The organism is Pseudomonas sp. SGAir0191 (genome assembly GCF_002812565.2).
In the GTDB taxonomy this organism is placed as follows: Bacteria; Pseudomonadota; Gammaproteobacteria; order Pseudomonadales; family Pseudomonadaceae; genus Aquipseudomonas; species Aquipseudomonas parafulva_B.
Map to the genome: position 1 here is coordinate 4,770,276 of NZ_CP025035.2, position 227,532 is coordinate 4,997,807.

Consider the following 227,532-nt stretch of genomic DNA (forward strand, 5'->3'; position numbering starts at 1 on the left):
TCAACCGCCCAGGCAGCGGCCGTCCCAGCGAGTCCCAGGTCTTGCGGCCCATGATGATGGGCTTGCCCAAGGTGGTGGCCTTGAAATACTTGAAGTCCCCTGGCAAATGCCAGGGCATGGAATTATCGATGCCTATCACGTGGTTTTCGGCGCAGGCTACGATCAGGCTTAAGGGCAGTAATGTCTTCATGCCGGCGAGAATAGCACCGCGCGGGTGAGTTATGCTGCTGCCACGACCTGTGCAATGGAACACCCTGTGACTGCACCTTCTTTGCTGGACAAGCGCTGGCTCACCGAGGCGATACGCCTGCGCGAAGAACATGCCGGCCCTCTCGAGGACCAGGAAGCCAACCGCCGCGCCCGCCAGCAAGGCGGCAGCCTGGCCCTGCGCATCGAGACCCGCGCGCTGCTGCTGGCCGAACGCGACGGCTTGACCGCCGCGTTGCGGCGTTGGAAGCAAGGGGCACGCCTGGCGCTGGTGGCGATGGTGTTGATGGCCGTGCTCAGTGGCGGCGGCCTGGCGTTGGCCGCACTGGGTGACGGGCAGCGGCCGGTGAATGTGTTCTGGGCGCTGGGCAGCCTGCTGGGGCTGAACCTGGTCATGTTGCTGGGCTGGTTGATCGGCTTGTTCCTGAGCGGTGAGCACGGCGCGCTGCTGGGGCGGCTTTGGCTGTGGTTGAGCGAACGCTTTGCCCGCGACGCCCGTGCCGCCCACCTGGCGCCGGCCCTGCTGGTGCTGCTGCAACGCCAACGCCTGGGCCGTTGGTTGCTGGGTTTGCTGGTCCACAGCCTGTGGCTGGTGGCCATGCTGAGCGCGGTGGGTGTGCTGCTGACATTGCTGGCCACCCGGCGCTATGGCTTTGTCTGGGAAACCACGTTGCTGGCGGCCGAGCCCTTCATCGCCATGACCCAGGCCCTGGGCGCCCTGCCCGCGCTGCTGGGCTTTGCGGTACCTGACCCGGCCATGATCCGGGCCAGCGGTGACACCGCGCCGGCCCTGGCCATGACGCGCCAGGCATGGGCCAGCTGGCTGCTGGGTGTGGTGGTGGTCTATGGCGTGCTGCCGCGTCTGCTCCTGGCTGGCGTGTGCCTGTGGCGCTGGCGGCAAGGGCGCCAACGCCTAGCGCTGGACACGAACCTGCCAGGCTACATGCCGCTGCGCGACAGGCTGATGCCCAACAGCGAGCGCCTGGGCGTGCAGGACTATGCGCCCGACACACTGCCGCAATTCAAGGCCCAGCCGTCACTCATTGAAAATGCCGGCGCACTGCTGGTCGGCGTCGAGCTGGATGATCAGCGCCCCTGGCCGCCGTCATTGCCCGACAATGTCGCCGATGCCGGTGTGCTGGACAGCCGGGAGTCGCGGCATCGTCTGCTTGAGCAACTGGGGCGTTTTCCACCCGCGCGCCTGGCCATTGCCCTCGACCCTGAGCGCTCGCCGGACCGCGGTAGCCTGGCCTTGCTTGCCGAGCTGGCGCGCAATGCAGGCAGTACGCGTATCTGGCTGTTGCCTGCTGTCGCTGATCAGCTTCGCGACGAACGGCGCCTGAATGACTGGCGTGAAGCCCTGGATCGCCTGGGGCTCCCTCATGCCGATACTTTACCGTTGGCCTGGTTGGAGCACGGTCATGACTGAGCCCTTGAAGCTGGCCGTGGTAGGCCACACCAACGTGGGCAAGACCTCGCTGCTACGCACCCTCACGCGTGACGTCGGTTTCGGGGAGGTCTCGCATCGCCCCAGCACCACACGCCATGTGGAAGGGGCTCGCTTGTCCGTGGACGGGGAGCCTCTGCTGGAGCTCTACGACACACCGGGCCTGGAAGACGCCATCGCCCTGCTCGACTACCTCGAACGCCTCGAACGCCCTGGCGAGCGCCTGGATGGCCCGGCGCGGCTGGAGCGCTTTCTGCAGGGCAGCGAGGCGCGCCAGCGCTTCGAGCAGGAGGCCAAGGTGCTGCGCCAGCTGCTGGCAAGCGATGCCGGGCTCTATGTCATCGACGCCCGCGAGCCGGTGCTGGCCAAGTACCGTGACGAACTCGACGTGCTGGCCAGCTGTGGCAAGCCACTTCTGCCGGTGCTCAACTTTGTCTCCAGCCCCCAGCATCGCGAACCGCAGTGGCGTGAAGCCCTCGCCCGGCTTGGGCTTCATGCATTGGTGAGATTCGACACCGTAGCCCCACCAGAAGATGGCGAGCGCCGCCTGTACGAGAGCCTCGCCCTGCTGCTGGAAGATGCACGCCCTAGTTTGCAGCGCCTGATCGACGATCAGCAGGCCCAACGGGTGGCCCGCCAGCAAGGTGGCAGACGCCTGATCGCCGAATTGCTGCTGGACTGCGCCGCCTGTCGTCGCAGCGTGGAAGGTGAACCTTCTGCCCAGGCACAGGCCATCGAGGCGCTCCACCAGGCTGTGCGCCAGCGTGAACAGCGCTGCGTGGAGGCTCTGCTCAAGCTCTATGCGTTCCGGCGCGACGACGCGCATGCCAGCGACCTGCCGTTGCTGGACGGGCGCTGGGGGGACGATCTGTTCAATCCTGAAACCCTGAAGCAGCTTGGAGTGCGTGTGGGCGGCGGTGTAGCGGCAGGCGCGGCGGCCGGGGCCGGCGTGGACCTGCTGGCAGGTGGGCTTACCCTGGGCGTCGCCGCCTTGGCCGGGGCCATCGCCGGCGGCGCCCTGCAGACGGCACGCGGCTATGGCGCGCGCCTGATGGGCAAGCTCAAGGGCAAACGCGAGCTGACCGTCGACGATACCGTCCTGCGCTTGCTGGCCTTGCGTCAGCAACAGCTGATGGTGGCACTGGACCACCGTGGGCACGCCGCTCAGGACAGTATTCGCCTGGGCCCCTTGGATGAAAAGACCTGGCGTCAGGGCAAGCTGCCCGAACCGCTGGTGCGGGCTCGCGCGCACCCGCAATGGTCCACGCTTAACCCAGGTGCCAAACCGAACCAGGCCCAGCGCCAGGAGCAGCTCGAAGCGCTGGTGCAGCAGCTCTAGGCCTGGCCTTTCAGGCGGTGGTCACTTGCGCAACAAGCGCAGGCCGTTGAACACCACCAGCAGGCTCACGCCCATATCGGCGAATACGGCCATCCACATGGTGGCCAGCCCGGCGAAGGTAATGCCCAGGAAAATCGCCTTGATCGCCAAGGCCAGCACGATATTTTGCTTGAGGATCGCTGCGGTGTGCCGCGACAGCCTGATGAACGCAGGGATCTTGCGCAGGTCATCGTCCATCAGCGCCACATCGGCCGTTTCGATGGCAGTGTCGGTCCCAGCCGCCGCCATGGCGAAGCCGATTTCGGCCCGGGCCAGCGCCGGCGCGTCGTTTATGCCGTCCCCGACCATGCCGACGCGATGACCTTGGTCGTACAGCGCCTGGATGCTACTGAGCTTGTCGGCTGGCAGAAGGTTACCTTCGGCCCGATCGATACCTACCGTACGCGCGATGGCCGCGGCGGTGTGCGGGTTGTCACCGGTCAGCATGGCTGTCTGGATGCCCAGTGCATGAAGCTCGGCAATGGCTTGCCGGCTGCTTTGCTTGACGGTATCGGCCACCGCAAACAATGCCAGGGGGCCTGATGCGTTGAGCAGCAACACCACCGTCTTGCCCTGCTGTTCCAAGGCATCGAGCTGGACTTCCAGTTCGGGTGAACACAGCCCCAGCTCCTCGACCAGGCGATGGTTGCCCAGGTGCAACACCTCACCCTCGATGGTGCCACGCACGCCACGGCCCGCGAGCGCGGTGAAATCCCGGACCTCACTGTGGGGCAGGTCGTTGTCCTGGCCGAACTGGGCTATCGCTCGCGACACGGGGTGATCGGAGCGTGCAGCCAAGCTCGATGCCAGGGCCTGCGCACGCTGCTCGAACGCCCGTTGCAGGGCCTTGAAGTCTGTCTGGACGGGCTTGCCGTGGGTGATCGTTCCGGTCTTGTCCAGGGCCAGGAAGTCCAGGTGGCGCCCGCCTTCGAGGTACACCCCGCCCTTGATCAGGATGCCTTTGCGCGCCGCAGCCGCCAGGCCACTGACGATGGTGACGGGGGTCGAGATCACCAGTGCACAGGGACATGCCACTACCAGCAGCACAAGCGCACGATACACCCAGTCGAACCAGGTGCCGTCCAGCAGAAGCGGCGGGACGATCGCCACGGCCAGCGCAAGGGCCAGCACCGCCGGCGTATAGATCCGCGAAAACCGGTCGACGAAGCGCTGGGTTGGCGCCCGCGCCCCTTGCGCCTGCTCGACGGCCTTGATGATGCGAGCCAGTGTGGACTGACCGGCCACGGCGGTGGCTTTGATTTCCAAGGCACCTGCCTGGTTGATGGTGCCGGCGAAGACCTTGTCGCCCAGGCCCTTCTCCACCGGCAGGCTTTCACCGGTGATCGGGGACTGATCGACGCTGGACTGCCCGCTGATCACCTGGCCATCGAGCCCGATACGCTCGCCTGGCCGTACGCGCATCGTCGCGCCGACAACGACTTCACGTACGTCCATTTCGCGCCATTGGCCGTCGGCCTGTTGCACGGTCGCCATGTCCGGTGCCAACTGCATGAGCCCGCCAATGGCATTGCGTGCACGGTCCAGCGAGCGGGCTTCGATCAGTTCGGCCACGGTAAAGAGCACCATCACCATGGCTGCTTCCGGCCATTGGCCGATCAGCAACGCACCGGTGACCGCGATGCTCATGAGGGCGTTGATGTTGAGGTTGCGGTTTTTTAGCGCAATCCAGCCCTTCTTGTAGGTACCCAGACCACAACCCAGGATCGCCGCCAGTGCCAGCGCGGCCACCAGCCATTGCGGCGCGAGCTGGGCGAAGTGCACGATTTCGGCGCCCAGGGCTGCCAGGCCGGACAGCGCCAGCGGCCACCAACCCTGCTGGCGCGGCGGCGCTGGCACGGTAGCGCTATCCGCATCACCCACGAGCGGCTCGGCTTTCATCCCCAGACTGTCGATGGCCCGTTCGATGTCGGACGTGCCATCGAGCGTGTGCCTGACCCCCAGGATGCGACTGATGAGGTTGAATTCCAGCGCCTCGATGCCAGCCATCTTGCCCAGTTTGTCCTGGATCAGCGTCTGCTCGGTCGGACAATCCATGGCATCGATACGGAAACGGCTGAGCTGGGCCTGCTCGCTGGGAATGGACGTCAACTGCACGTGGGCAGGCGCGGCCTGCGTGCTGCAACAGGTATGACCCTGATCGCCATGGCGCACGTCGTCATGGGCATGGTCATGATTGTGCTCATGATGATGCGTGTATTCAGGGCTGACAGACTTGTTCATGGGTCATCCTTAATTGAGTCTGTTGCCAAGTGAACACCCTGTAGCCACTATAGGGTCAAGCGAATGCCAGGAGTTTTCAACATGAAGATCGGCGACCTTGCCAAGGCGACGGACTGCGCTGTGGAGACCATTCGTTATTACGAACGCGAAAAGCTCCTGCCTGAACCTGCGCGCAGCGAGGGCAATTACCGGGTGTATACGCAAGCGCATGTCGAGCGCCTGACATTCATCCGCAACTGCCGCACGCTGGACATGACGCTCGATGAAATCCGCAGCCTGCTGCAGCTGCGTGACAGCCCCCAGGCCTCGTGCGGCAGCGTGAATGCCTTGATCGACGAGCATATCGAGCACGTCCAGGCCCGGCTCGATGGGTTGGTGGCATTACAGGCGCAACTGATGGATTTGCGAAGACGCTGTAACGAGGAAGGCGCGCAATGCGCCATTCTGCAGCAGCTGGAAACCAACGGCGCTGTGACGGTGCCGGATATCGAGCATTCACATGTTGGGCGTAGCCATGGGCATTAGTGGGCGTGACTAGCCTGCCGGAACAATTGTCTTGCACCGCACCTGAGGGCTAGCGGATTTCGGGTAGGAGCGCCCCGGCTAGGCCGCTCCGAGGTCGTGCACCGGGGGTATGAAGGGGATCCCTCAGACCGCCATCGGCGCCGTCATCGGGGCATGATGCTCATACCCTTCGAGCCAGAAATCACTTGGCTCGATCTGCTCAAGCCACTGCGGCTCGTACTTGCCTGTGTCGGCGAACGCCGGGACCCGATCGCTTATCACCAGTTTGGGCGCTTCCAGCGGCTCGCGCTTGAGCTGCTCGTTGAGCATGTCCAGGTGGTTCTCGTACACATGGGCGTCGCCGATGAAATAGGTGAACCAGCGCGGCGTGTAGCCGGTCAGCCGGCCGAACAGCGCCAGCAATGCCGCTCCTTCGGTGAGGTTGAATGGTGTACCCAGGCCAAGGTCGTTGGAGCGGATGTAAAGCGTCAGTGAAAGCTCGCGCGTTTCCACGTTGGGGTGGAACTGGTAGAGCAAGTGACAAGGCGGCAGGGCCATTTCATCCAGCTGGGCGCAGTTCCAGCCGTGGAACAGGATGCGTCGGCTGCCAGGATCGTTGGCGATGGTGTCCAGGCACTGGCGGACCTGATCGATGGCCTTGTACAGGATGACAAACGCCACGCCATCCTCTTCATCCTGGGCAATCTGCCGGAAGCCGGCCTTTTCCGCCATCTCGATCGCGGCCTGATTGCTCAGGGCGATGCGCTTGTAGCCCGGCCATTGCCGCCACTGTACCCCGTAGATCTCGCCCAGGTCGTCATGGCCCTGGCGGAACGGGTTGGCCAACCACTGGGCATTTTCGTTGGCGTTCTGGTCCCAGACCTTGCAACCCAACTCACGGAATTGGCCGGCGTTGCGAACCCCGCGCAGGAAGCCCACCATTTCGCCGATGGCCGACTTGAACGCCAGCTTGCGCGTGGTGATAGCGGGGAAGCCCTTCTGCAGGTCGAAGCGCAGCATCGCCCCTGGCAGGCTGATGGTGCGGATGCCGGTACGGTTTTCCTGCAACGTGCCGTTTTCGATAACGTCGCGGACCAGGTCCAGATACTGTTTCATGGCTTACCTGTAGCTAGACGGCAGGGGATCGCCCCTGCCGGGAGAGTGATCAGGCGGGTGTCGCCGTAGGCTTGCGATTATAAGCCCACCAGATGAGCCCAAGGCCAGCCACGATCATGGGGATGCACAGAATCTGACCCATGGTCAGCCATCCCCACGCCAGGTAACCGAGCTGGGCATCCGGCACCCGCACGAACTCGACGATGAAACGGAAAATACCGTAGAACAACGCGAACATTCCGGAAACTGCCATGGTTGGCCGAGGTTTGCGCGAGTACAGCCAGAGAATCACGAACAGTGCCACGCCTTCGAGGGCGAACTGATACAGCTGCGAAGGGTGGCGCGGCAACTGCGCCGGGTCGCTGAACGGCGGGAAGATCATCGCCCATGGCACATCGGTCGGTTTGCCCCACAGCTCGGCATTGATGAAATTGCCGATACGCCCGGCACCCAGGCCGATCGGCACCAGCGGGGCGACGAAGTCCATGAGTTCGAAGAACGACTTGTTGTTGCGCTTGCCGAACCACAGTGCAGCCAGCATCACGCCAATGAAACCGCCGTGGAACGACATGCCGCCTTTCCAGACCTCGAAGATCAACGTCGGGTTGGCCAGGTACGCGTGCAGGTCGTAGAACAGCACATAGCCCAAACGTCCCCCTACGATCACGCCCATCGACAGCCAGAAGACCAGGTCGGAAAGCTTTTCGCGGCTCCAGGTAGGGTCGAACCGGTTGAGGCGGCGGGTGGCCAGCAACCAGGCCCCGCCAATGCCGATCAGGTACATCAGGCCGTACCAATGGATTTTCAGCGGTCCGATGGCCAGTGCCACGGGGTCTATCTGCGGGTAAGGCAGCATTTAACATCCTCTCGATTCAAATCAGAAAGCTCAGGCCTACACAGAACAACAGGGCCGCAAACAGGCGCTTCAACAGGCGCGGTGACAGTCTGTGAGCCAGCCGCGCCCCGTAACGTGCGAAAAACATGCTGGTCACGGCGATGCCGACCATCGCCGGCAGGTAGACGTAACCGACGCTGTGCGGCGGCAGCTGGGGTTCATGCCAGCCCAGCACCATGAAACCCGCTGCACTGGCGATCGCAATGGGCAGGCCACACGCTGACGACGTCGCGACGGCCTGCTGCATGGGCAGGCTGCGCCAGGTCAGGAAGGGTACGGTCAGCGAGCCGCCACCGATGCCGAAAATGGCCGAGGCCCAGCCGATCACGCCACCCGCTGCCACCCGTGCAGCCTTGCCGGGCACACCGCGGCTGGCCTTGGGCTTGAGGTCCAGTGCCATCTGCGCGGCAATCACCAAGGCGAAGACGCCAATGATCTTCTGCAGCATGGGCCCCTGGATCAACGACGCCGTCTTGGCCCCGACACCAGCACCCAGCAGGATCCCCAAGGTCATCCAGGCAAAGATCGGCCATTGCACCGCGCCTTTGCGGTGATGCTCGAGTACGGCGTTGATGGAGGTGAAGACGATGGAGGCCAGGGATGTGCCTACCGCAAGGTGCGTCAACACAGAAGCGTCAAAGCCCTGCAACGTGAAGCTGAACACGAGCACAGGCACGATGATGATGCCCCCGCCCACGCCGAACAGGCCGGCCAGCACCCCCGCACATGCACCTAAAATCAGATAGAGCACGAATTCCATTCGGCTTCCCCGAGAAATCAATCCGGCATGGTAACGGAAGCTGGGTTCGCGGCTCTAGTGAAGTCTGTGTCAGGTTGGATCTGTCCCGCTGCCTGGGTACAGTGGAAGAAAACACAGGACCCGAAGAATGTGCCTGATCGTATTCGCGTGGCGGCCAGGGCATGCCCTGCCCCTGATCGTGGCGGCCAACCGTGATGAGTTCTACGCCCGCCCTACCCTGGCGTTGGCACCGTGGGAAGAGGCGCCGCAGGTGTACGCCGGTAGGGACCTGGAGGCTGGCGGGACTTGGCTGGGGATCGGCCCGCAGGGACGTTTCGCCGCGTTGACCAATATCCGCGACCCCAGGCAGGCACTGGGATCGCGTTCGCGTGGCGAGTTGGTGGCCGCTTTTCTGAAGGGAGAGCAAACCGTGGAGGCGTATCTGGCTCAGGTGGCCAGCCGAGCCGACCAGTATTCAGGGTTCAACCTGCTCATCGGCGATGACCATGCCCTGGGGTACGTCAACGCCAGGGAAGCAGCGCCACGCCTGCTTGAGGCAGGGGTGTACGGGCTTTCCAATGCGCAGCTTGATACCCCATGGCCAAAACTGGTCAAGGCGCGCAGCCGCCTGGAGGGGTTATTGGAAAAGCCCGATCCAGAGCAACTGCTGGCACTGTTGGCCGATGACGAGCCTGTAGCCGACGCCCAGTTGCCGGAAACGGGTGTTGGCCTGGCAACCGAAAAACTATTGTCGAGCGCGTTCATCGCCAGTCAGAACTACGGCACACGCGCCAGTACCGTGCTGATCGTCGATGATCGAGGACAAAGGCAGTTCATCGAACGCAGCTTCGGCCCGTTCGGGTCCCTTATCGGGGAGGTGAAACGCTCGGTTTGATCACGTAGGCCGGCCTTGTGCACAGGTTAACGCACAAGGCGCCAGCACACGCGGCGCTCAGAGCGGCTTGTTGGCTCCAGGCCCGATCATCCGTGCAAGCCCGAGGTTCTTCAGTGCCAGCTGCAGCGAGCTGTGGATGACCTGCGGGTTGTCATGGCTCAGCGCCTCTTGCAGCAGCTCCTTGGCCTTGCTCATGTTCACCTGGCGCAGCATCCACTTCACCTTCGGCAGGTTGGTAGCGTTCATCGACAGGCTGTCGAAGCCCATGGCCATGAGCAAGATGGCAGCGGCCGGGTCGCCCGCCATTTCGCCGCAGATACTCACCGGCTTGCCTTCGGCATGGGCATCACGGACCACAGTGTTGACCGCCTGCAGTACGGCTGGATGCAGGTAATCGTAGAGGTCGGCCACCCGGGGGTTGTTACGGTCCACAGCCAGCAGGTACTGGGTAAGGTCGTTAGAACCCACCGACAGGAAGTCCACTTGCCGCGCAAGTTCCCGGGTCTGGTACACCGCGGCCGGGATTTCCACCATCACGCCCACCGGCGGCATCGGTACATCGGTGCCTTCGTCACGCACCTCGCCCCAGGCGCGGTGAATCAGGTGCAGCGCTTCCTCGAGTTCGTGAATGCCGGAAATCATCGGCAGCAAAATCCGCAGGTTGTTCAAGCCCTCGCTGGCCTTGAGCATGGCGCGCGTCTGCACCAGGAAGATCTCGGGGTGGTCGAGTGTGACGCGAATGCCACGCCAACCCAGGAAGGGGTTCTCTTCCTTGATCGGAAAGTAGGACAGCGCCTTGTCGCCCCCGATGTCCAGCGTGCGCATGGTCACGGGCAGTGGATGGAAAGCCGCCAGTTGTTCGCGGTAAATCGCCAACTGCTCTTTTTCGCTGGGGAAGCGCTGGTTGATCATGAACGGCACTTCAGTGCGGTACAGGCCTACCCCTTCGGCGCCACGCTGCTGGGCGCGGGCCACGTCGGCCAACAGGCCGGTATTGACCCACAGCGGCATGCGATGCCCGTCAGGGGTAACGCAGGGCAGCTCGCGCAAGGCGTCCAGGCCCTGGGCCAGCTGGCGCTCTTCCTCGACCACGTCGCTGTACTGCTTGCGCAGCACCTCGCTGGGGTTGGTGAAGACCTCCCCTTTGTAGCCATCGACGATCAGCTCGATGCCATCGACCTTCGAATAGGGCAGGTCGACCAAGCCCATGACGGTCGGAATGCCCATGGCGCGGGCCAGAATGGCCACGTGAGAGTTGCCCGAGCCTAATACCGAGACCAGGCCCACCAGCTTGCCTTCGGGCACTTCGCCCAACATGGCCGGGGTCAGCTCTTCGCTGACCAGAATGGTGTTGTCGGCATAGACCAAAGACTGCGAGCGTGCCTGTTGCAGGTAGGCGAGCAAGCGTCGGCCCAGGTCCTTGACGTCGGAGGCCCGCTCGCGCAGGTAATCGTCATCCATCAGTTCGAAGCGGTTGACGTGCTCGCCTACCACCTGGCGCAGTGCGCCCTGCGCCCATTGACCCGTCTTGATGACCTCGCGCACCTCGCCGCCCAGGGCAGCGTCCTCGAGCATCATCAGGTAGACATCGAATAACGCCCGCTCTTCGGGACGCAGTTGGGTGGCCAGCTTGGCCGACAACTTGCGCATGTCGGCACGCACCCCTTCGAGGGCCGCATGGAACAGGTGCAGTTCGGCGTCGATGTCCTCGACCGTCTTGTCCGGGACCACTTCCAGGTCGGCCGGTGGCAGCATCACCACGGCCCGCCCTACGGCAGCGCCAGGGGAGCCAGGCACACCGACGAATCGCGCTTCCTGGATGCCTTTGCCCTGGCGACCCAAACCGCGAATCGAGCCAGTGGCCTCGGCGTGGGCGATCACCCCAGCCAGTTGCGCACTCATGGTCACCAGGAACGCTTCTTCGCCCTCATCGAACTGGCGACGCTCGCGCTGCTGAATGACCAGGACACCCACTACGCGGCGGTGGTGAATGATCGGGGCGCCCAAGAAGGAGGCGAAGCGCTCCTCGCCGGTCTCGGCGAAGTACCTGTAGCGCGGGTGCGCGGCGGCATCTTCGAGGTTAAGGGGTTCTTCGCGGGTGCCTACCAGCCCGACCAGGCCTTCGTTGGGGGCCATGCTGACCTTGCCGATCGAGCGCTTGTTCAACCCTTCGGTGGCCATCAACACGAACCGGTTGGTTTCCGGGTCCAGCAGGTAGACCGAGCAGACCTGGCTGGCCATGGCCTCTTTGACACGCAAGACAATGATCCCCAACGCCGACTTGAGATCTTTGGCGGAGTTTACTTCCTGGACGATCTTGCGCAGCGTATTGAGCATGGCTCGGGGTCGAACTCCGTCGTCAGTCGCGCGTCAGAAGACGCGGTGCTAGCTCTTTCAGGGCGCGCCGATAGACCTCGCGCTTGAATGTCACAACCTGGCCCAGCGGGTACCAGTAGCTCACCCAGCGCCAGCCATCGAACTCCGGCTTGCCGGTCAGGTCCATGCGCACCCGTTGCTCATTACTGATCAGCCGTAACAGGAACCACTTCTGTTTCTGGCCGATGCACAACGGTTGGCTGTGGGTGCGCACCAGTCGCTGGGGTAAACGATAACGCAACCAACCACGGGTGCAGGCAAGAATTTCCACATCGTCGCGTTCAAGGCCAACTTCTTCGTTCAGCTCGCGGTACAGGGCATCTTCTGGCGTCTCGTCAGGGTTGATACCGCCCTGTGGAAATTGCCAGGCATCCTGGTTGATCCGTCGAGCCCATAGCACCTGCCCGGCATCATTCGTGAGAATGATCCCGACATTGGGGCGAAAACCATCCGGGTCGATCACGGCAGCAACCTCGCAAACGCATGTCACCGCATTGTTCCACAAAGCCTGCGAGCGCAGCAACGCGCCTGCGGTGCTTATATACCGTCAGCGCTATGCAAGTGTGTGAACCAGGCTTTGCCGGCAGGCAATCAGTGGATGCCTTGGCGAAGATCAGACGGGCTTGGCGCCCATCAGCCCGGCGATGGACAGCAGGCACACGGCACTGAATACGGCCAATGCCAGCGTTAGCCGCATACTCTGTGCAGGTGTCCTGCGCAGCCGCTTCAGGCGCACTACTAGCCATACCCAGGCCAACGCGCTCACGGTATACAGCGCAGTCGACGCCAGTAGCCAGGTCTGACCCAGCGGCCAACCTACCAGGTGCACCAGCCACCAACCGGTAAACGGCAGGCTGAACAGGCTGATACCCATCACCAGCCAGACGAAGACCAAGGGCCGTTGCATCAGCCTGCCATACACCGCCCCGTTGCCCTGCCGGCGGGCACGCATCGTCCAGATCGCCATGCCCAGCGCACTAAGCAACAACAGTGCGGTGCCGATCACGTGCAAGGCTTTGAGGGTGTTGAGGTGTTCCATGTCACTCGTCCTGGGCCGGTGGCGTTACAAGGGCTGCGAGCGGAAAAGCCCGCCAGGCTGCGCCGCCTGTTCACTGCGAAGCGGCGCGCCCCTGAGCAAGAGCTTAGCCGTTCAGCCAAGGAACAGCGTGTAGGCCGGGTTTTGGGTTTCATCCCAGTAGGGATAGCCAATCTGGGCCAGCGCGGCCGGCACCAGGTGGCGCTCGTCCTCAGGCACCTGCAACCCCGCCACCACACGGCCATCTGCCGCGCCGTGGTTACGGTAGTGGAACATCGAAATGTTCCAGCGCCCGCCCAGTTTGTCGAGGAAGTTGAACAGGGCCCCTGGCCGCTCGGGGAATTCGAAGCGCAGCACCATTTCATCGCTCGCCCCGGCCGAGTGCCCACCCACCATGTGGCGAATGTGCAATTTGGCCAGCTCATTGTCGGTCAGGTCCGTGACCGGGAAGCCCTGGTCGATCAACTGTTGCACCAGTGCCGCGCGGGGGTCGTTTTCCGGGTGGGTCTGCACGCCCACGAAGATGTGCGCCTCATCGGAGGTATGCTTGCGGTAGTTGAATTCGGTGATCTGGCGCTTGCCCACCGCCTCGCAGAAGGCCTTGAAGCTACCGGGACGCTCCGGGATGGTGACCGCGATGATGGCTTCGCGCTTTTCACCCAGTTCTGCCCGCTCCGCGACATGGCGCAGGCGGTCGAAATTGACATTCGCCCCGGAATCGATGGCGACCAGTGTCTGGCCGCTGACCCCGTACATCTCCACGTATCGCTTGATGCCCGCCACGCCCAGTGCCCCCGCAGGCTCGGTAATCGAACGGGTATCGTCGTAGATGTCCTTGATCGCCGCGCAGATTTCGTCGGTGCTGACGGTGATGACTTCGTCCACGTGATGGCGGCAGATGTCGAAGGTGTGCTGGCCAATCTGAGCCACCGCCACGCCATCGGCAAACAACCCGACCTGCGGCAGCACCACCCGCTCGCCAGCGGCCATGGCGGCCTGCAGGCAGTTGGAGTCGTCCGGTTCAACGCCAATGACCTTGATTTCCGGGCGCAGGTACTTCACGTAGGCGGCGATGCCGGCGATCAGGCCGCCGCCGCCGACCGGCACGAAAATCGCGTCCAGCCGACCGGGGTGCTGGCGCAGGATTTCCATGGCCACGGTGCCCTGGCCAGCAATGGTATGAGGATCATCGTAGGGGTGGATGTAGACGAAGCCTTTTTCATCGACCAGTTTCAGCGAATAGGCCAATGCCTCGGGGAACGAATCACCGTGAAGGACCACTTTGCCGCCGCGCGAGCGCACGCCTTCGATCTTGATTTCAGGCGTGGTCTTGGGCATCACGATGGTGGCCTTGATGCCCATTTCCCGTGCGGCGAGGGCCAGCCCCTGGGCATGGTTGCCAGCCGAGGCGGTGACCACGCCGCGAGCCAGCTCTTCTGCGGTCAACTGCGCCAGCTTGTTGTAGGCCCCGCGGATCTTGAACGAGAACACCGGCTGCAGGTCTTCGCGCTTGAGCAGGATCTGGTTGCCCAGGCGTTTGCTCAACTGCCCGGCGCTGTGCAAGGGGGTTTCGACGGCAACGTCATAGACGCGCGAGGTGAGGATCTTCTTGACGTACTGTTCGAGCATCGGGAAAGCATCACTGGCCGCGGGACAAGGGCTCGGAGTCTACCCCAGCGTTACGTCGGACGACCACAGCCAAGCCGCGCTTGCCGCTATACTGGTCGCCTTTACATCCGCCCTGCCCCATCTCGGAGCCCGCATGACCCAGGACCAACTCAAACAGGCCGTTGCCCAGGCTGCCGTCGACTTCATTCTGCCCAAGCTCGATGACAAAAGCGTCGTTGGCGTGGGCACCGGTTCGACCGCCAATTTCTTCATCGACGCCCTGGCGCAGCACAAGACGGCCTTCGACGGCGCGGTCGCCAGCTCCGAAGCCACGGCCCAGCGCCTCAAGGGCCATGGCATCCCGGTCTACGAGCTCAACAGCGTCAGCGAGCTGGAGTTCTATGTGGACGGCGCCGATGAAAGCGACGAACACCTGAACCTGATCAAAGGCGGTGGCGCGGCCCTGACTCGGGAAAAGATCGTTGCTGCCGTGGCCAAGACGTTCATCTGCATCGCCGATGGCAGCAAGCTGGTACCGGTTCTGGGCAACTTCCCGTTGCCGGTGGAGGTCATCCCGATGGCCCGCAGCCATGTTGCTCGTCAGCTGGTAAAGCTTGGCGGCGACCCGGTTTACCGTGAAGGCGTGATCACGGACAACGGCAACGTTATCCTCGACGTGTACAACCTGCAGATCACCGACCCGGTAGCGCTGGAAGCCCAGATCAATGCCATCGTGGGCGTGGTTACCAATGGCCTTTTCGCCGCACGGCCTGCCGACCTGCTGCTGCTGGGCACTGCCGAGGGCGTGAAAAGCCTGAAGGCCGAGTAACCATGCAAGCCGGCATGCCCGGGTACGGTTGCGCCGACCGGGGCTTGCCGAACGCCGACAAGGTCACGGCGCCGGCTGCTTGAATACGTAGAACAGGTTCGGCTCACTGACCATATAGATGGTCCCGGCCTCGTCCATCGCAATGCCCTCCGCCTGCGGGACTGTCGCTTTGAGCCCCTGGAACCCTTTGCGCAATGACAAGGTGCTCAGTGGCCGCCCCTGCACATCCAGCTCCAGCACCAGGCGCGATTCATCCGACAGCGCCAGCAGGTGCCCACTACGCTCGTCGAACTGCAGGCTCGACAGATCGCGCACGAACAGGCGCGAATCACGCTTGCGGTCCTGGACCACGTTTACGGCATAGGGTTGTTGCGGATCGTTATGAGGAAACCCGTGCACTTCGTAGATGAGCATCGGGTCGCGCTCCTTGGCCACGAACAGCCGCTTGCCCACCGAATCGAAGGCCAGCCCTTCGAAACCCTTGTTACCGTTAAGGCCGATGCCTAAGGTCAATTGCTCTGCCTGGGCAGCGTCCAGGGATGAGGTGTCGTCGGTGAGCCGCACACGGATCAGCCGCTGTTGGCGCTCGTCGGTAATCACGTAGTTATTCGGACCGATGTACTCCACCGCCTCGGGGTCACCGAAACCGTGCAGCGCGATGCGTCGCAGGATTCGCCCATCCAGCGACAGCTCGATCAGCTCAGAGCGGGCGTTGGTCACGGTGAACAGGCTTTTGCGGTCAGGGTCGTAGGTCAGCGCCGAGACATCGTCATCCAGCCCTTCGATTGGCCGCCCCTCTACCACCACCTGGTAGCGATTCAGGCCAATGCTTTGCTCGGCCGGTTGCCACCACGTGGTGAGGTTGAACCAGGCACGTTCGAACAGACGAAATTCCTGCCCGATCCAGCCCAGCAACAGCAGGCATAGGACGACAGGGACCAGTGACAGACGCAAATAACGGTGCATGAAGGCAGACTCGACGGAGGATGGCGAATCTAACCACAAACAACTGAAATAAAGCTTAATGCCATCATGCAAATAGCAGGAAAAACCTACCCTTTGGTGAAGCGATAGAACAATGCCGGTTCGCTGACCATGTACAGGGTGCCCTGGTCATCCATTGCCACGCCTTCGGCCCTAGGAATGGTGTGCTGCAGACCATTGAAGCCCCCCAGCAAGGTCATGAAGCTGACCTGTTCACCCTGCTCGTCCAGTTCCAGCAGCATGTTGGAATCGGCAGACAGCGCCAGCAGGTGCCCCGTTCGCGGATCAATGCCCAATGCCGACAGGTTTCGCAGGTCGAGCGAATCACTGGGCAGCGGCGTTTTTTTGCCCGTCAGTTGGCCTTGCCCATTGGAATTCCATTCATACAGGCGCGGCGGCCGCTCCTCGCCGATGACCAGCCGCTGTTTCGACGCGTCCCAGACCACGGCTTCGTAGCCCTTGTTGCCATTTTGCGACGCCCCCAGGTCGTGGCTGGGGAAATCCGCGTGGTTGAGCGCGGTGGTGGTGGCATCGACTTTCACCACGGTCAGGTCATGCAGCCGCTCGTCCGTGATTGCCAGGTAGCCGCCGTCCATGACAGTGACGCCTTCCGGGTTTGCCCAGCCATTGAGGGGAATATTGCGCAGCACGTCGCCGTCCAGGTTCAGCTCGGTGAGGAAGGGTTGCTTGCCCATGACGGCGAATAGCGTGCGGGTGCTGGGGTTGTACGTGAGGTCCGATGCTTCGTAGTCGGCCATTTCCGGCAAGGGCTTGGCGTCGATATCCACCGTGTAGTCCGGCAGCCACACGCTTTCACTGCGCTCGGCCGTGCTTTCGAAGCCTTCCTTGACCCACAACGCTGCCCGATCGTCCCAATGCATGGCGAAGGCCACGCCATAGGCAATCACCACTGCCACGGCCAGGCCGAACGGCCAGCGCAGGTAGAACGGGCGCTTGAAGGAGGCAGGGGCGTTTGATTGCATCGAGACGTCCTGGGGAGAAAGGCGAAGGTCTGCGCATTATCCAGAAGACGTGTGAAAAAACAGTCAACCCGCTAGGGCGATTCGCAGATGACGCGGGGATGGGCCGCCTGATCGGTGACTCGGCCAAGGCGGATCATCCGCAAAAAGTCAGGTGGGTGCTGGCTTAGAGCACCCGGCTCTCGAACCGGCTAACCCCTGGCAGCTCCAGGACCACGTCATCGCCCACGTTGAAGGGGCCTACGCCTGCTGGTGTGCCGGTCAGGATGACGTCGCCGGCCTGCAGCGAAAACTGCGCAGCCATGTGCTGGATCATGGGCACGATCGGGTTGAGCATCATTGCACTGGAGCCGTCCTGGCGGACTTCGCCGTTGACCGTCAGGCGCACCGGGATGGCCGTGATGTCTTCGAAGCTGGCGGCAGACACAAAGGGCGGCAACACGCAGGCGCCGTCGAAACACTTGGCCAACTCCCAAGGCAAGCCCTTTTCCTTGAGCTTGGCCTGCACGTCCCGCAGGGTCAGGTCCAAGGCCGGCGCAAATCCGGAAATGGCATCGAGTACCTCCTCCTGGCTTGGCCGCGTGGACAACGACTTGCCCAGCAACACCGCGATTTCCACCTCGTAGTGCACCGACCCGCGTTCGGCAGGAATCTTGAACCCGCCTTCGGCCGGCACCACGCAACTGCCCGGTTTGATGAACAGGAGGGGTTCGGTCGGTATGGGATTATCCAGCTCCTTGGCATGTTCGGCGTAGTTACGCCCGATGCATACCACCTTGCCCAGTGGAAAATGAATGCGCGTGCCGTCTGCATACTGGTGCTGGTAGTTCATGGCCACTCCTCTGGATACTGCTTTTTATTCAGGTGCGAAGATCTTACCCGGATTCATGATGCCCGCAGGGTCGAACACGGCCTTGATTGCTTTCATGCAGGCGATTTCTTCACGGGACCTGCTGTAGCCCAGGTAATCGCGCTTGGTCATGCCCACACCGTGCTCGGCGGAGATCGAACCCTCGTAGCGCTGGACGATCTCGAACACCCACTGGTTGACCTCGGTGCAGGACGCGAAGAAGTCATCCTTGCTCATGTGCTCGGGCTTGAGGATGTTCAGGTGCAGGTTGCCGTCGCCGATGTGCCCGTACCAGATCACCTCATAGTGGGGGTAATGCGCCTGGACGACGGCATCGATGTCGCGCAGGAATGCCGGCACTTTCGAGACGGTCACGGAGATGTCGTTCTTGTACGGTGTCCAGTGCGAAATGGTTTCGGACAGGTATTCGCGCAGCTTCCACAAATTCTTCAGCTGCGTCTGGCTCTGGCTCATCACGCCATCGAGCACCCAACCTTGCTCGACACAGTGTTCGAAGGTAGCCAAGGCTTCGTTGGCCACCGCATCGGTGCCGGCCTCGAACTCCAGCAAGGCATAGAACGGGCATGGTGTTTCGAAGGGCGCAGGCACATCACCACGTGCCAGGATCTTGGCCAGGCCCTTGTCGGAGAAAAACTCGAACGCCGTCAGGTCCAACCTGCCCTGAAAAGCGTGCAGTACAGGCATGATCGAGTCGAAATCAGGCGTGCCCAACACCATGGCGGTGAGGTTGCGCGGTGCGCGGTCCAGGCGCAGGGTGGCCTCGACCACGAAACCCAGCGTACCTTCGGCGCCAATGAACAGCTGGCGTAGGTCGTAGCCGGTGGCGTTCTTGATCAGGCCCTTGTTCAATTCAAGCAACTCGCCGCTGCCGGTGACCACCTTGAGGCCCGCGACCCAGTTGCGGGTCATGCCGTAGCGGATCACCTTGATACCACCGGCATTGGTGCCGATGTTGCCGCCTATCTGACTGGAGCCACTGGAGGCGAAGTCCACCGGGTAATACAGGCCCTGCTCCTCGGCGAACGCCTGCACCTGCTGGGTAATGACCCCTGGCTGGCAGACCACGGTACGGTCGAAGGCGTTGAAATCCAGGATGCGATTCATGTAATCGAAGGCGACCACCACCTCCCCGTTGGCGGCCACGGCGCCCGCGGACAACCCGGTACGCCCGCCGGAAGGCACGAGCGCCACACGATGGGCATTGGCCCAGCGCACGATGGCCTGCACCTGCTCGATTGTCCGGGGCAGGACGATGGCGCTGGGCGCAGGCGGGTAATGGCGTGTCCAGTCCTTGCCATAGGCTTGCAGGGATTCGGGGTCGGTCAACACCTTGCCGGGGTCGACCAGGGTCTTCAACTCATCCAATACAGCGGGCTGGGTCATCGCCTGAACTCTCGCTTTATTCATGGTCACCCTGAGCACGCTTCACCTGTCGGGATAAGCTCAGATTGTGTCGCGTATGCTAGCATAGCGCCCCCGCTGTTCATGCTAGAGCTGCCCACGGGCACCTGGCATCACCCTCGCCACTTTTCTCCGGGATACAGGTTTACGCAGATGAGCAAGACTTCTCTCGACAAGAGCAAGATCCGGTTCCTTCTTCTTGAAGGTGTACACCAGAACGCAGTCGATACCCTGACGGCTGCCGGCTACACCAACATCGAATACCTCACTGGTTCGTTGCCCGAAGCAGAGTTGAAGGAAAAGATCGCCGACGCGCACTTCATCGGCATCCGCTCACGTACCCAATTGACCGAAGAAATCTTCGACTGCGCCAAGAAACTGGTCGCCGTCGGTTGCTTCTGCATCGGTACCAACCAGGTCGACCTGGAAGCTGCCCGTCAGCGCGGTATCGCAGTGTTCAACGCACCGTACTCCAACACCCGTTCGGTAGCCGAACTGGTGCTGGCCGAAGCCATCCTGCTGCTGCGCGGCATTCCGGAAAAGAACGCCTCGTGCCATCGTGGCGGCTGGATCAAGAGCGCAGCCAACTCCTTCGAGATTCGCGGCAAGAAGCTGGGCATCGTCGGTTACGGCTCCATTGGTACCCAACTGTCTGTACTGGCCGAAAGCCTGGGCATGCAGGTGTACTTCTTCGATCCGCTGACCAAGCTGCCGCTGGGCAATGCTGTCCAGGTGACCAGCCTGCACGAATTGCTCGGCCTGGCCGATATCGTCTCGCTGCACGTGCCTGAGCTGCCCTCCACCCAGTGGATGATCGGCGAGAAGGAAATCCGCGCGATGAAAAAAGGCGCCATCCTGATCAACGCTGCCCGCGGCACCGTGGTCGAACTCGATCACCTGGCCGCGGCCATCAAGGACAAGCACCTGATCGGCGCTGCCATCGACGTGTTCCCGGTCGAGCCACGCTCCAACGATGAAGAGTTCGAAAGCCCGCTGCGTGGCCTGGATAACGTGATCCTCACGCCGCACATCGGCGGCTCCACTGCCGAGGCCCAGGCCAACATCGGCCTGGAAGTGGCCGAGAAGCTGGTCAAGTACAGCGACAACGGCACCTCGGTGTCGTCGGTCAACTTCCCGGAAGTGGCCCTGCCTGCTCACCCTGGCAAGCACCGCCTGCTGCACATCCACGAAAACATCCCGGGTGTGCTCAGCGAAATCAACAAGGTGTTTGCCGAAAACGGCATCAACATCTCGGGTCAGTTCCTGCAGACCAACGAGAAAGTGGGCTATGTGGTGATCGACGTCGACGCCGAATACTCGGACCTGGCGCAGGAGAAGCTGCAACAGGTCAAGGGCACCATCCGCTCGCGCGTACTGTTCTAATACGCAGCAAGCGTGGATCGAGGGAGGCCCAGGTGGCCTCCCTTTTCGTTATGGCCCACCACGGCGGCGGGCGGCGAGCACGAAAAAATCCAGGCTGCACATCAAACAATGCCGCGACTTCAGGGTCATAGGCTGCGCTCGACCATGGCGAGGAAGAAAGCCATGGCGACGGTTATTCATGGGTAAACGAAAAGGGGCATTCATGCGTTCGACCATAGGGGTACTGCTGGCGGTACTGATCAGCCCATTGGCTCAGGCAGAGCTGCTGGACGAAATCGCCGATCGCGGTGAACTGCGTATCGCCGTCCAGGGCGACAACGCGCCATACGCTTTCAAGCAGGATGATCACCTGACAGGGTTCGATGTGGAGTTCGGTCAGGCCCTGGCCTCAGAACTCGACCTGCGCGTGGAATTCGTCGAAACACCCGAAGCGCAAACCCTGCCCGGCGTCGAAAGTGGCAAATACGACATCGCGTTGCTGCCTGTCACGGCAATAGCGCAAGGTGATAGCCCGCTCGACACCAGCCTGCCCTTTGGCAAGCACCAGCTTGTGGTGCCGTTCCAGAAGGACAACCCCGCCTTCGAAAGCGCCGTGAACAATGCGCTGCAACGCCTGAAGGACAGCGGTCGTACGGCCGAACTGGAACACAAGTGGCTTGCCGACGAGCAGCAGGCCGCAGCGACTCAATAGCGTGCCGCAATCAAACGAGGCAGGCGCTGATCAGCATGCCCGGCCGTTCAGAACGGGTCATTGCCGCGGCGTCTGAACCAGCCAGTCAAGGACAGGCGTTCACGACCGGCCGGCAGCACCTCGTGAGGGACTTCGCCGGACAGGAAGACCACCAGGCACCCTGCGACGGGCTGAACATCGTGCTCCACCCCATCGGCCAGGAACATGCGCAACTGCCCACCGTCTGCGGGCGTCCAGTCTTCGTTCAGGTAGAACACGGCCGACACCATGCGCCGGTCGTCATCGCGAAAACGGTCCAGATGCCGTTTGTAGAAAGCGCCGGGTGGATAAAGGGCGAAGTGGCATTCGAAGTCTTCCAGGCCCAGGAAAAGCCCCTGGTTGATTGCCAGGCGCAGTTGATCCATGGCTGCCAGGTACTGGTCGCAGGCGTGCGCCTGGCCTGGATCGATCCACTGAATCTGATCCCCACGGATGGCCTCGCGCACCTCTTGGGACGGCCCCCGTCCAATCCCTGCGGGGTTGAGCTCCCCTTGGGCGTAACGGCGTCGGCATTCGTTCGCCAGCGCGCCGACCAGGTCCGCCGGCAGGAACAGTACCTGTTGGGACCAGCCATGGGTGGCCAGATCGTCGACGACGGCGGCAAGCATTGGGTAGGGGGGGGAAATGTGCATGGCGCATGATATCCATTCGCCCCTTCGGCGCACAGCGCCACTTGGCTGAGAAGCGCGTGGATATCTCGACAAACCAACGCCGCCCCACAGACAATAGCCATCTGCCGACAGGAGTCCTGAATGCGCCGTCTGTTTTCCCTGATTCTGCTGATGAGCTGCACGTTGCCTGTCTGGGCAGATAACCTGGATCAGCTGTACAAGACCGCTGGCTGGCCCGAGCAACGCGCCCATTTCACCGACGCCTTGAGCGCCGCCCAGCAGCGCTACCGCAACAGCTTGCCGCCTGCCGTCTACCAGGCACTGGTGAGTAACAGCAACCAGCGTTTTCAGGCTCAGGCCGTGGACCGTCGTGCGCTGGCGCAACTGCGCGCCGCATTACCCAACCCATCGCCGGCGCTGGCCTTTTTTCAGTCGCCATTAGGCCGCAAGATCGTCGCGGCCGAACTGCGGGCGACCCGCAAGGATGAATTGGCCAAAAATGCCGATGGCCTGCCCAAGATTCAGGCCAGCGACGATCGCGTGTTGATCATTGGCCATCTGGCCCAGGCCCTGCCTGCCCGGGAAGCGGGGGCAGAGGTAAGCCTGGCCATCGCCGGTGTGGCCGCCGATAGCCTGAGCGCCATGATTCCGGGGCTGTTGGGCGGTGGCCAGGCGCAAGGCCTGCTCGACGGCCAGCGCCAACGCCTGATGAACCAGATAGGCCAGGACCTGAACAACACCTTGCTGTACGTATACCGTGACCTCACGGACGCAGAACTCGAAGAATTTGCGACCTTTGCCGAATCCGACGACGGCAAAGCCTACTACCGCGCAGCGCTGGCGGCCATTCGCGCCGGCCTGGCAGTCGGCCAGAGCACGGGCGAGCTGAAGTGATCAGCCCAGGTGCTGGTCGATGAAGTCGAAATAGCGCTGTCGAATGGCAGGCAGTTCGTTGGCCAGGTGATGACGGGCCCCTGGTAGCATGAGCACCTGCGGCTCGGCGAACTTGGCCTTCAACACGCGAAGGTTGTAAGACCAGTCAACCGTGCCATCCGCCTCACCCTGCACGATCACCGGACGCCGAGTGCTGACAGGCGCCGCCTCGATGCGTCTGATCCAGTCGATCAGCGCCCCGACCCATGCCGTGGGGAGCCGCCGCGGCTGAAGCGGGTCAGCTTCAAGAAACGGCAGAAATGCAGGGTCCGTGCTGTTTTCAGTGAACCGCCGCTCGATGCCGTTCACGAAATGGCGCAACACGTGATAGCTGAGCTTCGACCAGTGCCAGGCACAAGGCCGCACCAGCGGGGCGAGCAGCAGTACCTGCCCATCGACGGGGCTGGCCCCTGCACTGTGCAGCAAGTGGTCCACGGCAATCGCCCCGCCCGTACTCTGCCCGCACAGGTGCCAAGGGTGCGGCAGTTGCAGGCTGTGCGCCTGTTCGAACAAGCCTTGGAGCACCTGCTGGTACACGGCGAAGTCATCAATGCTGGCACGCTCACCGCTGGACAGGCCGTGACCCGGCAAATCGCAGCTGACAACGGCGTAACCGCGCTTCAAAGCCCAGGCCACCAGGTGCCTGTACAGCCCCATGTGATCGTAGTAGCCGTGCAGCAGCAGCAAAGTCGCCCTAGGCTGTAGCGGAGCCCACACCTGCGCGACCACCTCGAAGCCGGCAACTGCAAACCGTCCAAGCCAGCTGTGAACCGGCAGGTCGAGGCCGTAGAAGCGTTGATAAGCCTGGGCGTGGGTGGATAGGCGTTCGCGCGCGCTCAGCGGGGCCAGGCTGGTGCGCAGGAGGTCTGGATGAAAGCTTGCGGGCATTGGCTGGATCCGGCGTGAAGCAAGTATTGACTTGGGATATTCAGCTGATCGACGCGCCGTGGCAAGCTGGCTGCATCAGCCACCACCTTCGAACTGCCTACGGGAGCTGCCATCGGCCCTTCATGAACCTGCCAACCCTCAAACTATTGGGCACCCTGCTCGGCCTGGTGGCCGGAGCGGTCTTCATCTGGCAGGCCTACACAACCTTCCAGGCTCGCTATGTGCGACCGTTCGACAACCAGGCGACATTCTTCGACGGTGCCCGGTTACAGCTACCCCGCGAACTGGCCGGCCCTGGGCCGGTTCGGGTCGTGCACTTCTGGGACCCGGCCTGCCCGTGCAACGTCGGCAACCAGCAGCACCTGGCTGACCTGATGCAGCGCTTCAAAGACCGGGGTGTCACCTTCCACGTCCTGCAAAAACGCGGAACGCGCGGCTACCTGCCCGATGACCTCGCCGGGCTCAAGCCACTGGGCAACCTACCGGGCAGCGAGCACCTGCCCGCCTCGCCTGCGGTAGCCATCTGGGATCGCCAGGGGCAGCTGGCGTATTTCGGCCCCTACAGCGAAGGTGCGGTGTGCAACGCCGCCAACAGTTTCATCGAGCCGATACTCAACGCGCTACTCGAAGGCCGCCCAGTCAGCGCCTCCAACACCCTGGCAGTCGGCTGTTATTGCCCCTGGGCAGGTTGACGTATGCGGGCCGGGTTGCCCACCACCGTCGCGCCAGGTGGCACATCGCGGGTCACGACACTGCCAGCGCCAACCACGGCGTCATCACCGATACGCACCCCCGGCAGGATGATGGCCCCGCCCCCGATCCACACGTTATTGCCGATGCTGACCGGTCGCCCGCTTTCCAGGCCCGTACGCCGCACCTGTGGATCGAGCGGGTGATCGGCCGTGTAGATCTGCACGTTCGGGCCGATCTGGCAGTCCTCGCCGATCTGCACAGGCAGCACATCCAGGATCACGCAATTGAAGTTCATGAAGGTATTGCGGCCCACATGGATGTTGTAGCCGTAGTCGCAATAGAAAGGCGCACGCAACGTGACACCTTCGCCTGCATGGCCAAAGTGCTCGGCCAGCAACGCATGCCGCGCCTCGGCCGTCAGCTCGACGCTGTTGTTATAGCGGTGCATCCACCGTTTGTTGGCGGCCTGTTCGGCTTGTAATTCAGGGCAGGTGGCAAGGTAGAGCTCGCCTGCGAGCATCTTCTGTTTTTCGCTCAGGGACATGGCAACTCCTCATCAGAACTATGCGCGTAGCGGGGATAGGCTGATCATCGGACCACACACAGGGCTCAATCTCTCAGCCGCAGGCAGCATTGTCTTGGGGTATACCTGAAACGAAAACGCCGACACACAAGGCGTCGGCGTTTGGGCAGCGGTGCGCTGGTCAGAATGCAGGCAGCACGGCACCCTGATACTTCTTGGCGATGAATGCCTTCACTTCCGGGCTGGTCAGCGCCTTGGCCAGCTTCTGGATGGCATCGCTGTCCTTGTTGTCAGGACGTGCGACGAGGAAGTTGACGTAAGGCGAGTCGCTGCCTTCGATGACCAGAGCGTCCTTGGCAGGGTTCAGGCCCGCTTCCAGCGCATAGTTGGTGTTGATCATGTCCAGGTCGACCTGATCCAGCACGCGGGGCAACATGGCCGATTCCAGCTCGCGGAACTTCAGCTTCTTAGGGTTCTCGGCGATGTCCTTCGGCGTGGCCAGGGCATTTTTCGGATCCTTCAGGGTAATCAGCCCTGCCTTCTGCAACAGCAGCAGAGCACGCCCGCTGTTGCTGCCCTCGTTAGGGATGGCGACGGTCGCGCCTTCCTTGAGCTCATCCAGGCTCTTGACCTTCTTCGAGTAGCCACCGAAGGGCTCGACGTGGACGCCGACCACGGTCTCAAGGTGGGTGCCCTTGCCCTCGTTGAAGCTCTGCAGGTATGGGAGGGTCTGGAAGTAGTTGGCATCCAGACGCTTCTGGTCAACCTGCACGTTGGGTTGCACGTAGTCGGTGAACACTTTGATCTGCAGATCGACACCTTCCTTGGCCAGGGTCGGCTTGATCAGCTCGAGGATCTCGGCGTGCGGGATGGGCGTTGCGGCAACCACCAGTTTCTCGGCGGCGCCGGCCAGGCCAGCGAAGGACAGGGCAGCAGCCAGGGCGGTGGTCAGCAGGGTCTTCTTCATGGTGATCCTTGTTCTGCATCTGAGCCATCGACGATGGCGAACGGGGTGGCCGAGGCACTGCGGTCCTGGGCGTGGAGCGGACAATACCGATAATTTTTATGCCGGAACAATATCTTTTATTTCGCTGCTTATTCCAAAAGCAAAATGCCACCAGCGCGTTTGCTTATGAGCGCCTCTACCGTGGAGTATTGGGCAGGTCCAGGTCTTCGGGCAGGAGTTCGGGCCCGTCATTGACCAGCAAGGCGAAGTGGATGACGTTTTCCAGCTCGCGGGTATTGCCGGTCCAAGGGTGGTGCTCGAGCAGGCGCTGTGCAGCCTCGCTTATCAACGGCACGGGCCGCTGCAAACGCCCGCTGTAGATGCCAACAAAGTATTCCGCCAATGCCAGGATGTCCCCCGGGCGCTCGCGCAGCGGCGGCAGTTCAAGGGCGCCCTCGCGCAAGTATTGATACAACCGCTCGCTGAAGCGCCCTGCCTTCACCACCCGCCCCAGGTCAATGCTCGTGGCTGCCACCAGTCGCACATCCACCGGCTGCGCCTGGTGTGCGCCTACGCGGGTGACTTCGCGGTTTTCCAGTGCCGCCAGCAGCTTGGCCTGAATGGCCGATGGCAAGTCGGCGATTTCGTCCAGATAAAGCGTGCCGCCGTTGGCCGATCCGAACCAGCCAGCGCGGCTGCTGGCGGTGCCGCCATGGCTACCGGCGCTATAGCCGAACAGCTCTGCATCGGCATAGGTTGGGCTGATGGCGGCGCAATTGACCGACACGAACAGGCCGGGGCGGTCGCTGGCGCGGTGAATCTGGCGGGCCAGCAACTCCTTGCCGGTGCCGGTTTCACCGCGGATCAGCACTGGCAGCGGCAGCGGCGCCAAGTGCTCCAGCTCCGTGCGCAATCGCTGGGAGCGCGGATCGATGAAGACCAGCGCCTTGGCGCGAATGCTCAGCGGGCTCTTGTCGAGTTCGGGGAATGTCAGCAATGGCTGGCCGAAGGGATTCTGATACGTCATGACGAGCTCCCGCCCCTGGCCTGCGGCGGCTGGGCGTGTGACGGATGGAAACGGACGCCGTTCAGGCGCGGCGCAGCGCGCGTTGTTCGATGCGGCTTTGCAGGCGATACAGGTAGGCGAATCCCTGCTCCCAGCACTCATGGCCGGATTTCACGTTGATGTGGCCGGCGCCGGTCAAAAGCCCTGCTTCTGCCCCCCACTGCTGGGCCATGTGCAAAGCGCGCGGGACGCTGACAGCGGGATCGTTGTCCGAGCTGACCACCTGGCTTGGAAAGGGAAGCGCCGACTGCGGGATGGGTGAAAAATTGCGCAGCGCCGGCGCGCACCCTGGTCGCTCGACATCCGCTGGCGCTACCAACAAGGCGCCGCGCACGCGGCCGAGCAGACCGGCTGTAGCCTGTTCGGCCCAATGCGCCACCGTGATGCAGCCCAGGCTATGGGCAATCAGGATCACCGGGTCGGGCTCGGCAGCAATGGCGGTATCCAGCGCCTTTACCCAGTCCTGGCAGAGCGGTGTCAGCCAATCGCGCTGCTCCACGCGTGCGCTGTTGGGCAGGGTGCGCTGCCAGTGGCTTTGCCAATGATTGTCCGGCGATCCCTGCCAGCCTGGGATGATCAGGTAGCGAACTGATTCGTTACGCATGAAGTGGGTCTCCAGTAGCTTGCGTGCTTGGAAACCCAGTATAAAGCGGCCTATATATACTTAAAGGAATAAAAAGAAATTTGTTTATAACCTTTAAGCAAATAACCGGCGGACGTTTCCTGGCGACACCGCTTTATCCGCCCCAAACCCATCGCCTTAAATGGCTGGCAGTTTCTGCCAGACCTTCGGCCGGAAGAACAACGTCTCGCCCCGTGCCAGCCCTGTCAGGCTGTCGTGGTCCTTGACCACCTCAGCTTCGATCAGCTCACTTTGGCCCTCGACTTTCAAAGTCACCCGCGTGGTGGCCCCCAGCGGGCGAATGTCCCGGACTTCGGCGGCATGGTGGCCCTCGGTTTCGTGACGTGACAACGACACTTCGTGGGGACGGAACAGCACATGCTGACCCTCGCTCAAGGCCAGGCGGTTGGAATCACCCAGGAAGTGGTAGACGAAATCGTTGGCGGGTTGTTCGTACACTTCGCCCGGCGAGCCAATCTGCTCGATCACACCCTTGTTCATGACCACGATACGGTCAGCCACTTCCATGGCCTCTTCCTGGTCATGGGTCACGAATACCGAGGTCAGGTTGATATCTTCGTGCAAGCGGGCCAGCCAGCGGCGCAGCTCTTTGCGCACCTTGGCATCCAGCGCACCGAAGGGCTCGTCCAGCAGCAACACCTTGGGCTCTACTGCCAGGGCGCGGGCCAGGGCGATACGCTGGCGCTGACCGCCGGACAACTGCTCCGGATAACGATCGGACAGCCAATCGAGCTGCACCATGTTCAGCAGCTCGTGCACTTTCTGGGCAATGCTGCTTTCGCTCGGGCGTTCACCCTTGGGCTTCATGCGCAAGCCGAAGGCGACGTTGTCGAACACGGTCATGTGCCTGAACAGCGCATAGTGCTGAAACACGAACCCGACGTTGCGATCGCGTACATCGTGCCCGGAGACGTCCTCGCCATGAAAAACGATGTTGCCCTGATCCGGCGTCTCCAGGCCGGCGATGATCCGCAGCAGTGTGGTCTTGCCGCAGCCCGACGGGCCCAGCAGCGCCACCAGCTCACCACTGTTGATGTCCAGGTTGATACCATCGAGCGCCTGGAAACTGTTGAAACGCTTGCTGACGTTACGAACTTCGATCGACATGAATCATTCCTCCGCAGCGCTATGGCGCAGACGGTTAATACGGTTCTCGCTCCACTGCTTGAGCAGCAGGATGAAGAGCGCCAGGATCAGCAACAGGCTGGCCACGCTGAAGGCCGCCACGTGGTTGTACTCGTTGTAGAGAATTTCCACATGCAGCGGCAAGGTATTGGTCACACCGCGAATATGCCCGGAAACGACCGACACTGCGCCAAACTCCCCCATCGCCCGTGCCGTGCACAACACCACGCCATAGATCAGGCCCCACTTGATGTTGGGCAGCGTCACATGCCAGAACATCTGCCAGCCATTGGCACCAAGCAGCCGGGCGGCTTCTTCTTCCTGGGTGCCTTGCTCCTGCATCAGCGGAATCAGCTCGCGGGCCACGAACGGCACCGTCACGAAGATGGTGGCCAGGACGATGCCCGGCAGGGCGAAGACAATCTGGATGTCGTGATCCTGCAGCCACGGCCCAAACAGGCCCTGGGCGCCGAACATGAGCACGTAGACCAGGCCGGCGATCACGGGCGACACTGAAAACGGCAGGTCGATCAGGGTGACCAGAATACTTTTGCCGCGGAAGTTGTACTTGCTCACGCACCATGCCGCGCTGACGCCGAACACCAGGTTCAGCGGCACCGAAATGGCAACGGCAAGCAGGGTGAGCTTCAGGGCCGACAACGCGTCGGGTTCGAAGATGGCTTCGAAGAAGGTGCCGAACCCATTCTTCAGGGCCTGGGAAACCACGATGACCAGCGGCAACAGCAGAAACAGTGCAAACACCAGCCAGCCAAGGCCGATAAGCAGCCGCCGCGATGTGGCGCTGCCGCGACGGGCGGCGTTGGCGGCGGCGGTTGCATTCAGGGAAGAACTGGACATGCCGACCTCCTTCAAGGGGTTTCGATGCGGCGCTGCAACAAGTTGATCAGCAGCAGCAGGATGAAGGAAACCACCAGCATCAACACGCCGATGGCGGTAGCGCCGGTGTAGTCGTACTGGTCAAGCTTGACCATGATCAGCAAGGGCAGGATCTCGGTTTTCATCGGCATGTTGCCGGCGATGAAAATGACCGATCCGTATTCACCCACCCCACGGGCGAACGCCAGGGCAAAGCCGGTGAGCCAGGCCGGCAGCAGGGCCGGGGCCAGCACATGGCGAAACACCTGCAGCGGTCTGGCGCCCAGGCAGGCAGCGGCTTCTTCGACCTCGCGTGGGATGTCTGCCAGCACTGGCTGCACCGTGCGCACCACGAACGGCAGGGTGACGAACGTCAATGCCAGGGTAATGCCCAGAGGGGTATAGGCGATCTTGAAGCCCAGGTCGGTCGCGAACTGGCCGACCCAGCCCGCCGGCGCGTACAGCGCAGTGAGCGCAATGCCGGCCACTGCCGTTGGAAGGGCGAAGGGCAAATCGATCATCGCGTCGATGATCTTGCGTCCGGGGAAGGTGTAGCGCACCAGTACCCAGGCCAGCAGCGTCCCGATCACACCATTGATGATCGCGGCAAACAGGGCGGTGCCAAAGCTCAGCTTCAACGCGGCGATGACCCGCGGAGCGCTGATGATGGTCCAGAACTGTTCGAAGGTCAGCTGTGAGGCATGGATGAACATGGCCGCCAGCGGTATCAGCACAATCAGGCTGAGGTACACCAAGGTGTATCCCAGCGTCAGCCCGAAGCCGGGTATGACGGGGGAAATGCGACGTGACATAGAGATCCCTGGTTGAATGCACGTGGCCCGGGAACCATCCCGGGCCGTGATAGGCGTCCGAATTTCGGGTTATTCCTTGGTCCTTACTGTGCCTGATAGATCTGGTCGAACACACCGCCATCATTGAAGAATTTTGGCTGTGCGGTCTTCCAGCCACCGAAGTCCTTGTCGATGGTCACCAGGTCTAGCTTGGGGAACTGCTTGCCAAATTCAGCCGCCACCTTTTCATCTCGCGGGCGGTAGAAGTTCTCGGCAGCGATCTTCTGTCCGGCCGGGCTGTAGAGGTGTTTCAGGTACTCGGTAGCGATTTCGGTGTTGCCCTTTTTCTCGGCATTCTTGTCGACCACCGCCACAGGTGGCTCGGCCAGAATCGACAGCGATGGCACGACGATGTCGAACTTGTCAGCCCCACCGTCTTCCTTCAATGCCAGGAAGGCTTCGTTTTCCCAGGCCAGCAGCACATCGCCCTGACCGTTGTTGACGAAGGTGATGGTCGAGCCGCGGGCGCCGGTGTCCAGTACTGGCACGTGCTTGAACAGCTCCTGCACGTAGGCTTTTGCCTTGTCCTCGCTACCGCCGGTTTTCAGGCCATAGGCCCAGGCGGCGAGGAAGTTCCAGCGCGCGCCCCCGGAAGTCTTGGGGTTTGGGGTAATGACCGAGACGTCCTTCTTGATCAGGTCGCCCCAGTCCTTGATGCCCTTGGGGTTGCCTTTGCGTACCAGGAATACGATGGTCGAGGTGTAGGGGGTGCTGGCGTCCGGCAGGCGAGTCTGCCAGTTTTCCGGCAGGGTCTTGCCGAGCTTGGCGATTTCGTCGATGTCCCCGGCCAAGGCCAGGGTCACCACGTCGGCGCGCAGACCGTCAATCACCGCACGGCCCTGTTTGCCCGAGCCGCCATGGGACTGCTGGATCTTCACCTTGTCGCCCGGATGGGCCTGCTGCCAGTGCTTGATGAACTCGGCGTTGTATTGCTGATACAGCTCGCGGGTCGGGTCGTAGGACACGTTCAGCAGTTCGTAATCCTTGGCGATGGCGGAACCGGCAAAAACAGCACTGGCCAGAGCGGCAAGCGCATAACGGCGGATGGACATGGTGAAGCTCCCGATGGCATTTTTTTAGTTCTGGAAGGTGGGGCGTGTTCAGCTGGGCTTGTTGCCAGGCTGCTGCAGGCGGAACTTCTCCTTGCGCTCGATCTGAACCACCTGGGCGTTGTGCACGGTGATTTCCACGGCGCCAAAGCGCAGATCGCGCAGCGCGCTCTGGATCTCACGCAAGATGGTGGCTTCGTCCTGACCGTCGATACTGCGCAGCGATGCACTCATGCTCGTTCTCCTTGGAGTGAGATTGCCGGGCAGAGGTTTGAATGAGGGTTTGCGCCTGGCGTGAGGGCAATAGTAGTGGGGGCGAATTATTCTTAAAAATACTATTTAAGAATTTTTATATAACCTTTTTAAGATTATTTGATGTCCTTTCTGCATGGATTCATTAGCGCTGCGCACGCGCTCAATGGCGTACTCGCGTCTAGCAACCCCTCGCCTGAAAGCGGGCTATGACACGGAGAGTCGCTGGCCTCGGGATCGTGGCTCACGGCAGCGACCTGCCAAAGCCTACAGCTGCGGGTGCAGGTCCCCATTGTAGATACAAGGAGCGACCTCTCCGGGTCGCCAGACCGGCGAGGCCGCACACATGGGGAATCGGCTAGCCTTCCAGGGGCGGTGCAAGGCAGTTGCTTCGGCATGGCCCCCAGGCACGGTAATTCAGTCATCACACGGTCAAGGTAGGAGCAACTATCTTTCACCGCATCTAAGGGCCAGCATCTCTGGGGCTGCTGCGCAGCCCATCGCGGCACTAGGCCGCTCCTACCGTGAGCGTGGGATGGCTGAAGTAGTGCGATTGCGGGAGCAACTGCCTTTCACCGCATCTAGGGTCCAGCGCCCCCCCGTGTGGGAGCGGCCTTGCGCCGCGATGGGCTGCGCAGCAGCCCCAGGGTTTCAGCTTCGTAGCGCGCAATATCGGGGCCGCTTTGCGGCCCAGCTGGCAAGCGACGCGTATCGCGCCTCAACCTTCCTGACGAGGCTCCCGAATCTTGTAGGAAGCTACATACAGCGCCGGCAAGAACAGCAGCGTGAGCAAGGTCGCCACGATGATGCCGCCGATCATGGCGTAGGCCATCGGGCCCCAGAACACCTCGCGGGCAATCGGGATCATGCCCAGGCTGGCGGCGGCAGCAGTCAGCAGAATCGGCCGGCGACGATGGTTGGTCGCCTCGACCACGGCGTCCCAAGGCGAGTATCCCTGGGCTTCGAACTCATCGATTTGGGTCACCAGAATCACCGAGTTGCGAATGATGATGCCGGCCAGCGCCAAAATACCCAGAATCGCCACGAAGCCCATTGGCGTGCCGGTCGGCACCAGCGCCAACACCACGCCGATGAGCCCCAGTGGCGCCACGCTGATCACCAGGAACAGCTTCTTCACACTGTGCAATTGGATCATCAGGAACGTGGCCATGAGGAACAGCATCAGCGGGATCACCTTGGCGATGGGCCCCTGGGCCTTGCCGCTCTCCTCCACCGTACCGCCGGTTGCAATCTCATAGCCGGTGGGCAACTGGCTAGCGAATTTGTCGATATCCGGCTTGAGCTGGGCCACCAGGTCCGTGGGTTGGATATCGCCGTTGACCGAGGCCTTGAGCGTGATCGTCGGCTTGCGATCGCGGCGCCAGACCAGGGGCTGCTCCTGTTCGTAGCGCACGGTGGCAAACGCCAGCAGCGGGATCGAGGTGCCATTGGGCGTTAGGATCTGCAGGTTTTGCAGCGTGTCGGGGGAGCCCCGCTCGCTGTCCACGGCGCGGGCCACCACATCGATCAGATAGATATCGTCGTTGACTTGGGTGACGGGTACGCCGGTGACGATGCTGTTCATCACATTGGCTACGTCTTCCGACGACAACCCCAGCTGACGGGCCTTGTCCTGGGCGATATCGATGCGCAGCACTTTGCCCGGCTCGTTCCAGTCGTAGATCATTTCGCCGATGTTGGGGTTCTTGTCCAGCAGCGTCGCCAGCTCGATGGCATGCTTGCGCACCTGGTCGATGTCCTTGCCGCTGACCCGGTACTGGATCGGCCGCCCCACCGGAGGCCCCATTTCCAGCGACTGGACGTTCGAGCCGATACCCACAAAATCCTCGCGCAGGCGCTTCTGCAGGCGGGCGATGAGTTCACCGCGCTCCTCCAGGCCTTTGCTCACGATGACCAACTGCGCGTAGTAGGGGTTCTGCAACTGCTGGTCCAGTGGCAGGTAGAAGCGCACCGCACCCTGGCCGATGTAAGTGCTCCAGTGGTCGATGCTCTCGTCGTCCTTGAGCGTTGCCTCCAGCTGGTCGACCACCTTGCGGGTTTCCTGGATCGACGCATTCTGTGGCAGGTTCAGATCGACCAGGATTTCCGGACGGTCCGATGCAGGGAAGAACTGGTTCTGCACGAAGCGCATGCAGAACACGGCCAGGGCGAACAGCACCACGGTGCCGATGATGGTCAGCCAGCGGTGACGCATGCTCCACAACAAACCCTGTTCGAACGCCCGGGCCACCCTGCCCGGCTTGTCATCATGGGACTTCACCTTCCGGGCGTTGAGAATGTGCACACCCAGCACGGGGGCGAAGAACACGGCGACCACCCACGACACCAACAGCGCCACGGCAATGACTGCGAACAGCGTAAAGGTGTATTCGCCGGCCGAACTGGCGTTCAGGCCGATCGGCACGAAACCGGCCACGGTCACCAGCGTACCGGTGAGCATGGGAAAGGCCGTGGAGGTATAGGCGAACGTCGCGGCGTCCTGCTTGCTCTCGCCCATCTCAAGGCGTGTGACCATGACCTCCACCGTGATCATGGCGTCATCGACCAGCAGCCCCAGTGCAATGATCAACGCACCCAGCGAGATGCGTTGCATGGTGATGCCGCTGTACTCCATGAACACGAACACCATGGCCAGCACCAGCGGGATCGAGCACGCCACCACCAGGCCTGCACGTACGCCAAGGCTGACGAAGCTGACGGCCAGTACGATGATCACCGCCTCGAACAGCGCGCTGGTGAAGCCACCGACGGCCTTCTCCACCACTGTGGCCTGGTTGGACACCGTGTGCACATCGACGCCTACCGGAAGCTCATTGGTAATGCGCTGCATGGTCTGCTTCAGGGCCTTGCCAAACTCCTGAATGTTGCCGCCCTTCTGCATGCCGATGGCAAGGCCCAGGGCCGTCTTGCCGTTGTAGCGGAACATTGGCGCAGGCGGATCGGCATAGCCGCGCTCGACCTGAGCAACATCTGCCAGGCGGTAGAAGCGGTTGTTGATGCGCAGGTTGACGTTCTCAAGGTCCTTTTCCGAGGCGAACTGCCCGCTGGTCCGTACGGAGATACGCTCCGGCCCGGCCTCGATCACGCCCGCTGGCGTCACGCTGTTCTGCGTCTGCAAAGCCTGCATCACCTGACGCTGGTCGATACCCAACGCGGCGAGCTTGCGGGTGGAGAAGTTCAGGTAGAGCACTTCGTCCTGGATACCGACCATTTCGATCTTGCCGATATTGGGCACTTCACGGACCTCGGCCCGCGCCCGCTCCACATAATCACGCAACTGACGCAGGCTCAGCCCGTCGGCGGTGAACGCGTAGATGGAACCGAATACGTCGCCGAATTCATCGTTGAAGCCAGGGCCCTGCAAGCCCTCGGGAAAATCGCCGCGAATGTCCTGGATCTTCTTGCGTACCTGGTACCAGATCTGCGGTATGTCGTCTGCCTTGGTGGTGTCGCGCAGGTAGACGAACACCGTTGATTCACCCGGCCGGGTATAGCTCTTGGTGTAGTCGAGCGAATCGAGCTCCTCGAGCTTCTTCTCGATCCGGTCGGTGACCTGCAGCAGCGTCTCCTCCTGGGTAGCGCCAGGCCAGCGGGTCTGGATCACCATGGTCTTGATGGTGAAGGACGGGTCTTCTTCGCGACCGAGGTTGAAGTACGAAAAGATGCCCATGAGCAGGCCGACGAACATCAGGTACCACACGAACGACTGATGCTTGAGCGCCCATTCGGACAGGTTGAAGCTTCCTTTCATTGCGCATCCTCGTCGAAGGTGACCTGCTGGCCAGGCTTGAGGCTATTGACGCCGGCGATCACCACCCGCTCCCCAGGCTGTACGCCTGATGAGACGACGATGCGGTCTTCGTTTCGGTCGATCAGGGTCACGTCGCGCAAAGCGACGGTTTTCTGTTGAGGGTCGACGACCCACACCTGGGTCTTGCCATCGCGCTCGAGCAGGGCGCTGGCCGGCAGCTCGCTGCGCGGAGAAACCTGCGAGCTGAGGGTGACGCTGACGGCAGTCCCCAGATGGAACGTTTCAGGAGTGCTGGCCAAGGTCAGCCGCGCACGGCGGGTGCGGGTGGTGGCATCGGCCTTGGGCTCGAGCTCGCGCAAGGTGGCGGTGGTGTTGACGGCAGGGTTGAGCTGCGAGGCAACGGTGAAGGTCAGGTCCGGGGCCAACTGCTCGGCAATGCCAATGGGCAGGTCGATCACGGCTTCCTTCACGTCTGGCCTGGCCAGCTTGACCACCGCCTGCCCAGCGGTGACGGTTTGCCCCGCCTCGGCCTGCCAAGCGGTAACCACCGCCGCATGATCGCTGCGAAGTGTGGTGTAGCCGAGCTGATCACGGGCCTGACTGACTGAGGACCTGGCCTGCTCCAACGTGGCGCCGGCTGTTTTCAGGTTGGTCTGGGCGATGTCCAGCTGCGCCTGAGCACCAACGCCGCGGTCGTACAACTGTTGTTGCCGGCGGGCGTCGGACTGCGCGTTGATCCACTGCGCCTGCACCCTGGCCAAGTCGCCTTCAGCTGCACGCAGCTGGTTTTGCTGGTCGGTCGGATCCAGCGTGGCCAGCGTATCGCCCGCTTTGACCTGGGCACCGACGTCCAGCCAACGGCGTGCTATGCGACCGCCTACGCGAAAGCCCAGGGTACTTTCGTAACGCGCTTCGATTACGCCTGCAAAGCGGCCCAGGCGGGCCTGCAACTGAGGTTGCACCACTACCGACAGCACGGGGCGAACCGGCTCTGGCGGCTGCTCTTGCTTGCCGCACCCGACAAGCAACACACCGGCACATATCAGTGTCAGCCAAGGCTTCATAGCGGGCTCTCCGGCGCTTTGGCGGGGACTTTTTCAACTTTCATGCCGGGGTGCAGCAGCTGCCCGCCGGTTACCACGACGACTTCGCCACCGTCGAGGCCCTTGCCGATGACCACGGTGCCGGTCAGGTAGCGGCTCACTTCGACTTCCCGCAACTGCACCTTGTCGCCCTCACCCACGATCCATACGGCGGGTTTCTTCAGGCCTTTGGTCAGTGCCGACCAAGGCAGCTCGACACTCGGCTTGCCCCGCCCCTGCGTGGTCACGGTGACGGGCGCACCCAACTGCATGGCAGGCGGAACGTCCTGCAGACCGACCTTGACCTGTACCGTACCGCTCTGGGCCGAGACGGTGGGCGTGATTTCCCTCACCGCCCCACGGGCTTGTACCTTGGGATCGTCCAGCAGGCTGACCACCACGCTGGCATCGCTCGGGGTGCCTGCCAACAGGGACTCATAGACGTTGAACACCGCATCACGCTCGCCATCCCGGGCCAGGCTGAAGATCGGCATGGTCGCTTGCACCACTTGGCCTACCTCGGCCTGGCGCTCGGTGATCACACCATCGGCCTCTGATACCAGCGCGGTATAGCTCAACTGCTCGTTGGCGTTCGCCAGCTGAGCCTGTGCGGCCTTCAACGCGCTCTGGTTACTGCGCAACGAGGCCTGGGCAGCATCGTATTCGCTTTGGCTGGTATAGCCCTTGGGCAGCAGTTTCTGCTGGCGGACGAAGGCGGCTTGGGTCTGGGTGACTCGCGCCTGGGCGGCGAACACCTCGGCCTTGGCCGAGGCGACGTTGTTCTGCAGGTCCTTGGGGTCAAGCCGCGCCAGCACTTGCTTGGCCTTGACGTGATCGCCCACATCCACCGCGCGCGCGATGATCTTGCCGCCTACACGGAAAGAAAGGTCGGTTTGCACACGCGCCTGGATATCACCGGTCAGGGTCACCCTGGCAGAGAAATCAGCAGATTGGACAGTCTGCACCCCCACGCGAGGCAGGGTTTCTGCGGGCTCACTCTTGCTGCAGCCGGTGAGCAAGCCCAGCACCCCCAAGCCGGTGACCAGCAGCACACGCGACAACGTCATGGAGGCTCCTTTCTTGCGCGCAAAAGATTCATGCATGCGATTCGCCAAGTAGGCGGGGGTTCCATAATTCTTACTGTAGACGGCGGAGGTCCTGACAACTCCAAGCTCCTGGGGGGCTTCGTCAGGGCAGGTATGAGCGAGCCTTCAACTCCGCAAGTACCCCAGACACTGAAGGTCACGATACTGCCGTCTGACGCATTAGCCTTTGTCAGAGCGGTCGCACTGCCTCGGGCGTAGCTGCTCGTTTTCAAGCGAGCAGCTACGCCTCGCTCAGATAGGCGCTACCGGCGCCGGGCGTCGTACCTGCGGCTGCGAGGCGTTGGCCGCCGCACCCTCTTCGATGGCCTGTTGGATGGCCTTGCGCCGGCGTTCTTCGGCACGGCGGCTGAAGTACCAGACGAAGAACGTGACCAGCGAAACGGACAGCAGAATCAGGCTGGCCACGGCGTTGATCTCGGGCTTCACGCCCAGGCGCACCGCCGAGAACACTTCCATGGGCAGCGTGGTCGACCCTGGCCCGGACACGAAGCTTGCAAGCACCAGGTCATCGAGCGACAGCGCGAACGACATCATGCCGCCGGCCGCCAGCGATGGCGCAATCATGGGGATGGTGATCAGGAAGAACACCTTCCACGGCTTGGCTCCCAGGTCCATGGCCGCTTCCTCGATCGACAGGTCCAGTTCACGCAACCGCGCCGACACGACAACCGCCACATAGGCGGCACAGAAGGTGGTGTGGGCGATCCAGATGGTGACCACGCCACGCTCCTGCGGCCAACCGATCAATTGCGCCATGGCCACGAACAGCAGCAACAGCGACAGACCGGTGATGACTTCAGGCATCACCAGCGGCGCAGTGACCAGGCCGCCGAACAAGGTGCGCCCGCGGAAGCGGGTGACACGGGTCAGCACGAAAGCGGCCATGGTGCCCAACGCAACCGCTGCTACCGCCGTGTAGCAGGCAATTTCCAGCGAGCGCATCACCGAGCCGATCAGCTGGGTGTTGTCCAGCAGGCCGACGTACCACTTCACCGACCACCCGCCCCACACCGTCACCAACTTGGAGGCGTTGAACGAGTAGATGACCAGAATCACCATCGGCAGGTAAATGAACAGCAAGCCGAACACCAGCATCAGCTTGGAAAAACCGAAGCGCTTCATGCCCTGCCCTCCATTTCCTTGGCCTGGCTGCGGTTGAACAGCAGAATCGGCACGATCAGGATCGCCAGCATCACCACCGCCAGCGCGGAGGCGACCGGCCAGTCACGGTTGTTGAAGAACTCCTGCCACAACACCTTGCCGATCATCAGGGTTTCCGGACCGCCGAGCAGCTCGGGGATCACGAACTCGCCCACCACGGGGATGAATACCAGCATACAACCGGCGATGATGCCGTTTTTCGACAGCGGCACGGTGATTTTCCAGAAACTGTTGAAGGTGCTCGAGCCCAGGTCGGATGCCGCTTCGAGCAGGCTTGGGTCATGCTTCACCAGGTTGGCGAACAAGGGCAGGATCATGAACGGCAGGTAGGAATAGACCACGCCGATATACACCGCCAGGTTGGTGTTCAGGATCTGCAGCGGCTGGTCGATCAGCCCGGTCCACATCAGAAAGCCGTTGAGCAACCCGTTGTTGCTGAGAATGCCCATCCAGGCATACACGCGAATCAGGATCGCGGTCCAGGTCGGCATCATGATCAGCAGCAGCAGGACGGTCTGGGTTTCCTTCTTGGCGTTGGCGATGGCATAGGCCATCGGGTAGCCGATCAGCAGGCAGAGCAGCGTGCTGATGAACGCCATCTTAAGCGAACCCAGGTAGGCCGAGATGTACAGTTCGTCCTCGGTCAGCAAACCGTAGTTGGCCAGGTTGAGCACCAACTGGATCTTGTCCTCGACGTAGCTGTAGATCTCGGTGTAAGGCGGGATCGCCACGTCGGCTTCGGCAAAGCTGATCTTCAGGACGATGAAGAACGGCAGCATGAAGAACAGGAACAGCCACACGAACGGGACACCGATCACCAGGTGCCGCCCCTCAGGGGTGATGCGCCGGAACGCTCGCTTGAGCTTGCGCAGCTTCATGACCGCAGTACCACGCCGCTATCGTCTTCCCACCAAACGTAGACTTCATCGTCCCACGTAGGGCGCGCGCCTTGGCGCTCGGCGTTGGCGACGAACGACTGCACCACCTTGCCGCTGGGTAGCTTCACGTAGAACACCGAATGACCGCCCAGGTAGGCGATGTCATGGATCTTGCCGCGCGACCAGTTGTACTCGAAGTCAGGCTGGACAGTGGTGACCAGCATCTTTTCCGGGCGCAGCGCATAGGTGATGTGCTTGTCTTCCACGGAGGTGGAAACACCATGCCCGACGTAGATCTTGCGCTCAAGTTCAGGCGAGGCGATCAGGGCATGACCTTCGGCATCGTCGATCACCTCGGCATCGAACAGGTTGACGTTGCCGATGAATTCGCAGACCAAGCGGCTGGTCGGGGTTTCGTAGATATCCACCGGCGAGCCGATCTGAGCGATCCATCCCAGGTGCATGATGGCGATGCGCTGGGCCATGGTCATGGCCTCTTCCTGGTCGTGGGTCACCATCACGCAGGTCACACCGACGCGCTCGATGATTTCCACCAGCTCCAGTTGCATCTGCGAACGCAGCTTCTTGTCCAGGGCGCCCATCGGCTCGTCCAGCAGCAACAGCTTGGGGCGCTTGGCCAGGGAGCGAGCCAAGGCCACGCGCTGGCGCTGGCCACCGGAGAGCTGATGCGGTTTGCGCTTGGCGTACTGGGTCATGTGCACCAGCTTGAGCATCTCGGCCACGCGGGCGTCGACCTCGGCCTTGGGCAAGCGGTCCTGCTGCAGGCCGAAGGCGATGTTCTGCGCCACGGTCATGTGCGGGAACAGGGCGTAGGACTGGAACATCATGTTGATCGGCCGCTCGTAGGGCGGCATGTCGGTGATGTCCACACCGTCCAGGAAGATGCGCCCTTCGGTGGGGCGTTCGAAGCCTGCCAGCATGCGCAGCAAGGTCGACTTACCGGAGCCGGAACCGCCGAGCAAGGCGAAGATTTCGCCCTTGCGGATTTCCAGGGACACATCGTCCACCGCTACCGTTTCGTCGAATTTTTTCGTGACCCGGTCGATCTTGACCAGCACCTGCTTGGGTTGCTGGCCACCCTCGAGGGCTTTCTTATAGGCGCCGGAGGCAACTGCCATGAGTGAAACTCCCAACAAGATTTTTGTGCCCGCGCGGCCTGCCAGGCAGGTCGCGCAGGTGAGGTGGATTACTTGCCCGACTTGACCTTGGTCCAGCTGCGGGTCATCAGGCGCTGCACCTTGGGCGGCAGCTCTGAGTTCACGAACATCTTGTTCAGCACATCCTGCGGTGGATAGACCGCAGCGTCAGTCCTCACGGCCTGGTCCATCAGGTCGCCAGCCTTCGAGTTAGGGTTGGCATAACCGACGTAATCACTGACCTGGGCGATAACCTCAGGTTTCAGCAAATAGTTGATCAAGGCATGCGCCTGCTCCACGTTCCTGGCGTCCTTGGGGATCGCCAGCACGTCGAACCAGAGGTTGCCGCCTTCTTTGGGAATGGCATAAGCCAGGTTCACGCCCTTCTTCGCCTCTTCGGCGCGGGCCTTGGCCTGGAACACATCACCCGAGAAACCCGCCGCGACACAGATGTTGCCGTTGGCAAGGTCGGTGATGTACTTGGACGAATGGAAGTAGGTCACGTAGGGGCGCACCGCCAGCAGCTTCTGCTCGGCCTTGGCGTAATCCTTGGGGTTGGTGCTGTTGGGATCCAGGCCCATGTAGTTGAGGACGGCCGGTAGCATTTCGTCCGCCGAGTCGAGGAAGGCCACACCGCACTTGGACAACTTCTTCATGTTCTCGGGTTCGAACAGCACCGCCCAGGAATCGATGGTATCGACGCCAAGCGCCTCCTTGACCTTGTCGACGTTATACCCGATGCCATTGGTGCCCCACAGGTAAGGCACGGCATACAGGTTGCCCGGATCGTTCTTCTCCAGACGCTTCATCAGCGCAGGATCAAGGTTCGCGTAATTGGGTAGCAGTGTCTTGTCGAGCTTCTGGAAAGCGCCCGCCTTGATCTGCTTGCCCAGGAAATGGTTGGAAGGCACGACCACGTCATAGCCGGTCCTGCCGGCCAGCAGCTTACCTTCCAGGGTCTCGTTGGAATCGAAGACATCCTGCACCGGCTTGATGCCCGTGGCTTTCTCGAAGCCCGCGAGGGTATCAGGGCCGATATAGTCGGACCAGTTGTAGAAATGCACCGTAGGCGCCGCTTGGACGCTGCATGCCAGCGTCAGGCTCGCTGCAGCCATCATGGCCTTGCGTAATACAGAATTGGACAAGTGGGTGGTCCTCACAATCAGTGTCTGGGTAGCGACAATGCTGCCGCACACGCAAAACCGGCGCGCAACTTACCTTCGCAGCTTCGATGCCGCAATGTTCAATTGCCTTTCACTGGTTTCGGACCGGGAATACCCGGTCCGAAAATGCTACATCAGGCTTATTTGCCCGATTTGATCTTGGTCCAGCTGCGGGTAATCACCCGTTGCACTGCTGCCTCAGGGGCGGCAATGGCGTACAGCTGCTTTTTCACTTCAGCGGACGGATAGATGCTTGGGTCGCTGGTGATGTCCTTGTCCACGAAGGCGGTCGCGGCCTTGTTGCCGTTGGGGAAGCGCACGGCATTGGTGATTTCGGCCATGACTTGCGGCTGCATCAGGAAGTCCATGAACTTGTAGGCCGCTTCCTTGTGCTCGGCATCCTTGGGCATGGCAACCATGTCATAGAAGGTGCCGGCGCCTTCTTTCGGAATCACGTAGTCCAGCTTGACCTTGTCCCCCGCCTCGTGGGCGCGGGTCTTGGACTGTTCCAGGTCACCCGAGTAGCCGACTGCCAGGCAGATGTTGCCGTTGGCCAGGTCGCCAATGTACTTGGAGGAATGGAAGTAGGTGATCGAAGGACGGATCTTGAGGAACAGGTCCTCGGCAGCCTTGAGGTCTTCCTTCTTGGTGCTGTTGGTCGGCAGGCCCAGGTAATGCAGGGCAGCTGGCAGCATTTCGGTTGGGGCATCGAGGAAGCTCACGCCACAGCTCTTGAGCTTGGCGATGTTCTCTGGCTTGAAGACCACGTCCCAGGAGTCGATCTTGTCCACGCCCAGCGCGGCCTTGACCTTCTCGGGGTTGTAGCCGATGCCGATCGAGCCCCACATGTAGGGGAAGGCGTATTTGTTGCCCGGGTCACTGGCATCGCCCACGGCCTTGAGCAGGTCCTCGTCGAGGTTCTTCCAGTTGGGCAGCTTGGTGCGATCGAGTTCCTGGTAGACGCCAGCCTTGATCTGCTTGGCCAGGAAGTTGTTGGAAGGCACCACGATGTCATAGCCGGACTTGCCGGCCAGCAACTTGGCCTCCAGGGTTTCGTTGCTGTCGAATACGTCGTACTTGACCTTGATGCCCGACTCTTTCTCGAACTTGGCGATGGTGTCCGGAGCGATGTAGTCCGACCAGTTGTAGACGTTCAGTACCTTGTCTTCAGCCTGTACAGCCCCGACCACTGCGCCCATCAGCGCGGCGGCCAACAACGTCTTGCCCATATTCTTCATGCGTCATGCTCCAGAGTGTTCGATTAGCTATCCGTTCAGAAGCCGGGTCCCGCAGTACACGCGTGTGGGCGACTGAAGCAGCCGCTAGTCTGGCAAGTTACAAGGCCCGGTTTCAAGGAAACCTGACCCTTGTAACGACTTAATGTCACATCGCTAGCTGTCAGCGAATCGCTTCGAGCGTCAGGTCCAGGCATTTGCGTGCCTTTTCCACCAGTTCGTCGATCTCGGCCGGGCTGATGACCAGAGGTGGCGCGATGATCATCGTGTCGCCAACAGCCCGCATGATCAGACCATTGTCGAAGCAGAAATTACGGCAGATCATGCCAGCGCCCTTGCCTTCGAAACGGCTGCGGGTCGCCTTGTCCTTGACCAGCTCGATCGCGCCGAGCAGGCCAACACCGCGCACCTCGCCCACCAGCGGGTGGTCCTGCAACTCACGCAGACGCTTTTGCAAATACGGTGCCGCTTCGGTGCGCGCTTTCTCGACGATTTGTTCGTCGCGCAGGATGCGCAGGTTTTCCAGGCCCACAGCGGCAGCCACAGGATGCCCCGAATAGGTGAAGCCGTGATTGAAATCCCCGCCTTCACTGAGCACCTTGGCTACCTTGTCACGCACGATCACACCGCCCATGGGGATGTAACCGGAGGTAAGGCCTTTGGCGATGGTCATCAGGTCGGGCTTGAGGTCGTAGAAATCCGAGCCGAACCACTGCCCTGTTCGCCCGAAACCGCAAATGACTTCGTCGGCCACAAAGAGGATGTCGTAACGGGCCAGAATTTCCTTGATCTTCGGCCAGTAGGTGTCTGGCGGGATGATCACGCCACCTGCGCCCTGGATGGGCTCGGCGATGAACGCTGCGACGTTGTCCTCGCCGACTTCGAGAATTTTCTTTTCCAGTTGCTCCGCAGCCCAGACCCCGAACGCCTCCGGTGTCATGTCACCGCCCTCGCCATACCAGTACGGCTGGGGGATGTGCACCACGCCCGGGATGGGCAGGCCGCCTTGCTCGTGCATGCCACTCATGCCGCCCAGGCTGGCGCCGGCCACGGTGGAGCCGTGATAACCGTTGACCCGGCCGATCAGGGTCTGCTTGCTCGGTTTGCCCTTGAGTGCCCAGTAATGGCGAACCATGCGCAGCACCGTGTCGTTGCCTTCAGAGCCTGAACTGGTGAAGAACACATGGCTCATGCCCTCGGGCGCCACTTGGGTGATCGCCTTGGCCAACTCCAGCGCCGGAGGATGGGCGGTCTGGAAGAACAGGTTGTAGTAGGGCAGCTCACGCATCTGTCGCTCTGCCGCCTGAACCAGCTCCTCACGCCCATACCCCACGGCCACGCACCACAGGCCAGCCATGCCGTCGAGAATCTTGTGCCCCTCGCTGTCCCACAAATGCACGCCCTGCGCCTTGGTGATAATGCGCGGCCCCTTGTCCTTGAGCTGCTTGTAGTCGCTGAAAGGCGCGAGGTGATGCTCGCCACTGAGGGCTTGCCATTCACGGGTTTGCGGGTTGTTCAGGCTCATGTGCTTCTCCGTTGACGGACGGCCGCGCGCCTGCGGGGCCGAGGTTGATCAAACTGCGAACAGCAGGAATTCACGCTCCCAGGAACTGATGACGCGCTTGAAGTTCTCGTGCTCGGCACGCTTGGTGGCCACGTAGCCGGCGATGAATTTCTTGCCCAGGTACTGCTCCAGGGCGCGGCTGTTTTCCATGCGCTCCAGGGCGTCCTCGATGGTCAGCGGCAGGCGCAGGTTGCGGCGCTCGTAACCCCGCCCTTGGACCGGGGCGCTGGCCTCGATACCTTCGACCATGCCGATGTAGCCACACAGCAGGCTCGCGGCGATGGCCAGGTACGGGTTGGCATCCGCACCCGGCAGGCGGTTTTCGACGCGCCGGCTTTGCGGGCCGGCGTCAGGCACGCGCAGGCCTACCGTACGATTTTCCTCGCCCCACTCCACGTTCACCGGTGCCGAGGTATCCGGAAGGAAGCGGCGGAACGAGTTCACGTTCGGCGCGAACAGCGGCAGCGCTTCGGGAATGAATTTCTGCAGGCCGCCAATGTGGTTCAGAAACAGCGTGCTCATGCTGCCGTCTTCATTGCTGAAGATATTCTTGCCGGTGGTTACGTCGACCACGCTCTGGTGCAGGTGCATCGCGCTGCCAGGCTCGCCGGTCATGGGCTTGGCCATGAAGGTGGCTGCCACGTTGTGCTTGAGCGCCGCTTCGCGCATGGTGCGCTTGAACACCAGGATCTGGTCGGCCAGGTGCAGGGCATCGCCGTGACGGAAGTTGATTTCCATCTGCGCCGTGCCGTCTTCGTGGATCAGCGTGTCGAGGTCCAACTGCTGCAATTCGCACCAGTCATAGACATCCTCGAACAGCGGGTCGAATTCGTTCGCAGCTTCGATGGAGAAGGACTGGCGCCCGGTTTCGGGCCGCCCCGAACGGCCCACCGGCGGTTGCAGCGGGAAGTCAGGGTCTTCGCTGCGCTTGGTCAGGTAGAACTCCATCTCGGGCGCGACGATGGGCTGCCAGCCCTTGTCAGCGTAGAGCTTGAGCACCTTCTTGAGCACATTGCGCGGCGACAGCTCTACGGGGTTGCCCTTCTTGTCGTAGGTATCGTGGATGACCTGCGCGGTCGGCTCGATGGCCCATGGCACCAGGAACACGGCATTCTCGTCAGGCCGGCAGATCATGTCGATGTCTGCAGGGTCCAGCAGCTCGTAATAGATGTCGTCGTCGACATAGTCGCCGGTCACGGTCTGCAGCAGCACGCTCTCGGGCAGGCGCATGCCTTTCTCGGCGATGAACTTGTTGGTAGGCGAAATCTTGCCGCGCGTGATGCCGGTCAAGTCGCTGATCAGGCATTCGACTTCGGTGATCTTGTGCTCTTTCAACCAATCGGTGAGCTGGTCGAGGTTGTTACTCATAAATACCTCAGGAGGTAAGGTGGTCCGCGCCTTGATTCTGGATGCAGTGGATGGCTAAAGCAAAACCCCCGCGCAGGCGGACGGTGGATACACTGAAATCACGTGTGTCCGAGGCGATTTGTAATGGCAGAAGGAAGCGAAGCGCAGAGACGGGGTGCCATGAAGGCGGGGTTGGGCATGCCAGACGTCAATTATTGCGAGCACTGCCCCCACGCGGTTGGCAGGCCTGGCAAACATGACTGAACAGCCTGACTGCACTGCATTGGCAGCGCTTCCAGGTCGCGGCAGGCGGACCATGAGACCCTCGTATTATTCTGTTTTGGGTTGAATCGGAGCTTAGCGCCGTTCATTTTTTTACACAACACCTGCGTAAAAAATAAACGACGCAGTGCTCGCGATAGCGCTTTTTCAGAAAAATAGCGGATAATGCCGTGCCCCGATATGCAGCAAATCTGCCGTAGATGTGCCATTTCAGGGCATCAGGGGGTTGGCTTGACATCAGTATGGCTTTTCGATTGACTGGTCCTGCAAGCCCCCCTTGATTGATATTTTTAACAACAAAGGTGTTGCATCATGTCGGTACCCCCGCGTGCCGTTCAGCTTAACGAAGCGAACGCGTTCCTTAAGGAACATCCTGAGGTTCTCTACGTTGACCTTCTGATTGCAGATATGAATGGTGTGGTGCGCGGCAAGCGCATAGAGCGCACCAGCCTCCACAAGGTTTACGAGAAAGGCATCAACCTGCCGGCCTCCCTGTTTGCACTGGATATCAATGGCTCCACCGTCGAAAGCACCGGGCTGGGCCTGGACATCGGCGATGCAGACCGCATCTGCTATCCGATCCCTGGTACCCTCTCCAACGAGCCGTGGCAAAAGCGCCCCACTGCCCAGCTGCTGATGACCATGCACGAGCTCGAAGGCGAACCTTTCTTCGCCGACCCGCGTGAAGTGCTGCGCCAGGTGGTGAGCAAGTTCGACGACATGGGCCTGACCATCTGCGCCGCGTTCGAGCTGGAGTTCTACCTGATCGACCAGGAGAACGTGAACGGCCGTCCGCAGCCGCCGCGCTCGCCCATTTCTGGCAAGCGTCCGCAATCGACCCAGGTCTACCTGATCGATGACCTGGACGAGTATGCCGACTGCCTGCAGGACATCCTCGAAGGGGCCAAGGAACAGGGTATTCCTGCCGATGCCATCGTCAAGGAAAGCGCCCCGGCTCAGTTCGAAGTCAACCTGCACCATGTGCCGGACCCGCTCAAGGCGTGCGACTACGCCGTGCTGCTCAAGCGCCTGATCAAGAACATCGCCTACGACCATGAAATGGACACCACCTTCATGGCCAAGCCCTACCCAGGGCAGGCAGGCAATGGTCTGCATGTACACATTTCCGTGCTGGACAAAGATGGCAACAACATCTTCACCAGCGAGGATCCCGAGCAGAACGCCGCGCTACGTCATGCTGTCGGCGGTGTGCTCGAGACCCTGCCTGCGTCCATGGCGTTCCTGTGCCCGAACGTCAACTCCTATCGCCGCTTTGGCGCGCAGTTCTACGTGCCCAATGCGCCAAGCTGGGGCCTGGACAACCGCACCGTGGCGCTGCGCGTACCGACCGGCTCGCCCGATGCTGTGCGCCTTGAGCACCGCGTGGCTGGCGCCGATGCCAACCCGTACCTGATGATGGCGGCCGTGCTGGCCGGCGTTCACCATGGCCTGACCAACAAGGTCGAGCCTGGGGCTCCTATCGAAGGCAACTCGTACGAGCAGCTGGAACAGAGCCTGCCGAACAACCTGCGTGATGCGCTGCGCGAGTTGGATGACAGCGAAATCCTGAACAAGTATATCGATCCGAAGTACATCGACATCTTCGTCGCGTGCAAGGAAAGCGAGCTGGAGGAGTTCGAACATTCGATCTCCGACCTCGAGTACAACTGGTATCTGCACACCGTGTAAACCAGAACGCCGCCCATTCAGGCGGCGTTTTCATTTCAGGCGCGCAAGCGCAGCGCGCCTCAGCCCAGCGGCTTTTCGAAGATTTTCGAATTGCGCTGGAAGTTGTATAGCGAAGCCCGTGCCGCCGGCAACCGCTCGACACCACTGGGCGAGAAGCCGCGTTCGCGGAACCAGTGCGCCGTGCGTGTTGTGAGCACGAACAAGGTGCTCAACCCCATCTCCCGTGCCCGGCTTTCGATACGCGCCAGCAGCTCATCCCCGCGCCCGCCATGGCGGTACTCCGGATTCACCGCCAGGCATGCCAGCTCACCCGCATCGGATTCTGCAATCGGATACAGCGCTGCGCACGCGATGATCATGCCTTCGCGCTCCACCACGCTGAACTGCTCGATTTCCCGCTCCAGCACTTCACGTGAACGGCGCACCAGGATGCCTTGTTCTTCCAGCGGGCTGATCAGGTCGAGCAGGCCGCCGACGTCTTCGATGGTGGCCTCCCGTACGATCTCGAACTGCTCCTGGGACACCAGCGTACCGCCACCGCCCCGGGTGAACAGTTCGGTCAGCAGCGCGCCGTCCTCGGCATAGCTGACGATGTGGCTGCGTGCCACGCCGCCCTTGCACGCCTGGGCAGCGGCATCGAGCAGCTCGGCCTGGTAGTCGCTGCCCAGGCGCTGCAAGTGCGGCGCAACCTGTTGGGGGCGCAATTCGCGCACCAGGCGGCCATGCTCATCCAGCAGACCAGGTTCTGCGCCGAACAGCACCAACTTCTCAGCACCCAGTTCGATGGCCGCACGGGTGGCTACGTCTTCGCAGGCAAGGTTGAAGATCTCGCCGGTTGGCGAATAGCCCAGCGGCGAGAGCAACACGATGGAGCGCTCGTCGAGCAGGCGGCTGATGCCCTTGCGGTCTACCCGACGCACTTCGCCGGTGTGATGAAAATCCACGCCTTCGAGCACGCCGATCGGCCGCGCGGTGACCAGGTTGCCGGAGGCCACCCGCAGGCGCGAGCCCTGCATGGGCGAGGCGGCGATGTCCATCGACAACCGCGCCTCGATAGCCAGGCGCAGCGCACCTACCGCGTCGATCACGCAATCCAGGGTAGCGGCATCGGTGATACGCAAGCCGTGGTGGTAGTGCGCTGCCAAGCCACGTTCAGCCAGGCGGGTCTCGATCTGGGGGCGAGAGCCGTGCACCAGGACCAGACGCACCCCAAGGCTGTGCAGCAGCACCAGGTCGTGGACGATATTGCCGAAGTTGGGGTGTTCAACCCCATCGCCGGGGAGCATCACCACAAAGGTGCAGTCGCGGTGGGCGTTAATGTAAGGAGAAGCGTGGCGTAGCCAGTTGACGTAATCGTGCATGACAGGGCCTGTGGATAAGTGGACGGAGAACGGCGTTACAGGGGCGTTCAGGATCATCGTCGGAACAGGCTTGCGGTCACGCGCGGTCTCCTCTAGGCAGAAACGAATGAAAGGGGTGGACGTTTAATGCAGGCAATAGTGCCCGATCAGGTCACGCAATAGACGCACGGTCGGCTCGATACGTGACATATCCAGGTATTCGCCAGGCTGGTGTGCGCAGGCGATGTCACCAGGGCCGAGCACGATGGTCTGGCAGCCAAGCTGCTGAAGATAAGGTGCTTCGGTGCCGAATGCCACCGCTTCGGCGCGGTGGCCGGTGAGCCGCTCTGCCACCTGGACGAGTTCACTGTCGGCCGCCTGTTCGAACGGCGGTACTTCGGGGAACAGCGGCGCATAGTCGATACGCACGTCATGGCGCTCGGCCACCGGAACCAGTTTTTCACGGATGGCGGCGCGCAGCTGGTCCACGTCCATGCCCGGCAATGGGCGCAGGTCGAACTCAAGCGCGCACTGGCCGCAGATCCGGTTGGGGTTGTCGCCACCGTGAATGCAACCGAAGTTCATGGTCGGCGCAGGCACCGTGAATTGTGGATTGTTGTAGACCTTCTGCCATTGCTGGCGCAGGCCCATCAGTTCGCCCATTACCGCATGCATGGCATCCATGGCGCTGCGGCCCAGGCTTGGGTCCGAGGAATGACCACTGCGCCCGAGGATGTCGATCCGATCCATGAGGATGCCTTTGTGCATGCGGATCGGCCGCAGCCCGGTCGGCTCGCCGATGATCGCCGCGCGACCCAGCGGCTGGCCAGCATCGGCCAGGGCACGGGCGCCAGACATCGAGCTTTCCTCGTCGCAGGTGGCCAGAATCAGCAGCGGCTGCTTGAAGTCGTGCTGTAGCAAGGGAATGACGGCCTCGATCACCAGTGCGAAAAAACCCTTCATGTCGCAACTGCCGAGCCCCACCCAGCGACCCTCGACTTCGGTCAGCTTCAAGGGGTCGCTGCTCCAGAGCTGCTCGTCATAGGGCACGGTGTCGCTGTGGCCGGCCAGCACCAGGCCGCCAGGGCCGCTGCCGCGGCTGGCCAGCAGGTTGAACTTGCCGGGGGTCACCTGCTGAATGTCGCAGGAAAAACCCAGATCACCTAACCAGGTAGCCAGCAGGTCGATGACCTGACGATTGGACTGGTCGAGCGAGGCCTGGGTGCAACTGACCGAAGGCGCGGCGATCAAGGCGGCAAATTGGTCTTTCAGCGTCGGCAACGGCATGCGTGTACTCCTCGGAAGCATTGCCCATCATAGGACCATCCGCCGTCTGGAATAAACCGTTGACGGCCTACTGCTGTAGACTCTGCATCGACCACGCCCCCTTTCGAGCCTGTAATGCCCAAAGAAACCGAACTCAAGCTGCGCGTCAGCCCCGAGACCCTCGCCGCCTTGCGCGAGCACCCGCTGCTGAAAAAGCGCAACAAGTCTGGCTGGCAGACCCGCGAACTGCTGAACCAGTATTTCGACACGCCTGAGCGCGCGCTGGCCGAGGCACGCGTTGCCCTGCGCCTGCGCCGTGACGGCGATACCGTCATCCAGACCCTCAAGTGTCGCGGCACCAGCGTGGCTGGCCTGTCCGAGCGCAACGAGCACGAATGGCAACTGGACAAGGTCAAGCTGGACCTCAAGAAGCTGGATGACAGCTGCTGGCCCGCGCAACTGGCCGACCTGGACAAGAAGACCATCAAGCCGTTGTTCACCACCGACTTCACCCGCGAATACGCCGACATCGTCTGGGGCCGTGGCAAGGCCAAGGTGGTGATCGAGGCTGCGCTGGACCAGGGCTTCGTGATTGCCGGCAAGCGCAAGGAAGCGATTTGCGAGTTGGAACTGGAGCTGCGTGAAGGTGAGCCTGCGGCGCTGCTGGAGCTGGCTGCCGAGCTGGCCGCAAGCGTTGCGCTGATGCCCTGCGATATCAGCAAGGCTGAGCGCGGCTACCGTCTGCTGGAGCCCGAGCGTTTCGAGCTGGATCTGAGCGTCGCCGACCTCGAAGCGGACATGGCCTTGGACGATGCCTACGCTGCGTTGGCGTGGCAACTGCTGGGCAACAGCCAGCGCCTGGCCGAGCAATACCGCCACAGCGGCCACTGGCGGTCGCTACAGGACTGGGTGCAGAACCTCATCGAGCTGCGCGCCATCACTGCCAGCCTGAGCCAGGCCGCCCCCCGCGCTGCCACCCGTGACCTGCGCGCGCGCCTGGATGCCCTGCTCGAAGACTGGCGTCCACTGGTGCAAGCCGGCAACGGTGACGAAGACATCCGCCGCGCTGCGCCCGAGCAGTTCGCAGAAGAGCTGGATGATCCTCGCTGGGGCCAGTTCTCCCTGGAAACCTCGCGTTGGCTGCTGTCGCGTGCCTGGGCTGCCGAGCGCAAGGGCCGTGGCGAGCGCCAGGGCAAGGCGCTTCTGGCAAGCTGGCTGGCACACCTGATTGCCGAGGAAGGCCGCGCTCTGAAGTTGTCGCTATACACCCAGCGCCCCGAAGACCTGGCAGAGCAACTGCCGCGCATCGAGCAAGTGATGGCCTGGTTGCACCATGCCCGCCATGTGCTGGATGCACCACAAATGGACCGCCTGTACGGCGACATGAAGAAACTGCACGAGCTGGCTGAGCACCCGATCAGCGATGAGGTGCTCGAAGCCCGCATCGAGCAGGCGCGTGCCGTCGATCAGAGCCGTGGCTGGAAGCATCTGCTCAAAGCGTGATGCCTTCAGCCCGACAGCGGCAGGCTGGTGGTGGACTTGATCTCCGAAAGGGCCACGATCGAGTTCACCTCCTGAATACCGGGCACGTTCGAGAGCTTTTCGAAGAAGAACCGTTCGTACGCCTCGATATCCGGGGTGACGATACGCAGCAGGAAGTCCACCGAGCCCATCAGCACGTAGCACTCGAGCACCTCTGAAAACCCGCGGATCGCCTCTGTGAACTCGGTGAAATTCGAGCGGCCATGGGCATTCAATTTCACTTCGGCGAATATCTGGGTGTTCAGCCCGATTTTCTTGCGGTCCAGCAAGGTGACCTGCCCGCGAATCACCCCCTCCTCTTTGAGCCGTTGAATCCGTCGCCAGCATGGCGATTGTGACAATCCAATGCGTTCGGCGATCTGAGCGCTGGACAGCGAAGCGTCTTCTTGTAGCAACTCGAGGATACGACGGTCGTAGACATCCAATGCACCGTGCATGAACAATTCTCCAGATCGACCTGTATCGATCATAGCTATGCAAGAACAGGCTGATTTAGTCGAATCTTAGCGAAATAATACCGGCCCGGGCATGCAAAACTTTCTGCACTCAAAGAGGATGACGCATGAACTCACTGCCGCGTGCCGATGTATGGGCCAACAGCAATGCTCACACCACTGTGCTGTACCGCTTGCGGGCCGAAGCCGAGCCCGACAGCTTGTGCCGGGTACTCAATCAGTTCGCCTTGCAAATGCTCACACCGCATAGCGTCCAGGTCACTCAACAGGATGACTGGCTGACCCTCGACATCGGTATTGGCGGCCTGAGCTGGCACCGTGCCGAAGTGATCGCTCAGAAATTGCGCAACATGGTGTGTGTGGCTGACGTGCACTTGGCCCCGCAACACCGTGTGGAGCTCTCAGTAGTGCACGCCTAGCGGCGCACTGGCCAACGCTTTGACATGAGCATGAATAGCCTTCAGGCAAAACCCTGACATCTTTTCGATTCGGCTTTGGCAGAGGCTGAACTAGCCTTGATCACGTCTTCTTGGTCAGGCACGGACGCCTTCATGCATAACCCCGATACCTTGGCACTCGACCTGCACCGGGTGCTCGAAGCCTTGCTCATCGACCAGCGCCTGCACGCCAGCGATAGCGTGCGTGTACTGGAGCATGCCGCCGATCACCCTGGCGATCATCCGCTGGAGCAGGTGGCCGCCTGCAACCTTACCGACCGCCTCCACCCGGGGCAGGTACTGGACTTGGATCGGCTTTGCCAGTGGCTGGCTGCCAAGACGGGCCTGCCCTATCTGCGTATCGATCCGCTGCAAATCGACCTGCAGCAGGTGGCTGAGCTGGTGTCCCCAGCCTTTGCGCAGAGCCACGGCATTCTCATCGTGGCAGCTGACGCGGCGAGCGTCACCGTGGCCAGCGCACAGCCCTATCAGTGCCGTTGGCAGGCCGATCTGGCCCTGAGCCTTGGACGAACCGTGCGGCGAGTGCTCGCAAGCCCTGTGCAGATGCGTCAGGCCGGCGAACCCTTCCAGCGCCTGGCGCAGTCGGTCAAGGGCGCGCACCACCAGCAATCGAACCGCTTCGGCGAACTCGAGCAGTGGCTGGAGCTGGGCAAGCGCCACTTGCAGGCCAACGCGGATGACGCGCACATCGTGCATATCGTCGACTGGCTGCTGCACTACGCGATCGACCAGCGCGCCAGCGACATCCATCTGGAGCCACGCCGCGACCAGGGCCACTTGCGCTATCGCATCGATGGCCTGTTGCACACCGTCTATGTTTTCCCCGCCGCAGTCGCAGTGGCCTTGATCAGCCGCCTGAAGCACCTTGGGCGCATGGATGTCGCGGAAAAGCGCAGGCCTCAGGATGGCCGACTGCAAAGCCGCCTGCCAAACGGGAGCGAGGTGGAGCTACGTTTGTCGACCCTGCCCACTGCCTTTGGTGAAAAGCTGGTATTGCGCCTGTTCGACCCGCAGCAGCTGCACGAGAGCTTTGATCGGCTCGGTCTTCAGGGGCAGCAATTGGGTCAATGGCAAGGCCTGCTGCAACGGCGCCAGGGCATCATCCTGGTCACAGGGCCTACGGGCTCAGGCAAGACCAGCACGCTGTACGCCAGCCTCAAGCTATTGGCCACTCCGCAGGTCAACCTGTGCACCATCGAGGACCCCATCGAACGACTCGAACCCGGGTTCAACCAGTTTCAGGTGCAGCCGGCCCTGGACCTGGGCTTTGCCAACGGCGTGCGCGCCATGCTGCGCCAGGATCCGGACATCATCATGATTGGCGAAATACGGGACCCCGACACCGCACGGGTGGCCGTGCAGGCCGCCCTTACCGGGCACCTGGTGCTGTCTACCCTGCACACCAACGACGCCTGCGCCGCAATCCTCCGCCTGCAAGAACTGGGTGTGGCTGATTACTTGATCAAAGCGACATTGATTGCGGTGATGGCCCAGCGGCTTGTGCGCACGCTGTGCAGCCAGTGCCAGGGGCGCGACGCAGCCAGCTGCAGAACGTGCCGCGGCACGGGTTTTCATGGGCGTACCGGCTTGTTCGAATTACTCGAACCCAGCGACAACCTACGTGCCCTGATCGGCCCTCATACGGACCTTGCGCAATTGCGACGCCAGGCCCAGGCAGATGGCCTTGTGGACCTGCGCCGCTGCGGCGAGGCCAAGGTTGCGTGTGGGCAAACCCTGGCTGACGAAGTACTGCGTGCATGCAGCTGATCAGAAGCGGCAGGCCCAGGAACTTGGCAGGTTCGCGAGCATCCAACCGCACATCTTCAACCCTCACCTTCGAGGTGTCTCATCATGCGTCTCAACACTGCCATCGCTGCCGCAGCCCTGCTCGCGCTGCCTGTGGGCTCGGCCATGGCCGATTCCTTCTGGCGTAATGTGATCTCTTCCGGTGCAACCACCGGCTCGACCTACCTGACCTCGCGTGACCACAAGTTGGTGATGGCAGCGCAGGATGATGCTGGCAGCTTCGTAGCCAGTGAAGGCGCTATCCGTGGGCCATTCCTGGAGTCGGCAATCAAGCAAGTGCGTGCGGAACATCCAGGGCTTCACGCGTCTGACATGGAGCTGGCCAATGCCATTCTGGCCAAGCATGCAGTAGCCGACTGATCGGTACAGCGCCGGCCTCAACGCCGGCTAACTCGCGCCAGGAGGTCTTCAACCCCTGGCTGCGAGTGCTTTCTGCCGGTGACGCAAGGACGGCTTACTCGCCAATGGCGGCCTTGTAGCCAGCCGCATCCAGCAGTTTATCCAGATCAGCCTGGCTGCTCGGCTTGAGCTTGAAGATCCATGCGTCGTAGGGCTGCTCGTTCAGTTGTTCAGGGCTGTCGGCCAACGCCTCGTTGACGGCGATCACTTCGCCACCGACCGGGGCGTAGATGTCGGACGCGGCCTTGACCGACTCCACGACACCGGCCGCGTCGCCTGCGGCAAACACCTTGCCCACTTCGGCCAGCTCGACGAATACCACGTCACCTAGCGCTTCCTGCGCATGGTCACTGATGCCTACCGTGACGGTACCGTCGGCTTCCAGGCGGGCCCACTCATGGCTTTCGGCAAAACGAAGTTCGGCGGGGATATTGCTCATGTCTTGAATTCCTCGATTGGCTCAGCGGTACGCCCGCCGTTTGATGATGGATCAGATCAGGATCTTGCCGTGGCGCACGAAAGTCGGCCTGACCACGCGCACCGGGTACCACTTGCCACGAATTTCCACTTCGGCCCGGTCGCCCGTGGCCATGGGCACGCGTGCCAGGGCAATGGACTTGCTCAGCGTAGGTGAGAAACTACCACTGGTGATCTCCCCTTCGCCAATCCCCGCCACACGGACCACCTGGTGGGCGCGCAGCACACCACGCTCCTCCAGTACCAAACCCACGAGCTTTTCCTGTACGCCCCGCTCGATTTCCGCCAACAGCGCCGCGCGGCCGATGAAGTTTCGGCTTGCCGGCTCCCAGGCGATGCTCCAGCCCAGGTTGCACGATAACGGCGTGTGCTGCTCGTCGATGTCCTGCCCGTAAAGGTGCATGCCGGCTTCGAGCCGCAACGTGTCGCGAGCCCCCAAGCCGCTGGGCGCGATACCGGCGCCGACCAGATCGTTGAAAAAGGTCACGGCCTGGTCACCCGGAAAGATCATCTCCAGGCCATCTTCGCCGGTATAGCCGGTGCGCGCGATGAACCAGTCCCCGTCCATCACGCCTTCGAAGGGGCGTAGCGTGCGTATCAGAGCGGCCCGCGCGGCACTGACCAAAGCAGCTACCTTCTCGCGCGCGTTCGGGCCCTGAACGGCAAGAATGGCGAGGTCCGGACGAACCTGAACGTCGACGGCAAGCCCATCACGCTGCTGGTCCAGCCACTCCAGCACCCGGGCTCGGGTGGCAGCGTTGGTGACCAGCCGGTAACCGGTCGCCGTGCGGTAGGCGATCAAGTCATCGATCACCCCGCCCTGCTCATGCAGCATCGGGCTGTAGAGTGCCTTGCCAACCTGATCGAGCCGGGCGACATCATTGGCCAGCAGCCGCTGCAACCAAGCCGTGGCCGTATCGCCCCGGATATCAATGACGGTCATGTGGGACACGTCGAAGACCCCACAGTCACTGCGCACCTGATGGTGCTCATCGACCTGCGAGCCATAGTGCAGCGGCATGTCCCAGCCACCGAAATCGACCGTCTTGGCGCCAAGCGCCAGATGCAGGTCGTACAAAAGCGTGCGCTGTCCCATGGGTTTCTCCTTCCGGGCGTGGCGAAGCGGCAGCAGTGGAAGGCTCATGGCCTTCAGCTGTGTGAACAGCGTTGTTTTGATTGCCTGCTGCGCGAGTGCCGCGCATTGTAGCGGCAAGGGCGCAAGCTGACACCCTTAGCAGGAATGGCCTGGCCTGCGCGCCGAGCGGCGTATCAGGCCAATGACCGGCAGCAGCCCGACCACCACCAGCGTCAATGCCGGCAGCGACGCCCGCGCCCATTCACCCTCGCTGGTCATCTCGAACACCCGTACCGCCAGCGTATCCCAGCCAAAAGGACGCATCAGCAGGGTAGCCGGCATCTCCTTGAGCACATCGACAAACACCAGCAACGCCGCGCTCAGTGCGCCTGGCAGCAGCAGCGGCAAGTACACCTTGATGAACAGCCGCACCCCGCCCACACCCAGGCTGCGCGATGCCTGCGCCAACGAGGGACGAATCCGTTCCAGGCTGCTCTCCAGCGGGCCGTAGGCCACGGCGATGAAACGAATCACATAGGCCAGCAGCAATGCTGCAAGGCTGCCTAGCAGCAATGGCCTGCCCGCGCCTCCCAGCCAGCTGGACAGCGGCGCGACGACCTGGCTGTCCAGGTAACTGAAGGCCAGCATGATCGACACCGCCAGTACCGAGCCGGGCAAGGCATAGCCCAGGTTGGCGAGCCCTACACCGACGCGAATGCCCGGCATGGGCGCCTGGCGCCGGGCAAAGGCCAGTAGCAGCGCCACGCAGACCGTCACCAGCGCTGCAACGCCGCCCAGGTATAGGGTATGAAGCACCAGGCCAATGTAGCGCTCATCCAGATCGTGGCGCCCGCGCTGCCAGAACCACACCAGCAGTTGCAGCAAAGGGATGACGAATGCGCAGGCGAAGACCAACAGGCACCAGCCGCTGGCCAGCAGGGCCTTGCCACCCTGCAGTCGGTACAGCGCCTGACCTCTGGGGCGTTCACTGGCGCTGTGGTTGGCGCCCCGCGCACGGCGCTCGCCGTACAGCACCAGCATGACGGCCAGCAACAGCAAACTGGCCAATTGCGCAGCGCTGGAGAGGCTGAAGAAGCCATACCAGGTCTTGTAGATGGCGGTCGTGAACGTGTCGAAGTTGAAGACCGCCACGGCGCCGAAGTCGGCGAGGGTTTCCATCAGGGCCAAGGCGATGCCCGCCCCGATGGCGGGTCGGGCCATGGGCAGGGCCACCCGCCAGAATGCCTGCCAGGGCGAGAGCCCCAACACCCGGGCGGCCTCCATCAACCCTTTGCCCTGGGCAAGGAATGCTGTGCGTGCCAGCAGGTAGACATACGGATAGAAGACCAGCACCAGCACGATGATCACGCCGCCGGTAGAGCGCACCCGTGGCAGGCGCATAGGCCCGAAAGCCTCGCGCAGGGCACTCTGCACCGGGCCGGCGAAGTCCAGCAAACCTACAAAGACGAAGGCCAGGACGTACGCCGGAATGGCGAACGGCAACATCAGCGCCCAATCCAGCCAGCGACGGCCCGGAAATTCGCACAGGCTGGTGAGCCAGGCCAGGCTGACACCGAGCAAGGTGACACCCAGACCAACCCCCAACACCAAGGTAACGGTGTTGCCCAGCAAGCGCCCCATCTGCGTTTCGAGCAGGTGTGACCAGATCTGCAGGTCGATCGACTGCCACGACAACAGCAGCACGCTCAGGGGCAGCAGCACGAGGCCGGCGATCAGGGTGACGGGGAGGTACCAGCGACGACGGTGGGTGTAGGGCACGTTATGTCTCGATGACGGGTCGCTGCTGGACCCACGAAGAGGCCTTGGCAGGCCTCTCGGGCAGGGAGCGCCGCTCAGTTCCAGCCAGCACGGTCCATCAGGCGGATGGCTTCGGCCTGCCGCTTGCCGGCCACTTCCACCGCAATGCTGTCGGCCTTGAAGTCGCCCCACGCGGCGACTTCGTCCGAGGGCTTGACCTGGGGGTTGGCCGGAAATTCCTGATTGAGGTCGGCGAACAACTTCTGCGCCTGTTCACCGGTCATCCATTCGACCAGCTTCGTTGCGGCCTCAGGATGAGGCGCATGCTTGGTCAGGCCGATACCGGAGAGGTTTACGTGCACGCCACGGTCTTGCTGGTTGGGCCAGAAGATCTTCACCGGCAGGTTGGGGTTCTGCTTGTGCAGCCGGCCGTAATAGTAGGTGTTCACCACGCCCACGTCGCACTGACCCGCCTCGACAGCCTGGATCACGGCGTTGTCATCCGAGAACACGTCGGTGGAGAGGTTATTGACCCAGCCCTTGACGATCTGCTCGGCCTTCGCCTCACCATGGCTTTCGATCAGGGTGGCGGTCAGGGACTGGTTGTACACCTTCTTCGCCGTGCGCAGGCACAGCCGACCTTCCCACTGCTTGTCGGCCAGGGCTTCATAGGTGCTGAGCTCGGCCGGCTTGACCCGTTCGGTGGAGTAGATGATTGTGCGCGCCCTCAGGCTCAGGCCGGTCCAGTCGTGGGACGAGGCACGGTATTGAGGCGGGATGTTGCGCTCGATGATCTCGGATCGGATCGGCTGCAGGATGCCCATCTGCTCAGCCTGCCACAGGTTGCCTGCGTCGACGGTGAGCAGAAGATCCGCCACACCGTGCTCGCCCTCGGCCTTGATGCGCTGCATCAGGGGGGCTTCCTTGTCGGTGATGAACTTGACCTTGACCCCGGTCTCGGCCGTGTAGGCGTCGAACACTGGCTTGATCAGCTCGTCGATACGCGAGGAGTAGACCACGACCTCGTCAGCTGCCTGCACGGTACCACCGACAACGCTCAGGGCCAGGGCGGCCAGTAGGGACTTGCGTGGCAACATGGAAGGCGCTCCTCGATCGATTAGAGAGGCGCAGATGGTAGTGAATCCCATTTGAACCCTCACCCCCATTGCCGTTACTGGATGTTGCAATGTGCCAGGGTCCGCCCCGCATCCGTACCAGACAGCAGGCCAAGGGCAGCCTTCACGCCTTGGCAAGATCCGGCAAGTCGCCACTCAAGCCTAATGCCTGGCGCACGAACACGGCTTTTGCCTCCGGCAACTGCTCGACCAGCTTCAAGCCACTGTTGCGCAGCCAGCGCAGCGGCAACTTGTCGGCCTGGAACAGCCGCTCGAACCCTTCCATGGCTGCCATCAGCGCCAGGTTGTGCGGCATGCGTCGACGCTCATAGCGGCTCAGCACCTTGACATCGGCCAGCCTTTCCCCCCGCTTGCAGGCGTCCATCAGGACTTCGGCCAGTACCGCCGCGTCAAGGAACCCCAGGTTCACCCCCTGCCCTGCCAGCGGATGAATGGTGTGGGCCGCATCACCGATCAACGCAAGGCCGGCTTCCACGTATCGCTTGGCATGCCGCTGGCGCAGGGGTACGCACAGCCGCGGGTCAGCTTGCAGCACCGTTCCGAGGCGGCCTTCGAATGCACGCTCCAGCGCCCCGAGGAAGGCTGGCTCATCCAGCGCCATCAGCCGCTCGGCCTCGGCCGGCGTGGTTGACCACACGATCGAGCACCAGTCCTGCTTGCCGTCTCGGGTCAAAGGGAGGAAGGCGAGCGGGCCATCGTCGGTGAAGCGTTGCCAGGCGGTGGCCTGGTGATTTTGGGCGCAACGCACGCTGGTGACGATGGCGTGGTGCAAGTAATCCCACTCGCGCGTTTCACACCCAGCCAGGCGGCGAACCGCAGAATGAGCACCGTCGGCAGCCACGACCAGCGGTGCGCGCAGCTGCCGGCCGTCGTGCAGCGTCATCAGCCAGTCATCGCCGGAATGGCGCAGCTGTTCCATGCGCGCATTGGGCAACAGGCCGATGTCGCTGTCATGCAGGCGTTCGAGCAAGGCATCCTGCACCACTTTGTTCTCGACGATATGGCCCAGCACCTGCGCATGCACGCTGGTAGCGGAAAAGTGAATCTGCCCAGTGCCACTGCCATCCCAAACCTGCATATCGGAATAGGGCGTCGCGCGCCGCCGTGCAATGCCCTCCCAAGCGCCCAGGCGGTCGAGAATACGCTGGCTAGCCGCGGACAACGCACTGACCCTGGGCTCGAACGGCGCCTTGGCGTCGAACGGCCTGACTGCCAGGGGGCCGCCATCGAGCAGCAGCACCTGCAGACCGCTATGGCGCAAGGCGAGCGCCAGCGCGCTGCCGACCATACCAGCACCTACGATCAGAACATCTGCGCGTGTTTCCATGCCTTACGCCAGCCTCGCTTGCGGCTTGAGCCGCACGTATAGGGTTTTATCGACCCGCGCCACCAGTTCACCAGCGCCGTCGCGGATATCGACCTGCAAACGGGGCAGGCATTTCTTGCCGGTGGCGGTCTGCTGGCGGATATCGTCCAGCAGCGCGTCATCGACATGGAACTCGGCATACACAGGGCCCTTGCCAGGGGTGATGAAATCGATGCTGGCGGCCTTGTCCCAGACGATGTAGTCGCGCCCCAGCCGTTCGATGAGCAAGAGCATGTAGAACGGGTCGACCATGGCGTAGAGGCTGCCACCGAACTGGGTGCCCACGTAGTTGCGGTTCCAGCGGGTAAGCTTCATCGCCACCCGGATGCTGCGCATGTCAGGGCTGATGTGCTGCACACGGATACCGGCGCCCAGGTAAGGCGGATACAGGTTCAGCATCCAGCGCAGGACGCGCGCACGCCGGGCCAGTTTGCGTGGGTTGCTCATGCCTTGCCCCGTACATCGGAACGCGTACCCAGGCCCATGGCCTGACGGGCGAACCAGCTTTTGGCCGGTGGCAGCAGGTCAAGGCCCAGCAAACCCAGGTTACGGCCTGCGGCGAGCAAAGGCTGGCCGCTGCCGAACAGCCGCGTCACCTGATCGGAAAACCCGATGGTCAGCGTTTGATCCAGGCGCTGGCGCTTGCCATAAGCCTGCAAGGTCGCAAGGTCACCTGGCCGTTGCGGCCCTGCAAGCAGCGCCTCGGCAAGGGACTGCACATCCCGCAGTGACAGGTTGAATCCCTGCCCCGCGATGGGGTGCAGGCTGTGCGCAGCGTTACCTAGCACGACCAGGTGGGGACGGATCTGCTCCTGCGCCTCGATTAGCGACAGCGGGTACAGATGCCGTACGCCTACCTGCCGAAGGGTGCCCAGGCGGTAACCGAAGATGCCCTGCAATTCACGCAGGAAACTGCGCTCATCCATGTCAGCCAGGCGCTGCGCATCCATGCCCTGCCGTGTCCAGACCAGCGCGCAGCGGTTTTCCGGTAACGGCAGCAAAGCCATGGGACCCGCTTCGGTGAAGCGTTCGAAGGCCTGTCCACGATGAGGCTCGCCGGGGGTGATGTTGGCGATCAACGCGCTTTGTTCGTAAGGGGTGTGGCAGACATGAATACCCAGTTGCTCACGCAGGCCCGAGCGGCCACCATCGGCCAGCACCGCCAGGTCGCAGTCAATGTGCGTGTCGTCATTGAGGCGCAGGCGGTAACCGCCCTCGATAGCCTGCATCGACGTCACTTCGGCCGGGCAGCGCCAACTGACCACATCGCTGTCCAGGCCCTGCCACAGGCATTGCCCAAGCCAGGCATTCTCGACCACGTAGCCCAATGCCGGAACGCCTTCTTCCCTCGCGTCCAGGCGGGTGGCACCGAAGCGCCCCCGGTCCGACACGTGAATCTGGGCGATCGATTCGGCACGCCGCTCGATGGCAGGCCACAAGCCCAGTCGATCGTAGATCTGGCGGGTCCCGAACGACAGCGCCGAAGAACGCGCATCGTAGCTAGGCTGGAAGCTGTCGCCGGGGGCGAAGGGCTCAATGAGAAGGATTTTCCAACCACGCGCCTTGGCCCCTGCCTGCAGGGTCAGCGCCAAGCTAGCCCCAACCAGCCCGCCGCCGATGATCGCGAGATTCACCTGGGTCATAGGCTGGCCTGACGCGCGTCGTGCATCAACGCCTCGATCTCGGCGACGGTGCGGGGAACGCCCGATGTCAGGATTTCACAGCCTTGCCTGGTGACCACCACATCATCCTCGATCCGAATGCCGATGCCGCGCCATTTCTTGGCCACGCTTTCATTGTCGGCTGCTATGTAGATGCCGGGCTCGACGGTCAAGGCCATGCCTGGCTCGAGCACCCGCCACTCACCGCCCACCTTGTAATCGCCCACGTCATGCACATCCATGCCCAGCCAATGGCCGGCACGGTGCATGTAGAACGCCCGGTACGCCTCGCTCTCGATCAACGCCTGCACGTCGCCCTTGAGCAGACCCAGCTCAACCAGCCCTTCGGTGATCACCCGCACGGTGGCTTCATGGGCATGGTTCCAGTGCTTGCCCGGGGCGATTTCGGCAAACGCCGCTGCCTGGGCGCTGAGAACCAGCTCATAGATCGCCTTCTGCTCCGGTGAAAACCGCCCGCTGACGGGAAAGGTGCGGGTGATGTCACTGGCATAGCAATCGATTTCGCAGCCCGCGTCGATCAGGACCAGGTCGCCCTCCTTGAGCGGCGCGTCGTTCTGCTGGTAGTGCAGGATGCAACCATTGCGCCCTGCGGCGACGATCGACCCGTACGCCGGCATTTTTGCCCCGCCCTGGCGGAAGGCGTAATCGAGTTCGGCTTCCAGGCTGTACTCATGAAGGCCCGGGCGGCAAGCCTGCATCGCCCGTACATGGGCTTTGGCAGATATCTCGGCGGCCGTGCGCATCACTTTCACTTCCGCCGCCGATTTATACAGGCGCATGTCGTGCAGCAGGTGATCCAGGGCAACGAATTCGTTCGGGGGCTGCGCACCGAGGCGGGCCTTGGAGCGGATCACGTTGATCCAGTCCATCAGCCGGCGATCGAACTCGGGATTGCTGCCCATGGCGCTGTAGACGCGTTCGCGGCCTTCAATCAGGCCCGGCAGGATCTCGTCAATGTCGGCGATGGGAAACGCGTCGTCAGCACCGAAGTCGCGCACCGCACCTTCCTGACCGGCCCGCAAGCCGTCCCACAACTCGCGTTCAGGATTGCGCTCGCGGCAGAACATCACGTATTCGCCATGCTCACGGCCGGGTATCAACGCAATGACCGCCTCGGGCTCGGGAAAACCACTGAGGTATTGAAAGTCGCTGTCCTGGCGATACACGTGCTCCACATCACGGTTGCGGATGGCAACGGCGGCGGCAGGCAGGATGGCAATGCTGTTGGGAACCATCTGCGCCATCAGCGCCTTGCGCCGGCGGGCATATTCGGCCTTGGGAATGCGGCTCATGGGCAGACTACCCCGTCGTTCAGTGCAGAGAAGGCTTGGGCGCAGGCGCTGCGGGCTTGGCCAGTTCGGAAAACAGCAGCAACGGCGCGACGCGCAGGTATTCCATCACTTCCATGTAATCGCTTTCGCCGTCCTCGGATTCTTCCAGCGCTTCCTGCACCTGGGAGATGGCCACCAGGTCCTGGAGCACTTCCTTGGCCTCGATGGACAGGTCTTTGCCACCGGCGTTCAGGCCGAAGCCTGTGATGAAGCCTTGGCACCACTGCCCCAGGGCGGTGGCGCGATCGGTCAGCGCAGCATCGTCGGACGGCAGCAGCAGCACGATCGCCATGTCGTCGCTGGTAAGCTCGCCCTTGACCATTTCCTGCAGGCCGATCAGGGCATTGCGCACAGCGTCTTGCGGTTCGGTTTCCAGCAACTGGGCCGCATCGGCCAGCCAGCCGTCGGCATCGAAGCCGGCACCCGCACAGCTGCGGCCGATGAGCAGGCCGTGCAGTTCGGCGGGTGTGACAGGGTGGCCATTGCTGGAAAGCAACATGGCGAAAGCAACGTAGGGCGATTGAGTATTGGGCATGGGCTGCTAGGCGCCGGAGGGCGCAATGACTAGAATGAAGGCCTTGTATCCTAGCACCGGCAGGCGCGCCAAGACCATCGGCACTGGCAGTCACGGCCCAGGGAGAGGCATCATCGCAAGATGAGTCAATGACGGAGCGAATCGAGTGCAACCCACGCAAGAGAACGACCTGCAGGCCCTGATGAGCCGATTCGAGCTGCTGATCGAGCGTGTCGAGCAACTTAAACGGCAAAATGCACTCCTAGTAGCTCAGGAAAAGTCCTGGCGCGAAGAGCGCGCCCACCTCATCGAAAAGAACGAGATCGCCAGGCGCAAGGTCGAGTCGATGATCTTGCGTCTCAAGGCCCTGGAGCAAGACTCATGAGTTCAAGCAATAGCGTCACCGTGCAGATCCTCGACAAGGAATACTCGATCATCTGCCCGCCCGAAGAGCGCAACAACCTGGTCAGTGCAGCTCACTACCTGGACAGCAAGATGCGCGAGATTCGCAGCAGCGGCAAGGTGATCGGTGCCGACCGCATCGCGGTCATGGCGGCGTTGAACATTACCCACGAGATGCTCCATCGCCAGGAAGACCGCAGCGCGGCTCCGGCCGGCGGGGCCACGCGCGAGCAGGTGCGCGATTTGCTGGACCGGGTCGACCAGGCGCTGTCCGACGAGACGGGTACCAAAAAAAACTGAGGTTGTTATACTGGCGCCACTCCCTGGTGGATGCGCCAGTCGGTTATGTCCCTGAGCCGATACGCACAACCACGGGGGTTGCACGCTGGGGCAGGTGTGCATGTCCGCTCGACGGAAAGCCTTAATGTCCCCTGCAATCTCCACCTTGAACTTTCGGGTTCAAGGGCTACACCGATAGCGGTCTTATCGGGGAGCCCGAATTCCTTTGCCCGCCACTCGGCGGGCAAGTCGTTTTGGCCGACAGCAATGGCCAGCACTTCTCGGATCGCCCGTGCCATGACCGACACCGCGACGCTCACCCGCCCTCAACTTCGCAGGCACTTGCGCAACGCGCGCCGGGCGCTCACGCCCGCCCAGCAGCGTCAGGCCGCTGCAGGCCTGTACCGTCTGCTGGCACAGCATCCACTCTTTCGCAAGGCCAGGCATATCGCCTTGTACCTGCCCAACGACGGCGAAATCGACCCTGCATTGTTGCTGCGCGAGGCGCAGCGTCGCGGCAAGCGCACGTACTTGCCGGTGCTGCATGCATGGCCACGCACCCGCATGGTGTTTCAGCGATTCGAGAAGGGCGAGAAGCTCACGCCTAACCGTTTCCGAATCCCTGAGCCGGCCACCGACCGCAGGCGTCAACGCCCGGTGTGGGCACTGGACCTGATTCTGCTGCCCCTGGTGGGCTTCGACGACGCGGGAGGGCGACTGGGCATGGGCGGTGGCTTCTATGATCGCAGCCTGGCTTACCTGGCCCGTCGGCAGACCTGGAAAAAACCACGGCTGCTAGGCTTGGCGCATGAGTGCCAGAAGGTCGAGCGGCTAGCACAGGCCAGTTGGGACGTGCCTTTGCAGGGAACGGTCTCGGATCGTCACTGGTACGTGGCACCGCGCTAAGCGGTGCCGGGAAGGGTCAGCGTTGCGCCTGACCAGCTTCGTATGGCATCTGGTAGGCGTTATCCAGCTTGCGCTCCCAGATCCCCTGCGCATAACCGGTGGTAACCACACCCAAGCCAAAGATGAACACCAGGACCCACAGCAGGTCCGGCTTTTTACGTTGATTCATCGACGATTGCCCCCCAGGCAAACTGTTCAGTGCTCGGCGACTTCTGGGTAGTACCTGAGCATCGCACCTCAAACGGGGCGCATTCTCCGACAACCTGAGCCACCACGCAAACGTTGACGTCAACCGGCCGTCGGTTTGATGGAACGAGTTATTTCAAAGCATTTCTGGAGCAAACAACATGGCCTATTGGCTGATGAAGTCCGAGCCCGACGAACTGTCGATTGAAGGCCTGGCTCACCTTGGCGAAGCTCGTTGGGACGGTGTACGCAATTACCAGGCGCGCAACTTTATGCGTGCGATGAGCGAGGGGGACACGTTCTTCTTCTACCATTCCAGCTGCCCTCAACCCGGCATCGCCGGCATTGCCAAGGTCATCCGCGCAGCCTATCCGGACCCCACTGCGCTGGACCCGCAGAGCCCTTATCACGATGCCAAGGCCACGCCCGACAAGAACCCGTGGAGTGCGGTAGACGTGGCCCACGTGCGGACCCTGCCACGCGTGCTTGAGCTGGGCTGGTTGAAACAACAGCCAGCCCTGGCCGAGCTGGCGCTGGTACAAAAAGGCAGTCGCCTATCGGTCATGCCGGTCACGGCCGAGCAGTGGACGGCCATCCTGGCGATGGTTTGAGGCACCTGCCCTGCTCCGACATTCCCTTGAACACCAGCCATCAGTGGCTGACCGAAAACCGGGTCAGCCGCTCACTGGACGATCAGGTTGTTGAACAGCAGGTCCTCGACGATCGGCTTGCCCTCTTCGGTCTCCATCACCTGCTGAACCTGCTTTAGGGCCTCCTGACGTAAATGCTCCTTGGCCTCCACATTGCTCATGCTGTCCACGGTCTGTTGAGTGAACAGTGCGACGAGCTGATTGCGGATCAGTGGTTCATGGTGCTGTACCGCCTTGGCGGCCTCATCCCCGGTCACTCGCAATGCGACGTCCGCCTTGAACACCCGCAAGCGCGGACCACCATCGAGCGCATAGTTGCCCACGAACGGCGGCGTCAGCGTGATATAGGCCACCTTGGGCGCACCCTCCTTGCCCTCCTCGGCCACGGCTGCGGCGGGTAACACCAGTGCCAACACCATCAATATCCACGCTTTCACGAAATCGCTCCTCTATTCAGGTGGCGCCAGCTTAACCAGCACATCGTTCAAACCCAAGCCTGGGCTTATGCCGGCCCATCAGGACAAGCCATGCTCGTTGACCCGACTGGCGGCCCTCCTACACTTATCGGCCATTACCCGCAAAGGAATAGGCCACGATGAAAGCGCTGCTATGCAAGCACCTGGGCCCGGCCCGCGACCTGGTCCTGGAAGACGTGCCCAGCCCAACGCCCAAGCCCAACGAAGTGCTGTTGAACGTGCAGGCGGCTGGGGTCAACTTTCCCGATACCCTGATCATAGAAGGTAAATACCAGTTTCAGCCGTCCTTGCCCTTCTCACCGGGTGGCGAGGCCGCGGGCACGGTCGCAGCCGTCGGCGACAAGGTGAGCGGCTTCAAGGTGGGTGACCGGGTCATGGCACTGACCGGCTGGGGTGCTTTTGCCGAGCAAGTGGCAGTGCCCGCCGCCAACGTAATGGCCGTGCCAGCCGGCATGGACTTCATTACCGCCGCCGCATTCGGCATGACCTACGGCACCTCGATGCACGCCTTGCGCCAGCGCGGTCGATTGCAAACTGGCGAGACTTTGCTGGTATTGGGCGCGTCCGGCGGGGTGGGCCTGGCGGCGGTCGAGATCGGCAAGGCCATGGGGGCGCGGGTCATCGCGGCTGCCAGCAGTGCGCAAAAGCTCGCGGTGGCCCGTGCCGCCGGGGCCGATGACCTGATCGACTACAGCCAGGACAATCTGCGCGAGGCCATCAAGCGCCTGACCGATGGCAAAGGTGTGGATGTGATTTACGATCCGGTAGGCGGCGAACTTTTCGAGCACGCCGTGAGGGGCCTGGCGTGGAACGGTAGGTTGTTGGTAGTGGGTTTTGCCAGCGGCACCATTCCCCAATTGGCAGCCAACCTTGTGCTGCTCAAGGGGGCGGCGGTACTGGGCGTCTTCTGGGGCGCGTTTGCCCAGCGCCAACCCGACGATAACGCGGCCAACTTCAAGCAGCTGTTTGCCTGGCACGCGCAGGGCAAATTGAAGCCTCTCGTTTCACAGACATACGCCCTGGCCGACGCCGGTGCGGCCATCGAAACGCTGGGCCAGCGCCAGGCGGTCGGCAAGCTGGTGGTGGTGCCGCCGCGTGCGTGATCACCGTTCGCGCAGATCGTGACAGCGCCTGAAGCGCGCTTCCAGGTTGCGATCAGGCATATGGTGGCTGCGCAGGGCATGAAGGGTCTGCTCGACGTAATCGCGCGTGGTGCCATAACGCCCTTTGGCGCTGGCCAGTATGTGGCTGAGCACGTTATCCGGCAGATTGCCCGCGTAGCAAGGCAGGTGCCGCTCCAACACGAAACCCAGGGCCTGCACCCTGCTGCCATCGTCGAGTCGGCAGTTGAGCCAGTGGGGGCGGTAGGCCGGGTAAGGCATTTCGCGTTGCCACAGGGCTCGCAGCGATGCATCGAGTGTCGCGTCATCCAGCCTGTAGGCAAAGCCGCTGCACGAGCCGCCTCGATCCAGGCCAAACACCAAACCTGGGGTTTCGGGCGTGCCACGGTGCTCGTGCGACCACAGGTACAAGCCCCGGTGGTAACCGTGCACCCGCGCACGTCGACGCTCCACCGCGCTGCACTCGGGCCGCCAGATCAAAGAGCCATAGGCAAACAGCCACACCGGCCCGCCCTGGTGACGGGACATGGCGGCTTGCATGGAGTGATGCAATTGCTCGTGGGTCAGTTGCTGACCAAAATCGAGCGAAGGGGGGTATGTGACTTGCCAGGATGACCGTTCGAGCGCCGACATAAGCTGCCGCTATGATTCCCTGTTAACAAAGCATGTAACGTGACCGAGCCTGATGCGTTGGTCACTGCGTCGTTGACCAGAACCCTCAGGCAAGTCATTCACGGCAGTCGCGCCAGGCGGTGTATAAGCTAAGTCAGGGCAAGGGGCTGAACAAGTGAATGCAGTGATTTTCACGTCAGGCGCCGACGACCGGCCGTGCAGCGCGTTACCTGCTTACGGGGTGGCGCGGGCAGCCACAGGGGCGCCACGCACCGCGAAGGAATTCCTCAGCCGCGAGGCGCGTAGGCGAACACGTCCGCACGCATGCGGTGCGCATCCATGCCAGCGTCCACCAGTGCATCGAGCGTTGCATAGATCATGTTCGGCGAGCCACTGGCGTACACATGAACGCTGTTGAGGTCGGGGATGTCCTCGCAAACCGCTTCGTGCAGCATCCCGCAACGGCCTTCCCAGCCGCACAGGTCGCTAACCACCTGGTGCAGGTACAGGTTGGGCAAACTCAGCCACTGATCCCAATGCTCGATCTGGTAGAAGTCTTCCGGGCGTCGTACGCCCCAGTACAAGTGAACAGGGTGCTTGAAGCCCTGAGCGCGGCAGTGCTCCACAAGGCTGTGCATCTGGCCCATGCCGGTACCGGCGGCGATCAGCACCAATGGCCCGTCCGGCAGTTCGGCCAGGTGGGTATCGCCAAAGGGCATTTCGATGCGAGCCAGGCGATCGCGCTGCAATTGCTCGATCAACTGCACGGCACTGGGCTCGCGCGCCAGTACATGCAATTCAAGCTCGCGTCCGGAATGGGGAGCGGAAGCCAGCGAAAAAGCGGCCGGCTTACCCGCTTCGCGTTCGATCATCAAATACTGCCCGGCATGGTAGCGCGGCGGCTTGCCCGCAGGGGCCAACAGGCGCACGCGCCAGACGTCGCCACCCACTTCACGGCATTCACTGACCGTGCAGGTCAGCTTGCGCACCGGCAGCTCGCCCAGGGCGAGCACGCCGTCCCACAGCAGGATGCAATCCTCGAGCGGCTCGGCGATGCAGGTGAACAATTCGCCATGGTCCCGGACTTCTCCGTTCTGGCGCACGCTTCCTTCGACCAGCAATGCAGCGCAGACATGGCAGTTGCCGTTACGGCAGCTGTTGGGGCAGTCATAACCCAGCCGACGCGCACCTTCCAGGATCCGTTCCCCGGGCTCTAGCGTCAGCACTGCTCCGGACGGCTGCAACGTTACCTGCATCAATGTATTCCCAACTGATCCCACAGCTCATCGATACGCCGGGTGACGGCTTCGTCCTTGACGATGACTCGCCCCCACTCGCGTGTAGTTTCGCCCGGCCACTTGTGCGTGGCATCCAGGCCCATTTTCGATCCCAGGCCCGACACCGGAGAGGCAAAATCCAGGTAGTCGATCGGCGTGTTGTCGATCATCACCGTATCACGCTTGGGGTCCATGCGTGTGGTGATGGCCCAGATCACGTCGTTCCAGTCGCGGGCGTTGATGTCGTCGTCGGTCACGATAACGAACTTGGTGTACATGAACTGTCGCAGGAACGACCACACACCCAGCATCACGCGCTTGGCATGCCCTGGGTACTGCTTCTTCATGGTCACCACCGCCATGCGGTAGGAGCACCCCTCCGGCGGCAGGTAGAAATCGACGATTTCCGGGAACTGTTTCTGCAGAATCGGCACGAACACTTCGTTCAGCGCCACGCCGAGAATGGCCGGCTCATCCGGCGGCCGGCCGGTGTAGGTGCTGTGATAGATCGGCTTTTGCCGGTGGGTGATGCGCTCGACGGTGAACACCGGGAAACTGTCCACTTCGTTGTAGTACCCGGTATGGTCCCCATACGGGCCTTCAGGCGCCATCTCGCCCGGGTGAATGACCCCTTCGAGGATGATCTCGGCCGTGGCCGGCACCTGCAGATTGCTGCCGCGGCACTTGACCAGCTCGGTGCGATTACCCCGCAACAGGCCCGCGAAGGCGTATTCGGAAAGCGTATCGGGAACCGGGGTCACTGCACCCAGGATAGTGGCAGGGTCTGCCCCCAACGCCACGGCCACTGGGAACGGCTGGCCAGGGTTTTTTTCACACCACTCACGGTAGTCCAGGGCGCCACCACGGTGGCTGAGCCATCGCATGATCACTTTGTTGCGACCAATCACCTGCTGCCGGTATATACCCAGGTTCTGGCGGTCCTTGTTCGGACCGCGCGTTACGGTCAGGCCCCAGGTGATCAGCGGTGCCACATCGCCCGGCCAGCAATGCTGGATCGGCAATGCGCCAAGGTCCACGTCCTCTCCTTCGAGCACCACTTCCTGGCAAACGGCGTCCTTGACCACCTTGGGCGCCATTGACACCACTTTCTTGAAGATCGGCAGCTTGGACCAGGCGTCCTTGAGCCCTTTGGGAGGCTCAGGCTCTTTGAGAAAAGCCAGCAGCTTGCCGATCTCGCGCAGCTCATCGACCGACTCGGCACCCATGCCCATGGCCACCCGTTCAGGCGTACCGAACAGGTTGCCCAGTACGGGAATGTCGAAGCCGGTCGGCTTTTCGAACAACAGCGCAGGGCCTTTGGCACGCAGGGTGCGATCACAGACCTCGGTCATTTCCAGCACTGGGGAGATCGGGACCTGGATGCGCTTGAGCTCGCCGCGCTGTTCCAGGCCACGAATGAAGTCGCGCAAGTCGCGATACTGCATGCATGAGCCTCGTGTTGGCCGTATCGGTCGGGGGTTCAGAGTGTAGCGCCGTTCAGCGTGCAATGGTCAAAACTGATCAGGGCCGCTTCGCGTCCCATCGCAGCCGGTCCGGGGCACCGGACCGACTGCGATGGGCTGCGAAGCGGCCCCGTTCGATTCAGACCTGAAACGCTTACTTGCGCTTCATCGACAGGAAGAACTCGTCGTTGGTCTTGGTCTGCTTGAGCTTGTCGACCAGGAACTCGATGGCAGCGATCTCGTCCATCGGGTGCAACAGCTTGCGCAGGATCCACATGCGTTGCAGTTCGTCGTCGGCGGTCAGCAGCTCTTCGCGGCGAGTACCCGAACGGTTGATGTTGATGGCGGGGAACACACGCTTTTCAGCGATACGACGGTCCAGGGGCAGCTCCATGTTGCCGGTGCCTTTGAATTCCTCGTAGATCACCTCGTCCATCTTCGAACCGGTTTCGACCAGCGCGGTGGCGATGATGGTCAGCGAGCCGCCTTCCTCGATGTTACGGGCGGCCCCGAAGAAGCGCTTGGGCTTTTCCAGGGCGTGGGCGTCGACACCACCGGTCAGCACTTTGCCGGAGCTTGGAATGACCGTGTTGTAGGCACGTGCCAGACGGGTGATGGAGTCGAGCAGGATGACCACGTCCTTCTTGTGCTCGACCAGGCGCTTGGCCTTCTCGATGACCATTTCGGCCACTTGCACGTGACGGGTTGGCGGCTCGTCGAAGGTGGATGCAACCACTTCGCCGCGTACGGTACGCTGCATCTCGGTCACTTCTTCCGGGCGCTCGTCGATCAGCAGAACGATCAGGTGGCACTCAGGGTTGTTACGCGTGATGTTGGCTGCGATGTTCTGCAGCATGATGGTCTTGCCCGCCTTGGGTGGGGCGACGATCAGGCCACGCTGACCCTTGCCGATCGGGGCGCACAGGTCGATGACACGGCCGGTCAGGTCTTCGGTGGAGCCGTTGCCAGCTTCCATCTTCAGGCGCTTGTTGGGGAACAGCGGCGTCAGGTTTTCGAACAGGATCTTGTTCTTGGCGTTTTCCGGCCGATCGAAGTTGATGGTATCGACCTTCAACAGGGCGAAGTAACGCTCCCCTTCCTTCGGCGGACGGATCTTGCCAACGATGGTGTCGCCGGTACGCAGGTTGAAGCGGCGGATCTGGCTCGGCGAAACGTAGATATCGTCAGGGCCGGCCAGGTAGGACGCATCAGCAGAACGCAGGAAACCGAAGCCATCCTGGAGAATCTCCAGCACGCCGTCACCCGAGATCTCTTCGCCGCTTTTCGCATGCTTTTTCAGCAGGGAGAAAATCACGTCCTGTTTGCGCGAACGGGCCATGTTCTCGATGCCCATTTGTTCGGCCATTTCCAAAAGATCGGTAATCGGCTTTTGCTTGAGTTCAGTCAGGTTCATAAGGGGAATGACGTAATCATGTAAGAAGGGAGAATTAAGCTTCTGGCTTAATGAAGCCGCGCCGCTAGATGGCGAAAGGATCGCGTACTGATTCGAATTGGGGATGCTTCGGCGACGGCATGTAGAGGGCACTGAAGAAGCAGTGCGAGGCCGAATGTAACACTTGCTTTTTTGTGCGTCTAGTGCTCTGAAAAAGAAAAGCCCCGCATTTGCGGGGCTTTTTCATCACAGGTGGGCGTCGAGGAACGCTGCCAGCTGCGATTTGGACAAGGCGCCGACCTTGGTGGCTTCGACGTTGCCGTTCTTGAACAGCATCAGCGTCGGGATACCACGCACGCCGTGCTTGGCTGGGGTTTCCTGGTTTTCGTCGATGTTCAGCTTGGCGACGACCAGCTTGCCTTCGTACGTAGTGGCGATGTCGTCCAGAACCGGAGCGATCATCTTGCACGGGCCGCACCATTCAGCCCAGTAGTCGACCAACACCGGGCCTTGAGCCTGAAGCACTTCGGCATCGAAGGTGGCGTCGGTGACGTGTTTGATTTTGTCGCTCATGGAAATCTCCAAGGTCGTAAGCACGGAAAACGTTGCCCATCATAGCCGCCCCCGCGGTCGACAGGAAGCCGCAGACGATTGAGTGTAACTATAGTTGTGCAAGAGCACTCGAATCGAAACTGTCACATCGCCTTCATCCAATCGAATGGCATATTGCCGTATATCAAGCTCACCGCGCAGGCCAGGTGCCACGCGTTGGCGACCAGCCTGCTATCGTGGCACGATTGCCAGGTTAATGACCGAGAACTTCCAGATCATGCCGCATACCACCGCGAAGAACCTGTCCCTGATAGCCGCCATCGACCTTGGCTCCAACAGCTTCCACATGGTCGTGGCCAAGGCCCACCACACCGAAATCCGCATTCTCGAGCGGCAGGGCGAGAAGGTACAGCTGGCCGCCGGCATCGATGAGGAGCGCAAGCTCAGTGAAGAAGCCATGGAGCGCGGTCTTGAATGCCTCAAGCGCTTCGCTCAGCTGATCAACGGCATGCCCGCAGGCTCGGTGCGCATCGTCGGCACAAACGCCTTGCGTGAAGCGCGCAACCGCAACATCTTCATCCAGCGTGCCGAAGCCATCCTTGGCCACCCGGTGGAAGTCATTTCAGGCCGCGAAGAGGCCCGCCTGATCTACCTGGGCGTTTCCCACACGCTGGCCGATACCCCAGGCAAGCGCCTAGTGGCGGACATCGGCGGCGGCAGCACCGAATTCATCATTGGCCAGCGCTTCGAGCCCCTGTTGCGCGAGAGCTTGCAGATGGGCTGCGTCAGCTTCACCCAGCGCTATTTCCGTGACGGCAAGATCACCCCGGCGCGCTATGCACAGGCGTATACGGCCGCCCGGCTTGAGCTGATGAGCATCGAGCATGCCCTGCACCGCCTGACCTGGGATGAAGCCATCGGTTCGTCTGGCACCATTCGCGCCATTGGCGCCGCCATCCGGTCCGCAGGCCTGGGCAATGGTGAGGTGAATGCCGAAGGGTTGGCCTGGGTCAAGCGCAAGCTGTTCAAGCTGGGCGAAGTCGACAGGATCGACTTCGATGGGGTCAAGCCGGATCGGCGCACCATCTTCCCGGCGGGCCTGGCCATCCTCGAAGCGATCTTCGATGCCCTGGAACTGCAGCGCATGGACCACTGCGACGGTGCGCTGCGTGAAGGTGTGCTGTTCGACCTGCTTGGACGGCATCATCATGAGGACGTACGCGAGCGTACCCTCAACTCGCTGATGGAGCGCTACCACGTCGACCAGGGCCAGGCCGCCAGGGTCGAGCGCAAGGCACTGCATGCATTCGACCAGGTGGCCGAAGCCTGGGACCTGCAGGACGGCAACTGGCGCGACCTGCTGGGTTGGGCAGCCAAGGTCCACGAGATCGGCCTGGACATTGCCCACTATCATTACCACAAGCACGGCGCGTACCTGATCGAGCACTCCGACCTGGCAGGCTTCTCGCGCGAGGATCAGCAGATGATGGCCCTGCTGGTGCGCGGTCACCGCCGCAACATTCCCAAGGACCGTTATGCCGAGCTGGGGGATGAAGGGGTCAAGCTGCTGCGCCTGTGCGTGCTGCTGCGCTTTGCCATCCTGTTCCACCATATCCGGGGCACGCAGCAGATGCCCAAAGTCGAGCTCAAGGCGGCCGACAACCGCCTGGAAGTGGTATTCCCGGAGGGTTGGCTCGAAGAGAACCAGCTGACCCAGGCCGACTTCGCCAACGAGGCGGAGTGGCTGGCCCGGGTCGGTTTCGTGCTCAGCGTACGTTGAGGACCGGGTTGCTCAGGCGCTCCAGCAGGGTCGCCTGGGCACTGCGCGGGTTCTGGTTACCCGTTGGACTGCTGCGTACATAGCGCCCGTCTGGCTGAAGGGTCCAGGCGTGGGTGTTGTCGGTCAGGTACGCCTCCAGTTCCTTCTTCACCCGCAACAGCAGCTTCTTGCCCTCGACCGGGAAGCAGGTCTCGACCCGCTTGTCGAGGTTGCGCTCCATCCAGTCGGCACTGGAGAGGTAGATCTGCTCTTCACCGCCATTGAGGAAATAGAACACACGGGTGTGTTCCAGGAAGCGGCCTATGATCGAGCGTACCTGGATGTTATGTGAAACCCCTGGAATCCCTGGACGCAGGCAGCACATGCCACGCACGATCAGGTCGATCTTCACCCCCGATTGACTGGCCTTGTACAAGGCCTTGATGACCTTCGCATCGGTCAGCGAGTTGAATTTGGCGATGATGTGCGCCGGCTTGCCGTCCAAGGCGAACTGGGTTTCGCGGGCGATCATGTCCAGCATGCCCTTTTTCAAGGTGAACGGCGCATGCATCAGTTTCTTCATGCGCAGGGTCTTGCCCATGCCGATCAACTGGCTGAACAGCTTGCCGACGTCCTCGGTGAGCGCATCGTCGGAGGTGAGCAGGCTGTAGTCGGTGTACAAACGGGCGTTGCCAGCGTGGTAGTTGCCGGTCCCCAGGTGCGCATAGCGTACGATCTCGCCCTGCTCGCGGCGCAGGATCAACATCATCTTGGCGTGCGTCTTGAAACCGACCACGCCATAAATCACCACCGCGCCTGCCGCTTGCAGGCGGCTTGCCATCTGCAGGTTGGACTCCTCGTCAAAGCGTGCGCGCAGTTCGATCACTGCAGTGACTTCCTTGCCGTTGCGCGCTGCATCGACCAGCGCATCGACGATTTCCGAGTTGGCGCCGGAGCGGTACAGCGTCTGGCGTACGGCCAGGACGTGCGGGTCCTTGGCCGCCTGGCGCAACAAGTCGATGACCGGCGTGAACGACTCGAAGGGGTGCATGAGCAGGATGTCCTGCTTGCTGATCACGCTGAAAATATTGTCGGCGTTCTGCAGCAACTTCGGGATGGCCGGGGTGAACGGCACGTATTGAAGCTCGGGGTGGCTGTCCAGCCCGGTAATGCTGAACAACCGCGTCAGGTTGACCGGCCCGTTGACCTGGTACAGCTCGCTTTCGCTCAGGCTGAACTGCTTGAGCAGGTAGTCCGACAGGTGCTTGGGGCACGTATCGGCGACTTCCAGGCGCACGGCATCGCCATAGCGGCGCGAAAACAGCTCGCCACGAAGCGCCCGGGCCAGGTCGTCGACTTCCTCGGAATCCAACGCCAGGTCGGCGTTGCGGGTCAGGCGGAACTGGTAGCACCCCTTGACCTTCATGCCCTGGAACAGGTCGTCTGCGTGGGCGTGGATCATCGACGAAAGGAAGACATAGTTCGCACCGGTGCCACCCACTTCCTCAGGCACGCGAATGACCCGTGGCAGCAGCCGCGGGGCCGGAATGATGGCCAGGCCTGAATCGCGGCCGAATGCATCGACGCCTTCAAGCTCGACGATGAAGTTCAGGCTCTTGTTCACCAGCAACGGGAATGGGTGGGTAGGGTCCAGGCCGATCGGGGTGATGATGGGCGCAATCTCGTCGCGGAAGTAGCGACGCACCCATGTCTTGAGCTTGGGTGTCCAGTGACGACGACGAATGAATCGAATCTGGTGTTTTTCCAGCTCTGGCAGCAATACATCGTTGAGAATCGCGTACTGGCGATCGACCTCGATATGCACCAGTTCGCTGATGCGCGTGAGGGCCTGGTGCGGCTGCAAGCCGTCGGCGCCGGCCTGCTCGCGGGCGAAATTGATCTGTTTCTTAAGCCCAGCCACACGAATCTCGAAGAACTCGTCCAGGTTGCTCGAGAAAATCAGCAAGAACTTCAGGCGTTCGAGCAACGGGTAGCTTTCATCCAGCGCCTGCTCCAGTACCCGGATGTTGAACTGCAGTTGTGACAGTTCGCGATGAATGTACAGGCTGGTATCGTCCAGGCCGGGCACGGCGATGGGCGGCGCCGGGGCCGGCGTGGGCGTCGCTGGCTCCGCTGCAGGCTCTACAGCGACCTGGGACCCGGGTGGCAGATCAGGCGGGGTCTGCACCAGCTCCTCTGGAAGCTCCTTGGCATCCTTGATCAAGACAGGGGGAAGCACTTCGTTATTCATCTGGCGGTCCTGAGGACGTTAACGCCCTATCATCAATTGAGCGGCAAGATAAGCGCCCATTATGACGCCTGTGTTACACGCCAGGGCAAGCCATGGCACACGGTTGCAGACATTGTGGTGGCGGGCACTGTTCACGTCGAGACACATTTGGACACTTTCCCGAACGCACGCGAAGGGGTAGGCTGCGCGTTCATTTCGCCAGCACCTCAGAAAATGCTCCAACAATTCCTGCAGGATTTCGGCTACTTTGCCCTTTTTCTAGGCACCTTCTTCGAAGGCGAGACCATTCTGGTCCTTGCAGGCTTTCTTGCGTTCCGCGATTACATGGACATCAAGCTGGTATGCCTGGTGGCATTCATGGGCAGCTATGCCGGTGATCAGCTGTGGTATTTCATGGGTCGTCGCCATGGGCGCAAGATTCTGGCGCGCAAGCCCCGCTGGCAGGCAATGGGCGACCGCGCCTTGGGCCACATCCGTCGCCATCCCGATATCTGGGTGCTCAGCTTCCGCTTCGTTTACGGGCTTCGCACGGTAATGCCGGTCGCAATCGGCCTCTCGGGCTATCCGCCGCGGCGCTACCTGCTGCTCAACGGCATCGGGGCCGCGATCTGGGCCATCGCCCTGGGTGCTGCGGCCTATCATTTCGGCGCAATCCTCGAAGGCCTGCTGGGCAATATCAAGCGCTACGAACTGTGGGTACTCGGTGCCTTGCTGGTGCTTGGCGTAGGCCTGTGGCTGCACCGGCGCTTTCGCACGCTGCGGGCAGAGCGCCGGGCTGCGCGCGAGTCCCAGGACTGAACACCTGCACCGCGGCACACTCCAACAGACATGGACCATCCCGCACTGCGCCGCGCTGCCAGCCTGACGGGTATCAAGCGCTTCGACCTGGAGTAATGAGCATGACAAAAAAAGTGGCGGTGATTCTTTCTGGCTGTGGCGTTTATGACGGTGCAGAAATTCACGAAAGCGTGATCACCCTGCTGCGCCTGGACCAACGCGGCGCGCAGGTGCAGTGCTTTGCACCGAACATCGCGCAGATGCATGTCATCGACCACCTGACCGGCAACGAGATGCCCGAGTCGCGCAACGTGCTGGTGGAATCTGCCCGTATTGCGCGTGGCGGTGTGAAAGACATCCGTGAGGCGCGCGTCGAGGAATTCGACGCGTTGATCGTTCCGGGCGGCTTTGGCGCAGCCAAGAACCTCTCGGACTTTGCCGTAAACGGCGCAGACTGCACCGTCAATCCGGATGTCCTGGCGTTGGCCGAGGCGTTCGCCGCTGCCTGCAAGCCAGTTGGCCTGATCTGTATCTCGCCTGCACTGGCTGCCAAGATCTATGGCCCTGGCGTGGTCTGCACCATCGGTAACGACGCCAATACCGCTGAGGCCGTCGTCAAGATGGGCGGCACCCACGAAGAATGCGACGTGCACGACATCGTCGAGGACCCGCAGCGCAAACTGGTGACCACTCCCGCCTACATGTCGGCAAAGACCATCAGCGAAGCCGCTGGCGGGATCTACAAGCTGGTTGATCGCGTGCTGGAGCTGACCCACGAGTAAGCTCCGCTTGCCCGGCTGGAGCGCCTGACCGGGCGGTTGACGCTCTACTGGATATCAACGCACCGATAGCCGAGTGATAATCCGGTCCAGCGCATTGGCAAACGCCTGTTTGTCGCGATCCCCATAGGGTCCCTGCCCGCCGCCCGACTGGCCCTGTTCACGCAGTTCGGTGAACAGGTTGCGCGTAGCCAGGCGCTCGCCCATGTTGCGCTCGTCGAACTCGCGCCCGCGCGGGTCCAGCGCCGCTACGCCTTTCTTCACTAGCCGGTCGGCCAGCGGCACGTCGCTGCAGACGACCAACTCACCCGGCACGGCATGCTCGACGAGATAATCGTCGGCCGCATCCATGCCACTGGGTACCACGATCAGTTGCACGATGCCGAATGCTGGCTTGGCCACCGCCTGCCCCGCGACCATGACCACTTCGAACTTGCGCTTGAGGGCGAACTTGACGATCAGGTCCCTGGCGGCCTTCGGACACGCGTCGGCATCGATCCAAACACGCATGATTTACCTCACGTTGTCATTGAGCCAGCCATGATGCACTACCCCACAGGTTGCAGGAACTCGCGCAAATGGCCTCAGTACTCAATGAGCCTGCGTGGGCCGTATCGTTCAGGCTACACTCGCCCCAGCTTCAGCGGACTGATGAGCGCAAAATGAATTGTCCCGACGAGATCCAACTGGACCTGGACAACGGGATCGACCGTAAGCTGCTGGCCACCTTGCGCGGGCGCTACCTACAGATCAACGCAGGCCGCCTGCAGCGGGCAATGGCCGGTTTGCCCCCCCGCCAGCAGCAGGTGCTGACCGTGCTGCCAGTGCTGTTCCATGTGAACCATCCGTTATTGCCCGGCTATGTTTCGTCGATGACGCCGGCAGGGATCTGCGACTTCGAGCCAAGCGGCGACCAGGTATTCGAAGCCCAGCGCCTGGCACGCGCCTTCAACTACAAAGCCCGCGACAAGACCTCTGCACGTTCCATCGACGGGCTGTTTCTAATCGGCAGCCTGGGCACGCTTGCCCAGGCTGAGGACAGCGACATCGATGTGTGGGTATGCCATACCAGCGACCTGGAACACGAAGCGTTGGAGTCACTGCAGCGTAAATGCCAGTTGCTGGAGACCTGGGCCGCGAGCCAGGGCGCCGATACGCATTTCTTCCTGATTGACACCCAGGCGTTCGCTCAAGGCCAGCGCACAGGCCAACTCGGCACCGACGATTGCGGCACCACGCAGCATTATCTTCTGCTAGACGAGTTCTACCGCACGGCCCTCTGGTTGGCAGGACGGACGCCGCTGTGGTGGTTGGTGCCGCCCGATCAGGAGTGCGCTTACCCGGCCTACGCCCAGGCCCTGCTGGCAAAGCGTTTCGTACGCCCTGGGGAAGCGCTCGATCTGGGCCACCTGGCGCAGATCCCAGGCCACGAATTCATTGGCGCCGGGCTTTGGCAGCTGTTCAAAGGTATCGATGCCCCTCACAAGTCCTTGCTCAAGTTGCTGCTGGCCGAAGCCTATGCCAGCGAATACCCCACCGTGCGGTGCCTGAGCCTTGACTACAAGCAAGCGGTGTTCGCCAATCAGCTCGACCTTGACCGTCTCGATCCTTACGTCATGGTCTACCGACGGATCGAGCGCTACCTGATACAGCGCGGTGAGCTGGCTCGGTTGGAACTGGTGCGGCGCAGCCTGTACCTGAAAGTGAACGGCAAGCTCAGCGAACAGGGGCGCGCCGAGGGCTGGCAACGCCGCCTGCTGCGCAGCCTGACCGACGCATGGGGATGGGGAGGCGCGCAGCTGGCCATGCTCGATGGTCGCCCTGGCTGGGGGGTGCACCAGGTTACCCTGGAGCGCCGCGAACGGGTGGCCGAGCTCAGCCGCAGCTACCGGTTTCTGGTGCAGTTCGCACGCGCTCACGACGCGACCAGTCGCGCTGACCTGCGCGAGCTCAGCCTGTTGGGGCGGCGTCTGCAAGCGGCATTCGAACGCCGTGCAGACAAGGTGGAAATCCTCCAGGGCGACCGTGCTTGCGACCTGGCCGAACAAACCGTGACGTTGGCCCAATCACCCAGCCGCAGAGCGCCAGGCAGCCACCCCTGGGCACTCTACAGCGGTAACCTGCATGGCCATGAGATGGAACTCGCCAACCCGATCAAGCGCTGCTGGCACCTTGTGGAACTGTTGGTCTGGGCCCATTGCAATGGCGTGATAGACAGCCACACACGACTGGCGCTTCATCCGGGTATCAGCGATCTGAAAGAGCCTGAATTGCAGGGCCTGCTCGCGAGCCTGCAGCAGCTCATCGTGTTGCCGCTGCTGGCCGTCAGCGAGGTGAGGCTATTGCAGCCAAGCGCTGCCGACGATGTGCTGCTGCTGATCAACGTGGGCATCGACCCCCTGCCCCACCACCGTGAACTGGATATCCTGCTGACCACTGAACGTACCGACTCGCTCAGCTACGGTGGCCTGCGGGAAAACCTGGTATTGACGGTGGACCAGGTCACGATCAGCTCCTGGAACGAGGTGCTGGTACATCGCTACGACGGCGAGCACGCGCTGATGCGATGCCTGCGCGACTTCATCAACCTGCCGAAACAGGCAAGCGGCTGGCCCAACGTGCGGGCGCACTGCTTTGCCCAGCATCGGGCGCAGGCCATCAGTCAGCGTGTCGCCGAGCTTTTCCAGACCGCGCGGCAGTTGCAGGCACAGGAGGCCCCTGGCCGTTACCTGGTGCAAGTGGCGCACCAGGTTCATGTGCTGGAGTGGCTTGGGGGCAAGGTCGTCCTCACAAGCCTGGACGATCATGATGCGCTACTCGCGTTCCTGGGCCAGGCGCGCAGCACCTACAGCCCTGTGCATCTGGATGCCAATTCCCTGGCGGACACCGATGTAGGCCTTGTGCTCGAGCAAGCCCGCCGCGACTGCGTTCAGGTCTTCTATCGACTATTCGACAACTGGGCCGAGCTCTACGTGCTGGATGAATGCAACGCCTTGTGGCACGAGCGCGTGCCGTTGCAGGACGAACCTCATCTTCTGCTGCCGCTGCAACGCTTTCTGGCATCGGTCTTGCGACGACGCGAGGCGCAGTTGCCTTATGGTGCAAGGCAAGCAGCACGCCTGGACATCGTGTACGCGCAGCTGCTCGGGTCTGGATCAGGCAGGGCACGGGGCCTGGAGCAGCGGGCGGCACCGGATGCGGGGAACGCGCAGCCCTACTACGACGTCCAGGCCATGCTTCACGCCGACGCCGACGGTGCCACGCACGTGACCTTGTTCTGCGAAGAGCAGGAGTTCTCCGAGCTCGACCATGGGCCGAGCCTTTATGGCGTGGTGGCCCGGGAAATCATTGCCCAACGACGAAATGCGGGCCAGTATCGGTGCTACATCACCGACCTGGATGTTTCCGGGTTGCCCGATGGCCGCCAGGCCACGACGCAGGTCTACCTGAACTACAAACGGACACTTGAGCAGGCCTTAAATGAGGGGCTACGGCAGGTGCTGGCTGGCCAGGCCTAGGCACTGGTCGCGCCAGCGGCGCGTTGCAAGCACTAAAGGTCGAAATTGCCCGCCGCTTCCGGCTGGTACTCGACTTCCAGCAACTCCAGCTTGAGGGTCTTGCCCCCTGGCGCCGGCCAGTCGATCTGCTCACCCACCGACAACCCGAGCAAGGCACAGCCGATGGGCGCCAGGACCGAGACCTTGCCGTCTTGCCCGGCATCCTTGGGGTAGACCAAGGTCAGGTGGTAGTCCTTGCCACTGGCTTGCTCGCGGCAATGCACGCGCGAATTCATGGTCACCACACCTGCCGGTACCTCATCATGACCTACCACCTGCTCGGCACGGTCGAGCTCGCCGCTGAGCGCGAGCACGCCAGGGGTACTTTCGTCGAGGCTATCGAGCAGACGCTCCAGACGTTGTACATCCAAACGGGTGAGGATAAGGGAAGGCTTTGTGCTCATGATCCAGTCAGACTCCTTTGAACAGGCAGTTTTTCGATGCACAGATAAAGCGAAACCCCGCCCTGAGCGCGTAGTGCTGTTCACTTGAGATTGTTGGGGCTGCTGTGCAGCCCATCGCGGCACAAGGCCGCTCCTACAGTGTGCGCGTGACAGGTTCACGGGACTTTTGTAGGAGCGGCCTCGTGCCGCGATGGGCTGCGCAGCAGCCCTAAGTGACCAGCATTACGCCCAAAGGCGGGGTTTTCGAATGCTTTGGCGTCATCGACGCAAGCCCCGACACTACCACAGCGGGGCAAATACTCAAGCCCTTGCTATCAGTGTGCCTTACGGTCGCGAAGCGCAGTGGCCTCACGGCAGATCTGCCGACGGCGCTCGTCATCGGCAGAGCGCCATTCGCGGATATGTTCCACATGCCGATGACAGCCGGTGCACACGCGCTGCTCGTCAAGGCGGCAGATGCTGATGCACGGCGATGGCACCGCTGGGCTGACGTTGCTGTAAAGCGGCTTGGGGGGCCGAACGGGTGCATTGCTCATGTCAGATGTCGTCGAAATCCAGCTTTTCGCCGGCTCGCTCCCACACGATGCGCTCAAGCATTTCACCTAGCAGCTCTTCGCTCTTCTCGCACACCCACTTGCCACTTTCTTCGTCATAGTCGAAGTGGAAGCCGCCTGACCGATCGGCCAGCCACAGCTGGCGCAAAGGCTCCTGGCGGCTGAAGATCAGCTGGGCTCCACCTTCGAACTTGACGGTAAGCACTCCAGCGGAGTTCTCCATGTCCAGGTCCAGCCCGCTTTCGTCGAACAGGTCTTCCAGCGCCTGCTGGGTAGCGTCGACCAGATCATGGAAACGCGCTTCACTCAAACTCATTGCAGGAACCTCGAAATTGGCGGCGTGACAGGCAAGCCGGGCACGATACGGGCGCTGGCCGATGAATGCAAAGGTTTAGCCAGGGTCCTTGCAGGCCACTTCGCTAGCAATGCAGCCCTGACGGCAAACAGGTGCAGGTCGGCACCAAGGATAGCCTGCCCGGCGGGCCGGTACTTGCATAGGCAAGCCGCCGGTCGCTCGGTATACTCGGGCTCAATACTGCATTTTTCTAAGGATTTCATCCATGAAGCGCCTGATTTCCTCCCTCGCGGCGCTGGTCGCTGTTGCCTGCCTCGTTTCTGCATGCGGCCAGAAAGGCCCGCTGTACCTGCCCGATGACGGCAAGGACCGCAAAGACGCCCACTCGGCGCACCAGCACCAGACCAAAGCCAAGTCAGCACAGACCCAGGAGCAGCAAGACACGCTGCAGTCCGAGCCTGAGCAGTCGCCTGAGCAATAAGGGAATCGGATGAACGTCTTCAATTACCGCGACGGTGAACTGTTCGCGGAAGGGGTGTCCCTGTCGGCGATCGCCGAGCGGCACGGTACCCCCACCTACGTGTATTCGCGTGCCCACATCGAGGCCCAGTACCGCAGCTACACCGACGCATTGCAAGGGTGTGAACACCTGGTCTGCTTCGCCGTCAAAGCCAACTCGAACCTGGGCGTGCTCAATGTACTGGCGCGCATGGGTGCAGGCTTCGACATCGTTTCAGGTGGCGAACTCGAGCGCGTGTTGGCTGCTGGCGGGCGCGCCGACCGCGTGGTGTTTTCCGGCGTGGGCAAAACCCGCGAAGACATGCGTCGTGCGCTTGAAGTGGGCGTGCATTGCTTCAACGTCGAGTCCACCGACGAGCTGGAGCGCTTGCAGCAGGTGGCCGCCGAAATGGGCAAGGTCGCGCCCGTCTCGCTGCGGGTCAACCCGGACGTGGATGCAGGTACCCACCCGTACATTTCCACCGGGCTCAAGGAAAACAAGTTCGGCATCGCCATCGCCGATGCAGAGGCCATCTACGTGCGGGCCGCTCAGTTGCCCAACCTGGATGTAGTCGGGGTCGATTGCCATATCGGTTCGCAGCTGACCACCGTGGAGCCCTTCCTCGATGCGCTGGACCGCTTGCTGGTACTGGTCGACCGCCTGGCAGAGTGCGGCATCCACCTGCGCCACCTGGACCTGGGCGGCGGGGTCGGCGTGCGCTACCGCGACGAAGAACCACCGCTGGTAGCCGATTACATCCAGGCCATTCGCGCGCGCCTGGGCGATCGGGACCTGGCACTGGTGTTCGAGCCGGGGCGCTATATCGTGGCCAACGCTGGCGTGCTGCTGACCCGTGTGGAGTACCTCAAGCACACCGAACACAAGGACTTCGCCATCATCGATGCGGCCATGAACGACTTGATCCGCCCAGCCCTGTACCAGGCCTGGATGGGCATCTGTGCAGTCAAGCCGCGTGAGGGCGAAGGTCGTCCGTATGACCTGGTCGGTCCGATCTGCGAAACCGGCGATTTCCTGGGCAAGGACCGAGTTCTGAACCTTGCCGAAGGTGACCTGCTGGCTGTTCAGTCAGCGGGCGCCTATGGTTTCGTGATGAGCTCCAACTACAACACCCGTGGCCGTTGCGCGGAAATACTGGTCGACGGCGACCAGGCTTTCGAAGTACGCCGCCGCGAAACCATCGCCGAATTGTACGCTGGCGAAAGCCTGCTGCCGGAGTAAGCCCATGCTGCTGCGTTTTACCAAGATGCATGGGCTGGGCAACGACTTCATGGTCCTGGACCTGGTAAGCCAGCATGCCCACATCCAGCCCAAGCACGCCAAGCAGTGGGGCGATCGCCACACGGGCATCGGCTTCGACCAGTTGCTGATCGTCGAGGCGCCAAACAACCCGGAAGTCGATTTCCGCTACCGTATCTTCAATGCCGACGGTTCCGAAGTTGAACAGTGTGGCAATGGTGCACGCTGCTTTGCGCGGTTCGTGCTCGACAAGCGCCTGACCGCCAAGAAGCGCATACGTGTGGAAACCAAGGGCGGCATCATCGTGCTGGACGTGCAGAACGACGGCCAGGTCAGTGTCGACATGGGCCCGCCACGCTTCGTCCCTGCCGATATCCCGTTCGTCGCCGACGCGCAGTCGGTGAGCTACCCGCTGGAGGTGGACGGTAAGGTGCATTCGATTGCCGCGGTGTCCATGGGCAACCCTCACGCCGTACTGCGCGTGGACGATGTGGTCAGTGCCCCTGTGCATCAGCTGGGGCCGAAGATCGAAAACCACCCGCGCTTCCCCCAGCGCGTCAATGCCGGCTTCCTGCAGGTCATTGACCGCCACCGCGCCAACTTGCGCGTGTGGGAACGCGGTGCTGGGGAGACCCAGGCGTGTGGTACCGGGGCCTGTGCAGCTGCCGTGGCTGCCATCAGCCAGGGCTGGATGGACTCGCCCGTCTCCCTTGACCTGCCGGGCGGGCGCTTGCATATCGAGTGGGCCGGGCCAGGCAAGCCGGTGGTGATGACCGGCCCAGCCGTACGCGTCTACGAAGGACAGGTTCGATTTTAAGCGAGTAACCGTCATGACCGATCACCCCAAGGATATACCCCAGCAGGCCGCTGAGCTCGATGCCGAAGCGGTGGTCGCTTACCTGCGTGCTCATCCGACCTTCTTCACCGAGCATGATGAGCTGCTGGTCGAGCAGCACATTCCACATCAGCGCGGTGACAGTGTTTCCCTGGTCGAGCGCCAGCTCAAGTTGCTGCGCGACCGCAACATCGAGATGCGCCACCGCCTTTCGCAGTTGATGGACGTGGCCCGTGACAACGATCGGTTGTTCGACAAGACCAGACGCCTGATCCTGGACTTGCTCGACGCCACCACGTTGGAAGACGTGGTGATGGTCGTCGAAGACAGCCTGCGTCAGGAGTTCCAGGTGCCTTTCGTCAGCCTGATCCTGTTTGGCGACAACGTGGCGCCCGTGGGGCGCTGGGTCAGCAACGCCGAAGCCCAGCAAGCGATCGGCCCGCTGCTCGGTAGCGGCAAGACCGTCAGCGGCAGCCTGCGTGACCACGAGCTGGCTTTTCTGTTCGGTGAGGAGCAACGCCGCGACGTAGGCTCCAGCGCAGTGGCGACCCTGGAGCACCAGGGGCTGCATGGTGTGCTGGCCATTGGTAGCCGCGACCCGCAGCATTACAAGAGCAGTGTCGGCACGCTGTTCCTGAGCTATATCGCCGAGGTGCTGGGCCGTGTGGTCCCCCGCGTCAGCCAAAGCCTGCGCCCGGTGCGCTGATGGAGCGCCAGCTGGAGGCTTACTGCGCACACCTGCGCAATGAGCGCCAGGTTTCCGAGCACACGCTTGTGGGCTACCGTCGGGACCTGGAGAAGGTCATGGCCTACTGCAGCGAGCAGGCTATCGGGGGCTGGCAAGCCTTGCAGATTCAGCACCTGCGCCAGTTGATCGCGCGCCAGCATCACCAGGGCCAGTCTTCGCGCAGTCTGTCCAGGCTGCTATCGGCGGTGCGAGGGCTGTACCGTTACCTCAACCGCGAAAAGATCTGCCAGCACGATCCTGCCAATGGCCTGAGCGCTCCCAAGGGGGAGCGTCGATTGCCTAAAGTGCTCGACACCGACCGTGCCTTGCAACTGCTCGATGGCGGCGTGGACGATGATTTCATTGCCCTGCGCGATCAAGCCATCCTCGAATTGTTCTACTCCTCAGGCCTGCGCCTTTCGGAGCTGACCAACCTTGACCTCGAACATGTCGACCTGGCCGGTGGCCTGGTACAGGTGCTGGGCAAAGGCGGCAAAGCCCGCGTGCTGCCGGTAGGGCGCAAGGCGCGGGAGGCGCTGCAGGCGTGGTACCGCGTGCGCGGCGCCGGCAACCCCAGGGATCGCGCCGTATTCATCACTCGGCAAGGCAATCGCATCAGCCCACGCGCCGTGCAACAGCGGGTCAGGGTGGCCGGAGAACGCGAGCTGGGCCAGCACTTGCATCCGCACATGCTTCGCCATTCCTTCGCCAGCCACGTGCTGGAATCGTCCCAGGACTTGCGCGCTGTACAGGAAATGCTCGGACACGCCGACATCGGCACGACGCAAATCTATACGCACCTGGATTTCCAGCACCTGGCAACGGTGTACGACAGCGCCCATCCCAGGGCCAAACGCAGCAAAGGCACCAACTGATGAACATCAAGCTGATCACCTTCGACCTCGACGATACTCTGTGGGACACAGCGCCGGTCATTGCCAGTGCCGAGGTTGTGCTGCGCGACTGGCTTCAAACCAATGCCCCGTTGCTGGGCGACGTGCCTGTCGAACATCTGTTCGCCATCCGTGAACGGATCGCCCTGGCAGAACCCGAGCTCAAGCACCGCATCAGCGCCTTACGTCGCCGCGTGCTGACCTGCGCCCTCGAAGAGGTCGGCTATGGCCAGACGCAGGCGCAACAATTGGCCGAACAGGGGTTCGAGGTGTTCTTGCAGGCCAGGCACAAGGTCGAGATTTTCCCGGAAGTCCAGCCGATGCTGGAATTGCTGAGCCAGCATTACGCCCTGGGCGTCATCACCAATGGCAATGCCGATGTCAGCCGGCTGGGGCTGGCCGACTATTTCCGCTTCGCCTTGTGCGCAGAGGACCTGGGTATCGGCAAGCCCGACCCTGCCCCGTTTGAAGAGGCCCTGCGGCGCAGCGCCGTGCCTGCCAGCGAAGCGGTGCACGTCGGCGATCATCCTCGCGATGACATTGCCGGTGCCCAGCGCGCCGGGCTGCGCGCTGTCTGGTTCAACCCCCAGGCCAAGGCGTGGGCCGGTGAACAAGCGCCGGATGCCGAAATTCAGCGCCTGTCACACCTGCACGAAGTGCTTGCCCGCTGGCAATGACCTCGCCGACAACTCCTCCCCGCGCAAGCCAGGCATAAAAAAACCCGCAGCGACGGCGTAATGCTGTTCATTCAGGGCCGCTTCGCGCCCCATCGCGGCACAAGGCCGCTCCCACATTGCCCAGTGAGCCCGCTAACTCATGCGTCACGCAGGCAATGTGGGAGCGGCCTTGCCGGGGCGCCGGACCGGCCGCGATGGGCCGTGAAACGGCCCCAACACGCTTAAGTGAACAGCATTAGCAGCGACGGCGGGTTTTTCGAGGGCATCGCTTAGATAGGGCGACTGCCGTATTTGTTGTCCGGCTTCTTGGGTGGGTCGGCGACCACGTTGGCCTCGACTTCCTGAACCTTGCCACCACGCGACAGGAACTCTTCCATGGCCTTGGCCAGGGCATCGCGCTCCTTTTGCTTGGCTTCCAGGCTGGGCATCTCGTCTACCGAGACAGCCGCCTTGGATTTGCCCTTGGCAGCGGGTGCAGGACTGCTGTCGTCGTCGCCAGCGTCTTCTGCAACATCATCGGCAGCCGCTTCCAGGCCGTCGTCAGCCTCGTCTTCATCACCGACCTCGAGGTCATCATTTTCCAGATCGTCGTCGCTCATGTTCTACCTCATGACGTGCAAAAGCAGGTTAGTTATAGACCAGTGCAGCCGTAGACCGGCAGCTCTTGGTGAAAATTCAACTGGCCGTGGGTTCGACCTCGGCCTTTGGGGCAACACATCTGACGGACGGCTGTACCCTGGTGGGCCTGCACGTGGCAGTGCCGCACAAAACCTGTGGCTCCTGCTGGGCCACGCGCTTTTTTAGCAAGCCTGGCAAAGGCTGGCAGGGGTGATGAATGCATGATCCAACACCCTTCGGCGCGCATTCTAGCGCGCTCGCAGAAAAAGCAAAGCGCCATGAATGCCCCAACTTTTGTAAGTTTTGTACCCGTGTCACAAACAGGCGGGATAAACCGTTTGCGCGCCTGAAAATACTGGGCAAATGATTAAAAAAGGCAGCAGGTGAGCCACATGCCAGCCCATGCCCCGGACGCCTGCCCAGGCCGACCCCAACCACAAGACGAAAAAATGCCCGGCAAGCCGGGCACATTTCTGCAGCTTCGTTGTTACAGGTTGTAGCCGCGTTCGTTGTGCTGCGCCAGATCCAGACCAACGGCTTCTTCTTCTTCGTTGACCCGAAGCCCCATCACCAGGTCCAGGACCTTGAGGATGATGTAGGTGACGATGGCGGTGTAGGCCACGGTGAAAATCACGCCCTTGGCCTGCACCCAGACCTGCATGCCGATATCGGTGACCGCGCCGAAGCCGCCCAGCGCCGGGGCTGCGAACACACCGGTCAGAATGGCGCCGACAATACCGCCGATGCCGTGTACGCCAAATGCATCCAGGGAGTCGTCGTAGCCGAGCTTGCGCTTGAGGCTGGTGGCGCAGAAGTAGCAGATCACGCCCGATGCCAGGCCGATGACCAGGGCGCCCATCGGCCCCACCGTGCCCGCTGCCGGCGTAATGGCGACCAGGCCGGCGACCACGCCCGATGCGATACCCAGCGCACTGGGCTTACCGTGACCGATCCATTCGGCGAACATCCAGCCCAACGCCGCAGCAGCCGTGGCGATCTGGGTGACCAGCATGGCCATGCCTGCAGTGCCGTTGGCCGCAGCCGCCGAACCCGCGTTGAAACCGAACCAGCCGATCCACAGCATGGCCGCGCCCATCAGCGTGTAGCCCAGGTTGTGCGGTGCCATGGGTGTGGTCGGGTAGCCTTTGCGCTTGCCCAGCACCAGGCAGCAGACCAGGCCTGCGATACCGGCATTGATGTGCACGACGGTGCCACCCGCGAAGTCCAGCACGCCCCAGTCCCACATCAGGGCACCGTCACCGCTCCACACCATATGGGCGATCGGCGCATAGACGAGGGTGAACCAGATGCCCATGAACACCAGCATGGCCGAAAACTTCATGCGCTCGGCGAAGGCGCCCACGATCAAGGCCGGTGTGATGATGGCGAATGTCATCTGGAAGGTGATGAACACCGCTTCGGGGAACAGCGCCGTGGCCGAGGTCAGGCTGTCAGGCGTCACGCCGCTGAGAAATGCCTTGGAAAAGCCGCCGACGAAGGAATTGAAGTTGAGAACGCCCTTCTCCATACCGGTGGTATCGAAGGCCATGCTGTACCCGTAGACGACCCAGAGAATGCTCATCAAGCCAGTGATGGCGAAGCACTGCATCATCACCGACAACACGTTTTTCGAGCGCACCATGCCGCCATAGAACAGCGCCAGGCCTGGGATGGTCATGAACAGCACGAGCGCCGTGGCGGTGAGCATCCAGGCGGTGTCGCCGGAGTTGAGTGCTGGCGCGGCCTCCTCTGCTAGGGCAAGCCCTGGCATGACGAAGGACAATAGGGCTCCTAGCCCTGCGATCTTACGCAGAGTCATATTGTTTTCTCCTGGGGCGTTGGGTTTGGTGAGGCTTGTGTTGCTGCTTAGATCGCGTCGGTATCGGTCTCGCCGGTACGGATGCGGATCGCCTGCTCCAGATTCACCACGAAGATCTTGCCGTCACCGATCTTGCCGGTGTTGGCAGCCTTGGTGATGGCCTCGATTACCCGATCCAGGTCTTTGTCATCGATGGCAACATCGATCTTCACCTTGGGCAGGAAATCGACCACGTATTCGGCACCGCGATACAGTTCGGTGTGACCCTTTTGACGCCCGAAGCCTTTGACTTCGGTGACGGTGATGCCCTGCACGCCGATTTCCGACAGTGACTCGCGCACGTCGTCCAGCTTGAACGGCTTGATGATGGCTGTGACTAGCTTCATGAAACTCTCTCCCGATTTGGTGGACTTGCCCCAGGAAAACAAACCCGTCTCAAGTCTAAGCGCAGCGGTTGCCTTTTGTAACGCGTCGTCGGCATGCGCACTGCCTGGTCACAAGGAACTGCATCAGTGCATGGCTCGCTTAGCACTTTGCAGAAACCTTGCCAGGTCTGTGAAAGCCAGCAAAATCAGACCTTTGGTCACATTGCACGGCTTTGGCCCATCGCCACTACGCAGCCTGTGCACTCATACGGTGCGAGGCCGACACTGCCGTTGCGCGAAAAATGTGCAACGCCGCCTGGTCATTGGAGGCATCGGCGTGCGTGGTACACTGGCCGCCATTTCCCGACACCGGTGGACACCTTCATGCTCGCGCCCAAAGCCCTTCTCGATGCCCTGAACGACCAGGCCTCGCGCCTGTTCAGCAGCGACAACACCCAGCCTCGGGCCGAGCTGGAAAGCCAGTTCAAGGCCCTGATGCAGGGCGCTTTGAGCAAGCTCGACGTGGTCAGCCGAGAGGAATTCGACAGTCAGATGGTGGTGCTGGCACGCACCCGGACTCGCCTGGAGGCGCTGGAAAAACAAGTCGCCGAACTCGAAGCGCGCCTGGAAGCTAAACGCTGACACCCAGGCTGAGTGAATTAACCTCTTATCAGGTTTCAGCGCGCTTCAAGCCTGCGGGCCGGTCGATCCAGGCCAGGTTTGGGCGGCAGTTCGCTGGGGCGTAGAGTGCCCCGGAACAATGCAGCACCGTATTGCGTGAACAGCGTGCGTACCCTGTTATGCGAATTGAGGACTTCGGCGTGAATGTCTTCGATGGCAGTGTCGCCAGGTCGCAGGCTCGCCGCATGGGTCACCCACTCGATGGCTGCGTAGCGGCTTTGCCTGCGTGTACCTTGCCCTTGCATCCAGGCAAGCCCCAACTCGGCACTGGCACGCGCCGCAATAGCGCTGTCCGGGTGTTCCACCAGGCTGAGCAAGTAAGCGACCGCCTCGGCTCGCTCACGCGGCTGGCCAAACTGGCGCAGCAATATGCCCAGGTGCAACCGTGCAGAGGCATTGGTCTGAGCATTGCCTAGGGCGTCTATCAACAGGCACCTGACCTCGAGCATCTTGTCTCGATCACCAAGGTTCGTCCCCCCTTGCATCTGCTGGCAGGCTAACCGGTATTTGGCCTGGCGACTGCCCATCTGGACGGCGCGCAGCAACCATTGCTCAGCCACTTCACGGTCCAGGTATCGCCCAGGGGTATCGTTCCACTCGCCCTGGTGCAGTTCAAACAGGCTCAACGCCGCACCTGACAGGGCTTGCTCGGCGCCGCCCTGAAGCAAAAAGTAGGCGACCTCATGCCGACCGTAGGACCAGAGCAAGCGGGCCAGTTCCAGGATTTTCAGGCCCGGCGCCTGGCCCGCCCGCTGGCGCTTGATCGCAATCGCCAGCCAGCGCTTGGCTTGATCGCCGCTGCGCGCCAGGCCCCACAAGCCAAAGTGATGACCCGCGGCCTGCAGCGCGCAGGCAGCGGCGTGGGAGCGGCCATCGCTCAGGCGAAGGATCGCGGTATTGAGCAACGCCTGCTCGTGCGCGGGCGTGCTCGTCAAAGCCGTGATGATCAAATGTCGAAGCGGCGGCCCCAGTGCCTGAATGCCGCCCAAGTCGGCAGGGCACGCAAGAGTCTGGGTAAAATCGGCCAGTGCCTGGTTGTGATCGCGTAAAACGCTCGCCTGCAATGCACCGCGCCATGCCAGCATTACGGCAGTCTCCCTGGGCCGTAGGGGACGCACAGCCCAGTCGTCGAACAACTGCTGGTACTTGGCCACGGCGCTTGGGCGCTCGGTACTGGGGAGCTTCAAGCGTGCCTCGACGGCCATCCATCGCAGCGCATTGCGCAACGGCTCGCTCCAGCCACGGCAGGACGGCATGTTGACCAACCGCTCGACGGACTCGACTTGCCCACGCCGGTCCTGCAACAGATACAACGCATGGGCCTTGATCGCCTCGAAGCAGCCCGGCCGTGCGGCCAATGCCTGGCTCAGCCAATAGGCCTGCGGTTCCTGGCGCTCGGTGCGCGGCGCGAGCCCATCGGGCAACATCCGAGGCAGCTCGGCCAAGGGCATCACCCCATGCCTGACCAAATACGGCGCCGCAGCCTCCTGCACCTCTACATCCGCACGTGCACTGGGCCTGAAGCGGGCAGGCTGTTCATTGAACAGCTCCATCAGCCAGCCCGGCTCGCGGAACCTGGCACTGAGCAACTGCAAGCCTATGGCGGCCGCAACCGGTCGCTCCGAACGGGCCAGGGCTTTGAGTAAATGGGCAGTGGCGGTTTCGCACATTTGCTCTATCGCCAGCCAGCGTGCCGGTGTGCGGGCGCCGCCCTGGTCCACCTGGCAGGCACGGTTGAGGCAATAGAAGCCCATGACGACCTGCGGGTGATAGGCCCTGGGGCAGGCATCGATCCAGGCCCGAAGGACCTGGCTCAGCGCCCTGTCCCCCTGGTCCGGGTCGATCAGCAGATGGCGCTCGACAGCTGAGAGGTAAGCTGGGAACTCACCCGGAGGGGCTTGGTGCCAGCGGGCCTCCAGGGAATCGAAATAGCGGTTGAGCTCGACGAACGCATTGGTCTGAACCAGTTCGCGAATAACCTCACGGGTGTGGGTGAGCGTTTGCACAGCGCAATACCTCAAGTCCATTTCAAGGTCGAAGCGGTGCCATCCCATGGCATCGGTGGTTTGCTTGAACAACACTAAGCCAAAGAAGGCCGCTGCGCAAAGCTATTGGATCCATTTCCAGGCGCTACTTAGGTGGAAATGATCAGAAGCACACTGGTACCCCCACCGCCGTCCTGGCTCGCTATGCTTGGTCCATCCGCAGGAAGCGGTCTTGGCAGCGAATGGAGCGCCCATGTCTTTAGCCCTTGTCCACAGCCGCGCCCAGGTAGGCGTGCAGGCCCCGGCCGTCAGCGTCGAAACCCACTTGGCCAATGGCTTGCCTCATCTCACATTGGTCGGCTTGCCCGAAACCACGGTCAAGGAAAGCAAGGACCGCGTGCGCAGTGCCATCGTCAACAGTGGCCTGAATTACCCAGCGCGGCGCATCACGCAAAACCTCGCACCCGCCGACCTGCCCAAGGACGGTGGCCGCTATGACCTGGCCATCGCCCTGGGCATCCTGGCGGCCGACGCCCAGGTACCCGTTGCCGCCCTGACCGAGCTCGAATGCCTGGGCGAGCTGGCGCTGTCAGGCACGTTGCGGCCGGTGCAGGGCGTCTTGCCGGCAGCACTCGCCGCACGCGAAGCTGGCCGAGCGCTGGTAGTACCCCGTGAAAATGCCGAGGAAGCCAGCCTTGCCAGCGGATTGGTGGTGTATGCCGTTGGCCATCTACTGGAGCTGGTGGCCCACCTGAACGGGCAGGTACCGCTACCTGCCTATGCCGCCAATGGCTTGCTCCTGGACCCTCGCCCCTATCCCGACCTGAGCGAGGTGCAGGGGCAACTGGCCGCCAAACGCGCACTGCTACTGGCCGCTGCCGGGGCGCACAACCTGCTTTTCACCGGGCCGCCGGGCACTGGCAAAACCTTGTTGGCCAGCCGCCTGCCGGGCCTGCTGCCACCGCTGGATGAGCATGAAGCGCTGGAAGTCGCCGCCATCCAGTCGGTCAGCGGCCACACCCCGCTGAGCAGCTGGCCGCAGCGACCGTTTCGCCACCCTCACCACTCCGCCTCCGGGCCTGCGCTGGTGGGTGGCGGAAGCCGGCCGCAGCCCGGGGAAATCACCTTGGCCCACCACGGGGTGCTGTTTCTGGACGAGTTGCCCGAATTCGAGCGTCGGGTACTGGAAGTGCTGCGTGAACCCTTGGAGTCTGGCGAGATCGTGATCGCCAGGGCGCGGGATAAAGTGCGCTTCCCTGCCCGCTTTCAGTTGGTCGCCGCCATGAACCCCTGCCCTTGCGGCTACCTGGGCGACCCCACAGGGCGGTGCCGTTGCAGTACCGAACAAATCTCCCGTTATCGCAACAAACTGTCAGGCCCGCTGCTGGACCGGATCGACTTGCACCTGACCGTGGCGCGCGAGAGCACCACACTCAACAATCGGCCCTGCGGGCAAAGCAGTGCCGACGTCGCCCTCCAGGTCGCGCACGCCCGGGACGTGCAACAGCGTCGGCAAGGGTGCGCCAATGCATTCCTCGACCTGGACGGGCTGCGCCAGCACTGTAGCTTGGCAGCACCTGATCAGGCTTGGCTGGAAGGCGCCTGTGAACGGCTGACGCTGTCGCTGCGAGCAGCACACCGATTGCTCAAGGTCGCCAGGACACTGGCAGACCTTGAGGGATGCACGGCGATTGGCCGGGCGCATCTGGCCGAGGCCCTGCAGTACCGTCCTGGGGGTGGCTGAGGTAGGCCGTACTTGCTCACTGACGGCCGCATGCGCATCTCAGAATGCGGCGCAGCGCAGTTGAGACAGCCTTGGCAGCTGATCGATAACTGCCAATCATGATCGAGTGCTACACCGCCTTTACCTCAGCACTCAAAATTTCTCCACAGGCAGCGGCCTGATCAGACAAGGTTACGCCAGCCGCCCAGCCGCCAATTTCTATATATGCCCGGGGATTGACAATGACTATTTCAATCACGCTAATCGTGCTCATTCGCTTGAGGTATATTGGCGTCATTTTCCAGTCAGGCTTTATATCCGCTAGCGCTTTTTGAATGTTATCGGTGTATTTATTGACATACAGGCCGTTGAGCACCTCACCTTTCGGCATAGGCATTTTTCTAAGCTGATACATTATTTTTGGGCTTCTGAACAACAGGCATACAGCGGCAACGAGGTACATTGGAATTATCAAGATGCGCCGTGAAGACAAGGCTTTGCGGAACGGGACTTTGAGCAATGCATGCAGTTTCTTCACATCGGAATCATGGCGGTGTGTTCTGGGCGCCAGCAACCAGCTTTCCACCTTGAGGTCCGCATTGAGATCCAGCTTTTTCAATTCGCTCCGAAACTGCTGAGCGCCTATTATCAAATGCGTTATAACCTCGTAGGAAAGGTGCTCGACTTTTTCTTTGCGTAAATGCAATGATGCCTGATCACCTGCTTCCCAACTCATTGTGAGATATTCGTCCAGCTTAAGTGCCAGACCCTGCCCACGCATGGCAGCAAACCCAACAAATGCCAAGCCCATGGTTACGAAAAACGTCGACCAATCGGTAATAGCGTATGGAATGTGACCGAAACTAACCACAGAGACAGTAATTTTATACGCAATGATTACCGGCCACAGCCCCAACGCCAGACATAAGGCAGCGATTAATTTAAATCGATGCAACCTAAACACATACCTGAAACCAGGCCGCATGAATAGGCTGCGTTTTTTGAAGACGCCCCCCTGCATGTCTTGGCATAAAAACCCCTTCACGACGGCCATCCAGAACAATGTGAAGAAAAACCCCGGTACAGCCAGCGCCAGCTGCCACACCGAAGTACTCGACAAATAGCCTTCAAATATCAAACGCTCAACCTCTCAAAATCAAAACGAAACCCGCATTACGGACGACTATCAGCGGCCTTGAAATAATTATATATACTAAATCTTGGCTGAACCATCTTGACTTTATGCTTACGATTAACTGCAACGATTTTTGCAAGCGAAAGTGAAATGGATTCGGCCATCCAGTAGGCCCATTTACATGCTTATCGAACAAGGGTAGGCCAGTCGGCGCGCCTCCAAGCACCCAATCCACGGTTGCCTGGCAATTGCGCAAGTGGATGCTCTAACCTCCGTTTGCGTCTGACTGAACTTCCCCAGCCGCTTCGCTTTCCATCTATAAAGCGAACGACTTCAGGTGCTCGATGCTCCCACACAGCCAGCAAGGCCGCGGTCCCGTTACCTTCGTGTTGATGCATTTCCTGGGCGGCTCGCACCGAACATGGTCCGCCACCCTCCCTTACCTGGACCGAGCGCATGCTTGCGTCGCCCTGAACACACCCGGGTACGGCGATGCCAATGCCGTCACCGGCTATACCGTCGACGAAATGGCCGACCAGGTCGATGCGAGCATCCGGGAGCTTGGGCTCAAGCACTGCATCCTTGTTGGCCACTCGATGACCGGAAAAGTCGCGGTCGTACTGGCCGCTCGCCGCCCGTACTACCTTCAGGGCCTGATCCTGGTCGCCCCATCACCTCCCGGCCCCCAGCCGATGAGCGGTGAAGACCGCGACCAGCAACGGGCCTACACCGCCAGCCGGGAGCAAGCCGAAGCCTTCGTCGACGACTCGAGCTACCACAGGCTGCCCGATGCCCTGCGCGAAGTCGCCATCGCCGACGCCCAGGCCGTCAACCTCGACGCCTGGCGGGCCTGGGTCGACCATGGCAGCCGCGAGGACTGGAGCGATCGCATCGGCCTGTTGCCCTATCCGGCCCTGCTGATCTGCGGCGCCGATGACCAGCAGGTGCCCGACGCCCAAGAGCAGCAACGGACGACCTTGTCGCACTTCCCTAACAGCACTGTGCTTACCCTGCCTGGTGCGGGGCACCTGATGCCTTACCAGACCCCTCAGGCATTGGCCGAGCCGATGCTTGATTTCGCAAGACCTATCGCTGCTGAACTTTCCCTGGGAGATCGTTGATGGATTTAGGTTTGAAAAACCGTGTGGCCCTGATCAGCGGCGCAGCTGGCGGTATTGGCCTGGCCACCGCTCGCCTACTGGCCGAGGAAGGTGTGAAGCTGGTGTTGACGGATATCGACCAAGGTAAGCTCGAAGATGCCGTCAAGGCGTTGGGTAGCGCGCCCTTGCTCATAGCGGCGGACATGACCCGCCAGGACGAGGTGAACAACTTGGTCCGGCAAGCCGAAGAGCGTTTTGGCCAGGTGGACATCGTGGTGCATACCACGGGGGTAACAGGCGCCAAGGGTGACCCGCTGGAAATGAAGGACGAGGACTACCAGGAAGCCTGGGATACCGACTTCTTCACCGCCGTGCGCGTGGCGCGGGCCACCCTTCCGGCGATGCGCAAGCGAGGCTGGGGACGGTTGGTGTGCATCACCTCCGAGAACGCCGTGCAGCCTTACTGGGAGGAGGCGGTGTACAACGTCGCCAAGGCCGCACTGGCCGCGTTCATCAAGAACCTGTCCTACAAAGAGGCGGCGCATGGAGTGCTGTGCAACACAGTGTCGCCGGCCTTCATCGAAACCAACATGACCGATGGCATGATGAAACAGCGCGCCGAAGAGAAAGGCGTAAGCTTCGAGGAGGCTATCGAAAGCTTCCTCGAAGAGGAGCGGCCCGGCATCGTGCAGAAGCGTCGAGGCAAGCCTGAAGAGGTCGCGGCCGCGATCGCGCTGCTGGTTTCGGAGCGGGCTTCGTTCATCAATGGCAGCAACCTGCGGGTCGATGGCGGCTCGGTGCAAAGCGTCCAGAACTGAACCTCTACTGGCGTTCGGGCCAGGGCGGGCCCGAACGCGCGCTGAGACCCAAGCGCCAGATCCACCATCCAGCCGCCAGGAACGTTAAACTGCGCAGGCCGCCCTTGGCGGGTTCTGTGGAGACGCATTCTTGGAAGACCTCAACTCACTCTACTACTTCACCCAAGTGGTCGAGCACGGTGGCTTCGCCCCGGCGGGTCGGGCGCTGAACATGCCCAAGTCGAAACTCAGCCGACGCATTGCCGACCTCGAAGAGCGTCTGGGCGTGCGCTTGCTGCAGCGCACCAGCCGCCACTTCGCACTGACCGAGATCGGCCAGGCCTATTACAACCGTTGCCTTGCCATGCGCGTCGAAGCCGAGGGTGCTGCCGAGATCATCGAGCGCAACCGCAGCGAGCCCCGAGGGCTGGTGCGTATCAGTTGCCCGACCACTCTGCTCAACGCCTGGGTCGGGCCGATGTTGACGCGCTACATGCTTAAGTACCCGCAGGTGGAGCTGTTCATCGAAAGCACCAACCGACGCGTCGATCTCTTGCATGAAGGCTTCGACATCGCCCTGCGTGTTCGTTTTCCGCCGCTGGAAAACACGGATATGGTGATGAAGGTGCTGAGCGACAGCACCCAGTGTCTGGTGGGCCATCCTCGCTACCTGACGCAATTGCCAGACGGTTTCGATCCTCAGTCGCTGGGCGCGCTGCCCAGCCTGCATTGGGGCAGCGCCCAGCGGGAGTATCACTGGGAGCTGTCCCAGGGCGGTGACAACAACCAGAGTATCGTCATCCCGCACACGCCGCGCATGGTCACCGACGACCTGTTTGCCCTGCGCCATTTCGTGGTTGCGGGTATCGGCATTGCGCACCTGCCACGCGTGGCTGTGCGTGACGACCTGGCAGCAGGCCGCCTGGTGGAGTTGCTGCCAGGCTGGTACCCGCGCAGTGGCATCGTGCATGCGATCTTTCCCTCACGACGCGGCTTGCTGCCCTCGGTGCGTGCATTGATCGATCACCTGGCGGACGAATTTGCGCTTTGCGACATGGCTTGAGGTTCGAACCGGTAAGGTTCATGGCGGGCGCCCGACATTGTCCCGCCGCTTCAGTTACAAGACAGTGAACGGCTGCGGGTAACCGGGTGCTTTGGCCCACAAGCTGTCTATCGGAATGTCGCCATGGGACGCTAAGCCGTTCAAAACCTTGCGCGTTGTATCTGAAATGCTGGGGCTGCTGCACAGCCCTCAGAATCGGGCCTAGAACGCAAAGCACGAGCAACCCAGCGCGCCCCAGAACCCCTGGAAGTCATTGACCGGCACGCTGGAATGCCGGGCCTTTTCATGGCTGTGGGCGTGGACACCGCACGGGCCCGAGCATTGGTGTGCCATGCCGACCAGCGAGGGGGTGCCCACGCGCCAGTGGCCAGGCACCTTGGCGACCGGTGACCACTCAGGCAACACCGGCACCTGGGGTGGCCCTAACGTGTCGAACTCGGCGGCGCCGTACACGACCTTGCCGTCCACCACGGTGAGCACCGACTCGATACCCTTGATCGCCTCTTCCTCCACCGAGAAGAAATCCAGCGACAGCGCCGCCAGGTCGGCGAGCTGACCGACCTTGATCTGCCCCTTCTTGCCCTGCTCACTGGAGAACCAGGCACTGCCCTGGGTGAACAGCTGCAAGGCCGTGTCCCGGCTCAGTCCTTCGGGATACAGCGCCATGCCGCCAACGGTCTTGCCGCTGACCAGCCAGTACAGCGAAGTCCACGGGTTGTAGCTGGACACGCGGGTCGCATCGGTACCCGCCCCTACAGGCACACCCATCTCCAGCATGCGCTTGATCGGCGGCGTCTGCTGCGCCGCTTGGGCGCCATAGCGGTCGACGAAATACTCGCCCTGGAAGGCCATGCGGTCCTGAATGGCAATGCCGCCACCCAAGGCGCGTACCCGCTCGATGTTGCGGGGCGTGATGGTTTCGGCATGGTCGAAGAACCACGGCAAGCCATTGAACGGTACGTCGCGGTTGACCTTCTCGAACACATCGAGCATGCGCGTGATCGACTCGTCATAGGTCGCATGCAGGCGGAACGGCCAGCGTTGCTCGACCAGGTGTCGCACCACCGGCTCCAGTTCCTGCTCCATGGTCTGCGGCAGGTCCGGGCGCGGTTCCAGGAAGTCTTCGAAGTCGGCAGCCGAGAACACCAGCATTTCGCCTGCACCGTTGTGACGCAGGAAATCGGTGCCGCTGTGCAACTTGACGCTGGCCGTCCATTTGCGGAAATCGTCCAGCTCTTCCTTGGGCTTCTGGGTGAACAGGTTGTAGGCGATGCGCACCGTGAGCTGACCGTTGTCGGCCAGCTCCTGGATCACCGAATAATCGTCCGGGAAATTCTGGTAGCCGCCACCGGCATCGATGGCACTGGTCAGCCCCAATCGATTCAGTTCGCGCATGAACTGGCGTGTGGAGTTGACCTGGTATTCGAGAGGCAGCTTTGGGCCTTTTGCCAGCGTGGCGTAGAGAATCATGGCATTTGGCCGCGCGATCAGCATGCCCGTCGGGTTGCCGAATTTGTCACGCTGGATTTCCCCCCCAGGTGGATTGGGCGTGGTCTTGTCATAGCCCACAGCCTTGAGCGCTGCACGATTGAGTAATGCCCGGTCGTACAGGTGCAGCAGGAACACCGGGGTATCAGGTGCAGCCTGGTTGATTTCCTCAAGGGTGGGCATGCGTTTTTCGGCGAACTGGAACTCGTTCCAGCCACCCACGACCCTGACCCATTGCGGGGTCGGCGTACGTGCGGCCTGGTCCTTGAGCATGCGCAGGGCATCGGCCACCGACGGAACCCCTTCCCAACGCAGCTCCAGGTTGTAGTTGAGGCCCCCGCGGATCAGGTGCAGGTGCGAGTCGTTGAGCCCGGGAATGACGGTGCGCTGGCGCAGGTCCACAAGCTGGGTGGCCGTTGCTTTGTGGGCCATGGCCTCGGCATCGCTGCCCACGGCGATGAAACGACCGTCCTTGATGGCTACGGCAGTGGCGTTGGGGTTCTCGCGGTCGACGGTGTGCAGCTTGCCGTTGAACAGAATTAGATCAGCGCCCATGGGGCCTCCTTGGAATGGGTAGCAAATTCATACGTCAGGCGCAGCGGCGGCGTGGCGACGCCGCCTGCCCGTCTGGCTCAACGCTGGAGAAACGCCAGCAGGTCTTCGTTCAGTTGTTGCGCATGGGTCACAGCAAACCCATGCGGCGCACCGGCATACACTTTCAGCTCGGCGCCGGCGATCAGCTGCGCCGCGCGCTTGCCGGTGGTCTCGAAAGGCACGACCTGGTCGGCGTCGCCGTGAATCACCAAGGTCGGCACATCGACCTGGGTCAGGTCCTGACGGAAATCGGTTTGCGAAAATGCCGTCACGCAGTCCAACGTCGCCTTGAGCGAGGCCAGCAGCGCGATGTTCAAGGTCTGCGTCTGTACGCCTTGGGACACCTGCTGGCCCTGGTTAAGCCCGTAAAACGGGGCAGCGAAGTCGGCGATGAACTGAGCGCGGTCGGCCCGCAACCCCGCCTCGATCCCTTCGAACACCGACAGATCCACCCCGTCCGGATTATCTGGGCGCTTGCCGAACACAGGCGTCACGGCTCCCAGCAGCACCAGACCGGCCACCCGCCCGGTACCGTGGCGACCGATATAGCGGCTGACATCACCGCCTCCCATCGAAAAGCCCACCAGGGTGACCTCATGCAGGTCCAGGTACTCGATCAGTTGCGCGATGTCATCGGCGAAGGTGTCATAGTCGTAGCCGGTCCACGGCTGGCTCGACCGGCCGAAGCCACGGCGGTCGAAGGCGATGGCCCGGTAGCCGCGGCTGGCCAGGTACTCCATCTGCGTGTCCCACATGTCGGCATCCAGCGGCCAGCCATGGCTGAACAGCACCGGCTTGCCAGTACCCCAGTCCTTGAAATAGATCGAGGTGCCATCACGCGTTTGGAACGTGCTCATATCGGTATCTCCTAGCGGTATGTGGAAAAGGGCTTGTTCAGCCGCGCAGCCAATGGGCGCAACGGCGGGTGACCCAGGGCATGATGTAGAACACCACAGGCAGAATGACGAACAGGTTACCGATCAGGGTGCCTCTGACCGGCCCAGCCAGCTGTGGAAAACGTTCGAAGAGCGGGACCAGCAGGTGCGGGACCACCAACGTCATCGGGCAGATCACCAGGTACGTCAGCACCGCCTGTTTCCAACGCGGTGGTGGTACGGCGCCGGTGCCAGGTGGGGTGAACCAGAATTCCGGGTCCTCATGGACCTGAGGGCTGTCGCCACCGTCGAGCAGCGGCAGCACGTCCCGGATCATCGCCTGGCGTTCTGCCGAATTGACCCACGCCTGCAACAAGTCGGCATTGGCGAACCGGACCACGGTGGTGAAGTGTAGACCGCCCTGGTCGGGTCGAATGACATTGACGTCCAGGTGCCCTGCCTGGCGGCGGGCGGTGCCTACCGCGTGCTTGAGCCACACTTCGTAGTCGTTCAGTGACGCGGCGCGGACCTTGTGCTGGATCACCAGGGTAACCACATTGCGGTTGTCTTGGGCGGCGGTGTTCATCTGCATTCCTTGGGCTGAGCCTGCCCGCATCCGCTGGGCAACAGGGGACGGGCTGAACGTTATCGAGGTGTGCGGCCCTGCGGGCACCGGCCGGGGTGCCCGCGGCGGTGGGGTTACTTGCTGGCGTTGAAGGCGTTGTAGCTGGTCATCAGGTTGCGGTAGTCAGGGATATGGTTGGAGCACAGCGCGGCCAAGCCCTCGACGTCGTTGCGCCAGTCGCGGTGCAGTTCGCAGGCTACGCCGAACCAGGTCATCAGCTGGGCGCCAGCACGGCTCATGCGGTCGTGGGCGGCATCGCGGGTCATGGCATTGAAAGTGCCGGACGCGTCGGTCACCACGAACACCTCGAACGCCTCTTCCAGGGCGGCCAGGGCCGGGAAGGCCACGCACACTTCGGTGACCACACCTGCGATGATCAGTTGCTTCTTGCCAGTGGCCTTGACCGCCTTGACGAAGTCTTCGTTGTCCCAGGCGTTGATCTGGCCAGGACGTGCGATGTAAGGCGCGTCCGGGAACAGGGCCTTGAGCTCCGGCACCAATGGGCCGTTAGGGCCTTGCTCGAAGCTGGTGGTGAGGATGGTCGGCAGTTTGAAGAACTTGGCCAGGTCCGCCAGGGCCAGCACATTGTTCTTGAAGGTGTCGGGCTCGATATCGCGCACCAGCGACAGCAGCCCAGCCTGGTGATCGACCAGCAGAACGGCAGCGTCGTCTTTGTTCAGGCGGTTGTATTTGAATTGAGTCATGGCGGTTGCTCCAGTAGTCGTGATTTGCAGTAGGTGGGGTGTTTCGCGTTGATGGGAGAAGATTAAAACCATCCAGTTTTAGGCGGTAGATAGTGATTTTTGGCTTTAGCGTTCTATTTTGTGAACGATGGTTCAGCGCCATTAACTGCAGCGCCGTGCCCATTGCCTCCTGCATGAACCTGCTCTATTACTACCCGCAGCCCATCCCTGCCCCGAGACCACCATGCTGGCGTTCATCCAGTCGTCCCCACTGCTGCTCGGTACCACCCTGTTGCTGCTTGACCTGATCGTTTGGCACCTGATTCCGGCCCAGCGCCATGCCTGGCGAATAGCCACGCGGCTGACCCTGTTCCTGCTTTTCAGCCTGGTGCTGGTGGCGGCAGGGATGAGCCCGCTGCAGCCCGCCCCTTGGGTCGACGACGTTGCCCGCAACTTGCTGGCCACCGTGCTTGCCATCGCCTGGTGGCTGTTTGGCGCGCGCACCGTCACGGTGGTTTTCGGCCTGTTGTTGGTGGCGCGCGGCAGCCACGGTGGACGCTTGCTGCAGGATGTGCTCGGCGCATTGATCTTCATCGCTGCCGTGGTGGCGGCGGCCGGCTATGTACTGCAATTGCCCGTCAAGGGGCTGCTGGCCACATCGGGGGTGATGGCCATCGTCATCGGCCTGGCCTTGCAGAGCACCCTGGCGGACGTGTTCAGCGGCATCGTGCTCAACACCACGCGGCCCTATCAGATTGGTGACGCCATTTCCATCGATGGCACGGAGGGCAAGGTGCTGGACATCGACTGGCGCGCTACCCGCCTGCTCACCAGCAGCGGCAGCCTGGCGGTCATCCCGAACTCCGTGGCTGCCAAGGCCCGCTTACTCAACCATAGCCGTCCGGCTGATGTGCATGGGGTGTCGATCAGCGTGGTCGTGCCTGCCAGCGTGCGCCCTGGCAAGGTGTTCGATGCGCTGGAAAAGGCGCTGCGCGGTACCCGTGCGATCCTTTCCGCACCCGCCTCCAAGGTGGCCGTGAAAACCTCGACGCTCGATTCGGTGGAATACGAAGCCAGCGGTTTCATCGCCGACATGAGTGGCAAGAACGCTACGCGCAACCAGTTGTTCGACCTGGCCCACCGGCACCTGGAAGCGAACGGGGTGCTCTGGAACCAGGACCTGACGATGCCGCCGCGCAGTCGTCAACGGGAGGTGCTGGACGAGGTACGGGTGTTCCGCGCCCTGAGTGATGAAGAGCGTGACACACTGAGCCAGCACATGACCGCCGTCGAGTACCTGGCTGATACGACGATTCTGGAGGTGGGCAAGCAGTCCGAGCACGTGCTGATCATAGGGCGAGGTGTCGTATCGGCGGCGGTGCTGGAGGATGGCAAGCGCCTGGAGGCCGGACGCATGGGCCCAGGTGAAGTACTGGGCATCGACGGGCTCGTTGATGAAGACGACTCGCTGGTGGAGTTCAGAACCTTGACCAGTTGCCTGCTGTATCGCATCGACAAGCAACGGGTCAAGGCGTATCTGCAGCAACATGGCGATGTGCAGACCGCCTTGAGCAAACTGCAACGCGTCCGGCGTCAGGGTCGCGAATCGCTACTCTTGCACAAGCCTGTTTCCATCAGGAAAGGCGGTTTCCTGAGCTGGCTGCACAAATGACGCGTCACCTGCCGGTGTGGGGCGTTGCCTCACAGCACCACGCGCAGGCACTGGCCGGCGTGATACAGCGAGAATCCGGACTCATAGAACGCCGTGCGCAGTGAGGTCGCGCTCACGCCTTTCATGGTCGAGAACGGTATCGGCAGGCTGGCTGCTTCCCCTTTTGACAGAAACTCGGCGAACGCCCGGCCAATGACGGTGCCGGTGGTATTGCCACGCCCGTTGTAGCCGGTGACCGCCACCAACCCAGGGGCGGGTTCGAACAGACGCATCAGGTGGTCGGGCGTAAAGTCGATGCAGCCGGTCCAATGCATGTCCCATTCGACCTTGCCAAGCGCAGGATAGTAGTGACGCTGGATACGGTCGGCCCAACTGCGCACGAACCACGCGGGCTTGTTGTCGACCCGGCCCAGGCTGCCGAGCAGCAAACGGCCCTGGTCATCGCGGCGAATACTGCTGAGCACGGTGCGGGTATCCCAGGAGCCTTGGCCGTGAGGGAGTATCTTGTCGGCCTGCGCGCCCTGCAATGGCTTGGAGGCGACCTGGTAGTAGTAGCCTTTGAAGAACTGCTTTTGCAGGTTGCTCCAGTCCCCTTCGGTGTAGGCGCCCGTGGAGATCACCACCTTCTCGGCGCGAACCGAACCGCGTGCGGTCTGCACACGCCAGCCGTCACCCTCGCGCGTCAGGCCCTGAACTGCGGACTGTTGGAACAGCTTGCCGCCCAGGCGCACCACGGCAGCTGCCAGGCCCTGGGTGTAGCCCATCGGGTTGATGGTGCCGGCACGGCGGTCGAGCAAGGCGGCGGCGATCTTGTCGGTACCGCAATATTCCTGGCACTGTGCGCCGGTCAGCAGTTCGACATCGGCACCGCGCCGTCGCCACTGCTCGTGGCGGGCCTGCAGATCGGCGATGCCGGTGGCGTTATGTGCCATGTGCAGGGTGCCCTGGTGCCGTGCCTGACAGTCGATGCCCAGGCGTTCGATCATGGCGAACACATCGGCCGGGGCCTGGCCCAGCACCGTATTCAACCGGCTGCCTTGCTTCTGGCCCAGGGTGGCTTCAACGTCGTCCGGGCGAATCCACGTACCGGCATTGACCAGCCCGACGTTGCGGCCAGAGCCGCCGTGGCCCACCTTCCAGGCCTCCAGCACGATCACCGACTTACCCTGCTCGAGCAGGTGAATGGCCGCTGACAACCCGGTAATGCCGCCGCCGATCACGCAGACATCGGCGTGGTGTTCCCCCGCCAGGGCCTGGACGGTCACGCTTGGCACGGTGACGCATTCCCACAAGCATTCTTGACGCAGTTCGGACATAGCCCGGCTCCCGCAATTTATTCTTGTTCGAGACCGCCGTGCGGCCCTTCGCAGCCAAGCCCGCGTCCCCAGGCATCGAGGCATACGCACCGATCCTGATGGAGGCGGGCTTGGTCGCCCACCAAGGGCCGTGCCCCTGGTTCTACACAATCACGCTAGTCAGTCGAACACGATGCCCTGCGCCAGTGGCAACTCACGGGAGTAGTTCACGGTATTGGTCTGACGGCGCATGTAGCCTTTCCAGGCATCGGAACCGGACTCACGGCCACCACCGGTCTCCTTCTCACCCCCGAATGCCCCGCCGATTTCGGCACCGCTGGTGCCAATGTTGACGTTGGCGATACCGCAATCACTGCCAGCCGCGCTCTGGAAACGCTCAGCCTCGCGCAGGTCGGTGGTGAAGATGCAGGACGACAAGCCCTGCGGCACTTCGTTGTTCAGGCGCAAGGCTTCGTCGAAGTCATCGTAGGCCATCACATAGAGAATCGGCGCGAACGTTTCATGGCGCACCACCTCGCTTTGCCCAGGCATTTCGGCAATGGCAGGCGATACGTAATAGGCATTGGGATACTGGTCGGCCAACTGTCGCTCACCCCCGAACACTTGGCCGCCTTCGTCGCGAGCCTTGGCCAGGGCGCCTTGCATGGCATCGAACGAGGCCTTGTCGATCAGGGGCCCAACCAGGTTGTCCTTGCGCGGGTCGCCAATGCGCACCTTGCCGTAGGCGGCTTTGACCCGAGCCAGTACTTCATCCTTGATCGAACGGTGCACGATGAGGCGGCGCAGCGTGGTACAGCGCTGCCCGGCAGTGCCGACTGCCGAGAAGAGAATGCCCCGCACGGCCAGGTCCAGGTCGGCGCTAGGTGCCAGGATCATTGCATTGTTGCCGCCAAGTTCCAGGATGCTGCGGCCAAAGCGTGCCGCTACACGCGGCCCGACTTCACGGCCCATGCGCGTGCTGCCGGTGGCACTCACCAGGGCCACGCGTGGGTCATCGACCAGGGCTTCGCCTGCTTCACGGCCGCCGATGACCAGCTGCGCAAGACCTGCCGGTGCATCGCTGAAGGCTTTCAACGCCTTGTCGAACAACGCCTGGCACGCCAGGGCGGTCAATGGCGTTTTCTCGGAGGGCTTCCACACCACCGAATTGCCGGCCACCAGAGCCAGGGCGGTGTTCCAGGACCAGACCGCCACCGGGAAGTTGAACGCGCTGATCACACCGACCACACCCAGCGGGTGCCAGCTTTCGCGCATGTGGTGGCCAGGGCGCTCGGAGGCGATGGTCAGGCCGTACAACTGACGTGACAGCCCCACTGCAAAGTCGCAGATGTCGATCATTTCCTGCACTTCGCCCAGGCCTTCTTGGGTGATCTTGCCTGCTTCGATCGAAACCAGTTCACCCAGGTCTGCCTTGTGCTCGCGCAACACTTCGCCGAACAGGCGCACCAGCTCACCCCGGCGTGGGGCAGGCACGCTGCGCCACGCCTCGAACGCCTGCTGGGCCTGCTCGATACGCGCGGTGGTCTCGGCTTGACCGAGCAGCGTCACCGAAGCGATCTGGCTGCCGTCGATTGGCGTGTGTACAGCGTAATCGCCTTGGGTGTAAGCCTGGGTAGCAACGCCCAGACGCTCGAGCAATCCAGCAACCATTGGTGTTCTCCTACATGGGTAGACAGGTTGGATATGATGTGGATCAGTATTAATCCGATCAGTTAAGCGCAACAAACGACCTTTATTCCGCATATCATTCCGTCAGGTAATGATTCGAGCCCGTGAGAACGCTATGTCAAAACGTCTGGTGCCGTCCATGACCGCCCTGCAGTGCTTTGAAGCTGCAGCCCGCCACTTGAGCTTCACCCGAGCCGCCGAAGAGCTGCATTTGACCCAAAGTGCGGTCAGCAAGCAGGTGGCGCAGCTCGAAGACCTGTTGCGTCACCACCTTTTCCTGCGCATTCGCCGACGTTTACAGCTCACGCCAGCCGGCAGCCTCTATCTGGCCGAGGTGAACAAGATCCTCACGCAGGTCGATATGTCCAGCCGCTACGTGCTGACGTACGGGGAGCAGACCGAGATCCTGAAGGTCGCGACGCAGCCAAGCTTCGGCGTGCGCTGGCTGATCCCCCACCTCAAGGGCTTCGGCCGGCGGCACAGCAACATTCACTTGGACATCCGCAACGAAATGGAGCCTTTTTCACTGTTGCAGGGCTCGGCTGACGTCGTGTTCTTCTACGGCCAGGGCACCTGGCCGGGGGCCAGCTGCATCGAGCTGTTCGGTGAAGAAGTCGTGCCGGTGTGTTCGCCAGAGCTGCTGGCAGGCCGTGACCTGCCGAGTGCCAAGGCATTGACCGACCTGGTGTTGCTGCAAAGCACTTCACGGCCAGAAGCCTGGCACGAATGGTTCCTGGAGCAGGGCCTGCAAAGCGTCAGCGCGTACCACGGCCCGCGCTTCGACACGTTCTACATGGCCCTGAGCGCTGCCCAGGCCGGTTGCGGGGTGGCGCTGGTGCCGCGCTACCTGGTGGCGAAGGAGCTGGCCGAGGGCAGCCTGGTCGTGCCCTGGAATCATGCAATGCGCAGTGCCGGCGCGCACTACCTGGCGTATGCCGAACATGCCGCGGAAGTGCCCAAGGTGCGGGCGCTGGTGGATTGGATCGGTGAGCAATTACAGGCATGAAACCTCGGCAGGGGGAGCACCCTACGTCCGCCTATGTCGATCAAAAAAGGAATGACTCGCCTACTTTTTTTCGCTTGTGGCCCGGGTGCATTCCCCGCTTTCATGTAAGGGTCAGCCATTAACCAGGAATCCAGCGATGCCCGCCCATGATTTCGTCAGCCCCGACAGCATCCGTGCGCAGTTTTCTGCCGCCATGTCGCTCATGTACAAACAGGAGGTGCCGTTGTACGGCACGCTGCTGGCGCTGGTGAGCGAAATCAACCAGCAGGTGATGGCCGAGCAACCAGAAGTGGCGCAGGCGCTGCGCTGGACAGGGGAACTCGAGCGGCTGGGCCATGAACGCCATGGTGCTATCCGCGTGGGTACGGCCGAGGAGCTGGCGACCATCGCGCGACTTTTTGCGGTCATGGGCATGCAGCCAGTGGGCTACTACGACCTCAGCAGTGCTGGGGTCCCGGTGCACTCCACCGCGTTCCGTGCCGTGCATGAGCAGTCGCTGCACGTCAGCCCGTTCCGTGTCTTCACCTCGCTGTTGCGCTTGGAGCTGATCGACAACCTGCAGTTGCGGGAAATGGCCAAGGATATCCTGGCCAAACGCCAGATCTTCACCCCTCGCGTACTCCATCTGATCGAGCAGCGCGAACGCGATGGCGGCTTGAATACCGCAGATGCCCAGACTTTCGTACAGGAAGCCCTGCACACCTTCCGCTGGCACCGCGACGCTACCGTTACCGCCGAGCAGTACCAGCAGCTGCACGACCAGCACCGCCTGCTTGCCGATGTTGTCGCGTTCAAGGGCCCGCACATCAATCACCTCACTCCGCGCACCCTGGATATTGATGCCATCCAGCTCAGCATGCCGGCCAAGGGCATCACGCCCAAGGCCGTGGTCGAAGGCCCCCCTCCCCGCCGCCACCCCATTTTACTGCGCCAGACCAGCTTCAAGGCCTTGCAGGAAAAGGTCGTGTTCTGCGGTCAGCACGGTAGCGAAGGCAGCCACACCGCGCGCTTTGGGGAAATCGAGCAACGTGGCGCGGCGTTGACCCCGAAGGGGCGCCAGCTCTATGACAAGCTGCTCGACAGGACTCGCGTCGCATTGGGTGGTGCACCCGCCGAAGCCAATGCCGCACAGTACATGGCGATGCTCACAGACACCTTCGCCGCCTTCCCGGACGACCTGGTGCAGATGCGTGAGCAGGGCCTGGCGTATTTTCGCTATTTTGCGACCGAGAAAGGCCTGGCCGCGCGCGGTGAACAAGGCAGGCCAACTACCCTGCAAGGGCTGATCGACGCAGACCACGTGCATTTCGAGGCACTGGTATACGAAGATTTCTTGCCGGTAAGCGCCGCAGGGATCTTCCAGTCCAACCTGGGCGACGATGCCCGGGCCGAGTACGGCAGCAACGCCAACCGCGCGGCCTTCGAAGCGGCGCTGGGGCTGCAGGTGCAGGATGAACTGGCGCTCTATGCGCAAAGCGAGCGCCGCTCGCTGCAGGCGTGCGCGCAGGCACTGAACCTGATATCGCTGTAAAGCGACACGTTGAAGGGGCACTTGGGTGCCCCACCGTGTCAGCGGAAACGGTCCACTTCCTGACGCAACTGCGCGGCCAACCGTTCCAGCTCCCGCGCTGTTAATGCCAGCTCGTTGGCCACCTCGCGCTGCTCACCGTTGGCCTGGGCGATGCTCTGCAAATTGCGGCTCAGCACGGTCGCTGTGCTGCTCTGCTCCTGGGTCGCCGTACTGATCACGGCAAACTGCTCACCCGCCGCACGGCTTTGTTCGTCGATGCGGGCAAGTGCCTGCGCGACCTTGCCATTGCGCTCCAGGCCGTCCTGCATCAGCTGGTTACTCTGCTCCAGCGTGGTGATGGCATGCCCGGTCTGCTGCTGGATGCTGGTGATCATGCCGGATATCTCATCGGTGGCCTGACGGGTTCGCGCTGCCAGCCCACGCACCTCGTCAGCCACCACTGCAAAGCCACGCCCCTGCTCACCGGCACGGGCCGCTTCGATGGCAGCATTCAAAGCCAACAGATTGGTCTGCTCAGCGATGGCGGTGATGACACTTATGATGCTGCCGATCTCTTGCGAACGTGCACCCAGGCTGTTCACGACCGTGGCGGTGTCACCCAGGGCATCGGCAATCTGCTTGAGCGAGTGCGACGCTTCGTCCATGGCGCCGCGGCCCACGCGGGTCTGCTGGGCATTGTCGCGGGCCATGCGCTCGGTACCAGCCATGTTGTCGGCGATGTTCATGGACGTGGCGCTGAACTCTTCCACTGCGCCCGCCATGCTGGTGATTTCGCCTGATTGCTGGTCCATGCCCACACAGGCGCCAGCCGACAGGCCTGACAGCGAGCGGGCGCGGGTGCTGACCTGTTCGGAGGCACTGCGAATGTGCTCGACCATGTTCGAGAGGGCTTCACCCATCGTGTTGAAGCTGCGCGCCAACTGTCCGATTTCATCGTGGCTGGTCACGTTCAGCCGTGCGTTCAGGTCACCCGCTCCGAGCGCTTGTGCTTGCCGTACCAGATCATCCAGCGGGCGCAGCTTACGCCTGAGCAACCAGAGCGTGGCAGCCACGGCCATGAGCATGGCCAGCACGCTGCCGACGGCAAGGCGCAGCCCCACGCTCCAGGTTACCTCGCGGATCTCCGCCAGAGGCATGCTCGCAACCACCGTCCAAGGCCCTTCGGCAAAGGGCGCCGTCGCGCTGTACAGCGGCTGCTCGGCATTGGCCGGCGGCACCAGCCACTGGCCCTTTTCATCCTGCAGTGCCAATGAACCGGTTTGGCCAATGCGGAAGCGTTTGAGGTTGGCGAACTGGGCGTTCTGCGCATCGGTGTAATCGAAACCCACGAACAGCACCGCAATCACCCGGCCATTACCGTCGGTCATCGGCACGTAGCGCGTCATGTAGTTGCGGTCGAACAACACGGCACGGCCAACGTACATCTGCCCGGCCAGTAACTTGGCGTAAGCAGGGTGCTGACGGTCGAGCTGGGTACCGATGGCGCGGCTGCCGTCCTGTTTCTTCAGGTTGGTGCTGATGCGCACGAAATCGTCACCACTGCGCACGAATACCGTGGCGATACCGGCAGTCATCTGTTGGAAGTCGTCCACTTGCTGGAAGTCGTTGTTCAATAGCTGATCGCCCAGGTACAGGGCCGGGGTTGCCTGCCCTGCGACCTGCACGGTCTGCCCTGCATGAAGCGACAGCCCTGATGCGAAGCGTCGCTCGAACAAGCCGCTCAAGCGCTGGGTATTGTCCTTGAGCGAGCCGTGGAACGTGTCAAGCTGGTCGGCCAGCAAGCGCGCCTCACTGGCCAGGTGGGCCTGGCGCGTAGCGAGGTTGGCATCGTCCAGTGAACGCAGGGCAAAAAGGGTACTGCCGGAAATCACCAGCGCCAGCACGATGGCGAGGGCGATACCGAGTTGCGAGGCAATCCGGGCACGCGGTTGAGGCATGGGCAAGCTCCTGGCAAGAGGCCGGGATCATCCTGATCACGCTGACCGCCCGCTTTTATTTGACGGAAAGCGCGCCCTCTTCCGGGACGCTGGTGCCACTTGATCGGCGTCGGCGCTGAATACTTGAGTGTCGGACCGGGATATAGCGCTCGCAATCAAAGGGCTGGCAGGATCACCACCTCGGGTAGCGCCATGGCATTCACCTCTGCTTGCAGGAAGGCACTGAGGCGGCGCAGGCGCTCGCCGCCCGGCCGGGTCCGCGGCCATACCAGGTAGTAGTCCATACCGCTGGGGACTGCTGTCGGCCATGGCAGGCTCATGCGCCCCTGCGCCACATCTTCGGCCACCATCATCAGGTCACCAATTGAAACACCGTAGCCTCGGGCCGCTGCAATCATGCCCAGTTCCAACGTGTCGAACACCTGCCCGCCCTTGAGCGAAACCCTGCTACTCAGGCCCAGGCGCTCCAGCCATACCCGCCAGTCACGCTTGTCCATTGTAGGGTGCAGCAGTTCGCTACTCGCAAGGCGCGCCGCGGTCCAGGGCCCGTCATCCAACAGCCCTGGTGCACCCACCGGCACCAGCAGTTCGGGGAACAGCTTGCGTACCTCCCACTCCGCCGGGAACACCCCATCGCCCAGCAGCACGGCGCAATCGAAAGGTTCCTGGTTGAAGTCCACATGGTCGACGTCCATCCAGGCACTGGTCAGTTGCACTTCATTGCCAGGCTGCAGCCGACGGAAGCGGCTCAGCCGGGCCAGCAACCAACGCATGGTCAGGGTGGACGGCGCCTTCATGCGCAGCATTTCGTCTTCACCGCGCAACGTGTCACAAGCACGCTCAAGCGCGGCAAAGCCTTCGCGCACACCCGGTAGTAGTACCCGTGCAGCTTCGGTCAGTTGCAGGCTGCGGCCACTGCGCACGAACAGTCGGCAGGCAAAGTGATCCTCCAGCGTGCGAATGTGCCGGCTGACCGCGCTTTGGGTAATGGACAACGCTTCGCCAGCACGGGTGAATGAGTTCAACCTCGCCGTAGCTTCGAATGCACGCAGCGCATACAAGGGCGGTAACTTGCGGGTCATGAGGTTCCTTGTTCGGCGGAGATACGGCGACCTGCGCATCATATCGCCATGATTAAAACTCATGCCAATGATCGCATTTATCCTTTTGTTAAAAGCTGACCCAAGCTTCAGAATCGCCCTTCGTCCGCCACCGTCTTCGCCAAGGATCACATCCATGCACGTCGCACCTACCCACGAGCTCAAGGCATTACTGCGCTTGGCAGGCCCGCTGATCGCCTCGCAGCTGGCGCACATGCTCATGGTACTGACCGACACCCTGATGATGGCACGCATCAGCCCGCAGGCCTTGGCCGGTGGCGGGTTGGGCGCGGCGGGCTATTCGTTCGTGTCCATCTTCTGCCTGGGCGTCATCGCGGCGGTCGGCACCCTGGTAGCCTTCCGCCGAGGCGCCAATGACATCGAGGGCGCCACACGGCTGGCGCAAAGCGGCCTGTGGCTGGCCTGGGGCCTGGCCTTGTTCGCGGCGCTGGTGCTGTGGAACCTCGAACCTGTGCTGCTGCTTTTCGGGCAGCAGCCTGACAACGTCGCCTCGGCGGCCGAGTTTCTCACCCTGCTGCCGCTGGCGTTGCCGGGCTACCTGACCTTCATGGCCTTGCGTGGCTTCACCAGCGCCCTGGGCCGCTCTACGCCGGTGATGGTCATCAGCCTGGTAGGCACCGTACTCAACTACTTGCTGAACGTTGCGCTGATCGAAGGCATGTTCGGCCTGCCCAAGCTTGGTCTGATGGGCATCGGCCTGGTCACTGCGGTGGTCTCGATGGGCATGGCCATTGCCCTGGCGCTGTACATCCGCTGGCACCCGGCCTATGCCGCCTACCCGCTGCGCAAGGGCCTATCGCGGCCATCGCTGCCCGCGTTGGGCGAGCTGTGGCGGCTGGGGCTGCCGATCGGCGGCACGTACATGGTGGAAGTAGGGCTGTTCGCTTTTGCGGCGCTGTGCATGGGCGTACTGGGCAGTACCGAGTTGGGCGCGCACCAAATCGCCCTGCAGATCGTGTCGACCGCCTTCATGGTGCCCACTGGCCTGTCCTATGCCGTGACCATGCGCGTAGGCCATTACTACGGTGCGGGCAACTTGCTCGCCGCGCGCAGCGCTGGCCGGGTGGGGATCGGCTTCGGGGCCATGCTGATGTTCGCCTTCGCTGCGCTGTTCTGGTTGCTGCCAGACGCATTGGTAGGGCTGTTCATCGACAGGGCCGACCCGGCATTTGCCGCCATCTTCCAGCTGGCGGTCCAGCTGCTGATGGTAGCCGCCTGGTTCGAGCTGTTCGATGGCGTGCAGACCATCGCCATGGGCTCTATTCGTGGACTGAAAGACGCCAAGACTACGTTCCTGATCGGGCTGGTGTGCTACTGGCTCATCGGGGCACCCAGCGCCTGGTTGTTCACTTTCGTCTTTGGCGGGGGCGCGCTGGGCGTCTGGTGGGGGCTGGCCTTGGGGCTGGCGTGCGCCTCGGTGGCGCTGACCTTCGGCTTCGAATGGCGGATGCGGCGGCTGTTGCGCCACGCCGGAACACGCGCCGTAACGGCCACATCTGCCTGATTTCAACCCATTGAGGTGGCTTTGCGCATTGGCCAGAGGGGCGGACAGCTAGCCTGCAACCCCCACTTGGCGGTGTGACGACTGCAGCAGGAACGGGATCAGCGCGTCTACCGGCAGGGGCTTGCTGACCAGGAAACCCTGTACCTGGTTGCAGCCAAACCCGCGCAGCAAGGCCAATTGCGCTTCGCTTTCGACGCCCTCGGCCACCACTTCGAGGTTGAGATTGTGGGCCAGGTTGATCATGGCATGCACCAGCTTGCGGTTCTCTTCGCGCATATCCATCTGCGCAACGAAACTGCGGTCCACCTTGAGCAAGGTGATCGGCAGGCTGTTGAGGTGCACGAACGAAGAGAACCCTGTGCCAAAGTCGTCCAGCGAGAAGCGCACGCCCAGGCGCCCCAGTGCATCCATGGTCTGACGCACCCGCTCATTGCGCCGCATCACGGCCGTTTCGGTCAGCTCGAATTCCAGCCAGTGGGCATCGACACCGTACTCGGCAATTAGCCGGCTCAAGGTTGCCAGCAACTGGCTGTCCTGAAACTGCCGGAAACTGAGGTTGACCGCCATGTGCAACGGCGCAAGCCCCTGTGTGTTCAGGGCCTGCATGTCGCGCAGGGCACGGGCGATGACCCAGTAACCCAGCGGCACGATCAGCCCGCTTTGCTCGGCCAATGGCACGAACTCACTGGGCGGCAGCAAGCCCCGTTCGGCGTGGCGCCAGCGCACCAGCGCTTCGAGACCGACGATCCGCCCATCAGCCAGGTTCAAGCGCGGCTGATAGTGAAGCTCCAGCTCGTCACGGCGCAAGGCCCGGCGCAGCTCGCTTTCGAGATCGGCCAGGCTGCGTGCGTGGCGATTGATGCGCTCGTTGAAGACATGGAAGGTACAGCCCTGGGTGGCCTTGGCCTGACGCATGGCGATGTGCGCATGCCACATCAGCGGGTCGGCGCCACTCTGGGCGCGGGCGTGGGCCAGGCCCAGGCTGCAACCGAGCAGCAGGCTTTCGCCATCGACCCAGTAGGGCTCGGCCAATGCCTCGACGATGCGCTCGGCCATCCACTCGGCACGCCCTGGGTCGCGGCGGGTGTCGATCAGCAAGGCGAACTCGTCACTGCCCAGGCGTGCCAGCTGGTCGCCTGCTTCGAGTTGATGCTTCAGACGTAGCACCACCTGCAGAATGAGGCGATCCCCACTCTGGTGCCCCAGGGCGTCATTGACATGGCGAAAGTTGTCCAGGTCCAGATGCCCTAGGGCGACGCCGCGCCCGTCATGGTCGGCCAGGCGCGTGGCCAGCAAGGCCTGGAAGCCCTGGCGGTTGGCGATGCCGGTCAAAGGGTCTTGCTCGGCCAAGCGTTGCAGGGTGGCTACCAGTACACCTCGCTCGCGCACGTGGCGCAGGCAGCGACGCAGGCTGTCGACATTGACTTGGTCGCTCACCAGCCAGTCGCTGACGCCGCTGGGCGCCGCCTCTGGCTCGCTGTGCAACAGCAGGATGGTCGGCAGTTCACAACGACCGGGTGCTGGCTGCAACGCCGGCGTGGTCAGCACCACGGCCTGCCGGTCGCGGCTGAACAGACTGTCGACGGCATCCCAGTCGGGTGCCGTGAGCAGTACGGCCGCGCCCTTCAAGGCAGGCATGCACGCGTGCAGCAAGGCCGCCCACTCGGGCTCACTGGCCAACAGCAGCAAACGCATAGGTTCGACAGGCGCGGACAAGACGGCTCCTTAAGGCTCGACGATGCAACGTAGACCGATGAACAGGCCGACGCATTCAATGGAAATGATTTTCACTTGTAAGCGCGCCTTTTAACAGCCTGGTCCGACGTATTTTGTCGTGCATCCTGCGCGAAAGCAGACAAACCGGCAAATACGATTTTTTCAGGCGCAAGCATTAGCGGCGCTAATGGTCGTTTCTAAAGTCTGACTCGAACGTCAGACGGTCACGCCATGAACACGCATGCCTGTTAGAATGCGCGGCTATTTTCTGGCGACCCCCGGTTTCTAGCATGTCCCGACTCAATCCCCGGCAGCAGGAAGCCCGTGACTATGTCGGCGGCCCTCTTTTGGTGCTCGCCGGTGCAGGTTCGGGCAAGACCAGCGTCATCACGCGCAAAATTGCCCACCTCATCCAGAACTGCGGTATTCGCGCCCAGTACATCGTGGCCATGACCTTCACCAACAAGGCCGCCCGCGAGATGAAGGAGCGGGTTGCCAGCCTGCTGCGTCCGGGCGAAGGCCGAGGGCTGACGGTCTGCACATTCCACAACCTGGGCCTGAACATCATCCGCAAGGAGCACGAACGCCTGGGCTACAAGCCTGGTTTTTCGATCTTCGACGAGTCGGATATCAAAGCCCTGCTGTCGGACATCATGCAGAAGGAGTACTCCGGCGACGACGGCATCGACGAAATCAAGAACATGATCGGTGCCTGGAAGAACGACCTGATCCTGCCTCCCGAGGCCCTGGAGAAAGCACGCAACCCGCGCGAGCAGACCGCTGCGGTCGTTTACACCCACTATCAGCGCACGCTCAAGGCGTTCAACGCCGTGGACTTCGACGACCTGATCCTGCAACCGGTCAAGTTGTTCCAGGAACACCCCGAGGTGCTCGAGCGCTGGCAGAATCGCGTGCGTTATCTGTTGGTAGACGAATACCAGGACACCAACGCCAGCCAGTACCTGCTGGTGAAGATGCTGATCGGCATGCGCAACCAGTTCACCGTGGTGGGCGACGACGACCAGTCGATCTACGCCTGGCGCGGCGCGCGCCCCGAGAACCTGATGCTGCTCAAGGAGGACTATCCCTCACTGAAAGTGGTCATGCTGGAGCAGAACTACCGCTCCACCAGCCGCATCCTGCGCTGCGCCAACGTGCTGATCGCCAACAACCCGCACGCGTTCGAGAAACAGCTGTGGAGCGAGATGGGCGTGGGCGACGAGATCCGGGTGATACGTTGCAAGAACGAGGATGCCGAGGCCGAGCGCGTAGCGATGGAAATCCTCACGCTGCACCTGCGCACCAACCGTCCCTACAGCGATTTCGCCATCCTGTACCGCGGCAACTACCAGGCCAAGCTGATTGAGCTGAAGTTGCAGCACCACCAGGTGCCTTACCGTCTTTCCGGCGGCAACAGCTTCTTTGGCCGTCAGGAAGTCAAGGACCTCATGGCCTACCTGCGCCTGCTGGTGAACCCTGACGACGACAACGCCTACCTACGTGTCATCAACGTGCCGCGCCGGGAAATCGGCTCGACCACCTTGGAAAAGCTCGGCAACTATGCCACCGGCCGGGGCATTTCGATGTATGCCGCCAGTGAGGAACTGGGCCTGGGCGAGCACCTGGATGCGCGCTACACCGAGCGCCTGCAGCGCTTCAAGCACTGGCTGGACGGCGTGCGCCACAAGGTGGCGCTGGACGACCCCATAGCCGCCCTGCATGAAATGATCCGCGACATCGACTACGAAAACTGGATCCGCCAGCAGACCGCCAGCGACAAGGCCGCGGAGTTTCGCATCAGCAACGTCTGGTTCCTGGTCGAAGCGCTGAAGAACACCCTCGAGAAGGACGAAGAGGGTGACATGACCATTGAGGACGCCATTGGCAAGTTGGTGCTGCGCGACATGCTCGAGCGCCAGCAGGAAGAGGAAGAAAACGCCGACGGTGTGCAGATGATGACCCTGCACGCGTCCAAGGGCCTGGAATTTCCCTACGTGTTCATCATGGGCATGGAGGAGGAGATCCTGCCTCACCGCTCCAGCATCGAGGCCGACACCATCGAGGAAGAGCGCCGCCTGGCTTATGTGGGTATTACCCGCGCACGCCAGACGCTGGCGTTCACGTTCGCCGCCAAACGCAAGCAATACGGGGAAGTCATCGACTGCACGCCCAGTCGCTTCCTCGACGAACTGCCCCCCGAAGACCTGTCCTGGGAAGGGCTGGACGATGCACCGGTCGAGGTCAAGGCCGCACGCGGCAACAATGCCCTGGCCGACATCCGGGCGATGCTCAAACGCTGATCAACCATTACTCTTAAACACTGCCGCTGTTTGCGGCCATTTCTGTTCCGAGGAATACCATAGTGGAAGCACTGCATCAGAAGATTCGCGAAGAAGGCATCGTGCTTTCCGACCAGGTTCTCAAAGTCGATGCGTTTCTCAACCATCAGATCGACCCGGCGCTGATGCAGCTGATCGGTGACGAGTTCGCCCGCCTGTTCGCCGATGCCGGCGTGACCAAGATCGTCACCATCGAGGCGTCGGGCATCGCCCCTGCGGTGATGACCGGGTTGAAGCTGGGCGTGCCGGTGATCTTCGCGCGCAAGCACCAGTCGCTGACCCTCACCGAAAACCTGCTGACGGCTTCTGTGTATTCGTTCACCAAGCAGACCGAGAACACCGTGGCCATTTCGCCGCGCCACCTGAGCAGCAGCGACCGAGTGCTGGTGATGGATGACTTCCTGGCCAACGGCAAGGCGTCCCAGGCGCTGATATCGATCATCAAGCAGGCCGGGGCGACCGTGGTAGGCCTGGGGATCGTGATCGAGAAATCGTTCCAGGGCGGACGCGCCGAACTGGACCGCCAAGGCTATCGCGTGGAGTCGCTGGCGCGAGTGAAATCGCTGGAAGGCGGTGTGGTCAGCTTCATCGAGTGATGCGGCACCGGCTCGCTCGCATCCGGGCACAGGGGGCTGCGTGGCAGCCCCTGTCGTTTTCAGGTCGCCGCCAGGCCCGCCAACAGCCACCGTTGGTACAGCGCTTCTTTTAGCCCCTGAGGCTGGTCAAGTTGCATCCGTGCCAGATGCCGTTCATACCCTTGCGGCTCTGGCGCCTCCAGCGTGGCCTTGCCCAGTTCGAGCGCCTCGCTGAGCTTGAACTTGCTTTTCAACCAGTTCAGTGCCCGTAGCAAGTCCTGCTCTTCAACCGTGAAATCGGTTCCCATGGGGTATTCCGGGAACAGCTGTGGGTGCTGTGCCTGGACCGCGGCCAGGCGCTGCGGCGTGTTATCGGCAAAGCGCCTGTCGAGCTGAAAATCTTCCGCCAATTTGCCAGCGTTTTTGGCCTGCTCGATCAGGCTCTCCTGGAACCGGGCGTCACACACCGTAAGCAATCGCGCAATGACCTCGCTGTCGGTCTGCCCCCTGAGATCGGCGATGCCATATTCGGTCACCACGATATCGCGCAGGTGGCGGGGAATGGTGCAATGGCCGTAGTTCCAGAAGATGTTCGACGACACCTCGCCGCCCGCTTCGCGCCAGCTGCGCAGCAGCAGTATCGAGCGGCCACCTTCCAGCGCGTGCCCTTGGGCGACGAAGTTGTACTGCCCACCTACCCCGCTCAATACTCGCCCGTCTTCGAGCTGATCGGCCACACCCGCACCGAGCAGGGTCATGCCGAACACCGTATTGATAAAGCGTGCGTCTTGTCGCTGGCGACGTTTGAGCTGTTCGTCACCGTAGAGCTCGTTGACGAAATTGATCCCGGTCATGGCAAACCGTGCGCGCTGCTCAAGGGTCATGTCGCGCAAGCGCTGGTAGAACGCTTGCGGGCCGAGGAAGAACCCCCCGTGCAGGATCACTCCCCGGTCATCCACAGCACGCCGCAGCACGCCCGCCTCGGCCAGCGCCAACAGCCCGTTGACGAACATCTCGCTACAGCCGTACAGCCCCTGTTCGAAGGGCGCGAGCCCCCCTTCCCGCTCGATCAGTGCCTGCGTGGTGCCCGCGCCAAGGCCGTCGAGCGCTGCACGGTAGGCAACGTTATCGCTCTGGCGGGCGAGCAGCGCGGCGGCAACCGCGTCGCCCATGGCACCAATCCCGATCTGCAGGGTGCCGCCGTCGCGCACCAGGCTGCTGGCATGCAGGCCAATGCAGTGGTCCTGCGTGGTGACCGGCATGTTGGGCGTTGAAAACAGTTGGCGCTGCTCGGCTTCGTCCAACAAGAGGTCGAACGCATCCATTGGCAACTCGGCATCACCGGGCATGTACGGTAGCTGCGCATGCACCTGGCCCAGCATGAGAATGGTCTCGCCAGCGGCACGACGGCGTTCGACCATGGGTAACAGGTCCAGGGTGATGTCCGGGTTGCAGGCCAGGCTCAGGTGGACGGGCCGCTCCGGCGTAGCCGCCACCAGCTGGGCGATGAGGTTCAGGCCCTTGGCATTGATGTCTCGCGCGGCATGGCTGTAGTTGCTGCTGACGTAATCCTGTTGGGCCGACTCACTGGCAAGCAGGCTGCCAGGCTGCATGAAGAACTGTTCTACGCGAATGTTCGGCGGCAGGCTGTCATTGCGCAGATCGGCCAGATAGTGAAGCTCTTCGTAGTCGCCGAACACGCGCTCGACGAAGGGCTCGAGCAAGCGTTGCTGCAAGCCATCACCCAGCGCTGGTCGCCCCAGGGAGAGGGCTGTATAGATGGTCAGACGGCGTTCGGGCAACTCGCGGATGCGGGCATAGAGTGCGTTGACGAACGCATTGGGTTTGCCCAGGCCCAGCGGCAGGCCCATGTGGACATGGGTTGGCAGGCGGGACAGGACCTGTTCGACGGCCTGGTCGATGGAACTGAGGTGCATCGAGGCCTCCTGGTTCGTGCTTGGGTTCAGGAGGTTCGACAGGCAGGTGGACAGGTTGGTTGCCTGGGCGGGAAGCGGAAGGCGCAGACAATTGGACAAGCACTGGCAGCCACTCGACAATTCGGTGGCCTTCAGGCACAGCGCAGGTCTAAGCGTATGCGGTGCCTGTAGGAGCGGCCTCGCCGGGGCGCCGGGCCGGCCGGGATGGGCCGCGAAGCGGCCCCGGCAATTAGCGATAGTGCTCACATCTCTGGGGCTGCTGCGCAGCCATCGCGGCACTAGGCCGCTCCTACTGTGATCGTGGGATGGCTGAAGTAGCGATTGCAGGAGCAACTGCCTTTCACCGCCTCTAAGGGCCAGCGCCCCCTCATGTGGGAGCGGCCTCGCCGGGGCGCCGGACCGGCCGCGATGGGCCGCCAAGCGGCCCCGGCAATTAGCGATAGTGCTCACATCTCTGGGGCTGCTGCGCAGCCCATCGCGGCACTAGGCCGCTCCTACTGTGATCGTGGGATGGCTGAAGTAGCGATTGCAGGAGCAACTGCCTTTCACCGCCTCTAAGGGCCAGCGCCCCTCATGTGGGAGCGGCCTTGCGCCGCGATGGGCCGCATAGCGGCCCCGGCAAGACGAGATGCGAAGCTAAAATACTGGGACTGCTACGCAGCACATTGCAGTAACTTACAGGCCAGACATCTTCTCAATAGCGGCCTTTAGCTCATCATCCGAACAATCCGCGCAGGTGCCCTTCGGCGGCATGGCGTTGATTCCCGTGATGGCCTTGGCCAGGATGCCATCCAACCCACCCTGGTGGTCGGCACGCTCCTTCCAGGCTGCACTGTCGCCCACTTTCGGCGCGCCGAGCAGGCCCGTGCCATGGCAGGCCGTGCAATGCTTGGCGATGATGTCGTCGGGCGTTCTGGCAGACCCGGCGCCAGCGCTGGCGGTCACGGCCATGCCCTTGCATTCCTGGCCCTGGATACACACCTTACCGACCGGTTCCAGGCGCTTGGCGATATCGTCATTGGTCGCAGCGGTAGCGGTAATTGCCCACAGGGCCAGTACGGCGGCCGGGATGGCCAGCATCTTCTTGACTTGATTCACGCGAACACCCTCATGGTGGCTAATCATGCTCGCGGCCACGGATCCTCGAGCGCCGAAAAGTATAACGGCAAGCCCGAAGCCGGGAAACGACCCTACACAGGAAAGGGGTATTGACGCGTCAATGCACTGCGCTGGATCAAAAGTTCGAGGGGGTGGCGGCGCTGATCAAGCGTGCTGGCTGTTCGAACGGGTTGCGAAAACGGTGCGGGCGGGTGCTTTCGAAGTAATAACTGTCGCCTGCTTCGAGAATGAACAGCTCGGTACCGACCACCAATTCCAGGCGGCCTTCAAGCAGAATGCCAGTCTCTTCGCCATCATGGGTCAGCATTTCGGCACCGGTGTCGGCGCCGGGCGGGTACACCTCGGTCAGAAAAGCGATGGCACGGTTGCGGTGCGATTTGCCAACCAGCTTCATGGTCACCGCACCATCGGAGATGTCGATCAGTTCGTGGGCTTTGTAGACGATCTGCGCAGGGCTCTCGGGTTCGAGCTCCACGGAAAAGAACTCGACCATGGACATGGGAATGCCGCTCAGTACCTTGCGCAGCGAACTGATCGACGGGCTCACACTGTTTTTCTCGATCATCGAGATGGTGCTGTTGGTAACCCCCGCGCGCTTGGCGAGTTCACGCTGGGACAGGCCCTTGAGCGTGCGGATGGCTTGCAGTCGTTCGCCGACGTCCAAAGCTGGAGCCTCCTGAGACGGGTTATGCGGGTGGATGTGAACGATATCATGGCAACGCCGTTCAGTATTTACAACACACCACCCGCCTGACGCCCTAGTCCCCAATGTATTCCCGGGGCACCCGCTTGAGATTGCAGAAGATCTGGTAAGGAATGGTACCGGCCTGGCTCGCCACCTCAGCGGCATGCACCTGCTTGCCCCATAGTTCGACTGGGCTGCCGACGGTCGCCTGCGGCACGTCGGTCAGGTCGATGCTCAGCATGTCCATCGACACGCGACCGATGAGCGGGGCCCGGCTGCCAGCAACGATGACCGGCGTACCGTTGGGCGCCTGGCGAGGGTAACCGTCGGCGTAGCCCATGGCGACCACGCCTACACGGGTGGGCCGCGTGCTGACGAACGTGGCGCCGTAACCCACCGGCTCGCCGGCCGGCAGCTCCCGCACACTGATGACCCGCGACTGCAGTGTCATGACCGGCTGCAGGCGTTGGGCCTGAGCTTGAGGCATATCGAACGGCGTTGCGCCGTAGAGCATCAGCCCTGGGCGCACCCAATCACCGGCTGCCTGGGGCCAACCCAGCACGGCTGGAGAGTTGCGCAGGCTGCACTCTGCTGCCAAGCCCTGGCGCGCGGTTTCGAAAACGGCAATCTGCTCGGCCGTGGCCTGCGCACCCAGCTCATCGGCACGGGCGAAATGGCTCATGAGCACAATGCGCCCTACCTTGCCGCAGGCCAGCAGGCGCTCATAGGCATCGCGATAGTCCTTGGGATGCAGCCCTACACGGTGCATGCCGGTATCGAGCTTGAGCCAGACGGTGAGCGGGCTGGCCAGCGGGCTTTTCTCGATGGCCTCCAATTGCCAGGCCGAATGCACGACGCACCACAGGTCATGTTCGACGATCAACGGCAGCTCACTGGCCTCGAAGAAGCCCTCCAGCAGCAGGACCGGGCCCCTGATGCCGGCCGCACGCAGCTCCAGCGCCTCCTCGATGCAGGCCACGGCAAACCCGTCCGCTTCGGGCTCGAGCGCCAACGCGCAGCGCACAGCACCATGGCCGTAGGCGTCGGCCTTGATCACGGCAAGCGCCTTGGCACCGGTCAGTTCACGGGCGAGACGGTAATTGTGGCGCAGGGCCTGGAGGTCGATCAGGGCACGGGCGGGGCGCATGCGGCTGCCTTAAAAGTCATACGGGTTGAAATCGAAGCTGGGGCATTCGCAGGTCACCGGCGAATACCCCAATGGATGGCTTACTGCTGATGGGCAGGCGAACCATGCCCGTGACGGGCCACTTCGCGGCTACTGCCATAGCGCGAGATGTCCAGCCCCTCTGCACTGATCTGCGGTTTCTTGCGCGCGATCAGGTCAGCCAGCAGACGACCCGAGCCACAGGCCATGGTCCAGCCCAGCGTGCCGTGCCCTGTATTGAGGAACAGGTTACGGAAGGCGGTTGCACCCACGATGGGGGTACCGTCTGGCGTCGCGGGACGCAGCCCAGTCCAGAAACTGGCCTGGCTCAAATCACCGCCGCGAGGATAAAGGTCGTTGACGATCATCTCCAGTGTTTCGCGTCGGCGGGGGTTGAGCGACAGGTCGAAGCCGGCGATCTCAGCCATGCCTCCAACACGGATACGGTTGTCGAAACGGGTGATGGCGACCTTGTAGGTTTCGTCGAGGATGGTCGAGGCAGGCGCCATGTCACCGTTGGTGATGGGTACGGTCAGGGAGTAGCCCTTCAACGGATAGACCGGCGCCTTGATGCCTAGGGGCTTGAGCATCTGCGGCGAATAGCTGCCCAATGCCAGCACGTAGCGGTCGGCGGTTTCGAGCTTGCCATCGATCCAGACACCGTTGATGCGGTCACCTGCATGATCCAGGCGCTGGATGTCCTGCCCGAAGCGGAACTCCACGCCCAGGTTGCGGGCCATTTCTGCCAGCTTGGTGGTGAACAACTGGCAATCGCCGGTCTGGTCGTTGGGCAGGCGCAGGGCGCCGGCGAGAATGCCCTTCACACTGGCCAGGGCAGGTTCGACGCGGGCGATGCCATCGCGGTCGAGCAATTCATAAGGCACGCCTGACTGCTCAAGCACGGCGATATCCTTGGCAGCTGCATCGACCTGGGCCTGGGTACGGAACAGCTGGGTGGTGCCCAGGCTACGATTCTCGTACGCGATTCCGGTTTCGGCGCGCAGTTCGTCGAGGCAGTCGCGGCTGTACTCGGACAACCGCACCATGCGCTCCTTGTTCACGGCATAGCGGTTGGCCGTGCAGTTGCGCAGCATCTGGGCCATCCACAAGTACTGGTCTACGTCACCGGTCAGCTTGATGGCAAGCGGAGCGTGGCGCTCGAGCAGCCATTTAACGGCTTTCAGAGGCACCCCCGGCGCCGCCCACGGCGAGGCATAGCCAGGCGAGATCTGGCCGGCGTTGGCAAAGCTGGTTTCCATGGCCACCGCTGGCTGGCGGTCCACCACCGTCACTTCGAACCCTTGCCGGGCCAGGTAATAGGCACTGGCGGTTCCGATCACGCCGCTACCAAGTACCAGAACTCGCATCGTTTCTTTCCCCTCGCGGCCTGCCGCGGTGTGTTGTTGGACTGCCATTGATGGGCGAAGTATAGGAATTCGAGAGCAGTGCAATTCACTATATAAAAGCCTATTATTGGCGAGAATTCTCGGCACAATGGCCTTTGACGGAGGGGCATCCCCTATGAGAACCCAGCATCAAAGTAAGCGTGAGCTGGACAAGATCGACCGGAACATCCTGCGCATCCTGCAGAACGACGGGCGTATCTCCTTCACCGAACTGGGCGAGAAGGTCGGCCTCTCCACCACGCCGTGCACCGAGCGCGTGCGCCGGCTGGAACGTGAAGGCATCATCATGGGCTATAACGCCCGCCTGAACCCACAGCACCTCAAGGGCAGCCTGCTGGTCTTCGTGGAAATCAGCCTGGACTACAAGTCTGGCGATACCTTCGAGGAGTTTCGCCGGGCAGTCCTGAAGCTGCCGCACGTGCTCGAATGCCACCTGGTTTCCGGCGACTTCGACTACCTGGTCAAGGCGCGCATTTCGGAAATGGCTTCGTATCGCAAGCTGCTTGGCGACATCCTGCTCAAGCTGCCCCACGTGCGTGAGTCCAAAAGCTACATCGTGATGGAGGAGGTGAAGGAAAGCCTCTGCCTGCCGATCCCGGACTGACGCCGGGCCCTACCGCAAACGCCTAGACCAGCACTTGCCGGGTGGTGGCAATGAACTGGTGCACCAGTTGCTCGGCCGCAGGGTCGATCATGGGTTCGGGCCCACGCCCACGCGGGCAGGCCAGTCGTGGGGTGGTACCGAACAGGCGACAGATCAGTGGCCGCTCTTCATATACCGTGCAGCCCTGGGGCCCCAGGTGCACGCAGTCCAGGCGCTCCAGGGCAGCGTCCTGTTCGGCCTGGGATTTGCGCGGCAGCCGAGCCATCTCTTGCGCCGAGGTGGTAACCGGTCCGCAGCAGTCATGGCAGCCAGGCTCGCATTCGAACGAAGGGATGAGTTCGCGCAGGAAGTGGATCTTGTGGCGGTCGCAGGACATGACGAGGCACAGGTTGAAAAGGTCCGCCCATTATAGGCCGGTTGCCCGCCCTGGGCCTGCGGCTTATTCTCCCGTTCCAGCCCACGCACCAGGACTCGTCCAATGATCCACAGCGCGCAGCACGCCGCTTCCTACTACGCCGCCAGCAGCGCGCCTCACCCTGATCATGCCTATCTGCAAGGCGAGCACACCGCCGATGTGTGCATCATCGGTGGTGGCTACTCCGGTTTGAACACGGCCCTGGAGTTGGCCGAGCGGGGCTTCTCGGTGATCCTGCTCGAAGCGCGCAAGATCGGCTGGGGCGCCAGTGGGCGCAACGGTGGGCAGTTGATCCGCGGGGTCGGCCATGGTCTGGAGCAGTTCCTGCCGGTCATCGGCGAGCAGGGCGTTCGCGACTTGCAACTGATGGGGCTGGAAGCCGTGCAGATCGTGCGCGATCGTGTAGCGCGGCACGCCATCGCCTGCGACCTGACCTGGGGCTATTGCGACCTGGCCAACAAACCGGCGCAAATGGCGGGCCTTGCCGAAGAGGCCGAACACTTGCGCAGCCTGGGTTACGCCCACGAACTGCGGCTGGTCGCAAAGGATGACATTCACGATGTGGTGGGCTCGCAGCGCTATGCAGGCGGGCTGGTGGACATGGGCTCTGGCCACTTGCACCCCCTTAACCTGGCGTTGGGCGAAGCCGCGGCAGCCGCGCGCCTGGGTGTGAAACTCCACGAGCAGTCCGAGGTGACCCGCATCGACTATGGCCCGCAGGTGCAGGTACACACCGCCCAGGGCCGGGTCCGGGCGCAAACGCTGGTCCTGTGCTGCAACGCCTACCTCAATGGTTTGAACGGTGAGCTGGGCGGCAAGGTATTGCCCGCCGGCAGTTACCTCATCGCCACCGAGCCGCTGGGTGAAGCGCGCGCACGCTCGCTGTTGCCACAGAACATGGCCGTGTGCGACCAGCGCGTGGCGCTGGACTACTACCGCCTGAGCGCAGATCACCGGCTGCTGTTCGGCGGCGCTTGCCATTATTCCGGGCGCGATCCAAAGGATATCGCCGCCTACATGCGGCCCAAGATGCTGCGCGTGTTCCCTCAGCTGGCCGACGTACGCATCGATTACCAGTGGGGCGGCATGATCGGGATCGGCGCCAACCGCCTGCCCCAGGTGGGCCGCCTGCCTGATCAGCCGAACGTTTACTACGCCCAGGCCTACGCAGGCCACGGGCTGAACGCTACTCACCTGGCCGCCCGCCTGCTCGGGGAAGCCATCAGCGGCCAGCAAAGCGGGCGTTTCGACTTGTTTGCCAAGGTGCCACACATGACGTTCCCAGGCGGCAAGCACTTGCGCTCACCCTTACTGGCCTTGGGCATGCTGTGGCACAGGCTCAAGGAGCTGGTGTGAAAGCAGTCACGGCTTCCAGAAAGGCTTGCAGCCTTCCGAGCGCGCCTCTTGCCAGCTGAGACCCACATCGCGCAGTTCATGGTCGCTCAACTGTAACAGCGCCCTGCGGGTGTGCCAGCGGCGCAACATCAGCCGCCAGCGGCTCAAAGCCTGGGGCGCAGCGTGGGTTTTGCTTCGCTGCAGGGCCTCTTTTTCGCCTACCGACTGTTCGATGCGCACATCGCTCAAGCTTCCCATCGCTGCTGTCTCCCTTTCGATGACAATGTGGGGACAGCATGCGGGGTGCACGGCCTGACAATACAGATCCAAAAAAGCGTTATTATTTGGATACAGATCGGGCTTCCAGGTAACTGAATGCTGCCTTTTCTGCCAATCTGTATGGTGCGTTGATCGGTGCAGCCCAGGAGTATGACGTGACGCTCTATCTGAACCTTGCCGAGGTACTCGGCGCGCGTATCGAACAGGGCCTCTATCGGCCCGGCCAGCGGCTGCCATCGGTGCGGGCACTGAGCGTGGAGCATGGGGTGAGCCTGAGCACCGTGCAGCAGGCCTACCGCATGCTCGAAGACAGTGGCATGGTCTCGCCACGGCCAAAGTCCGGCTACTTCGTGAGCGACCATCGCCACCTGCCGGCCTTGCCGGCGGTCAGCCGGCCAGCCCAGCGCCCGGTGGACATTTCCCAATGGGAGCAGGTTCTGGAGCTGGTGCGCAGTACCCCGCAACCGGGGGTGATACAGCTTGGACGGGGCATGCCGGACATCGAGAGCCCTACCCTCAAGCCGCTGTTGCGCAGCCTCGCCAGGCTCAGCCGTCGGCAGGACATGCCCGGGCTGTATTACGACAATATTCACGGCAACCTGGCCTTGCGTGAACAGGTGGCACGCCTGGCCCTGGACTCTGGTTGCAGGCTCTCGCCCTCTGAGTTGGTGGTGACGACAGGCTGCCACGAAGCCCTGTCGTGCAGCATCCGCGCCGTGTGCGAGCCTGGCGATATCGTTGCGGTGGACTCGCCCAGCTTCCATGGCGCCATGCAGACGCTCAAGGGCCTGGGCATGAAGGCGCTGGAGATCCCCACAGACCCGGTGACGGGCATCAGCCTCGAGGCGCTCGAACTGGCCCTTGACCAGTGGCCGATCAAGCTCATCCAGATCACCCCAAGTTGCAACAACCCACTGGGCTACATCATGCCCGAGGCTCGCAAAAAGGCCCTGTTGAACCTTGCACAGCGCTACGACGTCGCCATTCTCGAGGACGATGTCTACGGTGACCTGGCCTATACCTACCCTCGGCCACGGACGGTCAAGTCATTCGATACGCAAGGCCGCGTACTGTTGTGCAGTTCATTTTCCAAGACGCTTGCCCCTGGCCTGCGTGTCGGTTGGGTAGCGCCTGGGCGCTACCTGGAGCGGGTCCTGCACATGAAGTACATCAGCACGGGCAGCACCGCCAGTCAGCCTCAATTGGCGGTGGCGGACTTCATCGCCAACGGGCATTACCAACCCCATGTGCGGCGCATGCGCAGCCAGTACCAACGCAGCCGTGAATTGATGAGCGACTGGGTGACCCGGTATTTTCCGCAGGGCACCCGCGTAAGCCGTCCGCAAGGCGGCTTCATGCTGTGGGTGGAATTGCCGGAACATTTCGATACCTTGCAGCTCAATCACGCCTTGTTGGAGCAAGGCGTACAAGTGGCCGTGGGCAGCATCTTTTCCGCTTCCGGCAAGTTCCGTCACTGCCTGCGCATGAACTTCGCCGCCAGGCCCACTGCGCAAATCGAGGCGGCGGTGCGCAAGGTTGGTGAGACCGCCCAACGCTTGCTGGACGAGGACATCGTCGCGACGTAACTTTGCGTTGCCCGCCACTGTCCAATCCCAAAGCCCTGCTGCACAGGACGATCCACCGTTGAAACTCCAGCGAGCCCTACCCTTGCTGCTGACGCTGCTGCTCGGCGTCTGCGGCTGCGCCAGCGTCGATACGCCGCGCCAAACCAGTCAAGCCCTGCCCGCCGATGGCTCGGCGTTCGGCCGCTCGGTGCTGCGCCAGGCAGCCCCTTATGAAGGCCGTTCCGGCTTTCGCCTACTCCCCAACAGCAACGAGGCTTTCCGGGCGCGCGCCGAGCTGATACGCAATGCGCAGGCCAGCATCGACGTGCAGTACTACATCGTCCATGACGGACTCAGCACCCGCGCCCTGGTCCATGAGCTGTTGCGGGCGGCCGACCGGGGCGTGCGCGTACGCATTCTGCTGGACGACACCACCAGTGACGGCCTGGATGCAATCATGGGCACCCTCGCCGCCCACCCGAACATCCAGATCCGTGTGTTCAACCCCCTGCACCTGGGGCGCGCCACCGGGGTCACACGCGCCATGGGCCGGTTGCTCAATCTGTCGCGTCAGCACCGACGCATGCACAACAAGCTGTTCCTGGTGGACAACAGCATGGCCATCGTCGGCGGGCGAAACCTGGGCGACGAGTACTTCGATGCCGAGCCCAACCTGAACTTCACCGACATCGATCTGCTGGGTGTGGGCCCTATAGCAGAACAGTTGGGACACAGCTTCGATCAGTACTGGAACAGCGCCCTGAGCCGCCCGATCACCGATTTCCTCTGGCACCAGCCCAATGCCGGTGACCTGCGTACCAGCCGCCATCGGCTGGAAGTCTCGCTGGCCGAAGCCAGAACCCGGCGCAAGGTCTTGTACGACCGCTTGATGGCCTACCAATCCCAGCCGCGACTGGACACCTGGCGCAACGAACTCATCTGGGCCCATGCCCAGGCGCTATGGGACGCCCCCAGCAAGGTGCTGGCCGATGACGAGCCTGATCCACAGCTACTGCTGACCCGACAACTCGGCCCTGACCTGCGCGATGTGCGTCACGAACTGATTCTGGTCTCCGCTTATTTCGTACCCGGCGAACCGGGGCTGCTTTACCTCACCCAGAGTGCCGACGCGGGTATTTCAGTAAAGCTGTTGACCAACTCACTGGAGGCTACCGATGTGCCTGCCGTACACGGCGGTTATGCACCTTACCGCAAGGCGCTGCTGGAGCACGGGGTGAAGCTGTATGAAATGCGCCGCCAGCCCGGAGACCCCAGCGCGGGCAAACTGAGTTTCCATGGCAGCTCCAACTCCAGCCTGCACAGCAAGGCGATCGTGTTCGACCGTCACAAGACGTTCATTGGCTCGTTCAATTTCGATCCACGCTCGGTGCTGTGGAACACCGAAGTCGGCGTACTGGTCGACAGCCCCGAACTTGCCGAATACACCCGTGCACTGGCGGTGCAGGGCATGGCACCGGCCCTGAGCTATCAGCCTGAGCTCGTGGCCGGCAAGCTGGTCTGGGTGACCGAGGAAGACGGACAGCGGCGGGTGCTCACGTCAGAGCCTGGTAGCCTGTGGCGACGATTCAATGCCTGGATCAGCAAGGCGGTCGGGCTTGAAAAGATGCTCTAGCGCTGCACCGTCACGCAGCCGCTGGCTCGAACGCTCCGCGCCGCCGGGTCAGCACCACAAGCCCAGCGGCGCCTGCTGCCATCAGCAGCGGCAAGGCATGCCCACTGATCCACTGGCTGCCTGCGCCGGCCAGTAACGGCCCAAGCAGGCAACCGATGCCCCACAGCTGGGCCACGTGGGCATTGGCCCGCACCAGGGCATCGTCTCGATAGCGCTCGCCGATCAACACCAGCGACAAGGTGAACAACCCCCCAGCGCTAGCGCCAAACAATACCCACACAGGCCAGATGGCCCAGGTGTGCAACAGCAGGGGGATGGCAAGGCTCGACCCCAGCAATGCCAGCGCGCAACCGGTGAACAGCGCGCGCCGCGACATATGGTCCGCCAGTGCGCCAATGGGCAACTGCAGCACCGCATCGCCGACCACTACCGTACTGACCATGAACAACGCGATTTCCGTGCTCAGGCCCTGTTGCAGGCAGTACACCGGCAGCAGGGTCAGGATCATGGCTTCGAACGAAGCAAACAACGCAATGGCCCAGGCGATCACGGGCAGCCTTCTGCAGAAGGCGAACAGGTCGGCAAAGGTGACGTTGCAAGCCTCTGTAGAGGGCGCGCCCCCGCGACCCAGCAACAGCAAGGGCGATACCAGCAGCAGGCCGGTCGCCGCCCAGAAGCCGAAGTCGTCATCCGACCCCAGCATGCCCAGCACCAACGGACCCGCCAGTTGGCTCAGCGCATAGCTACTCCCGTACAGAGCCACCAGCCGTCCGCGCCACTGCTCGACCACCAGTTGGTTGATCCAGCTCTCACCCAGCACGAACACCACGGTCAACGCCATGCCGATCAACAGCCGCAGCACCAGCCAAAGCGGATAGCTTGGCAGCAGGGCCAACAGGCCAATGGACAATGCCCCGCCCCACAGGCACAGGCGCATGGCCGCAGGCACGCCCACCCACCCGGCAAGCCGGCTGGCCAGGCTGGCGCCGGCCAGCACGCCCAGGGCAGGCATGGCGGCCATGACGCCAATGGCGAAGCTGCCATAACCCCAGGCTTCCAGACGCAAGGACACCAACGGCATGCTCACACCCAATGCGAGCCCGACGCTCAGCACCGATGCCAGCACGGCAAAATAGGTTCCCCAACGCATGACGGCCTCCCAGGCAGCATTCTTGTATGGCAGAAACGACGAAGCCGGGACGGTATGCGCCGCCCCGGCCAGTATTGGAATGTCAGTCCCCGCTGGCAGTCGAGCTTGCTCAGTCCCGGCTCAGCTCGCGAAAGCGTGCCAGGGCCTTGGAAGCCGACCTGCCGAGGGGCCGCTGGACTTACAGCTTGATCCAGGTGGCCTTGAGCTCGGTGTACTTCTCCAGCGCGTGCAGCGACTTGTCACGGCCGTTACCCGACTGCTTGAAGCCACCGAATGGCGCGGTCATGTCGCCGCCATCATATTGGTTGACCCAGACACTGCCGGCGCGTACGGCACGGGCCGTCCTGTGCGCCTTGGAAATGTCCGAAGTCCAGATGCCCGCCGCCAACCCATAGGGTGTGTCGTTGGCGATGGCAACCGCCTCCTCGGCCGTGTCGAAGGCAATCACGGACAGTACCGGGCCGAAGATTTCTTCCTGGGCGATTTTCATGGCATTGGTCACACCGTCGAAGATGGTCGGCTCGACGTAGGTGCCGCCGGTATCTTCCAGCGTCCGCTTGCCGCCGGTCAGCAGCTTGGCGCCGTCCTTGTGACCCGCCTCGATGTACGACAACACGGTAATCATCTGCTGGGTATCGACCAGTGCACCCACGGTGGTCTGCGGGTCCAGCGGGTTGCCGGGCTTCCAGGCCTTGAGGGCCTCGACCACCATGGGCAGGAAGGTGTCCTTGATCGAGCGCTCCACCAGCAAGCGCGAACCTGCGGTGCACACTTCACCCTGGTTGAAGGCGATGGCGCTGGCAGCAGCCTGGGCGGCGGCCTCAAGGTCTGGCGCGTCGGCGAAGACGATGTTCGGGCTCTTGCCACCGGCTTCCAGCCAGATGCGCTTCATGTTCGACTCGCCTGCATACACCATCAGCTGCTTGGCGATCTTGGTCGAACCGGTGAATACCAGGGTGTCGACGTCCATGTGCAGGGCCAGGGCCTTGCCCACGGTGTGGCCATAGCCAGGCAGCACGTTCAGCACACCTGCTGGGATACCGGCTTCCACTGCCAACTGAGCGATGCGAATAGCGGTCAGCGGCGACTTCTCGGAAGGTTTGAGCACGACCGAGTTGCCCGTAGCCAACGCTGGGCCCAACTTCCAACTCGCCATCAGCAGCGGGAAGTTCCAGGGAACGATGGCACCCACCACGCCCACTGGCTCGCGTGTGACCAGGCCCAGTTGATCGTGCGGCGTCGGAGCGACTTCGTCGTACACCTTGTCGATGGCTTCGGCTGTCCAGTGAATGGCATTGGCAGCGCCTGGGATATCGATGCTGGAGGAGTCACCGATCGGTTTGCCCATGTCCAGTGTTTCGAGCAGCGCCAGCTCTTCGACGTTCTTGCGCAGCAAGTCGGCGAAGCGGATCAGGATGGCCTTGCGCTTGGCTGGGGCCAGCTGTGACCATACGCCCGAGTTGAAGGTCGCGCGGGCGTTTTCGACCGCGCGGTTGGCGTCGGCCAGGTCGCAGCTGGCAACCTTGGCCAGGAAGCGTCCGTCGACCGGGCTCAGGCACTCGAAGGTTTCACCGGATGCGGCATCGGTGTATTCGCCGTTGATGAAGGCGCGGCCTTCGATCTTCAGTTGCTGGGCACGTTGTTCCCAGTCTGCACGAGTCAGGGTGGTCATACGAAACTCCTCCTCTTGTTTAGGTGCAACGCTGCACTGAGGACTTGCAGGCGTTGTCGGGGTCCGGGCGTGCGACAGGCGCACACAGGCATGCGATACCCTAAACCAGCGCTTTCAAACTATCAATATATTTGACACTATCAGCTCAAACGCCCAGTGATGTTAATTTTATTGAACATGCAGGAGCCTCTTTATGAGTATCGACAGTATCATCGACTTCGCCCAGGCCATCACCGAGGCCGAGCGCTATCGCCCCGCAGCCGAAAAAGTGCTCAAAGGCGAGCCGGACCAGGCCGTGTACAACCACTATGCAAGCCCCTGCGGGCAGTTTGCCGCTGGCGTCTGGGAGGGGGAAGCGGGCCAGTGGGAGGTCAACTACACCGAGCATGAGTACTGCGAAATCGTGCAGGGCGTGTCGGTGCTGCGCGACGAACAGGGCGCCAGCAAGACGCTGCGTGCGGGTGATCGGTTCGTCATCCCCGCCGGATTCAAAGGGACATGGGAAGTGCTGGAGCCTTGCCGCAAGATCTATGCATTGTTCGAGCAGAAGTGATCCCTGGCCAGCTGACCCTTTCGGCCAGACATAAAAAAACCCGCCTCTCTTCAGAGGCGGGTTTTTTTTCAGGTTGCCGATCAATTACTTGATCTTGGCTTCCTTGTACACCACGTGCTTGCGAACAACGGGATCGTATTTCTTGATCTCGATTTTGTCCGGGGTGGTGCGCTTGTTCTTGTCGGTGGTGTAGAAGTGGCCGGTACCGGCACTCGAAACCAGACGGATCAATTCACGCATGATGCTCTCCCTTAAACCTTGGCGCCAGCTTTACGGATGTCAACCAGTACGGCATCGATGCCGCGCTTGTCGATGATGCGCATGCCTTTGGCGGAAACGCGCAGACGCACGAAACGCTTCTCGGATTCAACCCAGAAACGGTGGTGCTGCAGGTTTGGCAGGAAACGACGACGGGTTTTGTTGTTTGCGTGGGAAATGTTGTTCCCGGTTACTGGACCCTTACCAGTAACTTGACAGACTCTCGACATGACTCAGCCCTCTAAAACCACATGCCCAACCCGGCATGGGTTGGCCGCTTAATCTCTCAGTCTTTGGCGCCGAGGCGCCGTGATTCTGGAGGTCTTATCGACCGGATTCGCTGATGCGACAGGCCGAGCCCCTAGAAAAGAGCGCTGCTTTATACCAGAAAGACTCGATTGCAACAATACCTGATCAACATTCGAGCCGAGGCGAACCGCCGCGAGCAGCATGACCGAAGGCCCTATCAGGCGCCGACCGTTCGTCGCCAATATTGTAAAAAAGAGTGTGGTCATTTTCTGGCAGTCACACTAGGGTAGGCCTTTTCCAGACTGCACTGGCAGATGGGCCACTGACAGCCAAGGAGCCACCATGCGTGCCGCCGCCCTTTCCTTATTGTTCACCTCCCTGCTTGCCGTGGGTGCAGCCCAGGCAGCGCCACTGAGCGTTTGCAGCGAAGCCAGCCCCGAAGGCTTCGACGTGGTGCAGTACAACTCGCTGACCACCACCAATGCCACGGCCGATGTGCTGATGAACCGCCTGGTGGAATTCGACGCAGGCAAAGGCAAGGTGGTGCCGAGCCTGGCCGCCAGCTGGACGGTGTCGGCCGATGGCCTGGTGTACGATTTCACCCTGCGCGACAACGTGAAATTCCATACCACTGCCTATTTCAAGCCCAGCCGTACGCTCAATGCCGACGACGTATTGTTCAGCTTCCAGCGTATGCTCTACCCCGCTCACGCCTGGCACAAGACAGCGCCCGGCGGCTACCCCCATGCCCAGTCGCTGCAACTGGGCAGCCTGATCAAGACGATCGACGCGCCGGCGCCCAATACCGTGCGCTTTACCCTTACCCACCCGGATGCGACCTTCCTGGCCACCCTGAGCATGGGCTTTGCCTCGATCTATTCAGCCGAATATGCCGACAAGTTGCTCAAGGCAGGCACGCCCGAGAAACTCAACAGCCAACCCATCGGCACCGGGCCATTCGTCTTCCAGCGGTTCCAGAAGGACGCGGTGGTGCGCTATCGCGCCAACCCTGACTACTTTGCCGGCAAGCCAGCCGTCGACCCACTGATCTTCGCCATCACCACCGATGCAAACGTGCGCCTGCAGAAACTCAAGCGCAACGAGTGCCAGGTAGCACTGTCGCCCAAGCCACTGGACATTGCCGAGGCCAGCCAGGACAGCAGCCTCAAGGTGGCCAGCACGCCAGCGTTCATGACGGCATTCATCGCGCTCAACAGCCAGCACCCACCACTGGACAAGCCAGAGGTGCGCCAGGCCATCAACCTGGCCTTCGACAAACAGGCCTACGTGAAAGCTGTTTTCGAAGACTCGGCGATTGCGGCCAATGGCCCGTATCCGCCCAATACCTGGAGCTATGCCAAGGACCTGCCCGGTTACCCACTGGATGTGAAGAAAGCCAAGGCCCTGCTGGCCAAGGCCGGCCTGGCGGACGGCTTCAGCACAACGATCTGGACACGCCCTTCCGGTAGCCTGCTCAACCCCAACCCTAGCCTGGGCGCGCAGATGCTGCAGGCTGATCTCGCCAAGGTGGGCATCAAGGCTGAAATTCGGGTGATCGAATGGGGCGAACTCATCCGCCGCGCCAAGGCCGGCGAGCATGACCTGCTGTTCATGGGCTGGGCAGGCGACAACGGCGACCCGGATAACTTCCTCACCCCGCAGTTCTCCTGTGCAGCGGTCAAATCCGGGACCAACTTCGCGCGGTTCTGTGACAATCGCCTGGATCAGCTGATCAGTGCCGGTCGCACCACCAATGATCAGAGCGTGCGCAGCCGGCTGTACCAGCAGGCGCAGACCCTGATCCAGCAGCAGGCGCTGTGGGTGCCATTGGCGCATCCGACGGCGGCGGCCCTGCTGCGTCAGGGTGTCGAGGGTTATCAGGTCAACCCGTTCGGCCGGCTGGACTTCAGCAAGGTGAGCGTGACCAAGTAGGCCTCGATCACGCTTGAGCGTTGCGGTGATCGGGGAAGGCGCCACCCTTACCCCCGGTCATGACAGGTCATCCTGAACTGCGCCGCGCTCGCCGTGGCGTGCCCTAAGCTACGACCCACCCGTGCTCGGCCATGGACAGCGGCTCCCCGTCGCCAATGATGATGTGATCCAGCACGCGTACATCGATCAAGGCCAGCCCACGCTTGAGCGAAAGAGTCAGGTGCACATCCTCTTTGCTGGGTTCGCTGTTGCCCGAAGGGTGGTTGTGACAGAGGATCAGCGCCGCGGCGTTGTGCATCAATGCACGCCGCACCACTTCCCGCGGATAGACACTGGCTCGGTCGATGGTACCCCTGAACAGGATCTCGAACGCCAACGGTCGGTGCTTGGTGTCCAGAAACAGGCAACCGAACACCTCGCTGGGTTCATGGCGCAGCATGGCCTTGAGGTAGCGCCGTACGGCCTGGGGTTCCTCCAGCGCCGCTGCGCGGGTGATCCCTTCATCGAGGTAGCGGCGACCAATTTCCAGCAATGCCTGCAGCTGTGCGTATTTGACCTCCCCTATGCCAGGCTCGCGCAAGACCGCCCGCCGATCGGCCTCGAGAAACGGCCGCAAGCCGCCAAAGCGCACCAGCAGGCCGCGCGCCAGGTCGAGCACATTGCGCCCTGCAACGCCTGACCCCAGCAGCACAGCCAGCAGCTCGGCGTCAGACAGCACCCCCGCCCCACGCTGCAGTAGCTTTTCCCTTGGCCGATCCTGAGCCGGCCATTCCCTGATGTTCATCGCTGCCCTGCCCTTGCTGCGGCCCATTTCGGCCCTGTGTTAATCTATTTGCCCTCGTACATGCGACGTTCTGCCGCACGCAGTTCCTGTCGCCGCCCGCTTTCACTGGAAAAAGGCAACCCTATGCAGCGGCTGTATCGCAAGCGCATCGTTCTTGGCGTCGGTGGTGGCATCGCCGCCTACAAGAGCGCCGAACTGATCCGCCGACTCCTGGAGCACGGCGCCCAGGTGCGTGTCGTCATGACCCGCGGTGGCGCTGAATTCATCACGCCGCTGACCTTGCAGGCGCTGTCCGGCCACCCGGTGCACCTGGACCTCCTCGACCCGGCAGCAGAGGCGGCCATGGGCCATATCGAGCTGGCCAAATGGGCTGACCTGGTACTGATCGCTCCGGCCACCGCCGACCTCATGGCACGCCTGGCCCAGGGCATGGCCGATGACCTGTTGACGACCCTGGTACTGGCCACCGATGCCACCGTTGCCGTCGCCCCGGCCATGAACCAGGCCATGTGGCGTGACGCTGCCACCCAGGCCAACCTCCAGGTGCTCAGGAGCCGCGGCATTCAGGTGTTCGGTCCTGCCTCGGGCAGCCAGGCCTGTGGCGACGTAGGCCTGGGCCGCATGCTCGAGGCCACCGACCTGGCCTGGTGTGCCGCCGAGAGCTTCAAGCGCCAGGCATTGACCGGCAAGCACGTGCTGATCACCGCCGGCCCCACCCAGGAGAACATCGACCCGGTGCGCTACATCACCAATCATAGCTCCGGGAAGATGGGCTTTGCCCTAGCCGAGGCGGCCGCCGAAGCCGGGGCTCGGGTGACCCTCGTGACCGGCCCTGTGCACCTGCCCACCCCCGACCGGGTCAGCCGTATCGACGTGGTCAGCGCGCGGGACATGCTGGCGGCCTGTGAGGCGGCCATGCCATGCGACCTGTTCATCGCGTCGGCGGCGGTGGCGGACTACCGCCCAGAGGTGATAGCGCCACAAAAACTGAAGAAAGATCCCACGACTGGCGATGGCATGCTGCTGCAGATGGTGCGCAATCCCGATATCCTTGCCACTCTGGCCGGTCGCACCGACCGCCCTTTCAGTGTCGGCTTCGCCGCCGAGACCGAACACTTGCTCGATTACGCCACGCGCAAGCTCAAGGATAAAAACCTCGACCTGATCGTCGCCAACGATGTGGCCAACCCCAGCATCGGCTTCAACAGTGAAGAGAACGCCTTGACCGTGATCGATCGCCAGCAGCACCAGACCCTCTTCGCGCAGACCAGCAAGGGTAAGATCGCCCGCCAGCTGGTTGCCTTCATCGCCGAACGGCTCAACCAGGTTCAATAAGTTACATGCACGCATTACAAGCCAAGATCCTCGACCCACGCCTGGGTACCGAATTTCCGTTGCCGCAATACGCCACGCCGGGCTCCGCTGGCCTTGACCTGCGCGCCCTGCTCGCGCAAGACACGGTGCTCGAACCCGGCCAGACGGTCCTGATTCCGACAGGCCTGTCCATCCATATCAGCGACCCGGGTCTTGCCGCACTGGTGCTGCCGCGCTCGGGCCTGGGCCACAAGCATGGCATCGTGCTGGGCAACCTGGTTGGGCTGATCGATTCGGATTACCAGGGCGAGCTGATGGTGTCGTGCTGGAACCGCGGCACCACCACCTTCACCATCGCAGTCGGTGAGCGTATCGCCCAGCTGGTGCTCGTGCCCGTGGTACAGGCGCAGTTCGAGATCGTCGAGTCGTTCGACCAGAGCCAGCGCGGCGCCGGTGGCTTTGGTCATTCCGGCACCCGTTGAACCGGACATGAGCGAAATCGCCACGGATGGCGAACTCCGGGCCGTAACCTTCGTCCAAGCGCTCTGCGTGCGCCTGCAACCGAGCGCTTCTGACTGATGGGGTTTTCCAGATGAACGACATGGCCCCGGCGGTTCGCGCCCACTTGCCGCCAGGTATCTTTCGCGCTTACGACATCCGCGGCATCGTCGGCAAGACGCTGTACGCCGATACCGCCTACTGGATAGGCCGCGCCGTCGGCGCACAGAGCCTGGCCATGGGCGAACCCCAGGTCAGCGTGGGCCGCGACGGTCGCCTGTCCGGCCCACTGCTCGTCGAGCCTCTGATCCGCGGCCTGGTCGAGGCAGGCTGCCATGTGAACGACCTCGGTCTGGTGCCCACGCCGGCGCTGTACTACGCCACCCACGTACTAGGCAGCAAGTCGGGCGTGATGCTCACCGGCAGTCACAACCCCCCAGACTACAACGGCTTCAAGATCGTCATTGCCGGCGACACCCTGGCCAACGAGCAGATCCAGGCGCTGCTCGGCCGCTTGCAGGCCAATGACCTGACCTTGGGCACAGGGCATGTGCAACAGGTAGCAATTCTGGAGCGCTATTTCCAGCGGATCGTCAGTGACGTGAGACTGGCCAGAAAGCTCAAGGTGGTCGTGGACTGCGGCAATGGCGTCGCTGGCGTGATCGCACCGCAACTGATCGAAGCGTTGGGCTGCGAGGTGATTGCGCTGTTCAGCGAAGTGGACGGCAACTTCCCGAACCACCACCCCGATCCCAGCAAGACGCAAAACCTTCAGGTGCTGATCGACACGGTCAGGCGCACGGGTGCGGACCTGGGCCTGGCATTCGACGGCGACGCGGATCGCGTCGGTGTGGTAACCGAGGCCGGCAGCATCATCTACGCCGACCGCTTGCTGATGCTGTTTGCCCAGGATGTCTTGGCTCGCAACCCAGGCGCCGAAATCATCTTCGACGTCAAATGCACCCGACGCCTCATCCCCCTGATCGAACGATTGGGCGGTCGTACCCTGATGTGGAAGACCGGTCATTCGTTGATGAAGAAGAAGATGCAGCAGACCGGCGCCTTGCTGGCAGGCGAGATGAGCGGTCATATCTTCATCAAGGAACGCTGGTACGGTTTCGACGACGGCATCTACAGCGCTGCGCGCCTGCTGGAAATCCTCAGCAAGACCGAGCAGAGTGCCGAAACCGTATTCGCCGCGTTCCCCAACGATATTTCCACGCCGGAACTCAATATTGATGTGACCGACGAAGGTAAATTCAGCATCATTGATGCACTGCAACGCGACGCCGATTGGGGTGACGCGCGCCTGACCACCATCGACGGTGTGCGAGTGGACTATGCACAGGGCTGGGGCCTGGTGCGTGCCTCCAACACCACGCCGGTTCTGGTACTGCGTTTCGAGGCCGACAGCGAGGCCGAGTTGCAGCGTATCAAGGATGTTTTTCGCACGCAGTTGCTGCGGGTAGAGCCTGACCTGCAACTGCCGTTCTGACCGACTATCTGGCCCTCACAGGAGCCCTGCATGACCCTCGATCGCGATGCCGCCACCCACGTAGCCGAAGTGCTGTCCGAAGCCTTGCCCTACATTCGCCGCTTCGTCGGCAAGACGCTGGTGATCAAGTACGGCGGCAACGCGATGGAAAGCGAGGAGCTCAAGACGGGCTTCGCCCGCGACATCGTGCTGATGAAGGCCGTGGGCATCAACCCGGTGGTGGTGCACGGTGGCGGCCCGCAGATCGGTGATCTGCTCAAGCGTCTCTCCATCGAAAGCCATTTCATCGACGGCATGCGCGTGACCGATTCGGCGACCATGGACGTTGTGGAAATGGTACTGGGCGGCCAGGTCAACAAGGACATCGTCAACCTCATCAACCGGCACGGCGGCAGCGCCATCGGCCTGACCGGCAAGGACGCGGAGCTGATCCGTGCACGCAAGCTCACCGTCAGCCGCCAGACGCCGGAAATGACCACCGCCGAGATCATCGACATCGGCCATGTGGGTGAAGTGGTGAGCGTGAACACCGACCTGCTGAACATGCTGGTCAAGGGTGATTTCATTCCCGTGATCGCCCCCATCGGCGTCGGCATCAATGGCGAGTCCTACAACATCAATGCTGACCTGGTAGCAGGCAAGGTCGCCGAAGCGCTGCAGGCCGAGAAGCTGATGCTGCTGACCAACATCGCTGGACTGATGGACAAGCAGGGCCAGGTCCTGACCGGGCTGACCACAGAGCAGGTCAACGAGCTGATCGCCGACGGCACCATCTACGGTGGCATGCTTCCGAAGATCAAATGCGCCCTGGATGCGGTGCAAGGCGGCGTGAACAGCTCACACATCATCGATGGCCGCGTGCCGAACGCGGTGCTGCTGGAAATCTTCACCGACAGCGGCGTGGGTACCTTGATCACCAACCACAAGTCGCTTTCCTGACCTGCATGGCCCTGTCGCCGGCAACCGGTGACAGGGCCAAACTGGCGACACAAAAAAGGCGACCTCAAACCGAGGTCGCCTTTTTCGCTTCCAGGCCCTGGGTCAGATCCCGTACTGCGCCCGATAGGCCTCAACCGCCGGCAGGTGCTGCTTGAGTTGCGGGTCGTCAGCCAGGAACTCCAGTACCTGAGTCAGCGAGACGATACTGACCACCGGTATGCCGAAGTCGCGCTCCACTTCCTGGATGGCCGAGAGCTCACCATTGCCACGCTCTTCACGGTTCAATGCGATCAGCACCCCAGCGGCGTTGGCCTGCTGTGCCTTGATGATCTGCATGACTTCGCGAATGGCGGTACCGGCAGTGATCACGTCGTCGATGATCAGCACATCGCCTGCCAGGGGCGCACCGACCAGGCTGCCGCCTTCGCCGTGGTCCTTGGCTTCCTTGCGGTTGAAGCACCAGGGCACGTCTTGCCGATGCTGGTCAGCCAGCGCGACGGCAGTGGTCGCGGCCAGGGGAATACCCTTGTAGGCCGGGCCGAACAGCACGTCGAACGAGATCTTGCTGTCAACGATGGCGGCGGCGTAGCAACGCCCCAGCTCGGCCAGCGCCGAACCTGTGTTGAACAGGCCAGCGTTGAAGAAGTACGGGCTGGTACGCCCAGACTTGAGAGTGAATTCACCGAAACGCAGGACCCCGCGATCGATGGCAAAACGGATGAAGTCGCGCTGATACGGCTGCATGGAAAGTCCCGGACACCACGGATTTAGCTAAATGGGTTGAGCTCGGGTATCATACACGCACGAGATTTATGGGGCCATTTATGCGGATCATCAGTGTGAACGTTAATGGCATTCAGGCTGCGGCCGAGCGTGGTTTGCTCAGCTGGCTACAGGCCCAGAATGCCGACGTCATCTGCCTTCAGGATACCCGCGCCTCGGCCTTTGAACTCGATGACCCAGCTTTCCAGCTCGATGGCTATTTCCTTTATGCCTGCGACGCGGAGGTGCCTGCCCAAGGTGGTGTGGCCCTTTATTCGCGCATGCAGCCCAAGGCAGTCATCACCGGCCTGGGCTTCGAGACAGCCGACCGTTACGGGCGTTACCTGCAAGCAGATTTCGACAAAGTCAGTATTGCCAGCCTGCTCTTGCCTTCGGGCATGAACGGGGATGAAGACTTGAACCAGAAATTCAAGTTGATGGACGACTTCGCCAAGTACCTGGACAAGCAGCGTCGCAAGCGCCGCGAGTACATCTATTGCGGCTCGTTCTATGTGGCCCAGCAGAAGCTCGACATCAAGAACTGGCGTGACAGCCAGCAGTCGCCGGGCTTCCTGCCGCCAGAGCGTGCCTGGATGGATGCCATTACCGGCGAGATGGGTTACGTGGATGCCCTGCGAGAAGTCAGCCGTGAGGGTGACCAATACAGCTGGTGGCCGGACAACGAGCAGGCCGAAATGCTGAACCTGGGCTACCGGTTCGACTACCAGATCCTTACCCCCGGCCTGCGCCGCTTCGTGCGCAACGCGCGCTTGCCACGCCAGCCGCGCTTCTCCCAGCATGCGCCGTTGATCGTCGACTACGACTGGACGCTGACCATCTGAGCAACCAGTGGGGCTGCCTTGCAGCCCCACCTGGCTATTTGATCGGTCGCCAGATCATCGGGTAGCGGTAAGGCTTGCCTTCGTTGGCCCGTACCGCAGCAATGACGATCAGAATCATCACCGCCACTGACAGCACGGCAAACAGCACCAGCCCGATCACCACGAATATCAGCAGGAGGCAGATGAACCCTGCCACGGTCACGCTGATCTGGAAATTCAGCGCTTCCTTGCCTTGCGCATCGATGAACGGGTCCTGCTCGCGCTTCAGATGCCACAGCACCAACGGCCCCAGCAGGTGCCCGAGCGGGATCACCAGGCCAAGGAGCGCGGAAAGGTGGCAGAGCATCGCCCACTGCCTGACCTCGGCACTGGGCGGGATGATCGAAAGATTCGGATCGGTCATGCCTGCACCCTCCTGATCAGGTTCAGTCTGCCAGCGCGGCTTGCTGCAGCTGGAAGATCTCGTCCATGCCCTTCTGCGCCAGGGCAAGCATGGCGTTGAAGTCTTCTGGCTGGAACGGCGCACCTTCTGCCGTGCCTTGCACCTCGATGAACCCGCCAGCGCTGGTCATGACCACGTTCAAGTCGGTTTCGGCTGCCGAGTCCTCCAGGTAGTCCAGGTCGAGCACCGCTTCACCCTGATACATACCCACCGACACGGCGGCGATCATGTGCTTGAGCGGATTGCCCGCCTTCAGGCCACCACGCTTCTTGATCACGGCCAGGGCATCGCAGACGGCAACCATGGCACCGGTAATGGAGGCTGTACGGGTGCCGCCATCGGCCTGGATGACGTCGCAATCGATGTAAAGCGTAATGTCACCGAGCTTGCTCATGTCCAGCGCCGCGCGCAATGAGCGGCCGATCAGGCGCTGGATCTCCAGCGTGCGACCACCTTGCTTGCCACGGCTGGCTTCGCGCTGGTTACGTTCACCCGTCGAGCGTGGCAGCATGCCATATTCGGCGGTCAACCAACCTTGGCCCTGGCCTTTGAGAAAGCGCGGCACGCCGTTTTCCACGCTGACCGTGCAGATTACTTTCGTGTCACCGAACTCGACCAGTACCGACCCTTCGGCGTGCTTGGTGTAGTTGCGGGTGATGCGGATCGAGCGGAGCTGATCGGCGGCGCGACCACTTGGACGTTTCATCTGGGATACCTGTACTGGGACATTGAATCTGGCAGGCATTATAGAGCCCGTAGCCTAGTGAGGACACGCCTATCGTCGCTGACAGTCCAGCGCGCCTGCATTTGCGGCGGTCCTGTCCGTCGCTCAGGCGCAGCGGCGCATTGGGCCGCAAGGCCCCAGTGCGCTACAATCCTGCGCCTCGCAGCCAGCAGGCTGCAATGTCCAACCTATACGCGAGGTACCCCCATGGTGCACAGCATGACCGCGTTCGCACGGGTCGAGCGCGCCGGCAGCCAAGGCACCCTGGTCTGGGAGCTGCGCTCGGTCAACCACCGTTACCTGGAGCCGCACCTGCGCCTGCCCGACGCCCTGCGCGACCTTGAAGGTGGCGTGCGTGAAGGCCTGCGCCAAGGCCTTTCCCGAGGCAAGGTGGAGTGCACCCTGCGCCTGAACGAGGACAGCAGCGGCAAGCCGTTGCAGGTCGACCGCGAGCGCGCTGCGCAGCTAGTGGCCGCCGCCGAGCAAGTGGCGGCGTTGATCCAGCAGCCGGCGCCGCTCAACCCCTTGGAAGTGCTGTCCTGGCCAGGCGTATTGGTCGCTGATGCCAGCGACCCACAGGCACTCAATGCCCAGGCCATGGCACTGTTCAACGACGCGCTTGCCGAACTCAAGGCCGGGCGTCAGCGCGAAGGCCAGGAACTGGCCCGTCTGATCAACGAGCGCCTGGACAGCATGGCCGAAGAGGTCACGACGCTGCGAGCGCTGGTGCCGCAGATGCTGGCCACGCAACGTCAGAAGATCCTGGACCGCTTCAACGACCTTCAGGCTGAAATCGACCCGCAGCGCCTGGAACAGGAAATGGTCCTGCTGGCCCAGAAGAGCGACGTGGCCGAGGAGCTTGATCGCCTCGACACCCATGTCGCCGAAGTACGACGCGTACTCAAGGGTGCAGGTGCCGCCGGGCGTCGCCTGGATTTCCTGATGCAAGAACTCAATCGCGAAGCCAACACGCTCGGTTCCAAAGCCTTCGATCCCCGCAGCACGCAGGCGGCGGTCAACTTGAAGGTACTGATCGAGCAGATGCGTGAACAAGTACAGAATATCGAGTAAGGCCACACCGACCATGAACCACACCAGCGGCACCCTCTATATCGTTTCCGCTCCGTCCGGCGCCGGCAAGACCAGCCTGGTCAACGCCCTGACCCAGGACGACAAGCAGATCCGTGTTTCCGTCTCGCACACTACCCGCGCCATGCGTCCTGGCGAGCAGCATGGTGTGAACTACCATTTCGTCGAGCATGATGCGTTCAGGGCACTGATCGAACAGGGCGATTTTCTGGAGCATGCCGAGGTGTTCGGCAACTTCTATGGCACCTCGCGCAGCGCCCTGCAGCAGACGCTGGACCAAGGCTTCGACCTGATCCTGGAAATCGACTGGCAAGGCGCGCAGCAGGTACGCAAGCTGATGCCACAGGCGCTGTCGGTCTTCATCCTGCCGCCAAGCCAGGCCGCCTTGCGCGAGCGCCTTGATGGCCGAGGCCAGGACAGTGACGCAATCATCGCCGGGCGCATGAAAGAGGCCGTCAGCGAGATGGTGCATTACGACGAGTACGACTACGTGATCATCAACGATGTTTTCGATACGGCACTGGCGGACTTGAAGGCCGTGTTCCGTGCCAATCGCCTGCTCCTGAAGAAGCAGCAACACCGTCATGGGGCGCTGCTCGAGCAGTTGATCGGCTGATGTGCACGGGCCTCCTGGGAGGCCCTTGCATGACCTTCAGCACGTCGTAGGCAGGGCCCGGGCCCTGGTTAGTCCTGCAACGGCAAGGTGGCGTGCTGACGCAGCGTGGCCCCCAGGAAGTAGGCCGGGGCTCTCAGCCGGGACATCAGCATCAACACGATCCCCAGGACGGAGATGATCGCCGCGATCACGAACACCAGCCCAACCCCGCCCACGTGCGAGCCACTGCCGAAGTCCGGCGAGGCGCTGTCTATGGCCGTGCGCACGAAGATCACCGACAGGATGACCCCGCCCACCAAAGGGCACAGCCCGCGCATGAGCAAATGCCGAAGGCTGCCGAACAGGCTGCTGCGGAAATACCAGACGCAGGCGAAGGCCGTGAGTGAGTAATAGAAGCAGATCATCATGCCCAGGGCGGTGATGGTGTCGGCCAGTACGTTCTCGCTGAGCGTGCGCATGGTGACGTAGAAAAGTCCGGCGGCTACCCCGGCGCAGATCGTGGCGTAACGCGGCGTCTGTGAGCGCGGGCAGACCTTGGCAAACTTCTGCGGTACCGCCCCGTAATAGCCCATGGCAAGCAGGGTGCGCGCAGGCGAGACGAAGGTCGATTGCAAGGAAGCGGCAGTGCTGGCCAGTACCGCGATGGACATCAGGATTGCCAGCGGCCCCATGACCGGGCCGGCCAGGTGGGCGAACACGTTTTCCTGGATGCGCGGGTTGTTCAGGCCCAGCCCCGACTCGCTGATGCCGGCGAACTGCAAGGTGGCAATGGCCGTCAGCAAGTAGAGGCCCAGAATCAACAGCACGGTCCAGGTGGCTGCCTTGCCCGGAACCTCTTCGCTGCCTACCGATTCTTCACTGACGGTCAGGCATACGTCCCAGCCCCAGAAAATGAAGATCGACAACGATAGGCCGGCGGCGAACGCCGAGAAGGATTCGACCCCGAACGGGTTGAACCAGGCGAAATCGAACGCCAGGGGTGGTGGCGCCGTTGTTTCACCAAACGCTGCGAAGGCGAAGCCCACCAGTACCAGCAGTTGCAACGCCACCAGACCGTACTGCACGGTCATGGTCGTGGTCATGCCTCGGCAACAGATCCACACGGCCAAGGCAATGAACACGCAACAGGTCACGATGTTGATCAGCAAGTTGTCGGCAAGCGCCGCCAGTTCAGGGTTGCCCGTGATCTGGCCGAGGAACAGGTAGAAGAAATCCACCGCCACACCGGCCAGGTTCGACAGCACGATGGTAGTCGCCACCACCAGCCCCCAACCGCCGATCCACCCGATCATCGGGCCGAAGGCTCGCGCCGACCAGGTGAACGACGTACCGCTGTCCGGCTCGGCCGAATTCAGCTCGCGATAGCCCAGGGCGACCAGCAGCATGGGCAGGAACCCGACGATGAACACCGCTGGCAGGTGAGCCCCGACCTCGCGCACGGTCGGGCCCAAGGCGCCGGTAAGGGTGTAGACCGGCGCAATGGTGGAGATGCCCAGCACCACGCTGGCCAACAGCCCCAATCGGCCCTTGGCCAGGCCCTTGCCACCCTGTTGGATGCTTTCGCCAGCCGCCACATCGGGTGGGCGGCCGGCTTCTGTGTAATCGCTCATGAGTATCAGCCGTAGATGTTGGAATTGTTTTTAACAAGCCTCTCGCCAAGGCCTGCCCACTCAGAGCCCGCTGCGAAACCTTCCCCTGGCCTCATGCAGGCGCCTTGGCGCTACACGGTGTGCAGGTACCAGTTGTATTCGAGGTCGGAAATCGACGCCTCGAATTCGGCCAGCTCGCTGTCCTTGCAGGCCACGAAGATATCGATGTAGTGCGCACTGATGTATTGCCTGAGTACGCCACTGTCTTCCAGCGCGCGCAACGCGTCGCGCAGGTTGTTCGCAAGGCTCTGCTCCAGTTGCTCGAAAGCATTGCCTTCAATGGGCGCCTGCGGCTCGATCTGGTGGGTCAGGCCATGGTGAACGCCAGCAAGAATCACCGCAAGCATCAGATAGGGATTGGCGTCTGCACCTGCCACGCGATGTTCCAGGCGCGTGCTTCGGCTGTTTTCTGTCGGTACACGCAGGGCGACGGTACGGTTATCCAAGCCCCAGCCTGGGGCATTTGGCACATTGAACTGGGCGCCGAACCTGCGATACGAATTGATGTTCGGGCACAGGAAGGCCATGGACGCAGGGAGCGTCTGCAGCATGCCGCCGATAGCATGGCGCAGCGCGTCGCACCTCAGTGGGTCTTCGCTTGCAAAGAGGTTCCTGCCGCTGTGTTTTTCCACCAGCGACAGGTGAACATGTAGACCACTGCCCGCCTGGCCGGGATAGGGCTTGGCCATGAATGTCGTGTCCATTTCGTGGTCGTAGGCAACGTTCTTGATCAGGCGCTTGAGCAGGATCGCTTGATCACAAGCTTTCAGAGGGTCGGCCACGTGATGCAGATTGACCTTGAACTGCGCAGGCGCGCTTTCCTTGACGATGGCATCCACCGGCAAGCCCTGGGCCTTTGCCGCTTCGAGAATGTCCTGCAAACAGTCGGCGTACTCGTCCAGGTCGTCGATGAAGTAGGCCTGGGTCGAATGGGCACGCTTTCCGGATAACGGCGAGCGCGGCGGCTGCGGTCGGCCATTGAGGTTGTCCTGGTCGATCAGGTAGAACTCGAGCGCCAACGCAACGCACAGGGTCAGGCCCAGCGCGTCGAACCGGCTCACGACCTGACGCAAGACCTCGCGCGGATCAGCGAAGAACGGCTGACCGTCCAGTTCGTGCATGGTCATGAGCAACTGGGCGGTGGGACGCTTCTGCCAGGGCTCGTGCGCAAGCGTACCGGCAATGGGGTAGCAGATGCGATCGGCATCGCCCATATCCAGGCCCAGCCCGGTGCTTTCTAGGGTGGCGCCGTTGATGTCTAGCGCAAACAGCGATGCCGGCAGGTTGATGCCTCGCTCATACACCTTGTGCAAGCTGGCCCGCTCGATGCGCTTGCCGCGCACGACTCCATTCATATCGGCAATCAGCAAGTCGACGTACTGGGTGTCGGGGTGTGCCTGCAGGAAGTCATTCATCTCGCGTGAGGAACGGGCGCACGGGGCTACCGACGTCATGGCTGTACATCCTTTGCTTGGCTGCGGCGATGTGGAGAGACGGCTGGCGCCTGGTAGGCGACGATGGTTGCAGCTGTTGTTGTTTTCACTTTCCCATCGTGGGGATTGATAACCGCAGCGGGCGCATTGATTCCCGGGGGTCGTTTCACTATAAAATGGCCCTGACGCAACAGACATTGGCAATTCGGCAACGAGAGCGTGCACCGATGCAATATCAAATCACCCATGCCGACCTTTCCCTGGTTCTGGCGTTGGAACGCGGGCGCTCTCTGGCCAAGGCGGCCGAGTTGCTCAAAGTGGATGTATCGACCGTTTTCCGGTCGATACGCCGCCTGGAGTCGGCGCTGGGCACGGCTCTGTTCGTCAAGAGCCGCAAAGGCTACTTGCCTACCGATACTGCACAGGCCCTCGCCGAGCAGGCCGAGCGCGCCGAGCAAGCACTCGAGGCGGCGCGCATTGCCATGACCAGCGGTGAACAGGTCGTCAGCGGCACCGTGCGGCTGACCTGCACTGAGGCCGTCATGCACAGCCTGCTGCTGCCTGCACTGGCCGACTTCATGCAGAATTACCCCGCGCTGTCGCTGGAGATGGGCACCTCAAACGTGTTTGCCAACCTCAGCCGGCGAGATGCAGACATCGCCCTGCGCCTGACCAACACGCCGCCTGAGCACCTGGTAGGGCGCAAGCTGGGCTCGACTTCCTACGTGATATGCGGCCAACCCCATTGGCGCGACCGCCTCGATGAAAGCGCCAGCGCGGTGCCATGGATCGCGCCGGATGACGCCATGCAGGACCATCCGACGGTGGTCTGGCGCAACCAGCAACACCCTGGCCTGAGCCCGCGCTACCAGTGCAGCGGCATGTCCACCATTGCCCAACTGGTCACCGCTGGCCTGGGCGTGGCAGCGCTGCCGGACTACATGGTGCATAGCCTGCCAGGGGTCGATGCACTCAGCGGGCCGCTGCCAGGTTGCGACACCCAGTTGTGGCTCTTGACCCGACCGGACTGCCGCGCGCTGCGCTCGGTCCAAACCCTTTTCGAGGAGCTCACCCCGCGGTTGCGCGACGCAATGCTCTGAGGTTATTGTCGGGGCCATTGCAAGGCGTCTATGGCGGTCCTTGCACTGCGTCCCAGAGGTATCGTCAGGCCTGGCAAACGCGGACGTGCACCGCAGTACCTGAATGACTCGCAGCGCACCGCACGGCGGCGCTCGACAAAACAGCGCTTCCCTATTGGCTGGTGAATTTTTATACTATCGAGTCCGCCTGCCCACTAATGGGCTGCACGCCTACCGCATTTGCTACTGAGGAAGACCATGGCCCGCGTAACTGTTGAAGACTGCCTGGAACACGTGGATAACCGTTTTGAGCTGGTCATGCTCTCGACCAAGCGCGCTCGCCAGCTGGCGACCGGCGGTAAAGAGCCACGCGTTGCGTGGGAAAACGACAAGCCCACCGTCGTTGCCCTGCGCGAAATCGCCGAAGGCATCGTGACCAACGAATTCATCGCCGCTGAAGAAATTGTCACCGAGGATCCGGTCTTTGCCGCGTTCGAGGACGAGTCGAACGAGGCTGTCTGATTGATGCCCGGTCGACGTCGCAAGGCGCAAGGCCCCCTATCTCGGCAGGAGGCTAAGCCATGCCGGGTATAGAGGCCTTGGCCGAACGGCTGTCGACTTACCTGGGCCCCGAACAGGTCAACCTGGTACGGCGTGCCTACTTCTACGCAGAACAAGCGCACGATGGGCAACGTCGCCGCAGTGGCGAGCCCTACGTAACGCACCCGTTGGCCGTGGCCAGCATCCTTGCCGACATGCACATGGACCATCAAAGCCTGATGGCGGCCATGCTCCATGACGTGATCGAAGACACCGGCATTGCCAAGGAAGCCCTCAGCCAGCAGTTTGGCGAGACGGTTGCCGAGCTGGTGGACGGCGTCAGCAAGCTGACCCAGATGAACTTCGAAACCAAGGCCGAGGCGCAAGCCGAGAACTTCCAGAAAATGGCCATGGCCATGGCACGCGACATTCGCGTGATCCTGGTCAAGCTGGCCGACCGTCTGCACAACATGCGCACCCTGGAAGTGCTGTCCGGCGAGAAACGACGCCGGATTGCCAAGGAAACCCTCGAGATCTACGCCCCCATCGCCAACCGCCTGGGGATGCACACGGTACGCGTCGAGTTCGAAGACCTTGGCTTCAAGGCCATGCACCCGATGCGCTCGTCGCTGATTCATCGCGCCGTCAAAAGTGCACGGGGCAACCGCAAGGAAATCGTTGCCAAGATCGAGCAGTCGCTGGCCAACTGCCTGGCTGCCGACGGTATCGAAGGCGAGATCAGTGGCCGGCAAAAACACCTCTATGGCATCTACAAGAAGATGCGCGGCAAGCGTCGCGCCTTCAACGAGATCATGGACGTGTATGCTTTCCGCATCATCGTCGACAAGGTCGATACCTGCTACCGCGTCCTCGGTGCCGTGCACAACCTGTACAAACCGCTGCCAGGGCGGTTCAAGGACTATATCGCCATTCCCAAGGCCAACGGCTATCAGTCGTTGCACACCACCTTGTTCGGCATGCACGGCGTGCCCATCGAAATCCAGATCCGTACGCGCGAAATGGAAGAGATGGCCAATAACGGTATCGCTGCGCACTGGCTGTACAAGGCCAATGGGGATGAGCAGCCCAAGGGCAACCATGCCCGTGCCAGGCAGTGGGTCAAAGGCATCCTTGAATTGCAGCAGCGTGCAGGCAACTCGCTGGAGTTCATCGAGAGCGTCAAGATCGACCTGTTCCCGGACGAGGTGTACGTCTTCACGCCCAAAGGCCGCATCATGGAGCTGCCCAAGGGCTCCACTGCCGTGGACTTCGCCTACGCGGTGCACACCGACGTTGGCAACAGCTGCATCGCATGCCGTATCAACCGACGCCTGGCACCGCTCTCCGAGCCGTTGCAGAGTGGCTCGACGGTAGAGATCGTCAGCGCACCGGGGGCTCGACCCAATCCGGCGTGGCTCAATTTCGTGGTCACCGGCAAGGCGCGCACACATATTCGCCATGCGCTCAAGCAGCAGCGCCGCTCCGAATCCATCAGCCTGGGCGAGCGGCTGCTCAACAAGGTACTGACTGGTTTCGACAGCGCGCTGGAGCAGATTCCCCGCGAGCGCGTGCAGGCAATCCTCAGCGAATACCGCCTGGAGTTGATTGAAGACCTGCTTGAAGACATCGGGCTGGGCAACCGCATGGCCTACGTGGTCGCGCGCCGTCTGCTGTCTGCAGAAGGCGAGCAACTGCCGGCCCCCGAAGGTCCGCTGGCGATTCGCGGTACCGAAGGCCTGGTGCTCAGCTATGCCAAGTGCTGCACGCCGATTCCGGGCGACCCGATCGTGGGTCACCTTTCGGCGGGCAAGGGCATGGTCGTGCACCTTGAGAACTGCCGAAACATCAGTGAAATTCGCCACAACCCCGAGAAATGCGTCCAGCTTTCCTGGGCCAAGGACATCACTGGCGAATTCAACGTCGAATTGCGCGTAGAGCTGGAGCACCAGCGCGGCCTGATTGCCTTGCTGGCCAGCAGCGTCAACGCGGCCGATGGCAACATCGAGAAGATCAGCATGGACGAACGCGACGGCCGTATCAGCGTGGTCCAACTGGTGGTCAGCGTGCACGACCGCGTGCACCTGGCGCGTGTGATCAAGAAGCTGCGTACCCTGACCGGTGTGGTTCGCATCACCCGCATGCGTACGTAGTCCGCCAACCGCAAGGAGTCATCATGAGCAAGACCGTCATCAACAGCGACAAGGCCCCTGCCGCCATCGGCACCTATTCGCAGGCGATCAAGGCCGGTAACACCGTGTACATGTCTGGCCAGATCCCGCTGGATCCCAAGACCATGGAACTGGTCGAAGGCTTCGAGGCCCAGACCGTCCAGGTGTTCGAGAACCTCAAGGCTGTGGCCGAAGCAGCAGGCGGTTCGTTCAAGGACATCGTCAAGCTGAACATCTTCCTGACCGACCTGAGCCATTTCGCCAAGGTCAACGAGGTGATGGGTCGCTACTTCGAGCAGCCTTACCCCGCTCGCGCCGCCATCGGCGTGGCCGCGCTGCCAAAAGGCGCGCAGGTCGAGATGGACGCCATCCTCGTCATCGAGTGATGCCCCAGGCGGCGGGCATTGCCCTCGCCGCCTTCTCTCTCCTGGAAGGTTCCCGACATGCGCATAGCATTGCCTCTTACGCTGGCAGCCCTGGTCCTAGGCGGCTGCGCCAGCCACAAACCTGAAGACTTCAACGGCACCTGGATCAATCAGGACGCCATCACTGCGGCCGTCAAGCAAGGCAACCTTCGCCAGGCCCTGAATGAGCATGGCCCGGTCTTCGAGTGGAAGCTCGATGTTGCCACCCAGCGCGCCAGCTACAGCAATGGGTTCGAGGCCTCGGACGGTCAGCTCAGCGCCAATGACAAGCAGTGGCTGGCCACCTTCGATGGCGGTGCCACCGAGCAATTGTCGCTGGACGGCGATGAACTGCAAACAGTCGACCAGCAAGGCGCGAAACAGCGCTTCGAGCGTGCCAAGACGCCCAGTGGCAACAATGCGCCACTGGGCAGCAGCTTCGAGCAGGCGCTGTACCAGGCTTATCTCGGCGGCGCCTGGACAATCATGGAGGGCCCAGGCAAGGGCGCCAACGTAACGTTCAGCGACAGCGGCAACGTCACCGGCCTGCCCGGTCCGGATCGTTTCGCCCTGTGCCTGGCCGGTGATTGCGCAACGATGGGCGGCAGCAATGACAGCCTGTGGCTGGAGCGCAACCAGCTCGGGGCACCGTTCATCATCAAGCGCAATGGCAATCAGCTGGAAATCTTCCAGGCGGTAAACCGCGCCCAGCCGGATGAAATGCCGATGCTCGCAGCCGGCAAGCGCCAGTGGCTGCTGCAACACAACTGACGATACCCCAGCCGGCGCGCAGATAGCACGTAAGCTACCTGCGCGCCGGCCAGGCGATCATTGCCCGAGGATCGCTGCGTAACCTTCCTTGTAACTGGGGTACTGCGGCGACCACCCCAGCCCCCGCGCGCGGGCGTTGCTGCAGCGCTTGCTGCCCGTGCGACGCACACGCTCCTCATCGGACCACTGCGTAACCCCCAACTGCTCACGCAGCCAGGCCACGACTTCAGCCAGCGGCGCCGGGCTATCGTCCACGCCGATGTAGCAATCGTCCAGCGCCTTGCCTTGGCTGTCGCATTGCAGCAGGAATGCCAGCAAGCTGGCAGCATCGTCCACGTGAATACGGTTGCCATACAACGGCGGTTGCTCGGCGACGCGATAACCCTGACGCACCTGACGCAACAGCCACTCTCGGCCTGGCCCGTAGATGCCGGTCAGGCGAACCACGCTGGCTGGCGCAGCACCGGACAGCGCCAGCCTTTCAGCCTCGAGCATGATGCGCCCCGAGTACCCCTCAGGTTCGGTGGCCGATTGCTCATCAACCCACTCCCCACCCTTGTGCCCAAACACGCTGCTGCTGGACACGAACAAAAGGCGTCGGGGTTGGTGCCCACGCTCGGCCAGCCAGCGCTGCACGTGACGCAACCCTTGGACATACGCCGCCTCATACCCTGCCTCGTCATGCTGGCTGGCAGCCACGCAATACACCACGTAGTCAGGTGCCCGCTCAGGCCAGGCAGCTGGGATGTTCGGGTTCGACAGATCAGCCGCAATCGGCGCTACGCCATCAGGCAACTGCGCCACCGAACGGCGCAGGCCGCTGACCTGCCAACCACGCGTCAGCATCTGCCGAGCCAGGCGACTGCCGACGTCCCCACATCCTACGATCAACACACTCAAGTCAGACATCTGAAGCCCTCTAGGGCCGATTGCTCAGCCCGTCTGCAGGAGAAAAAGCAACAATATTACTTTTGTTAACAAGAATTACTTGCAATAATGGCGGCCAAATTGTTCTCGGCCTGCCTCGAGGCCTTGAAGAACGCTCACCCATCATCTTCATCAGGTCCGGCCAGCATGACACGTACCCAACCTTCCGCTTCGCCAACCCCATCGCGCGCCTGGCGTGCCACCGCTGCGCTGATTCTCAGCCTGGCGCTGGCCCCGGTCGCCATGGCCGATGAGCCCAATGGCACTGCCCCAGTGACGGCCCCGGCGGCCAGCGCTGCTGCGCCCGCTAGCGCTCCGGCCGGTGAAGCGGCACCGGGTACCGTTGCACAGGCTCCGGCTGCTGCAGACCCTGACGCGCAAGCCCTGGTGGAAGATACCTCGCTCGGCATGGCCCATGACCTGTCGCCGTGGGGCATGTACAAGAACGCCGATGTCGTGGTCAAGGCCGTCATGATCGGCCTGGCCATCGCCTCGATCATCACTTGGACCATCTGGATCGCCAAAGGCTTCGAGTTGATGGGGGCCAAGCGCCGCCTGCGTGGGGAAATAGCCCGCCTGAAGAAATCGGCCAGCCTCAAGGAAGCCAGCGAAGTCTCCGACAAGCAAGGCACCCTGGCTCACACCCTGGTTCACGATGCGCTCGAGGAAATGCGCCTGTCGGCCAATGCCCGCGAAAAGGAAGGCATCAAAGAGCGTGTGAGCTTCCGCCTGGAGCGACTGGTACACGCCAGCGGACGTAATATGAGCAGTGGCACGGGCGTACTGGCCACCATTGGTTCCACTGCGCCATTCGTGGGCCTTTTCGGCACCGTATGGGGCATCATGAACAGCTTCATCGGCATCGCCAAGACCCAGACCACCAACCTCGCCGTGGTCGCCCCGGGTATTGCCGAAGCGCTGCTGGCCACCGCACTGGGCCTGGTTGCCGCCATCCCGGCCGTGGTCATCTACAACGTCTTCGCCCGCTCCATCGCCGGCTACAAGGCACAGGTGTCCGACGCTTCGGCCCAGGTGCTGCTGCTGGTCAGCCGTGACCTGGACCATCAGGGCAGCGATCGCGCCGCCCCGCACATGGTGAAAGTGGGGTAAGCCATGGGCCTGCATCTTAACGAAGGTGGCGACGACCTCGCCGAAAACCACGAAATCAACGTGACGCCGTTCATCGACGTGATGTTGGTGTTGCTGATCATCTTCATGGTCGCAGCGCCGCTTGCCACGGTCGACATCAAGGTCGACCTGCCTGCTTCGACGGCCAAGCCGGCGCCCAGGCCCGAGAAGCCTGTCTTCGTCAGCGTCAAGGCCGACCAGAAGCTCTATGTCGGTGATGACCCGGTCCCAACGCCCGAGCGCCTTGGCCCGATGCTGGACGCCAAGACCAAGGGTGACAAGGACACCACCATCTTCTTCCAGGCCGACAAAGGCGTGGACTACGGTGACCTGATGGAAGTGATGAATAACATGCGCGCGGCCGGCTACCTCAAAGTCGGTCTGGTAGGTCTTGAGACGGCAGCCAAGAAATGACGAAGACGCGGCACAATCTGGCGCGTTACAGCGGCAGCCTGGCGCTTGTGCTGGGTGTCCATGCCGTCGCTGTGCTGCTCATGCTCAACTGGTCGGTGCCCCAGGCCATCGAGCTGCCGCCGGCAGCCATGATGGTCGAGCTGGCACCGCTGCCGGAGCCTGCGCCACCACCCCCTCCCAAAGCAGTTCCCCAGCCACCGGCGCCGGTCGAAGAACCCCCGCTGCCGAAGGTAGTGGAAGCCCCTAAACCCAAGATTGCCATTCCCAAGCCGCCCAAGCCGAAGGCCAAGCCACAGCCGCCCAAGCCTGAGAAAAAGCCTGAGCCGCCGAAGGAAGCGCCGCCGACCAAGGAAACGGTAGACGCACCACCGAGCAATACGCCGCCGCAGAAGTCCGCAGCGCCCGCACCGAGCGTCGCCTCCAACAGCACCGCACTGCCGACCTGGCAGAGTGACCTGTTGCGCCATCTGGCGAAGTACAAGCGGTACCCGGAAGACGCGCGGCGCAGAGGCTTGCAGGGCATCAATCGCCTGCGTTTCGTAGTCGATGCCGAGGGCAAGGTCGTGTCGTATTCACTGGCCGGTGGGTCGGGTAGTGCGTCCCTGGACCGGGCAACCATGGAAATGATTCGGCGAGCGGGCAAGGTACCCAAACCGCCGGCTGAGCTGCTGAACAACGGGACGATCGAAGTCGTCGCGCCGTTCGTGTACTCACTGGACCGCCGCTGACGTTTTGTTTCTGTCACAAGTCGGCAAGTCTGATAACGTGCGTCTATCGATTGCAGCCGCTATGCTGGGCTCGCAACTTCATGGACGCACGTTATGACCCTCACAGAACTCCGTTACATCGTCACACTCGCCCAGGAACAGCACTTCGGCCATGCAGCCGAGCGTTGCCATGTGAGCCAGCCTACCCTTTCGGTGGGTGTGAAGAAGCTCGAGGATGAGCTCGGCGTACTGATCTTCGAGCGCAGCAAGAGCGCTGTGCGCCTCACGCCGGTTGGCGAAGGCATCGTGGCCCAGGCCCAGAAAGTGCTCGAACAGGCTCAGGGCATCCGCGAACTGGCCCAGGCCGGCAAGAACCAATTGACCGCACCGCTCAAGGTAGGCGCGATCTACACCGTCGGCCCCTACCTCTTTCCTCACCTGATCCCACAGCTGCACCGTGTGGCCCCGCAGATGCCGTTGTACATCGAGGAAAATTTCACCCATGTGCTGCGTGAGAAGCTGCGTAACGGTGAACTGGATGCGGTGATCGTCGCCTTGCCCTTCAACGAGGCCGACGTGCTGACCCTGCCGCTCTACGACGAGCCTTTCTGCGCACTGATGCCAGCCGACCACCCGTGGACGGCGAAGAAAACCATCGATGCGGCATCGCTCAACGACAAGAGCCTGTTGCTGCTGGGCGAGGGTCACTGCTTCCGTGACCAGGTGCTGGAGGCGTGCCCCACCCTGAACAAGGGCGGTGAAGGCGCACGCCACACCACGGTCGAATCCAGCTCGCTGGAAACCATTCGCCACATGGTGGCCTCTGGGCTGGGTGTCTCCATCCTGCCGCTGTCTGCCGTGCACAGTCACCACTACGCACCGGGCGTGATCGAAGTGCGTCCGCTGACTGCACCAGCGCCATTTCGTACCGTGGCGATCGCGTGGCGCGCCAGTTTCCCGCGGCCCAAGGCCATCGAGATTCTTGCCGACTCGATCCGCCTGTGCTCGGTCGCCAAAACGCCCACCGAGCAAACTGCCTGAGCCATGAGTGAGTTGTCGAAGGTACCGGTCACTGTGCTCAAGGGTGTCGGTGACGCCATGGCGCAGAAGCTTGCCAAGGTGGGCCTGGAAAACCTGCAGGACGTGTTGTTTCACCTGCCCTTGCGTTACCAGGACCGCACCCGCGTGGTGCCGATCGGGCAACTGCGGCCAGGGCAGGACGCGGTGATCGAGGGCGTGGTCAGCGGCGCGGACGTGACCATGGGCAAGCGACGTAGTCTGGTCGTTCGTCTGGGCGACGGGAGCGGCGTGCTGAGCCTGCGCTTCTACCATTTCAGCAACGCACAGAAGGAAGGGCTCAAGCGCGGCACTCACCTGCGTTGCTATGGCGAAGCCCGGCCGGGCGCATCGGGCCTGGAGATCTATCATCCGGAATACCGTGCACTGAACGGCGACGAACCGCCACCGCCGGTCGAACAGACGCTTACCCCGATTTACCCGTCTACCGAGGGGCTCACCCAGCAACGGCTACGCCTGCTCTGCCAACAGAGCCTGGCCTTGCTCGGGCCGCGCAGCCTGCCGGACTGGCTGCCCGAGGAGCTTGCGCGCGATTATCAGCTGGCCCCGTTGGACGATGCCATACGGTACTTGCACAACCCGCCGGCTGATGCCGACCTCGATGAGCTTGCCGAAGGCCACCACTGGGCCCAGCACCGCCTGGCATTCGAAGAGCTGCTGACCCACCAGCTGTCGCAGCAGCGATTGCGCGAAAGCCTGCGCAGCTTGCGCGCGCCGGTGCTGCCCAAGCCTTCCCGCCTGCAGGACGAGTACCTGGCCAATCTCGGCTTCAAGCCTACCGGGGCGCAGCAGCGGGTCGCCAATGAAATTGCCTACGACCTCAGCCAGCACGAACCCATGCTGCGCTTGGTGCAAGGTGATGTGGGCGCCGGCAAGACCGTGGTCGCGGCACTGGCAGCCCTGCAGGCGTTGGAGGCGGGTTACCAGGTGGCGCTGATGGCACCTACCGAGATTCTTGCCGAGCAGCACTACATCACCTTCAAACGCTGGCTGGAGCCACTGGGCATCGAAGTCGCCTGGCTGGCCGGCAAGCTCAAGGGCAAGGCCCGGGTCAGTGCACTGGAGCAGATCGCCGCCGGTGCGCCAATGGTGGTGGGTACCCACGCCCTGTTCCAGGAAGAGGTCAAGTTCAAGCACCTCGCCCTGGCCATCATCGATGAGCAGCACCGTTTTGGCGTCCAGCAGCGTCTGGCGTTGCGCAAAAAGGGTGTGAATGGCGAGTTGTGTCCTCATCAGCTGATCATGACGGCGACGCCCATTCCGCGTACCTTGGCCATGAGCGCCTATGCTGACCTGGATACTTCCGTGCTGGACGAATTGCCTCCCGGGCGTACACCGGTCAACACGGTGCTCGTGGCCGACAGCCGCCGCTTCGAAGTGGTCGAGCGGGTACGCGCCGCCTGCGCTGAAGGGCGTCAGGCCTACTGGGTCTGTACCCTTATCGAGGAGTCTGAAGAGCTGACCTGCCAGGCCGCCGAGAGCACCTACGAGGAACTTGGCAGCGCCCTGGGCGAATTGCGGGTCGGGCTGATTCACGGGCGTATGAAACCGGCAGAAAAAGCCGAGATCATGGCGCAATTCAAAGCCGGTGATCTGCAGCTGCTGGTGGCCACGACCGTGATCGAAGTTGGCGTCGATGTGCCAAACGCCAGCCTGATGATCATCGAAAACCCGGAGCGCCTGGGGTTGGCCCAGCTGCACCAGTTGCGTGGGCGAGTGGGCCGTGGCAGCGCTGCCAGCCACTGTGTTCTGCTGTATCACCCGCCCTTGTCACAGGTGGGCCGCGAGCGCCTGGGCATCATGCGCGAAACCAACGATGGCTTCATCATCGCGGAAAAGGACCTGGAGCTGCGCGGCCCGGGCGAGATGCTCGGCACGCGCCAGACGGGTCTGCTGCAGTTCAAGGTCGCTGACCTGATGCGCGATGCCGATCTGCTCCCGGCCGTTCGTGATGCAGCCCAGGCATTGGTGGCCCGCTGGCCGGAACATGTCAGCCCCTTGCTTGAACGCTGGCTGCGTCACGGGCAACAGTACGGCCAAGTCTGACCCAAGTGGTCAATGGATCCAGCCTCCCGGCGAGGCTGGTTATACTTCGCTTTTAGGAACCAGTGGACACGGACCATGACTCAAGCTGCCTTGGACACCGCAACCCCACAAACACCGTCGGTTATCCGGTTGCTGCTCGACAAGCTCGGCGTTGCCTACCGTGAGGTGTTGGCGCATCCCCCCCCGCCGGCTCAAGCCTGTGTACAGGCGGTGCTGCTGGACGACGAGGTGGGCGCACTGATGGTGCTGCTGCCGCAAAGCCAACTGCTGGACCTGAGCCGGCTCACCGAGCTGACTGGCCGGACACTCACCGCTGTGCCGGTGCCCCGCTTGCGCCAAATGCTGGAAAAACACCATCTCAAGGTTCTCCCGGGCATACCGGCGCTGACCAGCTCACCTTGCCAGTATGAAAAAAGCCTGCTCGAACCCGCGACCGTGTTCATTCAGTCAGGCCAGGAAGGCCTGCTGCTGGCCATCGACCGTGACCCGTTCAAACGCCTGCTGAGCAAAGCCAGCGCCAGCGCATTCGGGCAGGAGGTGCAGGCCATTGCCCTGAACCTGGACCGTCCGGACGATGACACCCGCGAGATCAGCCAGGCAGTTCAGGCCTTCACTGCACGACGCATTCAAAAGCGGCTCGAAGAAACCATCGAAATCCCGCCCCTGGCCGATACCGCGCAGAAGATCATGAAGCTGCGTGTCGACCCGAATGCCAGCATCGACGATATCACCGGGGTGGTGGAAACCGACCCGGCGCTGGCTGCGCAGGTCGTGAGCTGGGCGGCATCGCCCTATTACGCCTCGCCCGGCAAGGTACGCTCGGTCGAAGATGCGATTGTCAGGGTGCTGGGTTTCGATCTGGTGATCAACCTGGCCTTGGGCCTGGCCATGGGCAAGACGCTCAGCCTACCCAAGGACCAGCCTCAGCAAGCGACGCCTTACTGGCAGCACTCCATCTACACAGCGGCTGTCATCGAGGGCCTTACCCGTGCAATGCCCCGTGCCGAACGACCTGAGGCAGGCCTCACCTACCTTGCCGGCCTTCTGCACAATTTCGGGTACTTGCTGCTGGCACATGTGTTTCCGCCGCATTTTTCGCTGATCTGTCGGCATCTGGAGGTCAATCCCCATCTGTGCCACACCTATGTGGAGCGCCACCTTCTAGGGATCAGCCGCGAGCAAATTGGTGCCTGGCTGATGAAGCTGTGGGACATGCCCGAGGAGTTGTCCACGGCGCTGCGCTTCCAGCATGACCCCAACTACGAGGGCGACTATGCAGCCTTTCCCAACCTGGTTTTCCTCGCTACTCGATTGCTTCGCTCACGGGGTATCGGCTCGGGCCCGAAAGAGGAGATTCCCGATGCATTGCTTGAGCGTCTTGGGCTTTCCCGCGACAAGGCCAATGATGTCGTGAACAAGGTACTCGAGGCTGAGACCTTGCTGCGCGAGCTTGCGTCCCAGTTCACTGCGCCACACTGATTGACTGGGGCCGTCGCTCGACCCCTGCGCGGTCAATGCTTCTTTTTAGGTTTCAGGTACTTCATCAGGCCCTGGAACCACATCACCAAGGCCGGGTTGCCCTTGATCTGGATCGCCTTGTCCTGGATGCCCTGCATGAATGCCAGCTGCTTGTTGCGCGCCTGCAGGGTAGTGAAGCCATAGGCAGCATCCTTGAAGGCGATGGCGAAGGCAGGCTGCGCGAACGCGCCCCCTTTGCTACGGATGCGTTCGTCGGCGACGATGAAGTGCCGAGCGATCTTGCCGTCGAGGGTTTGCATCTGGAACACCAGATCCTTGCCCTTGAGCTGCTGCTGGAAGGCCGGATTGTTTCGGCTTGCCCTGGCCATCAGCAGGCCCATGACCCAGAGAAGTAAGCGGAACTTCATTTGAGCGTCTCGTCTAAAAAGTGACTGTGAGCGCCAGTTTATCCGCTTTATGATCCTTGCAGGGGGTCAACGAATTTTTTTTCGTGTGCAAAGACAAAGGGCGCTGTGGGCGCCCGATTGATTGTCATGCCGCTGACAGGCCTAGGTCATTTAGTCTTTTTAGCAGGCTTGGCGGGCACGTTGATACTGTCGCGCAAGTTCTTGCCTGGCTTGAAGGCTACCGTGTTGCTTGCCTTGATCTTGACGGGCTCACCCGTCTGCGGGTTTTTACCGGTTCGCGCCCCACGATGACGCTTCTCGAACGTGCCGAACCCCACCAGCGTCACTGTATCGTTGTTCACAGCCTGGGTAATGCTTTCGAGAATCGCGTTCAGCACCTCGTTGGCCTGGTCTTTGGTCAGGTCGGTCTTCTCGGCGATGACAGCGGCGAGTTCTGGTTTACGCATGATAATGAAGCCTCTTTGACGGAATTCTTGTTGTTATGCCGTGCCGCCTCAAGGGCAGCGTTCAAGGCGCCACGGGCTCTAAGCCGCGGCAGACGAGTGTGAGAATGGCACGCGCTTGAGTACCGCGCCAGTATCGGTACGGCCATAATGCACAGGCAAAAAAGGCATACATGACAGTTCGTGCGCTATTTACGCCATGACGGGTGGAAGCTGGCGGTTGAGCGTCAGTCTTTCCATCACGGTACTGCCGGTAAGGGCGTACCCGATCAGCTGGCCATCGGCGGCGTGGCAGAGCGCTTTGACGTCATTGCCCTCACCCTCTGCCTGCCACGTACCAATCTGCCCATTCGGCGGTGGCGACACCACCACAGGACAGGCAGGCGTCTTGACGGTGATGGGCATTGGCCCATAGCTGACGGCAGTGGGGGTGCCAGTCAGTGTCTGCGCCAGCGCTCGAACGCCACTCATCAACGGCATCACGTAGAGCAGGTTGATGCCGTCAACCTCGGCACAATCGCCCAAGGCGTGGATATTGGCATGGGAGGTACGCAGGAATCGGTCCACACAGATACCCCGCCCAGTCTGCAGGCCCGCTGCGGCAGCCAGGTCCGTTCGTGGGCGCAGGCCTACGGCCGACACGACCAGGTCGCACGCGATGACCTGGCCGTCGGACAGCTGTGCACGCACGCCATGCCCCTGGCGCTGCAAGCGCGTCAGCACGGGCCCGAGATGAAAGCGAATGCCGATACCCTGTAGCCCGCTCTGTACCGCCTGGGCCGCTGCCGGGTGCAACAGGGTGGGCATGATCTGCTCGCAGGGCGCGACCACATCAACCTCGAAACCACCAAGACGCATGTCGTTCGCAAACTCACAGCCGATAAGACCGGCGCCCAGGATCAATACCCGCTGCTTGCCGTCAGCCGCGGCGCGCAGGCGCGCGTAGTCTTCAAGGTCGTTGATCGGGAAGATCAGGTCGCTGGCGTCACCTTCCACAGGCACGCTGATGGTCTGTGCACCCAGCGCCAGGACGAGATCGCGATAGGGCACTGCCTCCTCTCCAATCCACAGGCGCCTGTGGCCTGGGTCGATACCCGTTATGCGCGTATGGGTGCGCACCTCGACGTTCAATTGCTCGGCCATGGCGCCGGGCTCGGCCATGCACAGCCCCTCGGCGTCCTTCTGCTTGGCGAAGCCGGTCGAGAGCATGGGCTTGGAGTAGGACCGCCCATCATCGGCAGTGATCATCAGCACGGGGGTGAGTGCATCGAACTTGCGTAATTCCCGGGCGAGGTTGTAACCCGCAAGCCCGGTGCCAATGATGACTACAGGAGGCGTCATGGGGGGTTCCTCGATCAACCGATGGCGATCATTTCAAAGTCGCTCTTGCCAACCCCGCAGTCTGGGCAGAGCCAGTCTTCGGGTACGTCTTCCCAACGCGTGCCGGGCGCGATCCCATCATCCGGCCAGCCATCGGCTTCGTCATAGATCAGACCGCAGACAATACATTGCCACTTTTTCATCGGAACGGTTTTCCTCGGTTCAGGCTCGGCTTGGGTTTGGACTTGCGGCCTCTTCACGGGCCAAGGTGCAATCGAGAGGCTTTGTAGCGGCCCTGCCGGCAGTATGCAAGCAGTCGGGGCATTCATGCTAAGCTCGCGGCCTCTTTGGTTGTAACAAGCAGACCGACGTGTCGTACCCAACCCCGCACGCAGCCGCTGTCGCGTGGCTAGCGTATCCACAGGTGCAGGCCAGCCTCGCCCCCTCCATGCTGGACTGGTTGTTCGATGAGGGCTCGCTCACACGTCGGCTGACCCGACTGTCCGGCGACGATTTCTGCGTAACGCCCCTGTTCGAAGGCTGGCAGCCGCTGCGCGAGGATGAATGCCAAGCCCTTGGCATCGCGCTCGGTGCCCAGGGTTGGGTCAGGGAAGTGTTCCTGCGCGGGCATGGCCAGCCGTGGGTATTCGCCCGCAGCGTAGCCAGCCGTGCGGCGCTCGAACGTGGCGGCCTGGACCTTGAATCGCTCGGCAGTCGCTCGCTGGGCGAGCTGCTGTTCTGCGATCGAGCGTTCACCCGCCATCCCCTGCAGGTATGCCACTACCCCGAAGCCTGGCTACCTTCTGAAGTTGCAAGCCCAGGCTTGTGGGCACGTCGTTCACGCTTCTCCCGAGATGAGCTCGACCTGCTTGTCGCCGAAGTGTTCCTGCCGGCGTTGTGGCAGGTGGCACGCGAGGATACCCGCTGATGTACCTGCAACTGCTCAAATCGCTGAACCGCCTTCATCCGCGCGCCTGGGACTTCGTCCAGCTAAGTCGCATGGACAGGCCCATCGGCATTTATCTGCTGCTCTGGCCAACCCTGTCGGCGGTGTGGATTGCAGGTCAGGGTTCACCCTCGTTGGCCAATGTGCTGATCTTCGGGTTGGGCGTGGTGCTCATGCGCGCGGCCGGGTGCTGCATCAATGATTTTGCCGACCGCAAGGTGGATGGACACGTCAAGCGCACCGCCGATCGACCCTTGGCCAGTGGGCGTGTACGCCCCCGCGAAGCGCTGACGCTGTTTGCTGTTTTGGTAGGCGTGAGTTTCCTGCTGGTGCTGTGCACCAACAGTCAAACCGTCTGGCTTTCGTTCGCGGCCGTCGCGCTCGCATTTTGCTACCCCTTCATGAAGCGCTACACCTACTACCCACAGGTGGTGCTGGGCGCCGCCTATTCGTGGGGTATCCCCATGGCCTTCACCGCTGCCGGCGGCGAGCTGCCGGCCGCTGCCTGGCTGCTGTACATCGCCAACCTGCTGTGGACGGTGGCTTACGACACTTACTACGCCATGGTCGATCGCGACGATGACCTGAAGATCGGTGTGAAGTCCACGGCCATTCTGTTCGGCGAGGCTGACCGGGTGATCATCTTGAGCTTGCAGGGCCTTTCGCTGGGCTGCCTGATGCTGGCCGGCAGCAGCTTCGCCCTCGGCGGCTGGTTCTACCTGGGCCTGCTGGGCGCCGCGTGCTGTTTCGCCTGGGAATTCTGGTCCACCCGCCGCCTGGATCGAGACGCATGCTTCAAGGCGTTCCTGCACAACCACTGGGCCGGCCTGATGGTGTTCATGGGCGTGGTACTGGATTACGCGCTACGTTGAGCGGTGGGCTGAGGCGCGGCACCCCCTCAGCAAGGTCCACCTGGTCCACACCGCATGAGGATTCACCGTATCGAGGGGGTAAAGCGTCGGTTACAGGTGCAACCGCCACCCCGTCAAGCCTGGCCCAGTCATTGAATGTCGCGAGAACCGCCAACACCCTGTCACACAGCTGCAATAATTCCGTTATCTAATGCGGGGCCAAGACAGCGAATCCAGGAGAGGTTTTGAGCATGGCTGGCAGGAATATTCTGATCGTCGACGACGAGGCGCCCATCCGCGAGATGATTGCCGTGGCCCTGGAGATGGCAGGTTATGAGTGCCTGGAAGCAGAAAGCTCCCAACAGGCCCATGCCATCATCGTCGACCGTAAGCCGGACCTGATTCTGCTGGACTGGATGCTTCCCGGCACCTCGGGCATCGAACTGGCCCGGCGGCTCAAGCGCGACGAGCTGACCGGGGACATTCCGATCATCATGCTCACCGCCAAGGGCGAGGAAGACAACAAGATCCAAGGCCTGGAAGTGGGTGCGGACGACTACATCACCAAGCCGTTTTCGCCGCGTGAGCTGGTAGCCCGCCTCAAGGCCGTGCTGCGACGTACCGGCCCCAGTGATGGCGAGACGCCGATCGAGGTCGGCGGACTGCTGCTGGACCCTATCAGCCATCGCGTCACCATCGATGGCAAGCCGGCCGAGATGGGGCCCACCGAGTACCGCCTGCTGCAATTCTTCATGACCCATCAGGAACGCGCTTATACCCGCGGCCAGTTGCTGGACCAGGTATGGGGGGGCAATGTCTATGTCGAGGAACGCACGGTCGATGTCCACATTCGCCGCTTGCGCAAGGCGCTGGGTGAGGCGTATGAAAACCTGGTACAAACGGTTCGCGGCACAGGCTACCGCTTTTCGACCAAGGTCTGACCTGAAACGCAGCACTCGGCTCAAAGCCGTCGAATGGACGTGAACGCGCTACCGATCCGCTTCTGCATGCAGGTTCGTGCTTGCTGTTGATCGCTGGATTCGAAGGATCCCCAATTGAACCAGAACTGGCATGCGACCTTGATTCGCCACCTGCTGCTGTTGATCACCCTTTGCCTGATCGGTGGCCTGGTCAGCGACTACTATGGCTGGAGCCTGGCCATTGGCCTGGCTCTCTACCTGGGCTGGACGCTCAAGCAACTGCTGCGCCTGCATGCCTGGCTGCGCAATCACCAACCGGACGAAGCACCGCCTGACGGCTACGGCCTATGGGGCGAGGTGTTCGACAGCATCTACCATCTGCAACGCCGCGACCAGCGTGTGCGTGGCAGGCTTCAAGCGGTGATCGACAGGGTGCAGGAATCCACCGCAGCGCTGCGCGACGCCGTGATCATGCTCGACAGCCACGGCAACCTGGAGTGGTGGAACCGCGCAGCCGAGACGCTCCTGGGCTTCAAGACACCCCAGGACGGCGGCCAGCAGGTGACCAACCTGGTGCGGCACCCGCGCTTCAAGGAATACTTCGAAACCGAAAACTATGTCGAGCCACTGGAGATTCCATCCCCCATCAACGATCGCATGCGGGTGCAACTGCACATCACACGCTACGGCAACAACGAACACCTGATGCTGGTTCGGGACGTCACCCGCATCCACCAGCTCGAACAGATGCGCAAGGACTTCGTGGCCAACGTGTCCCACGAACTGCGAACGCCGCTGACCGTGATTGCCGGCTACCTGGAAACCCTGCTGGATAACGTCGAGGACGTGAACCCCCGCTGGCGCCGCGCGTTGCAGCAGATGAGCCAACAGGGCTCGCGCATGCAAACGCTGCTCAACGACCTGCTGCTGCTGGCCAAGCTGGAGGCCACCGACTACCCGTCCGACAACCAGCCAGTGGCCGTGGACACCCTGCTCAGTGCGATCAAGCAAGACGCGCAAGCGTTGTCCGGGCCGCGTAATCAGCGCATTACCCTGGAGGCCGAGCCAGGCATCTGGCTCAAGGGCAGCGAGTCGGAATTGCGCAGCGCGTTCTCCAACCTGGTATTCAATGCCGTCAAGTACACGCAGGACGAGGGCAGCATTCGCATTCGCTGGTGGGCCGATGCCCAAGGCGCCCATCTGTCGGTGCAAGACTCAGGGCCCGGCATCGATGCCAAGCACCTGCCACGGCTGACGGAGCGGTTCTACCGGGTGGATTCGAGCCGTGCATCTCATACCGGTGGCACGGGCCTTGGGCTGGCCATCGTCAAGCATGTGCTGATGCGCCACCGCGGGCGCCTGGAGATCAGTAGCGTGCCAGGCCACGGCAGCACCTTCACCTGCCATTTTGCAGTGGCGCAACAGGTCACAGGTAAGGTTTGAGGCCGTTCGGGCCACTTTGCAGCACCGATCAAGTGCTCACCCTTTGCTTTTGCCGCCCTAGCCGCTACATTTGATCCCTTGCGCCGGCTGGAGCCGGCACTTTTCTCATCTTCAAGACGGATCCCGTAAAAACTCCATCATGGACCCTTCCCCTGGTATCAGCCTCACCTCCCTGTTCGCCGATTTCGGCATGATCATTTTTGCTTTGGTTCTGGTGCTGCTCAACGGCTTCTTCGTTGCCGCCGAGTTCGCCATGGTCAAGCTGCGCGCAACCCGCGTGGACGCCATCGCCGAGCAGCACGGCTGGCGCGGCAGCATCCTGCGCAAGGTTCACAACCAGCTCGATGCCTACCTCTCTGCCTGCCAGCTCGGCATCACCTTGGCCTCGCTGGGGCTGGGCTGGGTGGGCGAGCCGGCCTTCGCGCACTTGCTCGAACCGCTGCTGGCCTACTTTGGCGTCGATACCCCTGAGCTGATCAAGGCCGTCTCGTTCTTCGTCGCCTTCTTCGTGATCTCCTACCTGCACATCGTGGTGGGTGAGCTGGCGCCCAAATCCTGGGCCATTCGCAAGCCGGAACTGTTGTCGCTGTGGACCGCGGTACCGCTGTACCTGTTCTACTGGCTGATGTACCCGGCCATCTACCTGCTCAATGCCAGCGCCAACACGATCCTGCGCATTGCCGGCCAAGGCGAACCCGGCCCGCACCACGAGCACCACTACAGCCGGGAGGAGCTCAAGCTGATCCTGCACTCCAGCCGCGGCCAGGACCCAAGCGATCAAGGCATGCGCGTGCTGGCGTCCGCGGTGGAAATGGGTGAGCTGGAAGTAGTGGACTGGGCCAACTCTCGCGAAGACATGGTCATCATCGACGCCCATGCCCCGCTCAAGCAGATACTGGCCCTGATCCGCCGTCACAAGTTCAGCCGCTACCCGGTGTACGACACCGAGCGCGAGGAGTTCACGGGCCTGCTGCATATCAAGGACCTGCTACTCGAACTCGCCGAACTCGAACACCTGCCTGAAGCCATTGACCTGGAAGACCTGGCTCGCCCACTGGAGCGCGTTTCCAGGCACATGCCGCTGTCCCAATTGCTCGAGCAGTTCCGCAAGGGCGGTGCGCACTTCGTGCTGGTCGAGGAGGCCGATGGCAAGGTCATCGGTTACCTGACCATGGAAGATGTGCTGGAAGTGCTGGTGGGCGACATCCAGGACGAACACCGCAAGACCGAGCGCGGCATCCTGGCCTATCAGCCAGGAAAGCTGCTGGTGCGCGGCGATACTCCGCTGTTCAAGGTCGAGCGCTTGCTGGGCGTGGACCTGGACCATATCGAGGCAGAGACTCTGGCCGGCCTGGTCTACGAAACGCTCAAGCGCGTACCGGAAGAAGAAGAGGTGCTCGAGGTCGAAGGGCTGCGCATCATCGTCAAGAAAATGAAAGGCCCCAAGATCGTGCTGGCCAAAGTGCTCAAGCTGGACTGAGCACATTGACGCCCTGCCCCGATCAAGCCCTGATCAGGGGTTGCCTGCGGTGTAGTCGGGCAACCCACTGATCGGCCGGTCGAACCGATAGGGAATCGACTCGAGCGCCAGCCCCACATTGCGCTGAACCACGAAGTGCAGATGGGGCCCGGTGCTGTTACCCGTATTGCCCGACTTGGCCAACACCTGCCCTTGGCGCACACGCTGCCCGGACGCGACCACGATCGACCCGCGCATCAAGTGCAGGTACACCCCCATGGTGCCGTCAGGGTGCAGAATGCGGACAAAGTTGCCCGAGGGATTGTCCCCTCGCCCGCTCTGCTCGCTGCGCGTGCTCACCACCACCCCTTCGCGTGCCGCCACGATAGTGGTGCCCTCGGGCATGGCGATATCCATTGCATAGCGCCCCTTGGGCCCGAAGTGGCTGAACCTGCCATTGGGCCCTTGGCTCACACGAAACGGCCCACCTACCCATGGAAACGCATAGCGATAACCTTGTGGGCGCTTGCCGGGGTCGCCCATGGCCTGCAGCAGTGTGGAGCGGTAGTTGAGCAGCTTGCCTGGCTGGCCCCGGACGATGCTGAGCACTTGGGTCGAACGCGGCGGCAACAGACGCCGCACGGTCCGCGGCGCGTCGCCACCCTGCGCGTTAACCAGGTTATCCAGGCGCAGTTCCACCTGCACGGCGACCGGCAGTTCGTTGCGGGCCGAGAAGCTCACGCCGCCCTGGAACACGATCGCGTTGAGACGCACATCGTGTTCGTTGATCTCCACGGTGGACTCATCCACGACCGTGGGCTTGATGCCCGGGCCGGGTCGCTGCGCATAGGACACCCTTCCCGTTTCATCGGTGACTGGGTGCAGCGTCACGCCCAGGCTAGAGGCGCTGACCAGGGTTAACGCACATAGCAGCAGGCGTGAATGCATGATGGTGGCTTTTTGACAGTGAAGGACCTGTCCAAGCCTAGCAGCAGACACCCTGATCACCATGACAGTTGGTCGGATGCTGCTGGCCAGCTCGCTGTTGCGGCGGCCCGTCAGGCCCCTGGCGTGAAATGCTTCTGGGCAGTGCCGCGGGCGATCAGGCGGGACAGGTAGTCCAGCTTCTGGGCGTCTTGATCGACGAACTTGAACGTCAATTGCAGCCAGTCGCTGTCAGGCTTGGGCTCGAAGGCCGCCACCGCGTGCAGGTAACCATTCAAACGCGCGATTTCCGCGTTCTCGCCCTGCTCCAGGTTCAGCACAGCGCCTTCGAGCACTTGCGGCAGTGTCTCACTGCGCCGTACGACCAGCAGGGCTTCCTTCAAGCTCAAGGCCTTGATCACGCAGGCTTGCATGCCGCTCGCCAAACGCAGCTGGCCCTGGCCGCGACCGCTGGGTGCGGGTGTCGCTGCGCTGGCCTTGGCAGGGGTGGCGGCCGCCTTGGCAGGCACAGGTGCTGGCGCAGCTACCTTGACGGCTTCTGGCCGTCCAGCGGTCAGGGCGTTGAGCGAGTCGTTGGCGAACGCGGCATTGGCCCGCGCAGGCCCTGGGCTCATCAAGCTGTCGAGCTTGCCGATCTTGGCCAGGGCCTTCTTGACCTTGGTCAGCAACTGCTCGTTGGTGAACGGCTTGCCGACGAAGTCCGACACGCCGGCCTGAATCGCCTGGATGACATTTTCCTTGTCGCCACGGCTGGTCACCATGATGAACTGAAGGCCCTTGAGCTCAGGTTGCTGACGGCACCAGGTGAGCAGCTCCAAGCCCGACATTTCCGGCATTTCCCAGTCGCACAGCACCAGGTCGAACGTCTCTTTGCCCAACAGGGTCATGGCCTTGCGACCGTTGACGGCGTCATCCACGGTCATGCCCGGGAACGCGTTGCGCAGGCACTTACGGATCAGGTCACGGATAAATGGCGCGTCATCCACCACCAGCACATTCACTTTACTCATCGATACTCCTTCTGAACCCGACTAGCCTACTGCCATTTGCTGGCCACTTGCTACCACCTGTGTCACGCCGGGTCGTCTACAGCCGGTCGATGGTCTCTGGCACCTCCAGGCGTACTAACGAAAACGCCCGGCACAAGCCGGGCGTCGATGCTCGGAGAGAACTTTATTTATCGTCCGCTTCGGCTGGAACATTAGGTATTTCACCCTCGGCATTGGCGCGACCCTGCACCTCCGCTGTCATGCGCTTGAGGCCCATGTGGCGTACATCGGTGCCGCGCACCAGGTAGATCACCAGTTCGGAGATGTTGCGTGCATGGTCGCCGATCCGCTCCAGCGAACGCAGGACCCAAATCACACTCAGCACACGGGAGATCGAACGGGGATCTTCCATCATGTAGGTCACCAGCTCACGCAAGGCTGTCTTGTACTCACGGTCGATGGTCTTGTCGTATTGAGCCACTGACAAGGCCAGGTCGGCATCGAAGCGGGCGAAGGCGTCGAGTGCATCGCGTACCATGTTGCGCACCTGATCGCCGATGTGCCGCACCTCCACATAGCCCCGCGGCGATTCACCCTCCTCGCAGAGCTGGATGGCCCGCCGGGCGATCTTGGTCGACTCGTCGCCGATACGCTCGAGGTCAATCACCGACTTGGAGATGCTGATGATCAGGCGCAGGTCCGATGCTGCCGGCTGACGACGCGCCAGAATGCGCAGGCATTCCTCGTCGATGTTGCGCTCCATCTGGTTGATCTGCTCGTCGACCTCGCGCACCTGCTGAGCCAGGCCGGAATCGGCCTCGATCAGCGCAGTGACCGCATCGTTGACCTGTTTCTCGACCAGCCCACCCATGGCCAGCAGGTGGCTGCGTACCTCTTCGAGCTCGGCGTTGAACTGCTGGGAAATATGATGCGTCAGGCTTTCTTTGTTGATCATGCTGTGGCTCCGCGAAGCTGCTGGCTGCGAGCTTCAAGTCGTTCGAGGCGTGCCCCTGCGCTGCGCCGAGTGCCTTCACGCGGCCAGCAGCAGTGCGCGGTGCTTCTTCAGCCGTACCGGCCAGTGATGTAGTCTTCTGTCTGCTTCTTGGCGGGGTTGGTGAACAGGGTATCGGTGTCACCGAATTCCACCAGTTTGCCCATGTACATGAAGGCGGTGTAATCCGATACGCGGGCCGCCTGCTGCATGTTGTGGGTCACGATGACGATGGTGAACTTGCTTTTCAATTCGTAGATGAGCTCTTCGACCTTGAGCGTGGAAATCGGGTCCAGCGCCGAGCAAGGCTCGTCCAGCAACAGTACCTCGGGCTCGACCGCAATGGTGCGGGCGATGACCAGGCGCTGCTGCTGCCCACCGGACAGGCCCAGCGCCGACTCGTGCAGGCGGTCCTTGACCTCGTCCCACAGCGCCGCGCCCTTGAGGGCCCACTCGACGGCCTCGTCCAGGACACGTTTTTTGTTGATGCCCTGAATCCGCAGGCCATAGACCACGTTCTCGTAGATGGTCTTGGGGAAAGGGTTGGGTTTCTGGAACACCATGCCCACGCGGCGGCGCAGCTCGGCCACGTCCTCGCCCTTGCGGTAGATGTCATGCCCGTACAGGTTGACGGCGCCTTGCACACGACAGCCGTCGACCAGGTCGTTCATGCGGTTGAAGGTCCGCAGCAAGGTGGACTTGCCGCACCCGGAGGGGCCAATGAACGCCGTCACGCGCTGCTTGGGAATATTCATGCTGACATCGAACAGGGCCTGCTTGTCGCCGTAGAACAGGCTCAGCCCAGGCACTTCGATGGCGACCGTTTCCTCGGCCAGGCGCAGGCCCTGTTTGCTGCGGCCCAGCGCGGACATGTCGATGCCGTGGGTAGGCGATTGTTGCTGCATGGTCTCACTCCATTGGGTGCTGCCGGCGTATGGCCGCCAGTGGCACGTTGGGACGAAGCGGCCGCTTCGCGTCGGCGACGCCGCTTGAACGTTCGACGCCTGGCTCAGCTGTCGAGCGCCTTGTATTTCTCACGAAGGTGGTTACGGATCCACACGGCCGACAGGTTCAGTGTCGCGATGACCATCACCAGCAGCAATGCCGTTGCGTATACCAGTGGCCGCGCCGCCTCCACGTTCGGGCTCTGGAAGCCTACGTCGTAGATGTGAAAGCCCAGGTGCATGATCTTCTGATCCAGGTGCAGGTAGGGGTAATTGCCATCCACCGGCAGCGATGGCGCGAGCTTGACCACCCCCACCAGCATCAGCGGTGCGACTTCACCCGCAGCCCGGGCCACGGCCAGGATCATGCCGGTCATCATGGCCGGGCTGGCCATGGGCAGAACAATCTTCCACAACGTTTCGGCCTTGGTGGCACCCAATGCCAGCGAGCCTTCGCGCAGGGTGCGCGGAATGCGCGCCAACCCCTCCTCGGTGGCCACGATCACTACCGGCACCGCCAACAATGCCAGGGTCAGTGACGCCCACAACAGGCCCGGCGTGCCCAGCGTGGGCGCCGGCAAGGCTTCGGCAAAGAACAGACGGTCGATCGAGCCGCCCAGCACGTACACGAAGAAGCCCAGGCCGAAAACGCCGTAGACGATGGCCGGTACACCGGCAAGGTTGTTGACCGCGATGCGAATCAGGCGCGTCACCGGCCCCTGCCGGGCATACTCGCGCAAATAGACCGCTGCCAGCACGCCAAAGGGCGTGACGATCACGGCCATGATCAGGGTCATCATCACAGTGCCGAAGATAGCCGGGAATATACCGCCCTCTGTGTTGGCCTCACGCGGGTCGTCGCTGAGAAACTCCCACACCTTGGCAAAGTAAGCCCCCAGCTTGGCCAGGGTCGACATGCCGTTGGGCTGGATGGCATGGACTACCTTGCTTAGGTTGATCTCGACTTCACGGCCATTGCCATCGCGCGCGACCAGCGTGTCGCGGGCAAAATCCCGGTGAAGCGTGGACAGGCGATCTTCGATGGCCGTGTAGCGGCTGTTGAGCTCGGCACGGTCAGCCTCGATGTCAGCCTGGGCCGCTGCGTCCAGCTTGCCTTCGAGCTCGAGCTTGCGCGCCTGCAGGCGCAATCGCTCCAGGCCATGATTGATGGCACCGATGTCTTTCTTCTCCAGCGCCTGCAGCGTTTTGTTGAGCTCGCTGGCCCGGGCCAGCCGCGCTTGCAGCTCACCCCAGGCCGCCGCCCCTTCTGCCACCACCCGGCCTTGTTCCTTGACGCTCACCAGGTAGCCATAGAAGTTGCCCCACTCGCGGCGTTCCAGGGCCATCAGCTGCTCGGGGCGCTGCTGATCGACGAGCCAGTCGCCCACGACCCAGGTGAAGTCGCTGCCATTGAGGTCCCGGTTTCCGACCTTGATCAATTCGCGCGTCATGAACTCCGGACCCTGGTCAGGCACTGGCAAGCCGGCGCCCTTGAGGCGCGCACGCGGTACTTCTTCCTGCTGTACCACTTCGCCAATGACCGTCTGCTGGGCCTGGCCCGGCACGGCGTAGCTGGCCTGAATCAAATCGGCCGGCCAGAAATGCCCCAAGCCGCGTACTGCGATCACAGCCAGCAGGCCAACGGTCATGATCACCGCCATGGCCACGGCGCCGCCGCTCATCCAGACACCGGGGGCACCGCTCTTGAACCAGCCTTTGAGGGAATCCTTTTTCACGGATCGCTACCTTTCTATCAAAGCGACGAGTATTTCTTGCGCAGACGCTGGCGAATCAGCTCGGCCAAGGTGTTCATGACGAAGGTGAACATCAGCAGCACCAACGCGGCGAGGAACAGCACTCGGTAGTGGCTGCCCCCGACTTCGGATTCCGGCATTTCCACCGCCACGTTGGCAGCCAGCGTGCGCATGCCTTCGAACAGGTTCATCTCCATCACCGGTGTGTTGCCGGTGGCCATCAGCACGATCATGGTTTCACCGACGGCCCGGCCCATGCCGATCATCAGCGCCGAGAAGATGCCGGGGCTGGCGGTCAGGATCACCACTCGGGTGAGGGTCTGCCAAGGTGTTGCCCCCAGCGCCAGGGAGCCCAGCGTCAGGCTGCGCGGCACGCTGAAGACGGCGTCCTCGGCTATCGAGTAGATGTTGGGAATGACGGCAAAGCCCATCGCGATCCCGACCACCAGTGCATTACGCTGGTCATAGGTGATACCCAGGTCATTGGTGATCCACAGGCGCATGTCGCCGCCAAAGAACCAGCTTTCAAGGTGTGGGCTCATGCCAAGGGCAAGCCAGCCGGTGAGCAGAATGACCGGGATCAGGATCGCCGCCTCCCAGCCATCCGGTACCCGCAGACGAATGGATTCAGGCAGCCGGCTCCAGGTGAACCCTGCCAGCAGGATGCCGACCGGCATGAGCAGGAAAAGGCTGAAGACCCCTGGCAGATGGCCTTCCAGGTACGGCGCCAGGAACAGCCCCGCGAAGAACCCCAGAATGACCGTGGGCATCGCCTCCATCAGTTCGATTACTGGCTTGACCTTGCGGCGCATGCCAGGGGCCATGAAGTAGGCCGTATAGATCGCGGCGGCAATGGCCAGCGGCGCGGCCAGGATCATGGCGTAGAAGGCCGCCTTGAGGGTACCGAACGTGAGGGGCGAAAGGCTCAGCTTGGGCTCGAAATCGGTATTGGACGCGGTCGACTGCCACACGTACTTGGGCGCGTCGTAATTCTCGTACCACACCTTGCCCCACAGCGCGCTGAAGGACACTTCCGGATGGGGGTTGTGCAGCTTCAATGGCAACAACCTGCCGGGCTCTTCGATCATGATGCGGTTGGCGCGCGGTGACAGGGCAAGGATACCCGGGCCCTGGGCCACGGACTCGACCAGGAGGGTACGGTGCGCCGTGCTGTGGAAAACACCCAGCTTGCCTTCTGCGTCCAGGGCGATGAAGCCCTTGCGACGCTCCTCGGCGTCGATCTGCACGATGGGCGACGTGCCCAACTGGAAGGTACGAATCTGCTTGAAACGAGACTCCCCGTCCGGGTCACGGGCCATGAACCACTGAGCCAGCCTACCGTGCGAGTCACCGATGATCAGTGAAATGCCACCTACCAGTTGGGCAGTGGCCGTCACTTCGGTATCGGCGCTCTGCGCCAGGGAATAGCGCCCGTTGAGGCTCTTGTCGCGCAGGCTGAACACGTCGGCAGTGGCGCGACCGTTGATCACGTACAGCCACTGCTGGCGCGGATCGATGAAGATGTTCTTCACCGTTTCGGTCATTTGCGGCAACTCGATACGGGTCTGCTCGGTCGTGACTTCGGCGGTCAGCATGTTTTCGCTGCGCGTCAACGCGAGGACCTGCAGGTGCGCACCCGTAGAGCCTGCCAGCAACAACGTGTCGCCATTGACACTGGCACTGACGTGCTCCAGCGCCCGCGCCTGCTCATCCAGCACGAAAGGCTGTTCGCCATAGGGGTAGTCGATGGCCGGCGTAATGGTTTTTTTGTTGCCGGGGTAGGTGATCTTGTAGGTATGGGTGAACACCAACGCCTGGCCATTGGACAACCCCAGCATCACCATCGGGCTGCCTGGCTGGTCGGTACCGATCGAAGACACCTGTACGCCGGCAGGGATGGGCAAGTCGACGCGTTCGAGCGCTGCGCCGGTCTTGGTATCGAAGAACAGCACCTGGCCCTTGTCCGAAACCCGCATGCCAACCAGGTTCTGCTCCTCGAGGGCGATCATCAACGGCTTGCCCGCCTCCTCTTTGAGCCAGGCAGGCTGCAATGCCTGCCTGCTGGTCAGCTCGGCGCCCTGGAACAACGGCAGTACCACGTACGCCAGGTAAAAGAAGATCAAGGTGATCGCAGCCAGCACTGCCAGCCCACCCACCAGCACGTACCAACGCGTCAGGCGGTCCTTGAGCGCACGCAGGCGGCGCTTGCGCTGCAACTGCGGGGTGTTGAAATCGATGCGTGCAGGCTGGGAATCTTGGGTCATTGTGGAGTTGGCCAGATCATTCATGGGGCACACCCTAGCGGTCCCGTATGACAAAAACATGACAATGCAGTGACGCACGAAAGCCCGAAGCACAGTAAGGCTGGCCCCGGGCTGGGAGTGCTGAAGAGGCTAGCCCAACGGCTTGCCCCTGCAGGGTTCGATTACTGCTTGGCGACGTTGCCGGCGTGGGACAGGCCCAGGTCGGCCAGGGTCTTGTCGACGACTTTGGCAGGCAGCGGGATGTAGCCATCCTTGACGACCACCTGCTGGCCGGCCTGCGACAGTACCAGCTTCACGAACTCGGCCTCCAGCGGGGCCAGCGGCTTGTTCGGTGCCTTGTTGACGTAAACGTACAGGAAGCGCGAAAGCGGGTAGCTGCCGTTCAGGGCGTTGGTCTCGTTGTCCTCGACGAACTCGCCGCCGTCTTTCTTGGCTAGCGGCACGGTCCTGACGCTGGCCGTCTTGTAGCCGATGCCCGAGTAGCCAATGCCATTGAGCGACGAGCTGATGGACTGCACCACGGAGGCGGAACCGGGTTGCTCATTGACGTTGGGCTTGAAGTCCCCTTTGCACAGGGCTTCTTCCTTGAAGTACCCATAAGTGCCGGACACCGAGTTGCGGCCGAACAGCTGGATCGGCTTGTTGGCGAGGTCGCCGGTTACTCCGGCATCGCCCCAAGTCTTGATCTCGGCCTTGCCACCACACAAACGAGTCGAGGAGAAGATGGCATCGACCTGGGACATGGTCAGGCCCTTGATCGGGTTGTCCTTGTGCACGAACACCGCCAGGGCGTCGACCGCAACCGGGATGGCGGTCGGTTTATAGCCGTACTTCTGCTCGAACGCCTGCAATTCGACGTCCTTCATCTTGCGGCTCATGGGGCCGAGGTTGGCGGTACCTTCGGTCAGCGCCGGTGGCGCCGTGGAAGAGCCCGCTGCCTGAATCTGGATGTTGACGTTCGGGTATTCCTTTTTGTAAGCCTCGGCCCACAGGGTCATCAGGTTCGCGAGGGTATCGGAGCCGACGCTGGAGAGGTTGCCCGAAACACCCGTGGTCTTGGTGTAGGTCGGGATAGCAGGATCGACAGCGGCCACTGCGTTGGCGGTTGCAACGCCAGCGGCGGCAAAGGTAAGGGCCGCCATCAAACGCTTCAATTTCATGCCTTGCTCCTAGCTGGAATGGGGGTGCTGAGAGGGAACGGGGGCCAGTATCTGCAGCGCGCATGAACACGATATGACTTGATTGTGACAATTGGATGAAATGCCATCATCGTGTCGAAGCGCTGCCTGCAGGGAGCAAGTGTCAGTGGCCAAGGCAATTCAACGCTTGTTGGCGAGCAAGTACAGACCTACAGAAAAGCCGACCACGCACAGTACAGCCACATAGTAAGCGGGCGCCATGGGGCTGACCTTCAGAAGCCCGGTTACCGCCATCGGCGTCAGGCCGCCGAAGATGGCATAGGCAACGTTGTAGGAAAACGACAAGCCGCTAAAACGAACCGCAGCCGGGAATGCCTTGACCATCACATAGGGCACTGCGCCGATCACGCCCACGCACAAGCCGGTCACCGCATACAACGGGAACAACAGCTCCGGCCGCGTGGGCAAGCTGTGGTAGAACGCCCAGGAACTGACCAGCAACATCAGGCTACCGACCACGAACACACGGCCTGCACCGAAGCGATCGGCCAGGCTACCGGCGCCAATGCAACCCAGGCTTAACAATACGATCGCCAGGCTGTTGGCCTTGAGCGAGTCGGTAGGGCTGATGTGGTAGATACTCTGCAGCAGGGCTGGTGTCATGAGGATCACCACCACGATGCCTGCCGAAAGCACCCAGGTCAGCAACATGGATAGCACGATGGGCCCGCGATGATCGCGCAGCACGGCCCGAAGCGGCAGCCCTTCGGCCAGGGCCTTGCGTTGCTGCATTTCTGCGAACACCGGGGTTTCATGCAGCCAACGGCGCAGGTAAACCGAAAACAGACCGAACACGCCGCCCAGCAGGAACGGGATTCGCCAGGCATAGCTGGCCACTTCTTCAGCGCTGTAGACGCTGTTGATCAAGGTCGCGACCAGCGAGCCCAGCAAGATACCGGCTGTCAAACCGGCAGTGAGCGTACCGCAGGCATAACCGGTATTGCGCGCTGGCACGTGCTCCGAGACGAATACCCAGGCGCCTGGCACTTCCCCGCCGATGGCCGCTCCCTGGATCACCCGCATCAACAGCAACAGGATCGGCGCCCACAGGCCAATCTGCGCGTAGGTCGGCAACAGGCCCATGATCAAGGTGGGCAAGGCCATCATGAATATGCTCAGGGTGAACATCTTCTTGCGGCCCAGCAGGTCGCCAAAATGCGCCATGATGATGCCGCCCAGGGGCCGTGCCAGATAGCCTGCGGCGAAAATGCCGAACGTCTGCATCAACCGCAGCCACTCGGGCATGTCGGCCGGAAAGAACAGTTTGCCAACCACGGTGGCGAAGAACACGAAGATGATGAAGTCGTAGAACTCCAGCGCACCGCCCAGTGCAGACAGTGAAAGGGTCTTGTAGTCACTGCGGGTCAGCGGCCGCGGGGCCTGCTCGATACTGCTCGGCGCGGAAGTCATCACGGTTATTCTCTTTATAGGGCAACGCCACACGGGATGCGGCTTGTTCAAGGCGAAGGCGAAGATAGCAAATTGCCGGACACGGCTGAAAGCGACACGCAATCCTTACCGACCTGCAAGAACGCATGGTCGTCGCTCGCGTAGATGCTCTATATACTGGCGTTTCGTACGAAATGTGTCCTGCTAGCGTGGGATATTGTGCGAAAACACCGGTCACTATACTCAGACGGTTTCGAAGCATTTCCCACGGCCGTCCCGTCATACGAATCGGCGTAGTATGTTGTCAGCTGAATCGTTTACCGGCCTAAGCGCCGCATCCAAGAAAAGCGTCACGGGTCAGAGGCCCCCACCGCATGATTGAGCTCGAACAAGAAGATCCAATTCCGCAGGGCGACCTTGCTCTGCAGATCACCGCGCTGCCACGGGAAACAAACGGCTTTGGCGATATCTTCGGCGGCTGGCTGGTCGCCCAGATGGACCTGGCAGGTACCGCCATGGCCAGCCGTGTTGCCGGTGGCCGCGTTGCCACCGTGGCGATAGATCGCATGGCGTTTCTGGTACCGGTGGCCGTGGGCGCACAGTTGTCTTTCTATACGCAGACGCTGGAGATCGGACGCAGCTCCATCCAGATGATGGTCGAAGTATGGAGCGACGATCCACTGTCCAGCGAATGGCGCAAGGTGACCGAAGCCGTCTTCGTCTTCGTCGCCATCGATGGCAGCGGCCGTACCCGTTCCGTCCCTCGTCGCTGAGGCCTGCCGGCGGTAAACTCATTGCCTGCGCCCGGGTCCAAGGCCCACTGGCAACCAATGAGATGACGCAATGGCTATCTTTCAGGTATCGACCGAGCAACATGGCGAGCTTCACTGCTGGCGTATCCGCAGCAGCTTCGCCGAACTACTGATCGCCCGCCAGGGTGCGCAGGTCCTCAGCTACCAGCGCACTGGCGAGCCGCCGTTGCTTTGGTTGAGCGACGAGGCCATTTTCCGCCAGGGGAAATCGGTCCGGGCAGGGGCGCCTGTGTGCTGGCCCTGGTTCGGCAACCTGCAGCGCAACCCCGAAACCGTGCAGTCCATGTACCACGCTGAACACGCGCCAGCCCATGGGCTTGTCCGGACGCGTGACTGGCAATTGCTGGGCCTTGAGGAAGTGGGCGAAAGCCTGCGGATCGAGTTCGAAATGGCCGAAGCGCAAGGCGGGTTGCCCGGGTGGCCGCACCCTGTAGAGCTCAAGCTGGTGGTCGTGCTGGACGCGGCGTTGACGCTGCAACTGACCAGCCGCAACCTTGGCGATAGCCCGGTCACCCTCAGCCAGGCCTTGCACAGTTATTTTGCAGTCAGTGATGTGCGCCAGGCCGAGGTCCACGGTGTCGAGGGTTTGTCTTACATCGAAACCCTGTCCGACTGGCAACAGCGCCATCAGCAGGGCGCGCTGGCGTTTAGCGGCGAGACGGACCGGATCTATCTGAATACGCCGCAAACGTTGAGCATCGTCGACCCGGCCTGGGGCAGGCGGATCATCCTGACCAGCAGCCGATCCCGTTCAGCGGTGATCTGGAACCCCTGGACCGCACGGGCCAAGGAATTGCCGGACATGGCCGATGACGGCTGGCAGCGCATGCTGTGCATCGAGACGGCGAACGTATGGGATGACGTGGTGCAGTTGCAGCCCGGGGCCAGCAGCTCGCTGGGGGTCAGGATCGATTGTGAAGTGATCTCAAAGGCCTAGTCCCACACACGCCTCAAAGATCGGCGTCCACCACTACCCTCACCTTCGCGGCGTCCAAGGCATAGGCCGCGTCGGCCAGGTCGTTGCTGACCTTTTCCACCTTCAGCGTGCCGCTGACCCACAGCGGTGCGTAAATGTCATCGATCTTCAGCCCTTTTGGATAGCGCACCAACACCAGCTGGTTAGGTGGCGGTGGCGGGACGTGGATACACGCGCCAGGGTAAGGCACCAGGAAGAACAGGGTGCTATTGCCCTTGGCATCGCTTTCAAGCGGCACAGGGTAGCCGCCCAGGCGAATGTCCTTGCCGTCCAGGGCGGGCACGGTTTTCGTCGAGTACATGACCGCAGGCAAGCCCTTGCTCTGCTTCAAGCCACCTTTGGCGGTGAAGGTGCCCATGGCCTCGGGGGAGTTATGGTCGATTTCGGGCATCTGCTCGAGCGCCTTCTGGTCCGACTTGGGCATCAGTTCCAGCCAGTCGGTCTCGGGCAATTCGGCATGGGCCAGGGAACTGGCCGACAACAGGAGGGCAATGAAGAAGGCACGCATGGAATGCTCGGCAACTCGGGATGAATTGCCGGCATTCTAACCAGTATTCAGCGTTTCTTGATGAATCCGTAGATCACCAGGAGGATGATGGCGCCTACCAGTGCACCAAAGAAGCCGGCTGCCTGACCTGCCTGATAGATACCAAGCGCCTGACCGCCATAGGTGGCCAACAGCGAGCCAGCGATACCGAGCAGGATGGTCATGATCCAGCCCATGCTGTCGTCGCCCGGTTTGATGAAACGAGCCAGCAGGCCGACGATGAGGCCGATGAAAATGGTTCCGATGATACCCATGGCAATCCCCTTGCAGTAAAGATGGAACACGCCAAAGCCTAGGCTGCGCTTTGGCGTGTTGCCACTTCAGAGGGCCCGCCGGATGCAGAAGTTCGAATTGACGCTCGATCAGTTGCCGATCAGCGCCTGCACTTGCGCAATCTTGTGCTCGAGCGTGGCCATGTCCTGGCACCGCAATGTGGCATGTCCGACCTTGCGCCCGGCCTTGAACGCCTTGCCATAGTGGTGCAGGTGGCAGTCGTCGATGGCCACGACCTGCTCCACTGGGGGAACTTCACCGATGAAGTTGACCATGGCGCTCTCGCCGACCTTGGCCGTGGAACCCAATGGCAAACCGGCGATGGCACGCACGTGGTTTTCGAACTGGCTGCACTCGGCGCCTTCGATGGTCCAGTGCCCGGAGTTGTGCACGCGCGGTGCAATTTCATTGGCCTTGAGCCCGCCGTCGACCTCGAAGAATTCGAACGCCATGACCCCGACATAATCGAGTTGTTGCAACACGCGACCGACGTAGTCTTCAGCCAGCGCTTGCAGCGGGTGCGCCTGACTGGCGACCGACAGGTGCAGAATGCCGCTGTCGTGCGTGTTGTGCACCAGCGGGTAGAACCGTGTTTCGCCATCGCGGGCCCGGACAGCGACCAGCGATACTTCACCGGTAAAGGGTACGAAGCCTTCGAGCAGGCACGGCACGTTGCCCAGTTCGGCAAAGGTGCCTACCACGTCCTGCGCAGTGCGCAGGACTTTCTGGCCCTTGCCGTCGTAGCCCAACGTCCGGGTCTTGAGCACCGCTGGCAGACCGATGCTCGCCACTGCGGCGTCCAGGTCTGCCTGCGACAGGATGTCGGCGAACGCAGGGGTGGGGATCCCCAGGTCACGGAACATGCTTTTCTCGAACAAGCGGTCGCGGGCGATGCGCAGGGCCTCGGCACTTGGGTATACCGGCACAAACTGCGAAAGAAAAGCCACGGTCTCGGCCGGAACGCTCTCGAACTCGAAGGTAACCAGGTCAACCTGGTCGGCCAGCTGGCGCAGCTGCTCCTGGTCGCTATAGCCTGCGCGCAGGTGCTCGCCCAGAGAGGCGGCACAGGCATCAGGCGCCGGGTCGAGGAAGGCGAAGTTCATGCCCAGCGGAGTACCCGCCAGTGCTAGCATGCGGCCCAGCTGGCCGCCACCAATTACACCGATATTCATGGGTTGAACCTCAAGCCTGACGCGGATCTGGGTTATCCAGCACGGTGTCGGTCTGTTCCGTGCGGAACTGCTTCAACGCCGCGTGGTACTGAGGGTGCTTGGCGCCGAGGATGCTGGCCGACAACAGCGCGGCATTGATCGCGCCCGCGCGGCCGATGGCCAGCGTGGCAACCGGCACGCCGGCCGGCATCTGCACGATCGACAGCAGCGAATCAACGCCTGAAAGCATCGACGACTGCACGGGCACGCCCAGCACCGGCAGGTGGGTCTTGGCCGCGCACATGCCAGGCAAGTGGGCCGCACCACCGGCACCGGCGATGATCACCTCGATGCCCCGGCCGTCAGCTTCTTCGGCGTACTGGAACAGCAGATCCGGCGTACGGTGGGCGGAAACCACCTTCACCTCGTAGGGAATGCCGAGTTTTTCCAGCATATCGGCGGTGTGGCTAAGGGTGGACCAATCGGACTTGGAGCCCATGATCACGCCAACCAGTGCACTCATCGTCGAGCCTCTCCTGCAAGCGCCTTCTGGCGCGCTAAAAGCAACAAGCCACGCAGGTGGACCGGCGTGGCTTGTCATACGGATTATGAATCGACCGGGTCGGCCGAAGGCGCAGGATTGTAGCGTATTCATGAAGGGAGCGCCCACCCCCATAAGCACATGCCGGATCAAAGGGCAAGCTGTCTCGCGGGACAAGTTTTCACGCTCGATGGGCTAACGCACAGCGACACGAATCAAGGATTCAAACAGACACCTCGCCTTGAACGCTGGTCGACTCCAGTTTGCGCCACAGCAAGCGCACGTTGGCCTTTCGGACCAAGGCGCAGCGGTACAGGCGAATTTCCAGCGGCACGTGCCACTGGCTGCCACCGCAGATCGCAAGTTCTCCACGCTCCAGTTCGCCGCGCATGGACAGTCGCGGTACCCATGCCACCCCCATCCCCTCCAGGGCCATGCTCTTGAGGCTGTCAGCCATGGCGGTTTCATAGACGGTGGTGTAGCGCAGATTGCGCTGGCGCAGCAGCAGGTTCACCGAACGGCCAAGGAAGGCGCCGGCGCTGTAGGCCAACAATGGCACGCTGGTTTCACCCTCAAGGGTGAACAACGGTTTGCCTTCGGCATCCACGGCACAAACGGGCAACATCTCGGTGGTGCCCATGTGCAGCGAGGGAAAGATTTCGGCGTCCATCTGCAAGGCTGCATCAGGGTCGTAGAACGCTAGCATCAGGTCGCAGCCGCCTTCCCTCAAGGCATGCACTGCATCGCCGACGTTGGTGGCAACAAGCCGGGTGGCGATGTTCAGCCCATCGTTGCGCAGCTGGGCCACCCAGCGCGGGAAGAAGCCCGACGCGAGCGAGTGCGCGGCCGCCACTTGAATCACTTCGCCCTGGCCACCCTCGAGATGATGCAAATGGCGAAGAATTTCGCTCAGTTGGTCGACAACCGTACGGGCTGTTACCAAAAACAGCTGGCCCGCCTCTGTTAGCTCGATAGGGGTGCGGGAACGGTTGACCAGGGTAAGCCCCAAGGCTGCCTCCAAGCTACGAATCCGCCGGCTGAAGGCCGGCTGCGTCACGAAGCGCCGCTCCGCCGCCTGGGAAAAACTGCGGGTCGAGGCCAGGGCACTAAAGTCCTCCAGCCATTTGCTTTCTAGGTTCATTGGGCCGCTCCCCTGCCGTGCACCAAAATGGAACACGCTCGAAAATCAATCGGCGTCACATCTATCACTATGCCGTTTGTGCATAGGTTAGCGTGCAACAGCATTGGCCGCAAAAACACCTTAGGGCCTAGGATTGGCGCCATTCCGGCATGTGCCGGGTCAAACTCGAGATGATATTTATCATGTCCGCTGCTGCATCGTTCCGCGTCGAAAAAGATCTGTTGGGCACCCTTGAAGTTCCTGCCGATGCCTACTACGGCATCCAGACCCTGCGCGCTGCCAACAACTTCCACCTCTCTGGCGTCCCCCTGTCGCACTACCCCAAGCTGGTCGTGGCCTTGGCCATGGTCAAGCAGGCGGCTGCCGATGCCAACCGTGAGCTGGGCCACCTGAGCGATGCAAAGCACGCTGCCATCAGTGCAGCCTGCGCCCGTCTGATCAAGGGCGACTACCACGAGCAGTTCGTGGTCGACATGATTCAAGGGGGTGCCGGTACCTCCACCAACATGAACGCCAACGAAGTCATCGCCAACGTTGCGTTGGAGGCCATGGGTCACCAGAAGGGTGAATACCAGTACCTGCACCCCAACAACGATGTGAACATGGCGCAGTCGACCAACGACGCCTACCCCACCGCTATTCGCCTGGGCTTGCTGCTGGGCCACGACGCCTTGCTGGCCAGCCTCGACAGCCTGATCCAGGCCTTTGCTGCCAAAGGTAAAGAGTTCGACCACGTACTGAAGATGGGTCGTACCCAGCTGCAGGACGCCGTGCCGATGACCCTGGGCCAGGAATTCCGCGCCTTTGCCACCACCATGACCGAAGACCTCAACCGTCTGCGCTCGCTGGCACCTGAGCTGCTCACCGAGATCAACCTGGGTGGCACCGCGATTGGCACCGGCATCAACGCCGATCCGGGCTACCAAGCTCTGGCCGTACAGCGTCTGGCGACCATCAGTGGCCAGCCACTGGTACCGGCTGCCGACCTGATCGAAGCCACCTCCGACATGGGCGCCTTCGTACTGTTCTCCGGCATGCTCAAGCGCACCGCGGTCAAGTTGTCGAAGATCTGCAACGACCTGCGCCTGCTGTCCAGCGGCCCACGTACCGGCATCAACGAGATCAACCTGCCGGCTCGTCAGCCAGGCAGCTCGATCATGCCAGGCAAGGTAAACCCGGTAATCCCTGAAGCCGTGAACCAAGTGGCCTTCGCTATCATGGGCAACGACCTGGCCCTGACCGTCGCGGCCGAAGGCGGCCAGCTTCAGTTGAACGTGATGGAGCCGTTGATCGCCTACAAGATCTTCGACTCGATTCGCCTGCTGCAACGCGCCATGGACATGCTGCGCGAGCATTGCATCGTCGGCATCACCGCCAACGAGCAGCGCTGCCGTGAACTGGTCGAGCACTCGATCGGCCTGGTCACTGCCCTGAACCCTTATATCGGCTACGAAAACGCCACCCGTATCGCTCGCGTTGCCCTGGAAACCGGCCGCGGTGTGCTTGAACTGGTGCGCGAAGAGAAGCTGCTGGACGACGCGATGCTCGACGACATCCTGCGTCCGGAAAACATGATTGCCCCGCGTCTGGTTCCGCTCAAGGCCTGACCAGCACGTTGTAACCGTCTCACCAGGTCGAGGGACTAGACACCTCTCAACCTTTCCTAAGCCCGGGCGTATGCTTCGGGCTTTTTTTTTGCCCGCCCGGTGCCGGTTGGCAGGCATTGACGGCACTCGGCATACAACTTGCTCGGTAATGCGTCCCAGACCTACGGGACCACCCAGCATGCTGCACAGCCACCTGACCACCCTCAACGCGGTTTCGCTGATTCTCAACGTCTTCCAGGCTCAAGGCTGCGAAGCCTCGGAACTGCTGGCCGGGAGCGGCATAGGCCCAGCGGACCTTGGCCATGCCGATGCACGCATCACGACCCAGCAGGAACTGCAGGTCTGTGCCAATGCCGTGGCACGTCGGGAGGATATTGGCCTGGAGTTGGGCCAGCGCATGCGCGTGTCTTCCTACGGCATGCTGGGGTACGCCCTGCTGTCCAGTGCCACTTTGGGTGACGCCCTGAGCCTGGCATTGGAGTATCCGGCACTGCTGGGAACAGTTTTTACCTTGCGTCTGGTCGACGACGGCCACCGTGTCTGGCTCAGCGCCAGCGATTATCGGGACAGCCCTGCGCTCAGCGCTTTCAACGCCGAATTCTGCATGGTGTCGTTGAAGGTCATCTGCGACGACTTGCTAGGCCTCGATCTGCCGCTGCTCGGGGCTCGCTTCGAGCACCTGCGCCCGGATTACCACGCGTGCTACAGGCGCATGTTCCAGTGCCCGACCACCTTCGCCTCCCATGACAATGCCTTTGCCTTCGAGCGGCACTGGCTAGACGCGCCACTTCCCCTGGCCGATCCGATCACCCACAAGGCCATGAAAGAGCAATGCCGACGCCTGAACCTCGAGTTCACCGGCCGGCAGGCATGGCTAGGGCGCGTTCGCCAATTGCTTGTCAATCAACTGGAAGCAGCGCCGGGCCTGGAGGGCCTGGCACGGCAGATGAACTGTTCGTCCCGTACGCTTCGCCGTCATTTGCAGGCGCTGGGCTGCAGCTATCAGCAATTGCTCGATGAGTTGAAGTTCGAACGGGCCAAGGAACTGCTCGCTGACGGGCACATGCCGATCCACCGCATTGCCGAAACGCTTGGGTACAGCGAGACGGCCAGTTTCCGTCATGCCTTTGTGCGCTGGAGTGGCGTGGCGCCGACTCGGTTTCGTGGATGACCCTGCTGCTAGGCCCAGGGTAACTGCCGCGAAGATGAAGGTGTTCGACGTTGGCCATATCTATCCTCTTTTGGCCGATTCGGATGTTCTCGCTAAGCGGCCCCGTTCGTGACAATGGATGCACGCCAGTACCCACCGGAGAACAACAATGCTGACGATCTATTCCGATGATCACCGTCTGCACCATGGCCGCTGCGAGCTGATCGACGGCAAGCTCATGCCTTGCTTCGAAATGCCCTCGCGTGCCGATCACGTCCTGGCCCAGGTACGCAAACGCGAGCTGGGTGAGGTCAGAGGCCCTGACGATTTTGGCCGTGCGCCGTTACTGCGCGTACACAGTGCCGACTACCTCGACTTCTTCGAAGGTGCCTGGGCGCGCTGGGCAGCCATGGGCCAGGAGGGCGATCTGCTTCCCTATACCTGGCCTGCTCGCACGTTGCGGGCGGTCAAGCCCACCGGGTTGCACGGTGAGCTGGGTTACTACAGTTTCGATGCAGGGGCGCCCATCACGGCAGGCACCTGGCAGGCCGCCTACAGCGCAGCCCAGGTCGCGCTCACGGCGCAAGCGGCCATCGAGCAGGGTGCCCACGCCGCGTTCGCATTGTGTCGTCCACCGGGGCACCACGCGGCAGGCGACGTCATGGGGGGCTACTGCTACCTGAACAATGCAGCCATCGCTGCCCAGGCCTTCCTCGACCAAGGGCGAGCAAAGGTGGCAATCCTCGACGTGGACTACCACCACGGCAATGGTACCCAGGACATTTTCTATAGCCGCGCCGATGTTTTCTTCGCCTCCATTCACGGTGATCCTCAGGATGAGTTCCCCTTCTTCCTAGGCTATGCCGACGAAACCGGAGCCGGTGCCGGCGAGGGTTGCAACGTGAATTATCCGCTACCGGCAGGCAGTGACTGGTCGACCTGGCGGGCAGCTCTGGAAGACGCTTGCGAGCGCATCGCCGCGTATGAGCCGGAGGTCGTGGTGGTATCGCTGGGGGTGGACACGTTCAAGGACGATCCGATCTCCCAGTTCAAGCTCGACAGTCCTGATTACCTGGAGATGGGCAAGCGCATCGCGCAGCTCGGCAAGCCCACCCTGTTCGTGATGGAAGGTGGCTATGCCGTGGAAGAAATCGGCATCAACGCCGTCAACGTGCTCGAAGGCTTCCAACGCGCACAACCCGGAGCTCGATAATGGCCACCCTCAAACAGCTACTCGCCCCTCTCGTTGCTGCAGTACTGTGCGCGGGTACCCTGCCCGCCCAGGCCGAACAGCGCACGCTGCGCGTGTACAACTGGTTCGATTACATCACCCCGCAGACGCTAACCGACTTCCAGAAGGACAGCGGTGTGAAGCTGGTGTATGACATCTTCGATACCAATGAAGCGCTGGAAGCCAAGTTGCTGACCGGCAACTCTGGTTACGATGTGGTGGTGCCATCCAACGTGTTTCTGGCCAAGCAGATCGAGGCCGGCGTGTTCCAGCCGCTCGATCGCAGCAAGCTGCCGAACTGGCAACACCTGGACCCGGCCCTGATGAAGCTGATCGAGGCCAACGACCCCGGCAACCGCTTCGCCGTGCCGTACATGTACGGCACCATACTGATCGGCTTCAACCCGGCCAAGGTCAAGGCTGCGCTCGGCGACAATGCGCCGGTGGACAGCTGGGACCTGATCTTCAAGGAAGAGAACATTGCCAAGCTCAAGCAATGTGGCGTGGCCCTGCTCGACTCGCCTTCGGAAATTCTGCCGCTGGCCCTGCAGTACCTGGGCTTGCCACCCAACAGTGACAAACCGGCCGACTACAAGAAGGCCGAGGCGCTGATGCTGAAGATTCGCCCGTATATCACCTACTTCCACTCCTCGAAGTACATGGCAGACATCGCCAATGGCGACATCTGCGTAGCAGTGGGCTACAGCGGCAGCTTTTCTCAGGCCGCCAACCGCGCCCGCGAAGCCAAGAACGACGTGGTGGTGGACATGCGCCTGCCCAAGGAGGGCGCACCGATCTGGTTCGACATGCTGGCGATACCGAAAAACGCGGCCAACCCGGAAGACGCCTATACGTTCATCAATTACCTCCTGCGGCCGGAGGTGATTGCGCCGATCAGCGACTTTGTCGGGTACCCCAACCCGAACAAGGATGCGACCGACAAGGTGAACCCAGCGATTCGCAACAATCCCAACCTCTACCCGACGGCAGAGGCAATGACCAAGCTGTACACCCTCAAGCCATTGGCGCGAGATGCAGAGCGTGCGCGGACCCGCGCATGGACCAGAATCAAGTCCGGGACCTGAGTCGCCTGCTTCGCGGGTAAACCCGCTCCCACAGGTACAGCGCTGACCTTGAGTGCTGTGCAGATCCTGTTGGAGCGGGTTTACCCGCGAAGTGGCCGCCAAGCCTTGCGCAGTTTCATCAAGGCCTCGGCAATTTCCCCTTCCGGCACCGCTGCAAACCCCAGCACCAGCCCTGCCCGCTTATCCACAGGCACCTCGCTGTCCGCCAACCAGAAATTGCTTAGCGCCGTCACCTCTATACCCACCGCCTCAGCCTTGGCTACCAGTTCCTGCTCACGCGCAAAGTTATCCACATCCACCTTCACATGCAGCCCGGCCGCCACTGCCGGCATGGCACCCAACCCGGGAATATCCACAGGCCAGCCGGCCTTGAGCACATTGCGTCGGCTCAACGCCGCCTTGCGCATGCGCCGGATATGCCGCTGAAAGTGCCCACGGGCCATGAACTCGGCCATCACGCACTGGCTGCTGACCTCGGAATGCCGCACCGCCAACGCCTTGCCCTGGCTGAACGCTTGGGCCAGCGGCGGCGGCAGCACCAGGTAACCCAGGCGCAGCGCCGGGAAGGCGATTTTGCCGAAGGTGCCGACATACAGCACCCGCCCGTGCGGGTCGAGCGCTGCAAGCGGGGCCAAGGGCGCGCCACGGTATCGGTACTCACCGTCATAGTCGTCCTCGATAATCCAGGCGTCGTTACGCTCGGCCCAGGCCAGCAGTGACAGGCGACGCGCCAGGCTCATGGTCACCCCGGTCGGGTACTGATGAGCAGGCGTCACGTAGGCCAGCCGGCAATCCTCCAATTGCGCTAGCCGAGTGCAATCCATCCCCTCTTCATCCACCGCTACACCACGCACCCGGCCACCCGCCAGTACGAAGGCATGACCGGCTGCCCGATAGCCCGGGTTTTCCACAGCCACACCGTCGCCTGGTTGCAGCAGCAACTGTGCACAAAGGCTGATGGCCTGTTGTGCACCACTGGTGATCACAATTTGTTCAGCCATGCAACTCAGCCCACGCGAGCCTCGCAAGTAGGCAGCGATGAGTTCGCGCAGCATCGGCTCGCCCGCCGGGTCGCCATAACCCAGTTGAGCGGGGCTCGGATGACGCCAGAAACCCGCCTGCAGCTTGGCCCAGACGTCAAACGGGAACAGGTCGAATGCGGGAATACCGACGCGGAAAGCACGCGGCTGACCGCTTCTTGGCGGCGGCAAGTGGTTGGTTTTCAGCCGCTGAAAAGCGTCACTGAAACACCGTTTGCTGGATAAATCCTCAGTATCATTTAGTGAAAATGTGGATAAGTCTGTTGATAACCCATGGGATAAGCCTGTGGATACTCGTGTGGATAGTTTTGGTAGCCGACTTACGTAAGTACCATCACCCACCCGGCTTTCGATGTAGCCCTCGGCGTACAACTGGTCATACGCCCGCACCACACTGTTGCGTGATAGCCCCAGCATGGTGGCCAACTCACGGGTGGCCGGCAGCCGGGTTCCGCTGCTCAGGTGCCCATCCAGCACCCGCGCTCGCAGCGCCTGGTACAGCTGCTGGCTAAGCCCGCGATGGCGATCCAAGGCGATCCCGGAAGGGTCGAAAGGCAAAACGAGGGGGCTATCACTCATGGTATTGGACCTATCAAAACAGGCAGTAATGGCTCTTACCCAGAACCAATAGCCTGGCTAGGATGGCACCGTTGCACAAGGAAACCGAGCATGTACAACAGCAAACCCCACCAGGAACACGACCTCGGCCGCCTGCACCAGCATATGCTCGATACCCGCCTGGCCGTGCTAGTCAGCCAAGGAGAACAAGGCCTGTTGGCCACACACCTGCCGGTGCTGGTCGATACCGACGAAGGCAAGTTAGGCACCGTCTATGCGCACCTGGCACGGGCCAACCGCCAATGGCAGGACCTGGCACAAGGTGGCGAAGCCCTGCTGGTCTTCCCCGGCGCCGATGCCTATGTCAGCCCCGGGTACTACCCAAGCAAAGCCGATAACCCCAAGGTCGTGCCGACCTGGAACTACCTAGCCGTACACGCCTACGGTCCGGCCGAGATAATCCAAGACCCAGCAGCATTGCTGACTATCGTCAGCCGCCTGACCGAGCGCCACGAACAAGGCCGCAACGAGCCATGGAGCGTCACCGACGCCCCGGCTGACTACCTCGACGGCATGCTCCGCGCCATCGTCGGTGTCCGCCTGCCCATCGCCCGCCTGCAAGGTGCGCGCAAGCTCAGCCAGAACCGCTCCGAGCAAGACATCGCCGGCGTGCGCGAAAGCCTGGCCGCCAGCCCCGATCAATTGGACAACCAACTCGCAGCGCACATGCGTCAGCTTTGAAGGAGTAGCCCCATGCCCAGCGTTACCCTGCGCCCTGTCACCGCTCAAGATCACGCCGCCTGGCACGCCTTGTGGCAAGCCTACCTGCACTTCTACGAAACCAAGTTGGCCGATAACGTCAGCCTGAGCACCTGGCAGCGCCTGCTCGACCCGAGTGAGCCGACCCATTCGGCACTGGCCTGGGTGGATGGCAAGGCGGTGGGGATGGTCAATTTCATCTACCATCGTTCCAACTGGAGCATCGAGAATTCCTGCTACCTACAGGACCTGTACGTCGACAGCGCGCAGCGTGGTCTGGGCGTTGGTCGCCAGCTGATCGAGCACGTCTACACCACAGCCAAGGGCGATAACTGCATCAAGGTGCACTGGCTGACCCACGAAACCAACGCCACCGCCATCAGCCTGTATCAGCAGGTTGCCGAGCGCTCGGGCTTTATCCAATTTCGCAAAGGCTTGTAGGCTGAACATGACAGACGCATTGAACTGGAAACCCGCTGCAACGCCCCAGGCCGAGCCCATCGAGGGCCGCTTCATCCGCCTGGAAAAGCTCGACCCTGCGCGCCATGGCGACGACCTCTGGGAAGTGCTGCAGGGCCCAACCGCCGACCCGATGCTATGGGACTACCTGCCTTATGGCCCGTTCACCGAGCGTGCCGCCTTCGACCGCTGGCTGGACGGCAACGCCGCAGGCCGCGACCCCCTGTTCTACACCGTCATCGACCGCCCCACCGGCCAGGCTCAGGGCATTCTCAGCCTGATGTCGATTGTGCCCGACCACGGCCGCATCGAAATCGGCCACATCGCCTTCGGCGCCGCCATGCAGCGCACCCCCAAGGGCACCGAGGCGGTGTACCTGCTAGGTAAGCTGAGCTTCGAACTGGGCAACCGCCGGCTGGAGTGGAAGTGCAACAACGCCAACGCCCGCTCCAAGCGCGCGGCAGAGCGCTTTGGTTTCACCTTCGAAGGGGTGTTCCGCAAGCACTTGGTGGTGAAGGACCACAACCGCGATACGGCCTGGTATTCAATTACCGATGATGAGTGGCCGCAGGTGGCTACCGGGTTTGAGCGGTGGTTGAGTGATGAGAATCAACAGCCAGAGGGCCAAGTAGTAACCCTCGAGGCTTGCCGCAAAGACTGATTTTTGCGCTGGCTTCACCGGCCCTATCGCCGGCAAGCCAGCTTCCACAGGATTAACTCGATGTCGGAACCTGCGGCGATCCTATGGGAGCGGGTTACCCGCGAAGAGGCCGGTGAATCCAGCAAAGAAAAAGGGGAGCATCCGCTCCCCCGAGGTAAACCGCTTATAGATTAGGGTCTGAATCAGCCCTGGATCTCGATCAGGATCTCACCCGGCGTGACACGGTCGCCCTTGGCCACGTGGATTGCCAAGACCTTGCCGGCGATAGCCGCCTGCACTTCGGTCTCCATCTTCATGGCTTCAGTGATCAGCACCGCCTGGCCGGCCTTGACCATGTCCCCTTCCTTGACCAGCACATCGACAATGTTGCCGGGCATGTTGGTACTCACATGCCCCGGCTCGCTAGCCTGCTTGCGCTTGCTGCCGCCGCCGCCAACGAACTCGTTGAGGGGTTCGAACACCACTTCTTCCGGCATGCCGTCGATCGACAGGTAGAAGTGGCGCTTGCCTTCGGCTTTCACACCAACGCCAGTGATGTCGACGCGGTAGGTTTCACCGTGCACGTCGATGACGAACTCGGTCGGGACGCCTTCACCGCCTGGCGCAGAAACGGCGCCAGCCTCCGGAATTGGCAACAACGCTTCCGGGGTAAGGGTGCCGGCTTCGCGTTCTTCGAGGAACTTGCGACCAATGTCCGGGAACATGGCAAAGGTCAGCACGTCCTCTTCGCAACGGGCCAAAGCACCAATGTCGGCACGCAGCTTGGTCATCTCTGGCTTGAGCAGGTCGGCCGGGCGCACGTCGATCACTTCTTCGCTGCCGATCGCCTGGCGGCGCAGCTGCTCGTTGACCACGCCAGGGGCTTTACCGTAACCGCCTTGCAGGTACAGCTTCACTTCGTTGGTGATGGTCTTGTAGCGCTCGCCGGCCAGCACGTTGAAGAACGCCTGGGTGCCAACGATTTGCGAGGTCGGCGTCACCAGCGGCGGGAAGCCGAGGTCTTCACGCACACGCGGGATCTCTGCCAGCACTTCGTTCATGCGGTTGAGCGCGCCCTGCTCTTTCAGCTGGTTGGCCAAGTTGGAAATCATGCCACCCGGCACCTGGTTGACCTGCACGCGGGTATCCACGGCGGTGAACTCGCTTTCGAACTGGTGGTACTTCTTGCGCACGGCGTAGAAGTACAAGCCGATTTCCTGCAGCAGTTCCAGGTCCAGGCCGGTGTCGAACTCGCTACCCTTGAGCGCAGCAACCATCGACTCGGTACCCGGGTGGCTGGTGCCCCAGGCGAAGCTGGAGATGGCGGTATCGATGTGGTCGGCGCCGTTTTCCACAGCCTTGAGCTGACACATGGCTGCCAGGCCGGCGGTGTCGTGGGAGTGGATAAACACCGGTAGCGACTGCTCGGCTTTGAGCGCCTTGACCAACTCGCCCGTGGCAAACGGGGTCAACAGGCCGGCCATGTCCTTGATGGCGATCGAGTCGCAACCCATGGCCTCCATTTGCTTGGCCTGGTTCACGAACGCCTCGATGGTGTGCACCGGGCTGGTGGTGTAGGCGATGGTCCCCTGGGCGTGCTTGCCCGAGGCTTTGACCGCCTCGATGGCCACACGCAGGTTACGCACATCGTTCATGGCGTCGAAGATGCGGAATACGTCGATGCCATTGACGGCGGCCTTGGCGACGAATGCCCTGACCACATCGTCGCTGTAGTGACGGTAACCCAGCAGGTTCTGGCCGCGCAGCAGCATTTGCAGGCGCGTATTGGGCAGTGCTGCACGCAGTTTGCGCAGGCGCTCCCACGGGTCTTCCTTCAGGAAGCGCACGCAGGCATCGAAGGTGGCGCCCCCCCAGACTTCCAGCGACCAATAACCGACCTTATCGAGTTTCTCGCAGATCGGCAGCATGTCTTCGGTGCGCATACGGGTGGCCAGCAGAGACTGGTGGGCGTCGCGCAGGATCGTATCGGTTACGTGAATCTTCTTGGACATTGTTATCTCCTCGTCGCGGCAAGCTTCACGCCTCAGCCGGCCTGCACAGACGCGTTGGCGCTGGCTGGCAATCTGGGTTTCGCAGCTTGCTGCTGTATTCAAATGCCTGCGTGGGCGGCGATGGCGGCAGCGATGGCCAGGGCCAGCTCTTCGGGTTTGCGCTTGATCGAATAGTTGGTCAGTTCCGGGTGGGTCTCAACGAAGCTGGTATTGAACTGACCGCTACGAAATTCCGGGTTACGCAGGATTTCCTGGTAATACGCCGCAGTGGTCTTGACCCCTTGTACACGCATGTCATCCAAGGCCCGCAGGCCGCGATCCATGGCCTCTTCCCACGTCAATGCCCACACCACCAGCTTCAGGCACATCGAGTCGTAGAACGGTGGAATGGTGTAGCCGGTGTAAATGGCGGTATCGGTACGCACACCGGGGCCACCTGGCGCGTAATAACGAGTGATCTTGCCAAAGCTGGGCAGGAAGTTGTTCTTCGGGTCTTCGGCATTGATGCGAAACTGCAGGGCGTAACCACGGTGCTGGATATCTTCCTGCTTCACCGACAGGGGCAGGCCCGATGCGATGCGGATCTGCTCACGCACGATATCGATACCGGTAATTTCCTCGGTGATGGTGTGCTCGACCTGCACACGTGTGTTCATTTCCATGAAATACACTTCGCCATCGGCCAGCAGAAACTCAACGGTACCGGCGTTCTCGTAGTCCACCGCCTTGGCTGCACGTACTGCCAAGTCGCCGATGTACGCGCGTTGCTCTGGGGTAAGTTGCGGGCTCGGTGCAATTTCGATGAGCTTCTGGTTACGGCGTTGGATGGAGCAGTCGCGCTCGAACAAGTGCACGACATTGCCGAAGCTGTCGCCGAGAATCTGCGCCTCGATGTGCTTAGGGTTGACGATGCACTTTTCCAGGAACACTTCCGCCGAACCGAATGCCTTGGTGGCCTCGGAAATCACGCGCGGGAAGTTCTGCTCCAACTCTTCGCGACTGTTGCAGCGGCGAATACCACGGCCGCCACCACCCGACGTCGCCTTGAGCATTACTGGGTAACCAATACGATCACCTTCACTGAGCGCCTCGTGAATGTCGGCGACGTTGCCCTCTGTGCCTGGGGTGACCGGAACGCCCGCGGCGATCATGGTGCGGCGCGCTTCGGTCTTGTCGCCCATGCGGCGAATGACGTCGGCAGCAGGCCCGATGAACTTGACCCCGCGCTCGGCGCAGATCTCGGCCAACTCCGCATTTTCCGAGAGAAAGCCATAGCCCGGGTGCAAGGCATCGCAGCCCGTTTCCACTGCCAGGTTCACCAACTTGCGAGGATTCAAATACCCGGCCAGTGGCTCTGCGCCAATGCTGTAGGCTTCGTCTGCACGCTTTACATGCAGCGCGTGCCGGTCGGCGTCGGAAAAGATCGCTACCGAGCGGATGCCCATTTCGGCGCAAGCGCGCACGATCCGAACTGCAATTTCACCTCGGTTGGCGATCAGGATTTTTTTTATCACTGGATTCTTCCCAAAGCCGTATGAACAGTCGACACGGTTCTACCGGTCGGCGCGTGGCCCGTTGTTGTTCGGCCAGTCGCAGATTCACCCTAGCGCTATAGGTCGATAAACAAAAATCAATATTTGTTAGGGGCAGTATTAGCAAAAGCTTATAGTGAAGTTACAAGGTATTGCCGACGAGTCGAATAAAATGCGTAAGTCCTTGATGCGTATGACATTGCGTCAATTGCAGGTCTTCAATGAGGTGTGTGATCTTCGCTCATATAGCCGCGCGGCCGAAGAGATGGCGCTCACGCAACCCGCCGTTAGTCTACAGATCCGTCAACTCGAAGAGCTGATTGGCCAGCCGTTGTTCGAATACGTGGGCAAGAAGTTGTACCTCACGGAAGCCGCCGAAGCGCTGCAACGGGCCAGCCACGACATCTTCGGGCGTCTGGAGAGCCTGGATATGCAGTTGTCGGACATGCAGGGGTCGTTGCAAGGGCAGTTGAAGCTGGCGATCGAGTCCAGCGCCAAGTATTTCGTGCCGCATCTGTTCGCGGCATTCAAGCGGCGGCACCCGGAAGTCAACCTGACCTTGACCGTGGTCAACCGGGCACAGGCCATCCGGCGGCTATCTGATAACCGTGATGACCTGATCATCATGTCCATGGTGCCGCAGGACATGGGGCTGGACTTCCTGCCGTTCCTGAATAACCCGATCATCGCCGTCGCGCCGCCGGAGCATGCCCTGTGCAGGCTGCCGCGGCTGCGCCTGCAAGACCTCGAGCCCCATACGCTGCTGATACGCGAACAAGGCTCAGGCACCCGCAAGGCTTGCGAGGAGTATTTCAAGGAAAAGCGCGTGCATTTCACCCAAACCCTCGAAGTAGCTTCGGCCGATGCCCAGCGTGAATGCGTGATAGCCGGGTTGGGTATCGCGTTGCTGACCCGCCATGCCGTGAACATGGAGCTGGCCACGGGAAACCTGGTAGAACTGCCCGTCGAGGAGTTGCCGCTGTACCGCAGCTGGTGCGTCGTTCAATCCAAGGCCAAGCGGCAATCGCCGGTCGCACTCGCCTTTCAGGCCTTCATACGCAGCGAGCGGTCATTGATCAGCGCATTGGTCGAGCGTTTTTCAGGTCAGTCGTCGCTGCTGCCTGCCAGGTAGTGAGCCCGTCGAAGTCAGGATAATCAGCGACATCACGCAAGAGTTGCCGTTGGTCACAGTAGCTTTCGATGGCGCGGCGGTACTCCATGCGTCGCTGGTCCTTTTCCTGCTGTTTGCGAGCCTTGGCGTTGGGTTGGTAGATGCCGTCGTGGTCACGAGCCATTGCCTGATTCCCGGAAAGGATGCGGAAGGCTCAGAATGACCCGATGGTTTTACCGTTTGAAGGCGCGATGATGACAGCGTCGTGAACGATGATGGCGCCGACCCGTGGAACCGAAGCAGGCTTCAGTCGTCATGGGCTTTGATCGACTTGGGCGACAGTCGCAGGCTACGCAGGCTGCGCTTGACGCTCTTGAGGTGATTGACCAGGCTTGGACCGCGCGCCATGGCAACGCCCATGGCCAGCACGTCGATGACCACCAGGTGAGCAATGCGCGAGGTCAGAGGCGTATAGATCTCGGTGTCTTCATGAACGTCGATGGCCAGGTTGACCGTGGACAGCTCGGCCAGCGGGGTCTGGCTGGGGCACAACGTGATCAGGTTGGCGCCGCTTTCACGGACCAGGTTGGCCGTGATCAGCAAGTCCTTCGAGCGGCCTGATTGCGAAATGCACACCGCTACGTCGCCAGGCTTGAGCGTCACGGCGGACATCGCCTGCATGTGCGGGTCGGAGTACGCCGCCGCGCTAAGCAGCAAACGGAAGAACTTGTGCTGGGCATCGGCTGCCACGGCCCCGGACGCGCCGAAACCATAGAACTCCACACGCTGCGCCTGCGCCATGGCGCTGACGGCCTGCTGAAGCGCCTGTGGGTCAAGGTGCTCGCGCACCTCCATCAAGGTATGCAGGGTCGTGTCGAAGATCTTGAGGCTGTAATCGGCGACAGAGTCGTCTTCATGAATGGCAAACTGCCCAAAACTGGCCCCGGCGGCCAGGCTCTGCGCCAGTTTCAACTTCAGGTCCTGAAACCCCGAGCACCCGATGGCCCTGCAGAAACGTACGATGGTCGGTTCACTGATACCGACGCTATGTGCCAGGTCGGCCATCGAACTGTGCATGACGGCGGCCGGGTCCAGCAGCACGTGATCGGCCACTTTCAGTTCCGATTTGCGCAGCAGGTGGCGCGATTGGGCGATATGTTGCAACAGATTCACGGGCTGGACTCGGTTATGATCGGCTGGCCGGGTTGTAGCTTTCTTGTAGTTATACTACATGGACGGCAACCCGCCCAGTTAAACGAACGTGGAGCGTGGTGGTTTGACTATTCCTTGCGACATTCTGGTCTTTGGCGGCACGGGCGACCTGGCCCTGCACAAGTTGCTGCCCGCGCTCTACCACTTGTTTCGTGACAATCGCCTCGACCCTGCCGTGCGGGTAATCGCCCTGGCTCGGCGCCCTCTGCCGCGCAGTGATTACCTCAAGCTTGCAGAGCGGCATTGCCGGGCACAGATCGCTCTTCGCGACTTTGACGAAGACATCTGGCGACGCTTTTGTGCCCGGGTCGACTACTTCGCGATGGATGCGACCCAGAGTGCTGATTTCGTTCGGCTGGCACGCTACCTGGGCGAGCCCGGGGGCTTGATGCGCGTGTTCTATCTCGCCACCGCGCCTTCGCTGTTCGCGCCCATTGCCAGCCATTTGCATACCGCAGGGCTGGCCGACAGCGAAGCGCGTATTGTGCTCGAGAAACCGATCGGGCACTCCTTGTTGTCGGCCACTGCCATCAATGAAGCGATCGGAGCGGTGTTCGAAGAGCGGCAGGTGTTCCGTATCGATCACTACTTGGGCAAGGAAGCCGTCCAGAACCTTATGGCCTTGCGCTTTGCCAACGCACTCCTTGAGCCGGTGTGGCGCAATGGGCAGGTCGATCACGTGCAGATCAGTGTCGGTGAGACCTTGGGCGTGGAGAACCGTGGTGGCTACTACGACCGAGCAGGGGCCATGCGCGACATGCTGCAGAACCATTTGCTCCAGCTGCTCTGCCTGGTGGCCATGGAGCCGCCTGCGCAGTTCGAAGCCGAGGCCGTGCGTGATGAGAAAGTGCGAATTCTCCGAGCGCTTCAGCCGATTACCGGACAAGACGTCCAGGAGAAGACTGTTCGTGGCCAGTACGGGGCCGGATATATCGGCGGTCAGGAGGTAGGCGCGTATTACTTTGAAAAGGACGTCGATAACGACAGTGATACCGAGACCTTCGTCGCCATCGAAGTGCACATCGACAACTGGCGCTGGGCTGGCGTGCCCTTCTACTTGCGCACGGGCAAGCGCATGGCCCGGCGCTCCTCGCAGATCGTCATCCAGTTCAAACCTGTACCGCATGCGCTGTTCGAGGGTGGCCAGGTCAACCAGCTGTTGATTCAGTTACAGCCAGACGAGCGCATCAGCCTGCGCATGATGACCAAGATCCCCGGCAAGGGCATGCGCCTGGAGCCGGTCGACCTGGACCTGAACCTGGCCCAGGTCTTCAGCCAGACACGTCGCTGGGAAGCCTACGAACGTTTGTTGCTGGACGTGCTCGAAGGCGACTCGACCCTGTTCATGCGACGCGATGAGGTCGAAGCCGCCTGGGCGTGGGTGGATCCCATCATCAAGGGCTGGGAAGCGCATTTCCAGGCTCCGCGCTCGTACCCTGCCGGGAGCAATGGTCCTGAGCAGGCCAATAGCCTGCTCGCCCGCCATGGCAGAAACTGGCACGGGTGAAGCGTTGCCCAATCGTAGCCCTGCCTTGATACGGAGACAGTAGCGATGCGCATACGCGCTACTTTCACCATCAAGGAGGCTCCCATGAGCACACTCAGAGACTTCGTTGCTTACAACCAGACCGCAGGCGGTCAGAAATCCTTCCGGGTTCACGGTGTCGTCACCGTGCCAAGTCCGGCGTTCGAGCCGGTACTCATCGAGCCGGCAGTTCGCCACCGGGGCGGCTGGGAGGTTCTGCAACTCAAGCTGGTGGACACTGGGGTCATCGCCAATGCTGTATTGACCGAGAAGACTGTCGAATACCTGCGTGAAGGGCCGTGTGGTTTCAAAATGCTGGAGATCATCCATGCAGATGGCAGTCTGCGCATCGCAATCGAAGACCTCCAGGCGCTCGACTGATGCAGCCAGCCAGTGCGCCGAAGATGGCGCCCTGGTGTGACCCAGGCGCCCTTGTCGCGATGAACGGCAGGGGCCCAAGGTGAATATTCATACAGTAGATGTTTGCCCCTGGCTCAGCGTCCCCCTAGAATGGCGAGATGAGCACAGATGACCTATCCCTCCTGCTGAATTCCCTCAATGATGCCCAACGCCAGGCTGTAGCGGCTACGGTCGGGCGTCAACTGGTGCTTGCCGGCGCCGGTTCCGGTAAAACCCGTGTGCTGGTGCATCGCATCGCCTGGCTGATCCAGGTGGAGCAGGCATCCCCGCACTCGATCCTGTCGGTGACCTTCACCAACAAGGCTGCTGCGGAAATGCGCCACCGGATCGAGCAATTGTTGGGCATCAACCCTGCAGGGATGTGGGTGGGGACATTCCACGGTCTGGCGCATCGGCTGTTGCGTGCCCACTGGCAGGAAGCGGGGCTGGTGCAGAACTTCCAGATTCTCGACAGCGACGATCAGCAGCGCCTGGTAAAACGGGTGATGCGCGAGCTGGGGCTGGACGAACAGAAGTGGCCGGCACGCCAGGCCCAATGGTTCATCAACGGCCAGAAAGACGAAGGCCTGCGCCCGCAGCACATTCAGCCAGGCGGCGACCTGTTCCTGATTACCATGCGCGATGTCTACACCGCATACGAGCAGGCCTGCGAGCGCGCCGGTGTCATCGATTTTTCCGAGTTGCTGCTGCGCGCCCTGGATTTGTGGCGCGATCACCCAGGCCTGTTGGCCCACTACCAACGCCGCTTCCGTCACGTGCTGGTCGATGAGTTCCAGGATACCAACGCCGTGCAGTACGCCTGGCTGCGTCTGCTGGCCCGTGGTGGCGACAGCCTGATGGCGGTGGGGGATGACGATCAGTCGATTTACGGCTGGCGCGGCGCGAAGATCGAGAACATCCACCAGTACACGGCTGACTTCCCAGATGCCGAGTTGATCCGCCTGGAGCAGAACTACCGCTCCACCGGGGGCATCCTCAAGGCTGCCAACGCCTTGATTGCCAACAACAGTGGGCGCCTGGGCAAGGAATTGTGGACCGACATGGGTGAAGGTGAACCCATTACGCTGTACGCCGCCTATAACGAACACGACGAAGCACGCTATGTGGTCGAGACCATTGAAAGCCTGATCAAGCAAGGCAACGCGCGTGACGAAATCGCTATTCTGTATCGCTCGAACGCCCAGTCACGGGTGCTCGAGGAAGCCTTGCTGCGCGAGCGGATTCCCTATCGTATCTATGGTGGCCAACGCTTCTTCGAGCGTGCAGAGATCAAGAATGCAATGGCCTACCTGCGACTGATTGAAGGCCGCGGCAACGATGCGGCGCTGGAACGCGTGATCAACGTGCCGCCGCGCGGCATTGGCGAGAAAACCGTCGAGGCCATTCGCGAGCATGCACGTCACAGCCAGGTCTCGATGTGGCAGGCGATGTGCCAGCTCATCGCCGCAAAAGCGCTCAAGGGCCGGGCTGCCAGCGCGCTGGGTGCGTTCATCGAGTTGATCGACGGGCTTGCCGCCAAGGTCGAAGACATGCCGCTGCATACCATGACGCAGACCACCATCGAACAGTCCGGGCTGATCATCTATCACCAGGAAGAAAAAGGTGAAAAGGGTCAGGCACGGGTGGAAAACCTTGAGGAACTGGTTAGCGCAGCGCGCAACTTCGAATCGACCGAAGAGGACGCCGACCTCTCTCCACTGTCCGCCTTCCTTGGTCACGCCTCGCTCGAAGCCGGCGACACGCAAGCTGACGAGCACGAGGACAGTGTGCAGCTGATGACCTTGCACAGTGCCAAAGGCCTGGAATTCCCCTACGTGTTCCTGGTGGGCATGGAGGAAGGACTGTTCCCGCACAAGATGAGCCTGGAGGAGCCAGGTCGTCTTGAGGAAGAACGCCGCCTGGCCTACGTGGGCATTACCCGCGCAATGCGTCAGCTGGTCATGACGTATGCTGAGACAAGACGGCTCTACGGTAGTGAGACCTACAACAAGGTGTCTCGCTTTGTACGCGAGATTCCGGCTGGTCTGGTGCAGGAAGTACGTTTGTCGAACAGTGTCAGCCGCCCGTTCGGCACTCCGAAGACAGCCCTCAACAGCCACCTGTTTGCCAATGCGGATATCCCCGAAACCGCATTCAACCTCGGCCAGCGCGTGCAGCATTCCGTTTTCGGTGAAGGGGTCATCCTGAACTTCGAAGGCTCCGGGGCCCAGGCTCGTGTACAGGTCAACTTTGCCGAAGGCAGCAAATGGTTGATGGTGGGCTACGCCAAGCTTGAAGCAATCTGAGGACAGGCCGTCAGTCCAGGGGCGAACTCAAGTGTGAACGCCTGCGTCGTTGCCTGCTCAAATAAGTCATATCAAGCAAAAGCTCGAAACATTATGTCGCTGGTCATATGCCTTGGAACATGTGCACCATGACGCGCGTGCAATCCACAACAGGGGATATCCCATTTATGCAACGTTTTCTTAGCATCGCACTGGCGCTCTGCGTCGGCCTGACGCTGAGCCTGGACGCCAACGCCAAGCGATTTGGCGGCGGCAAGAGCGCTGGCTCCGCGCCCATTCACCAGACCCGTCAAGCTACGCCGAACACGCCTGCCGCCGCGCCGACCGCTCCTGGCCGCGCACCGGCCGCCGCCAGCGGTGCTTCGCGCTGGCTGGGCCCCCTGGCGGGCTTGGCCGCCGGTGGTCTGCTGGCATCCATGTTCATGGGTGACGGCTTCGAAGGTTTCCAGATCATGGACTTCCTGATCATCGCGCTCATCGCCTTCCTGGTGTTCCGCTTCATCGCCGCACGGCGACGTCAGCAGCAGCCGCACATGGCCATGCCTGGCAATGCCCCCATGCAGCGTGAAGTGCATGGTCAGGCCGCACAGCCAAACATCTTCGGCGGTTCGGCTGCACCGGCGGCAGCGCCATCGCCTGTCATCAACGCGCCAGCCTGGTTCAACGAACAAAGCTTCCTGGCAGCTGCCCGCAACCACTTCCAGTCGCTGCAGCAGCACTGGGACGCCAATGAAATGGACAAGATCGCCGAGTTCGTGACCCCGCAGATGCTCGAGTTCCTCAAGCGCGAGCGTGCCGAGCTGGGTGATGGCTTCCAGTCCACCTACATCGACAACCTTGATGTACAGCTGGACGGCGTCGATGAGCGTGACGACCGTACCGACGCTACCCTCACCTTCCGTGGCGTATCGAAGAACTCGCGCTTCGACCAAGGTGAACAGTTCAGCGAGAGCTGGCACATGGTACGCGCCAAGGGCGAGAACCAGCCTTGGCTGGTCGCGGGTATCCGTCAGAACGGGTAATCCAGCCCTGCTATTCAAAGCAGTTGTTACCTGGGGCCGCTTCGCGGCCCCAACAATTCAGGCTCGCCGCAAGTATTCGTCAAAACAGTTAACCCTGTCCTGCTGTCCAAAAAAAACCTCGGGTTTGCCCCGTAATGCTGCTCACTTGGCGCTGCCACGCGCCCGACGATTACAAGTGAACAGTATTCCGGGCCTCCCCGGGGTTTTTGCTTTTGCCATAGCGCACTACTAGGGTATAACCCGCAGCGTTGTCATCTAGGTCAGAGGAAGTGAATCGTGGAAGAAGTGATCGAACAACTCCGTGAAGCCAACGAGCCAGTACCGGTCCCCCTTGAGCTTCCAGACGAGGATCAGTTGGTTGAAATCGAAGAGCAGCTGTTCATCAACATTCCGTTCGTGTTCAAGGAGTTTCTGCTGAACGTCAGCGATGTGGTCTATGGCTCGCTGGAACCTGTCACGGTGACTGACCCGCAGTCGCACACCTACCTTCCGGACGTTGCAGCAAATGCCTGGGACGCCGGGGTGCCTCGGGAACTGATTCCGCTGTGCCAGGACGGCGACAACTACTATTGCGTCGAGGAAGATGGCACCGTGGTGCTGTGGGATGCCGATGAGGAACTCGTCGGTGAGGACAGCTGGGAATCGGTTTGGCATTGGGCACGGGACGTCTGGCTAGAAAGCTGATCAGGCTCACCCTCACCTCGCTCGAAGGATCTTGCGGGCCGTGAGCACGGCCTGCCTGCAGCGGTCGCCACAGGGTCAGTGGCCATTGTCCCGGTTGTTCTCCAGCGTTTCCAGCAACGCAATCTGCATGCGTGTATGCACCCGGATAAACCAACGCCACAGCAAGGCGACCACCACCGCTGCCACTATGGCAATGATCAGCAGCAGTTCATTGGTGGGAAGAATGCTCGCCGACAACGCCGACAGCAGCAAAAAGATCACCAGCAGCGAAATCAGCGGAATGACTTCTGCAATCACGCGCCGTACGCGCTGAGTATGGCGCCCGGCCATTTCCGGTTTGACGCCCATCTCAGCCAGCAGCATCGATAGGGCCTTGAGTTTGCGGTAAGCCGCGATCAGAAATGGTAGCGAGAGCAGTAGCGCAGCCCCCCAGATCACCGCCTTCTGCTGGCTCACATCGCTTACCCACTGGCTGAGCCAAGTGCCAAGCCGCCCTGCGAAGTAACCGCCGCTGAAGAATATGGCGATGACCAATGCCAGGTTCACACCTACCTGCAACAGTATGCGCCGTATCATCGCCGCTACCATGGCGCTCTGGCCCTGGGGTTGGATATTGCGCAGCCATTCCCCGTACAAGGACAGCACACGAGCCAGCCGCCCAGGCACTACGTTGCCCAATTTTATCGACAGCGGATCAGCGGCGCGAATCAGATAGGGCGTCAGTAGCGTGGTGATGGCCGAGACGGCGACTGCCACCGGGTAGAGAAAGTCGCTGGTCACCTGCAGGGTCATCCCCAGGGCCGCAATGATGAAGGAAAACTCGCCAATCTGAGACAGGCCCATACCCACCCGCAACGACGTGCGCCCGTCGTTGCCCGCGATGAAAGCGCCCATTCCACAGGACAGCATCTTGCCCAATACAACGGCCAAGGTGATGACCACGATCGGCCAGGCGTAGTCGACCAATACCTGCGGATCGATCATCAAACCGATCGCGACGAAGAATATAGCGCTGAACAAGTCCCTGACAGGTTCGATCAAACGCTCGATCTTCAGCAACTGTCGCGACTCGGCCATGATGGCACCAATCAGGAAGGCCCCCAGGACCATGCTGTATTCAAGTTTCACGACCAGCAGGCAGAAACCGAAGCACAGACCCAGCACTGTGATCAGCAGCATCTCGTTGCTTTCGAACTTGGCCACATAAGCCAGTACGCGCGGTACCAACAGAATGCCGATCACCAAGGCAACGATCATGAACAGTGACAGCTTGCCGACGGTTGAGAATACCTCCCCCGAACTGACGGTGCCGCTGACGGCGATACCCGAAAGCAATGCGATGATGCCGATGCCCAGTATGTCTTCGACAATCAACACGCCGAATATCAGCTGTGCAAACCGTTCGTTCTTCATCTTCAGGTCATTGAGAGCCTTGACGATGATCGTGGTCGAGGATATGGCGAGAATTGCGCCTAGGAACAGGGAATCCATGGTGTTCCAGCCGAACCAACGCCCAATCTCGAAGCCGATCCAGATCATCAGCACAATTTCCAGAAAGGCAGCTATGAAGGCTGTGGCGCCCACTTTGAACAGCTTGCGCAGGCTGAACTCAAGGCCCAGGCAAAACATCAGGAAGATCACGCCGAGCTCGGCGAGGGTTTTGATGGTGTCTTCGTCGTGAATGAGACCGAAGGGGGGCGTGTGAGGGCCTATGATGAAACCGGCGACGATATAACCGAGGACCACTGGCTGCTTGAGGCGATGAAAAACAATGGTGACCACGCCTGCAACCAGCATGATGACCGCCAGGTCCTGAATGAAGCTGATGGCATGCATGACGTGATTCTCCTTCTCTCGTCTTGGGCTGTTCTACCAGGCAGACCGCGCCTGCGCCGAGGCGGGCCCAAGCAAGCAGCGAGTACACACTGTATTCATTGAAAGACTGCCCATGTTGCATGGGCGTACTCAGATTAACATCGCGTCTTCCCATGAACCGTCGATGCAATATGATGAAACAGATCGGCTGCTATAAGGCCGTCACTGGCGTAAACAGCGTGACGCCTCAAAGCATGGGAGCGTCCCGTTAAACGCAGGCTGCCGCCTCATCAGAACAGAGCCCCTGCTAGCCTTTGGCGCGATTGCGCGCAATCTTACCGTGAGCATTTTATGGAACCTGGAAACGCCCAACTGAGCATGACCGTCTTGATGACACCCGACATGGCGAATTTCTCTGGCAACGTACATGGCGGCACGCTGCTCAAGTACCTCGACGAAGTCGCATATGCGTGTGCCAGCCGCTATGCAGGCTCCTATGTAGTCACGCTGTCAGTCGACCAGGTCATCTTTCGCGAGCCGGTGCATGTGGGCGAGTTGGTAACTTTCCTGGCGTCGGTTAACTACACCGGCAATACCTCCATGGAGGTCGGGATCAAAGTCGTTACCGAGAACATTCGTGAGCGCTCGGTGCGCCATTCCAACAGCTGCTTTTTCACCATGGTGGCCGTGGACGATAATCGACGGCCAGTCTCGGTCCCGCCGCGCCAACCGCAGAGTAGCGAAGAGAAACGCCGATTCCTGCAAGGCCAGCAGCGACGGCAGATTCGCCAGGAACTGGAAAAACGCTACCAGAACCTGAAAACCGACGGCGTCTAAGCGCTCAACAGCCTCGCTTCAAAACGCACGCGCGGGTGGGCGATGCGGTCCTGGGCACGTATCAGCTGCAGCTCGTAACTGGCGCAGGCCTGAGTTTCCAGCAGTACTTCGTGTACGGCGGAGGCTGCAAACTCGAATGCCTGCTCCCAGCTGTCGCCAAGCAGTACCCGCGCCATGAACAGACCGGAAGTCAGGTCACCCACGCCCACCGGTTGCTTCGGGAAGGCCAGCAGTGGGCGGCGCAGGTGCCAGCTGTGTTCGGCAGTTACCAACAGCATCTCGAACTGGTCCTCTGCGCGTCCTGGGTAAGCCAGATGCTTGACCAGCACAACCTTGGGCCCTTTGAGCAAAAGACTGCGCGCCATGGCTACGCAATCCTCCAATGATGCGGCGCGCCGGCCACAGAAGCTGTCTAGCTCCAGCTGGTTGGGGCACAGAATGTCAGCCTTGGTGATCGCCTGCTCCAGCAGAAACTGGCTGACCTGCGGCGATACGATGCACCCTTTCTCAGGGTGGCCCATGACCGGATCGCACAGGTATAAGGCCCGCGGGTTGACGGCCTTAATTCGCGCCACGCCTTCCAAAATCGCGCGCCCCTGTTCGGCACTGCCGAGGTAGCCCGAGAGCACGGCATCACACTCCCCCAGCTCACCGATGTTGGAAATGCCTTCCACCAACGCAGGAATTTGCGTTGGAGCAAGCACGTCTCCGCTCCACTGGCCATACTGGGTGTGATTGGAGAATTGCACCGTGTTGAGCGGCCACACATTGATGCCGACACGCTGCATGGGAAATACCGCAGCGCTGTTGCCGGCATGGCCGAACACCACATGGGACTGGATGGCGAGCAGGTGCGGGGTACGTTTCATGCGAGTCATTTCCAAAGCTGTTCAAGAATCATGCAACGCGCAGTATGAACGTGATTGCCACCTGTACGACAGGCCAGGGACGCAGTTAAGCTGGATCGATCTGTTTGGAGCCTACGCACATGTTGACCCTGGAGAACCTGTTTGTCCTGATGGTGATGGCGACGGCAGGCGCTTGGCTGTGGCACAACCACGGTCTGCGCGAGAAGGCCTTGGAAAGGGTCAAACAACATTGCGCCAAGCTTGACCTTCAGTTGCTGGATGACGCCGTCGCGCTCAAACGTATTGCCTTCGTGCGTGATGCCAACGGTCGCAAGCGTCTGGCACGCATTTACGGCTTCGAATTTACCGTGACGGGAGAGCAACGTCACCCTGGTACCGTGACCCAGTTCGGCGCGCACAGCGTGCAGATAGAGCTTGCACCCTACCCCTTCGAAATCAAGACGCCCCCGCGCGCGGACAATGTGATCGAAATGCAGCAGTGGCGCCAACAACACGACCGTTGGCACAACTGATCAAGGCATAAGGCACTCCTGCACGCGGGCTTGCAGCTCGTCTACAGGCTGAGGCCTTTCGAAAATCAACTCCAGGCGACTGTCGGCTGCCCATTCACTGGGCTGCCAAGGTGCCAACTCACCTTCCAGTGCATTGAAGGAGCGCCTTCCTTGTGCAGTGTTGATAACACCCTTGGCACGTCGCCACGTCAACGTCTTCAACAGCTCATCTACTGCCTGTGGATAAAAGCGCTGCGCGGGGTGCCAGCGCCAGCCTATGCTCCACCCATCCTCTCCTTGAAATACCTGGCATATCGGCTCACGCCGGTTCGTCCAAAGAGCAAGCGGTGCCCTTGGCGGATTGTCGACAATCTCGATATCGGTGGTAGGGCTGTCAACAATCTCGTTTTGATGAACAGGCAGGCATTTGAGAGGAAGCCGACCTTGGGTCGTCCATATCAGCCTTTTCCCTGAGAATTCTTTATTTATCAACAGCTTGAAATATTTATCCACAACCTCTGACTTATTGATAACTAGCGTTTCACAGGCTTCCAATGCCGCTGATTGTGCAGTTGGCAGTTGCTTGCCAATACGCAGAGACGCGGGTGTAGCAACGACTACTAACGGCTGAACTGTCAGCACATCGTGCCAAGGCGCCTGGGTCAATTGATCAAGCAATTGAAGGGGATGGCCCAGACCGGATGGTTCTATGAACAGCCTGTGCGGCTTGCACTGGCGCAGAAGCCTGCTCAGGCCTACCTGGAACGGCACCCCATTGACACAGCACAAACAGCCTCCTGCCACTTCGGCTATCGTGATGCCGTTCTGGCTTGTGGACAAAAGTGCCGCATCCAGTCCTACTGCCCCGAATTCGTTGACCAATACGGCCCAGCGTTCGTGATCAGGCTTCTGCTGAAGCAGGTGATGAATCAGTGTGGTCTTGCCGGCCCCCAGCGGGCCAGCAATGACATGGGTGGGAATATTGCGGAGCATGAGGGTTCTTCAAGCGAGCGGTTTGCTCAACTATGCGCTGTCAGGCTAGCCAGTCAAGCGTGAGCAACAGCCGGGGTGGCCCTGAAGGGGATCGATGTACGACGCCTGCGCCTTCATTGCCCTCCCAGCGCTCGCCCTTGAATAACGCCACGTCACCAGCATTCAGGCGCATCACCTTATCCACAGCGGCATAGCCTGTGGACAATGCAGTTCGCGCCACTTCCTGCTCCGGCACATACTCACTACCCGGTCCCGCATACGTTGTAATCAGTCTCAGCGGAACGTTATCCACATGGAAGCGTGGGCACATCGGATTGGTCAGTGCGCGTACGCGCAAACCCACGCGACGCGCGCCAAGCAAGCAGCTATAAGCCGACACGAGCCATGTGACATCCGCGACGAAAGCGTCATAGCCGTGGATATCCACAGCCTCCTGCAGCAGCGCGTCGATCACTGGGACCTGATGCTCATCTACCTCGAGCACCCGCTGATCCGCTAACGATCCACCAAGCCCCGCCACAACTTCTGCAAAGTCGTGAAGCTGAGGCGGAAGTTGTCGCTGCCAGACAGCGAGATTGACACCGTCCTGCAAGACCTGCGCCATTGCCTGAGGAGTCTGGCCAAACACCTGACGGATATCCACAGCCTCTGGCTTACTCACGCTGCCACCTGCTCGTCCCAGGGGCCGAATGGATCGGGAAAACGCAGCCAGCCCATGGGCTCGAGTGCCATTTCTTCATCCGTCAACAGGCACTGTTCAAGAGCTGTGGATAATTGAGCCACATCCAGATTTTGACCTATGAACACTAACTCCTGCCGGCAGTCGCCAGTATCTGGCAACCAATGTTCAAGAATGGCTGCAACGTTATCCACATCCTCCGGCCACTGTTCGCGGGGTACGAAACACCACCAGCGACCAGCCAGACCATGGCGCATCATGCCGCCTGCCTGAGACCAACTGCCCGCTTCTTTGTATTTGCTCGCCAACCAAAAGAACCCTTTAGAACGTAGTAACCGGCCATTACTCCAGGGCGTGTGGACAAAGTCATGGAACCGCTGCGGATGAAAAGGCCGCCGTGCGGTCCAGGTGGTCGCTTGGATACCATATTCTTCTGTTTCCGGTGTGTGTTCACCGCGAAGCTCCTTCAACCAGCCGGGCGCTTGCGCTGCCTGGTCGAAGTCGAACAAGCCGGTGTTCAGAATCCTGGCAAGGGGAACCTGACCCATCACCATTGGAATGATCTGGGCTCGGCGGTTCAGGCTACGGAGGATGGCTGTGAGCTCTTCCCGCTCGGCCTGACTGATCAGATCGATTTTGCTCAACAGCAATACATCAGCAAACTCTACCTGCTCAATCAGCAAGTCGCTGATCGAGCGTTCATCGTCTTCTCCCAATGTCTGGCCACTGCTTTCCAAGCTCTGCGCGGCTTGATAATCACGCATGAAATTCAAGGCATCCACTACGGTGACCATGGTGTCGAGACGCGCCAGATCCGACAGGCTGCGGCCTTGCTCATCACGGAAGGTAAAGGTTTCAGCCACAGGCAGAGGTTCTGAGATACCAGTCGATTCAATCAGCAGGTAATCGAAGCGCCCCGCCTCGGCCAGGCGTGCAACCTCTTCAAGCAGATCTTCACGCAGCGTGCAGCAGATGCAGCCATTACTCATTTCCACCAGCTTTTCTTCGGCCCGGTTAAGGGTGACATTGCGCTGGACTTCGCTAGCGTCAATGTTGATCTCACTCATGTCATTGACGATGACCGCGACACGAAGATCTTCGCGATTGCGCAGAACATGGTTGAGAAGCGTGCTTTTCCCTGCGCCCAAAAACCCGGAGAGCACAGTGACAGGAAGACGATTGGACATGGCAAAACCTCATCACACAGGCGCATTCGAAACGATGCATTGCATAATGTTATAAAGTAACAATACAATTTAGCCAAGTGGTTCCTGACGAGAGCTCTGTGTAATGACTAGAAAACGACCAGCCCATTTCACGGCGCATTGCTGACGACTCAGCCGCTGCCTCATTGCGCCCATCCGCAGTGGACCCAATGTTCCACATACACGCATAGCCTTGGAAATCCCATGTCCCATCCCCCGCTTCCCGACGTCGCTGCACAGCATCTGAATTCCACCACACCATTGGACTGGGTAGGGATGTGCGGTATAGCCATGCCGATGCAGATCGGGGGCCGTCTGGTAGCAGCTACGGCAGATGCGGGTGTTAACCTTGGGGATGGCAGCTCACGCGGCATACACATGTCGCGTCTGTACCTGGCGCTTGAAGATCTTGAACAGGAGCCGCTGCGTCCGCTGCTGCTGCGTCGCCTTTTAGCGAGTTTTCTCAACAGTCATGATGGGCAATCGTCTGCGGCATACGTGCGATTGAGCTATCAGCATTTGCTTAAACGACCTGCCTTGGTTAGTCCTCTTGCCGGGTGGAAAAGCTATGACGTCGAGATCGATGCACGGATCGAGCATGAAATGTTCCACGTGGAACTATCCGTTTCGATACCCTACTCGTCTACATGCCCTTGTTCAGCGGCGCTGGCTCGACAGCTTATTCAGCGACAGTTTCAAGCGCGATTTGGCACAGGAAACGTGGATAGTGATGAGGTCGTTGCGTGGCTGGGCACTTCGGAAGGCATCGTAGCGACGCCTCACAGCCAGAGGAGCATGGCGAAGATAAGTATCAGGCTCGAGGATAATCATCCTGATCTCCCCATAACCGAGGTGATAGACAAGGCCGAGCAAGCCTTGGGCACTGCGGTACAAACCGCCGTGAAGCGCGCCGATGAGCAAGCATTCGCCCTGGCAAATGGACAAAATTTGATGTTTTGCGAGGACGCAGCCAGGCGAGTTTATGCGGCGCTAAGGGCTATGGAATGGAGTAAAGCTTTCAAAGTGCGCGTGGAACATGCTGAAAGCCTGCATGCCCACGACGCCGTAGCAACTGCCCAGTGGCAGTGGAACATCACGTCCGGGGCTTGACCGTACCGCAGTCATTGCCCAGCCATACCGCACGTGTATTCATGCTGCCCTGCTGCTGAACACCCGACGCATTGAAAGTGCCACTTACTTGAGTAGTGAATTCCTTGTCACTCAGGAAGGTAGCCTGGCCATTGCCCTGGGCCTTGGGGCAGCTGAACTGAAACTTCCAGACGTTGCCGGTGCGATCGGTAATCCTTTGAGTACAGCCGGACTTTGGATCCTGCAGGGGAATGTCATTGGTTGCCACCTGCTGAGGGGTAAGACAGGAACGCACCCCTTTACCACCCACGGTGACACCTTGCTTGGCAAGCATGCCTTCCATCATCGCCCGTTGATCGGGCGGTAGGTTCTTCAACTGACTGAGCATGAAATCCATATCAGGTAGCGGCTTGCCGTCGACCTGCATATTGCTGGTAGTCAGCTCCCACAAGCCGGGTTGAAGCATTTGGGCCTGGGCCGTGACGCTACTTGCGCACAAGGCCAGCGCCAGCAACGGCATACGAATTTTCATGGAAAACACACTCCTGGAAATGCCGGTCACCCCGACGATGTTTGAGTTAGACGTTGAAACGAACCGCTTGTTGCAGGCGAACCACGTTCGTGTTCTGTTACCTAAGGTGTATTCGACGAGCAGGATGCATATGGATTACCACAGCCCCCTTTTTTTTGGCTATCTACTTGGCGTGATTCATCTCCTAGGTATTATCGCCGCGCTCCATGCGTTGTTCACAGTCCGTACTGCTCAAGGCGCCATCGCTTGGGCCATGCCGCTTTTCTTCATTCCTTACCTGACGCTTATCCCTTACCTGATATTCGGTGCGCGCTCCTTCAATGCCTACATAAAGGCCAGGCGCCAGGCCAATCAGGAAATGCATGTCGCCATGGCCAGCCTGAATTGGCGCCCTTGGGTCGAAGAAGCTCTCGCCGCTCGCGCATCGGACAGCTACGCTGCCTTGCGCGCAATGCCCAAACTCAGCCGAATGCCGTGCCTGGCCAATAATCAGGTCGAGCTGTTGATTGATGGCAAGCGCACCTTCGAGGCGGTGTTCGAAGCCATCGAGAAAGCGACGCGCGTTGTACTGGTGCAGTTTTTCATCATCCATGACGATGAACTTGGGCGAGCCTTGCAACAGATACTGCTGCGCAAGGCGGCCGAAGGCGTTCAGGTGTTTGTGCTCTATGACGGTGTCGGCAGCCATTCTCTGCCCCGTCACTACAGCCAGCGGCTTCGTGCAGGAGGTGTGCAGATACATGCATTCGCTACCCGTCGAGGCTTGTTCAATCGCCTCCAAGTCAACTTTCGCAATCATCGCAAGATCGTCGTGGTTGATGGCTTGGTCGGTTTTGTGGGTGGTCACAATGTCGGCGACGAGTACCTGGGCGCTAACCCCAAGCTTTCACCCTGGCGGGATACCCATGTGCAAATCAGTGGGCCAGTGCTAGCGTGCCTGCAGGAATCGTTCGCTGAAGATTGGTACTGGGTAACCCGGCAGTTGCCTCCCCTGATCCTGCAGGACCACTATCCGGATGACGGCGTGCTGTGCCAGGCATTGGCCAGTGGCCCTGCAGATTCCAAGGAAACCTGCTCGCTGTTCTTTCTGGAAGCCATCCACTCGGCTAAGCATCGGGTCTGGATAACGAGCCCGTATTTCGTCCCAGATGAAGCGGTGTTTGCCGCCCTGCGTTTGGCGGCCCTACGCGGTGTTGATGTGCGTGTCCTGATTCCGTCTCGCCCGGACCACAAGATCGTATATGCCGCCTCCAGCCTGTTTGCATTTGAAGCGGTACGGGCCGGTGTTCGCATGTTCCGCTATCAACCCGGGTTCCTGCACCAAAAGGTCGTGTTGGTGGATGACGACATCAGCGCTGTCGGCAGCGCCAATCTGGATAATCGATCGTTCCGTCTGAATTTCGAGATCACCTTGCTGACCATCGACAAGGCATTTGCCGATACGGTCGAACGCATGCTCCGCGAAGACTTTGCCCATGCGCGCGAGATAACGGTTGAGGAAACCGAGGCAACCCATCGGTTACAGCAGGTGGGCATGCGCATCGCAAGATTGATTTCACCAGTGTTATAGAACGCGGCAAGCTTCACCGACCTCGGTCCTGGAGCAAGGTCGGTGAGGCATGGCACATGTAAGGCGAGCGCTAGCGGTAGAGGTGCTCACGCGTCCAAGGCAGATCATGGTGGCCATCGGCGTAAGGCTTGACGGCCAAGATCTGATGAAGGTTGATCCAGCCTTTCTCGAACGCATAGGCGCAACCTGCCAAATAAAGACGCCAGATACGCAGTGTCTTTTCCGGCACTAAAGCAGCCGCATTGTGCAGCTGGTTTTCCAGGTTCTCGCTCCAGTGATGCAGAGTCTTGGCGTAGTGCATGCGCAGGCTTTCCACGTCGACCACTTCCAACCCAGCCTCACAGACAGCGGCGCTGATCATCGACAAGTGGGGCAACTCACCGTGCGGGAATACATAGCGGTCGATGAACTCTCCAGCGCCTCGACCCACCGGGCGGCCATCCACATGCTTGGCCGTGATGCCATGGTTCATGACGAGGCCGCCTTCGCGCACTGCGCCGAATAGCGTCTTGCAATACAGCGGTAGATTGGCATGACCGACATGCTCGAACATGCCCACGCTGACGACCTTATCGAAGCGCCCGTCTTGTGGCAGGTCGCGGTAATCAAGAATCTGCAGGTCTACACTGTCGCCCAGGCCTTCGGCCTCCACACGTTCCCGGCCGAGCTTGAGCTGTTCTTTGCTCAACGTGATGCCAAAGACTTTCGCCCCATATTCACGTGCAGCGAAGCGCGCCAGACCTCCCCATCCACACCCCACATCCAGTAAGTAGTCACCGGCAGCCAGGCGCAGCTTTCGACACAGATGATCGAACTTGTCTTGCTGGGCCTGTTGCAGCGTATTGTCCGGCTCACGGAAATAGGCGCAGGAATAAACCATGTCCTGGTCCAACCATAACCGGTAAAAGTCGTTGGACACATCGTAATGGTAGGAAATGGCTTCGGCATCGGTTCGTTTGTCATGCGCCAGGCGCTGCGGAGCATGATCGCGATCATCGGGCAGCAGTGCTTCGCTGAGTTCATCGCAGACTCGGATCGCTTCACCGATGTCGCCTTCGAGCTCAAGCTTGCCTTCCACAAAAGCGGTACCCAGCTCATCCATGCTTGGATGGGTGAGCTGGGAAATCAGCTGAGGCTCCTTGACCAGAATGGTCACTTGCGGGCTGGGGCCCAAGTCGAAATGGTTGCCGTCCCACAATTTCAAACGCAACGGCAGGTGTAGACTCTGCAAAGCCGGCGGAAGCTGAGCAAGCATGTAACCCTTCCTTCCCATGTACGGGGCAAGACCCAAGACATTTCGAAAGCCACCGGTTCAGCGTAGACCATCTGTAGGAACTGTCTGTAAAACGAACGTTGCAGGCGGGGTCTACAGTTTCAGATTCAGGGAAACGAATGCTGACCGACCAGGTGCCGGCGAGAACATCGCCTGGTCGTCACCGCCCCAGAAGAAGTTGTCGTACCAGACGTATTCGTATTTGCGATCCAGCAGGTTCTTGACCTGCACATCGACGCTGGCAGCGGGCGTGATGCGGTAGGTGACGCTGGCGTCCGCGACGACAAACCCACCGTATTTGCCTTGCTCGTTGAGCTCGTCGATGTAGTAGCTCCCCTGCGCCCTACCCTGCACACCGAACTTCCAGTCATCGTTATAACGATAATCGACACCCACGGTGCTCACGTACCGAGGCGTGGAGAACACCTCCTTACCCGAGAGTGATTGCCCGGCAGCAGAAAACGCCTTGATCACCTTGGCTTCCTGGATGGCGTGGGAGGCATAGACAGTCCACTGATCATCCAGCTGGGCATTGATCTGCAAATCCACACCGCGGCGGCGCGTTTCACCCAGCCCGACCGTGGTCCCGGTACTGGGCATGTTTGCCACTTCATCGGTAGCATCCTGCTGCCAGATCGCGACCCGCGCTTGGGCGCCTTCGAACGGTCTGAACTTGATACCGACTTCTTTGCCTGTGTTGATCGACGGATCGTATGAAGGCTGCCCCGGGGTCAGGTAGGCGGGCTCGGTAGAGCCGGTGAGTATCTGGAAGGTACGCCCCCAATTGGCGTAAACGTCGATATCGGGAGTAACGCTGTAAATGACGCTCAGCTTAGGCTGTCGGATCCAGCCGTAGTCTTGCAGCGAACCTTTAACGCCACCCAAAAGCTCTGTATTGCCGGTGAACTTATCCACCCGCATGGCCGGTATGATCTTCAGTGACTCGACGGGCTGGATAACGGCCTGAACATAGGCGCCGGTGTTGTGCAGGGTGTAGCGATCGTCATTCTGCACGCGGGCCGGTGCAGTATCGAAGTTGGTCGGAACGCTGAAGCTGTAGCGCTCGCGACGGTAGCTGTTGTCCTGTTCCTCGTAGTTGACACCGCCGTCGAGGGTGAGGTGCTCGTTCACGCGCCATGTCAGGTTATTGAGCATGCCCGTCTGCTGTTCGTCCCATTGCCGACGCTGACGCGGTGCATTACCTGGCCGATAGTCTGTGAAGGTGATGGTGCGATCATCGTTGTAGCCGTTGTAGTACAGCTTGCTGCTAAGGCTCAGGTCATCATTGAGCTGCCAATCCGCGTGCAGGCTGAGGTGCTTCATGTCGCGGTCATCACCGTCATTGGCGTTCTTCGCCGGTGATTGCGTGCGACTGGCGTGCATCTGCTCCCGGGTTAGAAACCCGGACTCCTGAGCCTGGTGATGGTACAGGCGCGCGATCAGCCCAATGCGGAAATTCTGCTCGTCGTTGCTAACGAACCACTTACCTCCCAGCGCGTATTTGTTCGAGTTGCTGTGATCGCGGTAGCCATTGCTGTCCTGCTTGGCAAGGATGTAGTTCTGGGCAAAATTCCCCTCCTCGTGCCCGACCGCCAACTGCACCTCACGGGTGTCGAAGCTGCCATAGGTCAGCCGGCTATCTATATAGTTGCCGCCTTGGCGCGTGGCGAAGTTGATGTTGCCCGCGATGTTGTGCAACCCGTAACGCGGGTCGTTCGTACCCCGGACCACTTCGATGTAGTCGATGTCCAGGGGAAAGATCATGTCGATGAAGCGCTGGTTGCCGCTGTTGACGTTGCTCGGGATCCCATCGATCAGCGTCTTGATACCGTTGATGTACCCTTCGCCGTTGAAAGCGCGGAACGTTACCTTGCCCGATTCGGCCCCCTGCCCTGTTTCGGTGAGCTGAATGCCCGGCATTTGGCCCAGCAGCTGCCAGCTGTTCATGACGTTCTTGTCCTCGACCTGATCACCGCCCAGCACATCGACCGAAGTGAGCACGTTCTCGGTGCTCAGCGCCACCTTGGCGTCTTGCGTGATGTTCACGGCGCCAAGGGTGATTGTGGAACTGCCGGGTTGATCGGCGAACAGTTCAGGGGTAACCATTACCGTGAACATGGCAAGGGAGGCCGGGGTGACTCGCATGGATGCTCCTGGGTGAGTAGACAGGGAAGAGATCAGGTGCCGGTAAGCTCGCTAAAAAGTGCTAAGCCTTTAGACGTTATATCATAACCAATTAAACGTTATGATATATCAACTCAATTCCATCTATCTGAGGTTAGAGCACCGAGATCCGAGACGGCCGCAGAAAGTATTGGGTGTATGGTTTCGGCCCAACCAACTCTGAAGCGCAAGAGCATGAAAAATCGCCAATAAAAAACCCCCGTGAAAACGGGGGTTTTGACTGCCGGTCGATCAGATGATCACCGACCGTATTTCACGGCTTCTGCTCGACGTTAAGCTGGTGTTGTTTCCTAAATAAGCTAGTAACAAAACCCACTGCCTTTTGCTGACCTGAGACGAATCTGTCGACGGAAATTTGCGAAAATAACAAGGTAACAGAGGCGTCGGCGCTGGTTTTTTCGGGTCCACGTTTTGCTAAAAAACTAAGTAACAATACCGCTTTCCCCTGCTTTCAGTCGCCGCCGGCTCGCAGTCTAGGCTGGACAACCCTAGTGAAAAACCATCTTGCAATGCAGCATCTCGCTCTCCTCGAGCTTACTCAGATGTAATCCACGGCTCACGTGTATGACAGCTGCAGAGTCTTAAGCTTCAATCATGTCTCTTGGAGTGATTGAAATGAAAGTCGTTAGAAACATCACCGCCATCCTGGCCATTGTGGCCTCCTCAGCCGCGATCGCCGAAGGAGGATCCGACCGTCTATACGGGAAGATGATTCAGGCCAATGAGCAAGCTATGCGAGCTTATGCAGCCGCCAATGATAAGAAGCCACCGGAGGTGATCCATTATCGCTACGGGATGCGGCTCGACGTGGCGAGGGTAATCAGCATGACATCGACCAAGGCGAGCTGTGACGTGATGCCAGCACAGATGAACTACGAGGATTCCAATGGAGACCTGAAAATCCTTGAGTACCGGACCGCTGGTATCGGTTGCCGGGGCCAGAACTGAGCACTGATCAAGCGGGCAGGAGTTACACTGATAAAAAGCCGGGTTGAAGCGTCAATTCCGGCGATCGCCTGGTTACCGGCTTTCATGACTGGTGGAGTACGATGAGGATTGGTAGCTCAGGCAGGAGAGACCAATGACTGAATCAGCGCGCACCACGGTTAAGTGCCTTGATCCCGGCGACGGCTCCGGCGATGTGATTGTGGAATTACCCGACGACATTCTGCGCGAGCTAGGGATCACGACGGGCGACAGGCTCTCCATCGAGCTTATCAACGGCGATATCGTACTCAAGCCAGTCCGCGAGCGCCGTGAATCTGATTAGGTACGCTTTGCAGGCCCTCTGTGCCGTCGTGTTGAGCTGATGACGCTTTCGAGCGGGGAAATATGGGACGGCAGTCAGCCTACTGCCGTCCTTGTGGTCGGTGCGTTATTTGGCTGGATAGCTGGCGACTACTAGGTCCTCGCCGCTTTTGGTTAACCCAATGACTTGGTAAGCATGGCTTACGCCATCAACCTCCATGCCTGGGGATCCAGCTGGCATTCCTGGCACGGCGATCCCTTCCAGATCGTTCCGCTCCTTGAGTTCTCGAATCTGCTCAGCTGGCACGTGACCTTCAACAAACTTTCCGTCAATCACGGCTGTGTGGCAGGACGCTAACCGTGGCGCTACGCCCAGCTTCTGTTTCACTGCCCTCATGTCCGTCTCAACATGGTCGGTCACTTTGAAACCATTGGCTTCCAGGTACGTGATCCATTTCTTGCAGCAACCGCAGTTCGCGTCTCGGTGAACGTCGATGGACAAAGGCTCGGCAGCGTAGGTCGCCGAGGTGACCAGCAGCCCAGCGATAGCGGCTAGACGAACGAGTATCCGGTTAGTTGGCATGAGTGTGCTCCTTACCGTCTTTGTGAACATGCGTCTTTGTCGACGGTTTCGGGTGGGCGTCCGAATGGGCTTCGGCCGCATTGTGGTCGCCGTGATGATCTGCGGCTTGGGCGGCGCCTGCGGGTGCAGCTCCATGGTCGTGAGCTGCCTGGGCATGATCGTCGTCTGCCGCTTCGTCGTGATCGCCATGCTCGGCATGACCGCTCCCGCCGTGCTGGCCCTCATGGTTATGCATATCGCTTTCACCGCCGCCGTGCTGGTGGCCACCGCTCGTGGCCACCAAAGCCATGTACTGCTCGGGATTCATTTGGGGAAGTTGATCCAGGAACGCGACGATTCCCCAGATGTACTCATCACCCATGCTCTTGCCCCAAGCGGGCATGCCGGTGGCTTTGATACCGTGCTTGATCGTCCAGAATGCGGCAGCCGGATCGCCTCCGACACCCACCTTGGTGAGGTCAGGTGGCGACGGGTATAGCGCTTGGCTAAGTTCTGTCTTCCCAACGCCAGGGGCGAGGTGGCACCCAATGCACATGGCGTTGTAGTTGCCTGCGCCTGCCTTGATCAACGCAGCGTTCTTCAGGTCAGGCACTTCAATGTCTCGCGCTCGAACCTCAATCGACCGGTCGCGAGCCATGGCGAGAAACGAATGGACAGCCGGGAAGTGAGGATCATCGGCGCCGACATTCACCAAGCCGAAATACGCGGTGCCCAATACCGCAGCACTTCCGACAGCACCGGCCACAAGCAGCGTTGTAATTGTTCTTTTCATGTTGGAATTCTCAGAACCACATCCTGATACCGGCAACGAAGCGTGCCTCATCAACATCTCCACCCTCGTCTCGGATGAAGTCAGCGGTGTTGCCGTAGGAGCGGCTCCAGGTAACGCCTATGTACGGGGCAAACTGGCGGACGATTTCATACCGTAGACGCAGCCCGACTTCGGTATTGGCCAGACCCGATCCAACACCGCGCTCAGGATCGTTCTTGCCATAGAAGTTCGCCTCAGCCGTGGGCTGCAAAATCAAGCGATTGGTCAGCAGGATGTCGTATTCGCCTTCAAGACGCGCAGCAGTCTGGCCGTTTTCGCCGATGAACGCCGTAGCTTCGGCCTCGAAGTCATACAAGGCCATGCCCTGAATACCAAAGGCTGCCCAGGTCTGCGGTGATTCCGGTTTGAAATCCTGACGGACCCCGGCGACCACGTCCCACCAAGGACTGACCGAGCGCCCGTATAGCAGTTGCAGCTCAGCATCTTCGGTTACCCCGTTGGTGCGCTCGCCTTCCGACCGAACCCAGAGTCGATTGATGTCGCTACCTACCCAGCCAGATGCATCCCAAGCCAGGGTGCTGCCCTCATCGGCGTCCTGGTATTCGAGCTGGTCCAACAGAAAGAAGCTGTTGATTCCGCTGTCGTGCACCTGGTGGCCACCCAAAGGCGGAAAGGCTGCCTCGCGGTCGGCATCAGTGAGCACTGGAATCGGCGTGCGGCTCGTTGTGGTCGGAGAAGTCGCTGAACCATGATTCATCTGGGAATGGTCCATGCCCTTCATTGAACCGTGATCCATGCCCTTCATGTTTCCATGGCCCATTTTGCTGTGGTCCATCTTGCTATGGTCCACCGGGCTGGATTTGCTCTGGCTTTGAGCATGCCCCATCTGGCTGTGATCAACAGGGGCAGGCTGTTTCTGCTGTTTGCTCATCCCCATCTTGCTGTGATCCATCGCCGGCATCGATTCGGACGGAGCAGCTTCCATTTGCATGGAACCGTGCCCCATTTTCGAATGATCCATGCCCGAGTGATCCATTTCTTCAGCGGCGAAGCTGGGCGTTACGCCCAGCATGCCGATTGAAACAGTCAGGGCCAGCAGCGAAGGCCGCCCAAGGCTATTGACCATCTTTCCCTGCCTTAGCTTTGTCGCTGCCATGCGATTCCATCATTTTGTCGTGGTCCATACCTTCCATGGACCCATGGTCCATGCCTTCATGGTTCATCCCCTGGCCCTGCTTGTCCTGCGAGCCTTTGGCTTTACCGGCCTCGGTGGATTTCTGGGAATGCTGATCATGGTTGTCGCTAGACCACGACGACGGGGCATAAACAGCCAACATGCCGACCACCGCAGCGGAGAGGAAAAAGGCGCTTCGTTTCATTGGTTTGCTCATCTCAAATCTCCAGTTCATTCGTCCACACGGACTTCTCGGAACATGCCCATTTCCATGTGGAACAGTAGGTGACAGTGATAGGCCCAACGTCCCAAGGCATCTGCGGTGACGCGATAGCTTCGTTTTGAGCCAGGTGGCATGTCGATGGTGTGCTTGCGAACCATGAAGTTGCCGTTCTCGTCCTCCAGATCACTCCACATACCGTGGAGATGGATGGGGTGAGTCATCATGGTGTCGTTGACCAAGGTGATGCGAAGACGCTCGCCATATTTCAACCGCAGCGGTTCAGCGTCGGAGAATTTGATACCGTCGAACGACCACGCGAACTTCTCCATGTGGCCGGTAAGGTGCAGTTCGATTGTGCGTCCAGGCTCTCGACCATCGGGATCGATGAAGGTGCTCCGCAAATCGGCGTAGGTCAGCACTCGGCGCCCGTTGTTGCGCAGGCCAATTCCCGGATCGTTCAGTTTCGGGGTCGGCGACATGGTCTGCATATCGACCAACGGGTTGTTGGTCTCGGAAGCCGGATGGCTCTGCATTGCACCGCTCATGCCGGCCATGCCCTCATGACTCATCCCAGCCATCGTGCTGTGATCCATGCCGGCCATGTTGCTATGGTCCATTCCAGCCATCTTGCTGTGGTCCATGCCGGCCATGCTGCCATGGTCCATCCCAGCCATCTTGCTGTGGTCCATGCCGGCCATGTTGCCTTGGTCCATGCCAGCCATGCTGCCGTGATCCATTCCGCCCATGCTGCCGTGGTCCATGCCCATATCGCTCATGGCGATGATCGGGCGCGGATCTACCTCCGGTACGGGCGCTTGCAAGCCTTCACGAACCGCCAGGGTGCCTCGGGAGTACCCGGTACGGTCCATGGATTGCGCGAAGATCGTATAGGCCTGCTCGTTTTCAGGTTCGACGATGACATCGTAGGTTTCGGCAACGGCAATCCGGAACTCATCGACCGATACGGGTTTGACGTACTGGCCGTCAGCAGCCACAACCGTCATCTTGAGCCCAGGAATGCGGACATCGAAATAGGTCAT

Annotated in this window: 215 protein-coding genes, 1 other RNA gene and 1 pseudogene (2 of these 217 running past the window's edge); 91 read left to right on the forward strand and 126 right to left on the reverse strand. The window is 61.5% G+C overall.

Translation table 11 applies throughout. The annotated features are described in order from the left end of the window. Positions 1-190: the 5' end (the start) of a dihydrofolate reductase gene (locus CWR53_RS21440; protein ID WP_100852446.1), read on the reverse strand. The gene continues 326 nt to the left of window position 1, outside the view; the window shows 190 of its 516 coding nt (coding positions 1-190); the start codon lies at positions 188-190; its stop codon lies beyond the left edge, outside the window. A 54-nt stretch (positions 191-244) separates the two neighbouring features. Here CWR53_RS21440 and CWR53_RS21445 point away from each other — a divergent pair, with 54 nt between their 5' ends. Continuing rightward, positions 245-1,636, forward strand: coding sequence for a DUF2868 domain-containing protein (locus tag CWR53_RS21445; protein WP_100852447.1), 1,392 nt, complete (start codon positions 245-247; stop codon positions 1,634-1,636). Next, positions 1,629-2,993 (forward strand): GTPase/DUF3482 domain-containing protein, encoded by a 1,365-nt coding sequence (locus CWR53_RS21450; RefSeq protein WP_100852448.1) that lies wholly within the window; start codon positions 1,629-1,631, stop codon positions 2,991-2,993. Before CWR53_RS21445 ends, CWR53_RS21450 begins: the two co-directional genes overlap by 8 nt. A 21-nt stretch (positions 2,994-3,014) precedes the next feature. On the opposite strand, the gene CWR53_RS21455 is transcribed toward CWR53_RS21450, so the two are convergent. Beyond that, positions 3,015-5,273, reverse strand: a complete 2,259-nt coding sequence (locus CWR53_RS21455) for a heavy metal translocating P-type ATPase (protein WP_100852449.1) — start codon at positions 5,271-5,273, stop codon at positions 3,015-3,017. A gap of 81 nt (positions 5,274-5,354) precedes the next feature. Here CWR53_RS21455 and cadR point away from each other — a divergent pair, with 81 nt between their 5' ends. Next, positions 5,355-5,798, forward strand: coding sequence for a Cd(II)/Pb(II)-responsive transcriptional regulator (cadR, locus tag CWR53_RS21460; RefSeq protein WP_100852450.1), 444 nt, complete (start codon positions 5,355-5,357; stop codon positions 5,796-5,798). Positions 5,799-5,921: 123 nt separating this feature from the next. On the opposite strand, the gene CWR53_RS21465 is transcribed toward cadR, so the two are convergent. Genes CWR53_RS21465 through CWR53_RS21475 form a run of 3 tightly spaced genes read right to left on the reverse strand, consistent with a single transcriptional unit; the run spans position 5,922 to position 8,548 of the window. Next, positions 5,922-6,893, reverse strand: a complete 972-nt coding sequence (locus CWR53_RS21465; RefSeq protein ID WP_100852451.1) for a thymidylate synthase — start codon at positions 6,891-6,893, stop codon at positions 5,922-5,924. A gap of 49 nt (positions 6,894-6,942) precedes the next feature. Continuing rightward, positions 6,943-7,749 carry a prolipoprotein diacylglyceryl transferase gene (lgt, locus tag CWR53_RS21470; protein ID WP_058602872.1) on the reverse strand — a complete coding sequence of 269 codons (807 nt, stop codon included), beginning with the start codon at positions 7,747-7,749 and terminating at the stop codon, positions 6,943-6,945. A gap of 16 nt (positions 7,750-7,765) precedes the next feature. Continuing rightward, a complete protein-coding gene (locus CWR53_RS21475) occupies positions 7,766-8,548 on the reverse strand; it encodes a sulfite exporter TauE/SafE family protein (protein WP_058602871.1) in 783 nt (260 codons plus the stop codon). Between the two features lie 127 nt (positions 8,549-8,675). Between CWR53_RS21475 and CWR53_RS21480 the strand changes: the two genes are divergently transcribed. Then, positions 8,676-9,422, forward strand: a complete 747-nt coding sequence (locus CWR53_RS21480; protein ID WP_058602870.1) for an NRDE family protein — start codon at positions 8,676-8,678, stop codon at positions 9,420-9,422. A gap of 57 nt (positions 9,423-9,479) precedes the next feature. Here CWR53_RS21480 and ptsP read toward each other — a convergent pair whose 3' ends face one another. The 4 genes from ptsP to ilvA form a co-directional block, all read right to left on the reverse strand. After that, positions 9,480-11,759: a phosphoenolpyruvate--protein phosphotransferase gene (ptsP, locus tag CWR53_RS21485; RefSeq protein WP_023532652.1), complete on the reverse strand. Its 2,280-nt coding sequence runs from the start codon at positions 11,757-11,759 to the stop codon at positions 9,480-9,482. A 22-nt stretch (positions 11,760-11,781) separates the two neighbouring features. Next, positions 11,782-12,261, reverse strand: coding sequence for an RNA pyrophosphohydrolase (locus CWR53_RS21490; protein ID WP_023532670.1), 480 nt, complete (start codon positions 12,259-12,261; stop codon positions 11,782-11,784). A gap of 150 nt (positions 12,262-12,411) precedes the next feature. Beyond that, positions 12,412-12,837, reverse strand: a complete 426-nt coding sequence (locus CWR53_RS21495) for a DUF2269 domain-containing protein (protein ID WP_100852452.1) — start codon at positions 12,835-12,837, stop codon at positions 12,412-12,414. A 111-nt stretch (positions 12,838-12,948) separates the two neighbouring features. After that, positions 12,949-14,463, reverse strand: a complete 1,515-nt coding sequence (gene ilvA, locus CWR53_RS21500; RefSeq protein WP_058638157.1) for a threonine ammonia-lyase, biosynthetic — start codon at positions 14,461-14,463, stop codon at positions 12,949-12,951. A 133-nt stretch (positions 14,464-14,596) separates the two neighbouring features. Between ilvA and rpiA the strand changes: the two genes are divergently transcribed. Further along, complete coding sequence (rpiA, locus tag CWR53_RS21505) at positions 14,597-15,271, forward strand: ribose-5-phosphate isomerase RpiA (protein ID WP_058638158.1); 675 nt, start codon at positions 14,597-14,599, stop codon at positions 15,269-15,271. Positions 15,272-15,334: 63 nt separating this feature from the next. Here rpiA and CWR53_RS21510 read toward each other — a convergent pair whose 3' ends face one another. The 4 genes from CWR53_RS21510 to CWR53_RS21525 all read right to left on the reverse strand — a co-directional run bounded on the left by CWR53_RS21510 (position 15,335) and on the right by CWR53_RS21525 (position 19,489). Further along, entirely contained in the window at positions 15,335-16,237 is a 903-nt protein-coding gene (locus CWR53_RS21510) for an SdiA-regulated domain-containing protein (protein WP_100852453.1), read from the reverse strand. An 86-nt stretch (positions 16,238-16,323) separates the two neighbouring features. After that, positions 16,324-17,238: an SdiA-regulated domain-containing protein gene (locus CWR53_RS21515; protein ID WP_100852454.1), complete on the reverse strand. Its 915-nt coding sequence runs from the start codon at positions 17,236-17,238 to the stop codon at positions 16,324-16,326. 163 nt (positions 17,239-17,401) lie between these two features. Further along, positions 17,402-18,067: a fumarylacetoacetate hydrolase family protein gene (locus tag CWR53_RS21520; protein ID WP_058602864.1), complete on the reverse strand. Its 666-nt coding sequence runs from the start codon at positions 18,065-18,067 to the stop codon at positions 17,402-17,404. Positions 18,068-18,091: 24 nt separating this feature from the next. Beyond that, positions 18,092-19,489, reverse strand: a complete 1,398-nt coding sequence (locus CWR53_RS21525) for an FAD-binding oxidoreductase (protein WP_100852455.1) — start codon at positions 19,487-19,489, stop codon at positions 18,092-18,094. Between the two features lie 171 nt (positions 19,490-19,660). Here CWR53_RS21525 and serA point away from each other — a divergent pair, with 171 nt between their 5' ends. After that, positions 19,661-20,890, forward strand: coding sequence for a phosphoglycerate dehydrogenase (gene serA, locus CWR53_RS21530; protein WP_058602862.1), 1,230 nt, complete (start codon positions 19,661-19,663; stop codon positions 20,888-20,890). A gap of 202 nt (positions 20,891-21,092) precedes the next feature. Beyond that, on the forward strand, positions 21,093-21,581 hold the full coding sequence (locus tag CWR53_RS21535; RefSeq protein WP_058638162.1) for an ABC transporter substrate-binding protein: 489 nt from the start codon (positions 21,093-21,095) through the stop codon (positions 21,579-21,581). Between the two features lie 47 nt (positions 21,582-21,628). On the opposite strand, the gene CWR53_RS21540 is transcribed toward CWR53_RS21535, so the two are convergent. Continuing rightward, positions 21,629-22,252 carry a 2OG-Fe(II) oxygenase gene (locus CWR53_RS21540; protein ID WP_100852456.1) on the reverse strand — a complete coding sequence of 208 codons (624 nt, stop codon included), beginning with the start codon at positions 22,250-22,252 and terminating at the stop codon, positions 21,629-21,631. 120 nt (positions 22,253-22,372) lie between these two features. On the opposite strand from CWR53_RS21540, the gene CWR53_RS21545 reads away from it, so the two are divergent. Further along, on the forward strand, positions 22,373-23,125 hold the full coding sequence (locus tag CWR53_RS21545; protein WP_100852457.1) for a DUF2059 domain-containing protein: 753 nt from the start codon (positions 22,373-22,375) through the stop codon (positions 23,123-23,125). Here CWR53_RS21545 and CWR53_RS21550 read toward each other — a convergent pair whose 3' ends face one another. Next, complete coding sequence (locus CWR53_RS21550; protein ID WP_100852458.1) at positions 23,126-24,052, reverse strand: alpha/beta hydrolase; 927 nt, start codon at positions 24,050-24,052, stop codon at positions 23,126-23,128. Between the two features lie 122 nt (positions 24,053-24,174). Between CWR53_RS21550 and CWR53_RS21555 the strand changes: the two genes are divergently transcribed. Next, on the forward strand, positions 24,175-24,744 hold the full coding sequence (locus CWR53_RS21555) for a DUF6436 domain-containing protein (protein ID WP_058603077.1): 570 nt from the start codon (positions 24,175-24,177) through the stop codon (positions 24,742-24,744). On the opposite strand, the gene CWR53_RS21560 is transcribed toward CWR53_RS21555, so the two are convergent. The 19 genes from CWR53_RS21560 to CWR53_RS21650 all read right to left on the reverse strand — a co-directional run bounded on the left by CWR53_RS21560 (position 24,723) and on the right by CWR53_RS21650 (position 46,562). Next, positions 24,723-25,289, reverse strand: a complete 567-nt coding sequence (locus tag CWR53_RS21560) for a sugar O-acetyltransferase (protein WP_078479324.1) — start codon at positions 25,287-25,289, stop codon at positions 24,723-24,725. The two genes, CWR53_RS21555 and CWR53_RS21560, sit on opposite strands and share 22 nt — an antisense overlap. 160 nt (positions 25,290-25,449) lie before the next feature. Beyond that, entirely contained in the window at positions 25,450-26,235 is a 786-nt protein-coding gene (locus CWR53_RS21565) for a MetQ/NlpA family ABC transporter substrate-binding protein (protein WP_058602856.1), read from the reverse strand. Positions 26,236-26,410: 175 nt separating this feature from the next. After that, complete coding sequence (locus CWR53_RS21570; RefSeq protein ID WP_100852459.1) at positions 26,411-27,241, reverse strand: sigma 54-interacting transcriptional regulator; 831 nt, start codon at positions 27,239-27,241, stop codon at positions 26,411-26,413. Positions 27,242-27,302: 61 nt separating this feature from the next. Next, on the reverse strand, positions 27,303-27,884 hold the full coding sequence (locus CWR53_RS21575) for an alpha/beta hydrolase (protein WP_100852460.1): 582 nt from the start codon (positions 27,882-27,884) through the stop codon (positions 27,303-27,305). Between the two features lie 156 nt (positions 27,885-28,040). Next, positions 28,041-29,030: a sulfate/molybdate ABC transporter ATP-binding protein gene (locus tag CWR53_RS21580; RefSeq protein WP_058602853.1), complete on the reverse strand. Its 990-nt coding sequence runs from the start codon at positions 29,028-29,030 to the stop codon at positions 28,041-28,043. A gap of 3 nt (positions 29,031-29,033) precedes the next feature. Beyond that, positions 29,034-29,906, reverse strand: a complete 873-nt coding sequence (gene cysW / locus CWR53_RS21585; protein ID WP_058602852.1) for a sulfate ABC transporter permease subunit CysW — start codon at positions 29,904-29,906, stop codon at positions 29,034-29,036. An 11-nt stretch (positions 29,907-29,917) separates the two neighbouring features. Then, a complete protein-coding gene (gene cysT, locus CWR53_RS21590) occupies positions 29,918-30,736 on the reverse strand; it encodes a sulfate ABC transporter permease subunit CysT (RefSeq protein WP_058602851.1) in 819 nt (272 codons plus the stop codon). Between the two features lie 83 nt (positions 30,737-30,819). Further along, a complete protein-coding gene (locus CWR53_RS21595; RefSeq protein WP_100852461.1) occupies positions 30,820-31,827 on the reverse strand; it encodes a sulfate ABC transporter substrate-binding protein in 1,008 nt (335 codons plus the stop codon). 48 nt (positions 31,828-31,875) lie between these two features. Then, the gene (gene oscA / locus CWR53_RS21600; RefSeq protein ID WP_012274726.1) at positions 31,876-32,058 is read right to left on the reverse strand and encodes a sulfur starvation response protein OscA; all 183 of its coding nucleotides are present in this window, start codon (positions 32,056-32,058) and stop codon (positions 31,876-31,878) included. A gap of 736 nt (positions 32,059-32,794) precedes the next feature. Further along, the gene (locus CWR53_RS21605) at positions 32,795-35,848 is read right to left on the reverse strand and encodes an efflux RND transporter permease subunit (protein ID WP_100852462.1); all 3,054 of its coding nucleotides are present in this window, start codon (positions 35,846-35,848) and stop codon (positions 32,795-32,797) included. Next, positions 35,845-36,912, reverse strand: coding sequence for an efflux RND transporter periplasmic adaptor subunit (locus tag CWR53_RS21610; RefSeq protein WP_100852463.1), 1,068 nt, complete (start codon positions 36,910-36,912; stop codon positions 35,845-35,847). Before CWR53_RS21610 ends, CWR53_RS21605 begins: the two co-directional genes overlap by 4 nt. Next, on the reverse strand, positions 36,909-37,997 hold the full coding sequence (locus CWR53_RS21615; protein WP_100852464.1) for an efflux RND transporter periplasmic adaptor subunit: 1,089 nt from the start codon (positions 37,995-37,997) through the stop codon (positions 36,909-36,911). The genes CWR53_RS21610 and CWR53_RS21615 overlap by 4 nt, the downstream gene beginning before the upstream one ends. A 270-nt stretch (positions 37,998-38,267) precedes the next feature. After that, positions 38,268-39,158 carry an ABC transporter permease subunit gene (locus CWR53_RS21620; RefSeq protein ID WP_023532426.1) on the reverse strand — a complete coding sequence of 297 codons (891 nt, stop codon included), beginning with the start codon at positions 39,156-39,158 and terminating at the stop codon, positions 38,268-38,270. Further along, on the reverse strand, positions 39,155-40,075 hold the full coding sequence (locus CWR53_RS21625) for an ABC transporter permease subunit (protein ID WP_027913442.1): 921 nt from the start codon (positions 40,073-40,075) through the stop codon (positions 39,155-39,157). Before CWR53_RS21625 ends, CWR53_RS21620 begins: the two co-directional genes overlap by 4 nt. Beyond that, positions 40,072-41,214, reverse strand: coding sequence for a polyamine ABC transporter ATP-binding protein (gene potA / locus CWR53_RS21630; protein WP_058602845.1), 1,143 nt, complete (start codon positions 41,212-41,214; stop codon positions 40,072-40,074). The genes CWR53_RS21625 and potA overlap by 4 nt, the downstream gene beginning before the upstream one ends. Before the next feature lie 68 nt (positions 41,215-41,282). After that, positions 41,283-42,377 carry a polyamine ABC transporter substrate-binding protein gene (locus CWR53_RS21635; protein WP_100852465.1) on the reverse strand — a complete coding sequence of 365 codons (1,095 nt, stop codon included), beginning with the start codon at positions 42,375-42,377 and terminating at the stop codon, positions 41,283-41,285. Between the two features lie 158 nt (positions 42,378-42,535). Next, the gene (locus CWR53_RS21640; RefSeq protein WP_058602843.1) at positions 42,536-43,633 is read right to left on the reverse strand and encodes a polyamine ABC transporter substrate-binding protein; all 1,098 of its coding nucleotides are present in this window, start codon (positions 43,631-43,633) and stop codon (positions 42,536-42,538) included. A 160-nt stretch (positions 43,634-43,793) separates the two neighbouring features. Next, the gene (locus tag CWR53_RS21645; protein ID WP_058602842.1) at positions 43,794-45,155 is read right to left on the reverse strand and encodes an aspartate aminotransferase family protein; all 1,362 of its coding nucleotides are present in this window, start codon (positions 45,153-45,155) and stop codon (positions 43,794-43,796) included. Between the two features lie 48 nt (positions 45,156-45,203). Beyond that, on the reverse strand, positions 45,204-46,562 hold the full coding sequence (locus CWR53_RS21650; protein ID WP_058602841.1) for a glutamine synthetase family protein: 1,359 nt from the start codon (positions 46,560-46,562) through the stop codon (positions 45,204-45,206). A gap of 573 nt (positions 46,563-47,135) precedes the next feature. Between CWR53_RS21650 and CWR53_RS21660 the strand changes: the two genes are divergently transcribed. Beyond that, positions 47,136-48,512, forward strand: a complete 1,377-nt coding sequence (locus CWR53_RS21660) for a glutamine synthetase family protein (RefSeq protein ID WP_100852466.1) — start codon at positions 47,136-47,138, stop codon at positions 48,510-48,512. A 59-nt stretch (positions 48,513-48,571) separates the two neighbouring features. Here CWR53_RS21660 and argA read toward each other — a convergent pair whose 3' ends face one another. Both argA and argE read right to left on the reverse strand, forming a co-directional pair. Then, complete coding sequence (gene argA, locus CWR53_RS21665) at positions 48,572-49,873, reverse strand: amino-acid N-acetyltransferase (RefSeq protein WP_058602839.1); 1,302 nt, start codon at positions 49,871-49,873, stop codon at positions 48,572-48,574. 123 nt (positions 49,874-49,996) lie between these two features. Continuing rightward, positions 49,997-51,139, reverse strand: a complete 1,143-nt coding sequence (gene argE / locus CWR53_RS21670) for an acetylornithine deacetylase (protein ID WP_058602838.1) — start codon at positions 51,137-51,139, stop codon at positions 49,997-49,999. 114 nt (positions 51,140-51,253) lie between these two features. Between argE and CWR53_RS21675 the strand changes: the two genes are divergently transcribed. Further along, positions 51,254-52,621, forward strand: a complete 1,368-nt coding sequence (locus CWR53_RS21675; protein ID WP_100852467.1) for a CYTH domain-containing protein — start codon at positions 51,254-51,256, stop codon at positions 52,619-52,621. Between the two features lie 5 nt (positions 52,622-52,626). Here the strand turns inward: CWR53_RS21675 and CWR53_RS21680 are convergent, their stop codons facing one another. Then, positions 52,627-53,097, reverse strand: a complete 471-nt coding sequence (locus CWR53_RS21680; protein WP_058602836.1) for an Lrp/AsnC family transcriptional regulator — start codon at positions 53,095-53,097, stop codon at positions 52,627-52,629. 125 nt (positions 53,098-53,222) lie between these two features. Between CWR53_RS21680 and CWR53_RS21685 the strand changes: the two genes are divergently transcribed. The 3 genes from CWR53_RS21685 to CWR53_RS21695 all read left to right on the forward strand — a co-directional run bounded on the left by CWR53_RS21685 (position 53,223) and on the right by CWR53_RS21695 (position 55,739). Then, positions 53,223-53,534 carry a hypothetical protein gene (locus tag CWR53_RS21685; protein WP_058602835.1) on the forward strand — a complete coding sequence of 104 codons (312 nt, stop codon included), beginning with the start codon at positions 53,223-53,225 and terminating at the stop codon, positions 53,532-53,534. Between the two features lie 132 nt (positions 53,535-53,666). Next, entirely contained in the window at positions 53,667-55,340 is a 1,674-nt protein-coding gene (locus CWR53_RS21690; RefSeq protein ID WP_100852468.1) for a GspE/PulE family protein, read from the forward strand. An 84-nt stretch (positions 55,341-55,424) separates the two neighbouring features. After that, positions 55,425-55,739, forward strand: coding sequence for a DUF2388 domain-containing protein (locus tag CWR53_RS21695; RefSeq protein ID WP_058602833.1), 315 nt, complete (start codon positions 55,425-55,427; stop codon positions 55,737-55,739). A 94-nt stretch (positions 55,740-55,833) separates the two neighbouring features. On the opposite strand, the gene gcvH is transcribed toward CWR53_RS21695, so the two are convergent. From gcvH to CWR53_RS21740, 9 genes are all read right to left on the reverse strand, one after another. Continuing rightward, the gene (gene gcvH, locus CWR53_RS21700) at positions 55,834-56,217 is read right to left on the reverse strand and encodes a glycine cleavage system protein GcvH (protein ID WP_100852469.1); all 384 of its coding nucleotides are present in this window, start codon (positions 56,215-56,217) and stop codon (positions 55,834-55,836) included. Between the two features lie 51 nt (positions 56,218-56,268). Continuing rightward, the gene (gcvT, locus tag CWR53_RS21705) at positions 56,269-57,351 is read right to left on the reverse strand and encodes a glycine cleavage system aminomethyltransferase GcvT (RefSeq protein WP_100852470.1); all 1,083 of its coding nucleotides are present in this window, start codon (positions 57,349-57,351) and stop codon (positions 56,269-56,271) included. A gap of 135 nt (positions 57,352-57,486) precedes the next feature. Further along, positions 57,487-59,109 (reverse strand): iron ABC transporter permease, encoded by a 1,623-nt coding sequence (locus tag CWR53_RS21710; protein ID WP_058602830.1) that lies wholly within the window; start codon positions 59,107-59,109, stop codon positions 57,487-57,489. A 74-nt stretch (positions 59,110-59,183) separates the two neighbouring features. Beyond that, positions 59,184-60,185, reverse strand: coding sequence for an extracellular solute-binding protein (locus tag CWR53_RS21715; RefSeq protein ID WP_058602829.1), 1,002 nt, complete (start codon positions 60,183-60,185; stop codon positions 59,184-59,186). A gap of 142 nt (positions 60,186-60,327) precedes the next feature. Next, a complete protein-coding gene (locus CWR53_RS21720) occupies positions 60,328-61,551 on the reverse strand; it encodes a 2-octaprenyl-3-methyl-6-methoxy-1,4-benzoquinol hydroxylase (protein WP_100852471.1) in 1,224 nt (407 codons plus the stop codon). Positions 61,552-61,554: 3 nt separating this feature from the next. Beyond that, positions 61,555-62,037: a DUF4442 domain-containing protein gene (locus tag CWR53_RS21725; protein ID WP_027913425.1), complete on the reverse strand. Its 483-nt coding sequence runs from the start codon at positions 62,035-62,037 to the stop codon at positions 61,555-61,557. Next, a complete protein-coding gene (ubiH, locus tag CWR53_RS21730) occupies positions 62,034-63,233 on the reverse strand; it encodes a 2-octaprenyl-6-methoxyphenyl hydroxylase (protein ID WP_058602827.1) in 1,200 nt (399 codons plus the stop codon). The genes CWR53_RS21725 and ubiH overlap by 4 nt, the downstream gene beginning before the upstream one ends. Then, positions 63,230-64,564 (reverse strand): Xaa-Pro aminopeptidase, encoded by a 1,335-nt coding sequence (gene pepP, locus CWR53_RS21735; protein WP_058602826.1) that lies wholly within the window; start codon positions 64,562-64,564, stop codon positions 63,230-63,232. The genes ubiH and pepP overlap by 4 nt, the downstream gene beginning before the upstream one ends. A 19-nt stretch (positions 64,565-64,583) precedes the next feature. Continuing rightward, positions 64,584-65,138, reverse strand: a complete 555-nt coding sequence (locus tag CWR53_RS21740) for a YecA family protein (protein ID WP_027913422.1) — start codon at positions 65,136-65,138, stop codon at positions 64,584-64,586. Between the two features lie 181 nt (positions 65,139-65,319). On the opposite strand from CWR53_RS21740, the gene CWR53_RS21745 reads away from it, so the two are divergent. The 4 genes from CWR53_RS21745 to CWR53_RS21760 all read left to right on the forward strand — a co-directional run bounded on the left by CWR53_RS21745 (position 65,320) and on the right by CWR53_RS21760 (position 66,704). Further along, complete coding sequence (locus CWR53_RS21745; RefSeq protein WP_033693939.1) at positions 65,320-65,502, forward strand: TIGR02449 family protein; 183 nt, start codon at positions 65,320-65,322, stop codon at positions 65,500-65,502. Beyond that, a complete protein-coding gene (locus tag CWR53_RS21750) occupies positions 65,499-65,819 on the forward strand; it encodes a cell division protein ZapA (protein WP_023532287.1) in 321 nt (106 codons plus the stop codon). Before CWR53_RS21745 ends, CWR53_RS21750 begins: the two co-directional genes overlap by 4 nt. A gap of 17 nt (positions 65,820-65,836) precedes the next feature. Then, a non-coding RNA gene (gene ssrS / locus CWR53_RS21755) (6S RNA) lies at positions 65,837-66,016 on the forward strand. Positions 66,017-66,095: 79 nt separating this feature from the next. Next, complete coding sequence (locus tag CWR53_RS21760; protein ID WP_058602825.1) at positions 66,096-66,704, forward strand: 5-formyltetrahydrofolate cyclo-ligase; 609 nt, start codon at positions 66,096-66,098, stop codon at positions 66,702-66,704. Positions 66,705-66,720: 16 nt separating this feature from the next. Here CWR53_RS21760 and CWR53_RS23055 read toward each other — a convergent pair whose 3' ends face one another. Further along, positions 66,721-66,873 carry a hypothetical protein gene (locus tag CWR53_RS23055; protein ID WP_023532702.1) on the reverse strand — a complete coding sequence of 51 codons (153 nt, stop codon included), beginning with the start codon at positions 66,871-66,873 and terminating at the stop codon, positions 66,721-66,723. Positions 66,874-67,051: 178 nt separating this feature from the next. Between CWR53_RS23055 and CWR53_RS21765 the strand changes: the two genes are divergently transcribed. Further along, positions 67,052-67,501: an EVE domain-containing protein gene (locus tag CWR53_RS21765; protein WP_058638191.1), complete on the forward strand. Its 450-nt coding sequence runs from the start codon at positions 67,052-67,054 to the stop codon at positions 67,499-67,501. A 71-nt stretch (positions 67,502-67,572) separates the two neighbouring features. Here CWR53_RS21765 and CWR53_RS21770 read toward each other — a convergent pair whose 3' ends face one another. Then, positions 67,573-67,977, reverse strand: coding sequence for a flagellar basal body-associated protein FliL (locus CWR53_RS21770; protein WP_058638192.1), 405 nt, complete (start codon positions 67,975-67,977; stop codon positions 67,573-67,575). 158 nt (positions 67,978-68,135) lie between these two features. Between CWR53_RS21770 and CWR53_RS21775 the strand changes: the two genes are divergently transcribed. Next, positions 68,136-69,119 carry an NADPH:quinone oxidoreductase family protein gene (locus tag CWR53_RS21775; protein ID WP_100852472.1) on the forward strand — a complete coding sequence of 328 codons (984 nt, stop codon included), beginning with the start codon at positions 68,136-68,138 and terminating at the stop codon, positions 69,117-69,119. Here the strand turns inward: CWR53_RS21775 and CWR53_RS21780 are convergent, their stop codons facing one another. The 5 genes from CWR53_RS21780 to trxA form a co-directional block, all read right to left on the reverse strand. Further along, complete coding sequence (locus tag CWR53_RS21780; RefSeq protein ID WP_058602821.1) at positions 69,120-69,770, reverse strand: gamma-glutamylcyclotransferase; 651 nt, start codon at positions 69,768-69,770, stop codon at positions 69,120-69,122. It abuts the gene before it with no gap. A gap of 266 nt (positions 69,771-70,036) precedes the next feature. Beyond that, positions 70,037-71,005: a CDP-6-deoxy-delta-3,4-glucoseen reductase gene (locus CWR53_RS21785; protein ID WP_058602820.1), complete on the reverse strand. Its 969-nt coding sequence runs from the start codon at positions 71,003-71,005 to the stop codon at positions 70,037-70,039. Further along, the gene (gene ubiD, locus CWR53_RS21790) at positions 71,005-72,471 is read right to left on the reverse strand and encodes a 4-hydroxy-3-polyprenylbenzoate decarboxylase (protein ID WP_100852473.1); all 1,467 of its coding nucleotides are present in this window, start codon (positions 72,469-72,471) and stop codon (positions 71,005-71,007) included. Before ubiD ends, CWR53_RS21785 begins: the two co-directional genes overlap by 1 nt. A 172-nt stretch (positions 72,472-72,643) precedes the next feature. After that, on the reverse strand, positions 72,644-73,903 hold the full coding sequence (gene rho / locus CWR53_RS21795) for a transcription termination factor Rho (protein WP_023532437.1): 1,260 nt from the start codon (positions 73,901-73,903) through the stop codon (positions 72,644-72,646). 225 nt (positions 73,904-74,128) lie between these two features. Next, a complete protein-coding gene (gene trxA / locus CWR53_RS21800) occupies positions 74,129-74,455 on the reverse strand; it encodes a thioredoxin TrxA (RefSeq protein ID WP_058602819.1) in 327 nt (108 codons plus the stop codon). 256 nt (positions 74,456-74,711) lie between these two features. Here trxA and ppx point away from each other — a divergent pair, with 256 nt between their 5' ends. Next, positions 74,712-76,214 (forward strand): exopolyphosphatase, encoded by a 1,503-nt coding sequence (ppx, locus tag CWR53_RS21805; RefSeq protein WP_100852694.1) that lies wholly within the window; start codon positions 74,712-74,714, stop codon positions 76,212-76,214. Here ppx and ppk1 read toward each other — a convergent pair. Beyond that, entirely contained in the window at positions 76,201-78,444 is a 2,244-nt protein-coding gene (gene ppk1 / locus CWR53_RS21810; protein WP_058602818.1) for a polyphosphate kinase 1, read from the reverse strand. The genes ppx and ppk1 overlap by 14 nt on opposite strands. Before the next feature lie 213 nt (positions 78,445-78,657). Between ppk1 and CWR53_RS21815 the strand changes: the two genes are divergently transcribed. Both CWR53_RS21815 and elbB read left to right on the forward strand, forming a co-directional pair. Then, positions 78,658-79,242: a DedA family protein gene (locus CWR53_RS21815; RefSeq protein WP_023532679.1), complete on the forward strand. Its 585-nt coding sequence runs from the start codon at positions 78,658-78,660 to the stop codon at positions 79,240-79,242. 101 nt (positions 79,243-79,343) lie between these two features. Continuing rightward, entirely contained in the window at positions 79,344-80,003 is a 660-nt protein-coding gene (gene elbB, locus CWR53_RS21820) for an isoprenoid biosynthesis glyoxalase ElbB (protein WP_058602817.1), read from the forward strand. A 54-nt stretch (positions 80,004-80,057) separates the two neighbouring features. On the opposite strand, the gene CWR53_RS21825 is transcribed toward elbB, so the two are convergent. Next, positions 80,058-80,510, reverse strand: a complete 453-nt coding sequence (locus tag CWR53_RS21825; protein WP_058602816.1) for a YaiI/YqxD family protein — start codon at positions 80,508-80,510, stop codon at positions 80,058-80,060. Positions 80,511-80,662: 152 nt separating this feature from the next. Here CWR53_RS21825 and CWR53_RS21830 point away from each other — a divergent pair, with 152 nt between their 5' ends. Then, positions 80,663-83,518, forward strand: coding sequence for a class I adenylate cyclase (locus CWR53_RS21830; protein WP_100852695.1), 2,856 nt, complete (start codon positions 80,663-80,665; stop codon positions 83,516-83,518). Positions 83,519-83,550: 32 nt separating this feature from the next. Here the strand turns inward: CWR53_RS21830 and rnk are convergent, their stop codons facing one another. The 3 genes from rnk to cyaY all read right to left on the reverse strand — a co-directional run bounded on the left by rnk (position 83,551) and on the right by cyaY (position 84,831). Then, positions 83,551-83,961 (reverse strand): nucleoside diphosphate kinase regulator, encoded by a 411-nt coding sequence (gene rnk, locus CWR53_RS21835; RefSeq protein WP_058602814.1) that lies wholly within the window; start codon positions 83,959-83,961, stop codon positions 83,551-83,553. A gap of 314 nt (positions 83,962-84,275) precedes the next feature. Next, complete coding sequence (locus tag CWR53_RS21840) at positions 84,276-84,497, reverse strand: DUF1289 domain-containing protein (protein WP_058602813.1); 222 nt, start codon at positions 84,495-84,497, stop codon at positions 84,276-84,278. 1 nt (position 84,498) lies between these two features. Then, positions 84,499-84,831 (reverse strand): iron donor protein CyaY, encoded by a 333-nt coding sequence (gene cyaY, locus CWR53_RS21845; RefSeq protein WP_023532439.1) that lies wholly within the window; start codon positions 84,829-84,831, stop codon positions 84,499-84,501. A 244-nt stretch (positions 84,832-85,075) separates the two neighbouring features. Between cyaY and CWR53_RS21850 the strand changes: the two genes are divergently transcribed. From CWR53_RS21850 to CWR53_RS21875, 6 genes are read left to right on the forward strand one after another with little or no spacing between them, the layout of a single operon-like run. Then, positions 85,076-85,291 carry a lipoprotein gene (locus tag CWR53_RS21850; protein WP_033694875.1) on the forward strand — a complete coding sequence of 72 codons (216 nt, stop codon included), beginning with the start codon at positions 85,076-85,078 and terminating at the stop codon, positions 85,289-85,291. Between the two features lie 9 nt (positions 85,292-85,300). Continuing rightward, on the forward strand, positions 85,301-86,548 hold the full coding sequence (gene lysA, locus CWR53_RS21855; RefSeq protein WP_100852475.1) for a diaminopimelate decarboxylase: 1,248 nt from the start codon (positions 85,301-85,303) through the stop codon (positions 86,546-86,548). A gap of 4 nt (positions 86,549-86,552) precedes the next feature. After that, on the forward strand, positions 86,553-87,383 hold the full coding sequence (dapF, locus tag CWR53_RS21860) for a diaminopimelate epimerase (protein ID WP_058602810.1): 831 nt from the start codon (positions 86,553-86,555) through the stop codon (positions 87,381-87,383). A 13-nt stretch (positions 87,384-87,396) separates the two neighbouring features. After that, entirely contained in the window at positions 87,397-88,107 is a 711-nt protein-coding gene (locus tag CWR53_RS21865; protein WP_058638862.1) for a DUF484 family protein, read from the forward strand. Next, positions 88,107-89,003, forward strand: a complete 897-nt coding sequence (xerC, locus tag CWR53_RS21870) for a tyrosine recombinase XerC (protein WP_100852476.1) — start codon at positions 88,107-88,109, stop codon at positions 89,001-89,003. Before CWR53_RS21865 ends, xerC begins: the two co-directional genes overlap by 1 nt. Then, entirely contained in the window at positions 89,003-89,698 is a 696-nt protein-coding gene (locus CWR53_RS21875; protein WP_100852477.1) for an HAD family hydrolase, read from the forward strand. Before xerC ends, CWR53_RS21875 begins: the two co-directional genes overlap by 1 nt. A gap of 269 nt (positions 89,699-89,967) precedes the next feature. On the opposite strand, the gene sutA is transcribed toward CWR53_RS21875, so the two are convergent. The 3 genes from sutA to glnK form a co-directional block, all read right to left on the reverse strand. Next, positions 89,968-90,297: a transcriptional regulator SutA gene (sutA, locus tag CWR53_RS21880; RefSeq protein ID WP_023532471.1), complete on the reverse strand. Its 330-nt coding sequence runs from the start codon at positions 90,295-90,297 to the stop codon at positions 89,968-89,970. A 506-nt stretch (positions 90,298-90,803) separates the two neighbouring features. After that, positions 90,804-92,135 (reverse strand): ammonium transporter, encoded by a 1,332-nt coding sequence (locus tag CWR53_RS21885; RefSeq protein ID WP_058602806.1) that lies wholly within the window; start codon positions 92,133-92,135, stop codon positions 90,804-90,806. 47 nt (positions 92,136-92,182) lie between these two features. Beyond that, positions 92,183-92,521: a P-II family nitrogen regulator gene (gene glnK, locus CWR53_RS21890; RefSeq protein ID WP_002555808.1), complete on the reverse strand. Its 339-nt coding sequence runs from the start codon at positions 92,519-92,521 to the stop codon at positions 92,183-92,185. A 363-nt stretch (positions 92,522-92,884) separates the two neighbouring features. On the opposite strand from glnK, the gene CWR53_RS21895 reads away from it, so the two are divergent. Next, positions 92,885-93,142, forward strand: coding sequence for an accessory factor UbiK family protein (locus CWR53_RS21895; RefSeq protein ID WP_100852478.1), 258 nt, complete (start codon positions 92,885-92,887; stop codon positions 93,140-93,142). 35 nt (positions 93,143-93,177) lie between these two features. On the opposite strand, the gene CWR53_RS21900 is transcribed toward CWR53_RS21895, so the two are convergent. Further along, a complete protein-coding gene (locus CWR53_RS21900; protein ID WP_100852696.1) occupies positions 93,178-95,187 on the reverse strand; it encodes a DUF4034 domain-containing protein in 2,010 nt (669 codons plus the stop codon). Between the two features lie 232 nt (positions 95,188-95,419). Here CWR53_RS21900 and CWR53_RS21905 point away from each other — a divergent pair, with 232 nt between their 5' ends. Beyond that, positions 95,420-96,910, forward strand: coding sequence for a YifB family Mg chelatase-like AAA ATPase (locus CWR53_RS21905; protein WP_058602804.1), 1,491 nt, complete (start codon positions 95,420-95,422; stop codon positions 96,908-96,910). A 109-nt stretch (positions 96,911-97,019) separates the two neighbouring features. Here the strand turns inward: CWR53_RS21905 and CWR53_RS21910 are convergent, their stop codons facing one another. Further along, positions 97,020-98,027 carry a hypothetical protein gene (locus CWR53_RS21910; protein ID WP_138031838.1) on the reverse strand — a complete coding sequence of 336 codons (1,008 nt, stop codon included), beginning with the start codon at positions 98,025-98,027 and terminating at the stop codon, positions 97,020-97,022. A gap of 341 nt (positions 98,028-98,368) precedes the next feature. Between CWR53_RS21910 and CWR53_RS21915 the strand changes: the two genes are divergently transcribed. The 3 genes from CWR53_RS21915 to CWR53_RS21925 all read left to right on the forward strand — a co-directional run bounded on the left by CWR53_RS21915 (position 98,369) and on the right by CWR53_RS21925 (position 100,984). Further along, positions 98,369-99,145, forward strand: coding sequence for an alpha/beta fold hydrolase (locus CWR53_RS21915; protein WP_100852480.1), 777 nt, complete (start codon positions 98,369-98,371; stop codon positions 99,143-99,145). After that, complete coding sequence (locus CWR53_RS21920; protein ID WP_058602802.1) at positions 99,145-99,942, forward strand: SDR family NAD(P)-dependent oxidoreductase; 798 nt, start codon at positions 99,145-99,147, stop codon at positions 99,940-99,942. The genes CWR53_RS21915 and CWR53_RS21920 overlap by 1 nt, the downstream gene beginning before the upstream one ends. A gap of 130 nt (positions 99,943-100,072) precedes the next feature. Next, entirely contained in the window at positions 100,073-100,984 is a 912-nt protein-coding gene (locus tag CWR53_RS21925; protein WP_100852481.1) for a LysR substrate-binding domain-containing protein, read from the forward strand. Positions 100,985-101,185: 201 nt separating this feature from the next. On the opposite strand, the gene CWR53_RS21930 is transcribed toward CWR53_RS21925, so the two are convergent. From CWR53_RS21930 to ycaC, 4 genes are all read right to left on the reverse strand, one after another. Next, positions 101,186-103,027 (reverse strand): amidohydrolase, encoded by a 1,842-nt coding sequence (locus tag CWR53_RS21930; protein ID WP_058602800.1) that lies wholly within the window; start codon positions 103,025-103,027, stop codon positions 101,186-101,188. A gap of 77 nt (positions 103,028-103,104) precedes the next feature. After that, positions 103,105-103,923, reverse strand: a complete 819-nt coding sequence (locus CWR53_RS21935) for an alpha/beta fold hydrolase (RefSeq protein WP_100852482.1) — start codon at positions 103,921-103,923, stop codon at positions 103,105-103,107. Positions 103,924-103,960: 37 nt separating this feature from the next. Further along, positions 103,961-104,527 (reverse strand): antibiotic biosynthesis monooxygenase, encoded by a 567-nt coding sequence (locus tag CWR53_RS21940; RefSeq protein ID WP_100852483.1) that lies wholly within the window; start codon positions 104,525-104,527, stop codon positions 103,961-103,963. A 113-nt stretch (positions 104,528-104,640) separates the two neighbouring features. Beyond that, entirely contained in the window at positions 104,641-105,270 is a 630-nt protein-coding gene (ycaC, locus tag CWR53_RS21945; RefSeq protein ID WP_100852484.1) for an isochorismate family cysteine hydrolase YcaC, read from the reverse strand. Positions 105,271-105,493: 223 nt separating this feature from the next. Here ycaC and CWR53_RS21950 point away from each other — a divergent pair, with 223 nt between their 5' ends. Beyond that, on the forward strand, positions 105,494-106,921 hold the full coding sequence (locus CWR53_RS21950; protein ID WP_058638853.1) for a mechanosensitive ion channel family protein: 1,428 nt from the start codon (positions 105,494-105,496) through the stop codon (positions 106,919-106,921). Positions 106,922-106,950: 29 nt separating this feature from the next. On the opposite strand, the gene CWR53_RS21955 is transcribed toward CWR53_RS21950, so the two are convergent. Together CWR53_RS21955 and CWR53_RS21960 are read right to left on the reverse strand one after the other, a co-directional pair. Next, positions 106,951-108,237 (reverse strand): FAD-binding oxidoreductase, encoded by a 1,287-nt coding sequence (locus tag CWR53_RS21955; protein ID WP_058602796.1) that lies wholly within the window; start codon positions 108,235-108,237, stop codon positions 106,951-106,953. A gap of 159 nt (positions 108,238-108,396) precedes the next feature. Further along, positions 108,397-109,887: an aldehyde dehydrogenase family protein gene (locus tag CWR53_RS21960; protein ID WP_058602795.1), complete on the reverse strand. Its 1,491-nt coding sequence runs from the start codon at positions 109,885-109,887 to the stop codon at positions 108,397-108,399. A 133-nt stretch (positions 109,888-110,020) separates the two neighbouring features. Between CWR53_RS21960 and CWR53_RS21965 the strand changes: the two genes are divergently transcribed. Then, positions 110,021-110,911, forward strand: a complete 891-nt coding sequence (locus tag CWR53_RS21965) for a LysR family transcriptional regulator (protein ID WP_100852485.1) — start codon at positions 110,021-110,023, stop codon at positions 110,909-110,911. A gap of 136 nt (positions 110,912-111,047) precedes the next feature. Beyond that, entirely contained in the window at positions 111,048-112,442 is a 1,395-nt protein-coding gene (locus tag CWR53_RS21970) for a VOC family protein (protein ID WP_100852486.1), read from the forward strand. Positions 112,443-112,480: 38 nt separating this feature from the next. Here CWR53_RS21970 and CWR53_RS23620 read toward each other — a convergent pair whose 3' ends face one another. The 3 genes and pseudogenes from CWR53_RS23620 to CWR53_RS21980 form a co-directional block, all read right to left on the reverse strand. Further along, the gene (locus CWR53_RS23620) at positions 112,481-113,341 is read right to left on the reverse strand and encodes a methyl-accepting chemotaxis protein (RefSeq protein ID WP_375335507.1); all 861 of its coding nucleotides are present in this window, start codon (positions 113,339-113,341) and stop codon (positions 112,481-112,483) included. A 42-nt stretch (positions 113,342-113,383) separates the two neighbouring features. Beyond that, positions 113,384-114,379 (reverse strand): annotated as a pseudogene (locus CWR53_RS23625) (Cache 3/Cache 2 fusion domain-containing protein); the annotation flags it as partial. Between the two features lie 155 nt (positions 114,380-114,534). Further along, positions 114,535-115,461 carry a LysR substrate-binding domain-containing protein gene (locus CWR53_RS21980; RefSeq protein ID WP_058602791.1) on the reverse strand — a complete coding sequence of 309 codons (927 nt, stop codon included), beginning with the start codon at positions 115,459-115,461 and terminating at the stop codon, positions 114,535-114,537. A gap of 154 nt (positions 115,462-115,615) precedes the next feature. Between CWR53_RS21980 and CWR53_RS21985 the strand changes: the two genes are divergently transcribed. Beyond that, positions 115,616-117,004 carry a NorM family multidrug efflux MATE transporter gene (locus CWR53_RS21985; RefSeq protein ID WP_100852487.1) on the forward strand — a complete coding sequence of 463 codons (1,389 nt, stop codon included), beginning with the start codon at positions 115,616-115,618 and terminating at the stop codon, positions 117,002-117,004. Positions 117,005-117,052: 48 nt separating this feature from the next. Here the strand turns inward: CWR53_RS21985 and CWR53_RS21990 are convergent, their stop codons facing one another. Beyond that, positions 117,053-118,720, reverse strand: a complete 1,668-nt coding sequence (locus CWR53_RS21990; protein ID WP_100852488.1) for a bifunctional diguanylate cyclase/phosphodiesterase — start codon at positions 118,718-118,720, stop codon at positions 117,053-117,055. A gap of 290 nt (positions 118,721-119,010) precedes the next feature. On the opposite strand from CWR53_RS21990, the gene rep reads away from it, so the two are divergent. Both rep and xpt read left to right on the forward strand, forming a co-directional pair. Continuing rightward, positions 119,011-121,020 (forward strand): DNA helicase Rep, encoded by a 2,010-nt coding sequence (rep, locus tag CWR53_RS21995; RefSeq protein ID WP_058602788.1) that lies wholly within the window; start codon positions 119,011-119,013, stop codon positions 121,018-121,020. Between the two features lie 62 nt (positions 121,021-121,082). Next, entirely contained in the window at positions 121,083-121,655 is a 573-nt protein-coding gene (gene xpt, locus CWR53_RS22000; protein ID WP_023532789.1) for a xanthine phosphoribosyltransferase, read from the forward strand. A 59-nt stretch (positions 121,656-121,714) separates the two neighbouring features. Here xpt and CWR53_RS22005 read toward each other — a convergent pair whose 3' ends face one another. From CWR53_RS22005 to dadA, 5 genes are all read right to left on the reverse strand, one after another. Next, entirely contained in the window at positions 121,715-123,571 is a 1,857-nt protein-coding gene (locus tag CWR53_RS22005; protein WP_100852489.1) for an acetyl-CoA hydrolase/transferase C-terminal domain-containing protein, read from the reverse strand. 675 nt (positions 123,572-124,246) lie between these two features. Next, entirely contained in the window at positions 124,247-124,696 is a 450-nt protein-coding gene (locus tag CWR53_RS22010) for a cytochrome c5 family protein (RefSeq protein ID WP_228385158.1), read from the reverse strand. A 109-nt stretch (positions 124,697-124,805) separates the two neighbouring features. Then, complete coding sequence (locus CWR53_RS22015) at positions 124,806-125,354, reverse strand: cupin domain-containing protein (RefSeq protein WP_023532512.1); 549 nt, start codon at positions 125,352-125,354, stop codon at positions 124,806-124,808. Between the two features lie 94 nt (positions 125,355-125,448). Next, positions 125,449-126,522 (reverse strand): alanine racemase, encoded by a 1,074-nt coding sequence (gene alr / locus CWR53_RS22020; protein WP_058638844.1) that lies wholly within the window; start codon positions 126,520-126,522, stop codon positions 125,449-125,451. An 80-nt stretch (positions 126,523-126,602) separates the two neighbouring features. Then, entirely contained in the window at positions 126,603-127,907 is a 1,305-nt protein-coding gene (gene dadA, locus CWR53_RS22025) for a D-amino acid dehydrogenase (protein WP_023532358.1), read from the reverse strand. 154 nt (positions 127,908-128,061) lie between these two features. Between dadA and dadR the strand changes: the two genes are divergently transcribed. Further along, positions 128,062-128,550, forward strand: a complete 489-nt coding sequence (dadR, locus tag CWR53_RS22030) for a transcriptional regulator DadR (protein ID WP_003258963.1) — start codon at positions 128,062-128,064, stop codon at positions 128,548-128,550. Positions 128,551-128,572: 22 nt separating this feature from the next. Here dadR and CWR53_RS22035 read toward each other — a convergent pair whose 3' ends face one another. After that, positions 128,573-128,926: a YkgJ family cysteine cluster protein gene (locus tag CWR53_RS22035; RefSeq protein ID WP_023532519.1), complete on the reverse strand. Its 354-nt coding sequence runs from the start codon at positions 128,924-128,926 to the stop codon at positions 128,573-128,575. A 102-nt stretch (positions 128,927-129,028) separates the two neighbouring features. Between CWR53_RS22035 and CWR53_RS22040 the strand changes: the two genes are divergently transcribed. Next, positions 129,029-130,321, forward strand: coding sequence for an FAD-binding oxidoreductase (locus CWR53_RS22040; RefSeq protein WP_100852491.1), 1,293 nt, complete (start codon positions 129,029-129,031; stop codon positions 130,319-130,321). Positions 130,322-130,327: 6 nt separating this feature from the next. Here CWR53_RS22040 and CWR53_RS22045 read toward each other — a convergent pair whose 3' ends face one another. Beyond that, entirely contained in the window at positions 130,328-130,558 is a 231-nt protein-coding gene (locus tag CWR53_RS22045) for a DUF1127 domain-containing protein (RefSeq protein WP_078479345.1), read from the reverse strand. A 176-nt stretch (positions 130,559-130,734) separates the two neighbouring features. Between CWR53_RS22045 and CWR53_RS22050 the strand changes: the two genes are divergently transcribed. Beyond that, entirely contained in the window at positions 130,735-132,165 is a 1,431-nt protein-coding gene (locus CWR53_RS22050; RefSeq protein ID WP_058602782.1) for a PLP-dependent aminotransferase family protein, read from the forward strand. A gap of 58 nt (positions 132,166-132,223) precedes the next feature. Further along, positions 132,224-133,777, forward strand: coding sequence for a phospholipase D family protein (locus CWR53_RS22055; protein ID WP_058602781.1), 1,554 nt, complete (start codon positions 132,224-132,226; stop codon positions 133,775-133,777). 10 nt (positions 133,778-133,787) lie between these two features. Here CWR53_RS22055 and CWR53_RS22060 read toward each other — a convergent pair whose 3' ends face one another. Further along, the gene (locus CWR53_RS22060) at positions 133,788-134,927 is read right to left on the reverse strand and encodes an MFS transporter (protein ID WP_058638839.1); all 1,140 of its coding nucleotides are present in this window, start codon (positions 134,925-134,927) and stop codon (positions 133,788-133,790) included. A 178-nt stretch (positions 134,928-135,105) separates the two neighbouring features. Continuing rightward, a complete protein-coding gene (locus CWR53_RS22065; protein ID WP_100852492.1) occupies positions 135,106-136,599 on the reverse strand; it encodes an aldehyde dehydrogenase in 1,494 nt (497 codons plus the stop codon). Positions 136,600-136,792: 193 nt separating this feature from the next. Here CWR53_RS22065 and CWR53_RS22070 point away from each other — a divergent pair, with 193 nt between their 5' ends. Further along, positions 136,793-137,152 (forward strand): cupin domain-containing protein, encoded by a 360-nt coding sequence (locus tag CWR53_RS22070; RefSeq protein ID WP_100852493.1) that lies wholly within the window; start codon positions 136,793-136,795, stop codon positions 137,150-137,152. A gap of 84 nt (positions 137,153-137,236) precedes the next feature. Here the strand turns inward: CWR53_RS22070 and rpmG are convergent, their stop codons facing one another. Next, the gene (gene rpmG / locus CWR53_RS22075; protein WP_003253507.1) at positions 137,237-137,392 is read right to left on the reverse strand and encodes a 50S ribosomal protein L33; all 156 of its coding nucleotides are present in this window, start codon (positions 137,390-137,392) and stop codon (positions 137,237-137,239) included. Between the two features lie 11 nt (positions 137,393-137,403). Next, a complete protein-coding gene (gene rpmB, locus CWR53_RS22080; RefSeq protein WP_003253504.1) occupies positions 137,404-137,640 on the reverse strand; it encodes a 50S ribosomal protein L28 in 237 nt (78 codons plus the stop codon). A gap of 361 nt (positions 137,641-138,001) precedes the next feature. Between rpmB and CWR53_RS22085 the strand changes: the two genes are divergently transcribed. Then, positions 138,002-139,591 carry an ABC transporter substrate-binding protein gene (locus tag CWR53_RS22085; RefSeq protein ID WP_058602777.1) on the forward strand — a complete coding sequence of 530 codons (1,590 nt, stop codon included), beginning with the start codon at positions 138,002-138,004 and terminating at the stop codon, positions 139,589-139,591. A gap of 103 nt (positions 139,592-139,694) precedes the next feature. On the opposite strand, the gene radC is transcribed toward CWR53_RS22085, so the two are convergent. Beyond that, the gene (radC, locus tag CWR53_RS22090; RefSeq protein WP_100852697.1) at positions 139,695-140,375 is read right to left on the reverse strand and encodes a DNA repair protein RadC; all 681 of its coding nucleotides are present in this window, start codon (positions 140,373-140,375) and stop codon (positions 139,695-139,697) included. Positions 140,376-140,498: 123 nt separating this feature from the next. On the opposite strand from radC, the gene coaBC reads away from it, so the two are divergent. The 4 genes from coaBC to argB all read left to right on the forward strand — a co-directional run bounded on the left by coaBC (position 140,499) and on the right by argB (position 144,621). Next, the gene (coaBC, locus tag CWR53_RS22095) at positions 140,499-141,710 is read left to right on the forward strand and encodes a bifunctional phosphopantothenoylcysteine decarboxylase/phosphopantothenate--cysteine ligase CoaBC (RefSeq protein ID WP_023532606.1); all 1,212 of its coding nucleotides are present in this window, start codon (positions 140,499-140,501) and stop codon (positions 141,708-141,710) included. A 5-nt stretch (positions 141,711-141,715) separates the two neighbouring features. After that, a complete protein-coding gene (dut, locus tag CWR53_RS22100) occupies positions 141,716-142,171 on the forward strand; it encodes a dUTP diphosphatase (RefSeq protein ID WP_058638836.1) in 456 nt (151 codons plus the stop codon). A 119-nt stretch (positions 142,172-142,290) separates the two neighbouring features. Continuing rightward, positions 142,291-143,682, forward strand: coding sequence for a phosphomannomutase/phosphoglucomutase (locus CWR53_RS22105; protein WP_375335508.1), 1,392 nt, complete (start codon positions 142,291-142,293; stop codon positions 143,680-143,682). Positions 143,683-143,712: 30 nt separating this feature from the next. Then, complete coding sequence (gene argB / locus CWR53_RS22110) at positions 143,713-144,621, forward strand: acetylglutamate kinase (protein WP_023532327.1); 909 nt, start codon at positions 143,713-143,715, stop codon at positions 144,619-144,621. A 102-nt stretch (positions 144,622-144,723) separates the two neighbouring features. Here argB and pyrE read toward each other — a convergent pair whose 3' ends face one another. Next, entirely contained in the window at positions 144,724-145,365 is a 642-nt protein-coding gene (pyrE, locus tag CWR53_RS22115) for an orotate phosphoribosyltransferase (RefSeq protein ID WP_058602773.1), read from the reverse strand. An 80-nt stretch (positions 145,366-145,445) separates the two neighbouring features. Between pyrE and CWR53_RS22120 the strand changes: the two genes are divergently transcribed. Beyond that, positions 145,446-146,225, forward strand: a complete 780-nt coding sequence (locus CWR53_RS22120; protein ID WP_023532406.1) for an exodeoxyribonuclease III — start codon at positions 145,446-145,448, stop codon at positions 146,223-146,225. Between the two features lie 34 nt (positions 146,226-146,259). Here the strand turns inward: CWR53_RS22120 and CWR53_RS22125 are convergent, their stop codons facing one another. Together CWR53_RS22125 and rph are read right to left on the reverse strand one after the other, a co-directional pair. Then, complete coding sequence (locus CWR53_RS22125) at positions 146,260-146,628, reverse strand: DUF4870 domain-containing protein (protein ID WP_023532399.1); 369 nt, start codon at positions 146,626-146,628, stop codon at positions 146,260-146,262. A 22-nt stretch (positions 146,629-146,650) separates the two neighbouring features. Continuing rightward, positions 146,651-147,373 carry a ribonuclease PH gene (gene rph / locus CWR53_RS22130; protein ID WP_023532860.1) on the reverse strand — a complete coding sequence of 241 codons (723 nt, stop codon included), beginning with the start codon at positions 147,371-147,373 and terminating at the stop codon, positions 146,651-146,653. Positions 147,374-147,598: 225 nt separating this feature from the next. Here rph and CWR53_RS22135 point away from each other — a divergent pair, with 225 nt between their 5' ends. Continuing rightward, entirely contained in the window at positions 147,599-148,462 is an 864-nt protein-coding gene (locus tag CWR53_RS22135) for a YicC/YloC family endoribonuclease (RefSeq protein WP_058602772.1), read from the forward strand. Positions 148,463-148,475: 13 nt separating this feature from the next. Beyond that, complete coding sequence (gene gmk, locus CWR53_RS22140) at positions 148,476-149,096, forward strand: guanylate kinase (protein WP_027913368.1); 621 nt, start codon at positions 148,476-148,478, stop codon at positions 149,094-149,096. 68 nt (positions 149,097-149,164) lie between these two features. On the opposite strand, the gene CWR53_RS22145 is transcribed toward gmk, so the two are convergent. Next, positions 149,165-150,706 carry an APC family permease gene (locus tag CWR53_RS22145; protein ID WP_100852495.1) on the reverse strand — a complete coding sequence of 514 codons (1,542 nt, stop codon included), beginning with the start codon at positions 150,704-150,706 and terminating at the stop codon, positions 149,165-149,167. Between the two features lie 110 nt (positions 150,707-150,816). Next, the gene (locus tag CWR53_RS22150; protein WP_100852496.1) at positions 150,817-152,199 is read right to left on the reverse strand and encodes a glutamine synthetase family protein; all 1,383 of its coding nucleotides are present in this window, start codon (positions 152,197-152,199) and stop codon (positions 150,817-150,819) included. Positions 152,200-152,405: 206 nt separating this feature from the next. Here CWR53_RS22150 and CWR53_RS22155 point away from each other — a divergent pair, with 206 nt between their 5' ends. The 5 genes from CWR53_RS22155 (at position 152,406) to CWR53_RS22175 (ending at position 157,140) form a co-directional block, all read left to right on the forward strand. After that, positions 152,406-153,278, forward strand: coding sequence for a LysR family transcriptional regulator (locus CWR53_RS22155; protein ID WP_100852497.1), 873 nt, complete (start codon positions 152,406-152,408; stop codon positions 153,276-153,278). A gap of 237 nt (positions 153,279-153,515) precedes the next feature. Continuing rightward, positions 153,516-153,779, forward strand: coding sequence for a DNA-directed RNA polymerase subunit omega (gene rpoZ / locus CWR53_RS22160; protein WP_012312123.1), 264 nt, complete (start codon positions 153,516-153,518; stop codon positions 153,777-153,779). 59 nt (positions 153,780-153,838) lie between these two features. Further along, the gene (gene spoT, locus CWR53_RS22165) at positions 153,839-155,947 is read left to right on the forward strand and encodes a bifunctional GTP diphosphokinase/guanosine-3',5'-bis pyrophosphate 3'-pyrophosphohydrolase (protein WP_027913364.1); all 2,109 of its coding nucleotides are present in this window, start codon (positions 153,839-153,841) and stop codon (positions 155,945-155,947) included. Between the two features lie 23 nt (positions 155,948-155,970). After that, positions 155,971-156,351: a RidA family protein gene (locus CWR53_RS22170; RefSeq protein ID WP_009684531.1), complete on the forward strand. Its 381-nt coding sequence runs from the start codon at positions 155,971-155,973 to the stop codon at positions 156,349-156,351. A 57-nt stretch (positions 156,352-156,408) separates the two neighbouring features. Further along, entirely contained in the window at positions 156,409-157,140 is a 732-nt protein-coding gene (locus CWR53_RS22175) for a hypothetical protein (RefSeq protein WP_100852498.1), read from the forward strand. A 57-nt stretch (positions 157,141-157,197) separates the two neighbouring features. Here CWR53_RS22175 and CWR53_RS22180 read toward each other — a convergent pair whose 3' ends face one another. Beyond that, positions 157,198-158,049 carry an SDR family oxidoreductase gene (locus tag CWR53_RS22180; protein WP_058602767.1) on the reverse strand — a complete coding sequence of 284 codons (852 nt, stop codon included), beginning with the start codon at positions 158,047-158,049 and terminating at the stop codon, positions 157,198-157,200. A gap of 165 nt (positions 158,050-158,214) precedes the next feature. On the opposite strand from CWR53_RS22180, the gene exbB reads away from it, so the two are divergent. The 6 genes from exbB to CWR53_RS22210 all read left to right on the forward strand — a co-directional run bounded on the left by exbB (position 158,215) and on the right by CWR53_RS22210 (position 164,918). Beyond that, the gene (gene exbB, locus CWR53_RS22185) at positions 158,215-159,177 is read left to right on the forward strand and encodes a tonB-system energizer ExbB (protein ID WP_058603072.1); all 963 of its coding nucleotides are present in this window, start codon (positions 158,215-158,217) and stop codon (positions 159,175-159,177) included. A gap of 3 nt (positions 159,178-159,180) precedes the next feature. After that, on the forward strand, positions 159,181-159,609 hold the full coding sequence (exbD, locus tag CWR53_RS22190) for a TonB system transport protein ExbD (RefSeq protein ID WP_058602766.1): 429 nt from the start codon (positions 159,181-159,183) through the stop codon (positions 159,607-159,609). Next, a complete protein-coding gene (locus tag CWR53_RS22195) occupies positions 159,606-160,337 on the forward strand; it encodes an energy transducer TonB (RefSeq protein ID WP_027913359.1) in 732 nt (243 codons plus the stop codon). The genes exbD and CWR53_RS22195 overlap by 4 nt, the downstream gene beginning before the upstream one ends. Before the next feature lie 93 nt (positions 160,338-160,430). Then, positions 160,431-161,357 carry a hydrogen peroxide-inducible genes activator gene (locus CWR53_RS22200; RefSeq protein ID WP_023532770.1) on the forward strand — a complete coding sequence of 309 codons (927 nt, stop codon included), beginning with the start codon at positions 160,431-160,433 and terminating at the stop codon, positions 161,355-161,357. Positions 161,358-161,360: 3 nt separating this feature from the next. Continuing rightward, a complete protein-coding gene (recG, locus tag CWR53_RS22205) occupies positions 161,361-163,439 on the forward strand; it encodes an ATP-dependent DNA helicase RecG (RefSeq protein WP_023532570.1) in 2,079 nt (692 codons plus the stop codon). 75 nt (positions 163,440-163,514) lie between these two features. Beyond that, on the forward strand, positions 163,515-164,918 hold the full coding sequence (locus CWR53_RS22210; RefSeq protein ID WP_100852499.1) for an aminoacyl-tRNA deacylase and HDOD domain-containing protein: 1,404 nt from the start codon (positions 163,515-163,517) through the stop codon (positions 164,916-164,918). Between the two features lie 32 nt (positions 164,919-164,950). Here CWR53_RS22210 and CWR53_RS22215 read toward each other — a convergent pair whose 3' ends face one another. The 4 genes from CWR53_RS22215 to CWR53_RS22230 form a co-directional block, all read right to left on the reverse strand. Further along, the gene (locus tag CWR53_RS22215) at positions 164,951-165,325 is read right to left on the reverse strand and encodes a helicase (protein WP_100852500.1); all 375 of its coding nucleotides are present in this window, start codon (positions 165,323-165,325) and stop codon (positions 164,951-164,953) included. Positions 165,326-165,471: 146 nt separating this feature from the next. Next, on the reverse strand, positions 165,472-165,771 hold the full coding sequence (locus tag CWR53_RS22220; RefSeq protein ID WP_058602763.1) for an HU family DNA-binding protein: 300 nt from the start codon (positions 165,769-165,771) through the stop codon (positions 165,472-165,474). 189 nt (positions 165,772-165,960) lie between these two features. After that, positions 165,961-167,109 (reverse strand): NAD(P)/FAD-dependent oxidoreductase, encoded by a 1,149-nt coding sequence (locus CWR53_RS22225; RefSeq protein ID WP_100852501.1) that lies wholly within the window; start codon positions 167,107-167,109, stop codon positions 165,961-165,963. Between the two features lie 14 nt (positions 167,110-167,123). Further along, entirely contained in the window at positions 167,124-167,291 is a 168-nt protein-coding gene (locus tag CWR53_RS22230; protein WP_023532601.1) for a rubredoxin, read from the reverse strand. A 167-nt stretch (positions 167,292-167,458) separates the two neighbouring features. Here CWR53_RS22230 and CWR53_RS22235 point away from each other — a divergent pair, with 167 nt between their 5' ends. The 5 genes from CWR53_RS22235 to CWR53_RS22255 all read left to right on the forward strand — a co-directional run bounded on the left by CWR53_RS22235 (position 167,459) and on the right by CWR53_RS22255 (position 172,728). Next, positions 167,459-168,016, forward strand: coding sequence for a chorismate lyase (locus CWR53_RS22235; protein WP_100852502.1), 558 nt, complete (start codon positions 167,459-167,461; stop codon positions 168,014-168,016). Then, the gene (ubiA, locus tag CWR53_RS22240) at positions 168,016-168,906 is read left to right on the forward strand and encodes a 4-hydroxybenzoate octaprenyltransferase (RefSeq protein ID WP_100852503.1); all 891 of its coding nucleotides are present in this window, start codon (positions 168,016-168,018) and stop codon (positions 168,904-168,906) included. The genes CWR53_RS22235 and ubiA overlap by 1 nt, the downstream gene beginning before the upstream one ends. A 230-nt stretch (positions 168,907-169,136) precedes the next feature. Then, on the forward strand, positions 169,137-169,826 hold the full coding sequence (gene phoB, locus CWR53_RS22245) for a phosphate regulon transcriptional regulator PhoB (RefSeq protein WP_023532543.1): 690 nt from the start codon (positions 169,137-169,139) through the stop codon (positions 169,824-169,826). Positions 169,827-169,940: 114 nt separating this feature from the next. Continuing rightward, positions 169,941-171,248, forward strand: coding sequence for a phosphate regulon sensor histidine kinase PhoR (gene phoR, locus CWR53_RS22250; RefSeq protein WP_100852504.1), 1,308 nt, complete (start codon positions 169,941-169,943; stop codon positions 171,246-171,248). 139 nt (positions 171,249-171,387) lie between these two features. After that, the gene (locus CWR53_RS22255) at positions 171,388-172,728 is read left to right on the forward strand and encodes a hemolysin family protein (protein WP_100852505.1); all 1,341 of its coding nucleotides are present in this window, start codon (positions 171,388-171,390) and stop codon (positions 172,726-172,728) included. A 33-nt stretch (positions 172,729-172,761) separates the two neighbouring features. On the opposite strand, the gene CWR53_RS22260 is transcribed toward CWR53_RS22255, so the two are convergent. The 8 genes from CWR53_RS22260 to CWR53_RS22295 form a co-directional block, all read right to left on the reverse strand. After that, the gene (locus tag CWR53_RS22260; protein WP_058638816.1) at positions 172,762-173,655 is read right to left on the reverse strand and encodes a M23 family metallopeptidase; all 894 of its coding nucleotides are present in this window, start codon (positions 173,653-173,655) and stop codon (positions 172,762-172,764) included. Between the two features lie 110 nt (positions 173,656-173,765). Then, positions 173,766-174,662, reverse strand: coding sequence for a response regulator (locus CWR53_RS22265; RefSeq protein ID WP_100852506.1), 897 nt, complete (start codon positions 174,660-174,662; stop codon positions 173,766-173,768). Between the two features lie 163 nt (positions 174,663-174,825). Further along, positions 174,826-175,596, reverse strand: a complete 771-nt coding sequence (gene phoU / locus CWR53_RS22270; protein ID WP_058602755.1) for a phosphate signaling complex protein PhoU — start codon at positions 175,594-175,596, stop codon at positions 174,826-174,828. Between the two features lie 107 nt (positions 175,597-175,703). Next, positions 175,704-176,537, reverse strand: a complete 834-nt coding sequence (gene pstB, locus CWR53_RS22275; RefSeq protein ID WP_100852507.1) for a phosphate ABC transporter ATP-binding protein PstB — start codon at positions 176,535-176,537, stop codon at positions 175,704-175,706. Positions 176,538-176,641: 104 nt separating this feature from the next. Beyond that, complete coding sequence (gene pstA, locus CWR53_RS22280) at positions 176,642-178,258, reverse strand: phosphate ABC transporter permease PstA (protein ID WP_181405499.1); 1,617 nt, start codon at positions 178,256-178,258, stop codon at positions 176,642-176,644. Positions 178,259-178,329: 71 nt separating this feature from the next. Then, on the reverse strand, positions 178,330-180,618 hold the full coding sequence (locus CWR53_RS22285) for an ABC transporter permease subunit (protein WP_058602752.1): 2,289 nt from the start codon (positions 180,616-180,618) through the stop codon (positions 178,330-178,332). 137 nt (positions 180,619-180,755) lie between these two features. Beyond that, positions 180,756-181,754 (reverse strand): phosphate ABC transporter substrate-binding protein PstS, encoded by a 999-nt coding sequence (locus CWR53_RS22290; protein ID WP_100852508.1) that lies wholly within the window; start codon positions 181,752-181,754, stop codon positions 180,756-180,758. Between the two features lie 159 nt (positions 181,755-181,913). Continuing rightward, positions 181,914-183,203: an MFS transporter gene (locus CWR53_RS22295; protein ID WP_058602751.1), complete on the reverse strand. Its 1,290-nt coding sequence runs from the start codon at positions 183,201-183,203 to the stop codon at positions 181,914-181,916. Positions 183,204-183,556: 353 nt separating this feature from the next. Between CWR53_RS22295 and CWR53_RS22300 the strand changes: the two genes are divergently transcribed. After that, positions 183,557-183,955, forward strand: coding sequence for an acyl-CoA thioesterase (locus CWR53_RS22300; protein WP_003253317.1), 399 nt, complete (start codon positions 183,557-183,559; stop codon positions 183,953-183,955). A gap of 70 nt (positions 183,956-184,025) precedes the next feature. Next, entirely contained in the window at positions 184,026-184,931 is a 906-nt protein-coding gene (locus tag CWR53_RS22305; RefSeq protein ID WP_100852509.1) for a D-hexose-6-phosphate mutarotase, read from the forward strand. Positions 184,932-184,944: 13 nt separating this feature from the next. On the opposite strand, the gene CWR53_RS22310 is transcribed toward CWR53_RS22305, so the two are convergent. From CWR53_RS22310 to CWR53_RS22330, 5 genes are all read right to left on the reverse strand, one after another. Beyond that, positions 184,945-185,478, reverse strand: coding sequence for a DUF3299 domain-containing protein (locus tag CWR53_RS22310; RefSeq protein WP_058602749.1), 534 nt, complete (start codon positions 185,476-185,478; stop codon positions 184,945-184,947). Positions 185,479-185,525: 47 nt separating this feature from the next. Beyond that, the gene (locus CWR53_RS22315; RefSeq protein WP_058602748.1) at positions 185,526-185,771 is read right to left on the reverse strand and encodes a GlsB/YeaQ/YmgE family stress response membrane protein; all 246 of its coding nucleotides are present in this window, start codon (positions 185,769-185,771) and stop codon (positions 185,526-185,528) included. Between the two features lie 108 nt (positions 185,772-185,879). Then, positions 185,880-186,962: a 5-(carboxyamino)imidazole ribonucleotide synthase gene (locus CWR53_RS22320; protein ID WP_058602747.1), complete on the reverse strand. Its 1,083-nt coding sequence runs from the start codon at positions 186,960-186,962 to the stop codon at positions 185,880-185,882. Between the two features lie 10 nt (positions 186,963-186,972). Then, a complete protein-coding gene (purE, locus tag CWR53_RS22325; RefSeq protein WP_023532690.1) occupies positions 186,973-187,464 on the reverse strand; it encodes a 5-(carboxyamino)imidazole ribonucleotide mutase in 492 nt (163 codons plus the stop codon). Between the two features lie 241 nt (positions 187,465-187,705). After that, complete coding sequence (locus CWR53_RS22330) at positions 187,706-188,623, reverse strand: LysR substrate-binding domain-containing protein (RefSeq protein ID WP_100852510.1); 918 nt, start codon at positions 188,621-188,623, stop codon at positions 187,706-187,708. Positions 188,624-188,805: 182 nt separating this feature from the next. Between CWR53_RS22330 and aspA the strand changes: the two genes are divergently transcribed. The 4 genes from aspA to CWR53_RS22350 all read left to right on the forward strand — a co-directional run bounded on the left by aspA (position 188,806) and on the right by CWR53_RS22350 (position 193,696). Beyond that, positions 188,806-190,230, forward strand: coding sequence for an aspartate ammonia-lyase (gene aspA, locus CWR53_RS22335; RefSeq protein WP_058602745.1), 1,425 nt, complete (start codon positions 188,806-188,808; stop codon positions 190,228-190,230). 178 nt (positions 190,231-190,408) lie between these two features. Next, complete coding sequence (locus CWR53_RS22340) at positions 190,409-191,401, forward strand: AraC family transcriptional regulator (protein ID WP_100852511.1); 993 nt, start codon at positions 190,409-190,411, stop codon at positions 191,399-191,401. A gap of 148 nt (positions 191,402-191,549) precedes the next feature. Continuing rightward, positions 191,550-192,593, forward strand: coding sequence for a histone deacetylase family protein (locus CWR53_RS22345; RefSeq protein ID WP_058602743.1), 1,044 nt, complete (start codon positions 191,550-191,552; stop codon positions 192,591-192,593). After that, positions 192,593-193,696: a polyamine ABC transporter substrate-binding protein gene (locus CWR53_RS22350; RefSeq protein ID WP_100852512.1), complete on the forward strand. Its 1,104-nt coding sequence runs from the start codon at positions 192,593-192,595 to the stop codon at positions 193,694-193,696. Before CWR53_RS22345 ends, CWR53_RS22350 begins: the two co-directional genes overlap by 1 nt. An 80-nt stretch (positions 193,697-193,776) precedes the next feature. Here the strand turns inward: CWR53_RS22350 and CWR53_RS22355 are convergent, their stop codons facing one another. After that, the gene (locus CWR53_RS22355; RefSeq protein ID WP_100852513.1) at positions 193,777-195,315 is read right to left on the reverse strand and encodes a PLP-dependent aminotransferase family protein; all 1,539 of its coding nucleotides are present in this window, start codon (positions 195,313-195,315) and stop codon (positions 193,777-193,779) included. 90 nt (positions 195,316-195,405) lie between these two features. On the opposite strand from CWR53_RS22355, the gene CWR53_RS22360 reads away from it, so the two are divergent. From CWR53_RS22360 to CWR53_RS22370, 3 genes are read left to right on the forward strand one after another with little or no spacing between them, the layout of a single operon-like run. Continuing rightward, positions 195,406-196,035, forward strand: coding sequence for an FMN-binding negative transcriptional regulator (locus tag CWR53_RS22360; protein WP_100852514.1), 630 nt, complete (start codon positions 195,406-195,408; stop codon positions 196,033-196,035). 12 nt (positions 196,036-196,047) lie between these two features. Further along, complete coding sequence (locus tag CWR53_RS22365) at positions 196,048-196,494, forward strand: GNAT family N-acetyltransferase (protein ID WP_058602739.1); 447 nt, start codon at positions 196,048-196,050, stop codon at positions 196,492-196,494. A 7-nt stretch (positions 196,495-196,501) separates the two neighbouring features. Beyond that, positions 196,502-197,173 carry a GNAT family N-acetyltransferase gene (locus tag CWR53_RS22370; RefSeq protein ID WP_100852515.1) on the forward strand — a complete coding sequence of 224 codons (672 nt, stop codon included), beginning with the start codon at positions 196,502-196,504 and terminating at the stop codon, positions 197,171-197,173. 182 nt (positions 197,174-197,355) lie between these two features. Here the strand turns inward: CWR53_RS22370 and oadA are convergent, their stop codons facing one another. Together oadA and CWR53_RS22380 are read right to left on the reverse strand one after the other, a co-directional pair. Beyond that, positions 197,356-199,164 carry a sodium-extruding oxaloacetate decarboxylase subunit alpha gene (oadA, locus tag CWR53_RS22375; RefSeq protein WP_100852516.1) on the reverse strand — a complete coding sequence of 603 codons (1,809 nt, stop codon included), beginning with the start codon at positions 199,162-199,164 and terminating at the stop codon, positions 197,356-197,358. A gap of 98 nt (positions 199,165-199,262) precedes the next feature. Continuing rightward, positions 199,263-200,678 (reverse strand): acetyl-CoA carboxylase biotin carboxylase subunit, encoded by a 1,416-nt coding sequence (locus CWR53_RS22380; protein WP_058602736.1) that lies wholly within the window; start codon positions 200,676-200,678, stop codon positions 199,263-199,265. 190 nt (positions 200,679-200,868) lie between these two features. Between CWR53_RS22380 and CWR53_RS22385 the strand changes: the two genes are divergently transcribed. Next, positions 200,869-201,828 (forward strand): LysR family transcriptional regulator, encoded by a 960-nt coding sequence (locus CWR53_RS22385; protein WP_100852517.1) that lies wholly within the window; start codon positions 200,869-200,871, stop codon positions 201,826-201,828. Here CWR53_RS22385 and CWR53_RS23310 read toward each other — a convergent pair. Further along, positions 201,773-201,991: a PA3496 family putative envelope integrity protein gene (locus tag CWR53_RS23310; protein ID WP_100852518.1), complete on the reverse strand. Its 219-nt coding sequence runs from the start codon at positions 201,989-201,991 to the stop codon at positions 201,773-201,775. The two genes, CWR53_RS22385 and CWR53_RS23310, sit on opposite strands and share 56 nt — an antisense overlap. 122 nt (positions 201,992-202,113) lie before the next feature. Next, positions 202,114-202,980, reverse strand: a complete 867-nt coding sequence (hexR, locus tag CWR53_RS22395) for a transcriptional regulator HexR (protein WP_023532857.1) — start codon at positions 202,978-202,980, stop codon at positions 202,114-202,116. Between the two features lie 103 nt (positions 202,981-203,083). On the opposite strand from hexR, the gene zwf reads away from it, so the two are divergent. The 5 genes from zwf to CWR53_RS22420 all read left to right on the forward strand — a co-directional run bounded on the left by zwf (position 203,084) and on the right by CWR53_RS22420 (position 208,955). Then, positions 203,084-204,526, forward strand: a complete 1,443-nt coding sequence (gene zwf / locus CWR53_RS22400) for a glucose-6-phosphate dehydrogenase (protein ID WP_058603071.1) — start codon at positions 203,084-203,086, stop codon at positions 204,524-204,526. 84 nt (positions 204,527-204,610) lie between these two features. Beyond that, the gene (locus CWR53_RS22405; RefSeq protein WP_058602734.1) at positions 204,611-204,925 is read left to right on the forward strand and encodes a hypothetical protein; all 315 of its coding nucleotides are present in this window, start codon (positions 204,611-204,613) and stop codon (positions 204,923-204,925) included. A 137-nt stretch (positions 204,926-205,062) separates the two neighbouring features. Further along, entirely contained in the window at positions 205,063-207,249 is a 2,187-nt protein-coding gene (uvrD, locus tag CWR53_RS22410; RefSeq protein WP_100852519.1) for a DNA helicase II, read from the forward strand. A gap of 167 nt (positions 207,250-207,416) precedes the next feature. Beyond that, positions 207,417-208,271, forward strand: coding sequence for a Tim44 domain-containing protein (locus CWR53_RS22415; RefSeq protein ID WP_058602732.1), 855 nt, complete (start codon positions 207,417-207,419; stop codon positions 208,269-208,271). Positions 208,272-208,547: 276 nt separating this feature from the next. Continuing rightward, a complete protein-coding gene (locus CWR53_RS22420) occupies positions 208,548-208,955 on the forward strand; it encodes an SMI1/KNR4 family protein (RefSeq protein WP_023532298.1) in 408 nt (135 codons plus the stop codon). A gap of 75 nt (positions 208,956-209,030) precedes the next feature. Here the strand turns inward: CWR53_RS22420 and CWR53_RS22425 are convergent, their stop codons facing one another. Further along, a complete protein-coding gene (locus CWR53_RS22425; protein WP_058602731.1) occupies positions 209,031-210,791 on the reverse strand; it encodes a cation:proton antiporter in 1,761 nt (586 codons plus the stop codon). A gap of 330 nt (positions 210,792-211,121) precedes the next feature. On the opposite strand from CWR53_RS22425, the gene CWR53_RS22430 reads away from it, so the two are divergent. Beyond that, entirely contained in the window at positions 211,122-211,607 is a 486-nt protein-coding gene (locus CWR53_RS22430; RefSeq protein WP_023532667.1) for an acyl-CoA thioesterase, read from the forward strand. On the opposite strand, the gene pdxY is transcribed toward CWR53_RS22430, so the two are convergent. Next, positions 211,604-212,476 carry a pyridoxal kinase PdxY gene (pdxY, locus tag CWR53_RS22435; RefSeq protein WP_100852520.1) on the reverse strand — a complete coding sequence of 291 codons (873 nt, stop codon included), beginning with the start codon at positions 212,474-212,476 and terminating at the stop codon, positions 211,604-211,606. The two genes, CWR53_RS22430 and pdxY, sit on opposite strands and share 4 nt — an antisense overlap. A 119-nt stretch (positions 212,477-212,595) precedes the next feature. Between pdxY and CWR53_RS22440 the strand changes: the two genes are divergently transcribed. Beyond that, complete coding sequence (locus CWR53_RS22440) at positions 212,596-212,988, forward strand: DUF3301 domain-containing protein (protein ID WP_058602729.1); 393 nt, start codon at positions 212,596-212,598, stop codon at positions 212,986-212,988. Here the strand turns inward: CWR53_RS22440 and CWR53_RS22445 are convergent, their stop codons facing one another. Genes CWR53_RS22445 through zigA form a run of 3 tightly spaced genes read right to left on the reverse strand, consistent with a single transcriptional unit; the run spans position 212,989 to position 215,826 of the window. Beyond that, positions 212,989-213,960 carry a GTP-binding protein gene (locus CWR53_RS22445; RefSeq protein WP_100852521.1) on the reverse strand — a complete coding sequence of 324 codons (972 nt, stop codon included), beginning with the start codon at positions 213,958-213,960 and terminating at the stop codon, positions 212,989-212,991. A 40-nt stretch (positions 213,961-214,000) separates the two neighbouring features. Beyond that, positions 214,001-214,564 (reverse strand): DUF1826 domain-containing protein, encoded by a 564-nt coding sequence (locus tag CWR53_RS22450; RefSeq protein WP_081322785.1) that lies wholly within the window; start codon positions 214,562-214,564, stop codon positions 214,001-214,003. Positions 214,565-214,617: 53 nt separating this feature from the next. Next, positions 214,618-215,826, reverse strand: coding sequence for a zinc metallochaperone GTPase ZigA (gene zigA, locus CWR53_RS22455; RefSeq protein WP_100852522.1), 1,209 nt, complete (start codon positions 215,824-215,826; stop codon positions 214,618-214,620). Positions 215,827-216,048: 222 nt separating this feature from the next. Between zigA and folE2 the strand changes: the two genes are divergently transcribed. Continuing rightward, on the forward strand, positions 216,049-216,954 hold the full coding sequence (folE2, locus tag CWR53_RS22460) for a GTP cyclohydrolase FolE2 (protein WP_100852523.1): 906 nt from the start codon (positions 216,049-216,051) through the stop codon (positions 216,952-216,954). On the opposite strand, the gene CWR53_RS22465 is transcribed toward folE2, so the two are convergent. Beyond that, positions 216,938-217,465 (reverse strand): DUF3617 domain-containing protein, encoded by a 528-nt coding sequence (locus CWR53_RS22465; RefSeq protein WP_100852524.1) that lies wholly within the window; start codon positions 217,463-217,465, stop codon positions 216,938-216,940. The genes folE2 and CWR53_RS22465 overlap by 17 nt on opposite strands. 130 nt (positions 217,466-217,595) lie before the next feature. Here CWR53_RS22465 and cls point away from each other — a divergent pair, with 130 nt between their 5' ends. Then, positions 217,596-219,035 (forward strand): cardiolipin synthase, encoded by a 1,440-nt coding sequence (gene cls / locus CWR53_RS22470; RefSeq protein WP_100852525.1) that lies wholly within the window; start codon positions 217,596-217,598, stop codon positions 219,033-219,035. Positions 219,036-219,105: 70 nt separating this feature from the next. Here the strand turns inward: cls and cfaB are convergent, their stop codons facing one another. Both cfaB and CWR53_RS22480 read right to left on the reverse strand, forming a co-directional pair. Beyond that, positions 219,106-220,290 carry a C17 cyclopropane fatty acid synthase CfaB gene (cfaB, locus tag CWR53_RS22475; RefSeq protein WP_058602722.1) on the reverse strand — a complete coding sequence of 395 codons (1,185 nt, stop codon included), beginning with the start codon at positions 220,288-220,290 and terminating at the stop codon, positions 219,106-219,108. A gap of 111 nt (positions 220,291-220,401) precedes the next feature. After that, positions 220,402-222,453 (reverse strand): TonB-dependent receptor, encoded by a 2,052-nt coding sequence (locus tag CWR53_RS22480; protein WP_100852526.1) that lies wholly within the window; start codon positions 222,451-222,453, stop codon positions 220,402-220,404. A gap of 654 nt (positions 222,454-223,107) precedes the next feature. On the opposite strand from CWR53_RS22480, the gene CWR53_RS22485 reads away from it, so the two are divergent. Together CWR53_RS22485 and CWR53_RS22490 are read left to right on the forward strand one after the other, a co-directional pair. After that, entirely contained in the window at positions 223,108-223,440 is a 333-nt protein-coding gene (locus CWR53_RS22485) for a DUF2790 domain-containing protein (RefSeq protein WP_100852527.1), read from the forward strand. A gap of 133 nt (positions 223,441-223,573) precedes the next feature. Then, entirely contained in the window at positions 223,574-223,762 is a 189-nt protein-coding gene (locus tag CWR53_RS22490) for an AbrB/MazE/SpoVT family DNA-binding domain-containing protein (protein WP_100852528.1), read from the forward strand. A gap of 105 nt (positions 223,763-223,867) precedes the next feature. Here the strand turns inward: CWR53_RS22490 and CWR53_RS22495 are convergent, their stop codons facing one another. The 5 genes in view from CWR53_RS22495 to CWR53_RS22515 are tightly spaced (at most 14 nt apart) and all read right to left on the reverse strand, a layout consistent with a single transcriptional unit that may run on beyond the window. Further along, a complete protein-coding gene (locus CWR53_RS22495) occupies positions 223,868-224,323 on the reverse strand; it encodes a DUF411 domain-containing protein (protein ID WP_100852529.1) in 456 nt (151 codons plus the stop codon). Further along, positions 224,313-225,095: a cytochrome c gene (locus tag CWR53_RS22500; protein WP_100852530.1), complete on the reverse strand. Its 783-nt coding sequence runs from the start codon at positions 225,093-225,095 to the stop codon at positions 224,313-224,315. The genes CWR53_RS22495 and CWR53_RS22500 overlap by 11 nt, the downstream gene beginning before the upstream one ends. A gap of 10 nt (positions 225,096-225,105) precedes the next feature. Next, positions 225,106-226,221 carry a copper resistance protein B gene (locus CWR53_RS22505; protein ID WP_100852531.1) on the reverse strand — a complete coding sequence of 372 codons (1,116 nt, stop codon included), beginning with the start codon at positions 226,219-226,221 and terminating at the stop codon, positions 225,106-225,108. Continuing rightward, positions 226,211-226,486 (reverse strand): hypothetical protein, encoded by a 276-nt coding sequence (locus tag CWR53_RS22510; RefSeq protein WP_100852698.1) that lies wholly within the window; start codon positions 226,484-226,486, stop codon positions 226,211-226,213. Before CWR53_RS22510 ends, CWR53_RS22505 begins: the two co-directional genes overlap by 11 nt. Positions 226,487-226,500: 14 nt before the next feature. Beyond that, on the reverse strand, positions 226,501-227,532 hold the 3' portion of the coding sequence (locus CWR53_RS22515) for a copper resistance system multicopper oxidase (RefSeq protein ID WP_100852532.1). Its footprint extends 834 nt past the window's final position; 1,032 of the gene's 1,866 nt are visible here — the last part of the coding sequence; its start codon lies off the right edge, out of view; it ends in the stop codon at positions 226,501-226,503.

Bases quoted from the DNA above. Each gene is read 5' to 3' on its own strand.
- phoB (WP_023532543.1), top strand. From the start codon at position 169,137: ATGGCTGGCAGGAATATTCTGATCGTCGACGACGAGGCGCCCATCCGC.
- rph (WP_023532860.1), bottom strand. From the start codon at position 147,373: ATGAAACGTCCAAGTGGTCGCGCCGCCGATCAGCTCCGCTCGATCCGC.
- CWR53_RS22230 (WP_023532601.1), bottom strand. From the start codon at position 167,291: ATGAAAAAGTGGCAATGTATTGTCTGCGGTCTGATCTATGACGAAGCC.
- CWR53_RS21560 (WP_078479324.1), bottom strand. From the start codon at position 25,289: ATGTCCCTGAGCGAAAAACAGAAGATGCTCGCAGGCGAGCTCTACCTT.
- rep (WP_058602788.1), top strand. From the start codon at position 119,011: ATGTCCCGACTCAATCCCCGGCAGCAGGAAGCCCGTGACTATGTCGGC.
- CWR53_RS21575 (WP_100852460.1), bottom strand. From the start codon at position 27,884: ATGCGTAACGAATCAGTTCGCTACCTGATCATCCCAGGCTGGCAGGGA.
- CWR53_RS21865 (WP_058638862.1), top strand. From the start codon at position 87,397: ATGACCGATCACCCCAAGGATATACCCCAGCAGGCCGCTGAGCTCGAT.
- CWR53_RS21570 (WP_100852459.1), bottom strand. From the start codon at position 27,241: ATGACGTATCAGAATCCCTTCGGCCAGCCATTGCTGACATTCCCCGAA.
- CWR53_RS21760 (WP_058602825.1), top strand. From the start codon at position 66,096: ATGACCGACACCGCGACGCTCACCCGCCCTCAACTTCGCAGGCACTTG.
- CWR53_RS21520 (WP_058602864.1), bottom strand. From the start codon at position 18,067: ATGAACTACCAGCACCAGTATGCAGACGGCACGCGCATTCATTTTCCA.
- dut (WP_058638836.1), top strand. From the start codon at position 141,716: ATGCACGCATTACAAGCCAAGATCCTCGACCCACGCCTGGGTACCGAA.
- CWR53_RS21680 (WP_058602836.1), bottom strand. From the start codon at position 53,097: ATGCACGGTGCATTGGATGTCTACGACCGTCGTATCCTCGAGTTGCTA.
- CWR53_RS22125 (WP_023532399.1), bottom strand. From the start codon at position 146,628: ATGACCGATCCGAATCTTTCGATCATCCCGCCCAGTGCCGAGGTCAGG.
- sutA (WP_023532471.1), bottom strand. From the start codon at position 90,297: ATGAGCGACGACGATCTGGAAAATGATGACCTCGAGGTCGGTGATGAA.
- folE2 (WP_100852523.1), top strand. From the start codon at position 216,049: ATGTCCCATCCCCCGCTTCCCGACGTCGCTGCACAGCATCTGAATTCC.
- zigA (WP_100852522.1), bottom strand. From the start codon at position 215,826: ATGTCCAATCGTCTTCCTGTCACTGTGCTCTCCGGGTTTTTGGGCGCA.
- CWR53_RS22385 (WP_100852517.1), top strand. From the start codon at position 200,869: ATGCGTAAGTCCTTGATGCGTATGACATTGCGTCAATTGCAGGTCTTC.
- oadA (WP_100852516.1), bottom strand. From the start codon at position 199,164: ATGTCCAAGAAGATTCACGTAACCGATACGATCCTGCGCGACGCCCAC.
- CWR53_RS22195 (WP_027913359.1), top strand. From the start codon at position 159,606: ATGACGAAGACGCGGCACAATCTGGCGCGTTACAGCGGCAGCCTGGCG.
- CWR53_RS22180 (WP_058602767.1), bottom strand. From the start codon at position 158,049: ATGTCTGACTTGAGTGTGTTGATCGTAGGATGTGGGGACGTCGGCAGT.
- CWR53_RS21605 (WP_100852462.1), bottom strand. From the start codon at position 35,848: ATGAAAGGAAGCTTCAACCTGTCCGAATGGGCGCTCAAGCATCAGTCG.
- CWR53_RS21610 (WP_100852463.1), bottom strand. From the start codon at position 36,912: ATGAAGCCTTGGCTGACACTGATATGTGCCGGTGTGTTGCTTGTCGGG.
- ppk1 (WP_058602818.1), bottom strand. From the start codon at position 78,444: ATGAATAACGAAGTGCTTCCCCCTGTCTTGATCAAGGATGCCAAGGAG.
- CWR53_RS21595 (WP_100852461.1), bottom strand. From the start codon at position 31,827: ATGTCCATCCGCCGTTATGCGCTTGCCGCTCTGGCCAGTGCTGTTTTT.
- CWR53_RS22365 (WP_058602739.1), top strand. From the start codon at position 196,048: ATGCCCAGCGTTACCCTGCGCCCTGTCACCGCTCAAGATCACGCCGCC.
- CWR53_RS21620 (WP_023532426.1), bottom strand. From the start codon at position 39,158: ATGAAGCGCTTCGGTTTTTCCAAGCTGATGCTGGTGTTCGGCTTGCTG.
- CWR53_RS21715 (WP_058602829.1), bottom strand. From the start codon at position 60,185: ATGTTGCCACGCAAGTCCCTACTGGCCGCCCTGGCCCTGAGCGTTGTC.
- CWR53_RS22060 (WP_058638839.1), bottom strand. From the start codon at position 134,927: ATGCGTTGGGGAACCTATTTTGCCGTGCTGGCATCGGTGCTGAGCGTC.
- CWR53_RS21535 (WP_058638162.1), top strand. From the start codon at position 21,093: ATGCGTTCGACCATAGGGGTACTGCTGGCGGTACTGATCAGCCCATTG.
- CWR53_RS21830 (WP_100852695.1), top strand. From the start codon at position 80,663: ATGAATTGTCCCGACGAGATCCAACTGGACCTGGACAACGGGATCGAC.
- potA (WP_058602845.1), bottom strand. From the start codon at position 41,214: ATGGCAGTTGCCTCCGGCGCCTATAAGAAAGCCCTCGAGGGTGGCCAG.
- CWR53_RS22120 (WP_023532406.1), top strand. From the start codon at position 145,446: ATGCGGATCATCAGTGTGAACGTTAATGGCATTCAGGCTGCGGCCGAG.
- CWR53_RS22310 (WP_058602749.1), bottom strand. From the start codon at position 185,478: ATGCGTGCCTTCTTCATTGCCCTCCTGTTGTCGGCCAGTTCCCTGGCC.
- ilvA (WP_058638157.1), bottom strand. From the start codon at position 14,463: ATGCTCGAACAGTACGTCAAGAAGATCCTCACCTCGCGCGTCTATGAC.
- CWR53_RS22505 (WP_100852531.1), bottom strand. From the start codon at position 226,221: ATGGTCAATAGCCTTGGGCGGCCTTCGCTGCTGGCCCTGACTGTTTCA.
- CWR53_RS21525 (WP_100852455.1), bottom strand. From the start codon at position 19,489: ATGACCCAGCCCGCTGTATTGGATGAGTTGAAGACCCTGGTCGACCCC.
- CWR53_RS21950 (WP_058638853.1), top strand. From the start codon at position 105,494: ATGCTGGCGTTCATCCAGTCGTCCCCACTGCTGCTCGGTACCACCCTG.
- CWR53_RS22285 (WP_058602752.1), bottom strand. From the start codon at position 180,618: ATGAATGATCTGGCCAACTCCACAATGACCCAAGATTCCCAGCCTGCA.
- alr (WP_058638844.1), bottom strand. From the start codon at position 126,522: ATGCGCCCCGCCCGTGCCCTGATCGACCTCCAGGCCCTGCGCCACAAT.
- uvrD (WP_100852519.1), top strand. From the start codon at position 205,063: ATGAGCACAGATGACCTATCCCTCCTGCTGAATTCCCTCAATGATGCC.
- CWR53_RS23310 (WP_100852518.1), bottom strand. From the start codon at position 201,991: ATGGCTCGTGACCACGACGGCATCTACCAACCCAACGCCAAGGCTCGC.
- dapF (WP_058602810.1), top strand. From the start codon at position 86,553: ATGCTGCTGCGTTTTACCAAGATGCATGGGCTGGGCAACGACTTCATG.
- CWR53_RS22450 (WP_081322785.1), bottom strand. From the start codon at position 214,564: ATGGCGCAGGTCTTGCAGGACGGTGTCAATCTCGCTGTCTGGCAGCGA.
- CWR53_RS21895 (WP_100852478.1), top strand. From the start codon at position 92,885: ATGCTCGCGCCCAAAGCCCTTCTCGATGCCCTGAACGACCAGGCCTCG.
- cfaB (WP_058602722.1), bottom strand. From the start codon at position 220,290: ATGCTTGCTCAGCTTCCGCCGGCTTTGCAGAGTCTACACCTGCCGTTG.
- CWR53_RS21985 (WP_100852487.1), top strand. From the start codon at position 115,616: ATGCACGTCGCACCTACCCACGAGCTCAAGGCATTACTGCGCTTGGCA.
- CWR53_RS21645 (WP_058602842.1), bottom strand. From the start codon at position 45,155: ATGAGCCTGAACAACCCGCAAACCCGTGAATGGCAAGCCCTCAGTGGC.
- CWR53_RS22425 (WP_058602731.1), bottom strand. From the start codon at position 210,791: ATGCATGCCATCAGCTTCATTCAGGACCTGGCGGTCATCATGCTGGTT.
- pstB (WP_100852507.1), bottom strand. From the start codon at position 176,537: ATGCAGCAACAATCGCCTACCCACGGCATCGACATGTCCGCGCTGGGC.
- CWR53_RS22405 (WP_058602734.1), top strand. From the start codon at position 204,611: ATGAGCACACTCAGAGACTTCGTTGCTTACAACCAGACCGCAGGCGGT.
- CWR53_RS22300 (WP_003253317.1), top strand. From the start codon at position 183,557: ATGATTGAGCTCGAACAAGAAGATCCAATTCCGCAGGGCGACCTTGCT.
- exbD (WP_058602766.1), top strand. From the start codon at position 159,181: ATGGGCCTGCATCTTAACGAAGGTGGCGACGACCTCGCCGAAAACCAC.
- spoT (WP_027913364.1), top strand. From the start codon at position 153,839: ATGCCGGGTATAGAGGCCTTGGCCGAACGGCTGTCGACTTACCTGGGC.
- rpiA (WP_058638158.1), top strand. From the start codon at position 14,597: ATGACCCAGGACCAACTCAAACAGGCCGTTGCCCAGGCTGCCGTCGAC.
- CWR53_RS21955 (WP_058602796.1), bottom strand. From the start codon at position 108,237: ATGTCCGAACTGCGTCAAGAATGCTTGTGGGAATGCGTCACCGTGCCA.
- CWR53_RS22295 (WP_058602751.1), bottom strand. From the start codon at position 183,203: ATGACTTCCGCGCCGAGCAGTATCGAGCAGGCCCCGCGGCCGCTGACC.
- CWR53_RS22370 (WP_100852515.1), top strand. From the start codon at position 196,502: ATGACAGACGCATTGAACTGGAAACCCGCTGCAACGCCCCAGGCCGAG.
- ubiA (WP_100852503.1), top strand. From the start codon at position 168,016: ATGTACCTGCAACTGCTCAAATCGCTGAACCGCCTTCATCCGCGCGCC.
- CWR53_RS22175 (WP_100852498.1), top strand. From the start codon at position 156,409: ATGCGCATAGCATTGCCTCTTACGCTGGCAGCCCTGGTCCTAGGCGGC.
- CWR53_RS21625 (WP_027913442.1), bottom strand. From the start codon at position 40,075: ATGAAGCTGCGCAAGCTCAAGCGAGCGTTCCGGCGCATCACCCCTGAG.
- ubiD (WP_100852473.1), bottom strand. From the start codon at position 72,471: ATGCAGTATCGCGACTTGCGCGACTTCATTCGTGGCCTGGAACAGCGC.
- CWR53_RS22105 (WP_375335508.1), top strand. From the start codon at position 142,291: ATGGCCCCGGCGGTTCGCGCCCACTTGCCGCCAGGTATCTTTCGCGCT.
- CWR53_RS21840 (WP_058602813.1), bottom strand. From the start codon at position 84,497: ATGAGCAATGCACCCGTTCGGCCCCCCAAGCCGCTTTACAGCAACGTC.
- CWR53_RS21690 (WP_100852468.1), top strand. From the start codon at position 53,667: ATGCATAACCCCGATACCTTGGCACTCGACCTGCACCGGGTGCTCGAA.
- CWR53_RS21960 (WP_058602795.1), bottom strand. From the start codon at position 109,887: ATGGTTGCTGGATTGCTCGAGCGTCTGGGCGTTGCTACCCAGGCTTAC.
- CWR53_RS21675 (WP_100852467.1), top strand. From the start codon at position 51,254: ATGCCCAAAGAAACCGAACTCAAGCTGCGCGTCAGCCCCGAGACCCTC.
- CWR53_RS21640 (WP_058602843.1), bottom strand. From the start codon at position 43,633: ATGAAGAATATGGGCAAGACGTTGTTGGCCGCCGCGCTGATGGGCGCA.
- CWR53_RS22065 (WP_100852492.1), bottom strand. From the start codon at position 136,599: ATGACCACCCTGACTCGTGCAGACTGGGAACAACGTGCCCAGCAACTG.
- ppx (WP_100852694.1), top strand. From the start codon at position 74,712: ATGCCGCATACCACCGCGAAGAACCTGTCCCTGATAGCCGCCATCGAC.
- coaBC (WP_023532606.1), top strand. From the start codon at position 140,499: ATGCAGCGGCTGTATCGCAAGCGCATCGTTCTTGGCGTCGGTGGTGGC.
- cysT (WP_058602851.1), bottom strand. From the start codon at position 30,736: ATGTCACGTCGCATTTCCCCCGTCATACCCGGCTTCGGGCTGACGCTG.
- CWR53_RS22480 (WP_100852526.1), bottom strand. From the start codon at position 222,453: ATGCGAGTCACCCCGGCCTCCCTTGCCATGTTCACGGTAATGGTTACC.
- rpoZ (WP_012312123.1), top strand. From the start codon at position 153,516: ATGGCCCGCGTAACTGTTGAAGACTGCCTGGAACACGTGGATAACCGT.
- cadR (WP_100852450.1), top strand. From the start codon at position 5,355: ATGAAGATCGGCGACCTTGCCAAGGCGACGGACTGCGCTGTGGAGACC.
- gmk (WP_027913368.1), top strand. From the start codon at position 148,476: ATGAACCACACCAGCGGCACCCTCTATATCGTTTCCGCTCCGTCCGGC.
- CWR53_RS21550 (WP_100852458.1), bottom strand. From the start codon at position 24,052: ATGCCCGCAAGCTTTCATCCAGACCTCCTGCGCACCAGCCTGGCCCCG.
- CWR53_RS22005 (WP_100852489.1), bottom strand. From the start codon at position 123,571: ATGCACCTCAGTTCCATCGACCAGGCCGTCGAACAGGTCCTGTCCCGC.
- CWR53_RS21475 (WP_058602871.1), bottom strand. From the start codon at position 8,548: ATGGAATTCGTGCTCTATCTGATTTTAGGTGCATGTGCGGGGGTGCTG.
- ubiH (WP_058602827.1), bottom strand. From the start codon at position 63,233: ATGACCCAGGTGAATCTCGCGATCATCGGCGGCGGGCTGGTTGGGGCT.
- CWR53_RS21565 (WP_058602856.1), bottom strand. From the start codon at position 26,235: ATGAAGAAGACCCTGCTGACCACCGCCCTGGCTGCTGCCCTGTCCTTC.
- CWR53_RS22145 (WP_100852495.1), bottom strand. From the start codon at position 150,706: ATGAGCGATTACACAGAAGCCGGCCGCCCACCCGATGTGGCGGCTGGC.
- CWR53_RS21965 (WP_100852485.1), top strand. From the start codon at position 110,021: ATGTCAAAACGTCTGGTGCCGTCCATGACCGCCCTGCAGTGCTTTGAA.
- CWR53_RS21825 (WP_058602816.1), bottom strand. From the start codon at position 80,510: ATGCGTGTTTGGATCGATGCCGACGCGTGTCCGAAGGCCGCCAGGGAC.
- CWR53_RS22210 (WP_100852499.1), top strand. From the start codon at position 163,515: ATGACTCAAGCTGCCTTGGACACCGCAACCCCACAAACACCGTCGGTT.
- trxA (WP_058602819.1), bottom strand. From the start codon at position 74,455: ATGAGCGACAAAATCAAACACGTCACCGACGCCACCTTCGATGCCGAA.
- CWR53_RS22260 (WP_058638816.1), bottom strand. From the start codon at position 173,655: ATGCATTCACGCCTGCTGCTATGTGCGTTAACCCTGGTCAGCGCCTCT.
- CWR53_RS22170 (WP_009684531.1), top strand. From the start codon at position 155,971: ATGAGCAAGACCGTCATCAACAGCGACAAGGCCCCTGCCGCCATCGGC.
- CWR53_RS21540 (WP_100852456.1), bottom strand. From the start codon at position 22,252: ATGCACATTTCCCCCCCCTACCCAATGCTTGCCGCCGTCGTCGACGAT.
- CWR53_RS21515 (WP_100852454.1), bottom strand. From the start codon at position 17,238: ATGCAATCAAACGCCCCTGCCTCCTTCAAGCGCCCGTTCTACCTGCGC.
- cls (WP_100852525.1), top strand. From the start codon at position 217,596: ATGGATTACCACAGCCCCCTTTTTTTTGGCTATCTACTTGGCGTGATT.
- CWR53_RS21445 (WP_100852447.1), top strand. From the start codon at position 245: ATGGAACACCCTGTGACTGCACCTTCTTTGCTGGACAAGCGCTGGCTC.
- CWR53_RS21580 (WP_058602853.1), bottom strand. From the start codon at position 29,030: ATGTCGATCGAAGTTCGTAACGTCAGCAAGCGTTTCAACAGTTTCCAG.
- CWR53_RS21720 (WP_100852471.1), bottom strand. From the start codon at position 61,551: ATGGAAACACGCGCAGATGTTCTGATCGTAGGTGCTGGTATGGTCGGC.
- CWR53_RS22215 (WP_100852500.1), bottom strand. From the start codon at position 165,325: ATGAAGTTCCGCTTACTTCTCTGGGTCATGGGCCTGCTGATGGCCAGG.
- pepP (WP_058602826.1), bottom strand. From the start codon at position 64,564: ATGAGCCGCATTCCCAAGGCCGAATATGCCCGCCGGCGCAAGGCGCTG.
- CWR53_RS22500 (WP_100852530.1), bottom strand. From the start codon at position 225,095: ATGAAAAGAACAATTACAACGCTGCTTGTGGCCGGTGCTGTCGGAAGT.
- CWR53_RS22485 (WP_100852527.1), top strand. From the start codon at position 223,108: ATGAAAGTCGTTAGAAACATCACCGCCATCCTGGCCATTGTGGCCTCC.
- CWR53_RS21465 (WP_100852451.1), bottom strand. From the start codon at position 6,893: ATGAAACAGTATCTGGACCTGGTCCGCGACGTTATCGAAAACGGCACG.
- argE (WP_058602838.1), bottom strand. From the start codon at position 51,139: ATGCCGTTGCCGACGCTGAAAGACCAATTTGCCGCCTTGATCGCCGCG.
- CWR53_RS21660 (WP_100852466.1), top strand. From the start codon at position 47,136: ATGTCGGTACCCCCGCGTGCCGTTCAGCTTAACGAAGCGAACGCGTTC.
- glnK (WP_002555808.1), bottom strand. From the start codon at position 92,521: ATGAAGCTAGTCACAGCCATCATCAAGCCGTTCAAGCTGGACGACGTG.
- CWR53_RS21970 (WP_100852486.1), top strand. From the start codon at position 111,048: ATGCCCGCCCATGATTTCGTCAGCCCCGACAGCATCCGTGCGCAGTTT.
- ycaC (WP_100852484.1), bottom strand. From the start codon at position 105,270: ATGACTCAATTCAAATACAACCGCCTGAACAAAGACGACGCTGCCGTT.
- CWR53_RS21930 (WP_058602800.1), bottom strand. From the start codon at position 103,027: ATGGGCGCTGATCTAATTCTGTTCAACGGCAAGCTGCACACCGTCGAC.
- CWR53_RS22040 (WP_100852491.1), top strand. From the start codon at position 129,029: ATGATCCACAGCGCGCAGCACGCCGCTTCCTACTACGCCGCCAGCAGC.
- pstA (WP_181405499.1), bottom strand. From the start codon at position 178,258: ATGAGCGGCGGCGCCGTGGCCATGGCGGTGATCATGACCGTTGGCCTG.
- CWR53_RS21980 (WP_058602791.1), bottom strand. From the start codon at position 115,461: ATGACCCGCAAGTTACCGCCCTTGTATGCGCTGCGTGCATTCGAAGCT.
- CWR53_RS22510 (WP_100852698.1), bottom strand. From the start codon at position 226,486: ATGAGCAAACCAATGAAACGAAGCGCCTTTTTCCTCTCCGCTGCGGTG.
- CWR53_RS21775 (WP_100852472.1), top strand. From the start codon at position 68,136: ATGAAAGCGCTGCTATGCAAGCACCTGGGCCCGGCCCGCGACCTGGTC.
- cyaY (WP_023532439.1), bottom strand. From the start codon at position 84,831: ATGAGTTTGAGTGAAGCGCGTTTCCATGATCTGGTCGACGCTACCCAG.
- rpmB (WP_003253504.1), bottom strand. From the start codon at position 137,640: ATGTCGAGAGTCTGTCAAGTTACTGGTAAGGGTCCAGTAACCGGGAAC.
- CWR53_RS21875 (WP_100852477.1), top strand. From the start codon at position 89,003: ATGAACATCAAGCTGATCACCTTCGACCTCGACGATACTCTGTGGGAC.
- cysW (WP_058602852.1), bottom strand. From the start codon at position 29,906: ATGTCCAGTTCTTCCCTGAATGCAACCGCCGCCGCCAACGCCGCCCGT.
- CWR53_RS21450 (WP_100852448.1), top strand. From the start codon at position 1,629: ATGACTGAGCCCTTGAAGCTGGCCGTGGTAGGCCACACCAACGTGGGC.
- rho (WP_023532437.1), bottom strand. From the start codon at position 73,903: ATGAACCTGACTGAACTCAAGCAAAAGCCGATTACCGATCTTTTGGAA.
- CWR53_RS22465 (WP_100852524.1), bottom strand. From the start codon at position 217,465: ATGAAAATTCGTATGCCGTTGCTGGCGCTGGCCTTGTGCGCAAGTAGC.
- pyrE (WP_058602773.1), bottom strand. From the start codon at position 145,365: ATGCAGCCGTATCAGCGCGACTTCATCCGTTTTGCCATCGATCGCGGG.
- CWR53_RS22445 (WP_100852521.1), bottom strand. From the start codon at position 213,960: ATGCTCCGCAATATTCCCACCCATGTCATTGCTGGCCCGCTGGGGGCC.
- CWR53_RS21750 (WP_023532287.1), top strand. From the start codon at position 65,499: ATGAGTTCAAGCAATAGCGTCACCGTGCAGATCCTCGACAAGGAATAC.
- argB (WP_023532327.1), top strand. From the start codon at position 143,713: ATGACCCTCGATCGCGATGCCGCCACCCACGTAGCCGAAGTGCTGTCC.
- elbB (WP_058602817.1), top strand. From the start codon at position 79,344: ATGACAAAAAAAGTGGCGGTGATTCTTTCTGGCTGTGGCGTTTATGAC.
- serA (WP_058602862.1), top strand. From the start codon at position 19,661: ATGAGCAAGACTTCTCTCGACAAGAGCAAGATCCGGTTCCTTCTTCTT.
- pdxY (WP_100852520.1), bottom strand. From the start codon at position 212,476: ATGAAACGTACCCCGCACCTGCTCGCCATCCAGTCCCATGTGGTGTTC.
- radC (WP_100852697.1), bottom strand. From the start codon at position 140,375: ATGAACATCAGGGAATGGCCGGCTCAGGATCGGCCAAGGGAAAAGCTA.
- CWR53_RS22345 (WP_058602743.1), top strand. From the start codon at position 191,550: ATGCTGACGATCTATTCCGATGATCACCGTCTGCACCATGGCCGCTGC.
- CWR53_RS22360 (WP_100852514.1), top strand. From the start codon at position 195,406: ATGTACAACAGCAAACCCCACCAGGAACACGACCTCGGCCGCCTGCAC.
- CWR53_RS22355 (WP_100852513.1), bottom strand. From the start codon at position 195,315: ATGAGTGATAGCCCCCTCGTTTTGCCTTTCGACCCTTCCGGGATCGCC.
- CWR53_RS22155 (WP_100852497.1), top strand. From the start codon at position 152,406: ATGCAATATCAAATCACCCATGCCGACCTTTCCCTGGTTCTGGCGTTG.
- CWR53_RS22265 (WP_100852506.1), bottom strand. From the start codon at position 174,662: ATGAGTAAAGTGAATGTGCTGGTGGTGGATGACGCGCCATTTATCCGT.
- dadA (WP_023532358.1), bottom strand. From the start codon at position 127,907: ATGCGAGTTCTGGTACTTGGTAGCGGCGTGATCGGAACCGCCAGTGCC.
- CWR53_RS21780 (WP_058602821.1), bottom strand. From the start codon at position 69,770: ATGTCGGCGCTCGAACGGTCATCCTGGCAAGTCACATACCCCCCTTCG.
- CWR53_RS22495 (WP_100852529.1), bottom strand. From the start codon at position 224,323: ATGCCAACTAACCGGATACTCGTTCGTCTAGCCGCTATCGCTGGGCTG.
- CWR53_RS22315 (WP_058602748.1), bottom strand. From the start codon at position 185,771: ATGGGTATCATCGGAACCATTTTCATCGGCCTCATCGTCGGCCTGCTG.
- dadR (WP_003258963.1), top strand. From the start codon at position 128,062: ATGAGAACCCAGCATCAAAGTAAGCGTGAGCTGGACAAGATCGACCGG.
- CWR53_RS21650 (WP_058602841.1), bottom strand. From the start codon at position 46,562: ATGAGTAACAACCTCGACCAGCTCACCGATTGGTTGAAAGAGCACAAG.
- CWR53_RS23055 (WP_023532702.1), bottom strand. From the start codon at position 66,873: ATGAATCAACGTAAAAAGCCGGACCTGCTGTGGGTCCTGGTGTTCATC.
- CWR53_RS21850 (WP_033694875.1), top strand. From the start codon at position 85,076: ATGAAGCGCCTGATTTCCTCCCTCGCGGCGCTGGTCGCTGTTGCCTGC.
- CWR53_RS21915 (WP_100852480.1), top strand. From the start codon at position 98,369: ATGCTCCCACACAGCCAGCAAGGCCGCGGTCCCGTTACCTTCGTGTTG.
- CWR53_RS22225 (WP_100852501.1), bottom strand. From the start codon at position 167,109: ATGACGCCTCCTGTAGTCATCATTGGCACCGGGCTTGCGGGTTACAAC.
- CWR53_RS22135 (WP_058602772.1), top strand. From the start codon at position 147,599: ATGGTGCACAGCATGACCGCGTTCGCACGGGTCGAGCGCGCCGGCAGC.
- xerC (WP_100852476.1), top strand. From the start codon at position 88,107: ATGGAGCGCCAGCTGGAGGCTTACTGCGCACACCTGCGCAATGAGCGC.
- CWR53_RS21495 (WP_100852452.1), bottom strand. From the start codon at position 12,837: ATGGAACACCTCAACACCCTCAAAGCCTTGCACGTGATCGGCACCGCA.
- argA (WP_058602839.1), bottom strand. From the start codon at position 49,873: ATGCACGATTACGTCAACTGGCTACGCCACGCTTCTCCTTACATTAAC.
- CWR53_RS22430 (WP_023532667.1), top strand. From the start codon at position 211,122: ATGGAACCTGGAAACGCCCAACTGAGCATGACCGTCTTGATGACACCC.
- CWR53_RS21455 (WP_100852449.1), bottom strand. From the start codon at position 5,273: ATGAACAAGTCTGTCAGCCCTGAATACACGCATCATCATGAGCACAAT.
- CWR53_RS21545 (WP_100852457.1), top strand. From the start codon at position 22,373: ATGCGCCGTCTGTTTTCCCTGATTCTGCTGATGAGCTGCACGTTGCCT.
- CWR53_RS22340 (WP_100852511.1), top strand. From the start codon at position 190,409: ATGCTGCACAGCCACCTGACCACCCTCAACGCGGTTTCGCTGATTCTC.
- CWR53_RS23620 (WP_375335507.1), bottom strand. From the start codon at position 113,341: ATGGGTGAAGCCCTCTCGAACATGGTCGAGCACATTCGCAGTGCCTCC.
- CWR53_RS22150 (WP_100852496.1), bottom strand. From the start codon at position 152,199: ATGACGTCGGTAGCCCCGTGCGCCCGTTCCTCACGCGAGATGAATGAC.
- CWR53_RS22490 (WP_100852528.1), top strand. From the start codon at position 223,574: ATGACTGAATCAGCGCGCACCACGGTTAAGTGCCTTGATCCCGGCGAC.
- CWR53_RS22200 (WP_023532770.1), top strand. From the start codon at position 160,431: ATGACCCTCACAGAACTCCGTTACATCGTCACACTCGCCCAGGAACAG.
- CWR53_RS21745 (WP_033693939.1), top strand. From the start codon at position 65,320: ATGAGCCGATTCGAGCTGCTGATCGAGCGTGTCGAGCAACTTAAACGG.
- CWR53_RS22290 (WP_100852508.1), bottom strand. From the start codon at position 181,754: ATGAAATTGAAGCGTTTGATGGCGGCCCTTACCTTTGCCGCCGCTGGC.
- CWR53_RS22070 (WP_100852493.1), top strand. From the start codon at position 136,793: ATGAGTATCGACAGTATCATCGACTTCGCCCAGGCCATCACCGAGGCC.
- rnk (WP_058602814.1), bottom strand. From the start codon at position 83,961: ATGAGCACAAAGCCTTCCCTTATCCTCACCCGTTTGGATGTACAACGT.
- CWR53_RS21685 (WP_058602835.1), top strand. From the start codon at position 53,223: ATGAACTCACTGCCGCGTGCCGATGTATGGGCCAACAGCAATGCTCAC.
- CWR53_RS21695 (WP_058602833.1), top strand. From the start codon at position 55,425: ATGCGTCTCAACACTGCCATCGCTGCCGCAGCCCTGCTCGCGCTGCCT.
- CWR53_RS21555 (WP_058603077.1), top strand. From the start codon at position 24,175: ATGAACCTGCCAACCCTCAAACTATTGGGCACCCTGCTCGGCCTGGTG.
- purE (WP_023532690.1), bottom strand. From the start codon at position 187,464: ATGAGTGCACTGGTTGGCGTGATCATGGGCTCCAAGTCCGATTGGTCC.
- CWR53_RS22010 (WP_228385158.1), bottom strand. From the start codon at position 124,696: ATGATTAGCCACCATGAGGGTGTTCGCGTGAATCAAGTCAAGAAGATG.
- CWR53_RS22220 (WP_058602763.1), bottom strand. From the start codon at position 165,771: ATGCGTAAACCAGAACTCGCCGCTGTCATCGCCGAGAAGACCGACCTG.
- CWR53_RS22415 (WP_058602732.1), top strand. From the start codon at position 207,417: ATGCAACGTTTTCTTAGCATCGCACTGGCGCTCTGCGTCGGCCTGACG.
- recG (WP_023532570.1), top strand. From the start codon at position 161,361: ATGAGTGAGTTGTCGAAGGTACCGGTCACTGTGCTCAAGGGTGTCGGT.
- exbB (WP_058603072.1), top strand. From the start codon at position 158,215: ATGACACGTACCCAACCTTCCGCTTCGCCAACCCCATCGCGCGCCTGG.
- CWR53_RS21885 (WP_058602806.1), bottom strand. From the start codon at position 92,135: ATGACTCTGCGTAAGATCGCAGGGCTAGGAGCCCTATTGTCCTTCGTC.
- CWR53_RS22255 (WP_100852505.1), top strand. From the start codon at position 171,388: ATGGACCCTTCCCCTGGTATCAGCCTCACCTCCCTGTTCGCCGATTTC.
- CWR53_RS22305 (WP_100852509.1), top strand. From the start codon at position 184,026: ATGGCTATCTTTCAGGTATCGACCGAGCAACATGGCGAGCTTCACTGC.
- aspA (WP_058602745.1), top strand. From the start codon at position 188,806: ATGTCCGCTGCTGCATCGTTCCGCGTCGAAAAAGATCTGTTGGGCACC.
- CWR53_RS21740 (WP_027913422.1), bottom strand. From the start codon at position 65,138: ATGCCCAATACTCAATCGCCCTACGTTGCTTTCGCCATGTTGCTTTCC.
- CWR53_RS21785 (WP_058602820.1), bottom strand. From the start codon at position 71,005: ATGCAGGTAACGTTGCAGCCGTCCGGAGCAGTGCTGACGCTAGAGCCC.
- CWR53_RS21480 (WP_058602870.1), top strand. From the start codon at position 8,676: ATGTGCCTGATCGTATTCGCGTGGCGGCCAGGGCATGCCCTGCCCCTG.
- CWR53_RS22320 (WP_058602747.1), bottom strand. From the start codon at position 186,962: ATGAATATCGGTGTAATTGGTGGCGGCCAGCTGGGCCGCATGCTAGCA.
- CWR53_RS22440 (WP_058602729.1), top strand. From the start codon at position 212,596: ATGTTGACCCTGGAGAACCTGTTTGTCCTGATGGTGATGGCGACGGCA.
- ptsP (WP_023532652.1), bottom strand. From the start codon at position 11,759: ATGCTCAATACGCTGCGCAAGATCGTCCAGGAAGTAAACTCCGCCAAA.
- CWR53_RS21725 (WP_027913425.1), bottom strand. From the start codon at position 62,037: ATGAGCAACCCACGCAAACTGGCCCGGCGTGCGCGCGTCCTGCGCTGG.
- lysA (WP_100852475.1), top strand. From the start codon at position 85,301: ATGAACGTCTTCAATTACCGCGACGGTGAACTGTTCGCGGAAGGGGTG.
- CWR53_RS21935 (WP_100852482.1), bottom strand. From the start codon at position 103,923: ATGAGCACGTTCCAAACGCGTGATGGCACCTCGATCTATTTCAAGGAC.
- CWR53_RS21815 (WP_023532679.1), top strand. From the start codon at position 78,658: ATGCTCCAACAATTCCTGCAGGATTTCGGCTACTTTGCCCTTTTTCTA.
- rpmG (WP_003253507.1), bottom strand. From the start codon at position 137,392: ATGCGTGAATTGATCCGTCTGGTTTCGAGTGCCGGTACCGGCCACTTC.
- oscA (WP_012274726.1), bottom strand. From the start codon at position 32,058: ATGAGTGCATCGCTGCGCAGTATCGACGGTCAGGACGAAGCCACCATC.
- gcvT (WP_100852470.1), bottom strand. From the start codon at position 57,351: ATGGGACAGCGCACGCTTTTGTACGACCTGCATCTGGCGCTTGGCGCC.
- CWR53_RS22085 (WP_058602777.1), top strand. From the start codon at position 138,002: ATGCGTGCCGCCGCCCTTTCCTTATTGTTCACCTCCCTGCTTGCCGTG.
- lgt (WP_058602872.1), bottom strand. From the start codon at position 7,749: ATGCTGCCTTACCCGCAGATAGACCCCGTGGCACTGGCCATCGGACCG.
- CWR53_RS21920 (WP_058602802.1), top strand. From the start codon at position 99,145: ATGGATTTAGGTTTGAAAAACCGTGTGGCCCTGATCAGCGGCGCAGCT.
- CWR53_RS22035 (WP_023532519.1), bottom strand. From the start codon at position 128,926: ATGTCCTGCGACCGCCACAAGATCCACTTCCTGCGCGAACTCATCCCT.
- CWR53_RS22350 (WP_100852512.1), top strand. From the start codon at position 192,593: ATGGCCACCCTCAAACAGCTACTCGCCCCTCTCGTTGCTGCAGTACTG.
- phoU (WP_058602755.1), bottom strand. From the start codon at position 175,596: ATGATCAACAAAGAAAGCCTGACGCATCATATTTCCCAGCAGTTCAAC.
- CWR53_RS21510 (WP_100852453.1), bottom strand. From the start codon at position 16,237: ATGCACCGTTATTTGCGTCTGTCACTGGTCCCTGTCGTCCTATGCCTG.
- CWR53_RS21940 (WP_100852483.1), bottom strand. From the start codon at position 104,527: ATGAACACCGCCGCCCAAGACAACCGCAATGTGGTTACCCTGGTGATC.
- CWR53_RS21615 (WP_100852464.1), bottom strand. From the start codon at position 37,997: ATGACGTTGTCGCGTGTGCTGCTGGTCACCGGCTTGGGGGTGCTGGGC.
- CWR53_RS22045 (WP_078479345.1), bottom strand. From the start codon at position 130,558: ATGGGAAGCTTGAGCGATGTGCGCATCGAACAGTCGGTAGGCGAAAAA.
- CWR53_RS21905 (WP_058602804.1), top strand. From the start codon at position 95,420: ATGTCTTTAGCCCTTGTCCACAGCCGCGCCCAGGTAGGCGTGCAGGCC.
- gcvH (WP_100852469.1), bottom strand. From the start codon at position 56,217: ATGAGCAATATCCCCGCCGAACTTCGTTTTGCCGAAAGCCATGAGTGG.
- CWR53_RS22330 (WP_100852510.1), bottom strand. From the start codon at position 188,623: ATGAACCTAGAAAGCAAATGGCTGGAGGACTTTAGTGCCCTGGCCTCG.
- CWR53_RS21765 (WP_058638191.1), top strand. From the start codon at position 67,052: ATGGCCTATTGGCTGATGAAGTCCGAGCCCGACGAACTGTCGATTGAA.